At 66.7% G+C, this 227,592-nt stretch carries 214 protein-coding genes and 7 pseudogenes (2 of these 221 only partly in view); 120 read left to right on the top strand and 101 right to left on the bottom strand.

Annotated elements, in window-relative coordinates; genetic code table 11:
• Nucleotides 1–355, top strand: the 3' portion of a protein-coding gene (locus tag CJ177_RS23005; RefSeq protein WP_095868666.1) for an alpha/beta hydrolase. Its footprint begins 590 nt before the window's first position; 355 of the gene's 945 nt are visible here — the last part of the coding sequence; the start codon falls outside the window, past its left edge; its stop codon occupies nt 353–355.
• A 15-nt stretch (nt 356–370) separates the two neighbouring features.
• Here the strand turns inward: CJ177_RS23005 and CJ177_RS23010 are convergent, their stop codons facing one another.
• The 3 genes from CJ177_RS23010 to CJ177_RS23020 form a co-directional block, all read right to left on the bottom strand.
• Nucleotides 371–955, bottom strand: a complete 585-nt coding sequence (locus CJ177_RS23010; protein ID WP_061041203.1) for a GNAT family N-acetyltransferase — start codon at nt 953–955, stop codon at nt 371–373.
• Entirely contained in the window at nt 952–2,313 is a 1,362-nt protein-coding gene (locus CJ177_RS23015; protein ID WP_005249674.1) for a glycosyltransferase 87 family protein, read from the bottom strand. Before CJ177_RS23015 ends, CJ177_RS23010 begins: the two co-directional genes overlap by 4 nt.
• A 61-nt stretch (nt 2,314–2,374) precedes the next feature.
• Nucleotides 2,375–2,596, bottom strand: coding sequence for a DUF2945 domain-containing protein (locus tag CJ177_RS23020; protein WP_160118546.1), 222 nt, complete (start codon nt 2,594–2,596; stop codon nt 2,375–2,377).
• A gap of 161 nt (nt 2,597–2,757) precedes the next feature.
• Here CJ177_RS23020 and rpsF point away from each other — a divergent pair, with 161 nt between their 5' ends.
• From rpsF to dnaB, 5 genes are all read left to right on the top strand, one after another.
• Nucleotides 2,758–3,045, top strand: a complete 288-nt coding sequence (rpsF, locus tag CJ177_RS23025) for a 30S ribosomal protein S6 (RefSeq protein ID WP_005249677.1) — start codon at nt 2,758–2,760, stop codon at nt 3,043–3,045.
• Between the two features lie 65 nt (nt 3,046–3,110).
• Nucleotides 3,111–3,632 carry a single-stranded DNA-binding protein gene (locus CJ177_RS23030; RefSeq protein ID WP_005249678.1) on the top strand — a complete coding sequence of 174 codons (522 nt, stop codon included), beginning with the start codon at nt 3,111–3,113 and terminating at the stop codon, nt 3,630–3,632.
• 38 nt (nt 3,633–3,670) lie between these two features.
• A complete protein-coding gene (rpsR, locus tag CJ177_RS23035) occupies nt 3,671–3,913 on the top strand; it encodes a 30S ribosomal protein S18 (RefSeq protein ID WP_005249686.1) in 243 nt (80 codons plus the stop codon).
• Nucleotides 3,914–3,930: 17 nt separating this feature from the next.
• Nucleotides 3,931–4,386 carry a 50S ribosomal protein L9 gene (gene rplI / locus CJ177_RS23040; RefSeq protein WP_005249695.1) on the top strand — a complete coding sequence of 152 codons (456 nt, stop codon included), beginning with the start codon at nt 3,931–3,933 and terminating at the stop codon, nt 4,384–4,386.
• Between the two features lie 573 nt (nt 4,387–4,959).
• Complete coding sequence (gene dnaB, locus CJ177_RS23045) at nt 4,960–7,164, top strand: replicative DNA helicase (protein WP_025433572.1); 2,205 nt, start codon at nt 4,960–4,962, stop codon at nt 7,162–7,164.
• A 36-nt stretch (nt 7,165–7,200) separates the two neighbouring features.
• Here the strand turns inward: dnaB and CJ177_RS23050 are convergent, their stop codons facing one another.
• A complete protein-coding gene (locus tag CJ177_RS23050; RefSeq protein WP_218835123.1) occupies nt 7,201–8,628 on the bottom strand; it encodes an IS4 family transposase in 1,428 nt (475 codons plus the stop codon).
• A 374-nt stretch (nt 8,629–9,002) separates the two neighbouring features.
• Here CJ177_RS23050 and CJ177_RS23055 point away from each other — a divergent pair, with 374 nt between their 5' ends.
• On the top strand, nt 9,003–10,463 hold the full coding sequence (locus tag CJ177_RS23055) for a glyceraldehyde-3-phosphate dehydrogenase (RefSeq protein WP_005249698.1): 1,461 nt from the start codon (nt 9,003–9,005) through the stop codon (nt 10,461–10,463).
• Nucleotides 10,464–10,745: 282 nt separating this feature from the next.
• Here the strand turns inward: CJ177_RS23055 and CJ177_RS23060 are convergent.
• From CJ177_RS23060 to CJ177_RS23095, 8 genes and pseudogenes are all read right to left on the bottom strand, one after another.
• A pseudogene (locus CJ177_RS23060) lies at nt 10,746–11,075 on the bottom strand (alkyl sulfatase dimerization domain-containing protein); the annotation flags it as partial.
• Between the two features lie 73 nt (nt 11,076–11,148).
• Nucleotides 11,149–11,991, bottom strand: coding sequence for an IS21-like element helper ATPase IstB (gene istB / locus CJ177_RS23065; RefSeq protein ID WP_005245523.1), 843 nt, complete (start codon nt 11,989–11,991; stop codon nt 11,149–11,151).
• Nucleotides 11,988–13,352, bottom strand: coding sequence for a DDE-type integrase/transposase/recombinase (locus tag CJ177_RS23070; RefSeq protein WP_005245521.1), 1,365 nt, complete (start codon nt 13,350–13,352; stop codon nt 11,988–11,990). Before CJ177_RS23070 ends, istB begins: the two co-directional genes overlap by 4 nt.
• Before the next feature lie 135 nt (nt 13,353–13,487).
• Nucleotides 13,488–14,360, bottom strand: a complete 873-nt coding sequence (locus tag CJ177_RS23075) for an MBL fold metallo-hydrolase (RefSeq protein WP_257014641.1) — start codon at nt 14,358–14,360, stop codon at nt 13,488–13,490.
• 48 nt (nt 14,361–14,408) lie between these two features.
• Nucleotides 14,409–14,726 carry a DUF202 domain-containing protein gene (locus tag CJ177_RS23080; protein ID WP_037182791.1) on the bottom strand — a complete coding sequence of 106 codons (318 nt, stop codon included), beginning with the start codon at nt 14,724–14,726 and terminating at the stop codon, nt 14,409–14,411.
• Nucleotides 14,723–15,100 carry a YidH family protein gene (locus CJ177_RS23085; RefSeq protein WP_025433571.1) on the bottom strand — a complete coding sequence of 126 codons (378 nt, stop codon included), beginning with the start codon at nt 15,098–15,100 and terminating at the stop codon, nt 14,723–14,725. Before CJ177_RS23085 ends, CJ177_RS23080 begins: the two co-directional genes overlap by 4 nt.
• Nucleotides 15,088–16,407, bottom strand: coding sequence for an alkyl sulfatase dimerization domain-containing protein (locus tag CJ177_RS23090; RefSeq protein ID WP_005249707.1), 1,320 nt, complete (start codon nt 16,405–16,407; stop codon nt 15,088–15,090). The genes CJ177_RS23085 and CJ177_RS23090 overlap by 13 nt, the downstream gene beginning before the upstream one ends.
• A gap of 129 nt (nt 16,408–16,536) precedes the next feature.
• On the bottom strand, nt 16,537–17,775 hold the full coding sequence (locus CJ177_RS23095) for a CdaR family transcriptional regulator (protein WP_005249709.1): 1,239 nt from the start codon (nt 17,773–17,775) through the stop codon (nt 16,537–16,539).
• Between the two features lie 149 nt (nt 17,776–17,924).
• Between CJ177_RS23095 and CJ177_RS23100 the strand changes: the two genes are divergently transcribed.
• The 4 genes from CJ177_RS23100 (at nt 17,925) to CJ177_RS23115 (ending at nt 23,818) form a co-directional block, all read left to right on the top strand.
• Nucleotides 17,925–19,103: a CaiB/BaiF CoA-transferase family protein gene (locus tag CJ177_RS23100; RefSeq protein ID WP_005249711.1), complete on the top strand. Its 1,179-nt coding sequence runs from the start codon at nt 17,925–17,927 to the stop codon at nt 19,101–19,103.
• Nucleotides 19,104–19,160: 57 nt separating this feature from the next.
• Entirely contained in the window at nt 19,161–20,498 is a 1,338-nt protein-coding gene (locus tag CJ177_RS23105) for an MFS transporter (protein ID WP_025433570.1), read from the top strand.
• A 201-nt stretch (nt 20,499–20,699) separates the two neighbouring features.
• Nucleotides 20,700–21,362 carry an enoyl-CoA hydratase/isomerase family protein gene (locus CJ177_RS23110; protein ID WP_005249716.1) on the top strand — a complete coding sequence of 221 codons (663 nt, stop codon included), beginning with the start codon at nt 20,700–20,702 and terminating at the stop codon, nt 21,360–21,362.
• A gap of 149 nt (nt 21,363–21,511) precedes the next feature.
• Nucleotides 21,512–23,818 (top strand): acyl-CoA dehydrogenase, encoded by a 2,307-nt coding sequence (locus CJ177_RS23115; protein WP_095868667.1) that lies wholly within the window; start codon nt 21,512–21,514, stop codon nt 23,816–23,818.
• A gap of 149 nt (nt 23,819–23,967) precedes the next feature.
• Here CJ177_RS23115 and CJ177_RS23120 read toward each other — a convergent pair whose 3' ends face one another.
• The 3 genes from CJ177_RS23120 to CJ177_RS23130 form a co-directional block, all read right to left on the bottom strand.
• Nucleotides 23,968–24,549, bottom strand: a complete 582-nt coding sequence (locus tag CJ177_RS23120) for an SDR family oxidoreductase (protein ID WP_095868668.1) — start codon at nt 24,547–24,549, stop codon at nt 23,968–23,970.
• Between the two features lie 315 nt (nt 24,550–24,864).
• Nucleotides 24,865–25,677: an MIP/aquaporin family protein gene (locus CJ177_RS23125; RefSeq protein ID WP_197436056.1), complete on the bottom strand. Its 813-nt coding sequence runs from the start codon at nt 25,675–25,677 to the stop codon at nt 24,865–24,867.
• A 166-nt stretch (nt 25,678–25,843) separates the two neighbouring features.
• Nucleotides 25,844–26,344 carry a carboxymuconolactone decarboxylase family protein gene (locus CJ177_RS23130; protein ID WP_095868669.1) on the bottom strand — a complete coding sequence of 167 codons (501 nt, stop codon included), beginning with the start codon at nt 26,342–26,344 and terminating at the stop codon, nt 25,844–25,846.
• Between the two features lie 47 nt (nt 26,345–26,391).
• On the opposite strand from CJ177_RS23130, the gene CJ177_RS23135 reads away from it, so the two are divergent.
• Entirely contained in the window at nt 26,392–27,831 is a 1,440-nt protein-coding gene (locus CJ177_RS23135; protein ID WP_095868670.1) for a PLP-dependent aminotransferase family protein, read from the top strand.
• An 81-nt stretch (nt 27,832–27,912) separates the two neighbouring features.
• Here the strand turns inward: CJ177_RS23135 and CJ177_RS23140 are convergent, their stop codons facing one another.
• Nucleotides 27,913–28,452, bottom strand: coding sequence for a TIGR00730 family Rossman fold protein (locus CJ177_RS23140; RefSeq protein ID WP_005249727.1), 540 nt, complete (start codon nt 28,450–28,452; stop codon nt 27,913–27,915).
• Between the two features lie 550 nt (nt 28,453–29,002).
• Between CJ177_RS23140 and CJ177_RS23145 the strand changes: the two genes are divergently transcribed.
• Both CJ177_RS23145 and CJ177_RS23150 read left to right on the top strand, forming a co-directional pair.
• The gene (locus CJ177_RS23145) at nt 29,003–30,319 is read left to right on the top strand and encodes an HNH endonuclease signature motif containing protein (RefSeq protein WP_005249729.1); all 1,317 of its coding nucleotides are present in this window, start codon (nt 29,003–29,005) and stop codon (nt 30,317–30,319) included.
• Between the two features lie 975 nt (nt 30,320–31,294).
• The gene (locus CJ177_RS23150) at nt 31,295–31,996 is read left to right on the top strand and encodes an MspA family porin (protein WP_025433567.1); all 702 of its coding nucleotides are present in this window, start codon (nt 31,295–31,297) and stop codon (nt 31,994–31,996) included.
• A gap of 91 nt (nt 31,997–32,087) precedes the next feature.
• Here the strand turns inward: CJ177_RS23150 and CJ177_RS49425 are convergent.
• Nucleotides 32,088–32,255 (bottom strand): annotated as a pseudogene (locus tag CJ177_RS49425) (three-helix bundle dimerization domain-containing protein); the annotation flags it as partial.
• 377 nt (nt 32,256–32,632) lie between these two features.
• Nucleotides 32,633–33,082, bottom strand: a complete 450-nt coding sequence (locus CJ177_RS23160; RefSeq protein ID WP_095868828.1) for a hypothetical protein — start codon at nt 33,080–33,082, stop codon at nt 32,633–32,635.
• Between the two features lie 191 nt (nt 33,083–33,273).
• On the opposite strand from CJ177_RS23160, the gene CJ177_RS23165 reads away from it, so the two are divergent.
• The 3 genes from CJ177_RS23165 to CJ177_RS23175 all read left to right on the top strand — a co-directional run bounded on the left by CJ177_RS23165 (nt 33,274) and on the right by CJ177_RS23175 (nt 37,031).
• Nucleotides 33,274–35,454, top strand: coding sequence for a catalase (locus CJ177_RS23165; protein ID WP_095868671.1), 2,181 nt, complete (start codon nt 33,274–33,276; stop codon nt 35,452–35,454).
• A 312-nt stretch (nt 35,455–35,766) separates the two neighbouring features.
• On the top strand, nt 35,767–36,324 hold the full coding sequence (locus tag CJ177_RS23170) for a CsbD family protein (RefSeq protein ID WP_095868672.1): 558 nt from the start codon (nt 35,767–35,769) through the stop codon (nt 36,322–36,324).
• A gap of 29 nt (nt 36,325–36,353) precedes the next feature.
• A complete protein-coding gene (locus CJ177_RS23175) occupies nt 36,354–37,031 on the top strand; it encodes an IF2 family translation initiation factor (protein WP_095868673.1) in 678 nt (225 codons plus the stop codon).
• An 8-nt stretch (nt 37,032–37,039) separates the two neighbouring features.
• On the opposite strand, the gene CJ177_RS23180 is transcribed toward CJ177_RS23175, so the two are convergent.
• Entirely contained in the window at nt 37,040–37,399 is a 360-nt protein-coding gene (locus CJ177_RS23180; RefSeq protein ID WP_005249737.1) for a MerR family transcriptional regulator, read from the bottom strand.
• A 125-nt stretch (nt 37,400–37,524) separates the two neighbouring features.
• Here CJ177_RS23180 and CJ177_RS23185 point away from each other — a divergent pair, with 125 nt between their 5' ends.
• The 5 genes from CJ177_RS23185 to CJ177_RS23205 all read left to right on the top strand — a co-directional run bounded on the left by CJ177_RS23185 (nt 37,525) and on the right by CJ177_RS23205 (nt 40,616).
• Complete coding sequence (locus CJ177_RS23185; RefSeq protein WP_025433565.1) at nt 37,525–37,944, top strand: Hsp20/alpha crystallin family protein; 420 nt, start codon at nt 37,525–37,527, stop codon at nt 37,942–37,944.
• A gap of 39 nt (nt 37,945–37,983) precedes the next feature.
• On the top strand, nt 37,984–38,268 hold the full coding sequence (locus CJ177_RS23190; RefSeq protein ID WP_257014643.1) for a hypothetical protein: 285 nt from the start codon (nt 37,984–37,986) through the stop codon (nt 38,266–38,268).
• Between the two features lie 182 nt (nt 38,269–38,450).
• On the top strand, nt 38,451–39,293 hold the full coding sequence (locus tag CJ177_RS23195; RefSeq protein WP_095868674.1) for a GAF and ANTAR domain-containing protein: 843 nt from the start codon (nt 38,451–38,453) through the stop codon (nt 39,291–39,293).
• A gap of 74 nt (nt 39,294–39,367) precedes the next feature.
• Nucleotides 39,368–39,715, top strand: a complete 348-nt coding sequence (locus CJ177_RS23200; RefSeq protein WP_143548701.1) for a hypothetical protein — start codon at nt 39,368–39,370, stop codon at nt 39,713–39,715.
• Nucleotides 39,716–39,935: 220 nt separating this feature from the next.
• Nucleotides 39,936–40,616, top strand: a complete 681-nt coding sequence (locus tag CJ177_RS23205) for a GAF and ANTAR domain-containing protein (RefSeq protein ID WP_095868676.1) — start codon at nt 39,936–39,938, stop codon at nt 40,614–40,616.
• Between the two features lie 45 nt (nt 40,617–40,661).
• Here CJ177_RS23205 and CJ177_RS23210 read toward each other — a convergent pair whose 3' ends face one another.
• Nucleotides 40,662–41,870, bottom strand: coding sequence for a fatty acid desaturase (locus tag CJ177_RS23210; protein ID WP_095868677.1), 1,209 nt, complete (start codon nt 41,868–41,870; stop codon nt 40,662–40,664).
• A gap of 177 nt (nt 41,871–42,047) precedes the next feature.
• On the opposite strand from CJ177_RS23210, the gene CJ177_RS23215 reads away from it, so the two are divergent.
• On the top strand, nt 42,048–42,407 hold the full coding sequence (locus CJ177_RS23215) for a hypothetical protein (protein ID WP_025433561.1): 360 nt from the start codon (nt 42,048–42,050) through the stop codon (nt 42,405–42,407).
• Between the two features lie 106 nt (nt 42,408–42,513).
• Nucleotides 42,514–43,197, top strand: a complete 684-nt coding sequence (locus CJ177_RS23220) for a PAS and ANTAR domain-containing protein (RefSeq protein WP_095868678.1) — start codon at nt 42,514–42,516, stop codon at nt 43,195–43,197.
• A gap of 51 nt (nt 43,198–43,248) precedes the next feature.
• Here CJ177_RS23220 and CJ177_RS23225 read toward each other — a convergent pair whose 3' ends face one another.
• The 7 genes from CJ177_RS23225 to CJ177_RS23255 form a co-directional block, all read right to left on the bottom strand.
• Nucleotides 43,249–43,740: a hypothetical protein gene (locus CJ177_RS23225; RefSeq protein WP_095868679.1), complete on the bottom strand. Its 492-nt coding sequence runs from the start codon at nt 43,738–43,740 to the stop codon at nt 43,249–43,251.
• 117 nt (nt 43,741–43,857) lie between these two features.
• The gene (locus CJ177_RS23230) at nt 43,858–45,594 is read right to left on the bottom strand and encodes a CocE/NonD family hydrolase (protein ID WP_095868680.1); all 1,737 of its coding nucleotides are present in this window, start codon (nt 45,592–45,594) and stop codon (nt 43,858–43,860) included.
• A 23-nt stretch (nt 45,595–45,617) separates the two neighbouring features.
• Complete coding sequence (locus CJ177_RS23235) at nt 45,618–46,559, bottom strand: MBL fold metallo-hydrolase (protein WP_095868681.1); 942 nt, start codon at nt 46,557–46,559, stop codon at nt 45,618–45,620.
• Between the two features lies 1 nt (nt 46,560).
• Complete coding sequence (locus CJ177_RS23240; RefSeq protein ID WP_095868682.1) at nt 46,561–47,481, bottom strand: alpha/beta hydrolase; 921 nt, start codon at nt 47,479–47,481, stop codon at nt 46,561–46,563.
• A 17-nt stretch (nt 47,482–47,498) separates the two neighbouring features.
• Nucleotides 47,499–48,623, bottom strand: coding sequence for an NAD(P)/FAD-dependent oxidoreductase (locus tag CJ177_RS23245; protein ID WP_095868683.1), 1,125 nt, complete (start codon nt 48,621–48,623; stop codon nt 47,499–47,501).
• A gap of 14 nt (nt 48,624–48,637) precedes the next feature.
• Nucleotides 48,638–49,591 (bottom strand): phosphotriesterase, encoded by a 954-nt coding sequence (locus CJ177_RS23250; protein ID WP_095868684.1) that lies wholly within the window; start codon nt 49,589–49,591, stop codon nt 48,638–48,640.
• Nucleotides 49,592–49,640: 49 nt separating this feature from the next.
• The gene (locus CJ177_RS23255) at nt 49,641–50,627 is read right to left on the bottom strand and encodes an aryldialkylphosphatase (protein ID WP_095868685.1); all 987 of its coding nucleotides are present in this window, start codon (nt 50,625–50,627) and stop codon (nt 49,641–49,643) included.
• 147 nt (nt 50,628–50,774) lie between these two features.
• Between CJ177_RS23255 and CJ177_RS23260 the strand changes: the two genes are divergently transcribed.
• A complete protein-coding gene (locus CJ177_RS23260; protein WP_005249787.1) occupies nt 50,775–51,362 on the top strand; it encodes a TetR/AcrR family transcriptional regulator in 588 nt (195 codons plus the stop codon).
• Here the strand turns inward: CJ177_RS23260 and CJ177_RS23265 are convergent.
• Genes CJ177_RS23265 through CJ177_RS23280 form a run of 4 tightly spaced genes read right to left on the bottom strand, consistent with a single transcriptional unit; the run spans nt 51,272 to nt 54,818 of the window.
• On the bottom strand, nt 51,272–52,285 hold the full coding sequence (locus tag CJ177_RS23265) for a LysR family transcriptional regulator (protein WP_257014668.1): 1,014 nt from the start codon (nt 52,283–52,285) through the stop codon (nt 51,272–51,274). The two genes, CJ177_RS23260 and CJ177_RS23265, sit on opposite strands and share 91 nt — an antisense overlap.
• A gap of 39 nt (nt 52,286–52,324) precedes the next feature.
• The gene (locus CJ177_RS23270) at nt 52,325–53,455 is read right to left on the bottom strand and encodes an NAD(P)/FAD-dependent oxidoreductase (RefSeq protein ID WP_095868686.1); all 1,131 of its coding nucleotides are present in this window, start codon (nt 53,453–53,455) and stop codon (nt 52,325–52,327) included.
• On the bottom strand, nt 53,452–53,646 hold the full coding sequence (locus tag CJ177_RS23275; protein ID WP_061045859.1) for a ferredoxin: 195 nt from the start codon (nt 53,644–53,646) through the stop codon (nt 53,452–53,454). The genes CJ177_RS23270 and CJ177_RS23275 overlap by 4 nt, the downstream gene beginning before the upstream one ends.
• Nucleotides 53,643–54,818, bottom strand: a complete 1,176-nt coding sequence (locus tag CJ177_RS23280) for a cytochrome P450 (RefSeq protein WP_095868687.1) — start codon at nt 54,816–54,818, stop codon at nt 53,643–53,645. The genes CJ177_RS23275 and CJ177_RS23280 overlap by 4 nt, the downstream gene beginning before the upstream one ends.
• Before the next feature lie 150 nt (nt 54,819–54,968).
• Here CJ177_RS23280 and CJ177_RS23285 point away from each other — a divergent pair, with 150 nt between their 5' ends.
• Nucleotides 54,969–56,093, top strand: a complete 1,125-nt coding sequence (locus CJ177_RS23285; RefSeq protein ID WP_257014644.1) for a DUF3500 domain-containing protein — start codon at nt 54,969–54,971, stop codon at nt 56,091–56,093.
• Nucleotides 56,094–56,704: 611 nt separating this feature from the next.
• On the top strand, nt 56,705–57,550 hold the full coding sequence (locus CJ177_RS48380; RefSeq protein ID WP_257014669.1) for a HupE/UreJ family protein: 846 nt from the start codon (nt 56,705–56,707) through the stop codon (nt 57,548–57,550).
• Here CJ177_RS48380 and CJ177_RS48385 read toward each other — a convergent pair.
• Together CJ177_RS48385 and CJ177_RS23300 are read right to left on the bottom strand one after the other, a co-directional pair.
• A pseudogene (locus CJ177_RS48385) lies at nt 57,497–57,709 on the bottom strand (LysR family transcriptional regulator); the annotation flags it as partial. The gene CJ177_RS48380 and the pseudogene CJ177_RS48385 overlap by 54 nt on opposite strands.
• Nucleotides 57,710–57,836: 127 nt before the next feature.
• Nucleotides 57,837–58,289, bottom strand: a complete 453-nt coding sequence (locus CJ177_RS23300; RefSeq protein ID WP_037242979.1) for an Lrp/AsnC family transcriptional regulator — start codon at nt 58,287–58,289, stop codon at nt 57,837–57,839.
• Between the two features lie 134 nt (nt 58,290–58,423).
• Between CJ177_RS23300 and CJ177_RS23305 the strand changes: the two genes are divergently transcribed.
• On the top strand, nt 58,424–59,044 hold the full coding sequence (locus CJ177_RS23305) for a LysE family translocator (protein WP_095868829.1): 621 nt from the start codon (nt 58,424–58,426) through the stop codon (nt 59,042–59,044).
• Between the two features lie 20 nt (nt 59,045–59,064).
• Here CJ177_RS23305 and CJ177_RS23310 read toward each other — a convergent pair whose 3' ends face one another.
• The 3 genes from CJ177_RS23310 to CJ177_RS23320 form a co-directional block, all read right to left on the bottom strand.
• On the bottom strand, nt 59,065–59,907 hold the full coding sequence (locus CJ177_RS23310) for an MBL fold metallo-hydrolase (RefSeq protein WP_218835125.1): 843 nt from the start codon (nt 59,905–59,907) through the stop codon (nt 59,065–59,067).
• Nucleotides 59,908–60,058: 151 nt separating this feature from the next.
• The gene (locus tag CJ177_RS23315; RefSeq protein ID WP_061041994.1) at nt 60,059–60,841 is read right to left on the bottom strand and encodes an enoyl-CoA hydratase/isomerase family protein; all 783 of its coding nucleotides are present in this window, start codon (nt 60,839–60,841) and stop codon (nt 60,059–60,061) included.
• 57 nt (nt 60,842–60,898) lie between these two features.
• Entirely contained in the window at nt 60,899–62,515 is a 1,617-nt protein-coding gene (locus tag CJ177_RS23320) for an AMP-binding protein (protein WP_095868690.1), read from the bottom strand.
• Nucleotides 62,516–62,683: 168 nt separating this feature from the next.
• Here CJ177_RS23320 and CJ177_RS23325 point away from each other — a divergent pair, with 168 nt between their 5' ends.
• From CJ177_RS23325 to CJ177_RS23340, 4 genes are all read left to right on the top strand, one after another.
• Complete coding sequence (locus CJ177_RS23325) at nt 62,684–63,538, top strand: LuxR C-terminal-related transcriptional regulator (RefSeq protein WP_095868830.1); 855 nt, start codon at nt 62,684–62,686, stop codon at nt 63,536–63,538.
• A gap of 171 nt (nt 63,539–63,709) precedes the next feature.
• Nucleotides 63,710–65,071, top strand: coding sequence for an MFS transporter (locus tag CJ177_RS23330; RefSeq protein ID WP_095868691.1), 1,362 nt, complete (start codon nt 63,710–63,712; stop codon nt 65,069–65,071).
• A 51-nt stretch (nt 65,072–65,122) separates the two neighbouring features.
• The gene (locus tag CJ177_RS23335; RefSeq protein ID WP_257014645.1) at nt 65,123–65,920 is read left to right on the top strand and encodes an amidohydrolase family protein; all 798 of its coding nucleotides are present in this window, start codon (nt 65,123–65,125) and stop codon (nt 65,918–65,920) included.
• 26 nt (nt 65,921–65,946) lie between these two features.
• Nucleotides 65,947–66,927 carry a nitronate monooxygenase family protein gene (locus CJ177_RS23340; protein ID WP_061041997.1) on the top strand — a complete coding sequence of 327 codons (981 nt, stop codon included), beginning with the start codon at nt 65,947–65,949 and terminating at the stop codon, nt 66,925–66,927.
• Nucleotides 66,928–66,958: 31 nt separating this feature from the next.
• Here the strand turns inward: CJ177_RS23340 and CJ177_RS23345 are convergent, their stop codons facing one another.
• From CJ177_RS23345 to CJ177_RS23355, 3 genes are read right to left on the bottom strand one after another with little or no spacing between them, the layout of a single operon-like run.
• Nucleotides 66,959–67,720 (bottom strand): SDR family NAD(P)-dependent oxidoreductase, encoded by a 762-nt coding sequence (locus tag CJ177_RS23345; RefSeq protein WP_005249833.1) that lies wholly within the window; start codon nt 67,718–67,720, stop codon nt 66,959–66,961.
• Nucleotides 67,721–67,768: 48 nt separating this feature from the next.
• The gene (locus tag CJ177_RS23350; RefSeq protein ID WP_095868692.1) at nt 67,769–68,950 is read right to left on the bottom strand and encodes an acetyl-CoA C-acetyltransferase; all 1,182 of its coding nucleotides are present in this window, start codon (nt 68,948–68,950) and stop codon (nt 67,769–67,771) included.
• Nucleotides 68,951–68,982: 32 nt separating this feature from the next.
• Nucleotides 68,983–70,125 (bottom strand): acyl-CoA dehydrogenase family protein, encoded by a 1,143-nt coding sequence (locus CJ177_RS23355; protein WP_095868693.1) that lies wholly within the window; start codon nt 70,123–70,125, stop codon nt 68,983–68,985.
• Between the two features lie 101 nt (nt 70,126–70,226).
• Here CJ177_RS23355 and CJ177_RS23360 point away from each other — a divergent pair, with 101 nt between their 5' ends.
• Nucleotides 70,227–70,811 carry a TetR/AcrR family transcriptional regulator gene (locus CJ177_RS23360; protein WP_061041999.1) on the top strand — a complete coding sequence of 195 codons (585 nt, stop codon included), beginning with the start codon at nt 70,227–70,229 and terminating at the stop codon, nt 70,809–70,811.
• A gap of 6 nt (nt 70,812–70,817) precedes the next feature.
• Here the strand turns inward: CJ177_RS23360 and CJ177_RS23365 are convergent, their stop codons facing one another.
• The gene (locus CJ177_RS23365; RefSeq protein ID WP_179443267.1) at nt 70,818–72,686 is read right to left on the bottom strand and encodes a GAF domain-containing protein; all 1,869 of its coding nucleotides are present in this window, start codon (nt 72,684–72,686) and stop codon (nt 70,818–70,820) included.
• Between the two features lie 105 nt (nt 72,687–72,791).
• Between CJ177_RS23365 and CJ177_RS23370 the strand changes: the two genes are divergently transcribed.
• Both CJ177_RS23370 and CJ177_RS23375 read left to right on the top strand, forming a co-directional pair.
• A complete protein-coding gene (locus tag CJ177_RS23370) occupies nt 72,792–74,159 on the top strand; it encodes an FAD-binding oxidoreductase (RefSeq protein WP_005249842.1) in 1,368 nt (455 codons plus the stop codon).
• 96 nt (nt 74,160–74,255) lie between these two features.
• Nucleotides 74,256–75,611: an MFS transporter gene (locus tag CJ177_RS23375; protein WP_025433549.1), complete on the top strand. Its 1,356-nt coding sequence runs from the start codon at nt 74,256–74,258 to the stop codon at nt 75,609–75,611.
• Between the two features lie 43 nt (nt 75,612–75,654).
• Here the strand turns inward: CJ177_RS23375 and CJ177_RS23380 are convergent, their stop codons facing one another.
• The gene (locus CJ177_RS23380; protein ID WP_095868832.1) at nt 75,655–76,128 is read right to left on the bottom strand and encodes an Lrp/AsnC family transcriptional regulator; all 474 of its coding nucleotides are present in this window, start codon (nt 76,126–76,128) and stop codon (nt 75,655–75,657) included.
• Between the two features lie 169 nt (nt 76,129–76,297).
• Here CJ177_RS23380 and pdhA (CJ177_RS23385) point away from each other — a divergent pair, with 169 nt between their 5' ends.
• The 5 genes from pdhA (CJ177_RS23385) to CJ177_RS48390 all read left to right on the top strand — a co-directional run bounded on the left by pdhA (CJ177_RS23385) (nt 76,298) and on the right by CJ177_RS48390 (nt 82,148).
• Nucleotides 76,298–77,383, top strand: coding sequence for a pyruvate dehydrogenase (acetyl-transferring) E1 component subunit alpha (pdhA, locus tag CJ177_RS23385; RefSeq protein ID WP_005249848.1), 1,086 nt, complete (start codon nt 76,298–76,300; stop codon nt 77,381–77,383).
• Entirely contained in the window at nt 77,380–78,381 is a 1,002-nt protein-coding gene (locus CJ177_RS23390) for an alpha-ketoacid dehydrogenase subunit beta (protein WP_095868694.1), read from the top strand. The genes pdhA (CJ177_RS23385) and CJ177_RS23390 overlap by 4 nt, the downstream gene beginning before the upstream one ends.
• Before the next feature lie 16 nt (nt 78,382–78,397).
• Nucleotides 78,398–79,675: a dihydrolipoamide acetyltransferase family protein gene (locus tag CJ177_RS23395; RefSeq protein ID WP_095868695.1), complete on the top strand. Its 1,278-nt coding sequence runs from the start codon at nt 78,398–78,400 to the stop codon at nt 79,673–79,675.
• Between the two features lie 61 nt (nt 79,676–79,736).
• Nucleotides 79,737–81,113 carry a dihydrolipoyl dehydrogenase gene (gene lpdA / locus CJ177_RS23400; RefSeq protein WP_095868696.1) on the top strand — a complete coding sequence of 459 codons (1,377 nt, stop codon included), beginning with the start codon at nt 79,737–79,739 and terminating at the stop codon, nt 81,111–81,113.
• Between the two features lie 504 nt (nt 81,114–81,617).
• Nucleotides 81,618–82,148, top strand: a complete 531-nt coding sequence (locus CJ177_RS48390) for a sugar phosphate isomerase/epimerase (RefSeq protein ID WP_257014646.1) — start codon at nt 81,618–81,620, stop codon at nt 82,146–82,148.
• A gap of 36 nt (nt 82,149–82,184) precedes the next feature.
• Here the strand turns inward: CJ177_RS48390 and CJ177_RS23410 are convergent, their stop codons facing one another.
• Both CJ177_RS23410 and CJ177_RS23415 read right to left on the bottom strand, forming a co-directional pair.
• Nucleotides 82,185–82,814 (bottom strand): cysteine hydrolase family protein, encoded by a 630-nt coding sequence (locus CJ177_RS23410; RefSeq protein WP_005249858.1) that lies wholly within the window; start codon nt 82,812–82,814, stop codon nt 82,185–82,187.
• Between the two features lie 57 nt (nt 82,815–82,871).
• A complete protein-coding gene (locus CJ177_RS23415; protein WP_095868697.1) occupies nt 82,872–84,398 on the bottom strand; it encodes a permease in 1,527 nt (508 codons plus the stop codon).
• A gap of 807 nt (nt 84,399–85,205) precedes the next feature.
• On the opposite strand from CJ177_RS23415, the gene CJ177_RS23425 reads away from it, so the two are divergent.
• The 5 genes from CJ177_RS23425 (at nt 85,206) to CJ177_RS23445 (ending at nt 94,828) form a co-directional block, all read left to right on the top strand.
• On the top strand, nt 85,206–88,493 hold the full coding sequence (locus CJ177_RS23425) for a protein kinase (protein ID WP_095868698.1): 3,288 nt from the start codon (nt 85,206–85,208) through the stop codon (nt 88,491–88,493).
• A 154-nt stretch (nt 88,494–88,647) separates the two neighbouring features.
• On the top strand, nt 88,648–88,953 hold the full coding sequence (locus CJ177_RS23430) for a hypothetical protein (RefSeq protein WP_095868699.1): 306 nt from the start codon (nt 88,648–88,650) through the stop codon (nt 88,951–88,953).
• Between the two features lie 127 nt (nt 88,954–89,080).
• On the top strand, nt 89,081–90,268 hold the full coding sequence (locus CJ177_RS23435) for an epoxide hydrolase family protein (RefSeq protein ID WP_005249867.1): 1,188 nt from the start codon (nt 89,081–89,083) through the stop codon (nt 90,266–90,268).
• A 214-nt stretch (nt 90,269–90,482) separates the two neighbouring features.
• Nucleotides 90,483–93,722 carry a protein kinase gene (locus CJ177_RS23440; protein WP_095868700.1) on the top strand — a complete coding sequence of 1,080 codons (3,240 nt, stop codon included), beginning with the start codon at nt 90,483–90,485 and terminating at the stop codon, nt 93,720–93,722.
• A 155-nt stretch (nt 93,723–93,877) separates the two neighbouring features.
• Entirely contained in the window at nt 93,878–94,828 is a 951-nt protein-coding gene (locus tag CJ177_RS23445) for a YncE family protein (RefSeq protein WP_257014647.1), read from the top strand.
• 143 nt (nt 94,829–94,971) lie between these two features.
• Here CJ177_RS23445 and CJ177_RS23450 read toward each other — a convergent pair whose 3' ends face one another.
• Nucleotides 94,972–96,444, bottom strand: a complete 1,473-nt coding sequence (locus CJ177_RS23450) for an MFS transporter (RefSeq protein ID WP_037182371.1) — start codon at nt 96,442–96,444, stop codon at nt 94,972–94,974.
• A 553-nt stretch (nt 96,445–96,997) separates the two neighbouring features.
• Here CJ177_RS23450 and CJ177_RS23455 point away from each other — a divergent pair.
• Both CJ177_RS23455 and CJ177_RS23460 read left to right on the top strand, forming a co-directional pair.
• Nucleotides 96,998–98,164, top strand: a complete 1,167-nt coding sequence (locus CJ177_RS23455; protein ID WP_095868702.1) for a Gfo/Idh/MocA family protein — start codon at nt 96,998–97,000, stop codon at nt 98,162–98,164.
• Entirely contained in the window at nt 98,157–98,996 is an 840-nt protein-coding gene (locus CJ177_RS23460; RefSeq protein WP_025433543.1) for a PmoA family protein, read from the top strand. Before CJ177_RS23455 ends, CJ177_RS23460 begins: the two co-directional genes overlap by 8 nt.
• A 47-nt stretch (nt 98,997–99,043) precedes the next feature.
• Here the strand turns inward: CJ177_RS23460 and CJ177_RS23465 are convergent, their stop codons facing one another.
• Entirely contained in the window at nt 99,044–100,078 is a 1,035-nt protein-coding gene (locus tag CJ177_RS23465) for a LacI family DNA-binding transcriptional regulator (RefSeq protein ID WP_025433542.1), read from the bottom strand.
• Nucleotides 100,079–100,304: 226 nt separating this feature from the next.
• Between CJ177_RS23465 and CJ177_RS23470 the strand changes: the two genes are divergently transcribed.
• The 5 genes from CJ177_RS23470 (at nt 100,305) to CJ177_RS23495 (ending at nt 105,599) form a co-directional block, all read left to right on the top strand.
• Nucleotides 100,305–101,465 (top strand): Gfo/Idh/MocA family protein, encoded by a 1,161-nt coding sequence (locus CJ177_RS23470; protein ID WP_095868703.1) that lies wholly within the window; start codon nt 100,305–100,307, stop codon nt 101,463–101,465.
• A complete protein-coding gene (locus CJ177_RS23475) occupies nt 101,462–102,652 on the top strand; it encodes a dihydrodipicolinate synthase family protein (protein ID WP_257014649.1) in 1,191 nt (396 codons plus the stop codon). Before CJ177_RS23470 ends, CJ177_RS23475 begins: the two co-directional genes overlap by 4 nt.
• Complete coding sequence (locus CJ177_RS23480) at nt 102,649–103,521, top strand: sugar phosphate isomerase/epimerase (RefSeq protein ID WP_095868704.1); 873 nt, start codon at nt 102,649–102,651, stop codon at nt 103,519–103,521. Before CJ177_RS23475 ends, CJ177_RS23480 begins: the two co-directional genes overlap by 4 nt.
• A gap of 5 nt (nt 103,522–103,526) precedes the next feature.
• On the top strand, nt 103,527–104,645 hold the full coding sequence (locus CJ177_RS23485) for a glycerate kinase (RefSeq protein WP_095868705.1): 1,119 nt from the start codon (nt 103,527–103,529) through the stop codon (nt 104,643–104,645).
• Between the two features lie 471 nt (nt 104,646–105,116).
• Complete coding sequence (locus CJ177_RS23495; protein WP_095868707.1) at nt 105,117–105,599, top strand: nuclear transport factor 2 family protein; 483 nt, start codon at nt 105,117–105,119, stop codon at nt 105,597–105,599.
• Nucleotides 105,600–105,613: 14 nt separating this feature from the next.
• Here the strand turns inward: CJ177_RS23495 and CJ177_RS23500 are convergent, their stop codons facing one another.
• The 5 genes from CJ177_RS23500 to CJ177_RS23520 all read right to left on the bottom strand — a co-directional run bounded on the left by CJ177_RS23500 (nt 105,614) and on the right by CJ177_RS23520 (nt 108,366).
• Nucleotides 105,614–106,021, bottom strand: coding sequence for a hypothetical protein (locus CJ177_RS23500; protein WP_005249893.1), 408 nt, complete (start codon nt 106,019–106,021; stop codon nt 105,614–105,616).
• A gap of 49 nt (nt 106,022–106,070) precedes the next feature.
• Entirely contained in the window at nt 106,071–106,478 is a 408-nt protein-coding gene (locus CJ177_RS23505) for an arsenate reductase ArsC (RefSeq protein WP_061040776.1), read from the bottom strand.
• Nucleotides 106,475–107,572, bottom strand: coding sequence for an ACR3 family arsenite efflux transporter (gene arsB / locus CJ177_RS23510; protein WP_095868708.1), 1,098 nt, complete (start codon nt 107,570–107,572; stop codon nt 106,475–106,477). Before arsB ends, CJ177_RS23505 begins: the two co-directional genes overlap by 4 nt.
• Entirely contained in the window at nt 107,569–107,961 is a 393-nt protein-coding gene (locus CJ177_RS23515) for a helix-turn-helix transcriptional regulator (protein WP_095868709.1), read from the bottom strand. Before CJ177_RS23515 ends, arsB begins: the two co-directional genes overlap by 4 nt.
• Before the next feature lie 78 nt (nt 107,962–108,039).
• Nucleotides 108,040–108,366 carry a hypothetical protein gene (locus CJ177_RS23520; RefSeq protein ID WP_005249899.1) on the bottom strand — a complete coding sequence of 109 codons (327 nt, stop codon included), beginning with the start codon at nt 108,364–108,366 and terminating at the stop codon, nt 108,040–108,042.
• Nucleotides 108,367–108,689: 323 nt separating this feature from the next.
• Here CJ177_RS23520 and CJ177_RS23525 point away from each other — a divergent pair, with 323 nt between their 5' ends.
• The gene (locus CJ177_RS23525) at nt 108,690–109,967 is read left to right on the top strand and encodes an APC family permease (RefSeq protein WP_179443268.1); all 1,278 of its coding nucleotides are present in this window, start codon (nt 108,690–108,692) and stop codon (nt 109,965–109,967) included.
• Nucleotides 109,968–110,089: 122 nt separating this feature from the next.
• A complete protein-coding gene (locus CJ177_RS23530; RefSeq protein WP_095868711.1) occupies nt 110,090–110,557 on the top strand; it encodes a histidine phosphatase family protein in 468 nt (155 codons plus the stop codon).
• A gap of 9 nt (nt 110,558–110,566) precedes the next feature.
• On the opposite strand, the gene CJ177_RS23535 is transcribed toward CJ177_RS23530, so the two are convergent.
• Nucleotides 110,567–112,033, bottom strand: a complete 1,467-nt coding sequence (locus tag CJ177_RS23535; RefSeq protein ID WP_095868712.1) for a CYTH and CHAD domain-containing protein — start codon at nt 112,031–112,033, stop codon at nt 110,567–110,569.
• A 220-nt stretch (nt 112,034–112,253) separates the two neighbouring features.
• Here CJ177_RS23535 and CJ177_RS23540 point away from each other — a divergent pair, with 220 nt between their 5' ends.
• Entirely contained in the window at nt 112,254–112,559 is a 306-nt protein-coding gene (locus CJ177_RS23540) for a WhiB family transcriptional regulator (RefSeq protein ID WP_095868713.1), read from the top strand.
• 40 nt (nt 112,560–112,599) lie between these two features.
• Here the strand turns inward: CJ177_RS23540 and CJ177_RS23545 are convergent, their stop codons facing one another.
• A complete protein-coding gene (locus tag CJ177_RS23545) occupies nt 112,600–113,022 on the bottom strand; it encodes a hypothetical protein (protein WP_257014651.1) in 423 nt (140 codons plus the stop codon).
• Nucleotides 113,023–113,293: 271 nt separating this feature from the next.
• Nucleotides 113,294–113,542, bottom strand: coding sequence for a hypothetical protein (locus CJ177_RS23550; protein WP_005567996.1), 249 nt, complete (start codon nt 113,540–113,542; stop codon nt 113,294–113,296).
• A gap of 299 nt (nt 113,543–113,841) precedes the next feature.
• On the opposite strand from CJ177_RS23550, the gene CJ177_RS23555 reads away from it, so the two are divergent.
• The 6 genes from CJ177_RS23555 (at nt 113,842) to CJ177_RS49430 (ending at nt 118,120) form a co-directional block, all read left to right on the top strand.
• Nucleotides 113,842–114,375: a thiamine pyrophosphate-binding protein gene (locus CJ177_RS23555; RefSeq protein ID WP_005249959.1), complete on the top strand. Its 534-nt coding sequence runs from the start codon at nt 113,842–113,844 to the stop codon at nt 114,373–114,375.
• Nucleotides 114,372–114,986: a thiamine pyrophosphate-dependent enzyme gene (locus tag CJ177_RS23560; protein ID WP_095868715.1), complete on the top strand. Its 615-nt coding sequence runs from the start codon at nt 114,372–114,374 to the stop codon at nt 114,984–114,986. The genes CJ177_RS23555 and CJ177_RS23560 overlap by 4 nt, the downstream gene beginning before the upstream one ends.
• A 32-nt stretch (nt 114,987–115,018) precedes the next feature.
• Nucleotides 115,019–116,494: an aldehyde dehydrogenase gene (locus CJ177_RS23565; RefSeq protein ID WP_095868834.1), complete on the top strand. Its 1,476-nt coding sequence runs from the start codon at nt 115,019–115,021 to the stop codon at nt 116,492–116,494.
• A gap of 205 nt (nt 116,495–116,699) precedes the next feature.
• Entirely contained in the window at nt 116,700–117,353 is a 654-nt protein-coding gene (locus tag CJ177_RS23570; RefSeq protein WP_095868716.1) for an RraA family protein, read from the top strand.
• On the top strand, nt 117,350–117,952 hold the full coding sequence (locus CJ177_RS23575) for an RraA family protein (protein WP_095868717.1): 603 nt from the start codon (nt 117,350–117,352) through the stop codon (nt 117,950–117,952). Before CJ177_RS23570 ends, CJ177_RS23575 begins: the two co-directional genes overlap by 4 nt.
• 42 nt (nt 117,953–117,994) lie before the next feature.
• A complete protein-coding gene (locus tag CJ177_RS49430; RefSeq protein ID WP_080578319.1) occupies nt 117,995–118,120 on the top strand; it encodes a WhiB family transcriptional regulator in 126 nt (41 codons plus the stop codon).
• Between the two features lie 98 nt (nt 118,121–118,218).
• Here CJ177_RS49430 and CJ177_RS23585 read toward each other — a convergent pair whose 3' ends face one another.
• Nucleotides 118,219–119,118: a LysR family transcriptional regulator gene (locus tag CJ177_RS23585; RefSeq protein ID WP_025433524.1), complete on the bottom strand. Its 900-nt coding sequence runs from the start codon at nt 119,116–119,118 to the stop codon at nt 118,219–118,221.
• 117 nt (nt 119,119–119,235) lie between these two features.
• Between CJ177_RS23585 and CJ177_RS23590 the strand changes: the two genes are divergently transcribed.
• The 8 genes and pseudogenes from CJ177_RS23590 (at nt 119,236) to CJ177_RS23625 (ending at nt 127,931) form a co-directional block, all read left to right on the top strand.
• A complete protein-coding gene (locus CJ177_RS23590) occupies nt 119,236–120,429 on the top strand; it encodes a CaiB/BaiF CoA-transferase family protein (RefSeq protein ID WP_095868718.1) in 1,194 nt (397 codons plus the stop codon).
• A 67-nt stretch (nt 120,430–120,496) separates the two neighbouring features.
• Nucleotides 120,497–121,063: a MaoC family dehydratase gene (locus tag CJ177_RS23595; RefSeq protein ID WP_095868719.1), complete on the top strand. Its 567-nt coding sequence runs from the start codon at nt 120,497–120,499 to the stop codon at nt 121,061–121,063.
• A 271-nt stretch (nt 121,064–121,334) separates the two neighbouring features.
• Nucleotides 121,335–122,735, top strand: coding sequence for an MFS transporter (locus CJ177_RS23600; RefSeq protein WP_095868720.1), 1,401 nt, complete (start codon nt 121,335–121,337; stop codon nt 122,733–122,735).
• A gap of 58 nt (nt 122,736–122,793) precedes the next feature.
• A pseudogene (locus CJ177_RS23605) lies at nt 122,794–123,452 on the top strand (response regulator transcription factor).
• Between the two features lie 18 nt (nt 123,453–123,470).
• Nucleotides 123,471–124,916 carry a HAMP domain-containing sensor histidine kinase gene (locus CJ177_RS23610; RefSeq protein WP_095868721.1) on the top strand — a complete coding sequence of 482 codons (1,446 nt, stop codon included), beginning with the start codon at nt 123,471–123,473 and terminating at the stop codon, nt 124,914–124,916.
• Nucleotides 124,909–125,835 carry a TAXI family TRAP transporter solute-binding subunit gene (locus tag CJ177_RS23615; protein WP_061040788.1) on the top strand — a complete coding sequence of 309 codons (927 nt, stop codon included), beginning with the start codon at nt 124,909–124,911 and terminating at the stop codon, nt 125,833–125,835. Before CJ177_RS23610 ends, CJ177_RS23615 begins: the two co-directional genes overlap by 8 nt.
• Before the next feature lie 116 nt (nt 125,836–125,951).
• Nucleotides 125,952–127,142 carry a CaiB/BaiF CoA-transferase family protein gene (locus CJ177_RS23620; protein ID WP_095868722.1) on the top strand — a complete coding sequence of 397 codons (1,191 nt, stop codon included), beginning with the start codon at nt 125,952–125,954 and terminating at the stop codon, nt 127,140–127,142.
• A gap of 9 nt (nt 127,143–127,151) precedes the next feature.
• Complete coding sequence (locus CJ177_RS23625) at nt 127,152–127,931, top strand: alpha/beta fold hydrolase (RefSeq protein ID WP_257014655.1); 780 nt, start codon at nt 127,152–127,154, stop codon at nt 127,929–127,931.
• A gap of 30 nt (nt 127,932–127,961) precedes the next feature.
• Here the strand turns inward: CJ177_RS23625 and CJ177_RS23630 are convergent, their stop codons facing one another.
• Nucleotides 127,962–128,945, bottom strand: coding sequence for a zinc-binding dehydrogenase (locus CJ177_RS23630; RefSeq protein WP_179443269.1), 984 nt, complete (start codon nt 128,943–128,945; stop codon nt 127,962–127,964).
• Nucleotides 128,946–129,411: 466 nt separating this feature from the next.
• On the opposite strand from CJ177_RS23630, the gene CJ177_RS23635 reads away from it, so the two are divergent.
• Nucleotides 129,412–130,821 carry an MFS transporter gene (locus CJ177_RS23635; protein ID WP_257014656.1) on the top strand — a complete coding sequence of 470 codons (1,410 nt, stop codon included), beginning with the start codon at nt 129,412–129,414 and terminating at the stop codon, nt 130,819–130,821.
• Between the two features lie 94 nt (nt 130,822–130,915).
• A complete protein-coding gene (locus CJ177_RS23640) occupies nt 130,916–131,851 on the top strand; it encodes a LysR substrate-binding domain-containing protein (protein WP_095868726.1) in 936 nt (311 codons plus the stop codon).
• An 11-nt stretch (nt 131,852–131,862) separates the two neighbouring features.
• Here CJ177_RS23640 and CJ177_RS23645 read toward each other — a convergent pair whose 3' ends face one another.
• Entirely contained in the window at nt 131,863–133,017 is a 1,155-nt protein-coding gene (locus CJ177_RS23645) for an acyl-CoA dehydrogenase family protein (protein WP_095868727.1), read from the bottom strand.
• Between the two features lie 365 nt (nt 133,018–133,382).
• Here CJ177_RS23645 and CJ177_RS23650 point away from each other — a divergent pair, with 365 nt between their 5' ends.
• Nucleotides 133,383–133,622 carry a WhiB family transcriptional regulator gene (locus tag CJ177_RS23650; RefSeq protein WP_269455026.1) on the top strand — a complete coding sequence of 80 codons (240 nt, stop codon included), beginning with the start codon at nt 133,383–133,385 and terminating at the stop codon, nt 133,620–133,622.
• A gap of 41 nt (nt 133,623–133,663) precedes the next feature.
• Here CJ177_RS23650 and CJ177_RS23655 read toward each other — a convergent pair whose 3' ends face one another.
• Genes CJ177_RS23655 through CJ177_RS23665 form a run of 3 tightly spaced genes read right to left on the bottom strand, consistent with a single transcriptional unit; the run spans nt 133,664 to nt 135,314 of the window.
• Nucleotides 133,664–134,866 carry an acyl-CoA desaturase gene (locus tag CJ177_RS23655; RefSeq protein WP_095868728.1) on the bottom strand — a complete coding sequence of 401 codons (1,203 nt, stop codon included), beginning with the start codon at nt 134,864–134,866 and terminating at the stop codon, nt 133,664–133,666.
• Nucleotides 134,867–134,908: 42 nt separating this feature from the next.
• Complete coding sequence (locus CJ177_RS47440; protein ID WP_005249980.1) at nt 134,909–135,064, bottom strand: DUF6131 family protein; 156 nt, start codon at nt 135,062–135,064, stop codon at nt 134,909–134,911.
• Nucleotides 135,065–135,119: 55 nt separating this feature from the next.
• The gene (locus CJ177_RS23665) at nt 135,120–135,314 is read right to left on the bottom strand and encodes a CsbD family protein (RefSeq protein WP_005249981.1); all 195 of its coding nucleotides are present in this window, start codon (nt 135,312–135,314) and stop codon (nt 135,120–135,122) included.
• An 87-nt stretch (nt 135,315–135,401) separates the two neighbouring features.
• Between CJ177_RS23665 and CJ177_RS23670 the strand changes: the two genes are divergently transcribed.
• From CJ177_RS23670 to CJ177_RS23695, 6 genes are all read left to right on the top strand, one after another.
• Nucleotides 135,402–136,109: a TetR/AcrR family transcriptional regulator C-terminal domain-containing protein gene (locus CJ177_RS23670; protein WP_095868729.1), complete on the top strand. Its 708-nt coding sequence runs from the start codon at nt 135,402–135,404 to the stop codon at nt 136,107–136,109.
• A gap of 144 nt (nt 136,110–136,253) precedes the next feature.
• Nucleotides 136,254–136,631, top strand: a complete 378-nt coding sequence (locus CJ177_RS23675; RefSeq protein WP_257014670.1) for a YciI family protein — start codon at nt 136,254–136,256, stop codon at nt 136,629–136,631.
• Nucleotides 136,628–137,869: an RNA polymerase sigma factor gene (locus CJ177_RS23680; protein WP_095868731.1), complete on the top strand. Its 1,242-nt coding sequence runs from the start codon at nt 136,628–136,630 to the stop codon at nt 137,867–137,869. The genes CJ177_RS23675 and CJ177_RS23680 overlap by 4 nt, the downstream gene beginning before the upstream one ends.
• On the top strand, nt 137,866–138,750 hold the full coding sequence (locus CJ177_RS23685; protein WP_095868732.1) for a hypothetical protein: 885 nt from the start codon (nt 137,866–137,868) through the stop codon (nt 138,748–138,750). The genes CJ177_RS23680 and CJ177_RS23685 overlap by 4 nt, the downstream gene beginning before the upstream one ends.
• A 112-nt stretch (nt 138,751–138,862) precedes the next feature.
• On the top strand, nt 138,863–139,387 hold the full coding sequence (locus CJ177_RS23690; protein WP_005249986.1) for a pyridoxamine 5'-phosphate oxidase family protein: 525 nt from the start codon (nt 138,863–138,865) through the stop codon (nt 139,385–139,387).
• An 18-nt stretch (nt 139,388–139,405) separates the two neighbouring features.
• Nucleotides 139,406–140,053: a hypothetical protein gene (locus CJ177_RS23695; RefSeq protein ID WP_095868733.1), complete on the top strand. Its 648-nt coding sequence runs from the start codon at nt 139,406–139,408 to the stop codon at nt 140,051–140,053.
• Nucleotides 140,054–140,238: 185 nt separating this feature from the next.
• Here CJ177_RS23695 and CJ177_RS23700 read toward each other — a convergent pair whose 3' ends face one another.
• Together CJ177_RS23700 and CJ177_RS23705 are read right to left on the bottom strand one after the other, a co-directional pair.
• Nucleotides 140,239–141,042, bottom strand: a complete 804-nt coding sequence (locus CJ177_RS23700; RefSeq protein ID WP_061040609.1) for an MBL fold metallo-hydrolase — start codon at nt 141,040–141,042, stop codon at nt 140,239–140,241.
• 11 nt (nt 141,043–141,053) lie between these two features.
• Nucleotides 141,054–141,524, bottom strand: coding sequence for a grhN (locus CJ177_RS23705; protein ID WP_231913823.1), 471 nt, complete (start codon nt 141,522–141,524; stop codon nt 141,054–141,056).
• Between the two features lie 102 nt (nt 141,525–141,626).
• Here CJ177_RS23705 and CJ177_RS23710 point away from each other — a divergent pair, with 102 nt between their 5' ends.
• A complete protein-coding gene (locus CJ177_RS23710) occupies nt 141,627–142,757 on the top strand; it encodes a helix-turn-helix transcriptional regulator (RefSeq protein WP_061040617.1) in 1,131 nt (376 codons plus the stop codon).
• A gap of 30 nt (nt 142,758–142,787) precedes the next feature.
• Here the strand turns inward: CJ177_RS23710 and CJ177_RS23715 are convergent, their stop codons facing one another.
• The 3 genes from CJ177_RS23715 to CJ177_RS23725 all read right to left on the bottom strand — a co-directional run bounded on the left by CJ177_RS23715 (nt 142,788) and on the right by CJ177_RS23725 (nt 144,177).
• Entirely contained in the window at nt 142,788–143,024 is a 237-nt protein-coding gene (locus CJ177_RS23715) for a hypothetical protein (RefSeq protein ID WP_005254663.1), read from the bottom strand.
• Nucleotides 143,025–143,111: 87 nt separating this feature from the next.
• Nucleotides 143,112–143,441, bottom strand: coding sequence for a branched-chain amino acid transporter permease (locus CJ177_RS23720; RefSeq protein ID WP_005249992.1), 330 nt, complete (start codon nt 143,439–143,441; stop codon nt 143,112–143,114).
• Nucleotides 143,434–144,177 (bottom strand): AzlC family ABC transporter permease, encoded by a 744-nt coding sequence (locus tag CJ177_RS23725; protein ID WP_025433516.1) that lies wholly within the window; start codon nt 144,175–144,177, stop codon nt 143,434–143,436. Before CJ177_RS23725 ends, CJ177_RS23720 begins: the two co-directional genes overlap by 8 nt.
• Nucleotides 144,178–144,254: 77 nt before the next feature.
• Between CJ177_RS23725 and CJ177_RS23730 the strand changes: the two genes are divergently transcribed.
• Nucleotides 144,255–144,695, top strand: coding sequence for an Lrp/AsnC family transcriptional regulator (locus tag CJ177_RS23730; RefSeq protein WP_005254660.1), 441 nt, complete (start codon nt 144,255–144,257; stop codon nt 144,693–144,695).
• Nucleotide 144,696: 1 nt separating this feature from the next.
• Here the strand turns inward: CJ177_RS23730 and CJ177_RS23735 are convergent, their stop codons facing one another.
• From CJ177_RS23735 to CJ177_RS23770, 8 genes are read right to left on the bottom strand one after another with little or no spacing between them, the layout of a single operon-like run.
• Entirely contained in the window at nt 144,697–145,776 is a 1,080-nt protein-coding gene (locus tag CJ177_RS23735) for an MSMEG_0565 family glycosyltransferase (RefSeq protein ID WP_061040607.1), read from the bottom strand.
• A gap of 1 nt (nt 145,777) precedes the next feature.
• Nucleotides 145,778–146,626 (bottom strand): carbon-nitrogen hydrolase family protein, encoded by an 849-nt coding sequence (locus CJ177_RS23740; protein WP_025433515.1) that lies wholly within the window; start codon nt 146,624–146,626, stop codon nt 145,778–145,780.
• Nucleotides 146,627–146,631: 5 nt separating this feature from the next.
• Nucleotides 146,632–147,888 (bottom strand): MSMEG_0569 family flavin-dependent oxidoreductase, encoded by a 1,257-nt coding sequence (locus CJ177_RS23745; RefSeq protein WP_005249997.1) that lies wholly within the window; start codon nt 147,886–147,888, stop codon nt 146,632–146,634.
• On the bottom strand, nt 147,885–148,190 hold the full coding sequence (locus CJ177_RS23750) for an MSMEG_0570 family nitrogen starvation response protein (protein ID WP_005249998.1): 306 nt from the start codon (nt 148,188–148,190) through the stop codon (nt 147,885–147,887). Before CJ177_RS23750 ends, CJ177_RS23745 begins: the two co-directional genes overlap by 4 nt.
• The gene (locus CJ177_RS23755) at nt 148,183–149,139 is read right to left on the bottom strand and encodes a carbon-nitrogen hydrolase family protein (protein WP_061040606.1); all 957 of its coding nucleotides are present in this window, start codon (nt 149,137–149,139) and stop codon (nt 148,183–148,185) included. The genes CJ177_RS23750 and CJ177_RS23755 overlap by 8 nt, the downstream gene beginning before the upstream one ends.
• The gene (locus CJ177_RS23760; protein ID WP_061040605.1) at nt 149,136–150,569 is read right to left on the bottom strand and encodes an MSMEG_0567/sll0787 family protein; all 1,434 of its coding nucleotides are present in this window, start codon (nt 150,567–150,569) and stop codon (nt 149,136–149,138) included. Before CJ177_RS23760 ends, CJ177_RS23755 begins: the two co-directional genes overlap by 4 nt.
• Before the next feature lies 1 nt (nt 150,570).
• Nucleotides 150,571–151,629, bottom strand: a complete 1,059-nt coding sequence (locus CJ177_RS23765; protein WP_061040604.1) for an MSMEG_0568 family radical SAM protein — start codon at nt 151,627–151,629, stop codon at nt 150,571–150,573.
• A gap of 10 nt (nt 151,630–151,639) precedes the next feature.
• Nucleotides 151,640–152,164 carry an MSMEG_0572/Sll0783 family nitrogen starvation response protein gene (locus CJ177_RS23770; RefSeq protein ID WP_061040603.1) on the bottom strand — a complete coding sequence of 175 codons (525 nt, stop codon included), beginning with the start codon at nt 152,162–152,164 and terminating at the stop codon, nt 151,640–151,642.
• 417 nt (nt 152,165–152,581) lie between these two features.
• On the opposite strand from CJ177_RS23770, the gene CJ177_RS23775 reads away from it, so the two are divergent.
• The 4 genes and pseudogenes from CJ177_RS23775 (at nt 152,582) to CJ177_RS23790 (ending at nt 157,218) form a co-directional block, all read left to right on the top strand.
• The gene (locus CJ177_RS23775; RefSeq protein WP_061040602.1) at nt 152,582–153,949 is read left to right on the top strand and encodes a hemolysin family protein; all 1,368 of its coding nucleotides are present in this window, start codon (nt 152,582–152,584) and stop codon (nt 153,947–153,949) included.
• The gene (locus CJ177_RS23780) at nt 153,942–154,955 is read left to right on the top strand and encodes a hemolysin family protein (RefSeq protein ID WP_095868734.1); all 1,014 of its coding nucleotides are present in this window, start codon (nt 153,942–153,944) and stop codon (nt 154,953–154,955) included. The genes CJ177_RS23775 and CJ177_RS23780 overlap by 8 nt, the downstream gene beginning before the upstream one ends.
• A gap of 53 nt (nt 154,956–155,008) precedes the next feature.
• A pseudogene (locus tag CJ177_RS48395) lies at nt 155,009–155,534 on the top strand (hypothetical protein).
• 223 nt (nt 155,535–155,757) lie between these two features.
• Nucleotides 155,758–157,218 carry a PepSY domain-containing protein gene (locus CJ177_RS23790; RefSeq protein WP_095868735.1) on the top strand — a complete coding sequence of 487 codons (1,461 nt, stop codon included), beginning with the start codon at nt 155,758–155,760 and terminating at the stop codon, nt 157,216–157,218.
• Between the two features lie 30 nt (nt 157,219–157,248).
• Here CJ177_RS23790 and CJ177_RS23795 read toward each other — a convergent pair whose 3' ends face one another.
• A complete protein-coding gene (locus tag CJ177_RS23795) occupies nt 157,249–157,917 on the bottom strand; it encodes an AIM24 family protein (RefSeq protein ID WP_095868736.1) in 669 nt (222 codons plus the stop codon).
• Between the two features lie 21 nt (nt 157,918–157,938).
• Nucleotides 157,939–158,415 carry an Lrp/AsnC family transcriptional regulator gene (locus CJ177_RS23800; RefSeq protein WP_007297835.1) on the bottom strand — a complete coding sequence of 159 codons (477 nt, stop codon included), beginning with the start codon at nt 158,413–158,415 and terminating at the stop codon, nt 157,939–157,941.
• Nucleotides 158,416–158,550: 135 nt separating this feature from the next.
• On the opposite strand from CJ177_RS23800, the gene pdhA (CJ177_RS23805) reads away from it, so the two are divergent.
• The 7 genes and pseudogenes from pdhA (CJ177_RS23805) (at nt 158,551) to CJ177_RS23840 (ending at nt 165,643) form a co-directional block, all read left to right on the top strand.
• A complete protein-coding gene (gene pdhA / locus CJ177_RS23805) occupies nt 158,551–159,687 on the top strand; it encodes a pyruvate dehydrogenase (acetyl-transferring) E1 component subunit alpha (protein ID WP_095868737.1) in 1,137 nt (378 codons plus the stop codon).
• Nucleotides 159,688–159,691: 4 nt separating this feature from the next.
• Entirely contained in the window at nt 159,692–160,696 is a 1,005-nt protein-coding gene (locus tag CJ177_RS23810) for an alpha-ketoacid dehydrogenase subunit beta (protein WP_095868738.1), read from the top strand.
• Nucleotides 160,693–161,925 (top strand): dihydrolipoamide acetyltransferase family protein, encoded by a 1,233-nt coding sequence (locus CJ177_RS23815; protein WP_095868739.1) that lies wholly within the window; start codon nt 160,693–160,695, stop codon nt 161,923–161,925. Before CJ177_RS23810 ends, CJ177_RS23815 begins: the two co-directional genes overlap by 4 nt.
• Complete coding sequence (lpdA, locus tag CJ177_RS23820; protein WP_095868740.1) at nt 161,926–163,299, top strand: dihydrolipoyl dehydrogenase; 1,374 nt, start codon at nt 161,926–161,928, stop codon at nt 163,297–163,299.
• A gap of 145 nt (nt 163,300–163,444) precedes the next feature.
• Nucleotides 163,445–164,585 (top strand): annotated as a pseudogene (locus CJ177_RS23830) (RNA-guided endonuclease TnpB family protein).
• A 137-nt stretch (nt 164,586–164,722) separates the two neighbouring features.
• Nucleotides 164,723–165,109, top strand: a pseudogene (locus tag CJ177_RS23835) (TIGR03667 family PPOX class F420-dependent oxidoreductase); the annotation flags it as partial.
• 99 nt (nt 165,110–165,208) lie between these two features.
• On the top strand, nt 165,209–165,643 hold the full coding sequence (locus CJ177_RS23840) for a VOC family protein (RefSeq protein ID WP_095868742.1): 435 nt from the start codon (nt 165,209–165,211) through the stop codon (nt 165,641–165,643).
• Nucleotides 165,644–165,655: 12 nt separating this feature from the next.
• Here the strand turns inward: CJ177_RS23840 and CJ177_RS23845 are convergent, their stop codons facing one another.
• On the bottom strand, nt 165,656–166,492 hold the full coding sequence (locus tag CJ177_RS23845; protein ID WP_095868743.1) for a nucleotidyltransferase domain-containing protein: 837 nt from the start codon (nt 166,490–166,492) through the stop codon (nt 165,656–165,658).
• A 38-nt stretch (nt 166,493–166,530) separates the two neighbouring features.
• Here CJ177_RS23845 and CJ177_RS23850 point away from each other — a divergent pair, with 38 nt between their 5' ends.
• Complete coding sequence (locus CJ177_RS23850) at nt 166,531–166,926, top strand: VOC family protein (protein WP_095868744.1); 396 nt, start codon at nt 166,531–166,533, stop codon at nt 166,924–166,926.
• A gap of 8 nt (nt 166,927–166,934) precedes the next feature.
• Here the strand turns inward: CJ177_RS23850 and CJ177_RS23855 are convergent, their stop codons facing one another.
• From CJ177_RS23855 to CJ177_RS23875, 5 genes are all read right to left on the bottom strand, one after another.
• A complete protein-coding gene (locus CJ177_RS23855; protein WP_095868745.1) occupies nt 166,935–168,080 on the bottom strand; it encodes an aromatic acid exporter family protein in 1,146 nt (381 codons plus the stop codon).
• Nucleotides 168,081–168,262: 182 nt separating this feature from the next.
• Nucleotides 168,263–169,912 (bottom strand): ABC transporter ATP-binding protein, encoded by a 1,650-nt coding sequence (locus CJ177_RS23860; RefSeq protein WP_095868746.1) that lies wholly within the window; start codon nt 169,910–169,912, stop codon nt 168,263–168,265.
• A gap of 14 nt (nt 169,913–169,926) precedes the next feature.
• Nucleotides 169,927–170,859 (bottom strand): ABC transporter permease, encoded by a 933-nt coding sequence (locus tag CJ177_RS23865; protein ID WP_095868747.1) that lies wholly within the window; start codon nt 170,857–170,859, stop codon nt 169,927–169,929.
• On the bottom strand, nt 170,856–171,815 hold the full coding sequence (locus CJ177_RS23870; RefSeq protein WP_095868748.1) for an ABC transporter permease: 960 nt from the start codon (nt 171,813–171,815) through the stop codon (nt 170,856–170,858). Before CJ177_RS23870 ends, CJ177_RS23865 begins: the two co-directional genes overlap by 4 nt.
• A gap of 43 nt (nt 171,816–171,858) precedes the next feature.
• Entirely contained in the window at nt 171,859–173,463 is a 1,605-nt protein-coding gene (locus CJ177_RS23875; RefSeq protein ID WP_095868749.1) for an ABC transporter substrate-binding protein, read from the bottom strand.
• A 346-nt stretch (nt 173,464–173,809) separates the two neighbouring features.
• On the opposite strand from CJ177_RS23875, the gene CJ177_RS23880 reads away from it, so the two are divergent.
• Nucleotides 173,810–176,182 (top strand): arylsulfatase, encoded by a 2,373-nt coding sequence (locus tag CJ177_RS23880; protein WP_095868750.1) that lies wholly within the window; start codon nt 173,810–173,812, stop codon nt 176,180–176,182.
• Between the two features lie 51 nt (nt 176,183–176,233).
• Here CJ177_RS23880 and CJ177_RS23885 read toward each other — a convergent pair whose 3' ends face one another.
• On the bottom strand, nt 176,234–177,316 hold the full coding sequence (locus CJ177_RS23885) for a M48 family metallopeptidase (protein ID WP_095868751.1): 1,083 nt from the start codon (nt 177,314–177,316) through the stop codon (nt 176,234–176,236).
• A 334-nt stretch (nt 177,317–177,650) separates the two neighbouring features.
• Between CJ177_RS23885 and CJ177_RS23895 the strand changes: the two genes are divergently transcribed.
• The 4 genes from CJ177_RS23895 to CJ177_RS23910 all read left to right on the top strand — a co-directional run bounded on the left by CJ177_RS23895 (nt 177,651) and on the right by CJ177_RS23910 (nt 182,893).
• Nucleotides 177,651–179,990, top strand: coding sequence for a pyruvate dehydrogenase (locus tag CJ177_RS23895; protein WP_257014657.1), 2,340 nt, complete (start codon nt 177,651–177,653; stop codon nt 179,988–179,990).
• Between the two features lie 196 nt (nt 179,991–180,186).
• Entirely contained in the window at nt 180,187–181,101 is a 915-nt protein-coding gene (gene kdgD, locus CJ177_RS23900) for a 5-dehydro-4-deoxyglucarate dehydratase (protein ID WP_095868753.1), read from the top strand.
• 35 nt (nt 181,102–181,136) lie between these two features.
• Complete coding sequence (locus CJ177_RS23905) at nt 181,137–181,550, top strand: heme-binding protein (RefSeq protein ID WP_095868754.1); 414 nt, start codon at nt 181,137–181,139, stop codon at nt 181,548–181,550.
• A 155-nt stretch (nt 181,551–181,705) separates the two neighbouring features.
• Complete coding sequence (locus CJ177_RS23910) at nt 181,706–182,893, top strand: FAD-binding oxidoreductase (RefSeq protein ID WP_095868755.1); 1,188 nt, start codon at nt 181,706–181,708, stop codon at nt 182,891–182,893.
• A gap of 70 nt (nt 182,894–182,963) precedes the next feature.
• On the opposite strand, the gene solA is transcribed toward CJ177_RS23910, so the two are convergent.
• Nucleotides 182,964–184,100: an N-methyl-L-tryptophan oxidase gene (gene solA, locus CJ177_RS23915; protein WP_095868756.1), complete on the bottom strand. Its 1,137-nt coding sequence runs from the start codon at nt 184,098–184,100 to the stop codon at nt 182,964–182,966.
• Nucleotides 184,101–184,412: 312 nt separating this feature from the next.
• Here solA and CJ177_RS23920 point away from each other — a divergent pair, with 312 nt between their 5' ends.
• The 4 genes from CJ177_RS23920 to CJ177_RS23935 all read left to right on the top strand — a co-directional run bounded on the left by CJ177_RS23920 (nt 184,413) and on the right by CJ177_RS23935 (nt 189,023).
• Nucleotides 184,413–186,635, top strand: a complete 2,223-nt coding sequence (locus CJ177_RS23920; RefSeq protein ID WP_095868757.1) for a thiamine pyrophosphate-dependent enzyme — start codon at nt 184,413–184,415, stop codon at nt 186,633–186,635.
• Nucleotides 186,636–186,763: 128 nt separating this feature from the next.
• Nucleotides 186,764–187,297, top strand: coding sequence for a gluconokinase (locus CJ177_RS23925; RefSeq protein ID WP_061044692.1), 534 nt, complete (start codon nt 186,764–186,766; stop codon nt 187,295–187,297).
• On the top strand, nt 187,294–188,067 hold the full coding sequence (locus tag CJ177_RS23930) for an SDR family oxidoreductase (protein WP_095868758.1): 774 nt from the start codon (nt 187,294–187,296) through the stop codon (nt 188,065–188,067). The genes CJ177_RS23925 and CJ177_RS23930 overlap by 4 nt, the downstream gene beginning before the upstream one ends.
• 26 nt (nt 188,068–188,093) lie before the next feature.
• Complete coding sequence (locus CJ177_RS23935; RefSeq protein ID WP_095868759.1) at nt 188,094–189,023, top strand: D-isomer specific 2-hydroxyacid dehydrogenase family protein; 930 nt, start codon at nt 188,094–188,096, stop codon at nt 189,021–189,023.
• Here CJ177_RS23935 and nac read toward each other — a convergent pair.
• Nucleotides 189,017–189,934: a nitrogen assimilation transcriptional regulator NAC gene (gene nac / locus CJ177_RS23940; RefSeq protein ID WP_005250035.1), complete on the bottom strand. Its 918-nt coding sequence runs from the start codon at nt 189,932–189,934 to the stop codon at nt 189,017–189,019. The genes CJ177_RS23935 and nac overlap by 7 nt on opposite strands.
• Before the next feature lie 270 nt (nt 189,935–190,204).
• Here nac and CJ177_RS23945 point away from each other — a divergent pair, with 270 nt between their 5' ends.
• From CJ177_RS23945 to CJ177_RS23980, 8 genes are all read left to right on the top strand, one after another.
• Nucleotides 190,205–191,035 (top strand): LamB/YcsF family protein, encoded by an 831-nt coding sequence (locus CJ177_RS23945; protein WP_095868760.1) that lies wholly within the window; start codon nt 190,205–190,207, stop codon nt 191,033–191,035.
• Nucleotides 191,023–191,745 carry an allophanate hydrolase subunit 1 gene (locus tag CJ177_RS23950; RefSeq protein ID WP_005250037.1) on the top strand — a complete coding sequence of 241 codons (723 nt, stop codon included), beginning with the start codon at nt 191,023–191,025 and terminating at the stop codon, nt 191,743–191,745. The genes CJ177_RS23945 and CJ177_RS23950 overlap by 13 nt, the downstream gene beginning before the upstream one ends.
• The gene (locus tag CJ177_RS23955; RefSeq protein WP_005567630.1) at nt 191,738–192,781 is read left to right on the top strand and encodes a biotin-dependent carboxyltransferase family protein; all 1,044 of its coding nucleotides are present in this window, start codon (nt 191,738–191,740) and stop codon (nt 192,779–192,781) included. Before CJ177_RS23950 ends, CJ177_RS23955 begins: the two co-directional genes overlap by 8 nt.
• On the top strand, nt 192,778–194,127 hold the full coding sequence (locus CJ177_RS23960; RefSeq protein WP_005250039.1) for an MFS transporter: 1,350 nt from the start codon (nt 192,778–192,780) through the stop codon (nt 194,125–194,127). The genes CJ177_RS23955 and CJ177_RS23960 overlap by 4 nt, the downstream gene beginning before the upstream one ends.
• An 89-nt stretch (nt 194,128–194,216) precedes the next feature.
• Complete coding sequence (locus CJ177_RS23965; RefSeq protein ID WP_061044695.1) at nt 194,217–194,984, top strand: SDR family oxidoreductase; 768 nt, start codon at nt 194,217–194,219, stop codon at nt 194,982–194,984.
• The gene (locus tag CJ177_RS23970) at nt 194,981–196,045 is read left to right on the top strand and encodes an L-idonate 5-dehydrogenase (RefSeq protein ID WP_095868761.1); all 1,065 of its coding nucleotides are present in this window, start codon (nt 194,981–194,983) and stop codon (nt 196,043–196,045) included. The genes CJ177_RS23965 and CJ177_RS23970 overlap by 4 nt, the downstream gene beginning before the upstream one ends.
• Nucleotides 196,046–196,184: 139 nt before the next feature.
• Complete coding sequence (locus tag CJ177_RS23975; protein WP_095868762.1) at nt 196,185–197,393, top strand: aspartate transaminase; 1,209 nt, start codon at nt 196,185–196,187, stop codon at nt 197,391–197,393.
• A 36-nt stretch (nt 197,394–197,429) separates the two neighbouring features.
• Nucleotides 197,430–198,101 carry a 4-carboxy-4-hydroxy-2-oxoadipate aldolase/oxaloacetate decarboxylase gene (locus CJ177_RS23980; protein WP_005250043.1) on the top strand — a complete coding sequence of 224 codons (672 nt, stop codon included), beginning with the start codon at nt 197,430–197,432 and terminating at the stop codon, nt 198,099–198,101.
• A gap of 53 nt (nt 198,102–198,154) precedes the next feature.
• Here the strand turns inward: CJ177_RS23980 and CJ177_RS47445 are convergent, their stop codons facing one another.
• Nucleotides 198,155–198,310 carry a hypothetical protein gene (locus tag CJ177_RS47445; RefSeq protein WP_164709609.1) on the bottom strand — a complete coding sequence of 52 codons (156 nt, stop codon included), beginning with the start codon at nt 198,308–198,310 and terminating at the stop codon, nt 198,155–198,157.
• Between the two features lie 231 nt (nt 198,311–198,541).
• On the opposite strand from CJ177_RS47445, the gene CJ177_RS23985 reads away from it, so the two are divergent.
• Nucleotides 198,542–199,468: an AraC family transcriptional regulator gene (locus CJ177_RS23985; RefSeq protein ID WP_095868763.1), complete on the top strand. Its 927-nt coding sequence runs from the start codon at nt 198,542–198,544 to the stop codon at nt 199,466–199,468.
• Here the strand turns inward: CJ177_RS23985 and CJ177_RS23990 are convergent, their stop codons facing one another.
• Together CJ177_RS23990 and CJ177_RS23995 are read right to left on the bottom strand one after the other, a co-directional pair.
• Nucleotides 199,469–200,572, bottom strand: a complete 1,104-nt coding sequence (locus tag CJ177_RS23990) for an NAD(P)-dependent alcohol dehydrogenase (protein WP_095868764.1) — start codon at nt 200,570–200,572, stop codon at nt 199,469–199,471. It lies immediately after the preceding gene.
• A 26-nt stretch (nt 200,573–200,598) separates the two neighbouring features.
• Nucleotides 200,599–202,080 (bottom strand): aldehyde dehydrogenase, encoded by a 1,482-nt coding sequence (locus CJ177_RS23995; protein WP_179443270.1) that lies wholly within the window; start codon nt 202,078–202,080, stop codon nt 200,599–200,601.
• A gap of 158 nt (nt 202,081–202,238) precedes the next feature.
• On the opposite strand from CJ177_RS23995, the gene CJ177_RS24000 reads away from it, so the two are divergent.
• Nucleotides 202,239–202,730, top strand: a complete 492-nt coding sequence (locus tag CJ177_RS24000) for a MarR family winged helix-turn-helix transcriptional regulator (RefSeq protein WP_025433502.1) — start codon at nt 202,239–202,241, stop codon at nt 202,728–202,730.
• Between the two features lie 12 nt (nt 202,731–202,742).
• Here the strand turns inward: CJ177_RS24000 and CJ177_RS24005 are convergent, their stop codons facing one another.
• From CJ177_RS24005 to CJ177_RS24015, 3 genes are all read right to left on the bottom strand, one after another.
• On the bottom strand, nt 202,743–204,323 hold the full coding sequence (locus CJ177_RS24005) for an FAD-binding oxidoreductase (protein WP_095868765.1): 1,581 nt from the start codon (nt 204,321–204,323) through the stop codon (nt 202,743–202,745).
• A gap of 282 nt (nt 204,324–204,605) precedes the next feature.
• The gene (locus CJ177_RS24010) at nt 204,606–205,787 is read right to left on the bottom strand and encodes a zinc-dependent alcohol dehydrogenase (RefSeq protein WP_005250050.1); all 1,182 of its coding nucleotides are present in this window, start codon (nt 205,785–205,787) and stop codon (nt 204,606–204,608) included.
• A 90-nt stretch (nt 205,788–205,877) separates the two neighbouring features.
• Nucleotides 205,878–206,174: a putative quinol monooxygenase gene (locus tag CJ177_RS24015; protein ID WP_095868766.1), complete on the bottom strand. Its 297-nt coding sequence runs from the start codon at nt 206,172–206,174 to the stop codon at nt 205,878–205,880.
• A 105-nt stretch (nt 206,175–206,279) separates the two neighbouring features.
• Between CJ177_RS24015 and CJ177_RS24020 the strand changes: the two genes are divergently transcribed.
• Together CJ177_RS24020 and CJ177_RS24025 are read left to right on the top strand one after the other, a co-directional pair.
• Nucleotides 206,280–207,290 (top strand): GlxA family transcriptional regulator, encoded by a 1,011-nt coding sequence (locus CJ177_RS24020; RefSeq protein WP_179443271.1) that lies wholly within the window; start codon nt 206,280–206,282, stop codon nt 207,288–207,290.
• Between the two features lie 63 nt (nt 207,291–207,353).
• On the top strand, nt 207,354–207,680 hold the full coding sequence (locus CJ177_RS24025; RefSeq protein ID WP_005250053.1) for a hypothetical protein: 327 nt from the start codon (nt 207,354–207,356) through the stop codon (nt 207,678–207,680).
• 15 nt (nt 207,681–207,695) lie between these two features.
• On the opposite strand, the gene CJ177_RS24030 is transcribed toward CJ177_RS24025, so the two are convergent.
• Nucleotides 207,696–208,412: a TetR/AcrR family transcriptional regulator gene (locus CJ177_RS24030; protein WP_025433500.1), complete on the bottom strand. Its 717-nt coding sequence runs from the start codon at nt 208,410–208,412 to the stop codon at nt 207,696–207,698.
• A 92-nt stretch (nt 208,413–208,504) separates the two neighbouring features.
• Between CJ177_RS24030 and CJ177_RS24035 the strand changes: the two genes are divergently transcribed.
• Nucleotides 208,505–209,716: an FAD-dependent monooxygenase gene (locus CJ177_RS24035; protein WP_095868768.1), complete on the top strand. Its 1,212-nt coding sequence runs from the start codon at nt 208,505–208,507 to the stop codon at nt 209,714–209,716.
• Here CJ177_RS24035 and CJ177_RS24040 read toward each other — a convergent pair.
• The 4 genes from CJ177_RS24040 to ahpC form a co-directional block, all read right to left on the bottom strand.
• Nucleotides 209,681–210,094 carry a VOC family protein gene (locus CJ177_RS24040; protein ID WP_005250056.1) on the bottom strand — a complete coding sequence of 138 codons (414 nt, stop codon included), beginning with the start codon at nt 210,092–210,094 and terminating at the stop codon, nt 209,681–209,683. The two genes, CJ177_RS24035 and CJ177_RS24040, sit on opposite strands and share 36 nt — an antisense overlap.
• Nucleotides 210,095–210,184: 90 nt before the next feature.
• Entirely contained in the window at nt 210,185–211,459 is a 1,275-nt protein-coding gene (locus CJ177_RS24045) for a CHAT domain-containing protein (RefSeq protein ID WP_095868769.1), read from the bottom strand.
• A 118-nt stretch (nt 211,460–211,577) separates the two neighbouring features.
• A complete protein-coding gene (gene ahpF, locus CJ177_RS24050) occupies nt 211,578–213,170 on the bottom strand; it encodes an alkyl hydroperoxide reductase subunit F (RefSeq protein WP_095868770.1) in 1,593 nt (530 codons plus the stop codon).
• Between the two features lie 174 nt (nt 213,171–213,344).
• The gene (ahpC, locus tag CJ177_RS24055; RefSeq protein ID WP_005250059.1) at nt 213,345–213,908 is read right to left on the bottom strand and encodes an alkyl hydroperoxide reductase subunit C; all 564 of its coding nucleotides are present in this window, start codon (nt 213,906–213,908) and stop codon (nt 213,345–213,347) included.
• A gap of 343 nt (nt 213,909–214,251) precedes the next feature.
• On the opposite strand from ahpC, the gene CJ177_RS24060 reads away from it, so the two are divergent.
• Entirely contained in the window at nt 214,252–214,974 is a 723-nt protein-coding gene (locus CJ177_RS24060; protein WP_095868771.1) for an SDR family NAD(P)-dependent oxidoreductase, read from the top strand.
• 46 nt (nt 214,975–215,020) lie between these two features.
• On the opposite strand, the gene CJ177_RS24065 is transcribed toward CJ177_RS24060, so the two are convergent.
• The 5 genes from CJ177_RS24065 to CJ177_RS24085 all read right to left on the bottom strand — a co-directional run bounded on the left by CJ177_RS24065 (nt 215,021) and on the right by CJ177_RS24085 (nt 220,355).
• Entirely contained in the window at nt 215,021–215,539 is a 519-nt protein-coding gene (locus tag CJ177_RS24065; protein WP_025433498.1) for a hypothetical protein, read from the bottom strand.
• Nucleotides 215,536–216,297 carry a ParA family protein gene (locus CJ177_RS24070; RefSeq protein ID WP_005250062.1) on the bottom strand — a complete coding sequence of 254 codons (762 nt, stop codon included), beginning with the start codon at nt 216,295–216,297 and terminating at the stop codon, nt 215,536–215,538. Before CJ177_RS24070 ends, CJ177_RS24065 begins: the two co-directional genes overlap by 4 nt.
• Before the next feature lie 191 nt (nt 216,298–216,488).
• Entirely contained in the window at nt 216,489–217,988 is a 1,500-nt protein-coding gene (locus CJ177_RS24075; protein WP_005250063.1) for a lipopolysaccharide assembly protein LapB, read from the bottom strand.
• A 13-nt stretch (nt 217,989–218,001) separates the two neighbouring features.
• Complete coding sequence (locus CJ177_RS24080) at nt 218,002–219,033, bottom strand: hypothetical protein (protein ID WP_095868772.1); 1,032 nt, start codon at nt 219,031–219,033, stop codon at nt 218,002–218,004.
• The gene (locus tag CJ177_RS24085) at nt 219,030–220,355 is read right to left on the bottom strand and encodes a hypothetical protein (RefSeq protein WP_095868773.1); all 1,326 of its coding nucleotides are present in this window, start codon (nt 220,353–220,355) and stop codon (nt 219,030–219,032) included. Before CJ177_RS24085 ends, CJ177_RS24080 begins: the two co-directional genes overlap by 4 nt.
• A gap of 208 nt (nt 220,356–220,563) precedes the next feature.
• On the opposite strand from CJ177_RS24085, the gene CJ177_RS24090 reads away from it, so the two are divergent.
• Together CJ177_RS24090 and CJ177_RS24095 are read left to right on the top strand one after the other, a co-directional pair.
• Nucleotides 220,564–221,106 carry a lipoprotein LpqH gene (locus tag CJ177_RS24090; RefSeq protein ID WP_061044708.1) on the top strand — a complete coding sequence of 181 codons (543 nt, stop codon included), beginning with the start codon at nt 220,564–220,566 and terminating at the stop codon, nt 221,104–221,106.
• A gap of 96 nt (nt 221,107–221,202) precedes the next feature.
• Entirely contained in the window at nt 221,203–222,006 is an 804-nt protein-coding gene (locus tag CJ177_RS24095; protein ID WP_061044709.1) for a hypothetical protein, read from the top strand.
• 9 nt (nt 222,007–222,015) lie between these two features.
• On the opposite strand, the gene CJ177_RS24100 is transcribed toward CJ177_RS24095, so the two are convergent.
• Nucleotides 222,016–222,462, bottom strand: coding sequence for a MarR family winged helix-turn-helix transcriptional regulator (locus CJ177_RS24100; RefSeq protein WP_061044710.1), 447 nt, complete (start codon nt 222,460–222,462; stop codon nt 222,016–222,018).
• A gap of 99 nt (nt 222,463–222,561) precedes the next feature.
• Here CJ177_RS24100 and CJ177_RS24105 point away from each other — a divergent pair, with 99 nt between their 5' ends.
• Nucleotides 222,562–224,703, top strand: coding sequence for an MMPL family transporter (locus tag CJ177_RS24105; RefSeq protein WP_095868774.1), 2,142 nt, complete (start codon nt 222,562–222,564; stop codon nt 224,701–224,703).
• 43 nt (nt 224,704–224,746) lie between these two features.
• On the opposite strand, the gene CJ177_RS24110 is transcribed toward CJ177_RS24105, so the two are convergent.
• On the bottom strand, nt 224,747–225,232 hold the full coding sequence (locus tag CJ177_RS24110; protein WP_095868837.1) for a GbsR/MarR family transcriptional regulator: 486 nt from the start codon (nt 225,230–225,232) through the stop codon (nt 224,747–224,749).
• A gap of 131 nt (nt 225,233–225,363) precedes the next feature.
• Here CJ177_RS24110 and CJ177_RS24115 point away from each other — a divergent pair, with 131 nt between their 5' ends.
• Both CJ177_RS24115 and CJ177_RS24120 read left to right on the top strand, forming a co-directional pair.
• Nucleotides 225,364–226,926, top strand: a complete 1,563-nt coding sequence (locus CJ177_RS24115; protein WP_095868775.1) for a GMC family oxidoreductase — start codon at nt 225,364–225,366, stop codon at nt 226,924–226,926.
• 33 nt (nt 226,927–226,959) lie between these two features.
• Nucleotides 226,960–227,592, top strand: the 5' end (the start) of a protein-coding gene (locus CJ177_RS24120) for an aldehyde dehydrogenase (protein WP_061044730.1). The gene runs 801 nt beyond the window's last position; the window shows 633 of its 1,434 coding nt (coding positions 1–633); it begins with the start codon at nt 226,960–226,962; the stop codon falls past the right edge of the window.

Raw genomic sequence — 227,592 nt, forward strand, 5'->3', positions numbered from 1 at the left:
GCAGTTCGCCGAGGGCTACGTGATCGGCGCCGGGGACCTCGACTGGTTCTGGAGCAACTACCTCTCCTCGCCCGAGGACGCGGAACACCCGTATGCGGTACCGAGTCGCGCCGGCGGCCTCGAGGGGCTGCCGCCGGCCCTCGTGCTCACCACCGAGAACGAGGTGGCCCGCGACGAGGCGGAGGCGTACGCCGAATCGTTGCGGCAGGCCGGGGTCGACACCGAGGCGATCCGCTTCGACGGTCTGATTCACGGCGCGTTCTGGATGTCGGGGGCGGTTCCGCGTAGCGCCGAGATGCGCTCGGCGGTCGTCGAGTTCGTGAAGAGGGTGACGGCCACCGCTCCTGTCGGGTGACGTGATCCGACCGTGTCAGCCCTCGACTCGTGCCTCGAGTCGGGGGCAGATGCGCGGCCACTCCTCGTCGATCATCGAGAACAGTGCGGTGTTGCGCCAGGTCCCGTCGCGGCGACGCCGATGCTTGCGCAGGATTCCCTCGAACTCGGCCCCCAGTTTCGCGATGGCGCCGCGGGAGTGGGCGTTGCGTTCGTCGGTGTGCCATTCGACGCGGACCGCGCCGAGGTCTTCGAACGCCCGCCGCAGCAACAGCAGTTTCGCCTCCGGATTGATGAATGTGCCCTGCGCGGAACGGGACAGCCAGGTGTGCCCGATCGCGAGACTGCGGTTCTTCGGGTCGATCAGATACAGCGACGTCGAGCCGACGATCCTCTCGGTGGTGATGTCGATCTGCGCGTATGCGAGGCGGGTCGGATCCTCGTCGGCGGTGCGGACGAACGCCACCGCGTCGTCGCGCTCGGCGATCGCTGCGGACGTCCAGTGGAAGATGCGGGGATCGTCGACGGCGTCCATCAGGCCGTCGACGTGATCCTCGCCCAGTGGTTCGAGTCGTACGTGCCGTCCGGTCAGCGTGGGGTGCGCGAACCAGGATTCGCTCATCGCACCGGCTCGGGAGATTTCAGCACCGGCCGCCTGCCGGATTCGGGACCGGTGCGCCCGCGGACGGGCGGATGCCGTTGGGCGGCGCGCAGGAACACGAAGAACAGCACCACCAGCAGTCCCGCGCGGCCCCAGACCCCGAACTTCACCAGAACCTCGAACGTCGACGCGTCGGTCTGGGCGGCGAGGGCGCCGAAGTATTTGAAGACGCCGATCCCCATCGACAGGTCGGCCACCAGATACGCCGCGACGAGCCCCCACGGGACGCGCAGCAGGACGAAGAACGGGATGAGCCACAACGTGTACTGCGGCGAATGCACCTTGTGCAGCAGCAGGAATCCGCAGAGCATGGCGGCGCTGACCGCGATCCACGGGTAAACGCCATCGCGTTGGAACCGCAGCCAGCCGAGCCTCAGGGCGATCGCGAACGCGGCGCAGACGAGGAGCGGCGACAGCAGGCTCACCGTCTGGTCGTACGCGGGGAGCGGGACGTCGTCGGCGACCGGCCCGAACAGCGGCCGCAGGCCCCAGTACCAGATGGAGTTGGTCGTGAGGTCGGCCTGACGGTTCTCCTGGAACGTGAACGACGCCCGCCATCCGCTGTAGGAGATGAGGGCGAACGGCAGGTTCACCGCCACGACGGTGGTGATCGCGGCCACCGCGACCATCACGGCGCCGCGCACGTCGTAGCGCCGCCCGGCGGTGCCGTTCCGGGTGAGGACGTAGGCGATCAGCGGCAGCACGAACGCACCCGGATACACCTTCAGGCAGAAGCCGACGGCGAGGAGCACCGCCGCGAGGACGGCCCGGGCGCGGAGGGGGATGCGTTCGAGCGTCATGACGAAGATCGCGGCCACCGACGTCGCGACCACCGGCAGTTCCCAGTTGTGGAACGCGTACAGCACCAGCGGCGGGGTGGCCGACCACAACAGCGCCCACCAGCCGGCCAGCCGTCCCAGCATCCACGCCGTGAGCAGGCCGAACGGGGCGAGGATCAGCGCCGAGTGCAGCAGGAAGTCGGCGTCGGTGTGTGAACCGATGCCGCCGAGCCACATCAGTACACCGCTCAGCACCGGGTACTCCACGGTGCCGCCGGTGAGGATGCCGTCGGCGTTGATTCCCCCGGTGACGTACGGGAAGACATGCAGGTTGACGTCGCGTCCGAGCCACAGGAACTGGATGTCGGAGTAGCAGACCTGCGTGTCCTTGATGCGGTCGAAGATCAGGCTTCGCCCGACGCCGTCGAACGGCGCCCCGGCGCATCGCGCCTTCTGCAGGTAGCCGGCGAGCATGGAGAGACCCGCCAACCCGACGACGAGCGCCGTGATCGGCGACCGCTGCCGAGCTCCGATATGCATGAATCCACATTAGGGTGCGCGGGGCTCCGCGTGCGAAGCGGAAACGCCGCGGGTGCGGAGGTCAGTCGCTCGCCCGGCGCAGGGCATCGGGTTTGTGGACGGCGTCCCGCCCGCTCTTGTCGCTGACGACGCGGTACTGCGGGTCGTCCTCGGACGCCCGCACCGTGCGGCCCGCCGCCTCGGTGTCCTCGGTGATCTTCTCCTCGACCGTCCCCGACGTCGTGGTGCCGTGGGTCTTCCACTCCACCTCGTCGCCCTGTCGGAATTTCTTCTCCTCTGCCATCGTGTCGGCGTACCCGGCGGTTCCCGGTGTCACACCGGCCGGCCTGATTTCGCTGGTCAGGGGCTCGTCGTGTAACCTGCAAAGGTTGCTGACGCAACGACCCTCCTGCCACGGACAGTCCGTGGCCGTTTTCACTAGTCCATAGGAGGTGATGAGGTCTTATGCGTCATTACGAATTGATGGTCATCCTTGACCCCAGCCTGGACGAGCGCACTGTTGCTCCTTCGCTGGATACGTTCCTCAATGTTGTTCGCCAGGACGGCGGCAAGATCGACAAGGTCGATGTCTGGGGTAAGCGTCGTCTCGCCTACGAGATCCTGAAGCACAGCGAAGGCATCTACGCGGTGATCGACATCAGCGCTACTCCCGCCACCGTCGCAGAGCTCGACCGTCAGCTCGGTCTGAACGAGTCGGTGCTGCGTACGAAGGTTCTGCGCCACAACAAGTGATTTCTGTCGGTCACCAGCCCTAGGCTCGTGCCCAACCGAACTCCACATTCTGCAGGAGGAACCATATGGCAGGCGACACCGTCATCACCGTCATCGGAAACTTGACGGCTGATCCGGAGCTTCGATTCACCCCCGCGGGTGCCGCGGTCGCGAACTTCACTGTCGCGTCCACGCCCCGCACCTTCGACCGTCAGACCAATGAATGGAAAGACGGCGAAGCACTGTTTCTGCGTTGCAACATCTGGCGCGAGGCAGCCGAGAACGTCGCGGAGAGCTTGACCCGTGGCTCGCGAGTGATCGTGAGCGGCCGGCTCAAGCAGCGTTCGTACGAAACTCGTGAAGGTGAAAAGCGCACTGTCGTCGAGCTCGAGGTCGACGAGATCGGCCCCTCGCTGAGGTACGCCACGGCCAAGGTCAACAAGGCCAACCGTGGTGGCGGCAGCGGCGGTGGCTTCGGTTCCTCCGGCGGATCGGGCGGCGGACGTCCGCAATCCAACACCGGCGGAGATGATCCGTGGGGCAGCGCGCCGCAGGCGTCCGGCTCCTTCGGAGGCTCTGGTGGCGGGAGCGACGAACCCCCGTTCTGATCCGTACCTGATCGGAACATCCAGAAAAGAGCAAACTAATGCCGAAGCCGCCCTTGCGCGACAAGGTAATGAAGAAGAAGATCTGCATCTTCTGCAAAGAGAAGAACACGCAGATCAACTACAAGGACACGACGCTTCTGCGTAAGTACGTCAGCGACCGCGGCAAGATCCGCGCGCGCCGTGTCACCGGCAACTGCGTCCAGCACCAGCGCGACGTTGCCATTGCCGTCAAGAACTCACGTGAGGTGGCGTTGCTGCCTTACGCCACCGTGGCTCGCTAAGGAAAGGGAGGAAAGACATGAAGCTCATCCTCACCGCTGACGTGGACAACCTCGGTGCGCCTGGCGACACCGTCGAGGTCAAGGACGGCTACGGCCGCAACTACCTGCTGCCCCGCGGCCTGGCCATCGTCGCCACCCGTGGCGCCGAGAAGCAGGTCGAGGGCATCCGTCGTGCGCAGGAAGCCCGCGCCGTGCGCGGACTCGACCACGCCAAGGAGCTGAAGGACGCCATCGAGGGCCTCGAGAACGTCTCGCTGTCGGTCAAGACCGCCGGTGACTCGGGCAAGCTCTTCGGTTCGGTTACCGCCGCCGATGTCGCCGGTGCCATCAAGGCCGCCGGTGGACCCGTCGTCGACAAGCGCAGCCTGGAGCTGCCGAAGGCTCACATCAAGGCGACCGGCAAGCACGCCATCGTCGTGAACCTGCACCCCGACGTGGTTGCGAAGTTCCACCTGAACGTCGTCGGCGCCTAGTCGACTCGTTTACTCACAGGCCCCCCGGACGCCTCGGCGTGTGGGGGGTCTGTGCGTGTCGATTCCGGCTCACAGCCGCCCTCTCGAGCCTGTTTTCACGGGTGTGAAGCACGCGGAGGAGCGGCTTCCAGCTGTGTCTGGAAGTTAGCCGCCCCGCCGACGATCTGTGAGGTGGATCATATTGCCACGCAGGGGCGACCAACTCAACACGCCCGAGTCGTCAACGTGAAAGACACGCCGAACGGGTTTTCATCCACAGTGGTGAGAAACCAAAAAACGGCTCTGATCTGGGTTTTTGGGATTGTGATATGCACTTATCCTCAGGTTATCCCCATGGGGTTAACAAACGTACCCAGCGGTTTACACAATTTGTCCCCAGCTGTGTACACAGGCTGGTTTGAACAGCGGGTAGCTAATCCCTAACGTCGTCCCGGCGTGTCTCGCGATCACGACGCCGGCTGCCGCGAAGAGCCTGCGAAGGTTGTCGGTAGGGGCGAGTACAAAGAGTTCGGGGCACCAACACCGGGAAGCATTTTCCGGGGTGGCGCAACAGTGATGGGGAAGGTCGGTCGAGTGGCTGTAGTAGACGATCGGGGCCGTTCCGAATACCCGGGTCCGCCTGACGCGGAGCCCGGCGAAGAGTTCGGCCGGCAGCCACCTCAGGACATGGCGGCGGAGCAGTCGGTGCTCGGCGGCATGCTCCTCAGCAAGGACGCCATCGCGGACGTGCTCGAGGTGCTCCGTCCCGGCGACTTCTACCGTCCCGCGCATCAGTCGGTGTACGACGTGATCCTGGACCTCTACAGCCGCGGTGAGCCCGCCGACCCGGTCACGGTGTCCGCCGAGCTGGATCGTCGTGGCGAGCTCCGTCGCATCGGTGGAGCGCCCTATCTGGTGACGCTCACCCAGACGGTGCCCACCGCCGCCAACGCCGGCTACTACGCCGAGATCGTGGCGGAGAAGGCCATCCTGCGCCGCCTCGTCGACGCAGGCACCCGCATCGTCCAGTACGGCTACACCGGCGCCGACGGTCAGGACGTCGCCGAGGTCGTCGACCGCGCGCAAGCCGAGATCTTCGAGGTCACCGAACGCCGCACCACCGAGGACTTCGTCCCCCTCGAGGAGCTCCTGCAGCCCACGATGGACGAGATCGACTCCATCGCCAGCCGCGGCGGCATCTCCCTCGGTGTGCCCACCGGCTTCGTCGAACTCGACGAGATCACCAACGGCCTCCACCCCGGCCAGATGATCATCGTCGCGGCCCGACCCGGTGTCGGTAAGGCGCTCGCCCTCGACACTCCCCTGGCCACACCCACCGGCTGGACCACCATGGGCGACGTCCAGGTCGGCGACCACCTCATCGACGCCGACGGCAAGCCCACCCGCGTCGTCGCCGCCACCGACATCATGGTCGGCAGGCCCTGCTACGAGGTGGAGTTCTCCGACGGCACCGTCCTCGTCGCCGACGAGCAGCATCAGTGGTTGACGGCCGTTGACGGCGAGGCCGCCGTCCGCACCACGGCTCGGATCGCCGGTTCGATCGACCGCGGCCACCAGGTCGCGCACACCCGTGCGCTGCAGTTGCCGACGTCGACTGTGCGCGTCGACCCGTACGCTCTGGGTGCCTCGCTCACCATCGAGGGCCTCTCCGATCCGGAGATGCCCGTCGGTACCGAAGAACTCATCCTTCCGGCCGACGCCAAGCGAATCCCGGCGGAACTGTTGCGCGGCTCCGAGCCGGAGCGTCGCGAGTTGCTGGCCGGCCTGCTCGATGTGGCGGGATCGGTTGCCGATGACGGCTCCGTGCGGTTCGAGACCGTCAACCCCCCGCTGTCGGAGGATGTCGCCGAACTCGTCGTCGGGTTGGGATACGACTGCAGTTGTGTCGACGGTGGCGTCACCTTCTGCGCCGATGACGACGTGTTCCAGCTTCATCGGAAGGCGATCCGGCACAAGGAGCTTCGCGGCGCGGTCAGTGGTTCGCGACGCATCGTCGCGGTGCGCCCGATCGAGAGTGTCCCCGTGCGGTGCGTCGAGGTCGACAACGCCGACCACTTGTACCTCGCGGGTCGTTCTATGGTGCCGACCCACAACTCCACCCTCGGCATGGACTTCCTGCGTTCCTGCTCCGTGAAGCACGGCATGGCCAGCGTCATGTTCTCGCTCGAGATGAGCAAGACCGAGATCGTCATGCGTCTGCTGTCGGCGGAGGCGAAGATCAAGCTCGGCGACATGCGCTCCGGCAAAATGACCGACGACGACTGGACGAAGCTCGCTCGACGTATGAGTGAGATCAGTGAAGCGCCGCTGTTCATCGACGACTCCCCCAACCTCACGATGATGGAGATCCGCGCAAAAGCCCGGCGGCTCAAGCAGAAACACGACATCAAGCTCATCGTGATCGACTACCTGCAGCTGATGAGCTCGGGTAAGAAGGTCGAGTCACGTCAGCAGGAAGTCTCCGAGTTCTCCCGTAGCCTCAAGCTTTTGGCGAAGGAACTCGAGGTTCCCGTGGTCGCGATCTGTCAGCTGAACCGTGGTCCCGAACAGCGACAGGACAAGCGCCCCCAGGTCGCCGACCTTCGTGAGTCGGGATCGCTCGAGCAGGACGCCGACATGGTAATTCTGCTCTACCGCCCCGACGCCACCGAACGCGACGACCCCCGCGGCGGCGAGGCCGACCTCATCCTCGGCAAGCACCGTAACGGCCCGACAGCGACAATCACCGTGGCGCACCAGCTTCACCTGTCCAAGTTCGTCGACATGGCGCGGGGCTAGTGCCAAAGCCGTGTAGTTAAGTCGTGGGTTGTGTTGTCAAGGGTCGATGTCGGTGAGGATGTTGATGGCGATGGTGGCCTTGAGACTTGGCCCTCGGGTGCGGCCGCGGGCAGTGCTGGCGACGAACTTGGAGATCGCTCGTTTGACCACGCGGGGGTTGGTTCGTGATCGTCGGGCGGGCATCAGGTGGTCGAGGACGCGTTCGCCGATGATGCCGACGAGGTCGACGACGGTGGTTTCGATGACACCCGCGGCGTGAATGAGTTGGTCGCGGGCCGCGTTGAGGGCGATGGTGAAGCTGGCACGGTCGGGATCGACGTCGGGGCACCCGAGGGTGGCGTCGGTGATCGCGACGCGCAACGCCTGGTAGGTGACGAGCAGCGCGTAGATCTCCTGCTCGACCCCGCGTGGGGTGCGGGCGCGCAGCACCCGGCCACCGAGGATCGTCGATTTCAGCTCCAGGAACGCGGTCTCGATCTCCCACCGATCGTGGTAGAGGCGGACGATTTCGGTTGCGGGACAGTCGGGATCGAGGAGGGTGGTCACCAGCTTGTAGGTCTCGCTGCGAGCTCCCGCGCTGGTTGTGATGGTGATCTCGCAGCACAGGACACGGACCTCGACCGGGCCCATCCGGGACAGGTAGGAGCCGTCGGGCAGGCGGGCGCAGACCGGGAGGTTGCGGCTGTTCTTGACCCGGACCAGCAGGTGCGCACCGGTGTCGCGGACCGCGGCGAGCAACGCCTGCGAGGCGAAGTTGCGGTCGGCCAGCACGATCATCCCGCGGCGCATCCCCCGGAGTAGGTCGAGGGTGTAGGTGGTCTCCCCGACGCTGCTGGCACCGAACGTCGCGTCGATCACGGTGCGGGTGCCGCACGCCACCAGAGCGAGAAGGCGCACCATCGGATACCCGGTGCCGCCGTGAAACCCGCCGCCCCGGTGGTAGACCTGCAAATTCGCCACGGTGTCCGGGCAGCACATCATGGTGCCGTCGATGGCCGTAACCAGTAGCCCCCGCCAGTACACGCCCTTCGTGGCCAGGCCGGCGGCCGGGCCGCGGAGCAGGTCGAACAGGGCACGCAACGGTGCCGGGCCGATCCGGCGTCGGGCCTGGGCCAGCGCTCCGGCGGACGGGGTGGCCACCGCGAGCCCGTCGAGTCCGGCGATCATCCGCTGCCACACCTGCCCGAACCCCACCTCGGCGAACAGCCCGGCGGCCAGCAGCAGGTAGACCACCACCCGCGAGGGCAAATCACGCACCCGGGCCTGGACCTTGCCGGTCTCGGCCAATGCGGCGTCGACCATGTCGAAGCCCACGATTCGGGTCAGCTCCCCGAGATGACCCGGGGCGAACCGGCCTCCCGCGACGGTGACGACACGGGTGATGACAGAATCAGTAGTCAGCGGAGCTCCTGGGTCGAGGATGTCTTGGAGGACGCCCTCTTCTACCGGAGCTCCGCTACCCATTCGCGCACGACACGCCCAAGACCCGCATTCTTGACCGCCAGCCGTCCCCGTTAACTACACGGCTTTGGGGCTAGTGCCGGCGGCCGCCCCTCCCTCCTCCTACACTCTGCCTGTTGCCTGACGGCTACCGCTCGGGCAATTCGTCGGTCGTCAGACCCTGCGAGATGGCCGGATTCTCGTCCCACCGGACGTTTCGGCGACCGGCTTGTCGGCCCGACGACACGCTTCCATATGATGAGTGCGTCGGGCGCGCCGGTGTCCGCGAGTCGCGAAACCGGGTCCGGTGATCCAGGTCACGGCTGGTGGAGCGGTGTGCGCTCGCCGGCATCCCACCTAAGGACACGCCACATGAGCCGGGAAGGCAGACAAGCGTAATGAGCACAGTGGAACTGGCCCAGTGGAACTCCGAGGAAGCTCTCGCGGAGGCGATGATCCCGATCATCGGCGGCCTGCACCGCAGAAGCTCGGTGACCATTCTGCTTCACAGTCGCTCCCTGGTGAACAAGTCGGTCATCAGTATCCTGCGGACCCATCGTTTCGCCCGGCAGATCAGCGGCGATGAACTGTCGGTCGAGGAGACGTTCCCCTTCCTCGAAGCGCTGACTCACCTCAATCTTCGGCCCTCGAAGATCGACCTCGGACTGCTGGTGATGGCCTATCGCGCCAACGGTGACGGAGCATCGGTCCCAGAGTTCGTTGCACGGAGCCTCGCCGACCTGGTCGGCGGCGCCCAGACGAGTCCCGCGCAGCCGCAGGATGTGATCCTGTACGGATTCGGGCGTATCGGTCGCCTCGTCGCTCGACTGCTTATCGAGAAGGCCGGCTCGGGCAATGGGCTGAACCTGCGTGCCGTGGTGGTCCGAAAGGGTGGCAGCGACGATCTGACCAAGCGCGCATCGTTGCTGCGCCGTGACTCCGTCCACGGGCAGTTCAACGGCACGATCAAGGTCGACACCGACAACAACACGCTGATCGCCAACGGCAACGTCATCAAGTTCATTTACAGCAACGACCCGGAGAGCCTCGACTACACCGAGCATGGCATCGACAACGCCATCCTGATCGACAACACCGGAATCTGGCGCGACCGCGAAGGACTGTCGAAGCACCTCCGCCCCGGAGTCGCGAAGGTGGTGCTCACCGCGCCCGGCAAGGGAGACGTCCCGAACATCGTGCACGGCGTCAATCACCGCGACCTCGACCCGAACGAGCAGATCGTGTCGTGCGCGTCCTGCACCACCAATGCCATCGTCCCGCCGCTGAAGACCATGGACGACGAATTCGGTGTGTCTCGAGGCCACGTCGAGACCGTGCACTCGTTCACCAACGACCAGAACCTCTTGGACAACTATCACAAGGCCGACCGTCGTGGTCGTTCGGCGCCGTTCAACCTCGTGCTCACCGAGACCGGCGCCGCGTCGGCGGTCGCCAAGGCGCTCCCCGAGCTGAATGCCAAGATCACTGGCAACTCGATCCGCGTTCCCACTCCGGACGTATCCGTCGCCATCCTCCACCTTCAGCTGGGTCGTGAGACCACCAGGGAGGAGGTGCTCGAGCATCTCAGCGAGGAGTCGCTCACCGGAGCTCTGAGCCGGAACCTCGACTACACCGCTGCAACCGATGCCGTGTCCAGTGACTTCATCGGTTCGCGCGCCGCGTGCATCGTCGACGCGAACGCGACGATCGTCGACGGCGACACCGCCATCCTCTACGTCTGGTATGACAACGAGTTCGGATACTCGTGCCAGGTGGTGCGCACTGTCCAGTACCTGTCCGGTGTGGAGTACCCCATCTACCCCGCGGTCGACGCCGCTGATGCGATGTCCGTGGGCTGACCGGCGGCACCGTAGGTTCGCGACGCCTGGGCCGAGCAGTGGCTGCTCTCCCGGGCGTCGTCGCGTATTCGGTGGGCCTCGCCGCTGAAAGCTCATCGTTCGTATGGTTCCCGACGTTGAAATTTTCCGGCACCGAGGGCCCGTCGATGGATCGTAGCGCGGGGGGAATCAACCCCTCCGGATCGTTCGCGTCCGGAATTTACGAGCTGACGTTCGTCGATCTGCCGGGCGAGAGTCGCGCAAGATCGACCGGCTCCGCCCTCTCATCTTGCTGTGTGCCGTTCAGGTCACGGCGCGATAGAAGCTGCGCGAGACGTAGCTGGGTGCGTCTTCGGCCAGAAGCGCACTCAGTTCGGATTTAAGTGTGCGGGCGTGGTGAGCCTCTGGGAAGTCTGCGGTCGCGAGTGCCAGCAGATCGACGACGTGTAGCGCTTCCTGAACCCGTCCGGCGTCACGCAGTCGGTGTACCTGGTCGAGCACGGCCTGCTTGTCGGTGATCGCTGCCGCGCGTGCGTTGGCGGCGACGTCGGGCCGGGCGGGGTGTAGGTGGGTCGGGTTGCCGTCCCACCACCCGGTTTCCGAGCGGACGATGTCCCGCACGATGAAGTCCCGATGCCCGTAGGTGACGACGCTCGGCGAAAGTGCTCAGACTTGCTCGGTGAATGTGCCCACCTGTGAGCGGTGATTACTGTAGCGGTTGGCGGGGTGTGGTGGTGGCTTTGCGGAGGTTTTCGGAGCGGGCGTGATGATCCCGAAGGCGGTAGGAGTCCCCGTCCAGGTTGAGCACCACGGACCGGTGCAGGAGCCGGTCGAGCATGGCCGCGGCGACGGTGGTGTCACCGAGGACCTGACCCCACTCGCCGACACTGCGGTTTGTCGTCATGATGATCGAGGTCTTCAAATACCGTTGCGTGACAACCTGAAACAGCGCCGACGCCGCCTCGCCGGGCAACGGGAGATAGCCCAGTTCATCGACGACCAGCAGGGTGGGGCCGGCGAAGAACCGCATCGTCGTCGCCCACCGGCCCTCGATCGCGGCCCGGTGGCAGCGGGCGGCGAGGTCCGCGGCGGTGGTGAAGTAGGTGCGGTAGCCGGCGTGCACCGCGGCCCGCGCCAGCCCGACCGCGAGGTGTGTCTTGCCGACCCCCGGCGGGCCGATGAGCAGGAGGTTCGTCGCGGTTTCGAGGTAGCGGCAGGTCCCGAGCTCGGCGATCAGCTTCCGGTCGAGGCCCGCGGCGGCGTCGAAGTCGAAGTCCTCGAGCGACGCTGGTGTCGGCAGGCACGCAAACCGCAATCGTCCGGCGAGTCGGCGGGCCTCGGTAGCGTCGACCTCGATCGAGAGCAACTCCTCCAGGGTGGCGGTCATCGACAGGTTGGTTTGTTGCGCGCGGTCGAGGACCGCGGGCAGGGCTTCGGCGGCGTCGTGGAGTTTGAGTACCGCCAGATGGCCGCGCAGGCGTTGGTAGAGGCTGGCCGCCTCGGCGGTGTTCGGCGCCGGCACCGCATCGGGGATCGGGGTGGTGGTCATGCGAGGGTGTTCCTTCCGCGGGCGGCCCGCTCGTAGGTGGACAGGTCGATGACCGTCGAGGCCGTTGCAGCCGAGGGTTCGACCGCACTCGATGTTGTGGTGGTGGTGCGGCGCAACACGTCCGCGGCCTCGATCGCGGCGGGTCCGGGTGGGATCCGTTCTTTCCGGCGGTGCGGGCGCCCGGCGGACCCGGCGGCGGCCATGGCCACTTGCTCGAGCGCGTAGACATGGCCGTGGTCGCGGACGATCACCCCGGCGCCGTCCGGGGCGAGGCGGTGGCGGGCGATGGTGATCTGCGCGGTGGTGACGATGTCGATCACCTCCGATCCGAGGACTTGGGTGACGGTGACCTGCGCCGACGCCAGCTCCGGGGGCACCGAGTACCGGTTGCCGCGGTAGGACACCAGCGCCTGCCGCGATGCGGTCCGGGGTTCGGTGAGGATCGCCGGATACGGCGTGGCCGGCAGCACGGTCAACGGTTCGGCGGCCGCCACCGTCGCCACCGATGCCTTGCCATTGGCGGTGGCCCGCATCCGGGTGTCGCCCCGCAGCCGGCAGAATTCGTCCACGCGTTGTTGGGCCTGTTCGACGGTGACGTCGTCCGGAAGGGTGCGCCACCATCGTTGCGCGGCAGTATGATTGGCCTTCTCGACCACACCTTTGCGGTTCCCGGATTTGGGTGGGCAGATCGCCACCGAGACGCCGTAGTGCTTCGCGACGCCGGCGAAGCTCGCGGTCACCCGGCCCGACTCGGGATGGCAGACGGTGGCCATCCGATCGAACCGCCACACCCTCGTCACGCCGTCGAGCTTGCGGCTGACCCGGTCGAGGCCGTCGACGAGGTGCGGTTGGGTCATCGCCGGTGCCAGGATCCCGCGCCAGCGCCCCGAATGCGCCAGGGAGCCGACCAGCAGGTGCGCCATCCCGCCCCAGCCCCAGGAGGCGGGTGGATTCGGCAGATCGACCCAGTCCCACTGAGTTTCCTCGCCGGGCGGATGGTCGATCATCGCGTTCGCCCGGTCGGTGGCGTTCGCGCAGGCCTCGCACACCGGGCGGAGTTTGCGGTCGCGGATCTGTCGGGTCAGCGTCGGATACGACAACCGGTAGCCGAGATCCTCGAGCTCGTCGCACAGGGTGCGGGCCCACAGGTGCGGGTCCTCCCGCAGCCGGCAGGTGACGTACTCGACGAACGGTTCGAAGGGGTCCTCACGTGCGGGTTTGCGGATACCGGGGGTGGTGACACCGTTGATGTAGTTGCGGATGGTGCGGCGGTTGCGGCCGGTGTGGCGGGCGATCGCCGAGATCGTCCAACCCTGTTTGTGCAGTGCGTGTACTTCCACGTCTTCCTCCCATGTCAGCATGAGATTGCGGGTCTCCTTCGAATCGCTGGTGTGTGGTCAGAGACCACCAGCATCGAGGGAGACCCGCCCTCATCGGCGGAGCCACACGGGTGAGCACTTTCGGTAAGCAGAACTGAGCATTTTCAGCGAGCGCCGTCAGTAGGCTTGTCGCATCCACGGGACCTCGAACAATTCGGTCGGGTAGTCGATATCGTGCACGATGTCATCGACGCCCATTCCCTTGTTGAGGCGTTCCACGACGGCTCTGCGCAGCCAGCGAAGTGCCGCCGACGTGGCGGCCAGCTGCTCGGCGCCGACGTCGTGGATGACTGATCCGAACTCGGGGATCAGGACGGCAGGATTGAGGGCAGCAAGACTGTCGAGGGTGTTCGCCCACCGAACGGCGTCCCGCATGGTGCGCATGGGCGTGCCGATGTTCGGGATGCTGTCGATGACTGCGGCGCTCCCGTAGAGGATCCGTTCTCGAGGCAACCACACGGCGGTGACATCGTTCGTCTCCGAAGGTGCCCACAACAGCCGAACCTGGCGGGTCGGGCCGCCGAGTGTCATTGCATCCCGGTAGGTTTGGTCGGGGAACGTCAGGGTCGGCACTGGTGCGAACTCTTCGATCGGCCGACGGAACTGGCGGGAGTTGATGTGGTTTTGGAGTCCGGCGGTCTCGATGTAGCGACGGTAGCGGCGGACGACATTCTCGTGGGCGATGATCGTCGGGCGGGGTTCTCCGCGCCTTTCGGCTTCGGCCAGGAACCCTGGCACACCGTAGTTGTAACCGAGATGGCCGTGGCTGTAGACGATCCAGCGGACTGTCTGGTCGGTGTGCTCGCGGAGTTGGGCGAGTGCCTGAGGAACCACGGATGGACTCGGTCCGGAGTCGACGACGAGCAATCCCTCATCGGTTTCTACGGCCAAGCTGTTTCCCTGTAGGCCCATCGTGAAGATTCCTGGGGCTACAACGGTGATTTCGGTGCCTCCGAACAGCGGGTTGTTGTCGACTTCCGCAACGGGCATCGGTGTCTCCTTCCAGTGTGTGCTTCGAATTGTGGTTCGAGAGTGTGGCTATCGGACAAGGGCGGCGGTCGCGGCAGCGGCGACCGCTGTGGCCGTGAGGAGTAGAGCTACCAGCAAGGCATGGTGTCGGGTCATTCCGTGACTCCCCCGCTGCAGCGAACGGCCCCGTCGGTGGCTGATGTACGTGATCACGAGCAGTAGCACCGCCATCGGTACCAAGGTGAGCGAAGCAGCGCGGTGACCATGGGCGGTGGGTATGTGGAGGAGCGCCACCGTCGTCGCGGCGGCGGAGAGTGTGGTTCTCCGCCAGGCCAGCGCGGTGCGGTCTGGTTGTAGTCCCGGATCCCGGTCGACGGACCCGATCATGACCACAATGCCGCTCCGGCGGCGAGGAGCGTGAGGATCCCCAATCCGAGCGCAAGAGAGGGCACGAGGACGGAGCCCGGAAGTGGCAGGTTCCGCCTGATGGCCGACTGCGCGGCCTTCCAGCGCAGATACGCGCCGGAGGCGAGGACGGTGGCCAGCCCGAAACACACCATCGTGATCGTCATCTGCAGTGCCCCGGAGGGCAACGCAAGTAACTGATGGGCAGCCACACCTGCCGCCAGGAGCGCCATAGCGGTGCGGATCCATGCCAGGTAGGTGCGTTCGTTCGCCAGCGTGTACCGGTAGTCCGGTTCCTCATCCACCGAACCTGAGTCCGCTGAGGGACGGGGATTGTCTGAGGTCAGAATGCCCATCGCGCGCGGCCGGCCGTTTTGGCTTTCAGTTCGGTCGCGTGGTCGCTGCCGTCGAGGAAGGCCCGCGATTCCGCCACTGCCCACCCGTAGACACCTTTCGCCATAGTGGAAGTGGCGCCTTGTTCCAGCCGGCCGAAGATGTCGACGCGGGCCTGATGCGAGTCGCGGCTCTGCGGATCGGCGTCGGTGGCCATCTGGGCGAAGTGTCCCGCCAGCCGGTGTTCGCCTCGTGCCAGTAGGGCGCGGGCCCGCTCGGCCAGTTGGGCGGCGCCGCCGCCGAGGTCCGCGATCTCGCGGGCGAGGTCGGTGCGGGGGGCGGACTTGAGGTTGGCGGGGTTGCCGTCGTACCAGCCGCCGTAGAGGCGCCAGACGTTGCGAATGACGAATTCCGGTTCGTCGTAGGAGGGTGCGAGGTAGGGCTTGCGGAGGAGTTCGGCGGGGGCGGTGACGGTGTGCACGACCTCGTCGAGGGTCGCTCCGGCGTTCATCATCTCGAGGGTGCGGCCATGCAGGATGTCCAGGAGTTCGGCGGCATCGGTGAGGGTGGTGCGGATTCGGTCGGCGCCGAGGACCGGGAGCCCGTGTCCGGGGAGGAGGATTTCGGCACCCAGGTCGGCCATCCACCGCAGGGTTCGGGCCCATTCGTGTGCGAAGCGTTGCACCTTCTGTGGGTTTCCGGCGTTGGGGCTGGCCCAGATGAAGAAATCACCACAGCACAGGATCTTGCGGTCGGGGATCCAGGCGATCGCGGCGTCATCGGTCTCACCGCGGGCGTGATGGAGCTGCACCTGCAGGTCGTCGACGGTGAGGGTGGTCTGGTCGGTGAAGGTGACGTCGGGGTATCGGTATTCGGCCGGCCACGTCAGGTTCGGTGCCTGGAATTGGCGTTGGTTGATGATGCCGTTGTAGCCGCGGGTTTTCTTGTAGCGGTCGAACCGGCTGATTACGTTTTCGTGTGCGAGGACCGTGGGGCGGGTCCAGCCGCGCTCGCGTGCTTCGGTGTCGAAGGGGTCCATGCCGAAGACGTGGTCGACGTGTCCGTGCGAGTAGACGGCCGTGTGCACCGGTTGCTCGGAGATTCGCCGGGTGGCTGCGAACAGGTCTTCGGCGGTGCGACGGTCACCGGTGTCGTATACGAAAAGACCAGCGTTGGTGGGAAATACGTAGACGTTGCCGAACGCCGGCCACATGTAGGCGCCTTCCGCGATGTAGTGCATTCCCTCCTTCCGGAGGTCTCCGTGGTGGTAGGCGTTCTGGTTGGCTTCGCCCTTCCAGACCTTGTCGGCGTAGTCGATGATGTCCGTCATGTGGCGCTCTCCTCGGCTTGGCTGTCGGACCGCGACGCTGCGAAGTCCCGTGCGCCTCATTCTGTGCACCGGACATCAGCCGAACAATCGTCTGTGCGCACACCCCGGCCGGCCCCGGTCTGTGACCGATCACAGATTCACTGCGGGTGCCTCCGCGTCGGGGTCGTCGGTGGCGGCGCTGACCGCGACTGCAAGAGTAAGGAGCTCCGTGGTGATGTGTACGTCGAGGCCGGTCAGCTCGCGGACGCGGTTGAGCCGGTTGTCGACGGTATTGGGGTGCACCACCAGGGTGTCCGCAGTGGCGCGCCGGTCCAGGTTGCTGGCCAGATAGACCCGGAGGGTGTGCACCAGGTCCGGTCGCGATTGCAACGGGGCGCAGCGCTCCAGCAGCACCGGCAGCGACGCACTGGTGTGGGCGAAATGGTGCGCAAGTGCGACATCGCTCATTCGGCTGACCGTGCCGGTGCGGCCGGACCGGATCGCGATGTCGAGTACCTCGGCGGCCGTGGTGCCGGCACGCGGAAGATCCTCGATCGAGGTGGCGTCCTCGATCGCGATCGTCACCGGTGCGCCGCTGATCCGCGCAAGGTCCACGGCCAGCGGGTCGAGAGCCCCGATCGGTGGATGCATCACGATCCGGGCGTGCCGAGGCCGGACATCGACGAGCCACAGGCCGGGGACCGCCCTGGCGAGGTGGGCGCGGATCGCGCGGACCTTCCGTGTGGCCGCCAGTGATCGGGCGTTCCGGTCGCCGGATCCCTCGGCGGGGGTCTCACCGATGCGCAGCAACATGATGCTCGGTTCGGCCGGGATGGAGTCGGGGTCGTCGAACACCCACCCGTCGCCGCGCAGGAGGGCATCGATGGCGGGGGCATGGTTTCGGTCTTGCGCCGCAATGAGGTCGTGCGCGTGGATCTCGTACGCGGAGACGACCTCTCGTAGCATGCAGTCAAAGGTGATATGGGCTCGGCGGTATGCGAACCAGAACAGTCCGTGGTCGGTGCCGAGTTCGCGTTCCAGTTCTTCGACGAGTACGTCGAATCCGATCTGCCAGCAGCGCATGTACTCCCGTAGCGGCAACCCTTCCGCGACTCGTTCGGTGCCGCGTTCGATGTTCTCGCGCATCGTGTCGGCGACGTCGATGGACTCGTCGGTGATCGACCGCAGGCACACCTCGAGCAGCGATCGGACGGTGTGGGCGCTTTCCCGGTGCAAATGTTCGGGCACCGCGGTCTGCGTGTAGAGCGGCGAGGTGGCGATGTAGCGGTCGATGATTGCCCGTGCCATCCGCGGCACCGACCGGCGAATACGGGCGATCGTGCCCTGCAGATCGTCTTTGGTTGCCTCGTCCGTGGGCGCGGTGCGCATAGAACGCCTCCTAGGTGTGACGGGTCACACACTACTGACGTGAAGAGTGTGACCGCCGCCGATGGTACGACAGCAACCCATTCGGCCACGCTGAGGACCAGAACGGCTCCACCAGCCCCGAAGTCCACACCGGCCCAGAATGAGGAACGATGCCAGACTCCGAGTACGCTCCCGATGACCTGCCCCTGTCCGGGATCACGGTCGTCGATTTCGGTCAGTACATCGCGGCGCCCGGCGCCGCGCAGACCCTGGCCGACCTCGGCGCCGACGTCCTCAAGATCGAAGGCCCCGGCGGCGACCAGGCACGCGGGATCGGCGTCTACGGCGAAGCCATCATGCGCGCCTACAACCGGCGCAAGAAGTCGATCGTCCTCGACCTCAAAGCCGAGGACGATCTCCGCCACGCCCGGGCCCTCATCGCCCGAGCCGACGTCGTGATCCACAACCTGCGACCAGGGGTGATGGAAAAGCTCGGCCTGTCGGCCGACGAAATACGCGAACTGAATCCCACCGTCATCCTCGCCGCGGTGTCCGGCTTCGGCACCGATGGACCCTCCCGCCGCCGGCCGGGCCTCGACATCGCCGCCCAGGCGGAAACCGGCATGATGTCAGTGACCGGAGAGGCGGACGGAGACCCGCAACGCGTCGGCTTCCCGCTCGTTGACCATGCCACCTCCTACGTGGTCACCCAGGCGGTGCTGGCGGCCCTGTTCCGACGAGAACGTACCGGCCTCGGGGACGACATCGACGTCTCACTGCTCGATGTGGCGATCGACCTGCAATGCGTGAACTGGGGCGAATACTCCATCACCGGCGTCGCGCCCCACCGGCGCGGTAACGGACAACCCACCGCGGCACCGGCCGCCGACATCTTCCCCACCGCTGACGGCTCGATCGTCATTTCCGCCTACACCGAGCAGCGATTCGCCCAGCTTTGCGACCTCGCCGGCCAACCCGACCTGCCGAAGGATCCCCGCTTCGTCGACAACCCGTCAAGGGTCGCCCACCGCGGCGAACTCCTCGCCGCGCTCACACCGTTCTTCGCCGGCCTCGACACCGAAGCCGCCCTAGCGGCCCTGACATCCGTCGGCATCGTCGCCGGCGCCGTACGCACCTACGACCAGGTCCCGAGTGCCCCCGATGTGATTGCCAGCGGCATCTTCACCACCGGCAGCACCGGCGACGGACACACCTACTCCATCCCAGGACTCCCCTACCGCTCCCGCAGCACCCCCCGCACCGCGGACGCCGGGCGGGTCCCCGAACTCGGAGAACACAGCCACGAGATCGTCGCCCACTACCAGCTGGGCGAGTACTCCCTGACGTGACCTGACCGCCGCCGGCGCCAACTACCCCTCCACCGCTTACGACCCCCAGGAGCCCTCGTGTCCCTGCAGAATCCGCAAACCCGCGCCGAGGAGGGCGGCCTCGCCGCCGACCTTGAACTCGACAGCCCGCGCGTTCGCCGGCGTGGCTGGATCATCACCCTGATGCTGATGGCCTTCATGCTGATCAACTTCGCCGACAAGGTCGTCGTCAGCCTCGCCGGCGTCGAGATCAAGACCGACCTCGGGTTGAGTAATCAGCAGTTCGGCACCGCGCAGAGCGCGTTCTTTTGGCTCTTCGCCGTCGGCGCGGTCGCCCTCGGATCCCTCGGCGGCCGCATCTCCGCGCGATGGCTCCTCGCCGGCCTGGTCGGTCTATGGGTGCTCAGCCTGGCCCCGATGACCACGACGGTCGGGTTCGGGGTCTTCCTCGCCTGCCGAATGCTGCTCGGATTCGCCGAAGGCCCCGCCGGGGCGTTGTCCCAGCAGATCGCCCACACCTGGTTCTCCCCCAAGCGTCGTTCACTACCGGCCTCGGTAGTCATCATGGGAGCCTCTCTCGGCCCGCTGATTGCCGCCCCGGTCCTGACCTGGATCATCCAGAGCTACAGCTGGCACGCAGCGTTTCTCGTACTCATGGCCGCCGGAGTGATGTGGCTGGTGGCCTGGCTGTTCATCGGCGGTGAAGGACCCGCCGGCAATGCCGGGGCAGGAACCGGGAATCAGGCGGTGACGCTTCCCGACACCGTGCCCGTCCGGCTCCTGTGGACTCGCCCCACAGTGATCGGTGTCGCGATCTTCTCGTTCTGCTCCTATTGGGCGACCGCGTTGAAGGTGAGTTGGTTACCGCTGTACCTGCGCGAAGGCCTGCACTACAGCGCCAACGCCACCGGATTGCTGATCACATTGCCCTTCGCCGCGGCCGTCATCCTGACGTTCCTCGCCGGCCTGATCTCCACCCGCCTCTCGCTGGCCGGACGATCGTCCCGCACCGCCCGCGCCCTGTTCGCGGCCGGCCTACTCGCCGCCGGCGGCGTGTGCATGATCGGATTCACCGTGTTGCCCGTCGGACCCACTCAAATGGTGCTGATCGCGCTCGCGTTCTCTCTCAACACCGCAGCCTGGGGACTGGCCTTCTCCCTGCTCTCCGATGTGGTGCCCGCCAAGCAACGCGGATCCGTCATGTCGATCACCGTCGCGATCTACAGCCTCGGCGGTGTCGCGGCACCACTTCTCATCGGCTCCCTCGTCTCCGGGGCCGCCGACACCGCCGCTGGATACGGCCGAGGCTTCGTCATCGTGGGAGTCATCATGCTGGTCGGCGCACTCGCCGCCGCCGTCCTGGTCAACCCCGAACGTGATGCAACCACGATCGCCGCACACCACCCGAACAAGTAGGCCGAACCGAACGGTCGACGGCACCGCCGTCCACGAACGTGGTCTGAGTGCTCGAGCCTGTCGTCAGCGATTGTGGAAGGAAGCGATGAGCACACCAATGTTGTTGGGAGGCAACGTGCGTCCGATGACAAGTGGCGAACGCGCCACGGGGTGGCCGGCTGCTCCCGCCGGGCAGTTCGACGGACTCGTGAGGAGCATGTCGTGAGTTCTACGGAGAGCGATGTCGTGGTCGTTCGGCACCATCAGAGCGGACGGCTGGACATAGAACTACATCGTCCCGAGCGGAAGAACGCCTTGACGGTGCCGATGGTCACCCAGCTCGCCAGAACGTTCGCTGACGCTCAGGACGACGACACAGTGACCGCGGTGTTGCTGCACGGCGCGGGCGGGTGCTTCAGTTCCGGTTTGGATCTGGCCGAGGTACGCCCGGGTGAGCCGGCAATCACGGCGGCGCTCGCCGACCTGCACACGAACCTGTCCGGGTTAGAGAAACCGCTGATCGGAGCGCTGGAGCGGGCCGCTGTCAACGGTGCTGCGGCGATTGTGCTGGCTTGTGACCTCCTTGTGGTGGGAGAGACGTCGTTCCTCATGGTCAGCGAGGCGGAGATGGGGGTAGCTGCGCCGAACAATCTGCGGTGGTTGCTCGCGAAATATGACGTGAACCAGGCACTGCAGCTCACGCTGGCCTGTGAACGTCAGTACGGTCCTGACTTATTGCGGCGCAGCTTCGCCTACGCGATGGTGCCGGACGAGCAGGTTTTGGGCCGGGCGACCGAGCTCACCGACAAGATTGCGGCCTACCGCAACGGCGGGGGAATCGCCATGAAGCAAGCGATTCTGACGCGCAGAACACTGCCCGCGTAAGTGCGTGCGCACGGCGGCACCTGCCGTCGAAAAACCACAAGACAACACAATGCACAACCGGGCGGACAGGTCGCAGGACGCCCGGTCATCCCAGGTCTGGGGATTCGGACCGAGATGGTGCTTGCACGGGACTCGAAGGAGACAATCGAATGGGTATGACGACAACTGCAGAACACCGCGCGCTTCGCGACGCGGTTCGGGAGTTTCTCACCGCAACCAGTGAACCGGCCGAAGTATTGGCCGTCCAGGACACGGAACTCGGATACCGACCCGAGATGTGGGCAACGATGGCCGAACAACTCGAACTGCAAGGAATGCTCGTCGACGAGAAATACGGTGGATCAGGCGCGGGTATCGGCGACCTCGTCGTGGTCGCCGAGGAATTCGGACGCTCCGCAGCGTGCAGCCCCTTCTTCGCGAGTTCGGTGTTGACCACGCTCGCCATCGCGGATTGCGCCCAGGAGAGTTGGCTCCATGAGCTGCTGCCAGGTCTCGCCGCGGGCACTCGTCTCGGGTGTCTGGCATTTGCCGACGCCGACGGGTGGTGGCAGGCCGGCTCGGAAGCGGTGCGTGCGCACCCGGACGGCGACGGCTGGCGGATCGACGGACGGGCCGATCACGTGCTCTTCGGTCATTGCGCCGACACGGTCGTTGTCGTCGCCCGGACGGAAGACGGGACCGGCCTGTTTCTGGTGGAACCATCGGACGCGAGCATTCTGCGGGTCCGGCAGCCGGCGTTGGACCTGACCCGTCCGCTGACGACTCTCACCTTCGATAGCGCAGCAGCGCAACGGATCAGTGGCACCGCAGACATTTCGGAGGCACTGTCCCGAGCGCTCGACAAGGCGCTCGTCGTGCAGGCGGCGGAGAGGGTCGGCGGCGCTCGCCGGTGCCTGCACCTGACAACCGACTATGCGAAGACCCGCAACCAATTCGGTCGTCCGATCGGTACCAATCAAGCAGTCAAACACGGACTAGCGGACGCGATCCGGGCGCTCGAACCGGTCGCCGCTGCCGTCGCCGTTGCCGCTCACGCCGCGGATACCGAAGCGCCGGAACTGCCGGCACTGGTGAGCCTGCTCTGCGTCGCGGGGGCCGAAAGGTACCTGCAGATCGCCGGCGAGACGATTCAACTGCACGGCGCGATCGGCTTCACCTGGGAGCACGAGGCTCATGTTCATCTCAAGCGGGCGAAGACCGATCAGCTGATGTTCGGATCGTCGGCGTGGCACCGCGAGCGTCTGCTCGCCGGAGTCCTCGCCACCGGCACCGCGTTCGAGGCGCCGGCGCGGGCCGACGAACCCGCTCCGCTGGCGGACCTGCGGACCGAGGTCCGCGCCTGGTTGGCCGAGCACCGCGCCGAGGGAAGACCGCTCGAATACGCGCAGGAACCATTCGGGCACGAAGACACCGATGCCGAGAAGCACTGGACCGATCTGTTGCGGAAGGGGCGTTGGCTGTGCCTGTCGTGGCCGGAGGAACACGGCGGCCGAGGACTGGGACCGGTCGAAACTCTGGTAGTAGAGGAGGAGTTCGCGCGCGCGGGACTTCGACGCCCGCAACTCGGAATGGGCGAGACCCTGCTTGCGCCCGCCCTGTTGGCGCACGGGAGCGAGGACCAGAAGCGCCGGTTCCTGTGCCGCATTCTGTCGGGCGAAGACACGTGGTGCCAGGGCTTCTCCGAACCCGAGACCGGATCCGATCTCGCCTCGCTGCGGACCAGCGGAACCGTGAACGGCGACGAATTGCGGATAACCGGTGACAAGATCTGGACCAGCAACGGCGATCAGGCCAACATGATGTTCCTATTGTGCCGCACCGACCGCGATGCACCGAGACACCGCGGCATCTCGTTTGTCCTTGTTCCCATGACGGACAACGGCATCGACGTCGACCCCATCCGGATGGCGTCGGGTGACAGAGGGTTTGCGCAGGAACGGATAGCCGATGCCTGCGCCCCCTTGACCAATGTGGTGGGTGGGCTCGGCAACGGTTGGGCGGTCGCGATGACCACACTCGGTGCCGAGCGGGCAGGCAAGGCGGCGACGCAGTACGTCGGCTATCGCCACGAACTCGGTGTGTTGGTGGAGCGACTGGACAAGAACGGTCGGCTCGGCGACGTGATCGTCCGCCAGCGGTTGGCGGAACTGGTGGTCGAGGTCGAGTTGATGCGTGCCGTTGGTTCCGTGATCAGTGCCCGCGTTGCAGAGGGGCAGGCCGTGCACGAGCTACTGGCGATCGACAAGATCAACTGGTCGGAATACCACTGTATTTTCGGGTCGACGGCGCTGGAGCTTCTCGGGGCGTCGGCTCTGACCCGCCCCGAGGGGGTCGGATATCAACTCGACTCCCTGCAGCGCGTGTTCCTCGAGAGCCGGGGCCGCCGGATCGCGCGCGGTTCGAATCAGATTCAGCGCAACATCATCGGCGAACGGATCCTGGGTTTGCCGAGGTAGGCACTCAACTGTAGGTAGTCGACGAGTCGTCGGTGCCGGTCGGAACCCCCGTGTGCAGCATGGTTATGCGCCCACACTGCCCACCCGACTTCTACTCACTACCCCGAATTCAGCACAGCGCGACGGCCAACCGGATCCCGGTCGCGCGCTCAGTCGGCTATGACGACGACGCCCGTCGGCTCGCCCAGCGCCTCCACCGTTCGTTCGGCAGCTCGGTCGATATGAACCCGAGGTCCCTCGGGTTGTTGCTGCTCGTGATAGGTGCCGGGTCCGAAGAACTGTCCATAGCGCAATACAACACCGCCCTCGGCGAGAACGGACCGCTCCAATTCTGCGACCGCCCGAGCGGCGGTCCCGTTAGTCAATTGCCAGGCTACGCTTTGAGTCAGGATCTTCGGCGACCCGCTCCGCCGCGCGGCTTCGATAAGATTCTGGGTTCCCTCGGTTCGGATGCGAGCGTTCAGATCTGCGTGTTCACCGATCTGCGCCGAATCATCCGGCAGATCGGTCAGCTCGTTCAGCATGACGTCCGGTGTGAAGTCACGAACCGCCTGGATTACAGCCTCCCGGTCGAAGACATCACACAGCACCGGTTCGGCACCGAGGTGGCCCAGTAGCTCCGTCTTGCTGGGTGAGCGCGTCATACCGCCGACTACGTGCCCCGCCTGAATCAACCGGGGAATCAGCCGCTGCCCAATCACGCCGGATGCGCCGGCAAGAAATATCCTCATGATTACTCCTTACTATACGAAATGGAATTGAGAACCGAACCGTCGCTGTCAACCGCGGCACGGTGATGTCATACGGGTCCCTGCCCTTTCGGAAGCGCTGGCCTCTGTGCACGCCCAAGGAGCCCGACCACCGCGGCCCTCGAGGGAGGCAATGGCTCTGGGGAGAAATGCCGGGACAGATGCCCCACTGGAACGGGTTGAACCTGTGACGTTCTGTCGGGCCTCCCCGATCGTGACCGAATGGGTTGGGGCCGACGCGGTGAGGGCCGATGGGGTTGTGAGGATGGGCTTGTGAGGTCACTGGATGCGACGATTTCATCGCTCCGGCCCCAGGTGACGAGTGTCGGAGGGCTGTGGGTTGCGCAAGTATTCATGCAATCTCGGGTCCCGCTCGTGGTGCGGTGTGCGGAACCGCCGGTTGATTACGTGGTCGACCGAGGCCCCGAGTGCCGCTCCCAGGACCGGCGCGACCAGGTAGATCCATAGATCGGTGGTACGCCCAGAGAGTGCAGCAGGACCGAACTGGCGGGCGGGGTTGATCGATCCCCCGCTGCGGGGACCGAGGAGGGCGATGACCAGCCCGACCGACAGTCCGATGACGTACGGCAGCAGGCGTGCATGGCCGGGACGGGCCAGGAAGAACCCGACGACAACGATCAGGACCATCATCGAGCCCATCTCGGCGAGAAAGACAGAGGTGGGCCGCCAGGCGGACGCGGCCCTGATCGCGGCGTAGTCGACAGGAGGGAACGAGACCGCACGCCCCCACACCAGGCGCCCGAGCACCGTCCCCACCGCCGAACCCGCAAGTTGGGCGAGTATGTAGGGCGGAACGCTGCGACCAGGGAAGCCGTTCATCAGCCACAGGGCGATGGTCACGGCGGGATTCATATGCCCGCCAGCGCGTCTGCCGGGTGGGCTGAACATCAGGCCGGTGAGGATGATCCCGCTGAGAACCCCGATGACGGCAAGTGCGACGTCTAGATCGGCGATGTAGAGGGTGGAGCCCGGATCACGCAACCACCGGACGACAGTCACCGCGAGGAACAGCAGGACGGTGGTGAGCGCGAACTCGTCGGCGGCACGCGCCAGTGGATGCCGGCGTGGAAGAGGCGAAGCGGTACTCACCATGATCTCCTAGTGTTGGTGTGCCGGAAGCGGCGTGGATTCCGGACGCATCCGGACAGCGGGTCCCGGTCGTTCTCGGCCAACCGTCTGCCCGGATACCAGATTTCAGACGAAAGCTCGTCCGCGAGTTCGCCGGTCGCCCTGGCGCGTTCGCGCGCTCGGTGAGTTAGGAGTCCGGCGTGTAGTGACCGGGGACCAATCGGGTGGATACGCCGAAGCGGTTCCACGTGTTGATCGTCGCGATCGCGACGATGAGTCGAGCCAACTCGGTATCGTCGAACTCGTTCGCGGCCTTCGCGTACACCTCGTCAGGGACGAATCCGTCCGTGAGTACGGTGATCGCCTCGGTCAACTCGATCGCTGCGATCTCCTTCGCCGTGTAGAAGTGTTTCGACTCCGTCCATGCGTTGAGCTGGATGATCCGCTCCGCCGATTCGCCGGCGGCCAGTGCGTCCTTGCTGTGCATGTCCAGGCAGAAGGCGCAGCGGTTGATCTGGGACGCGCGGATCTTGACCAGGTTGAGCAACGTCGGCTCGACGCCCAGCGCTGCGGCCGTGTCGAGGCGGATCATGGCCTTGTAGGCCTCGGGTGCGAACTTTGCCCAGTCCAGGCGGGGTGCGTGCTCGGGGAGAAGTTCAGTGCTTTCGTGTACTTCGTTCATCGTCATGCCAGCAACGCTATGTCCCGAGTGGCTCTAGAGTATGGTCCATTTCTATGCCAGATATTCATACCAATTCTGTGGGCTTGCCCCCTTCCGGGTTCGGTGCCGACCTGCTGGTGGAACTGAACGGACCCAAGCTGCGCGCTGGCCTCACGGACGCATTGCGAGAGGCCGTGCGTACGGGGCGTCTGGCGCCCGGCACCCGGCTGCCGGCGTCTCGCTCGCTCGCCGCCGATCTCGGTATCTCACGCAATACCGTGACCGAGTCCTACGCCGAACTGGTGGCCGAGGGCTGGCTCAGCGCGCAGCAGGGTTCCGGGACATGGGTGGCCAGGCGGGCCGAGGCGCGCACGGCCGCGCCCGCGGCTGCCCGTGCGAGGCCGACCCAGCGCCGTCCCACGTATGGACTGCTGCCGGGTTCACCGGACCTCACGGACTTTCCGCGCATGCAGTGGCTCTCCGCGGCCCGCCGCGCTCTGACCGCGGCGCCGCACGAAGCGTTCGGCTACGGCGATGCCCTCGGCCGGGTCGAGCTGCGCACCGCCCTGGCGGACTATCTGGCGCGGGCCCGTGGGGTGTACGCCGAGCCGGAGCGGGTCGTCATCTGTTCCGGTTTCCACCATGGTCTGACGTTGATGGCGCAGGCACTCAGGGCGCGGCGGGTGCAGGCGGTGGCAGTCGAGTCGTACGGTCTCGACCTCTATCGGGACCTGCTGACCGGCGCAGGCCTGCGTACCCCGCCCCTCTATGTCGACGAATATGGTGCCCGTACAGACGAGTTGGCACGATTGCGTGGAGTAGGTGCTGTTTTGACGACTCCAGCGCATCAGTATCCGACGGGGGTCGCGCTCAGCCCGGACCGGCGCACGGCGGCGGTCGACTGGGCGCGTGCGACCGGTGGGCTGATCTTGGAGGACGACTACGACGGAGAGTTCCGATACGACCGTCAGCCGGTGGGTGCTCTGCAGGGCCTCGACCGCGAGCGGGTGGTGTATTTCGGTTCGGTGAGCAAGTCGCTGGCGCCAGGGTTGCGGCTCGGCTGGATGGTGCTACCAGAGGAACTCATTCCGGAGATCGTGACGGCCAAGGCGCACGGCGACTATATGTCGAGTGCGCTGGAGCAGTTGACGCTTGCGGAGTTCATCGCGTCGGGCGCGTATGACCGTCATGTGCGCGCGATGCGGCTGCGCTACCGGCGCCGCCGTGACCAACTGGTCGCGGCCCTGGCGCAGAGGGCCCCCGACGTCCGTGTGACCGGCATGGCGGCCGGGCTGCAAGCGGTCCTCGAACTCCCGCGCGGGACCGAGCGCAGGGTCGTGGAGGCGGCGGCCCGGCAAGGACTGGCGGTCAGCGGGATCGCGCAGTTCCGCTACGAAGTGGCGGACGCCGAGTGGCAGTTGCCCGGGCGGGACGCGTTGGTGGTCAACTACGCGGCTCCCTCGGACAGTGCGTGGGCAGGTGCGCTGGACGCATTGTGCAGGGTGATGCCCTAGACAAGGCGCTGCCCCAGCCCGATGCTGCTCACAGTCGGTTCGCGCTCGAGGCGCCAATGTGTTCAGTGCGGCATGATTCCATCACCGGCTCCCGAGGGAATCCTCGAGGTGGGCGAGTGCGTCGGCACCCTCGTTGGCGATCAAGACCAGCTCCACTAGGGGCACCGGCAGGAACCCCTCGTCCTCCATCCGCCGAAGCTGAAGTATCAACCCGTCATAGAAGCCCACCGTGTTCAGCAGAGCCACCGGCTTGTCGAGCAGTCCGTGTTTCCTCAACTCCAGGATTTCAGTCGCCTCATCCAGCGTGCCCAGGCCGCCGACCATCACCACCACGGCATCCGATCTGGCGAGCAGCAGCGCTTTGCGTTCGGCGAGATCCTTGGCGATCACCATCTCGTCGGAATCCTCCCTGGCAAAGTCCCGGAGAAAGTCGACCGAGATCCCGACGAGCCGCCCGCCGGACTCTCGTACTCCGTCGGCGACAACCTTCATCAGCCCGGTATCGGATCCGCCCCATACCAGGGTATGGCCGCCGCTTCCGATGAGTTCTGCGAACTCGCGGGCCGGTCGGGTATAGCGCTCATCGAGGTCGGCGGAGGAGAGGAAGACGCAAATGTTCATGGTCGAACTATAAGACTCTGATAAGAGTGCGGCGATGCGCGATGCTGAAGGTGCAAGGGGGACACCGTAAAACGAGTCTTGATCGCCGCAGACGGGCGCACCGTCACGGTCGAGCATGTGCGCGTGGTCCGTCATTGGTCATCCCGATCAGGCCGGTGAAGTCCGGTCATCGGCGGCCGTCTCCGGAGGTCGATGTGGTCCGGCAGGGGCCCTTGCTGATCGCGATGGTGGTCGGAGGGAGGTGGGTAGAGGTCAGTGTGAGCAGGAGCTGCATCCAGAAGCAGAATCGCGCACCGCGCCCGTTCGCAGGACGCTCCCCCGGAACGCCGGAACCCGCGGTCCTTCGACACCCCGCGGTCGAGCGCGTGCGTCTTCGCGCGCTGGGTCGCGGTGGACCTACGTGTGGTGGGGACAGCCCTGTACAAGACTCTGACACAAGCGCACTCAGCCGCCGGCTGCGAGGTCGCGGGCGTTCTCGTCCTCCTCGGAGACCCGATACCGATGGCGTGAAACCCTTGACTCGAAAGTGTGTTCGAACTAGGATTCAAGGATGAGTCTCGGGGGAGATATTCAGGGGGCGTTGTCGGACGAGATTCTGGCGACCGCGGTCGGTGATGCGTGGCGTCTGGCCGAGGCGGAGTTGCTCGAATCGGTCGTTCGTATCTCGGAGGAGATTCAGCGACTCGAAGCCTTGCGCGTCAAGCTCGTCGGTGCCGTCGACCACCGATGCAAGGTCGAAGTGCTGGGATTTCCGAACGCCAAGATGTGGCTGGCCTCCAAGACCCTGCTCGAGGTGGGGGCGGCGGGGCGAATCGTGCTGTTGGGCCGAGGTTTGCGTCTCCAGCCGGAGATCGCCGACGAGTACTTCGACACCAACATTTCGGCGGAGCACGCAGCGCTGATCATGAAGTTCTGCGAACGGCCACCCAAGGGCATGCCGCTCGAAGCGATGGACGACTGCCGAAATGCGTTGCTGTTCGCGGCAACCGGCCCTACCGCCAACACTGATGCGGTGCGCGCCGTGATCGCCAGGTTGGAACGTGCCTTCGAGTCCGACGATCCGCCGCCCAGTGAAGACACCGAACTCAACGAGTTCCACGCGTCCAAGACGCTCAACGGGCGCGTCGCCGTCAAAGGCGACCTGGATGCCGTTACCGGTGAAATGCTGCTCTCGGCGCTCTCCGGACTGTCCAAGCCGCGACCCGCGCAGGATGGAACCAAGGACCCCCGCACCCCTGGGCAGCGGCGGGCCGATGGGTTCACCGAACTCCTTCGCCGTTACCTCGACTCCGGGATCGCTGGCGAAGAAGGCGGAGAACGTCCACACGTCTCCCTCCACGTCAACGCCAAGGATCTCGCCGACCACACCGATTGCGGCACACGCACACAGCAGGATGACGCTTCGTCCGACGACTCGCTCTTCGCCGTCGATGGAGTCGCGTGGACCGAGTGGATGGGGCCGCTGAGTCTCAGGGCGGCCCGGCTCCTCAGCTGCGATTCGATCTACACGCCGATCGTGCTCGACGACAACGGAGCGCCACTCGACCTCGGCATCTCCACCCGGACAGTCACCAAGAGACAGCGAAAAGCGTTGGTGGCGAGGGATCGAGGATGCGCGTTCCCCGGGTGTGGTGCGCCGCCGTCCTGGTGCGAAGGTCACCACATCGTCCACTGGTCCGCAGGCGGGCCGTCCGACATGGGCAACCTGGTGCTGCTCTGCGGCTTCCACCACCGACTGCTGCACCACAGCGACTGGGAGATAGAGATGGGAGCCGACCGGCACCCCACGTTCATCCCACCGCGGCAGGTCGACTGGGAACGGAAGCCGATACCGGCGTACAACCGCGCTCGGCCCCGAGCGTCCTGACCCAGGGCGCCGCACACATTGCCGACTCGGCAACAGGACAATTCCTGTCGCCGAGCCGGCATGCCGTCGTGGCGGGTCTGCCAGCCACCCCGTGGGATCCTGGATCGGTGGCGGCTGCAACAGCCGGCACCGGCGCCATCGGACGGCAGATAAACGCCATACGGCCCGGATGCAGCCGTCACGACTGCGGCGTCCAACCATGCGGACCCCACTGTCTACTGTGAGGATTCGAACGAGGCTCACTCACCGCGATCCGGTGGAGTGGGGCTCTGCCGACGAGACCGCTCGGATTCTCACGACTCCCGGGTTCGGTTTGCCACATGTGTTGTGTGGATCCTGGCAGCAAGGCGGGTGGATGCTCACCTCTGACGGCATGTCTGCCCCTGAGAAATGAAACAAACCAATTGGCCCGTTTTCTGGTAACGTCTGCTCCGTCATGGTGGTCACATGACGACGCGGACGTCTCGGGCACACGAGGCGGTTCACGCGAGGGGTGGAGTGCAGGTGTCGTCCGAGCTGCTGGTTGGGCGGCACCTGCACCCAACGCCCTCCACGACGCGCTCGCACACGCCGACCGCGGCTCCCCGATCGCACCGGGGGTGGCTGCGGCCAGGTGTCGGTTCGGCACCTACGTCAGCGAGGCGGGGTCGAGGTGTCGCATCCTGATGGGTCGACATCGGCTGCCGCGACACTCCGTCAGCGTAGGGGTCGCCCAGAAGTGTCGGAGAGAAAGTAACCGGGAAGTCTGGGTGAACGTTCTCGGGCGTCTCGGTGGTCGAACTCCCGGCGCCCGCAACGACTGACCCGCTCCGCGCTCGTCCTGCCCATCCTGCCACGAACTAGCAGGTCAGCGGGGGCGGACTACACGAAACGCTCGTGAACGTCTGAACAACTCAAAGACGTCGAGGGGCTCGAATGGTTACGCTCTGCATGCTTTTTCGTATCGGTTGCAGTACGTACTGAATGGGGATTCTCATGACGAACATCAGCACAGCTCGACCCGGATACAAGCCCTTCACCCGTTTGGCGGCGGTCGCAGGTATCGCCGTACTTGCCATGGTGATGGGTAACGGCACCGCCTCGGCAGGTGTCGACAACTCCAGTTCCGTCATCGACGCGGACGGCAACCGCATCGAGGTCCTGCAGGGCGACACGCAGTATCAAGTCGTTCCGCCACTCGACGGCGTGCCGACCAGCGTCGAGTTCTTCCACAACGGATACGCCGGGGTGAACATCAGCGGTCCCGGCGCCGCGGAGTTCGAGGGCACACAGCTCACCGTCGGATACCAGATCGGTTACCCGGTTGCGCTGGCCGGTGCGACCATCGTCCTCAATTCGCCCGGCCTCGGGTTCGCGATCGGGTCGGACACCGGAATCGACCTGGGACTCGTCCCCGATTTCACGCTGGATCTGAGCGCGGGGACCAACGCGGAGCTGGCGGGTGACATCATCCCGTCGCAGGAGCTGGACATCGACCTGGAGCCGGGCGGTATCACCGAGGTCCCGCTGCTCGAGGGTCAGGAGTTCGACGGACCCGAGGCGCTGGTGCGGATGCAGGGCGTTCACGGTTCCATCTCCGGAGCGATCGGACCGGTCACCATCCGGCCGTACGCGAAGGCCGTGACGGCCAACGGTGACACCGTCATGACCTACGGTGTGCCGCAGAAGCTCAACTGACCGGTGCCGGAACAGGTTCCGTGGCACGCACCGGGTCGCCATCCCGATCGCGGATGGCGACCCGGCGCGGTTGTTCGCCTAGTGACGACGCCTACGACGTCACCAGTTCCTGGATCTTCTCGCGGGCAGCCCGCTCGACGAGCAGCGGCACGAAGTCGCGTACCTTCCGGTCCGCGAATTGGCCGTGTGCAGAGCGCACTACCTCGTCGATGGTGTCCCGGGAGACGTCCGGGTACCGGGTCTGGAGGCGATCGATGACCCTGGTGAGATGGAGCTACTCTTCATCGTTCAACATTCAATGATCTTCCGCCGAATTCGGCGATGGGGTCAAGCCGCATCGACGTCACCGATTCGCCTCGTCGTCGGCGGCTCCCGGCCAGGCCGAGACGCTGTTCGAGCCTCCGGCCGAGCGCTGACATGGGCAAACTCACCGCAAGGCAGCGCCTGCCGATCCCGCTCAGAAGTGTGCGTCACGTGGGATGCGAGAACTGCTGTGCGCGAATCTGTGACGAAGGACATCGCCGGAGTGGATCGTCGAGAACGGTCGGTGTCCGTGGCTCGCTCTACAGGCGCCGGCGTCGAGCCGAAATCGGGGGTGAACTGGGCGAGTACGGCCCTCGTCGCGGATGTGACTTCTTATTTCTTGTCTTCGGCCTTGCCGACGCCTCCGTGATGCGCGGGTCCGACTCCGGAGTCGCTGCCCTCGGTCTCGGCAGCGTGTGCGGCCGGCTTCTCCTCGGCCGGCGAGGCCACCGCGCCGCGTGGGGTCTCGCCGGGTTTCGGCGACTGCATTCTGCCGGAGTCCACATGGTCGTCGTGCTCCGGGCGTCCTTCTTTCGTGCTGGTCGTCCGGCCGTCGTACGGCGGTGTGGCCGGCTCCGCGTCGCCGGGAGGCAGCGAGCCGCCGGCGGGCGCAGGGTTCGTGCCTGACTCCGCGGAGGAGGTGACCTCCTCCTGGTCCAGGGACCCGGGCTTGCGGTCCGTCTGGCCAGTTCCAGCCTGGTCCGGGCCCGCGTCTCGTGAGCCCTCGGGGCCACGCTCGGACTGTGGTTCCTCGTGCAACTGCGTGCCTGGTTCGGTACCCATGATCACTCCTTCCCGACGCAGCAGAACGCCGGATTCTCGGTTCGTTGGTGATTGACATCTGCTGTAGCTATGCCCTGGGGCGCGAATGCGAAACCGCGTCTCTCGATCGGGGCACGGTGTGGCGCTGGGCCCATCCTGATTCGGTTTGCGAACGTTTGGGCACTCGGAGAAGAGCGGACCGTTCAGCAACGATGCGGCGCCGATCCCACGGATTCTCAGCGAGGAGCTACGCCGTGCCCAAGAAGAACCCGCCCATTCCCGGAACACCCGGTTCCGGTACCCCGACGCTCGCCGAGCCCACGGAACCCACTGATCCGTTGCCGCCCAAGCCCGATCAGCGCGCTCCCGCGCTGGGCACCGCGACCGGGCAACCCGTCGAAGGTCCGGACACGGCCCGCGGCCAGCAGGGGGAGTACCTCACCACGGCGCAGGGCGCGCGGCTGTACGACACCGATCACTCACTCAAAGCGGGAACCCGGGGACCGACCCTGCTCCAGGACCATCATCTCCGTGAGAAGATCACGCACTTCGATCACGAGCGGATACCGGAGCGGGTCGTGCACGCACGCGGTGCGGCCGCGCACGGCGTCTTCCGCGGATACGGCGCCGCCGAACCGATCAGCAAGGCGGCGTTCCTCGGCAAGGACGTCGAGACGCCGGTCTTCGTCCGGTTCTCCACCGTCCTCGGTTCCCGCGGATCGGCCGACGCCGTCCGCGACACACGAGGGTTCGCGACCAAGTTCTACACCGGCGAAGGCACTCTCGACTTGGTGGGAAACAACATTCCGGTGTTCTTCATCCAGGACGGCATCAAGTTTCCCGACGTCATTCACGCCGCCAAGCCGCATCCCGATCGCGAGATTCCGCAGGCGCAGAGCGCTCACGACACGTTCTGGGACTTCGTGTCCCTGCACACCGAAGCCACCGCACACACGTTGTGGAACATGTCGGATCGAGGCATACCGCGGTCGTACCGGATGATGGAAGGCTTCGGCGTCAACACCTTTCGGATGGTGAACGCGGCGGGTGAGAGTTCGCTCGTCAAGTTCCACTGGAAGCCGAAACTCGGTGTGCACTCACTGGTGTGGGAAGAAGCGCAGATCGTCAACGGCATGGACCCCGACTACCACCGCCGCGATCTCGCCGACGCGATCGAGTCCGGCGCGTACCCGGAATGGGAACTGGGCATCCAGGCGTTCCCGGACACCCCGGACCAGACGTTCGAGGGCATCGACCTGCTCGACCCGACCAAGATGGTGCCGGAGGAACTGGCCCCCGTGCAGCCGATCGGGCTGATGACGCTCGACGCGAATCCGACGAACTTCTTCGCCGAGACCGAGCAGGTGGCGTTCCATCCCGGGCACCTCGTTCCCGGGATCGACGTCACCGACGACCCGCTTCTGCAGGCTCGGCTGTTCTCTTACCTCGACACCCAGATCAGCCGGCTCGGTGGGCCCAACTTCGGGCAGATACCGATCAATCGGCCCCAGGCGGAGGTAAACGACATGCTGCGCGACGGCATGCACCAGACGGGAGTTCATCCGGGTGTCGCGCCGTATCGGCCGAACTCCCTCGACGCCGGTTGCCCGTTCCTGGCCGGCGCGGACGCTGCCTTCGTGGAGGTTCCGGTGCAGATGCCGGAGTCGACGAAACTACGCGCCGCCCCCGCGAGCTTCGACGACCACTTCTCGCAGGCCCGACTGTTCTACGCCAGCCTCAGCCCGGTCGAGCAGGCGCACGTCGCGGAGGCTTACACGTTCGAGCTGGGCAAGTGCTACGAGCAGGTGATCAAGGAGCGTGCACTCGAGGTCGTCGCGAACATCGACCCCGGTCTGTGCGAGCAGGTGGCCGCGGGTCTCGGCCTCCCGGCGCCCGCGCCGACCGTCGCCTACGACGTGGCGCCCACGCCCAGTCCCGCGCTGTCGCAGGTCGGTGCCGAGTGGCCGCTGGACGGCCGGATCATCGGCATCGTCGCCGACGACGAGTCCGATCTGTCCGAGGTGGCCGACGCCGTCGAGATGATCGGCAAGAACGGCATGGTGCCGCTCGTCATCGGGCCGCACGGTGGCGAATTGGGGTCGGGTAAGGGCGCCGTCCCCGTGTCCCGGACGTTCCTCACGATGCGGTCGGTGGAGTTCGACGCGATTCTCGTCGCGGCGCCGGCGTCGGACCCGCGGCTGCACGTGTTGCTGATGGAAGCATTCCGGCACTGCAAGGCGATCGGGGGATGGGCCGCCGGTCGCGGCCTCCTCGAAGCCGCCGGAATCCCGGCCGAGGCCCCGGGCATCGTGATCGCAGACGAGGCGTCCGAACTGTTCGACGGCATCACTGCGCTGATGAAGTCCCACCGGGTCTGGGAGCGCCAGGTGTGACGTGACGCGGTTGTGAAGTGAAACGGTCTGGACGAGGGTCTCGGGGCCGCCGATGGCGATCTCGAGACCCTCGTCGACATGGTTGCGCACCTTCATGATTGGCGAGTTCGGAAGAGCGGCAGCGTAACCGGAGGAACTTGCGGTCCGCGCAGTGCGCCCGTCCCCGGTCGAACTATCCGGCGTCCGGCGCGTCCTCGACCTTACGGCGCACCCCGAACACCCGACCTCCGGAGCAAAGCATGAAAGACAAAGACAACACGCCATTGCGGGTGGCGGTACCGTCGCCCGCCCGAATACCAGGAGGACATAGTCATGAACGAGCAGAACACGTCCGGACAAGCACGCAAGGGTCTCCTCGACACGGTCAAGGGCAAGGTGAAGGAAGTGGCCGGGGCCGTGACCGGCAACGACTCGCTGGCCTCCGAAGGGCAGCTGCAACAGGCGCAGGCGCAGCAACGTAAAGAGGTGAACAGTGCCGAGACCGTGGCCAGGGCGGAAACCTCGCAGGCTGCAGAGGAACTCGGCCAGGTGCGTCGCGAGAGTGCCGAGGAACGCGCTGCGATCGGTGCCGAGACGGCGGCCGCCGAAGAAGCTGTCCGGAACCGGCAGCAAGCAGAGCACCGGGCCGCGGAGGAGCAACAGCACCGCCAGGTCGCGCAGGAGCAGTCCCGCGCGGCGGCCGACGCCCGCGACGAAGCGGCACGGGCGGAGACCGTCGAACGGTCGAAGACGGTCGCCGCCGCCGAAGAAGCCGTCGATGCCACCGACGAACACCGGCGGGCTGTCCGTGAAGCGAACGCGGCCCGCGACGAGGCAGAACGAGTCAGGCGCGCCGCCGAGGGCCTCAGCAACGACGCCGGCCTGTCCTGATCCACTCCCCACGAACCATCGGAGATTCCATGAACATCCTCACCGTCCCGATCACGCTCTTGCGGTTCCAGTACACGATCCTGCGGATTCCTCTGCAACTCGTCGAAGACCAGTTGATGTCCCGGCTGGCAACCGAATCACCGGCCCGGCTGATGTACGAGCGCACCCTGGGCGTGCTCGACGGCGCCGTCGGCTGTGCACTCGGCGACCGTGACACCGAGCGGCGCGGCGACGCACTCACCGAGCGCAGCGACGCACTGGCCCGGGCGGCGGAACTCGACGAAGAGGCGGCACGCACCGAGGCCGAGGCCGACACCGCACTGGAAACCAAGCGCAAGCAGGTCCAGGACGAGCAGGCGGCAGCGCGCGAGGCGAAGCAGCGCGATGTCGAACAGGCACGCCGACGTGAGTTCGAACGCAAACAAGCGGCCGAACGGGATGCCGAGCACCGCAAACAGGTGGCGAAGACGAACGCCGATCAACTTGCCGCCCAACGCACCCGGGTGGCAGAGGCCGAGCACCGCGCCGAGCAGACCAGACTCCGGGAAGCGGAGAAGGCGGCGGGAGCGCCGGCCAGGGCCCAGCTGAAGGACGCCGCGGACAAGCAGGACGAGGCGGCGGACAAACGAGCTCGCGCCGACCGCGTGGAGAAACTGGCCGAGGCGGAAAAAGACAAGCGCCGCAACGAGACGGCACTCAACGGGTGATCTGACACTCAGGCTCGCCCGCCGCGAGTCCCGTCCCTTCTGAGTCGAGCGTTGTCGCTCTCGAGCCGGTTATTGGCCTCGACGAGGCGATCGTTGTCGCTCGCGAGCTCGGTGTTGAGGTGCTCGAGATCGAGGACGCGAGCGATGCCCGTGAGGTTGACCCCGTCCGCGATCAGCTCGGCGATGCGCCGCAATCGAATGAGGTCGTCGTCGCTGTAGCGGCGGGTTCCGCCGCTGGTGCGGGCCGGGTTGATCAGGCCGTGCTGCTCGTAGAAACGTAGCGCCTGGGTGCCGAACCCGGAGAGCTCGGACGCCACGGTGATGCCGTAGACCCCCTGTTTGGCTCGCGACTTGTCGTCGTTCGACATCGCGTCCTCCTCGAGAATCGAGTCCGCCGAACCCTCTTGCGAGGAGCTAGAGCGTTTGCTATAACGAATCTACAGCATTTGCTGAAGGTTACCTATTACGATTCGGGTTTCTGGAGGTGGAGACAATGTTGATGCGCACTGATCCATTCCGCGATCTCGACCGCCTGACTCAGCAGATCCTCGGCACCACGGCGCGACCGGCGGCCATGCCGATGGACGCGTGGCGCGACGGCGAACAGTTAGTGGTCGAGTTCGACCTGCCAGGGGTGGACGCCGATTCCGTCTCGCTCGATGTCGAGCGCAACGTTGTGACCGTTCATGCTGAACGCCCCGCGCGCGCCGACAACCAGGAAATGCTGGCCTCGGAGCGACCGAGGGGCGTATTCAGCCGGCAGCTGTTCCTCGGCGACAACCTCGACACCGACCGGATCACGGCCAACTACCAATCGGGGGTGCTCCGGCTGACGGTCCCGGTGGCCGAACGTGCCAAGGCCCGGAAGATCGAGATCACCCACAGCGACGACAGAAAGGCCGTCAGCGCCTGACCCGCGCCGATCCGACACACAGCGGGAGGGATGACCACGATGGTGTACGCACAGAACAGCCCTTCGACCGTGGAAGCGGAACTGCCACAGGTCGAGTACGTGTGGGATGACCTCGAGTGCCGGCTGTTGGCAGCCGAGGTGGACCTGATCTTCGCCGACGCGCCCGCACCGGTCCTCACGGACTTGGCACCGACTTCGACAGCGGACGTCCACGGCGAGAACACGAGGCCCCCGCTGCACGCGGTGGCACCCACCACGCGGCGCAGGGGTCCGAACCCGGAAGTAGCAGCCACCCAACGCTCTCCGCCGCACGGGAACACGTGACGTTGTCCATCCGTAGTCCCCGGCCTGCCGTTCTCGCGCTGGACGGGCCGGGGGCTGCTTCGCGCTCGCACGCCGGGCATTTCCCTCCGCGAGCTCCTTGCGTTGAGACGGACCGAGTCGCACGATATCTTTATCGGAAGCCATAGATTAATTGGTGCAAGCTATGTAGAAAGGGGTTTGGCGTGTCCGCGCACGGCGGTTGGGGCGGAGATGTCGAGGCGGTCGGAAAGGCGCTCGACGCATTGCGTCGACTTCTCGAAGAAGAAGTGTCCGGACACACTCTCCTGCACCGACTGTGCGAGTGGGCAGTCGATGCCTTCAGCGGCGCGGAGATGGCCGGGGCGGTTCTTTCCTATGACGCTGGGGGCAGTGGGTCGGTGGCGTGCGCGGACCCTCGCGTCGCCTCGATCGGGGATGCCCAGATACGGACAGGCAAGGGCCCGGGTCCTGTCGCTGCTGACACGTGCACGGTAGTGAGGGGTGAATTCGGTGAGGGGGTGGTTCGGCGATGGCCCGCGTTGGCGTCCGCGGTTGAAGCTGCCGGCTTCGAGTCGGGCAGTTTTCTGTGTGCTCCACTGTCCGTGGGAGACGGACTGGGATCGCTGAATCTGTACAGCCGCATCGGCAGCGCCTTCTCGGAATTCGATGCTGCGCTACTCCGGGTGTACGCCACCCTGATTGCGTCGACGATTCGGCTCGCGCGAGATGGTCGGGAGGCGCGTGAGGAAGTGGCGGGTCTGATCAAAGCCATGGAGTCGCGCAGCATCATCGAGCAGGCGAAGGGAATCGTCATGGCCACCGGGGGTGTGTCCGCGGACGAGGCCTTCGATTTCCTCGTCGTCAGCTCGCAGCAGAGAAACATCAAACTCGCTCGGCTGGCGAAGGAACTCGTGGATCTGACGTCCGGTGCCGACGGGGTGAAAGCAATTGCGAGGACACGGGATTACTCTCGCTCGCGGCAGGGTACTTCGATACTCACGTCCTCGTCGTGTCCGGACGCGACGACGGCCAGGCTCCCCGGTTAAGCCCATAGCCGGCGGAGCCGCCCAAAAGGGATGTGGTGAGCGTGCGGAACGGCGCGTCGGTGAGGGACTTCCTCATGGATGACCAGACGCTCGGCCTGGGGTGCGCAGACGGGGGCATCGATTCGGTGATTACCGTTCTCGGTGACGGGTATTCGGCTTCCATGAGTAGCGAGCGCGGACTGACGGTCCTCGGGCCTTCCTCGCATCGAGCTCGCTCGACGAGGGAGGGGCAATCCGTGATGATTCGTTCGGGCAACGGGGTGTGGGAAGTGCGCTGCGATCGGTGCGATCATGGATTGCGCACCGGTATCGGAGATCGGACTGCGGCGGCCAGGGCGGCACAGATCAACGGCTGGGCCTTCACCGAACTCACCTTGTGCCCGGGCTGTGCCACCACCGCGTACCACGACGCGCACCGCTGACACGGCGACAGCGGAACGGGTGCCACGGCGTCACGCGCACCGATGCCGCTTCATCCCGACCACCGCGAGAAGGGCTTGCCCTTTCCTTCACCGAAACAGCGCCGCATTCCCTGCCAACGGAAGGAACCTGCTTTTCCGGTCCGGCACAGGAGCCGGGGTGCTTATGGTGGTGTGGGTGGCATCCTGCAGCCATCTTTTTCGACCGACCCCAGGAGTGGTAATGAGCGATTCCGGCGCGGGGGACCTCAGCCGCACCATGGCCGAGTTGGCCCGCAGTCTCTCCGGTCCACGCACCCTCGACGAACGCCTGCGCGCTGTCACCGCCGCAGTTGTCGAGCTGATGCCGCACGAAACGTGCGCGGGCATTCTGCTCATCTCCGGTGGCAACAAATTCGAGACCGTCGCGCCGACATCCGAGCTGCTCCGAAAGCTCGACCACGCTCAGCAGCAACTCGGGCAGGGACCGTGTGTGGCGGCGGCGCTCAACAATCTCGTGGTGCGAAGCGAAGACCTTCGCTCGGAATCGCGATGGCCGCAGTTCGCTGCCGCCGCCGTCGATGTGGGGATTCTCAGTTCGATGTCCTTTCAGCTGTATACCTCCGAGGGAAAGATGGGAGCACTCAACCTGTTTGCATTCTCGCCGAACGCGTTCGGTCCCAACGAGGAAGCAGCAGGCGAGGTTCTCGCCGCCCACGCCGCGTTGGCACTCACCGCTGTACGGACCGAAGACCAGCTGCGATCAGCGGTTGCCTCACGCGACGTCATCGGGCAGGCGAAGGGAATGCTGATGGAGCGATTCGACATCGACGCGATCCGTGCGTTCGAGCTGCTCAGCAGACTCTCCCAGGAAACCAACACCCGGTTGAGTGTTATCGCGCAGCGGATTACCGAACGCAGATGAGAGAACCGGCCACGAACCGGCACTTGCCCCATCCTCCGGCGATCTTCAGACTCCCGCCCGTGCACGAAGCGCTGTCAACAGCCCGCGGCGATTGCCCGTGACCGGATCGATCTGCGGGGGCGAATCGGTGAACTTGCGTTCCGATGCAGTCTCGGGTGCGTCGTCGGCGGTTGCGCTGAGGAACTTGTTCGGCAGCGCCAGCTTGGCGATGGTCCGCCACGACTTGAAGTACTGCACCGGCAGCGAACCCGTCGTGTAGGGCAGGTCGTACTTCTGGGCCAGAGCCCGCACCCGCACGGAGATCTCGCGCAGGCGGTTGCTCGGCAGGTCCGGGAACAGGTGATGCTCGATCTGGTAGCAGAGGTTGCCACTCATGAACTCCATGACCGGGCCGGCCTCGAAGTTCGAGCTACCCAGCATCTGCCGCAAGTACCACTGGCCCCGCGTCTCGCTCTCGAGGTCTTTCGTAGTGAACTTCTCGGCGCCGTCAGGGAAATGACCGCAGAAGATCACGGCGTTCGTCCACACATTGCGGATCATGTTCGCCGTCAGGTTCGCGGTGAAGGTCGTCAGGAACGCCGAACCGGTGAGCGCCGGGTAGACGACGTAGTCCTTGCGCACCTGGCGGCCGACCTTCTCGAGCACCTCGTGGCACCTGCGCTCGAACTCCTCACGATCGACACGACCCAAAATCACCTTGCCGAGCTCGAGGTGCTGGAGGGCAACGCCGTACTCGAAGAACAACTGCAGCAACAGGTTGTAGACCGGGTTGCCGATGCTCAGCGGTGTCCACCGCTGATCGCGAGTGACCCGCAGCATGCCGTAGCCCACGTCGTCATCCATGCCCAGCACATTCGTGTACTTGTGGTGAACGTAGTTGTGGGTCTGCTTCCAGTGCTCCGACAGGCCGGCGATGTCCCACTCCCAGAACGACGAGTGGATCTCGGGATCGTTCATCCAATCCCACTGACCATGCAGCACGTTGTGACCCAGTTCCATGTTCTCGATGATCTTGGCGGTGCCGAGCATCGCGGTACCCCCAAGCCACGCCGGTGGGAACAGGCTCGCGAACAACAGTGCACGCCCGCCGATTTCGAGTGATCGCTGCAGCCGGATGGCGTTTCTGATGTACAGGGCATCACTCTCCCCGCGCGAGGCTTCGATGTCTCGTCGGATCGTGTCGAAGTCGATCCCGAGAGCTTCGACATCGGCCTCGGTCAGGTGGGCGTACATCTTGACATCCGAAATCGCCATATCGTGACGCTACGGCAAGTTACGGAACCGTAGGTTACGCGCAGATGAGATGTGAGTTAGTTCGGAAGTCGTCGCCGGCGCGGTTTGGGTTCGGCAGCTGAGGGCAAGCTGTGCAGGAGGGGCGTTCGGACGATGATTCGGCTGACCGCTCGGGCCACACAACAGTCAGGAGATGTCATGCAGAAAGTGTTGATCTTCGCAGCGGGCGCGGCCGCGGGTTTCGTCCTGGGCACTCGGTCCGGTCGACAATCCTACGAGAAGATGCGGCATCAGTCCCTCGAGCTCTGGCACAACCCCACCGTGCAGGAGAAGGTGAGCGAGGCGACGGAGATCGTCAAGGACAAGGCTCCGCAGGTGCAGCACAAGGTCGGCGAACTGGCGAAGAAGGCTACCCACCGCGGCACGGACACGAGCGCGACGGGCGCCCCCACCAACGGAGTGTCACTGGAGGAAGCTGCGGGTCGCACTCCGACGACCACGGAACCGGCGACCGTTACTTCGCCGACGGAGGGCAAGCACACCCAAAGCCCGAACTGACCGGACAGGCAGTGTTGCGGGCGGCTGATTCCTGCGCATTCCGACATGAGTGCGCGGCATACTGTGGCAGTGGTTGCGAGGCGAGGATGGTCGAGCACGCAGTGCCGTGGGGGTCGCTGTGGACACTGATGAGCTCCGCGGCTCGAATGCACCCCCGCAGGGTGGAAGTTTCCGGTTCTACCTCGACGGCCAGCGCTGGGAATGGTCCGACCCCGTCGCCCGTATGCACGGCTACCACCCAGGCGAGGTAACCCCCACCACCGAACTGCTGCTCTCCCACAAGCATCCTGACGACCAACCTCAGGTCGCGGCCCTCTTCGACAAGATGATCCACGCCGGTGAGCCGTTCAGCAGCAAACACCGCATCATCGACACCGAACGGCGCATCCACCACGTCATCGTGGTCGGCGATCGAATGCTCGACGAGAACGACGAGGTCATCGGCACATCCGGGTATTACATCGACGTCACCGAAGCGTTGGAAACCGACCTCCGCGAGTTCAACGCGGCGCTCACCGAGGCCGTCGCCGAACTCGAACAATCGCGGGCGGTGATCGAGCAGGCCAAGGGTGCACTCATGCTCGTCTACGGCATCTCCTCGGAACGCGCCTTCGGCATCCTCACCTGGCGTTCACAGGAGACCAACACCAAACTTCACACCCTCGCCGAGCGTTTCGTCGACGCACTCGCCGCCGAGGCGACCCTCCCCGAGTCGTTTCGCGCCCGGTTCGACCACTTGCTCCTGACCGCACACGAGAACCCCGACACCCAGCCGGGGGCGCAGGACTGACTCGCGGCCGACACCTCAGCACGGAACCTGGACCGAGTCAGGCATCCCTCCCTATGCGGTGGTGACGTCGGGCGGGTCGGGAAGGTCGACGCCGAGAACGAAGTCGAGCCAGATGAGTGCGTCGGCCAGGGTTTCCGCGCGCATGGTGAGGTCGAACTGTTGCTCGGCGGCGGTGAGCGACCGCTCCACTTCCGCGTGATCCTCGGCGAGGAAGGCCGACACGGTCCGCAGCACCCACCGCGCCGATGCCGGTAGGGCATCGACGTCGACGTACCCGCCGTCTGTGAAGCGGAGGTCGAGGATGAACCGCTCCCCTGGACCCGCGGCGCCCAGGCGCGCGATGACCACGCCGACGATGGCATCGACGACCCAGGCGAGCACCTCGCCGTATTGTGGCCGCTCTCCGTCTGGGTGCGGTTCGGCGCACACTCGGGATATCTCGAACGAGAACTGAGCGGCGTCGCGGTCCCCGACCAGTTGCATCAGCCGACCGCCGAGAGCTGCGGCCGTCGGGCTGGCGGGGCGGCCTGCGTTCGATCCCATACTGCAGAGTGCCCGGCCCCGGGAGCAGCCACACAGGCCGCCATCACGCTCTTGCGCACATCACTGGCTGCTCCGACAACGTCGCAGTTGGCCGGACAGGTACCGCTCGGCGCGGCGCTACCTCTGCCTCTCCGCCTTGCATGTCGTGAACGGCAGCACGAGGCGGGACCGGTGCGCGGCGTCCCGGTAGATCTTGTGGGTGACCGGGCGGCCCACCGGCAGATGGAAGGCATCGGGCGGCAGCAGCGCGTTGTGCGCGTCGGCCAGCGGTTCGTTGTTCGAGAGCTCCACGGTCAGAGCGTGTCCCGGCCGGAACCTCGCGGCAAACGGGTAGAGGCGCAGCACGTACTCCTCGATCGTCCCGGGCTCGACCGGCACAGCGCGGGTATGCGGGTGGTGCGGGTTGCCCTCGGTGGTGCGCTCGTCGAGTTCGCGGTGCGAGGCCTTGAGGTAACCGGACGTGATCAGCTGGCGCCTACCGTCGGGCGCGGAATCCCACAGACGCAGAATGAAGTTCGTGTCGTCCTGGTCGATCTCGGCGAAGATGTGCGCGGCGCCGGTGCCGATCAGTTCCGTGGGCTCCTCGAACGGCTCGGTGCTCCAGCGCAGCATCGACACTGTATCGGTGACCGTGAGCGGCGCCTGGTAGAAACCGTCCGGTGCGGCGTATTCCGCACCCATCCGCTCGGGCTCCGTGGACAGCGTGCCGCGCGGGCGCAGGTACAGCGACCGGTACTCCACGTCCTTCGGCGGCCACTGACTTCCGGTCACCCGCTCACGCGAGCCCTCGACGAAGACGTTCACCGCGGGCTCGTCCATGATCCCGTTGTCGATGCCCTTGATCCAGTAGTCGTACCACCGGAACATCTTGTCGTGCTCCTCGATGAAGGGGCGCGACTGCATGGGCGGGTACGGGCCGATGTCCAGCTTCTTCGGACCCTTCAGCGCGTCGAAGAGTTCGATCGTGCCGTCGACCGTCCAGCCGCGACCCTGGTCGATCTGGAGATAGACGGGGATGTCGATGTTCGGGGCCAGGGTGACGGGGTTGCGCTCCTCGTACCAGTCCCCGTCCAGGTCGTTCATCACGATGTCGAACCAGGCCTCGTGGTGCTTCGGGTAGTTCAACACGTGGACCAGGTTCGGCCAGGCGGCCACGTCCGGATCCTCGAGGCGCTCGGCGACGCGCTGCTTGATCTCCTCCGGGGAGTACGTCTCGAGCACGCGGGACTTGACGTTGTCGGTGAAGGCCCATCCGGAGTCGCCGCCGCGGCCCTCGCGGGCGGCGCGCGGCATGAACCACATGATGCCGCCGTGGTAGGTGGTCTCGTAGAAGTCGTAGTGCCCGCCGCTGACGAAGATCGCCTTCAGATGCGGCGGACGCTCCGCGGCGGCGAGCACCTGCATCGACCCGAAGTAGGAGATGCCGATCATCCCGACGTTGCCGTCGCACCATGGCTGCTCGGCCACCCACTCGATGAAGTCGTACGCGTCCTGACCCAGGGAGACGCCGCCGCCGGCGTTGTAGTTGCCGATGTGCTCACCCTCGGAGGCGCCGGAGCCGCGGAGGTCGCCGATCACGTGGACGTAGTCCTCTTCGACGACGCGTGCGATGTCGCCCGCCTCGATGCAGCCGTCCCACATCGGGCTGGGGCGTCGCTGCGGCGGCGTGGTGAGGGCGAGGGCCTGCAACTCCTTGCCGTACGGGCTCAGGGCGACCAGCGCGGGCCGGGGCTTGTCCTCCACCCCGGAGTACGAGTCGGCGACGAGCGTGACACCGTCCCGCATCGGCACCCGGAGGTCCTTGCGGACGGCGATCTTCTGCCCACCCGCATCCAACGTTCGAAGATCCGTCATGAGTGCGCGACTCTCTTTCTCTGTCAAGACTGTTGGTTGAACTGCGTGCGATGACCGTGCAGCGTCGTGAAGAACGGGGACGGTTCGAGCGTGGGGTCCCCCTCGTAGCCGAGTTCCTCTGCCACCCGGGCGAACGGCGAATACGCCGAGTCCGGTTCCTGCAGACCGTCCCGCAGATACCGATGGGCCGCGTCGCTGACCCGCGCCTGGATATCCACACTCTCCTGGAGGGCATGCCGAGCCTGGTCGCTGTCGAGTTCTACTCCGTAGGCCACGCCGTCCGCCCGGCGGTACGGATGCCCCAGATACAGGTGCTGTGGACGGATCTCGTCACGCAGATACTGCACGCTCGACCGGTAGGCGACCGGATCCTCGTAGCCGGGAAAGCCGTTGGCGGCGCCGTGGACCTGGACGGCGTCGCCGACGAACACGGAGTTCTGGCCGTCCACCACGTAGGCGACCGATCCGGCGGTGTGGCCGGGGATGGAATGCACCGAGACGGTGACATCGCCACCGAGGGAAAAGGTCTCGCCGCCCCGGAGCAACCTGTGCGGCTCCATCTCCCCGGAGATGGCCGCCTGCGCCGTCGCCGTCTGCTTCGCGGCACCCTGCGGGTCGTGCAGGTACTGCCCACGCACCGCCACGTACTCGTCCACGTGCGCCTGCCGCGATCGCAACAGGTGCGCGTCGGCCTCGTGGATCACGACCTGGGCACGCCTGCCGGTAAGTTCCCACAGGGCGTGCGCCCCGCCGAGGTGGTCGATGTGGCCGTGGGTCAACAGGATCCAGCGGACATCCTCGATGCGCCGCCCGAGCGCCGCGAGCGCGGGGGCCATTCCCGCGGCGGGCGACGAGGCGATGCCGGTGTCGACGATCGCCGGCTCAGGGGCATCGATGAAGAAGCTGTACAGGCCGAATCGACCCCACGGCGAGACGAGGGGGTGAATCTTCACGTCCTGCGTCATGTCACTTCCCCGGAGCGGACTGAAGGAACTTCGCCGTCTCCTCGAACACCCTCTGGTACTCCGGGATCCAGGAGAAGTTCTGGACGAACCCGTGGTTGGCACCGGCATGACGACTGACCGTCGCCTCCACTCCGGCCTCGTTCAGCCGCGCGCCGTAGAGTTCGCCCTCGTCGCGCATGGGGTCGAATTCGGCGGTGACGATCAGCGCCGGGGGCAGCCCGGTCAGATCCTCACGCTTGATCGGGGAGACCAGCGGGTCTGCCGGATCCGCACCGCTGTCGAAATAGAAGGCGTTGAAGGGCTTCAACCCCGCGGTCTCCACGCCGTACCCTTCGGCGTTCTCCCGCAGGGAGGCGTAGCGGTCGATGTCGAAGTCCAGGTCCAGCGACGGGTAGAACAGGACCTGGTGGGTGATGCGATCGAATCCCTCGTCGTGGGCCATCGCGGCGACGGCGGCGACGAACGTGCCACCCGAACTGTCGCCGGCCAGTGCGAGTGTCGAGCCGTCCCACTCCAGGTCCCCGCCGTTCTCCGCCACCCACCGGACCACCCCGAGGCAATCCTGGAGGCCGGCCGGGAATGCCGCCTCGGGTGCCCGGCGGTAGTCGACGGAGACGACCTTCAGCCCGGTCTCCATCGCCAGGGACCGTGCGACGTGGTCGTGCGTGTCCAGGCTTCCGAGGAAGAACGCGCCGCCGTGGAAGTACACCAGCAGTCCGTAGGAGTCGGCGTCGACCGGTGTGTAGATCCGGACGGGTACGTCCCCTGCGGTGCTGTCCTCGACTGCGTGGAGCGGCAGGCGCTCCTCGACGGGAGTGACCTGTGCCTGCTCGCCGGCGCGCATGGCCGCCGGGTCGAGCGGGCCCTCGGGCGGGGCGGGCAGGTTCGCGATCACCTGGGCGATCTGGGGGTGTAGCGGCATGTCAGTGACCTCGTTTCTTACTTCGCGGCGGACTGCCGAGCAGCGGGCTTCTGACCGGGGAAGACGTCGTCGACCTCGTCCTCGGCCCACCCCTGACGCGATATGCGCTGCAGCTCATCTGTCATCGGCTTGCGGGTCGCCTGGTACAACGCCAGCGCGTCTTTGACGGAGTCGGCTTCCTGCAGGGCGTCGGCGAGTGCGCCGGCGTCCAGGATCGCCGAGTTCGCACCCTGCCCCTGGTGGTGCAGCATCGAGTGCGCTGCGTCGCCGACGAGGACGACCGAGTCGGAGTGCCACTGCTCGACCGGGTCGATGTCGTAGACCGCTCGAATGCTCACGGTGTCCAGGTCGAGGCCTCGTGCGATGTTCACGATCCGCTCGTCGAAGCCCTCGACGGTTGCCATGATGTCGTCCTTCGTGATCTGCGGCGCCCAGGTGCCGTCGGGGCACAGGGCGGTGATGTCGAAGGACACCTGGCCCCGGTGGCGCAACGGCAGCAGGTACACCTTCGTACCCCTGCCGATGTACATCCGGAGGTTGTCGTCGACGACCATTCCGTGGGCGTCGTCGACGGAGATCACGGCGCGGTAGGCGTGCTCCCCGGAGAACACCGGATCCTTGTCGCTGAAAATCTGCTGGCGCACCACCGATTTGATGCCGTCGGCGCCGATGACCAGATCGGCTTCGACGGTCTCGCCGTTGGCGAACGTGAGGACGGAGCGGTCGCCTCGGTCCTCGACGGTCTCGAGCTTGTGACCGAGGCGCACCATGCCCTCGGGGAGCACGCCGAGGAGAGCGTCGATGAAGTCCCCGCGGTGGATCAGGTGGGTCTTGGTCTCCTCGTCGTAGTCGATTCCCGGCCACGCCTCCTTCAAGATCGGATCATTGGTGGCGGTGAGGATCTCGAAGTAGTCGCTCGGCGAGCTGACCTTCGCGATCGCGTCGAAGATCCCCCACTGACGGAAGCGGTGCATGGTGGAAGGACGCAGCCCGATGCCGGCGCCGACCTCCCGAACCGCGGAGGCCTGCTCGTACACGGTGACCTCGGCGCCGAGCAGGCTCAGGGCCTTGGCCGCCGCAGCGCCGGCGTACCCCGCGCCGACGATGGCGATGTTCAGGTTCTTCAGCTCTGTTGGCTGCATGTTTCTCGTCCTTGTCAGTTCTGAATGGTCAGGAAATCGGCGGGGTTCTCGACGAACAACTTGGTGATCGTTGCCTCGTCGATACCGGCCTCACGGAGGTCGGGGATGAGGTCCTCGAAGAGGTAGTTCACGGTGTGGCCCTTGACTCCCGGCCACCCGAGCGGGCTGCAGTTGGCGTCGACGCCGGCGAGCGCCTTGTCCAGGTGGCCTGCTCCGAGGAACCGGAGGAAGTGGTCCAGGCGCTCCTTGCGCGGACGGGCCCAGAACGGCGGATCCTCGAGTTCGGTCTCGTAGCCGAACGTGTCGAAGCCGACGCGACCGCCCTGTTCGGCGATCCAGGTGTCGCGCGTCTTCTCCGCGTTCACGCCGTCGTCGACGTGCCCGAACAGCACGCGGTGAAGCGGCAGGCCCTCTTCGTGGAAGATGGCGATCGCGTTCTCGGCGTCGATGGCCAGGTGCGTCAGGATCGGCACGCCGGTGCTCAGGGCGGCGCGAGCCGCGGCGCGGTAGATTCGCTTGTCCAGCTCCGTCATTCGGCCACCGCGGCTCACCCCGACCTTGATGACGCCGGCGCGGCTGCCGGTGTCCCCGATGCCGACGGTGATCTCGTGGACGAACTGCCGCGTCAGGTACTCCACGCTCGCCCGCTCGAAGAACGGCAAAGCGGTGTCGCCGCCGACGAATCCGGTGCACGCGACGATGTGGACTCCGGTCTTCGCGGACAGCGACTTGTAGTAGTCGACGTCACGACCGTTGCAGATTCCGGTGACGTCGACGAAGGTCCCGCCCCCGTACTGGTGGAACTTGCGCAGCTTCGGGACGGTCTCCTCGTACCGCTCCTCGGGGGTCTTCCACCATCTCGTATCCAGCTCGGAGCCGGGCATGCCGTACCCGATGTGCTCGTGGATGGCGACGATGCCCAACTCTTCGGTCGGGATCGGCCCCAGGACTGTATTGACTCTCGACACAACAACTCCCTTCGGGAAAGACGACACTTCGATTGCGGATTTCGCGCGGTCAGCGCACCGACAGCAGTTCGCGCGGGTTGTCCACGAGGATCCGCTGGACGTCCGCGTCGCCGAGCCCCTGCGCGGTGAGGAGGGGTACGAACGTCGACAGGACGTAGCTGAACGGGACGTCGCAGTCGGGCTGACCCTTGGCGACGCCGATCGTGCTGCTCGAGAGCAGGATTCGGTCCCCGTGGCCGGCCTCGACCAGCTCGCGCACCACGACGGCGCGTTCACTGTCGGTGATGTGGGCGCCGTTGTCCGGGCCCACGTGGTCCAGGGCGACGAAGGCGCCGCGGCGGGCGATCTCGAGCGGGGCGCCGGCGGCGACCGCGTCCTTGCGGTCGAGCCCGCCGACGACGACGCGGTGGGCGGGCAGCTGCTCGTCCACGACGATCTCGAGGTCAGCCGCCGCGTCGTGCCCGTAGCGAAGTGAGACCGCGACGCCGGTATGCAGGGCGGCCCGGGCCGCGCCGCGGAACAGGCTCTCGTCGGTGGGGGTCATGCCTCCGCGGGTCGCGGTGGTGGTCACCAGACCCGCGGCGCCCCGTCGTTCGACCCGTGGGATCACCATGCCATCGGTGATCTCCTTGGTGAAGAGCTCGGCGAACTTCTCCGCGGGCCACGGCGTCGGCGGATTGGTCTGCGGCGTCAGGAAATAACCGCCGAGCATCTCTTCCGGGCCCATGCCCGTCGACGCGACGATGTGCACTCCGGTCGAGCGGGAGAGCGCCTCGTACAGGTTCACGTCGCGACCGTGGAACATGCCGGTGCTGTCGACGATCGTCCGTCCCCCGTGGTCCCGGAAATCCGTCAGCTTCGCCGCCAGGATCTCGAAGATCTCGGCGCGGTCCATGGCGATGTCGAACGCATGCTCTGCGCCGGGAACCGCGGAGAGCAGCGCCTCGTGAACCGAGACGACTCCCAGCTCGTCGGCGGGAACGGGGCCGAGGACGGTGTTGACGGTGTTGCTCTCGGCGGTCTGGGAGACCTTCATCGGCACTTCCTTTCGTCAGCGTCATGTCTGCATGACGTGCTGCGCATCACAGTAGGGATTAACATTACAGACTGTCAAGTGAGTGCATTGGAAGGCATGTGACTTTGCGGGCAGGTTCGTGGCTGTACTGCGGATAGAATCCGGGCCATGTCTCTCCGTGCCGCACAGAAGCAGATGACCTACGAGCTCTTCCTCGCGAAGGCGCTCGAGCTGTTCGGCGGGAAGGGCTACACCGCGACCACGATCGACGACATCGCCACCGCCGCCGGCTCCACCCGGACCACCTTCTACCTGCATTTCTCGTCGAAGGCCGAGGTGATGAGCGCGCTGCTGACGAAGGTCGACGCGATCCTCACGACGGCCGACGACCCGACGCTGAGCGCGGTGGTCGCCTCCGGCTCGCGCGACCTGATCCGGGAGTGGCTGGACCGCAAGTTCTCGCAATGGGACGAGATCAAGCCGTACCTCACCGCGTCGTTCCAGGCCGCACACGAGCCGGACGTCGCGGCCAAGACCGAGCAGTGGTTCGAGGACGCGGTCGGTCAGATGACCGAGGGGCTGGATCGGGCGAAGCGCTACCCGCCGGACCGTCGCCAGGTGCGCTGCGTGCTCGCCTTCGGCCAGCTCGAGTACCTCTCGCGCCGCTACTTCTCGGTCGGCTGGCGGATTCCCCGCGAGGTCTGCCTCGACGAACTCACCGACTCCTGGTGCCACCTGCTCGCGTCGGACAACTGAGGCTCGAACGTCGTCGCTTCGACGAGGATCTCCCGCAACCAGCCGATGAACGCCGCATCTGCCAGACGCGGGTTCCACACCATGTCGACCCTCAACGGTGACAGCGGCAGCGGGAATTCCTCGATCCGGAGGTCGACCCGTTCGCGCATCGCGACCGCGACCCGAAGGGTGTGCACGGCCACGCCACCGGCCGTCGCCACCAGATGCGGGATGAGCAGGTGATCGGAGACGAGTTGTCCGATCCGGTATTGCACGCCGTGCGCGTCCATCGCCGCGTACGGCGCCACCCGGTGCCGCGAGTCGTACGTGACGTGGGGCATCGAGGTGAGTAGGTCCAGAGCAGACGCTTCGGGATCACTGTCCGGATGGGCGATCACCACCCAGCGGTTCTCGTACAGCCGTTCGCGCGGGTACGGCGAGGTGAACGCCTCGGACAGGAGTACGACGTCCACCCCTTCGTCGGTGAAGTCGCTTGCCTGAGGCTCGACGAAGTTGCGCACCCGGAGGGTCGCATTCGGTGCCCGCTCCGCGATCAGACGCGCCGACGCGGGCCCGACGACGAATGCGGTGCTGGTGGTCATCGCCATCGTGATGGTTCGGCTGTCGTGGGCAGGGTCGAAGCCCGGAAAGTTCACCACCTCGGCGGTCTGCCGCAGCACTTCACGCAGTGGCGCGATGAGTTCCAACGCACGCGGGGTGAGCACCAGGCCGCTGCCCTGCCGAGTCACCAGGTCGTCACCGATCATTCGGCGCATCCGTCCCAGGGCATGACTCATCGCGGGTTGGGACATGCCCACCCGGGCCGCGGCGCGGGTGACCGATCCCTCTTCGAGGAGCGCCAGGAGCGGCACCAGCAGATTGAGGTTGACCGAGGCGAGCCGCTCCAGGCCGAGATCACTCGAATGATCCCCGGGTTGGTTCATCCACACGAAGTTACGCGTCCTTCTCCCGAACCGTCGGCGTCATGCTCCGGCCGAGGCCATGCGGCGCAGTCTCGGGATCGGGATCCGGTGGTTGACGGCGACCGCGACACCGTGACCGTCGTCGTGAGTCCAGCGCATCACCGACGGTCCGCGCGGGCTGTCCCCGAGGAGGAACTCGGGTTCACCGGCAGCCGGCAGGTCGCCGGTGGCCTTGAGGTTCAACCCGAATTGCTCGGTCCAGAAGTACGGATCGAAGTCGAGTTCCGGCGCCTCGTCGCCGGCCAGTAGTGCGAGGGCAGCGACCTTGGCCTGTTCGATGGCGCTGCTCCACAGCGGAATCCGGCGCACTCCCGTCCGCGTCGGGACGGCCGCGACGTCCCCGGCCGCGACGATGCCGGGCCCGATCCGTCCCCGAGAGTCCGCCTCGAGGCGGCCGCCGGTCATCAGTCCGCAGGCGGCCAGCCACTCCGTGTTGGGGATGTCGCCGATCGCGCTGACGAGCAGGTCGGCCGCGACCCGTGATCCGTCCCGCAGGACCACCCCACGCGCATCGTCGATCCCGGCGGCCGAGCCGACGACGATAGTGAGTCCCCGGGCGACCGCGGCCGCGGCGAACGCGTCGGACAGGCAGGGCCCCAGATGCGACAGCATCGGCCGGCCGTCGGCCACCAGCGTGACCCGGCATCCCGCCGACAGGGCGGCGGACGCGATTTCCATGCCCAGCGGACCGGCCCCGACGACCACCACCGACGGACGGGCAGCCAGCCGTTCCCGGAGAACCAGGGCATCGTCCAGGGTGCGCAGGGTCAGCTCGACGCTGTCTTCGCCACCCAGACGCCGGGCCCGGGAACCGGTGGCGATCACCAGTCCGTCGTAGGGCAGATCCGAACCGTCGTCGAGACTTACCCGGCGGGACACGACGTCGAGGCCGACTGCCGCCACCCCGAGCACCTCGGCGGCCTCGTGCGTGGGCGGCGCCAAGGCGTGGGAACCGCCGTCGACCAGGAGCCCCTTGGAGAGCGCTGGTCGCGAGTACGCCGCCCGGGGTTCGTCGCCCACGACGGTCAGGTCGCCGTCGAAACCTGCGGCACGGAGGCTGTCACACGCGGTCTGGCCGGCGATCCCGTTGCCGATGACCAGAATCCTCCGGGGAGCTTCGGTGAGTTTCATGCGAGTGTGAGTGCGGCCACGGGACAGACCCGGACAGCGGCGCCGGCGTCAGCGAGTTCAGGGCTTCCCTCGGAGAGCTCTTCGACGTCGAGGATCAGTTCGCCCTCGTCGTCGAGGTGCATCAGATCGGGAGCGATCTCTTCGCACAGTCCGTGGCCCTCACAACGGGGCCGATCGATCACGATTCTCATGCCGGGACCACCTTCAGGATCTCGAGTGTGTTGATGGAGCGGGTGATGTTGCTGGGCAACCGAACCGGATCGGCGGCCACCAGACGCTGTGCGTGGACGGCCAGTGCCCCGATGACGGCGTGAGCTTCCAAGCGTGCCAGGCCCTGGCCTGCGCAGCCGTGCGGGCCGTAACCGAAGGAGAGGTGGTCGACCGGGTTCCGTTCGACCAGAAAGGCGTCCGGGTTCTCGTAGTGTCGCGGGTCGCGGTTGCCGGCACCGAAGAGGATCGCCACCTGGGAGCCGGCAGGCACCAGGGAGCCGTCGATGATGACGTCCCGGGTGACGAGGCGCCCCCAGGCATGCACCGGCGCCCAGAATCGGAGTATCTCGTTGAAGGCTGCCGGCACCAGCGCGGAATCCCTTCGTACCAGGTCGAATTGGTCGGGGAAGGCCGAGAACAGTGCGACGATGTTGCCGAGCGCAGCGATCGTGGTGTCCACTCCGGCGCCCAGGTACTGGTGGATGATGTGGCCGGCGGTTCCGGGAGGTATGGCGCCCCGGTCCGCGGCGTCGAAGATGCGGCGACCGACCGACCCCGGCGCCAGATCCTCGGCCCGGACGCCGGTGCACCAACCGTAGAGTTCGCCGGCGATCGGGAAGTTTTCCGCAGTCCGCTGGTTCATCGGGCCGATGACCTCCATCGCGGCCTGTCCCCAGCGCAGCATGTTGTCGCGCACCTCGCCGGTGAAGCCGATCAGGTCCGCGACGACCGCGAGCGGAAAGACACGGGCCAGCGCATCGATGGCCTCGAACGAACCCCGCGCTACCAGGTCCGCGACCAGCGCATCGGCCTTGGTTTGGATCCGGTCCCTGATTCCCCGCAGCGCCCGTGGGGAGAGGTTCTCGGTGAGCGTCGCGCGCAGTTCGGCGTGGATCGGCGGGTCGGAGGCAAGCGACGTGCCTTGCAGTGCCTCGTTGACCATGGGGTTGAAGCCGATCGTCCGGGACGAGAACGTGCCGGGGTCGGCCAGTGCGTCGCGGATGGCGTCGTACCGGGTCAGGGCGTAGACGTCGTTGGCGGGCAGATGCACCACCGCGCCGAGATCGCGGAGTTCGGAATATGTCGGATAGGGGTCGGTCAGGATCTCGTCGGCGAAGAGGTCGATAGCGGAACTAGCGGGTGTGCTGGTCATGCACCCAGTGAAGTGACTCCACTCACATAAATCCAACTCATATTGTGCATATTGGAACATGCAGCCTATTGATGTGAATGTCCCGCGCTTCACAGGAAAGTGCCAGCGACTTCACGGGTCGACCGGATTCTGTCTACTTACGCTCCTCCCATGCGAACTCAGAACTCCCGTGTCACCCCACCGAAGAAGTTGATCGTCGTGTCCTCGATGGTGATGCTTCTCGGACTCTCACTCGCCGCATGCGGGACCGACAGCGACACCACCCAAACGACTGCGTCCACGTCCGCTTCGAGTTCTGTCGCATCGACTGCTGCCACTGCCGACGCAGGCAGCGTCGTCGCCAGTGCCGAGGCCTTTGCGGCGACGTTGACCGACGATCAGAAAGCGTCACTGCAACAGGAGTATTCGTTCGAGAATGCGCAGAAGTGGTCGAATCTGCCGCAGGCACTGCTCCGAGGCGGTCAGGGGCGGATCGGCCTGCAACTCAGCGACCTCGACGACACTCGAATCGTCGCGCTCGACACCCTCTTGCAGGCGGTCACCGGATCGGCGGCGGGCGACGGGTACGACGAGATCCAGCAGCTGCTCAACGCGGACGACTACCTCGCGGCCAACGGCGGCGGAACCGACTACGGCCGCGGCAACTACTACATCGCCTTCCTCGGCACCCCGTCCGATTCCGGGACGTGGGAATTGCAGTTCGGCGGACACCATCTGGCCTTCGCCAACACCTACGTCGACGGCGCTCTCGTCGGTGCCACCCCGTCGTTCCGAGGGGTCGAACCGTTCGGCACGTTCGAGCAGAACGGCACGTCGAATTCCCCGCTCGCCAATGAGCAGTCTTCGTTCGCGGAAATGCTCGCAGGAATGTCCACCGAGGAGCTGGCCACGGCGAAGCTCGATTCCGTGTACAGCGATCTGGTGCTCAAACCCGGCAACGACTGGGCATTCCCGACCACCAAGGAAGGCGTCCAGGTGTCGACGTTCACTCCGGAACAGAAGCAACTGGTGATGGCCGCGATCGCCACCTACGTCGACGACATCGACGACGCGGATGCGGCGACCATCTTGGCGAAATACGAGAGCGAGCTGGACCAGACGTACGTCTCGTACTCGGGTAGCACCGGTGTGACGGAGCAGAACGACTACGTGCGGATCGACGGACCGTCGGTCTGGATCGAGTTCTCGATGCAGCACGGCATCGTGCTGTCCGGGAACCACCCGCACTCGGTGTGGCGTGACCGGACGACGGACTACGGCGGAACGCAGGAGTGATCTCCCCTCGGCTTCGCAAGTCGGTTGCGCGGTTGATGCTGGTGCTCTCATCGATCGGACTGTGGCTGATCGGTGGTACCGCGCAGGCTCACGTTCTTCCGACCACCACCATCGAGCTCGACGTTCGCGCCGCGGAAATCGATGCTGCTCTGACGATTCCACTGAGCGACCTGGAGGCGGCAAGCGGGATCGACCTCGGATCCGCCGGTCAGAGCGGGATCGACGCGCATTCGAGCGAACTGCTGGACTATCTCGAGAATCATTTCGCGCCGACCACGCTGGACGGCCGGCCGTGGGCGGTCACCTTCGACGAACTCACCCTGAGCTCGGCGGAGGACCTCGGTACCGGAATCTATGACACCCTCACGACGACGGCGCATCTCGTTCCCCCCGCCGGAGCCGATGAACGCTCGTTCGATCTCGGCTACGACGCGGTGATCCATCGCGTCGTCACCCATGTCGTCATGGTGACCGTACGATCCGACTGGTCCACGGGAACAATAGATTCCGGGCGAGAGATCGGCACCGTCGGAGTGGACTCCGTCATCGGCGACATCACACCACTGACAGTGCACCTCGACGACGGAAGCGCCTGGCAGGGATTCGTCAGTATGGTCTCGCTCGGCATCACGCACATCCGGGAGGGAACGGACCACCAACTGTTCCTGCTCACGTTGTTGCTACCCGCTCCGTTGCTCGTCGCCGCGCGGCGCTGGGGTGGGCCGGCGCGGCCTGGAGTGGCGGTGCGCAAGATAGCTGCGATCACGCTGGCGTTCACCGTCGGCCACTCGGTGACTCTCGCGTTGGGCACGATCGGCTTTCCGGTTCCGCAGCAGCCCGTCGAGGTTCTCATTGCGATCAGCATTCTCGTCGCTGCCGTTCACGCCGTTGTGCCGATCTTCGCCGGCCGCGAAGCGTTCACAGCCGGGATCTTCGGTCTCGTCCACGGCCTCGCGTTCTCCGCGACACTCACCGAGCTCGATCTCACCGGTGGGCAACTCGCAGTGAGCCTGTTGGGTTTCAACATCGGCATCGAACTGATGCAACTCGCCGTCGTCGCGGCCGTACTGCCGCCGCTCGTCGTGCTCGCGCGGACCCGCATCTACCATCCCGTTAGGGCAGCCGCAGCCGTACTGGCCGCGGCAGCCGCAGCCGGATGGGTGTTCGATCGGGTGGGGTTTCCCAACATCGTCGCCGACGCGGCAGACAGCCTGGCCGACGTGACGCCGTATGTCGTTGCCGCTCTGTGGATTGCCGCGGTCGCTGTGGCTGTTCTACTCCTGCGGGGCCGCGTCGTCGGGACGGCCGGGCCAGACGCGTTCCGCAAGGGAGAGGACCGGAGGCAGGGCCGGGTTGTCCGAGGTCGGGCGCCACGCCATGCGCAGATGGATCGGCAGGGTCTCGTCGAGCACCCGCAGGAAGTGCACATGCGGGGCGGTCACGTTCTCCGCGACTGACGACACCGTCAGGGAGCATCCGACTTCGGCGCCCACCAGCGCCATGGCGGTCCACGAATCGGGTGCCCTTTGCACGATGTCGGGATCGAATCCCGCCCCCAGGCTCAGCCTGCGCAACCGGTCGCCCAGTACCGAGCCTTCGTGCGGAGGCAGGGCCACGAACGGCTCTCCGGCAAGCCGAGGGGCCCTGGCCGGTCCCGGCCGACGTTCCCTACGATCACGCGGTAACTATGGGGTCGGGTTCGATCAGCCCTGTCCGCGTGATTCGCTGAAGCTAATCGATCCCTCATAGGGGCAAGGGTCGATTGTCGGCCACGCTCTTCATGACGAGGGTGGAGCTGAGGCGCTGGACGCCGGGGAGGGTGGCGAGGCTTTCGTCGTAGAGCGTCTGGAAGCCGGGTAGGTCGCGGGTGATGACCCGAAGGAGGTAGTCGGGGTCGCCGAACAATCGTTGAGCCTGCAGGACATGGGGAATGGCGGCGACGGCCTGTTCGAATTCCTCGATGGTGTCGCGGTCGGCGGCGCGCATGGTGACGAAGACGAGCGCCTCGAAGGTGAGGCCCAGTGCGCGGGCGTCGAGTTGTGCGCGGTAACCGCTGATCGCGCCGGAGCTCTCCAGTGCGCGCAGGCGGCGGTGGCAGGGCGAGATGCTGAGTCGGACTCGATCGGCGAGTTCGGTGAGGGTGAGTCGACCATCTTGCTGGAGCTCGGCAAGAATTTTCCTGTCTACGTTATCCATGTGGAAGATTTTCCCCCACCACGGTGGTGTTCAGGGAATCTTTGGCAACGTTTTCTCCCCCGTTCTTTCTAATCTTTCTTATCGGGACCGCCGGGCGTTCTGGTGTTCCGAGAGTGTGAAGGATGAGTGAGATCATGGCGATCGGTACCGTTGCTGCGTTCTGGGCGGTGTCTTTTCTGTTCGTGCTGACGCCGGGGGCGGATTGGGCGTACGCGATCGCGGCGGGGCTGCGGCATCGCACCGTGGTGCCCGCGGTGGGTGGACTGTTGACGGGCCATGTGGCGATGACTGTGGTGGTGGCCGCCGGCGTCGCGTCGTTGGTGGCCCGCTCGCCGTTGGTACTGACCGCGTTGACGGCGGTCGGGGCGGCGTACCTGGTGTGGCTCGGGATCGCGATGCTCGCAAACCCCGTGGCGCTGCCGCAGGCAGGGGCGGAACAGGCGTCGGAATCGTGGGTTCGGCAGGCGGTCAAAGGACTGGGAATCAGTGGACTGAACCCGAAGGTGTTTCTGCTGTTTCTGGCGCTGCTGCCGCAGTTCACCAACGCGGGCGCGCGGTGGCCGCTCGCGCTGCAGATTGTGCTGTTGGGTTTGGTGCACACGGCCAGCTGCGCGGTCGTCTACACGGGGGTGGGGACTGGGGCGCGGGTGGTGCTGCGGGCACGGCCAGCCGCGGCGCGGGTGGTGACCTGGGTGTCGGGGGCGGCGATGATCGTGATCGGTGTAGTGCTGCTGTTCGAGCGCGTGGCCGGATAGCCTCGGCGACAGCGGTATGTTCACAGGCCTCGCCGGCCTGCCGGCGCCGGCCAGGCCCGAGGGAACGGAGCCTGCAGCGTTTCCGGCATGACCGGGCTGTATTCGGCGGCCGCGTGAAGTCGGTTGTCCCGAACCACGACGGCGCCGCTGCGGATCATGGTGTCGATCAGTTCGGCGGCCAGGGTTTCGGGTGTCCTGCGCAGCAGCCCGGCCGCGTCGACGAGCCACGCGCGCGCGAGCAGGTAGGACTCGACCTCGCCGGCGGAGATGCCGCCGCGAATCATCAACGCGAAGGCGAATATTCGCCGGGCGCCGTACCATATTGCCCCGTCCGGGTCGTCGACGAGACGCCGGCCGCGACGCAGTGCGGCAGCGAATGCGGCGGTGGGTTCGGCGGGAATCGGGCCGTGGGCGGGCAACAGGACCCGCGGCTCGAGGTCGGCCAGTCGTTGCAGCGAGGCGAGAGCGGTAGTCGCGGCGTCAGGCCCGTCGAGGGCGAGGTTGACCCAGCCGACGTCGTAGTCGGACAGCGCATCTCCGACCACCAGTAGTCGCTCCTCGGGTTGCCACAACGCCACGTGGCCGGGAGTGTGGCCCGGCGTGTGGAGGACTTCCCAGTCGGCGTCACCGAGCCGGAGTAGTTGCCCGTCGTCGAGCGGCTCGTCGACGGTATAGGGGGCAACCGGCTGGTCGAGGTACTCCGCTGCACAGCAGCCCGGGTCACGTCGGGCGATGGCGTCGGCGTCCGGGGCGCCGGCCGCGATGCCGGCGCCCCCGCCTGCAGTAGACCGTTGCCGCCGACGTGGTCGTGCCAGTGCGTGTTCACGACCCGGGTGAGGTTGCCGCTGTGCGCGCGCACCCATTCGGCTGTCCGCTGCGCGTGCCCGACGAAGCCGCTGTCGACGAGCGCCGGTTCCCGCCCGTCGATCAGCAGCAGGTTGGCATCGGGAAACGGCCGCTGCCGCCAGATCACCCAGTCCGGCAACCGTTCATCCGCGCCGCTGTCCACCCCGCTCACCACTCCGCGGGGCGGCCCTTGAGCTGTTCCCAGTACCGGCGGTGGGCGCGCCGGGACGGCTCGCTCGTCATGCCTGCGGCCAGCTCGTTCCGGTCCAGTGGGTCGGAGAGGTCCGCGATGTCGCGCAGGGCTGCGGCCTGCAGGGCCCGCTTGGTGTAGGCGTAGTTCTCGATGCAGTCCTCGGGGGTCGACTCGGCGATGGCGACGGCCCGATCGAGTAGTTCCTCCGCCGGCACCAGTTCGTGCACGATGCCCATGGAGTACGCCTCGTCCGAGGTGAAGATCTCGCCCTGCAAGCAGGTGCGCGACGCCACGGGTTCTCCCCAGGCGTAGGCCAGCATCCGCAGATACACCGCGGGCATCGGGATTCCGATCGGCACCTCGTTGATCCCGAATCGGGCGCCGTCGGGGACGGCGACGCGGCGATCACACACGGCGGCGGTGATCAGGCCCCCGGCGAACGCGTGCCCGTTCACCGCGGCCACCGTCGGCCGCGGATAGGTGAACAGCCGCATGTTCGTCGCCCGGTAGTCCCGGAACCAGGACGCGACCGCCTCGGTGTCCCCGGCGAAGAGCGGAAAGTGTTCTCCGAGATCGAGTCCGGCCGAGAATCGGGTACCAGTCCCGGTCAGCACCACCGGGGACTGCGGGTGGTCGCGTTCGAGTCGGTCGAACGCGTCGTGCAGGTCGGCGAAGAAGGCGCGGTTCTGCGCGTTGACCGGGTTGGTGTTCATCGTCACCACGGCGACGCGACCACGCCGTTCGATTGTCCAGCTCATGCAAATTCCTCCGTACAGATTGTCGTGAATGTGGTTCGAGTATGGGCGTGTTCGGGCCTACAGCCCGAGGATCTGAAGGGCTTGTTCCCGCATCTCCACCTTGCGGACCTTGCCGCTGACGGTCATGGGGAACTGGTCGACGCAGTGCACGTAGCGCGGGATCTTGAAATGCGCGATTCTGCCCTTACAGAACTCCCGCAGGCTCGACGCGTCGATCTTCTCGGCTCCCTCGCGCAGCCGCAGCCAGACCATCAGCTCTTCCCCGTACTTGGTGTCGGGTACCCCGATCACCTGCGCGTCCAGGATGTCGGGATGGGTGTAGAGGAACTCCTCGATCTCCCGCGGGTAGATGTTCTCCCCGCCGCGGATCACCATGTCCTTGATGCGCCCGGTGATGGCGACGAACCCGTCCTCGTCCATGACCGCGAGGTCGCCGCTGTGGATCCAGCCGTCGGCGTCGATGGCCTTGGTGGTCCTCTCGGGTTCGTTCCAGTAGCCGAGCATCACCGAGTAGCCCCGGATACACAATTCACCGGATCGTCCCCGTGGCACGGTCTCGCCGGTTGCGGGATCGACGACCTTGACCTCCACGTGGGGGTGGGCGCGGCCGACGGTGGACACCCGGCGGTCCAGGGAGTCGTCCACCCAGGTCTGCGTGGAGGCAGGGGATGTCTCGGTCATTCCGTAGGCGATTGCCACCTCCGGTACCCACTGGGTGACCTGCTTCATGATCTCCACCGGGCACGGTGAGCCCGCCATCGCGCCGGTGCGGACCGACGACAGGTCGTAGGACGCGAAATTCGGGACATCGAGCATGCTGATGAACATCGTCGGAACCCCGTACACCGAGGTGCACTGCTCGTGCGCACAGGCTGTCAGCGTGGCGACCGGGTCGAACGACGGTGACGGAATGACGACACACGCGCCGTGCGTGCTGGCCCCGAGGTTGCCCATGACCATGCCGAAGCAGTGGTAGAACGGCACCTGGACGCAGATCCGGTCCTGCTCGGTGTAGCCGAGCAACTCGCCGACGAAGAACCCGTTGTTGAGGATGTTGCGGTGCGAGAGAGTGACGCCCTTCGGGAAACCGGTGGTCCCCGACGTGTACTGGATGTTGATCGGGTCGTGCGGTGACAGGCCCGCCTGCACTGCGGTGAGCCGTTCCGATGAGGCCTGATCTCCGCGGATCAGCAATGAATCCCACTCGTCGCTGCCGAAAATTATCACCCGATCGAGCCCCGGACACCGGGGCGAAACCTCCGTGACCATCGCCTCGTAGTCGGAGGTCTTGAACGACGGGACCGCGAACACCAGCCGGATCCCAGACTGGGTGAGGACGTACTCGAGTTCGTGGGAGCGGTATGCGGGATTGAGGGTCACCAGGATGGCACCCACCTTCGCCGCGGCGAACTGCACCAGCACCCATTCAGGACAGTTCGGGGCCCAGATCGCAACCCTGTCCCCGGGGACGATCCCCTCTTCGAGCAGGGCAGAAGCCAGCGCATCGACGTCGGCGCGGAGGCCGGCGTACGTCCACCGCCGGCCCGTGGGAACGTCGACCACAGCCTCGCGCTCGGGAAATCTCGCGGCGGTCCGGTCGAAGTTGTCGCCGATCGTCATCTCCAGCAGCGCCCGCTCGGTCGGACCGACGCTATGACTCAGCCTGGTGTTCATGTGTGTTCCTCCGTTCTGGGAGGAATGTGACCTGTGAAACGAACGGAGCGGGACCCCCGAAGGTAGGTCGGGGAATGTCGTACCCACCTTCGGGGGTACGACGTTGCCACGGTGTGACGACACTCACTAGCCTCGGCATCAGATGTTTAGTTGGAGGCCGACGTGACCATGTCATTCGAAACCGATACGCCGATCGAACGGCGCATCCTCGCGCGCTCGCTGGAAACTCTCCGCAAGCACGCCGGTATGGACATGGTGTTCGGTGGGCCGGTGCATCACGGGGCAGCGGCGATGGAGATCACCGACCTGACCGGGGTCCGCACTCGCTCGGCGGTGAACCTGATCGTTCGCAACGGCGAGGGACTCGGCGGCAAGGCACTGATGCTCGCGCGACCGGTGTCGGTGGCCGACTATTTCGCGGCGCAAGGCATCACCCACGTCTACGACCACGCCGTGCGACCGGAGGCGATCGAGACCCTGGCCGCGCTTCCGATCATCGTCGACCGTGTACCCCGGATCCTCGTCTACCTGGCGGCCCGAACCCACGTGCGCTTGGGCGACCGCTGGTTCGACAGCTTCACACCGCTGGTCCGTCGGCTGGAGCGCGACATCGCGGTCGAGGACGAGGTACGGCGGCGGCTGAGCTTGATGCGAAACAACACCGATTCCGACCGGATGGTGCTCAGCCGAGCCGACCTGCACGATATCGCCCAGGAACTGACGGACCTGGCCGGCCAGATCGAGGACGTCACCCTGCGCGCCCAGGTCGAGGCCGTCGGGAACCGGTTCGCACCCGTCCCGACGCCGGCCGGATCCCAGGGTCCACCGACCTTGCTCCGGCCCCGCGAGATCGACGTGCTCGAACACGTGGCGCGGGGTCTGAGCAACCGCGAGGTCGCCGAGGCCCTCGGCTTGCTGCCCAACACGGTGAAGTCCTACCTCAAGAGCGCCATGCGCAAACTGCACGCGACCAACCGTGTGCAGGCGATCCTCGCAGCCCGCGAGCGCGGTTTCCTCCGCTGACCCTGCCGCGATGCGGGCATGGCACGGCGCGGACCGTACCCCCGAAAGTAGCTGTCCCGGTAGGTAACCCACTTAGGAGGGTGTTGCGCTGGGTGTAACGGCGCTCACACTGCTCGTCGTACTCAGTCCTCCGCCAGCGGGCGGACGGGCCCACCGAGCAGGAGATCTCAGATGTCCCGAACCGTCGATCCGGTGAAAAACCCACCGACCACCCCGATGCGTCGCGTCGCCATAGCAAGCTGCACCGGCACCACCATCGAGTTCTACGACTTCTTCATCTACGGCACCGCGGCGGCACTGGTCTTCCCGAAGGTCTTCTTCCCCGCCCTCGGTACGGCCGCCGGCACCGTCGCCTCCTTCGCCACGTTCGCCGTCGCGTTCGTCGCCCGCCCCCTCGGCGCCGCGATCTTCGGCCATTTCGGTGATCGGATCGGCCGCAAGAAGACCCTGGTCAGCACACTGCTGCTGATGGGGATCAGCACCGTGCTCATCGGACTCCTGCCCGGCGCCGGCACGATCGGCGTGGCCGCACCACTTGCCCTGATCGCGCTTCGGATCGCGCAGGGCCTCGCCGTCGGCGGTGAATGGGCCGGGGCAACCCTGCTGGCCACCGAATACGCCCCCACCGGCAAACGGGGCCTGTACGCGGTGTTCCCGCAACTGGGGCCCTCGCTGGCCTTCGCGTTGTCCAACGGCACCTTCCTTGCGGTCAACCTCTTCGTCGGCGAGACCTCGCAGGCGTTCCTCGACTACGGCTGGCGGATTCCCTTCATCGCCAGCGCCCTCCTCGTACTGATCGGCCTCTATGTCCGGCTGAAGGTGGAGGAGACCCCGATGTTCGCCCGGCAGGCCACCCGGGCCCGCCGCGCCGGTGCGGGGCCGCTCCTCGGAGTCTTCAAGAGCCAGCCCCGTGAGTTGCTCGTCGCCGCCGGATCCTTGGCGATGATGTTCGCGTTCTTCTACATCGGCACCGCGTACCTCACGTCGTACGGCACCGCCACCCTTGGTCTCAGCCGCACCACAGTGCTCTCCCTCGGCCTGATCGCCGCCGCCGTCTTCTGTGCCGCGATCATCCTGTCCGCCATCTACTCCGACCGAATCGGCCGCCGCAAGATGGTGCTCGCCTCCTGCCTCGTGGCGATCCCCGGCGGGCTGGTGCTGTTCCCCCTCCTCGACACCGGCTCCCCGCTCGCGTTCCTCGCCGGCCTGGCCCTCGCCCTGGTCATCATGGGCGTCTCCTACGGGCCTGCCGGGGCACTGCTGCCGGAGATGTTCCACACCGAATACCGCTACACCGGCGCGGGCATGGCCTACGCCATCGCCGGAGTCATCGGCGGCGGTACCGCACCCATGCTCGCCGCGGAACTGACCTCCCGATACGGCAGCACCGCGGTCGGGTGGATGCTCGCCGGCTTCGGCCTCCTCAGCTTCGCCTGCGCGCTCGCCCTGCCCGAAACTCGGCACCGCGACATGGAAGGGATCGGAACCGGGGACGTCAGCCGGGCGTCCCGTCCGGTTGCCGAAACCGCTTGAGAAGAAGGCACTTCGAGAGTCAATATGATGACCGACACGATCGATTCCTGGATGCAACACCCGACCCGGCGATGGCTCGACATGCCGTTCCTGGACTCCCTGCGACGCTGGTCGAAGGGAACCATCCCCGATGCCGAACCGCCGGTGTCGTGGACGCTCGACCGCATGGATGAAGCCGGCGTCGACCTGGGCCTGCTCGGCGCCTGGCACGGCCCCACGGGACCGCTGATCAGCAACGACGAGGTCGGGGACATCGTCAAACGGCACCCGGACCGCTTCGTCATGGTCGCCTCGGTCAACCTCCACCAGCCGATGGAAGCCGTCCGGGAACTGCGCCGGTCTGTCGAGGAATTCGGCGCCTGCGCACTGCGGATCCTGCCGTGGCTGTGGGACCTGCCGCCGGACGACCGCCGGTACTACCCGCTGTACGCGGCGTGCTGCGACCTCGACATCGCCTTCTGCACCCAGATCGGCCACACCGGCCCGCTGTGCCCCTCCGAACCCGGGCGTCCGATTCCGTATCTCGATCGCGTGGCACTCGAATTCCCCGAACTACGGATCATCGCCGGTCACATCGGCGTGCCGTGGACAGGTGAAGCGATTTCGCTGGCCACGAAGTACCCGAACGTCTACATCGATACCTCCGCGTACAAGACGTCCCGTTATCCGGCGGAGATCGTCGACTACCTTCGCGGGCACGGCCGGCACAAGGTGCTGTTCGGTTCCAACCACCCCGCCTGGCCGGCACCCGACTGCCTCACGGGGTTGGGCACACTCGAACTCGACGAGCCGACCCGCACAGCATTCCTGCGCGACAACGCAATCCGTGCGTTCAAACTCCCTTCCTGACCGACAACGCAACAGCTAGGAAGCACATGTTCACCAACACCTTCACCGGGACCTTCGGGATCGAGCACCCCATCGTGTGCGGCGGCATGACCGCCGTCGGCACCGCGGATCTGATCAGCGCCGTGGCCAACGCCGGGGCACTCGGATTCCTCACCGCCCTCACCCAGCCCACCCCCGAGGCATTGGTCAAGGAGATCGCCCGCTGCCGCGACCTCACCGACAAGCCGTTCGGGGTCAATCTGACGATCCTGCCGACCATCCAGCCGGTGCCCTACGACGAATACCGCGACGCCATCGTCGACAGCGGCATCCGGATTGTCGAAACCGCAGGCGGCAACCCTGGGCCGCACCTCCCCACCTTCAGGGCGGCCGGTGTGAAGGTGATCCACAAGGCGGTCTCGGTGAGGCACGCCCTCAAAGCGCAGCAACTCGGGGTCGACGCCGTCAGCATCGACGGCTTCGAGTGCGCCGGGCACCCCGGCGAGGACGACGTCCCCGGGCTCGTGCTGATCCCCGCCGCGGCCCGGGCACTGTCGATCCCGATCATCGCCAGCGGCGGAATCGCCACCGGCGCCGGACTCGTCGCCGCCCTCGCGCTCGGCGCATCCGCGGTCAACATGGGCACCCGTTTCATGGCAACCACTGAGGCGCCCATCCACCACAACGTCAAACAACAGATCGTCGACAACACCGAACGCGACACCGTCATCGTCTTCCGCGAGTTCCACAACTCCGCCCGCGTTGCCCGCAACTCGGTCTCCGAAGAAATCGCGACCCTCTCCCGCGAACCGGGTGCGACCTTCGACCATATCGCCCATTTGGCCAGCGGCGCCCGCGGCCGCGAGCAGGTGTACGGCAACGGTGACGTCGAAGGCGGCATGTGGTGGGCCGGTCAGGCCCAGGGCCTGATCCACGACATCGGCAGCTGCGAGGAGGTGGTCGGGTCGATCCTCACCGAGGCTCGGCAGATCATCACCCGTACACTGCCCGATCAGATCACCCGCTGACTCGGTGCCGCCGGCAGCAACCGTCGATTCTCTACTTGGGTCCCATGCGGATGGCGCCGTCGAGGCGGATGGTTTCGCCGTTGAGCATGGCGTTGTCGATGATGTGCGCGGCGAGGGCGGCGTATTCGGTGGCCTTGCCGAGCCGGGAGGGGTGCGGCACCTGCTGTCCGAGGGACTTCTGCGCCTCCTCGGGGAGCCCGGCCATCATGGGCGTTTCGAAGATTCCGGGTGCGATGGTGACGACGCGGATGAGGTGGCGGGCCAGTTCGCGGGCGATCGGCAGTGTCATCGCGGCGACGCCGCCCTTGGATGCCGCGTAGGCGGGCTGGCCGATCTGGCCGTCGAACGCGGCGACGGAGGCGGTGTCGATGATGACGCCGCGTTCCCCGTCGACGGGTTCGGTCTGGGCGATCTTCTCCGCGGCGAGGCGCAGGACGTTGAAGGTGCCGACGAGGTTGATGCGGACGACACGTTCGAAGTCCGCGAGGGGAAGGGCGCCGGCCTTGCCGAGAACCTTGCCGGGCGTGGCAATTCCGGCGCAGTTGACCACCACGCGGAGGTCGCCGAGTGACGCGGCGAAGTCGATCGCGGACGTGACGTCACCGGCGGAGGTGACGTCGGCGGCCGTGAAGTAGGCGCCCTTCCCGATCTCCTTGGCAGCCACTTCCCCGTCGGACGACGGGAGGTCCAGCAGCACGACCTGCGCGCCGCGCTCGTGCAGGGCCCGGGCGGTGGCGTTACCGAGTCCGGATGCTCCGCCGGTGACGACAGCGACGGCTCCATCGATCTTCACAAAGTTCTCCTCGAATATGGTTGCGGCAGTGGTGGGTAAACGGGGTTGTCAGGGGACGCGCAGGATCAGGGCGTCGCCCTGTCCGCCGCCGCCGCAGAGGGCGACGGCGCCGGTGCCGCCGCCGCGGCGCTGCAACTCGAGCGCGAGGTGCAGGGTGATCCGGGCGCCGGACATGCCGATCGGATGACCGAGGGCGATCGCACCACCGTTGACGTTGACCCGGTCAGGGTCGACGCCGAGTTCGCGGGTGGAGGCGATCCCGACCGCCGCGAACGCCTCGTTGATCTCGATCAGATCCAGCTCGGCCGGCGCGATACCCGCCGCATCACAGGCTTTCACGATGGCACCGGACGGCTGGAACTGCAGACCCGAATCCGGTCCGGCGACCATGCCGTGCTCGCCGATCTCCGCCAGCCAGGTCAGCCCCTCGGCCTCGGCGCGTTCCCTGCTCATCACCACGACGGCGGCGGCGCCGTCGTTGATCGTCGACGCGTTCCCCGCGGTGACGGTGCCGCCGTCGCGGAACGCGCCGCGCAACCGCGCCAGCGTGTCGGCGGTGGTGTCGGGGCGGATGCCTTCGTCGCGGCGCAGCCAGGTGCTCTCGCCTCTGCGGGCGGGGATCTCGACCGGGACGACCTCGTCGTCGAAGATTCCGTTGTCCCAGGCCTTGGCGGCCAGCTGGTGCGAGCGGGCCGCGAACGCGTCCTGGTCCTCGCGGGCGATGACGTCCCTGTCGTTGCCGGCCTCGGTGAGCAGCCCCATCGGCTGATCGGTGAACGCGTCGTGCAGCCCGTCGAGGGCCATGTGGTCGACGAGGGTGACGTCGCCGTACTTGAAACCGCCGCGTGAACCGGGCAGCAGGTGCGGTGCCTGGCTCATCGACTCCATGCCGCCGGCGACGATCACGTCGAATGCGCCGGACCGGATGAACTGGTCGGCGAGGATGATCGACTCGACCCCCGACAGGCAGACCTTGTTGATGTTCAGCGACGGGGTGCTCATCGGGATGCCGGCCTTCGCGGCGGCCTGACGGGCGGGCATCTGCCCGGCGCCGGCGGTGAGGACCTGCCCCATGATGACGTACTGCACCTGGTCCGGGGCCACACCGGCCTTGCCGAGCGCCGCGTCGATGGCGATGGCACCGAGGTCGGCGCCGGAGAACCCGGCGAGCGAACCCTGCAGACGGCCGATCGGGGTGCGGGCGCCGGCGACGATCACAGAGGTGGGCATGTGAGGAGAAGCCTTTCTGGGGGGTGGGTGCGTCAGTTCGCGGCGAGGGTGCGGCTGATGACCAGGCGCTGAATCTGGTTGGTGCCCTCGAAGATCTGCGTGATCTTCGCTTCCCGCATATACCGCTCGACGCGGAAGTCGCGGGTGTAGCCGTAGCCGCCGAGCACCTGGACGGCGTCGGTGGTGACCTTCATCGCGGCGTCGGTGGCGACGAGCTTGGCGACGGACGCGTTGCGGGAGTACGGCAGGCCGGCGTCGCGGCGGCGGGCCGCGTCGATGTAGGTGGCGCGCGCGGAGTCGACGGCGGCGGCCATGTCGGCGAGCAGGAAGCCGAGCCCTTGGTGGTCGATGATCTTCTTGCCGAACGCGGTCCGCTCCTGGGCGTAGGCGACGGCCTCGTCGAGGGCGGCCTGTGCGAGACCGACGGCGACCGCGGCGATGCCCAGGCGGCCGGAATCGAGTGCGCTGAACGCGATCTGCAGACCCTGACCCTCCGCTCCGATCCGGCGTTCGGCGGGGACGAAGGCGTCGTCGTAATGCGCGGACGTGGTCGGCACGGCGTGCAGGCCCATCTTCTCCTCGGGCTTGCCGAACGTCAGGCCCTCGGTGTCCCTCGGGACCAGGAAGCAGGAGATCCCCTTCGATCCCTCACCGGTGCGAGCGAAGAGATTGTAGAAATCGGCGATGCCGCCGTGGGTGATCCACGCCTTCGCGCCGTTGACGACGTACCCGCCGTCGGTCGCTGTGGCCTTGCAGGTCAGTGCGGCGGCGTCGGATCCGGCCTGCGGCTCGGACAGGCTGTAGGCGCCGATGGTGCTGCCGCCGAGCATCTCCGGGAGCCACTGCTGCTTCTGCTCGTCCGTGCCGAACGCCATCAGCGGGTGGCAGGCAAGGCTGTGGACGCTGACCGCGACCGCGACAGATGCCCAGCGGGCGGCGATCTCCTCGAGCACCTGCAGGTACACCTCGTAGGGCTGTGCGCCGCCGCCCCACTCCTCCGGGTACGGCAGGCTCAGCAGTCCGGCCTCGCCGAGGGTGGCGAACACGCCTTCGGGGTAGGTCTCCGCCTTCTCGTGCTCGTCGACGATCGGCGTCAGGACCTTGTCGGCGACGTCACGCGTGAGCTGGATCAGGTCACGGGCTTCGTCAGTAGGCAGCAAGCGATCGACGGCCACGGTTTCTCCTCGGGAAGGCTACGGAAAACAGTACTGGATTACGCCCCAGGGTACTGATTGCAAAATAGTACTGCAAGGCATCGCCCAGTACTATTTCTGTCATGGAGCAGCCCACCCGACCCGGTTTCGCCACCCGACGGCGCACCCAGCTCTTCGACGCCCTCGTCGACCTGATCCTGGTCGAGGGGTTCGCCCACCTGACGCTCGACGAGATCGCGAACCGGCTGCGCTGTTCGAAGTCGACGCTGTACACCCTCGCCGGCAGCAAAGAGCAGCTCGTCCGGGCCGCTACCGTGCACTTCTTCCGCCGCGCGACCGACGACGTCGAGTCGTACATCGAGCCGATCACCGGGCCGCGCGAGCGGATCACCGCCTACCTGTCGGCCGTGGGCACCGCCCTCTCGGCCGCATCCGACCAGTTCATGGCCGACCTCGACGCCTTCCCGCCGGCACGGGAGGTGTACGAACGGAACACCCAATTCGCGGCCGGTCGAGTTCAGGAGTTGATCACCGAAGGCGTCGCCGGCGGGGACTTCCGCGACGTGCACGCCGCCTTCGCCGCCGACCTCGCCGCCACCATGATGGTCCGCATCCAGCAGCGCGGGGTCCGCGACAGCACCGGACTCGACGACGCGCACGCCTACGCGGAACTCGCCGCCATCCTCACGGGCGGCATCAGCGCCTGAACCGTGTCACCGAGTTCGGGTGCCGAGTAGTTCCGCGGTTCTCCGCAACCGCATCAGCACCTGCAGATCGAGAGCCTTGTCGGGGTTGCGCCAGTCCGGGCCGAGGAGGCGGTCGATCGCGTCGAGACGCTGGTAGAGGGTGTTGACGTGCACGCCGAGACTCGACGCGGTCGCCGAATGGTGGCGGCCGTGCGCCAGATACTCCGACAGGGTTTCCAGCAACGGCACTCCGCGTTTGGCCTGCTCCGTCATCAGCGGGCCCAGTTGGGCCTCGGTCAGTTCGTCGAGGTGCTCGCGCGCCATGTGGCTCAGCAGGATCCGGTAGATGCCCAGACCGCGCGCGGACGAGACCTCCCCAGCGCGTCCCAATGTGTCGAGCACGTCGACGGTCTGCTGGGCTTCGACGTAGGCGCGCGCGAGCGCCTTCGCACCACGCGCGGGCTCCGCGATACCGATCGTCGCGTCGAGCCGTCCGGCGGTGAACACCGCCTGGACGGCGGCGGAATCCTTGGCGGGCACGACCGCCAGCGCGCGGGAACCATGTTCCGCGGCGACGGTTCCCGACGGGAAGGGCAATGCCCCGAGAGCGGTACGGACCGCGTCCTGGCCCGTGGCGATCGCCACGGCGACACAGTACGTCGTGTCGGGGTTGAGCCCGGCCAACCGCAGTTGGCGGCGCTCGTCCTGTGCGGTGGCGGCGGGATGGGTCAAGAGGTCGACGAGAAAGGCATCCCGTGCACGACGCGTCGCCTCCCCCGCCGCACGTTCCTCGGCGAGCGACAGCGCGATCGCGGGTGCCGCGCGTTCGAGCAGGAGGCGAGTGGTCGGCTGCCCGGCTCCCACGGACAGGAGCGCGCCGAGCATCTCGCCGGCAGCCGCGACACGCTGCGCGATCACCTCGCCGCGTTCGGCGTGGTCGTTGCCGCCCGCCCGCAGCTCGCGGACCGCCGCCGACACCTCGTCGGCGTGCGGCATCAGGTCCACGGGCAACTCGGATTCGTCCTGCACGAAATAAGCCGGTTGCCGGGAGAGTTGGGCGACCTCCTGCACCAGACGCTGCACCCCCGCCCCGAGTAGCACCACCTGAGTCAGCGTCCGATCCCACTGCAGAATCTGTTCGAGCTCGGTTGTGCGCTGCGATAATTCGGCGTTCACCGATTCGAGCCGTGCGACGGTGTCTCGCTCACGTTCCAACGAGCGAACGTTCTCGATCGCGATCGCCGCATGGGCTGCCAGCGCCGACAGCAGCGCGATCTCGGATTCGGTGAAGGCCCGCTCCTGACGCTTGCACGCGAACAGGGCACCGATGACGCGGTCGGCGACGCGCAGGGGCACCCCGAGCAGGCCGCGCATGTTCTCCGACCGCGCTGCGCTGTCGGCTCCGGTGATGTGCCGGAACGCCGGTTCGCTCTGGTAGTCGGGCGTCCACTCCGGCGCGGACCTGCGGACGATCAGGCCCACGAGTCCTTCGTCCAGGGACAGTCGGATTCCGACGAGGTTCGGGGTCAGGGCCCCGCTGGTGACCTCGATGACGAATTCCTCGTCGTAGACCGATCCCATGTAGGCGAGATCCACACCGAGCAGTTGCCGCGCCTGATCGACCACTTCCTGCAGCAACACCCGGTCGTAGCGGACCGTCGTCAACCGGACGGCGATGTCGTTGAGCGCCGCCAACTCCCTACTGCGCTGTTGGCGCTGGTCGAGCTGCGCGCGGAGCCGGAGTGCGGCATTGGCTTCGCGTTCGACCGCGGCCCTGTCGGACGCGTCGGATTCCTCGATCAACGTGCGCCGGAGGGCATCGAGTTCGTCGATGGGTGCGTCGTCGAGCAGCAGTTCCATCCAGCCGCGATCGGCAGTACTCACTGGTGCCTCCATCCATGGAGTCCTGGATTTGATAGATGAAATCTACATTGGCCGAGATCCAGATCACAGCTAGATTCGAGACATCACCTTCTCGCCCGCAAAGGACCGGTTTTCGCCATGTTGATCGATGCACTGTTGGCATCCCTCCCCGCGGATCGCGTCGTGCGCGACCCCGACGTCGTCGCGAAGTACCAGCACGACGAAGCCGAGTGGGCGCCGTACGCCGCTCCGCTCGCGGTCGTCAGGCCCCGAACGGCCCTCGAAGTCCAGGCTGTCGTGCGCGCCTGCCTCGACCACGACGCCGCCGTCGTCACACGGGGTGCCGGGACCGGTCTGTCCGGCGGAGCGAACGCGACCGACGGCTGCGTCGTCCTCGCACTCGAGGGCATGAACGCGATCAAGGAAATCGATCCGCTCGAGCGGTACGCCGTCGTCGAGCCCGGCGTGGTGAACGACCATCTCCGCGCCGCGTGCGCCGAACACGGACTCTGGTATCCGCCGGATCCGGCCAGTTCGCCGTGGTCGACGATCGGAGGGAACGTCGCCACCAACGCGGGCGGACTGTGCTGCGTCAAGTACGGCGTCACCCGCGACTACGTGCTCGGCATGCAGATCGTCACCGGCACCGGCGACCTCGTGCGCCTCGGACGCAAGACCGCCAAGGGGGTAGCCGGTTACGATCTGGCGGGTCTCATGGTCGGGTCCGAGGGAACGCTCGGCGTCATCACCGAAATCACCGTCAAGTTGCGACCGCTCCAGGACCCGCAGCGCACGGTGGCCGGCTACTTCGACTCCATCGTCGACGCGGGCCGGGCCGTCAGCGCGGTGGCCGCGGCGGGGCTCACCCCGTCGGCGCTCGAACTGGTGGACAAGCAGTGCCTCATCGCCGTCGACGCCTGGAAGAAGATGGGATTGTCGGTGGAGGCCAACGTCGTTCTGCTCGGCCGCATCGACACCGCGGGAGTCGTCGGCGACCAGGAAGCGGAGAAGATGCTGTCGTGTTTCGACGAAGCCGGAGCCACGTGGTCTGCCGTCTCCACCGACCAGGAGGAAGCGGACGCGTTGTTCGCTGCGCGTCGTCTGGCCTACCCCGCGATGGAACGACTCGGACCGGTCCTCACCGAAGACGTGTGCGTGCCGAAACGGGCTGTCCCCGAGATGCTTGCGCGCATCGAACAGATCGGCATCGCCCACGAGACCACCATCGCCAACATCGCACACGCCGGCGACGGAAACCTGCACCCGCTCCTGATCACACCCCGCGACGACGAGGCGGCCCGCGCCCGCGCGCAGGCCGCGTTCGCGGACATCATCGACGCGGCACTGGAACTCGGCGGCACGGTCACCGGCGAGCACGGTGTCGGTCTACTGAAGATGGACGGCCTCGCCCAGGAACTCGATCCGGTCGTCCTGGGCATGCATCGATCGGTGAAGAACGCCCTCGACCCGCGCGGAATCATGAACCCCGGGAAGATCTTCTCGTAAACCACCCCGAGCACCAACGCCTGTCACGCAAGCTTTTCGGCCGAGCGGGACACGGCGGTCCGACCCATGCCCACTCCTCAGAAAGTCGAGTCACACATGTCGTCTGTACTGCAGAAACCCGAGATCGAGGCGAGGGTGGTCCGGAAGGTCGCACGGCGGCTCATTCCGTTCCTCGGCCTGGCCTACTTCGTCAACTATCTCGACCGGACCAATATCGGGCTGGCGAAGCTGACCATGAGCGAGGAACTCGGACTCACCGAGACCATGTTCGGCCTGGCCTCCGGGCTCTTCTTCATCGGATATCTCCTGTTCGAGGTGCCGAGCAATCTCGCGCTGCACAGGTTCGGGGCGCGCCGGTGGATCGCTCGGATCATGCTCACGTGGGGAATCATCGCGGCGGCCATGGCCTTCGTGCCCAATGCCGGCTCGCTGTATACGCTGCGCATGCTGCTGGGTATCGCCGAGGCGGGATTCTTCCCGGGGGTTCTGCTCTACCTGACGCTGTGGTTTCCCCGCGCCTATCGGGTCCGGCTGATGGGCCTGTTCCTTCTCGCGCTCCCGGTGTCGTCGGCGCTCGGCGCCCCGTTGTCGAGCGCCATCATCCAGTACTGGGACGGGCTGTTCGGACTGTCCGGGTGGCGGGTCATGTTCCTGCTCGAGGGGATCCCGGCCGTCGTGCTCGCGGTGGTCACCTGGTTCTACCTGACGGACCGGCCCTCGCAGGCCACATGGCTGGACGAGGACGAAAAGGTGTGGCTCACTCGTGAACTCGAATCCGAGGCGTGCGAATCCGGCTCTCACATCAGCGGGTCGGTACGCCGGGCGGTGACAGATTCCCGCGTCTGGATGCTCGGGCTCGTCTACTTCGGGATCACCTACGGGCTGTACTCGCTCAGTTTCTTCCTGCCGAGCATCGTCGCCGGTTTCAAGAAGACGTTCGACACCGACTTCTCGCTGTTCACCACCGGGTTGATCGTCGCGGTCCCGTTCGCAGTGGGTGCTGTCGCAATGGTGTTGTGGAGCAGGCACTCCGACCGTACCGGTGAAAGGATCTGGCACGTCGCCATCCCCACCCTGATCGGAGCCGTCTCCATTCCGATCGCCCTGTACATGCAGTCGCCGCTCACGACGATGATCGCGGTGACCGTCAACGCGGTCGGTGTGTTCTGTGCCCTGCCGGTGTTCTGGTACCTGCCCAGCACGTTCCTCACCGGCGCGGGTGCCGCCGCAGGTATCGCGGTCGTCAACTCGGTGGGCAACATGAGCGGCTTCGGGGCCCCGTACGTCACGGGTTGGCTGTTCGACGCCACCGGGAATTCACGCGCAGGCCTGTGGGTCGTCGGGGCGGTCATGCTCGTCGCCGTGGTGCTGGTACTCGTGCTCAGATCGCGGGTAAGTCCTACTCGCAGTACCGAAGACGTCGGCGGGGAGGTCGTCGCCGCACACCACTGATCGGAGAACAGGCGCTGCCGGGCGGTCGACGGCAGCGCCTTCGTCAGTGCTCCTCGGCGATCCGCTCCAGCAGCGGACGGGTTCGGTAGGGGATGGCGTCGCGCATCGCCACGGACACCGTGGTGCGCTCGATCCCCGGCACGGCGAGGATGAGGCCGGCGACCCGATACAGATCGTCGGCATCGACGGCGACCACGCCGATGTGCAGGTCCGCCGCTCCGGAGATGCCGACGACCTCCACGACCTCGGCGATGTCCCGCAGGTGCTCGATGACGTCCTCGAGGCGATGCTGGTCGACCACCGCGGTGACGAACGCCTGCAGGGGGTACCCCAGATCGCGGGGTGACACGCAGCGGTCGACGGGTGCGAGCACTCGTTGCTCTTCCCAGCGAGACATCCTTGCTTGCACGGTATTACGTGCCATCCCCAGCAGGGAGGCCAATTGCACCCCGGTGGCGCGAGGGGCGTCGCACAGGGCGAGCAGCAGGCGGGCGTCGGTCCGATCGAGTCTCGTCATGTAGCGCAGTATGCCAGAGTTCAGAGCTTCATATTTGAGCATTCTGCTTAATCTGCTCGACAGCACTTGCGCATGATGAATCCTGGTGGTTGTGTGAATGCAACATTCTGACCGAAAAGGTCACTCGCGGGCAGCGAGCTCTCCCGGTACATCGCTTTCGGAGGTTTTCGTGTTCGACAATGACGATGTGGTGCAGCTGGTCACCGAAAACGGTGCGCGAGTAAATCATCCGGACTATTCCCGGTACGTCGACGATGTCGACATCACGTCGGTGCGCGCGCTGTACGAAGACCTGGTCGTGGTGCGGCGCATCGACGCGGAGGCGACCGCGCTGCAGCGTCAGGGCGAACTGGGGCTGTGGGCTCCGCTGCTGGGGCAGGAAGCCGCGCAGGTCGGGTCGGCGCGCGCCCTCCGTCCGGACGACTTCGTCTTCGCCAGCTACCGCGAACACGGAGTCGCGTACTGCCGCGACGTCGATCCCACCCACATGCTCAGGTTCTGGCGAGGGTCGACGCACTCGGGCTGGAACCCGTTCGAATACAACATGACGACGCCCGCGATCATCGTCGGCGCGCAGGCACTGCACGCCACCGGGTATGCGATGGGCATGCAGTTCGACGGTTCCGACGGCGCCGCGATCACTTACTTCGGCGACGGCGCCACCAGTCAGGGCGACATCTCCGAGGCCTTCGGGTTCGCCGCGAGCTTCAACGCCCCCGTGGTGTTCTTCTGCCAGAACAACCAGTGGGCGATCTCCGAACCGGTCAGCCTGCAATCGCGGGTGAGTATCGCCGCGCGGGGCCGGGGCTTCGGTGTTCCCAGCGTGCGCGTCGACGGCAACGACGTCCTCGCCGTGATCGCCGTGACCCGGGCCGCGCTCGAACGGGCACGGGAAGGCAGCGGACCCACCCTGATCGAGGCGGTCACCTACCGGATGGGCCCGCACACCACGTCCGACGACCCGTCCCGGTACCGCCCCGCTGCGCTCGACGAGGAATGGAAACGCAAGGACCCCCTCGACCGCATCCGCGCCCTCCTCGAGTCGGCGGGCGCGATCGACGACGACTACCTCGCCGCCGTGCAGCAGCGCTCCGACGACACCGCAGCGGCGTTGCGCCGCGGATGCCTCGAGACCGTCGAACCCGAGCCGATGTCCCTGTTCGACAACGTGTACGCCGAACCCCATCCCCTCGTCGACGAAGAGCGGCGCCAGTTCGCGGCCTACCTCGACAGTTTCGAAGGAATCGACGCATGAGTACAGCCATCTCCGCGGCCGCCCCGACCACGCTTCCGCTCGGCAAGGCCCTGAACGCCGGCCTGCGCCGCGCCCTGGAGAACGACCCGAAGGTCGTGCTCATGGGAGAGGACATCGGCAAACTCGGCGGCGTCTTCCGCATCACCGACGGACTGCAGAAGGACTTCGGTCCCAACCGTGTCATCGACACCCCGCTCGCCGAATCCGGGATCATCGGTACCGCAGTCGGTCTCGCGATGCGCGGATACCGGCCGGTGTGCGAGATCCAGTTCGACGGGTTCATCTACCCCGGCTTCGACCAGATCGTCTCGCAGGTCGCCAAACTGCACTACCGCACGAGCGGAAACGTGAAGATGCCGATCACCATCCGCGTCCCGTACGGCGGCGGCATCGGTGCGATCGAGCATCACTCCGAGTCGCCGGAGGGGTATTTCGCCGCGACCGCGGGTCTTCGCGTCGTCACCTGCAGCACCGCCGCCGACGCGCACATGATGATTCAGCAGGCCATCGCGTCGGACGATCCGGTGCTGTTCTTCGAACCCAAGCGCCGCTACTGGGAGAAGGGGCAGCTCGACCCGGCGGCCGAGACGAGCCCACTGCACAAGGCCCGGGTGGTCGCACCGGGCACCGACGCCACCGTCGTCGCCTACGGGCCGCTCGTGACAACTGCACTGCAGGCCGCGAAAGTCGCTGCGGGCGAGGGCAGGTCGATCGAGGTGATCGATCTGAGGTCCATCTCCCCGCTCGACGTCGACACCGTCGCCGCGTCCGTGCAGCGCACCGGACGTCTGGTGATCACCCACGAGGCGCCCGTGTTCCTCGGGATCGGTGCCGAAATCGCTGCCCGCATCAGCGAGCGCTGCTTCTATCACCTCGAAGCACCGGTGGCCCGCGTCGGCGGCTTCACCGTCCCGTATCCGCCGGCAAAACTCGAGGAGCACTTCCTGCCGGACGTCGACCGCATCCTCGACGGCGTCGACCGCACCTTCACCGCGTAGGAACCAGGAGTTCGCCATGCCCACTGTCAAGACATTCCTGCTGCCCGACCTCGGCGAGGGCCTCACCGACGCCGAACTGCTGACCTGGCTGGTGAAGGTCGGCGACACCGTGACGCTCAACCAGATCATCGCCGAGGTCGAGACGGCGAAGGCGTCCGTGGAGTTGCCCTCGCCCTACGCCGGAACGGTGGTCGCGTTGCACGCCGAGGAGGGGACGACCGTCGACGTCGGCAGCCCGTTCATCGACGTCGCGGTCGCCGGCGAGGACCCGGTGGACGCCCTCGAGCCGACCGCTCCCGCGGCCCCGGCCGAGCGGACCCCGGTCCTGGTCGGCTACGGCGTGGCCGAAGACTCCTCGAGCCGGCGCCGGCAGCGGCGTCCGGCGACGGGAACCCGAGTCGACGTCACCGCGGCGCCGGGCACGTCGCGTCCGCTGGCCTCTCCCCCGGTGCGGTTCGCAGCGAAGCAACACGGTGTCGACCTCACCGAAGTGGACGCAACCGGGGTGCACGGTGAAGTCACCAGGGACGACCTCGAGCGCCACCGCACCGCCGCCCCGGTGACGACGTCCGCGGCGACGGTCCCGCCGGACGCCGACGAGGAACGCATCCCGATCAAGGGCGTCCGCAAGCACACCGCCGCAGCGATGGTCCGCAGCGCATTCACCGCCCCGCACGTCACCGAGTTCGTCACGGCAGACGTCACCCCGACGATCGACCTCCTGGCTCGGCTGCGCGAAACGAAGCACTTCACCGACGTGCGCCTGACACCACTGACGTTGGTGGCCAAGGCATTGCTCGTGGCGCTGCGCACCAACCCGACCCTGAATTCGTTCTGGGACGAGGACACTCAGGAGATCGTCCTCAAACGCTCCGTGAACCTCGGCATCGCGGCCGCCACCCCGCGCGGGCTGATGGTGCCGAACATCAAGAACGCCCACACCCTCGGTCTGCGCGACCTCGCGATCGCCCTGTCGGATCTGACGACCACGGCGAAGGAGGGCAAGACCGGCCCCGCCGATCTCGCCGACGGCACGATCACGATCACCAATGTCGGCGTCTTCGGTGTCGACGCGGGCACGCCCATCCTCAACCCGGGCGAGGCGGCGATCCTGTGCTTCGGGGCGATCCGCAGGCAGCCGTGGGAATACCAGGGCGAGATCGCGTTGCGCTCGGTCACCACACTGAGCCTGTCGTTCGACCATCGACTGGTCGACGGCGAGCAGGGATCGAGATTCCTCGCGGCCATCGGTCAGATCCTGTCGGACCCGTTGACGTTGATCGCACTGAGCTGAGCCCCTGTTCCTTCCAACCTTCCGGCACGTCCGTGACGTGCCCGACCGAGGGAGTTTTCCCATGTCCGACCAACCGGACGTCCTGATTCTCGGCGGTGGATCCGGCGGGTACGCCTGCGCCTTCCGCGCCGCGCAACTGGGCAAGACCGTCACCCTGATCGAAGAGGACAAGGTCGGCGGCACCTGCCTGCACCGAGGGTGCATCCCCACCAAGGCCCTCGTGCACGCCGCCGAGGTCGCCGACACCGTCAATCACGCGTCGGCCCTCGGTATCGGTGCGACGCTGGACGGGATCGACCTCGGTGGTGTCCATGCCTACAAGAACTCGACGGTCGAACGTCTGTACAAGGGCCTGCAGGGGCTGGTCCGCAGCCACAAGATCGAGGTGGTGCACGGCACCGGCCGCTACGGCGGGGGCCGCACCGTCCACGTCGGCGATCGCACGATCACCGGCACGTCGCTGGTGCTCGCGACCGGCTCGCAGGTCCGGAGCCTGCCCGGACTCGAGATCGGTGGCCGCATCCTCACGAGCGACGAAGCGCTGACGTTTCCCGAGCTTCCGAAGCGCGTCGTCGTACTCGGCGGCGGTGTCATCGGGGTCGAGTTCGCCAGTATCTGGGCTTCGTTGGGCGCGGCCGTCACGATCGTCGAAGCGCTGCCCCGGCTCGTCGCCGCCGAGGACGAGTGGTCGTCGAAGCAACTCACCCGGGCCCTCCGCAAACGCGGCATCACGATCACGACCGGCACCCGATTCGCGAAGGCGGTCCAGGACGAGAGCACGGTCAGCGTCACGGTGGAGTCGGGCGACACGATCGAGGCGGACCTGCTGCTCGTCGCGGTCGGCCGCGGACCCCGGACCACCGACATCGGGCTCACCGAGAACGGCGTCGTACTCGACTCCCGCGGTTTCGTCACGGTCGACGACTCTCTGTGCACCTCGCAGCCGGACGTGTACGCGGTCGGCGACATCGTCGCCGGACCGCAACTCGCGCATCGCGGATTCCAGCAGGGCATCTTCGTCGCGGAAACGATCGCCGGCCTGAGCCCGACATCGATCGAGGACAGCGGCATCCCCCGGGTGACGTACGCCAACCCGGAGGTCGCGTCGGTCGGGCTCACCGAAGACCAGGCCCGCGAGCGGCACGGCGACGTCGCCACCGTCGTGTACGACCTCGCCGGCAACGGCAAGAGTCAGATCCTCGGAACCAGCGGCGGCGTCAAACTGGTGCGCGCCGGAGCCACGGAGGGACCGGTCGTCGGGATCCACATGGTCGGCGAGCGCGTGGGCGAACTCATCGGCGAGGCCCAACTGATCGTCAACTGGGGCGCCTACCCCGGCGAAGTCGCCGCCCTCGTGCACGCGCACCCCACCCAGGCCGAAGCGCTCGGCGAGGCACACCTCGCTCTCGCGGGTACACCACTGCACAGTCACAGCTGAGAATGTCTTGACAAACAGGAGGGCTAGAACGTACTAGTTGTACCCAGCGCCGAGTGTGAGGGAGAGCAGGCATGGAAATCGGACTGATCACCGACTCGGTCAGCCATCTACCTTTCGAGACAGCTCTCGACCTCGCGCAGGAACACGGCTTGAACTCGGTCGAGGTCGCAACGGGAAACTGGTCGGAGGCGCCGCACGCCGACCTCGACACACTGGTCTCGTCGGCGGACGCCCGCGCCGAGTTCGCCGAGAAGATCTCCAGCCGGGGCCTGACGCTGAGCGCACTGAACGCCAACGGCAACCAACTGCATCCGGTCTCGGGACAGGCGCACGACGCCGTCATCCGAAAGACCGTCGAACTCGCGAGCGCACTCGACGTCCCGACCGTCGTCCTCATGTCCGGACTGCCGGGCGCGAAAGGTGACACCAACCCCAATTGGATCACCACGGCGTGGCCACCGGAGAACCTCGATGTCCTCGCCTATCAGTGGAACGAGGTCGCGATTGTACTGGAAGGAACTCGCGGCCTTCGCCCGGGACCAGAACGTCAAGCTCGCTGTCGAAGCGTGCGGAGGTCAGCTCGTGCACAACGCTTCGGCGATGCTCCGGCTGATCGACAGCGCAGGCGACGACGTGGTGGGCGCGAACCTGGACCCGTCCCACCTGATGTGGATGGGCGCCGACATCCCCACCGTCATTCGTGCTCTCGGCACGTCGATCTTCCACGTGCACGCGAAGGACATTCGCATCAACTCCTGGACCGCGCAACGCGACGGACTCCTCGACACCGGGCCCCTGACCGATCCGCTGGGGCGGGCCTGGAACTACGTCACTCTCGGTCTCGGCCACCCGGACGGCGCCACGTTCTGGGCGGATTTCGTCTACAACCTTCGCGCGGTCGGATACGACGGCACACTCAACATCGAGCACGAGGACGCACTCGTCAATTCCCTCGAAGGCGTCGGCCGGGCGGCGAACCTCCTGAAGCAGGTCGCCCTCGTCGAGGCCCCCGACTGGACTCCGGCGAAGATCTGACGGTCGCTCAACGCGCCCGTCGCTTGCTGAAGCCGTTCACAATCCTGCAGTCCAAAACGTCTCGAGCTTCTCGGCGGTGATCACGGTGCCGAAATTCTGGGCGACGACGGACACCGAAGCGTCGTGGGCTGTTCGACTGTAGGTGGCGGCGCAGTCTTCGACGAGCGAAACCCAGTATTCGTGAAACAGCGCGCTACGCAGACTCGACTCGACACATACCTCGGTGGCGACGCCGGTAAAGAGCAGGGAGTCGATGCCGAGGGAACGCAGGGTGAGGTCGAGGTTGGTGCCGACGAACGCGCTGAACCGGTTCTTCGTGATCACCACGTCGCCGTCCTGCGGAGCGACGGCATAGTAGTCTGCCCCGGGTGTTCCTGTGCGGCAGGTAATTCCGGTGCGTGCCGCGTCCGGTCCCTCGCCCACGCGACCGAGCCACTGGGGTGTATCGGTGGTTTCGTCGTGCAGGGTACGTACGAAGATCACCCGGACCCCGGCCGTGCGCGCGGACGCGACGAGGTGGTCCAGTCGCGGAGCCATCGCCACCGGGGCGGTCACGTCGAAGCCCTTCTGGGCCAGCGACCCGGCGGGTGAGCAGAAATCGTTCTGCATGTCGATGACGATCAGTGCGCACCGGGCGGGGTCGTAGCGGAACGGGACCGAGCTCATTCGTTAGTGTCCTTCCATGTCAGGGGTTGTGCGGAAACCTTGTTCGGCGTTGAGCCGCTACCAGATGACGACGGCGGCTCCGGTAGCCAGCAGCAGTCCGGCCATCACCGGGACGACGAGATGGCGGACCAGTTCGGCAACCGGTATCCGGCAGAATCCGGCGACCACCACCAGCGACGACCAGATCACGAGAGTTCCCCCGCCCGTCCATGTGGCGCCGTTCTGGGCGATGGCAGCCAAGGTAGCGGTGTCCATTCCGGACTGCGGTGCCAGCGCGGCAGCCAATCCGCCGGTGAGGGGTAAGCCCGCCCACCCCGAACCGTCGAGACCGACCGCCATACCGATGAAGAGCATGCTGAGCGCGACGAAAACGCCGTTGTCGGGGATGTACGGCTGCACCCGTTCGACGGTGTCGAAGAGGAAGGCCGGACCGGTGGTGTCGTCGTCGAGTCCGAGAATGGCGCCAGAGTAGTCGGGAATTCCGATGTACACGAAACCTGCGACGGGAAGGATGATTCCCATTGCCTTGAATGCGTACGACAGACCATCGATGAAGTGGGTGGCGCAGAATTCGAGCGCCTCGGAGCGTCGTGAGGTGACGGTCACGAGGGCCATCAGGATGATTGCCGTGCCTCCCACCAGAGACGCGCCCGCGCCGTCCTCCCAGGGGACGAGGTCGGTGAAACGACCGACCAACATGTAAACCAGGACGGCGACGAACGCGGCGGGCACGCCGATCGCCCACGCACGGGTCAGAGTCGGGCGATCGGTGATTCTCGTTCCGTCGTCCTCGAAGCCGGGCAGTTCCTCGTCGAGCACGTCCGTGGCGGTGGGTGAGACCGCGACATCCGGGCCCGGGGCGAAACCGGCAGCCGGGCCGGCGGGCGTGCCACCGACACCGCCGTGGGGATGCACGGTTCTGCCGATCGGGTCGGTGCCCGGAACCGCGTCCGTACGCATCCTGCGGCGGACGGTCAGGAAGTAGGCGAGCACCGCCGCGGTGATACCGACGATCAATGAGATCACCAGGGCACGATCGGCGATGTCGTCGGCGGGAACGCCCGCGCCGCTCGCGGAAATCGACGGCGCAAGACCGATCACGTAGTCGGAGGCGATCGACATCCCCTGGCCGGAGATCGCAAGAACCACCGCAGCTCCGAGCGGTGGCAGACCCACCTTGATCGCGGCAGGAAGTAGAACCGCACCGATCAGGGCCAGTGCCGGGGTCGGCCAGAAGAACAGCGAGAGAAAATAGGTGAAGACGAACAGCACGATGTACGCGACGCGACCATTGACCATCCACCGACTGACGGGGCGCACCATCACCTCATCGGAACCGATCGCCCGCATCGCCGCGAGCATCGACGTCACCGCGGCGATGACGATGAAGATCTCGAACAGTGCGGTGCCGGACGTGATGGTGGCCCGGAACACCGACATGATGGCATTCGGGACGCTGCCGCTGTACGCAAGTGCCGTGGCAAATGTCGCGAGTACCGCGGGGATCATGACGTTCTTGCGTAGTGCCATGGCCACGATCAGAGAAGCAAGGCCGACTAAGAACACGATCTGCGCAGCGCCCACGTGCGACTCCTTGTATCGAATTTACTTGCGGCGAGTACCTCGGAAGTGTGCGGGTGAGGACGGCCGAGTCGTGACCGTTGTCGGGTCACGACGCGGGGCACCGCAGCCCGGTTGTCGCATGATCCTCGCCTTCCTTTGATGTGTCGTCAACGTCAAAGTGACTATGCGAGAGCCTGTTCGATGTGCAAGGTGCGCAGAAAATGACAACCGCGTTTCGGCTTCGGCGGGTCGTGTGAACGATTACAGTATTCTGCGGCTTCCGTTGGCCACGTGCAGGATGTCGCCTGTCGCAGGCACATCGTCACCCGCCCCGACCGCACCTGTGCAGGCGCACGACGAGCCGCCCGCGGCCGAGGAAGAGGGGGGCGTCCCCGGCCACGAGCGGCGGACGGCCTCCCAGCCGAGGGGGACCGGTCAGGGGGCCTGGCTGCCACTCGGGGCCGTCGAGCCCGGGGCAGCGTGGATGCCGGGTACCCGCCGACGTGCGGGGCTACTCGCTTCGGGCACGAAAAGTTTCGCCCGAGTGACGACGCAGCTCGCGGCAGTCTGACCTGCGAAGATCATCCGTCACCCAGGCGATCCCGCCGGACGCGTACGAGAGTGCGAGGCCTCGGGAAGGATTGGGCGGGTGTTTAGTTGTGCGTAACACCATCTTCCGGGGACGCAACCAGAAAACTCTGCCTGTGTGGGTCGTAAGTCGAGCATCGGACGGGGGCCCGTCGGCGATATCCTGGAGTATCTCCTCGAGAGGCCAGCGGTGGTGCACTTCTTCGACAGTGGTTCGGACCGGAAGAATCGATCCGGTCGATGACCGACGACGATCCCTTCGCGACGCAACGCGGCGCGTCGGGTTCGGTCACGGCCGATCTGGCAGCCGCCGGATTCGAGGACGCACACGAGATCGGCCGCGGCGGTTTCGGCGTCGTCTACCGCTGCACCCAGGCGGCGCTCGACCGCACCGTGGCAATCAAGGTCCTCACCGCAGACCTCGACGAGCAGAACCGGGAACGATTCGTCCGCGAGCAGCGCGCGGCGGGCCGGCTGACCGGGCACCCGAATGTCGTCAATGTCCTCCACGTCGGCGTCACCGACAACGGTCGGCCGTACATCGTCATGCCGTACCACGCCCAGGACTCCCTCGACGCGCGGATCCGCCGCCACGGGCCACTCCCACTGGATGAAGCCCTGCGACTCGGGGTGAAGATGGCCGGTGCCCTCGAGACTGCCCACCGCCTCGGGATCCTTCACCGCGACGTCAAGCCCGGGAACATCCTGCTCAGCGACTACGGTGAGCCTGCACTGTCAGATTTCGGCATCGCCCGTATCGCCGGCGGGTTCGAAACCACCGCCGGCGTCGTGACGGGTTCGCCGGCGTTCACCGCCCCCGAGGTGGTGACCGGCCAACCCCCGAGTGCTGCTGCCGACGTGTACGGCCTCGGTGCCACGTTGTTCGCTGCGATGACCGGTCACGCCGCCTTCGAACGCCGCAGCGGGGAGCAGGTGGTGGCCCAATTCCTGAGAATCGCCGCCGAGCCTGGTCCCGACCCACGGAAGCACGGTGTTCCCGAGGACGTCAGCGCGATCATCGAACGCGCCATGACCGGCACCCCGGAGGGCCGCCCCTCCGCTACGGAACTTGGTCACCAACTTCGAGCATCTCAACGTCTCCATGGTTTCCCCGTCGACGAGATGGCACTGCACACCGAACCGGGAGCCGTGCGACCACAGGAGAACGTGAGGGTGGCGCCGCCTCACCAACTCGTCTCCCATGCACACGACTTCTTTCGCGAAGTGACAAGTTTCGTCGGACGCCGTAATGAAGTAGCCGCCGTCAAGGGGCGTCTGTCGGATTCCCGAATAGTGACCCTCACAGGATTTGGTGGGGTGGGCAAAACCCGGCTGGCATGCCGCGTCGCCTCGGAAGTGCGCAGAACCTACACCGACGGCGTCTGGTTTGTGGATCTCGCCGCGATCTCCACTCCAGAACTCGTCGTCAGCGCGATTACCGAGGCGCTCGACATTCGAGACGGAATGAATGCGGACGGTAGTCACTACCTGTTCGAATTCCTCGGTGAGAGACATGCACTCATCGTCTTGGACAACTGCGAGCACTTGATCGAGGCGTGCGGAAGCGTCGCCGCCGAGATTGTTCGGCGGGCGGACCGCGTGGAGATCCTGGCAACCAGTCGGGAGCCTCTCGGTGTTCTGGGGGAGACCGTGTTCGAGGTACCTCCCCTGTTGGTTCTGGACGAAGCTCAGCTCGCCGAGCGACAAGACGGCAAGAGCTTTCATTCCGAGGCGGTCGATCTTTTCGAGCAACGCGCTGCAGCCGTCGTCCCCGGATACACCCTCGACGATGAGAGCCGCCTGGAGGTTGCCCGCCTGTGCCAGCGGCTGGACGGCATCCCTCTGGCTATCGAACTCGCAGCGGTCCGGATCAGGTCCCTTCCCCTCGACCGCGTCCTGTCGCGCGAGGGCGCCCTTTTCAATCTGTTGACGCGGGGAAACCGTGGCGGACCGGTGCGGCATCAAACGCTGCGTGGCGCCATCGATTGGAGCTTCGATCTCTGCTCGCCGGAAGAACAAGTCCTGTGGGCGCGGCTGTCCGTCTTCGCGGGCGGATTCGATTTCGATGCGGTCGAGAGCGTGTGCACCGATCCGGAAATTGTTCCGGACGCTCTCGAGATAATCTCCGGTCTCGTTGAAAAATCGGTCATTTCCACCGTTCAATCCGGATCCACAGTTCGATACAAACTGTTGGAAAGCATCAAGGACTACGCGGCCGAGAAACTCGCCGAGCAAGGCGACGAGGACACGTGGCGCAGGAATCATCGAGACTATTTCCTGCGTTTGGCCGAACTCAGCGAGAGCCAGTCACTGGGGTCAGGGCAGCTGGTATGGAACCGTCGTCTCCGGCACGAGCGGGCGAATCTGCGGTCGGCGCTGGAGTACTGCCTGTCCACCCCTGGCGAGGCGCGAACAGGTCTCCGGATGGCGGGTGCGCTGTGGTTCTTCTGGAACGCGAGTGGCCTGCTGCGAGACGGGCGGTACTGGCTGTCCCGCGCTTTGGAGGCCGACCAGGATCCGAGCCGCGAGAGGGCGAAAGCGCTCTGGGTGATCGCGTGGAACGCCATGGTTCAGGGCGACAACCCGACCTCCACACAGTATCTGCTGGAATGCAGCGCCGTCGCGGAATCGATCGGTGACCGAACCGCCCAGGCGTTTGCAGTTCAGTTCCGGGGTGCGGCGGAGATGCTCGGAAACGGAAATCTCGACGTCGCACTGGAGTTCCTCACTGCCGGCATGACACTTCACGCAGAGTTGGGGGAGGTCAATTCTCTGACACTGCTGGGCGGCGCTCAGCTCGCTTTAGTGCACTGCCTGTCCGGGAACCTGGAACAATCCCTTGCCTGGGCGGACGACACCATCGCCTCAGGTAAGTCGCTGAAGGAGCACTTCTCGACGTCATGGGCGCTGTGGGCCCGCGGACTTGCCCTGTGGACCCAGCGCAAGTACCCGCAAGCTTCGGACTCGTTGAAGGAATCGCTCGAACTGAAGCAGTCATTGAGTGACTGGTTGGGTGTGAGTACATGCACCGAGATTCTGGCGTGGACCGCGATCGAGGAAGGAAATCCCCTCCGATCCGCCCGACTACTCGGTATCGGGCGCACCCTGTGCGGCGAGATGGGAAGCTCTCCGCTCTTCGGAAACGACACGCTGATCCGCACACGGACTCGTTACGAACAACGCACCCGTCAGCTGCTGGGTGACTCTGCCTTCGAGAAAGCATTCCGGGCCGGTGAACGCCTCGAACACCTCGCGTCGATCGAATTCGCGTTGCAAAAACGCACATCCGAGCCAGCGGCGCCCGCCACTCCTTCAGCGAAGGTGAAACTCACACCTCGCGAGAAAGAAGTAGGAAAGCTGGTGGCCGAGGGACTCACCAACAAGGAGATCGCGCAAAGATTGGTCATCTCGCCTCGTACCGCAGAAGGACACGTAGACCGCATCCTCACGAAGACCGGACACCGATCCCGCGCGCAGCTTGCCGCCTGGATCGCCCGCGAGGAGAGCATCGAGTCCCGAAATCCGTAGTTCGGGCAGTGCCCCGCTGCGTTGGGTGCGGACCCGGGCTGAACTCATCGATGGCGTCGCTGGGTCCACGCGGGTACCTGCGTAGGAAATGCGGGTAGTGAAGCACGTAGTTCTTCGCCGTCCCACTCGCCGCGCAATTGCGAGTCTTATCGGCATGAACAGCACACACCTCCACCAGACCAAGGCACACACCACCAGCACCTCCTGGAAGCGGTTCGCCACCGTCGGAGTCGCCGCCGCCGCACTCGGCATCATCCCCGCCGGCGTCGCGGCCGCAACCACCAGCACACCGGCGCCCATCCCCCTCACCGCCGTCGTTGCCCAGGACATTCCTCGCGACGACGACACCACCATGCAGCAGCGCCGGCACGACCGCCAACGCGACCAAAGGCAGGACCGCCGCGCCGAAATCACCATCGACAACGAGATCCTCGGCGGCTGGAGCAGCAACCCGAGGTAGACGGTCGCACCGTCGAACGCTCCCCTGGAGGCCCGAACCAACGTCATCGCTCCTCTGGTCCCGTCAGAGGCACCAATCCAACGAAAACCATTCTCGACCAACAACCAACACAGCAAGGAAAACCACTATGTCTTTCACAACCGACGTCACCATCCGGCCGTTCACCGTCCACTTCCCCGACACCGAACTCGAGGCGCTGCGTGAGCGCGTCGAGACCACCCGCTGGCCCGAAACGGAAACCGTCGCAGATCATTCGCAGGGCACACCGCTCGCGACGAGCAAGGCACTGGCGCAGTACTGGGCCTCGGAATACGACTGGCGCAAGGTCGAGGCGAAGCTGAATGCTCTGCCGCAGTACATCACCGAGATCGACGGATTGGACATCCATTTCATCCACGTCCGCTCGAAGCACGAGGATGCGTTGCCGCTCATCGTCACACATGGGTGGCCCGGTTCGATCGTCGAGCAACTGAAGATCATCGACCCGCTGACCGATCCCACCGCCCATGGTGGTGACGCATCGGATGCTTTCCATCTGGTGATTCCGTCGATGCCCGGCTACGGCTTCTCGGGCAAGCCCACGACGACCGGCTGGGGCCCCGACCGCATCGCGCGTGCCTGGGTGGAGCTGATGAAGCGCCTCGGGTACAACCGGTACGTGGCACAAGGCGGGGACTGGGGTGCGATCGTGACAGAGGCGATGGCGGTGCAGGCACCGCCGGAACTGCTCGGCATCCACACCAACATGGCCAAGGTGGTTCCACCCGAGATCGACCAGGCGCTCCTCACCGGGCATCCCGTGCCCTCCGGCCTGTCCGACGACGAACAGGCTGCGTGCGACCAGCTGGCATTCTTCTATCAGCACATCGGCTACGCCGTGGAGATGGGGTCGCGCCCGGAGACACTGATCGGATTGGCGGATTCGCCCGTCGGTCTGGCGGCCTTCATGATCGACCACGACCCGGCGAGTTTGGCGCTGATCTCGCGGGTCTTCGCGGGACAGCCCGAGGGCCTGACGCGAGACGACATCCTCGACAACATCACCCTGTTCTGGCTGACGAACACGGCGTTGTCAGCGGCTCGTCTCTACTGGGAGAACAAGGCGCCGTTCTTCGCCGCCGGTAACGTCTCCATCCCGGTTGCCGTGAGCGTCTTTCCCGACGAGCTCTATCAGGCACCGCGGAGTTGGGCAGAGAAGGCCTACCCCAACCTCATCCACTACAACAAGCTGGACAAGGGCGGGCACTTCGCCGCCTGGGAGCAGCCCCAGCATTTGGTAAACGAGGTTCGCGCGGGCTTGCGGTCGCTTCGATAACGACCGAAGTCGGACGTGTGCGGCAGCGCACGAGCTGAGAGCGACCGGGTGGCTCATTCCGAGCCACCCGGTTCGCCTTCGGCTGTGCAGCCGACCCCGTGCGATCTCGAGCGCCGGGCCGGGACGTGCGGCGATATCCTGGGGTACATCGTCGAGAGGTGAGCAGTGTGGCATTCGTCGGCAGTGCCTCGAGCGGGATGAATCGATGTAGTCGATGACTGACGTCGATCCGTTCGCGACGCAACGCGACGTGTCCGGTTCGGTCACGGCGGAGTTGGCGGCGGCCGGATTCGAGGACGCCCAGGAGATCGGCCGCGGCGGTTTCGGGGTCGTGTACCGGTGCACCCAGGCGGCGCTCGACCGCACCGTGGCGGTGAAGGTCCTCACCGCCGACCTCGACGAGCAGAACCGGGCACGGTTCCTGCGAGAACAGCGCGCGGCCGGCCGCCTGACCGGTCACCCCAACATCGTCAATGTTCTCCACGCCGGTGTCACCGAGAACGGGCGTCCCTTCATCGTGATGCCGTACCACGCTCAGGGTTCTCTCGACGCGCGGATCCGCCGCCACGGACCGCTCCCACTCGACGAAGCGCTGCGACTCGGGGTGAAGATGGCCGGCGCCCTGGAGACCGCGCACCGCCTCGGGATCCTCCATCGCGACGTCAAGCCCGGGAACATCCTGATCACCGATTACGGCGAACCTGCGCTGACGGATTTCGGCATCGCTCACATCGCCGGCGGGTTCGAAACCACCGCCGGCGTCGTGACGGGTTCGCCGGCGTTCACCGCCCCCGAGGTGGTGGCCGGTGAGCCACCGAGTCCCGCCGCCGACGTGTACGGCCTCGGCGCCACCTTGTTCGCTGCGATCACCGGCCATGCGGCGTTCGAACGCCGGAGCGGTGAGCAACTGATGGCGCAGTTCCTGAGGATCACGTCCGAGCCGGTTCCGAACCCACGTGAACACGGCATCTCCGACGACGTCAGCGCGGTCATCGAACGTGCGATGTCCGCCGAACCCGTGGCCCGTCCCTCCGCCGTGGACCTTGGTCGTCAACTGCGCGAGTCACAACTTCATCAGGGCTTCCCGGTCGACGAGATGGCCATGTACGCGGAACCGGGTGCGGTGCAGGGCGGAGCGTCAGTCCGGCCTTCGTGGTCACCGTCGGATTCGGGCCGAACGGGTGGACTTCCGCTGGAGCTCACCAGTTTCGTCGACCGCCGCACGGAACTGGCCGAGGCGACGAACTTGTTGTCGACGTCGCGGCTGGTGACGTTGACCGGAATCGGCGGGGTGGGAAAGACCCGGCTTGCTCTGCGTGCTGCCGCCAAGGCACAACGGAACTTCTCCGACGGTGTGACGCTGGTGGAACTGGCTGAACTGCTCGACGATTCGCTGTTGGCGGGCGGGGTGGCCGCGGCACTCGGGCTGCGCGACCAGTCGGCGCGACCCTCGCACGAGGTGCTCGTCGAGTTCCTTGCACCACGTGAAGTGTTGCTGGTGCTGGACAATTGTGAGCAGGTGGTGGCCGCCGCCGCGAAGCTCGCCGAAATTCTGCTTCGTGCGTGCCCTCGGCTGCGAATTCTCGCGACGAGTCGCGAACCGCTCGGGATCGGTGGGGAAACGGCGCTGCTGATCCCCCCGCTGCCCGTCCCGGATCCCGATCACCTGCCGAAGGGACTGCCCCGCAACGATGCGGTCACCCTGTTCGCGGAACGGGGCGCCACCGCAGTCCCGGGATTCGAGCTCACCGACGAGAACAAGGTCACCATCGCCCGAATCTGTCAGCGGCTGGACGGGCTGCCGCTCCCGATCGAGCTGGCTGCGGCCCGGCTTCGCGCGATGACGCCCGACCAGATCCTGCAGCGCCTCACCGACCGCTACCTGCTGCTCACTCGCGGCAGCAGGGACGCGCCGTCGCGGCAGCAGACGTTGCGGATGTGCATCGATTGGAGTTACGACCTGTGCACTCCTGTGGAACAACGGATGTGGGCGCAGCTCTCGGTGTTCGCGGGCAGTTTCGAACTCGAGGCCGCGGAACAGGTCTGCGATGGTGACGGCGCAGACGACCTTCTCGACACGGTGACGTTCCTCGTCGACAAGTCGATCCTGACGAGAGAAGAGTCGAGTAGCACGGTGCGGTTCCGAATGCTCGAGACCGTGCGTGCGTACGGGCGGGAAAAGGCGCAGGAGACTGGCGGCTACACGGAGCTTCGCCGCCGGCACCGTGACTGGTGTGAGCGGCTGGCGGTCGAGGCGGAATCCGAATGGATCAGTTCCCGGCAGCTGGCGTTGATCTCCAGACTGGCTCGCGAACAACCGAATTTCCGTGAGGCGCTGGATTTCTGCGTGTCCGACAGTCCCGAATCCGGACTGCGGATCGCTGCCGCTCTGTACCCGTTCTGGCTGTCCCGGGGTTTGTTCAGCGAGGGGCGGCGGTGGCTCGGTCGCCTCCTGGCTCGACGGCCGGCCGAGCTTACCGGCGATCGCGCCAAGGCGCTCTACGCCGGCAGTGTGCTGGCCGGAGTGCAGGGCGACATTCCGGTGTCGGACGCACTGGCCGAGGAAGCGCAGGCGGTCGCTGCTCGGACGGCCGACCCGCTGGTGCGTGCGCACGCCGAACACGCGGTCGGATACGCGGCACTGTTCGCGGGGCGCCTTCCCGACGCCCGCGTACATCTCGAGAAGGCCGTCCACGGGTTCACGGCACGAAACGACCTCTACGAGGTGGCCGCAGTCGTCGGCCTCGGCATGACGCACGACCTCTTGAACGACACGGAACGCGCCATCGAATGCCATGAGCGAGTCCTCGCGATCACCGAGGCGCAGGGCGAATCGGTCTATCGGTCGTACTCGTTGTGGGCGCTGGCCGTCGCGGTGTGGCGGCTCGGGGAGAGAGAACGGGCGGTGCGGCTCCTCGGGCAGGCGCTCCAGGTCGACCGTCGCGTGAACGACCGACTCAGTGCCAGTGTGTGCCTGCAGGCACTCGCGTGGATCGCCGCAGAGGGACAGGACATGCAGCGAGCGGCCGTATTGATGGGCGCCGCAAACGAGTTCACCCGATCGGTGGGCAGTTCGACGGTGTTGGTGCCCGGCCTGAGCGTGTTTCAAGACGAGTGCGAGCGCCAGACCCGACGGGCGATGAGTGAGCAGGCCTTCGCCGCGGCCCAGAGGAAGGGTGCGGCGCTCGGTTTCGATGCGGCCGTCGCCTACGCTCTGGGCGAGCAGGTTTCGCCCTCGTCGACGTCCGCCGGCCCGTCGCCCACACCGACGAAGCGGGAGCGTGAGGTTGCCGCACTGATCGCCGAGGGGCTGACCAACAAGGAGATCGCCGCACGGCTGGTGATCTCGCCCCGCACCGCACAGGGGCACGTGGAACATCTCCTGACGAAGCTGGGTTTCAATTCACGTGCGCAGATCGCGGTGTGGGTCGTCGAATCCCAGAGCGAGGGTTGATCAGGGCCACCGGCCGCCCGTGAAACGGCGTCCGGAGGCGTCGGCGGTGACAGAATGGCGACGACGGGTGATCCGAGTCGACGGGAGAAGTCGTGGACGGAATGGTCGGCGCTCATCGGCCACGCAGGCGAGCGGCCTGGATTGCGGTGGCCGCGATGCTCCTGACTGTGGCGGCGTGCGGGCAGTCGCGGAGCGATTCCGCCGTCGACGACGCCCCGTTGGGAAAACCCACCGTCGCCGCCACGGTGAGTGTCGGGAAGGGACCACTCCTCGATGTGACGGTGGACCCGTCCACCGGCGCCGCCTACGTCACCAGCAGCCGTGACGACTTGTTGTCGCTGATCGACGCCGACGGCGGCATCAGCGCCATCGAGGTGGGCCGGGCACCGGCTGGGGTGGCGGTGGATCCGTCCACCCACACCGCGTACGTGACGAGTCTGGCCGAGGGCGCGGTGTCGGTGGTCGACATCGAATCCCGGGCTGTCACGGCCACCATCCCCGTCGGTGCCGTGCCCCAGGGCATCGAGGTGGATCCGTCGACCCACACCCTCTACGTCGCCAACGTCGAGGACGGGTCGGTGTCCGTCATCGACACCGAGACCCGCACCGTGTCGGCCACCGTCGCGGTCGGGAACCGACCCGGGGGAATGGGCGTCGATCCGTCGACCCATGCACTGTACGTCGCGACAACGGGGCCGGGCGGGGTCGTGTCGGTGATCGACGCCGAAACCCTCACCGTCACAAATACGGTCGCTGCCGGCCGGAACCCGCACGACGTGGCGGTGGATCCCTCGACCCGGACGGCCTTCGTGCCGAACGCAGACGACGGTACGGTGTCGGTGCTCGACCTCGAAACCCTCACCGTCACCGACACCCTCCAGGTCGGAACGCAACCCTACGGGGCAACTGTCGACCCGTCGACGCATACCGCCTATGTCACCGATATGGATGACAATTCGGTGTCGGTGATCGACACCGAGACCCGCACCGTCACCGACACCGTCCCGGTCGGGAGCGGTCCGCAGGGTGTGGCCGTCGACCCGACCAGCCACACCGCCTACATCGTCAACCTCGCCGACGATACGGTGTCGGTGATCGAGCGGTAGCGGTGTCAGCTGCTCCCACCCGGTCATTTTCGGCCTCCTCAGGCACAGGCAGAACGGCTGGCCGGCTGTGCTCATCTGTGTTGTCCTTCGTTGCTGTCGTCGGGAGAGTGCGGGAGGCGGTCAGGAGCCCCCGCACCTGTCACCTACCGATGCGGGGAGGAGGAAGCCTCGATGCTGCCTGCCGCTGCCTTCCGCCTGTCCTGCCCTGCATTCGGTTGCTCGATCGACTCGGTGCGGAGCCTTTCGTATTCCTCGCGAGGGACCGGAACCGCGTCCGGCAGGCCGAGCTGGTTCAGGTGGACGCGGTGCGTCTCCCGGGTGGACCAGGCGGCGATCGCGGCGATGATCGCCAGTGCGAAGGAAATACTCCCGACGATGAGCGGCACGTTCTCCGAACCGGGCGGAGCGACAGCCGCGAACACAGTCGGGAGGAAGGCAATGATGACGAGGCCGATGTTCTGGGAGACAGCGAATCCCGTGACGCGGGTGCGGGTCGGGAACATCTCCTGGAAGAAGCTGACGAACGTCGCGTTCCACATTTGGTACAGGATGCCCCACATGACAATCGCCAGGATGACCGTCAACGCCACGTTCTTCTGACTGATCGCGAACATGTAGGCGTACGACAGCAGGCCGGAACTGAGCGAGCCGACGATCATCAGTGGTCGCCGCCCGATCCGGTCGGACAGATTACCGAAGAATGGGATGACGATTATTGCGGCGATGTTGGCCAGCACCGGGATCCACAGGTACGTCGTCGTGCTCATTTCGATGCCGTAACCCGGCTGCGTGGCGTATGCCGCACCGAAGACCGCCGTGGTGACACCGATGACGTTCGCGAGGGCCATGCAGACTGCACGCACCATGTTCCATCCGCTCTCGCGGACAACGTGAACGATCGGCGCCTTGGGGACCTCGTGGTGCGCTTCGGCTGTGAGGAACGCCGGTGTCTCGTCGACTCGCCGCCGGATGAGATATCCGGCAAGCACCACGATGCAGCTGAGTAGGAACGGGATTCGCCACCCCCACGAGTTGAACGCCTCAGCGGGTAACGCCATGGACAACGGGAGGAAAATCGCGGCTGCGATGATTTGTCCGGCCTGGGTGCCCTGCAGGGTGAAGCTTGCGTAGTAGCCGCGCCGGCCAAACGGCGCGTGTTCCACGATCATGGCGCTGGCACCACCGAGCTCGCCGGCGACAGCGAAACCTTGAACCAGCCTCAGCATCACCAGCAGGATGGGAGCCAGCACTCCGATCTGGCCGTAGGTGGGCAGTAGCGCAATGGCGAAGGTCGACATCCCCATCATCAGCATTGCGACGACCAGTACGTTCTTTCGACCGTGCTTGTCGCCCCACTGACCGAGAAGGAATGCTCCGAGTGGCCGTGCCACATACCCCACCGCGTAGGTAGCCAATGACGCGATCAGCGCCACGGCGGGACTCGCCGAGGGAAAGAAGATCTTCGGGAAGACCAGCGCTGCGGCTTGCGCATAGATGAAGAAGTCGTAGTACTCCAGCGCACTCCCGACCCAGCCACTCACCGCTGCCTTTTTCGGCGTCTTGCGGACATCCGTCGGGCTGGGTGTATCTGCACCCCCGCGCACCTCGTGTTGCATCTTTCCTCCTAGGTTCTTCAGTACCACGGCGGGTGGCCGTCGCGGCAGGGTTTCTTCAGAGATTTGACGCCGATATTTGGCCGGGGCGTCCGGCGAGTGCTGGGCGACCGCTGGTCGAGATCACAGGCAGCGACCAGATGTCCTGGTCGGACAGGTTCTGATCATGGTGCGGCGCAGCCACTCACAGCCCGGTGGTCGTGCGGCCGGCGCTCGTCACCATGGGAAGCGGACCGCGCATCTTCGAGCTGGCCACTTTGATCAACCTCTCGACGCGCGGCGTTCTCCGAAGTGGAGTCGTTGGTGTTCGGCAAGCGCTTCCCAGAGCACCACACGCCCTGCAGCATTGTCAACGAAAAATGTGGCGGCAGTCACTTGGCTTCGCCGCTGTGATGGGTTCGATATATGCGCTGAACTGGGGGTTTATTGGTTCGCGCCGGCCGGAATTGCATAAATCGCCGATTCACGCGTTCGGCATGCGCTTTCCCAAATCGAATCGGCCCGCTACGGTGGGGTTACGACCAACACAGGATCAACCCTCGTGGAGGATGCCAGGATGCCAGTACCAATTCCGATTCCTGTCGTGCTGGTGGGCGTGCACGGACACGGCCGCTGGCATTTACGGAATATCGACCGACTGATTCGCAGCGGTGCACCGATGCGCCTGGCCGGGATCTGCGACCCCCAGCCCTTGGGAAGCGAGGAACGCGACCTGGCCGGCGAAGTCCGGGTGGAAAGCCGTCTCGACGATCTGCTCGACGCAGTCCGGCCTCAGGTGACGGTCGTCTGCACTCCGATACACACTCATGCCGAGCTGGGCCTCGCGGCCGCGACTGCAGGTTCCCATGTGCTGCTGGAGAAGCCGCCGACGCCCACCCTCGCCGACTTCGAGCGGTTGTCGGCCGGCCTGGCGGTAACCGGGCGTAGCTGTCAGATCGGGTTCCAGAGCCTGGGGTCGCACGCAGTCCCCTACACCCGCGCGCTCATGGCCGACGGCGTGATCGGCGAGGTCCTCGGCATAGGAGCGGCCGGGGCGTGGCAGCGCGACGCCTCGTACTACGCGCGTGCCCCGTGGGCGGGGCGCCGCAGCATCGACGGCGTGCAGATCGTCGACGGCGCGCTCACGAACCCATTCGCTCACGCAACTGCCACCGCCCTGGCGCTCGACGGCGCCACCGGCGAGGAGGGTTTGCGAGAGATACAGGTTGAGCTGTTCCGGGCGAACCCCATCGAAGCCGATGACACCTCCTGCCTGCGCTTGGTGACTCGGCGAGGCACCACGATCACCGTCGCCGTCACTCTGTGTGCCGAACGTGCAGCTGAGCCGTACCTCATCGTGCACGGCACGCGCGGCCGCATCGTGCTCCACTACGAGACCGGCCGCGTCCGACTCGAGCGCGCGGGTCGGGTGACGACCACCGAGCACGCCGCCACCGACCTACTGGAAAACCTGGTTGCCCACGTACGAGATCCCGACGTACCACTGGTCGCGCCGGTCGCCGCCACCCGAGCCTTCATGCAGGTCGTCGAGACCGTGCGACTCGCCCCGGAACCGGCCGAGGTGTCGTCCGAGAACCGCGCGCTCGACCGGTCGGGGCCGCACCCGCGCTACGTCGTGCCCGGAATCGACGCGACGGTCGCGAGGGCAGCGGACGAACTCGCGCTGTTCTCCGAGCTCGACCTGCCCTGGGCCCACCCGACTGCGGCGGTGCTGCGTGACTGACACCCTGGCCACGCTACGGGCCGGCGGCATACCCGTGGCCGACTATGTGAGCGGGTTCGGGCTGGACCCGGACCTCGCACCGCGCCCACACCTCCACCCCGTTCGCACTCTCGGCGGCACGCCGGTGACCGCGACTCGACAGCCGGACCACCGGTGGCACCTCGGTGTGTCGGTCGCGCTGCAGGACGTCGACGGCTGGAACTTCTGGGGCGGGAGGTCGTACCTGCGTGGGCACGGATATACCTGGCGCGACGACCACGGCCGGATCGAGCACGCCGACTTCACCGAACTCGGCGACAGCGGGTTCGCGGAGAGGCTGCGGTGGCTGACCCCCCGCGGCGAGCAGCTGCTCGCCGAGTACCGCCAGATATGTGCCCGCATCGTCGAAACGGGCTGGGAACTCGAAGTCGTCACCGCTCTCACCAACACTGCAGACCGGCCGGTTCGGCTCGGCAGCCCGGCCACCAACGGCCGTGTCGGCGCAGGATACGGCGGTTTGTTCTGGCGGCTCCCGCATCCGGCTGGGGACGTGGGCGTAAGTACTGCCCGAGCAGAAGGCGAGCGCGGCGTGCACGGTTCGGTCGCACCGTGGATCGCCTGGACCGACCACGCCGCGGACTTCACGATCGTGGTGGCGGGTATCGATGACGCCACGCGGGCCGACCCCTGGTTCGTCCGGGTCGAGGACTATCCCGCCGTCGGGATGCAGCTGGCCGCTGTGGACCCGCTGACGCTCCCGGCCGGCGGGACGATTACGCGGGGGTTCCGCGCTCTCGTCGCCGACGGTGTTCTCGACAACAGCGTCGCGAACGAATGGACCGCAGGTGCGTGAGAGGCGCATTGGTCCCAGGACGGATGCGGTAAGCCCTTTCCGAGCGCCTAGGGACCGCCGAGACGGCTGCTCTCGCGCAGAATGACCTCGCCGGGTACCCGTTCGCAGGCATTGTCGCTGGTGGACGCGGGGTGCAGCGCAAGTTTGACGACGAGTTCGCCGATCGCGACCAGTGGTAGCGCCACGGTGGAAAGGCTGGGAACATGGTCGCGCAGTGTCGGGATGTCGTCGAAACCCGCGATACAGACGTCGTGGGGAACACTCAGATCCAATTCGCGCCATGCCGCGATTGCGCCGATCGCCATGACGTCGGTGACCGCGAAGACGCAGATCGGGTCGCCGTTACCCGGCGCTATGCCCAGTGCTGTGGCGAGGATTTTGGCGGCTTCGAAGCCGCCGTCGCGGGTGAAGTCCCCGGCAACTTCGACCGTGGGCGTGATGCCGTGGCGGCCGAGCGCGTCGACGAATCCGTTACGCCGATCACCTGCCGTGCGATTGTTCCCAGGACCCCCGAGAATCGCGAAACGGCGGTGTCCCTGCGCGATCAGAGCCTCGGCCAATTCGAATGAGAATGAATAGTTTTCGATCACCACGGCGGCGCCGAAGGTAACGGGCTGCCCGACCACCGCGATGCGGCCACCGTTCGCGCGGTAACGTTCGAACTCCGCTTCGAGACCCTGGTCGGGTTCGCTGCTCTGCCGTGAACCGGCAAGCACGATGGCATCGGCACGGTGTGCGATGAAGGTGCTGACCGCCTCCCGCTCGATGTCGAAGTCGCGATCCGTGCTCGCCAGCAGTACCTGCTTGTTCGCAGCGCGGGCCGCAGTCTGCACGCCTCGCATGATCGAGGAGAAATAGGGGTCGGCGATGTCGTGCACGATCAGCCCCAGTAGCCCGCTCGACGACCGTGCCAACGCCTGTGCCTGCGCATTCGGCACATAACCCAGTTCGCGTGCGGCGGCCCGAACGCGGTCGGCCACCCCTGCACCCGGCACCCGCGTGGAACCGTTGAGCACACGCGAGGCGGTCGCCTGCGACACCCCCGCCCGGATTGCCACATCCTGCAATCTCACTGCAACCATTCTTCGCACCTCTGTCGTCCTGGCGTTCTGACGCGGGTGGGTTCCGCGAAGAAGCCCGGGCCAATGTCTTGACTGAACTCTACTGACACCCTACCGTGGAAAGCGCATTCCAAGCGGTTCCGCCCCAGACAACGCGGCGGTGACAACCGAGAACGCCATTCCCGTCGACCTGAACCCGCTTGCACGGGCATCTCCCGTCGGCGCCCGAACAGAGAACAGGCAACTCATGACGACACCTTCTGCTCGCCGTACCCTGCGCATCGCCATGAACGGCGTCACCGGCCGGATGGGCTATCGCCAGCATCTGGTGCGGTCCATCCTCCCGCTCCGCGACTCGGGTCTCGTCCTCGAGGACGGCACCCGGGTGGACATCGAACCGATCCTGGTCGGCCGCAACGCCGCCAAGCTGGCCGAACTGGCCGAACTGCACGGCATCGGACAGTGGACCACCGACCTGGCCGCGGTGATTTCGGACCCGACAATCGACATCTATTTCGACGCGCAGGTCACTTCTCGCCGCGCCGAGGCGCTCACGGCCGCGATGAAAGCCGGCAAGCATGTCTTCACCGAGAAGCCCACAGCCGAGACACTGACCGAGGCCATCGAACTCGCCCGGATCGCCGAGAACGCGGGCGTGAATGCCGGTGTGGTGCACGACAAGCTGTACCTCCCCGGGCTGGTAAAGCTGCGCCGCCTGGTCGACGAAGGATTCTTCGGTCGAATCCTCTCCCTGCGAGGAGAATTCGGATACTGGGTGTTCGAAGGCGACGGGCAGCCGGGCCAGCGTCCGAGCTGGAACTACCGTTCCGAGGACGGTGGCGGCATCACGGTGGACATGTTCTGCCACTGGAACTACGTATTGGAAGGCATTCTCGGCAAGGTCGAATCAGTCACTGCGAAGGCAGTGACCCACATCCCCACTCGCTGGGACGAGAACCGCAATGCCTACGACGCGACAGCCGATGACGCGGCCTACGGCATCTTCGAGATGGAAGGTGGCGTGATCGCCCAGATCAACTCGTCCTGGGCGGTCCGGGTCTACCGTGACGAACTGGTCGAGTTCCAGGTCGATGGCACCCATGGATCCGCCGTGGCCGGGCTGAACAAATGCGTCGCCCAGCAGCGGGCACACACACCGAAACCGGTGTGGAACCCGGACCTTCCCGTTACCGAATCGTTCCGTGACCAGTGGCTGGACGTGCCCGCGAACGCCGATCTCGACAACGGCTTCAAACTGCAATGGGAGGAGTTCCTGCGGGACGTCGTCGCCGAACGCCGGCACCGTTTCGGCCTGCTGTCGGCCGCCCGCGGAGTGCAGCTCGCCGAGCTCGGTCTCCGGAGCTCAGCGGAGGGCCGTCGGCTGGAGATCCCGGAGATCACCCTGTGACCGCCGCAGCGACGCGTCTGACGGTTACCCTCCCGCGCGACGGACGCCTCACCGACTACGAACTCGGCGAACCTGGACCGTGGCGGCGACCGGTGGCCCCGCTGACGACCCGGATTGCGTACGCGGCCGCGCACGTCGTTCCCCGCGCTCTCGCAACGAACGTGCCCGGAGCACCGGCCGAACTCGACTGGGAGACCACGCTGGCGTACCGGCACGAGTTGTGGTCCTACGGCCTCGGGGTCGCCGACGCAATGGACACCGCGCAACGGGGTATGGGCCTGGACTGGCCGGCGACCGCCGAACTGATCCGGCGCAGCGGCGCCGAAGCCGCAGCAGTCGGCGGCCGGCTGGCCTGTGGTGCGGGCACCGACCAACTCGAACTGGCCGACATACCCTCCGGCAAGCAAGGCCTCACCGTCATCCTCGACGCCTACCGGGAACAGATCGACGTGGTGCGCAGCGCCGGTGCCCAGGTCATCCTCATGGCGTCGCGGGCCCTCGCGAAGGTGACCACCTCGGCGGACGACTACCTCGCGGTGTACGAGACCCTGTTGTCGGAGGTCGACCAGCCGGTGATCCTCCACTGGCTCGGCACGATGTTCGATCCCGCCTTACAGGGCTACTGGGGCAGCGAGCACATCCCGACCGCGACAGAGGTGTTCAGCGGTCTCATCGAGAGTCACAGTTCCAAGATCGACGGTGTCAAGGTGTCACTGCTCGACGCCGGGCACGAGATCGCCCTACGGCGAACACTCCCGTCCGCCGTGCGTCTCTACACAGGCGACGACTTCAACTATCCCGAACTGATCCTCGGCGACGACCACGGGCATTCCGATGCCTTGCTCGGCGTCTTCGCCGGCATCTACCCGGCCGCCTCGACCGCACTGCAGGAACTCGACGCGGGCAACGCCATTCGCGCGCGGGAGATCCTCGACTCGACGCGCGAGTTGGGCCGGCACATCTTCGCCGCCCCGACCTACTACTACAAGACCGGAATCGCATTCCTGTCCTGGCTCAACGGCAATCAAGCCGGCTTCTCGATGGTGGGCGGCCTCACCACCGGGCGATCGGTCGAACACCTGACCACCCTCTTCGTCCTTGCCGACCAGGCAGGCCTGTTGAGCGACCCCACGATCGCGGCGCACCGAATGCGCCTCTACCTCGAGCTGAACGGAGTCACCTCATGACCTCGACCGCTGTCGAGCATCTCGAAACTCAGTCCGGCAACCCCTATGCAGGACTGTCGCTGAACACGATGACGACCAAATCGTGGACGGTGGTCGAAGCAGTGGACGCCGCGGCCGCGGCCGGACTCGGCGCCGTCGGTCTGTGGCGCGACCGGGTGCAGGAAACCGGTGTCGAGAAAGCAGCAAAAATCGTGCGCGACGCCGGTATCCGCGTCTCGAGCTTGTGCCGCGGCGGGTTTCTCACCGACCTGGGCGACCCCGCAATCGCGCTGGAGTCCAACCGGCAGGCGATCGACGAGGCCGCCGAACTCGGCACCCGTGAGTTGGTCATGGTCGCCGGTGGCATCCCCGACCGGGATCTGGCCGGTGCCCGGCGGCGACTCGAGGACCGGCTCGCCGAACTCGTCCCCTACGCCGCCGAGCGGAACGTGCGAATGGCCCTCGAACCGCTGCACCCGATGTACTGCGCCGACCGCGCGGTGATCTCGACACTCGGCCAAGCCTTGGATTTGGCGGCCCCGCACCCCGCCGACACGGTCGGTGTCGTCGTGGACAGCTTCCACATCTGGTGGGACCCGGAACTGGAACAAGGCATCGCGGCAGCCGGTGAGCAAGGCCGCATCAGCTCCTACCAGGTTTGCGACTGGCTGGTCCCGATGGCCGCGGACCCGCTGCTCTCCCGCGGCATGATGGGTGACGGCGTCATCGACTTCGCTGTGCTCGGCGCCAGCGTGCGCGATGCCGGTTACCGAGGTGACGTCGAAGTCGAAATCTTCAACGAGGATATTTGGGCCACTGACGGGAACCAGGTCATCGAGACGATGAAGGACCGGTACCTCGAACTCGTTCGGCCGGCGCTGCTGAGGTGAGCTGAATGAAGGTCGTCTTCGCGCCGGATTCGTTCAAAGGTTCCCTGGGATCCGTCGAGGTTGCCTACGCACTGGCCGCCGGGTGGCGCTCGGTGCGCGCGGGCGATGAGCTCGTCGTACTCCCACAAGCGGACGGGGGTGAAGGCACACTCGACGTAGTCGCCGCTGCCTCACCCCGATACCAATGGCATGAAACCCAGGATGTGACCGGCCCGGACGGTCGGCGGGTGCATGCGAAGTGGTTGATGGATCCCCATCGCCACGCCTTCGTCGAACTCGCGCGGTCGTCGGGCATCTCCCACATGAGACGGCTGGACGCTCTCCGGGCAACCAGCAGAGGCCTCGGCGAGGTGATCGACGATGTGCTCTGTCACGGGGCTCGGTGCATCACGGTCGCGCTCGGGGGCTCTGCCTCCACCGATGGCGGCGCCGGGGCGCTGCGAGCCCTCGGATTGCGGATGCTCGACGCCGGCGGGACGCCGGTACGTGAGGGTGCGGGGGGTTTGCTCGATATCGCGCACGTCGACACGTCGCGACTGCGCGCACTGCCGCCCGGCGGGATCGAACTCCTCACCGACACCCGCGCCGTGCTGTACGGAAAGCGGGGTGCCGCGTACGTCTTCGGCCCGCAGAAGGGTGCACGTCCCGACGACGTCGAGGCCTTGGATCACGGCCTGCGCCACTGGGAAACGACGCTCGACGAAGCCGGGATGCGAGCCGACCCCTGCCGGCCCGGCGCGGGAGCCGCCGGCGGAGTCGGTTTCGGCCTGGCGACGTGGGGTGCGCGCTGTACGCCGGGTGCCGCGCGAATCTCGGACATCACGGGTCTGACTGATCACCTCGCCGACGCCGACCTTGTCGTCACCGGTGAGGGATGCCTGGATTCGACGTCGCTGACCGGCAAACTCGTCGGCCACATCACGGAAATCTGCGCCACCGCGGGCGTGCGCACACAGCTCGTCGTCGGCCAGGTCGCACCCGGCATGGGCAACCCTGCAGTTTCACTGACGGCGCTCGCCGGATCATCCAACGCTGCGCAACGCGACGCGAAACGCTGGCTTTTTACTGCCGGGGCTGCCGTCGCAGGCGGAGTTCCGACGACGAACACCGAAAGATGTTCGTGATCAGGTGATTTCGCTGATCCGAATCCGATTCTGTCCTAGTGACGTCCGTAGTTCGGCCTGTTCGATGTCCGTGTCCAGCTGCCCACCAAAGGATCTTCATGAAGCCTTCATCGACGTGCCCTTCCCCGGTGCGGACGACACCGCACAGTCGGGAAACGTTCGACCTCGTAAACTTTGCAGCCAAGTGGCATCCCTACGGAGGCGCGAGCGCCGAAGAAATCATGGTCACGTTCGGGCTGACACCCGAGCTGTACGAACTACGGCTGGGACACGCACTCGACTTCTATCGCAGTGAGCAGCTGCACCTTTCGCAGGAACTCCACCGAAACATGCGATCGTTCTGCTGGAAGCGAGTAGAGAGGAGGGAACGCGGCTGCACCCGCACGGCGACTCCGTAGTTTTCCGCCGCGGGCGGGTAGGCGTGTGTCAGTGTGGTGAGAGACCGAAACCCGCGGCCCACCTGGAGACGGTATGAACGTCGGTGTGACACGAAAAGCGATCGGCGTCGTCGTCGCGGTGCTGGTGTCCGGTGGACTGGCCGGATGCGGTGGCGACACGACTGAGACGGCGTCAATCTCGATCTCGGCGATCGGATCGAGCAGCGCCACCGAGGAGCAGGACGTGGTTCTCGCTCAGGAAGCGAGGTGGCTGACGGCCATCACCGCCGGTGACCGCGACACGATCGAGTCGATTCTGAGTCCCGATTTCAAGCACATCACGAGTGAGGGCGAACTCCTCGGTCGTGACGAGGAGATCGCGAGCATCGTTCCCGTGGCCTTCACGATGAATGCCACCGAGCAGACCGTCGACATCGTCGGTGACACCGCCGTGATCCACGGCGTCAACACCCTCACCGAGGCGGGCAATGTGCTGGCCCGGGAACGCTTCACCGATGTGTTCGTCAAGCAGAACGGCACGTGGATGGCACTGTCGGCGCAGGAGACCGCGATCTGACCGTCACCCGGGTGTCAGGGAACGAAGAACGTTCCGAAGCCCGGTGTTCCGATCGCCTGCGGGTCGACGAATGCGAGGACCTGACCCGAGCCCGGACGAATGGTGACGGGTTGAGCGTCCAGCGTCGGGAACGCTGCGGATCCGGACGCACCCGTGCCCAGACTCACCCAGTGGACGACCGCGGAGTGCGGGTTTCCGTCCCCCGGCGTGCGGCGCACGTGCAACACGGCGACGCCGGGTTGTTCGCCGACGGTTGCGGCAAGCCGGGGTGTGGGCAAGTCGACGAGCGGGATGACGGGGTCGACCTGGAACGGAACCGTGCTCGGTGCGGCGGCCGCGGTTCCCGATGCGAGGAAGCCGGAGATCGCGAGGGTCGCAAGGACGGTGGCGCCGACACGTCCGACAGCGTTGAGTGCGGTCATACGGATCGACCCTAGTCACTCGACCGGCGACTCGGCGCCGGTTCCAGTCTCAGGCGGTGGCGGGGACGAGTTCGGCGATCAGGGCTTCGACTCGCGTCTGGATCTCGTCGCGGATCGGACGAACCGCGTCGATGCCCTTGCCTGCCGGATCGTCGAGTGCCCAATCCCGGTAGCTGACCCCGGGGAAGTAGGGGCAGGCGTCGCCGCAGCCCATGGTGATGACCACGTCGGAGGTTTCGACGGTGTCGGGGGTGAGGATCTTCGGGGTTTGGTCGGAGATGTCGATCCCGATCTCGGCCATGGCCTCGACTGCGGCGGAGTTGATGGTTGCTGCCGGGGCGGACCCGGCTGAGCGGACCTCGATCCGATCTCCGGCGAGGTGGGTGAGGAATCCGGCGGCCATCTGGGAGCGGCCGGCGTTGTGGACGCAGACGAACAACACACTGGGCGTCGTCATGGGAGTGAACCTTTCGTGGCGGACGGGGACTGCGCGCGGAAGCGGGAACGGAGCGCGAGCGACACGTAGACGAGTCCGACGAGGACGGGGACCTCGATCAGCGGTCCGACGACACCGGCCAGGGCTTGCCCGGAAGTGGCGCCGTAGGTGGCGATGGCCACGGCGATGGCGAGTTCGAAGTTGTTGCCCGCGGCGGTGAACGCCAGGGTGGTGGTGCGCTCATACCCGAGGCCCATGGTCGCGCCGAGGGCGTAGCCGCCGCCCCACATGATTGCGAAATAGGCGAGAAGCGGGATCGCGATCCGGACGACGTCCCACGGCTGGGAGGTGATCTGCTCACCTTGGAGAGCGAAGAGGATCACGATAGTGAACAGCAGGCCGTACAGCGCCCAGGGCCCGATCTTCGGGATGAACTTGGTTTCGTACCAGGTACGACCCTTGGCTTTTTCGCCGAAGCGGCGGGTGAGGTAGCCGGCGAGCAGGGGGATGCCCAGGAAGATGAGCACCGACTTCGCGATCTGCCACGGCGAGGTGTCGATGGTGGTCTGCTCGAGGCCGAGCCAGCCGGGCAGCACGGACAGGTAGAACCAGCCGAGCACGGCGAACATGATGACCTGGAACACCGAGTTGATCGCGACCAGCACGGCGGCGGCCTCGCGGTCACCGCAGGCGAGGTCGTTCCAGATGATGACCATGGCGATGCAGCGGGCCAGGCCGACGATGATCAGCCCGGTGCGGTACTCCGGCAGATCCGGCAGCAGCAGCCAGGCCAGGGCGAACATCAGCGCCGGACCGAGCACCCAGTTCAGCACTAATGATCCGATGAGCAGTTTGCGGTCGCCGGTGACGGTGTCGAGTCGGTCGTAGCGGACCTTGGCGAGCACCGGGTACATCATGATCAGCAGGCCGAGGGCGATCGGCAACGAGATGCCGTCGATCTCCACCGCGGACAGGGCATCACCCAGGCCGGGAATCATCCGGCCGAGGAGCAGTCCGGCGACCATGGCGACGCCGATCCACACCGGCAGGAACCGGTCGAGGGTGGAGAGTTTGCCGACGACGGCCGGGTGTTCGGTGGTCGAGACCTCGCTCATGCCGGAACCTCCGTGGAGGTGCAGGTCTCGGACGGGACGACCGGTCCACTCTCGGTCAGGAGCACAGCAGACAGCTGCTGCAGTGCCGGCGGGATCACCCAGTAGTACACCCAGGTGCCACGACGCTCACAGTCCAGCAGTCCGGCGGCGCGGAGCACCTTCAGATGATGCGAGATCGTCGGCTGCGACAGGTCGAACGACTCGGAGATGTCGCACACGCAGGCCTCACCACCGGCGTGGCTGGCGATCAGGCTCAGCAGGCGCAGGCGCACCGGATCGCCGAGGGCCTTGAACATCCGGGCCAGATCCCCGGCCCAGTCCTCGGTCAGTGGTTCACGCGCGAGCGGCGAGCAACACGCGCCACCGTCCGACGATTCCTGATTCGACATACGTCGATATTGACAGATGTCGAATCAGGGTGCAACGCGTAGGACGGCCAGGGCGCGGATCAGGCCGAGCGCCGCGTATTACTCGGCACGTCCGGACGGGAAATGCACCGACCCGTCATTCCCGATGCAACCACCCTGGACGGGGCCGCTGCCGAAGAAGACGCCGTTGAGTTGCCCGCTGCCTCCAGGGGGATTCGATCCGACTCCCGCGCCGCCGACGCCGATCGCCCCACACTGGTAACTGTTGTTGTCCATGGGGTGGTCGTTGTGGACGTGAAGCTGCGTGCCGGGGGTGCTCGGGTCCCCATGAAATGCCGGTGCCGCCGCCACGACGCCCGAACCGAGCGCAAAAAAGGCGGCGATCGCGGCCGATGTAATCGCCGTGCGCAATGCGAACGTGTTCATCTGATGTCACCTTTGATTCGATTGTCGCCCGGCTTCTCACCGGTCGATGATTCTCGGGTTACGCATGATTTCGGTGTATCCGTTTTCCCGATGAAACAATTATGGTCCGAGCCGTTGGCGGAAATCACCCCTTCGAGCGGCTTATCGGTGTTTCCACTGCGACGTCCGCGCCCCCTCGCCGCGGCCGAAAAGGCACTGGTTGTGACCCCGTGCGTGCCGCCACACCGAAACCACGTGACCCCGAGGGGTTCACGTGTGAGTTCCGGACGACCGCTAGCGTTGGAGTGCCCGATATCCGTACGTCCGAGGGGACACTGCCACGCATGACCGGTGACGAGATTTCGGAAGGCAACGACGCGCACCCGACCGCGACGCCACAGTTGCGCCGCCGGTTGGGGGTGTTCGACTCGGTGATGATCGGCCTCGGGTCGATGATCGGGGCGGGGATCTTCGCCGCGCTGGGGCCTGCCGCGTCCGCCGCCGGAGGCGCCCTGCTCGTCGGGTTGGCCGTGGCCGCGGTGATCGCGTACTGCAATGCCCACTCCTCGGCCCGGCTCGCGGCGCTGTATCCGCAATCCGGTGGAACCTATGTCTACGGCCGCGAACGCCTGGGACCGTTCTTCGGATATCTGGCGGGCTGGGGATTCGTGGCCGGCAAGACCGCGTCGTGTGCCGCGATGGCCCTGACCGTCGGCGCCTACGCCTGGCCCGGCCGCGCGCATCTCGTCGCGGTCGTCGCCGTCGCCGCCATCACGGCGGTGAACTACCTGGGTGTGCAGAAGTCCGCGCTGGTCACCCGGGTCATCGTGTTCGTGGTGCTCGCCGTCCTCGCTGTGGTCGTCGTCGTGTGCCTGACCGGTTCCGACACCGGCTTCGACGGGCTCGCGATCACCGCGGGTCACGGCGTGGCCGGAGTCCTGCAGGCCGCCGGCCTCCTGTTCTTCGCGTTCGCCGGGTACGCCCGGATCGCCACGCTCGGCGAGGAGGTGAAGGACCCGGCCCGGACCATCGCCCGGGCGATCCCCATCGCTCTGGCGATCACTCTCGTCGTGTACCTGTGCGTCGCGATCGCCGTCTTGAACGCGCTCGGCGCCGACGCACTCGCTGCCGCGACGGATCCACTCGCGCAGGCCGTTGCCGCTGTGGGGTTCGGGGGCCTCGAACCGGTGGTCCGGGTGGCTGCGGTGATCGCGGCGCTCGGCTCACTGCTCGCCCTGATCCTGGGGGTGTCACGGACCACGTTCGCAATGGCACGGGACGGCAACCTGCCACGTCTGCTCGACGCCGTCCACCCCCGGTTCGCGGTGCCCTATCGGGCCGAGTTGGCCGTCGGCGTGGTGGTGGCGCTTCTCGCCGCGACAGCGGATCTGCGCGGTGTCATCGGGTTCTCCTCGTTCGCGGTGCTGGTCTACTACCTGATCGCCAACGCATCGGCCTGGACCCTGTCCGCGAAACCGTGGTCGCGGCTGGTGGCCGTCGTCGGCGCCGTCGGATGTGTCGTTCTCGCCGCGTTCCTCCCCCTGGCTTCGGTGATCTCGGGTGTGATCGTCCTCGGAGTCGGGGCCGTGATCTACGGGATCCGTTCGGCCCGCCGGACCTGACTGTCGCGAATGGCCTGGCACCCCGCACAGCATTTCGACAATCTTCCGACGGCAATTCGCCTCGGGCAGTCGTCTCGCGTGGGAGTCTTCAACGACTATCCCAGCGCTGGGAGAAGGTGAGAATGTTCGTCCTGGTCCGGCATTCCCATGCGGGCGACAAGAAGCAATGGCACGGCCCCGACGTCGAGCGTCCGCTGAGCCCGCTCGGGCACGAGCAGGCCCACGGCCTCGTCGCGGCGCTGAGCGGCATCGAGATCGAGGCACTGCTGTCGAGTCCCACTACCCGTTGTCGCCAGACGCTGCTGCCGCTCGCGCAGGCGCGCGGTCTGCCCATCCACGACGAACCGCTGCTGGCACCGGACGCACCCCCCGACGAACTGTTCGCCGCGCTACACAGACCCGACGCCGACCGGGCGGTTTTCTGCACCCACGGGGAGATCCTCAACGCGCTGGCCGAGTTCGCGCAGTCGCGCGGAATACCGGGCCTCCCTCCCCCAGGGGCGACCGCAAAAGGGGGCGTGTGGTTCGTCGACTGCGGTGCAGGTCCGCCCCCGGCGCTGCGGTACCTCGCGCCGATTCCGACCGGCTGACCTCGACTTCTAGGCCGGCGCGAGCCGGGCGGCGTCCTCCCGGGCCTGCCGCGCATTCTGCAGTTCCAGGCCGTACAACAGGCCGAACGTGAAACCGTTCTCGCCCGGTGTCGTGCCGGCGCGGGCGCCGAGCGTCCGGAGCGTCTCCGCGGCGACGACGCTGTCCTGGTGCTCGCCGAGAACTCGCTGCATCTTCTTGAACTGTGCCGCCTTCTTCTTTGCCGACTTCCTCCCCAGAATCGGTGCGGCCAGTTCGGCGGCGTACCGGGCTCGTTTGGCGGCCTTCCGCGCGCGGTGCAGGGCGGCATCGTCGTCGCCGGCAGCCGCGGTGGCGACGCGCGTGAGCGCCTTGCGTTCGGCTTTCCGCACGCACTTGTCGATGACGCGGGGATCGTCGCCGGCCTCAGCGGTCAGCGGTGGCGTGGTGCGCCACCGCGCCAGCGTAGCCAACAGCGCACGGTAGCGGTCACCGTCGAGGGCTTCCATTACTTCCTTCATACGACGGAGTTGCTCGGCGAGCAGATCGTTCTCGATGCGCGCGGCGACCGGGCCCATCACCAGTTCGGAAGGCAGGGCCGCGAGAGCGTCCGCGAAGCGTGCGCGTTGCACCTGCCGATCCCGCACCTCTCCGAGCAACCCGGCGTACCACGACAGTTCCGCGTCGAGTTCTGCCCGCGCGGTCTGATCGAACAGGCGCCCGAATACCCGCAGCGTGCTGCGGAAACGCCGGATTCCCACGCGGGTGGGATGGACCGGGTCCAGTCCACGACGCAACCACACGTCGCCGGCCACGATCGCCTGGATCTGGGCATCCAGGTAGTCGACGAGCACCGCTTCCACCGTCGTCCGGGTCGTGTCGCCGCCGTCGACCGCGAGGTGCGCGGCGCTGAGCACCCGGCTGAGCTTCGACGGATACCGCGACGGCTGCGCTCCGCGGCGGGTGAGGCGTTTACCGATCTTCCCGAGCAGTTTCTCGTTCCCGGCGTCGCCGAGTTCGACCTCCACCTCCCGCCACTCGCTCAGGACTGCGCGATCGCCGGCGACGGCACCGCGCACGCGGTCGTCGGCCACTTCCGCCAGCAGACGGTCGTCTCGGTCGAGGAGTCGCTGCGTGCGTCGCACGGTTTTCAGCGTCGCCACCGGGTGCACGGGTTTGCCCAGTGCGACACCCGCAATCATGGTCGCCAACTCGTCGGGAACCGCGTCACTCTCCCCCGGATGCATCCGAATCTCGGTGCGGGCTTTGTCGGCGGGGACCTTCAATTGCCATCCCACATCGGCATCCCCGCTCCGGCGGCGGAACGTGATCTTCTGACGGAGCAGATCGCGGTCATCCGTGTCGTAATAGACGCTGTTCAGATTTACCGTGCCCTGCTCGATCCGGCCCCCGGCAGGTATCACGTCCTCGAGATCCGGCAGGACGAATTCGAGCCCCACCTCGTACTTGTCTTCCCGCTCGCGCTGCGTCGACACCATGGACCCAGTCTGCACCCACAACGGCCGTCCCGGTCTCCGGCGCGCGATCGGCACGGAGTGCAGTTAATCTGTCAGCGGTGCAGTTGTCGATCGCACCTCGTCGCCGGAGCCGAGCGTTGCGAAAATCTGTCCGCAACTAGTTCTTTCACGCGGTCCATCGGGTCGCCCGCATTCCCAGTGCCCTGACTGTGCTCGGTCTTCCAGAGGGGGATGACTCCGCATGTGCAAACCGAACAGGCATCACGACCTCGCGCACCCCGCACCGGGACTCGACTGGATAACGAGGGCTCGGTGTCGAGAAGGAGACCCGGATCGGCTTTTCGTCACAGGCGCCGCGCAACGCAAGGCCGCCGCCCTGTGCCGGCACTGTCCGGTGCTGATGGAATGCGGCGCGTACGCACTCGACAATCGAATCGAATTCGGCATCTGGGGTGGGATGACGGAACGTCAGCGCCGTGCACTGCTCGCTGCGCATCCGGGGGTCCGCTGGTCCGAGCGCTTCACGAACCCTCCACCTGTGGGGTGAGGATTGATCGAGCCAACCCGACGAACCGGGAGAATAGCTCTCACTCGGCCAGGTAGAGAGCCACCCGGAAGTATCGGGAATCGCGACGGAAGGTCGGTGTGGTGACGCCGTACCGCTCGATGAACTCGTGTTGTTCGATGAACCGAAGGTCACCGGACATGCCGGGCATCGAGTACTGCCGATTTGGCATGCGCCAGGTGCCTGTGTCGGGTACGTCCCACATCTGTACGTTGTCGGGCAACAGTTTCCAGCCGTGGTCGGTGTGCAGTTCGAGGTTCGCGACGACCTCGATCGTCGCGATCACTCCGCTTACGGACACGGGCTGAGGGGAGAAGCCCGGGTACCTGTCGACGTAGAAGACTCCTCGGCCGGCACCGTTCGGCCGCACCTCGACCTCCTCTGCCAGCGATCGGAGCTCGGCGGGAAGCTGCTGCTCGTCGAGCCACGAGAGGGCGGTGGTCACGGTGTCACCCCGGTGCCAGACGGAGTCTGTGGAAACAGGCTCGTCGTCGACGAAGACCGTGAGCGTCTGGGGTGAGGCATGTTCAGGCGTGCGTCGTGGTCGATCGTCGAGCATCGTCAGACCCCGCGCAGTAGGCGGACCGATGGGCGAAGCCATCGGGCGCGGGGTTACCTTGCAGCAGACGATACGCGCCTGCGGCATCGGTTCGCCCGCCGCTGCCGCACTGAACGCGGCAGCGGCGCCGGCGGAGGGCCGTCCGATCGATGCGAAATCAGTACGGCAAAGACGAGCAGCTGGGGCGGTCGACGACGGCCTGACCCTCGCAGAGCATGGCCTTCTCGTCGTCGTCGAAACGGTCGCGCCGATCGCGGTCGCGGGCATCGCGGTCCGACTGCGAGACCACTGCGACATCGGTCCCCGACGAGGCGGGCATGGCGTGCGCGATTCCGGCGGCGCCGGTGACAGAGAAAGCAACCGCGGCGAACATCAGGCCGGCGCGAATGGCGGTGTGGCGAAACATGCGGAGTCCTTGGTGGTGTGTGGTCGAGTATTCCTTGGCCACAACAACACTGCCTTCCGGTGAAGCGGTTCGACAGCCACCCTAGGGTGCGTGTTGCCCACCCCTGTGCCAACGCCGGGAACGCGTCTGGGCTGGAGTGGTGCCGTCGCCGCGAACGTCGATGACCGAGGCCTGTTCGGTGGGTCCTTCCCGCCGCAAACAAAACCGTTGATACCAGTATCACAGAATTCTATTACCGCCCCGCCAACATGTTGTTTCATGATCTTTGGGAGCGTCCATCGTCATGAATCGGAGCACCCATGAATTCCACAGTCAGCGCACCCGGCTGGCAGAAGTCCGTCTTCGACGTTCTGCGTGAAGGAGATGTCAAGCAGATCGCGTACGTACCGGACGCCGGCCACTCGTACGCGATCCAAGCCGCGATCGCCGACCCCGGCATCGAAGACGTCGTGCTGACCACCGAGGAAGAGGGCGTCGGCGTTGTCAGCGGCGCGTGGCTCGGCGGGCAGCGCGCGGTCCTGCTCATGCAGAGCAGCGGAGTCGGTAACTGTGTCAACATGTTCTCCCTGCTGGAGATGTGCAAGTTTCCGTTCCTGACGCTGGTGACGATGCGTGGTGAGTACGCCGAGTTCAACCCGTGGCAGATCCCCATGGGTTCGACCACGCAGCAGGCCCTCGAAATCATGGGCATCACAGTTTTCCGGGTCGACGACCCCGATCAGGTCGGCGAGGTCGTCTCCGCCGCCTTCGATCAGGCATTTCTCGCTGGTGAGCGCGTCGCCGTGCTCCTGGGCCAGCGGCTCATCGGACGCAAGAAGTGGGAGCGCAAGTGAACGCACACAACTCGACCATCGGAACCCTCGCCGGCGAACGTCTGGACCGGCGCGAGTTCGTCGCGACACTGCTCGACCGAGCGCCGGAGGCACTGGTCGTCACCGGTCTCGGCTCCCCCTCCTATGACGTGTTCGCCGCCGGGGAGCGCGACCGCAACTTCTATTTGTGGGGCGCCATGGGCGCCGCCGTACCCACCGGCTTGGGCCTTGCGCTCGCTCGTCCGGACGAGTCCGTGGTCGTCATCACCGGTGACGGGGAACAGCTCATGGGAATCGGTGCGCTCGGATCGGTCGCGGTCAAGGCCCCGAAGAACCTCACCATCGTCGTCCTCGACAACGGGCACTTCGGCGAAACGGGCATGCAACGCAGCCATTCCAGTCTCGGAGCCGATTTGGCCGGCATCGCGTCGTCGTTCGGCATTGCCCGCACCGAACGGGTCCGCGACATCGCCGACGCCGACCATGTCGCACAGATCGTCACCGCCCGGGAAGGTACGACCTTCGTCCAGGTGTTCATCGAGCAGACCGAACCACCACGCGCCCTTCCGCCCCGGGACGGCACGGCGGTGAAGAACAAGTTCCGCGCCGCACTCGGCCTCGACACGTTCTGATGGCCGACACCGAAGCGAGAGAGAACACTGTGATGCAGAAATACCTTCTCCACATCGACGGTCAGCAGCGCCCGTCCGCCGACGATTCCTACTTCGAGACCGACAATCCCTTCACCGGCCGGCCGTGGGCGCAGATCGCGCGCGGGCAGGCCGAGGACGTCGAGGACGCCGTTCAGGCCGCGCACCGTGCCATGACCACCGGGCCGTGGGCGACCATGAGTCCCAGCGCCCGCGGTCTCCTCCTGCAGCGCGTCGCCGACGCGCTCGAGGACAACGCCGAACTCCTCGCCCGCATCGAGGTCCGCGACAACGGCAAGCTCTACAGCGAAATGTTCGGCCAGTGCCGGTATCTCGCGCAGTGGTACCGGTACTACGGTGGTCTCGCCGACAAGATCGAAGGCCGCGTCGTTCCCGTCGACAAGCCGGGATACTTCACCTACACCCGGCGCGAGCCGATCGGGGTCGTCGGAATCATCACCCCGTGGAACTCGCCGCTGCTCCTGCTCACCTGGAAGCTGGCACCCGCGTTGGCCGCTGGTTGCTCGGTCGTCGTCAAGCCCTCCGAATACACCTCCGCCTCCACCCTCGAATTCGTTCGTATCCTCGAGCAGGCGGGCCTGCCTGCCGGAGTGGTCAACGTGGTCACCGGATTCGGGCCGGACGTGGGCGGCCCGCTCGTCGACCACCCTCTGGTGCGCAAGGTCGGCTTCACCGGCTCGGACGCGACCGGGCGGCACATCGGCGCCGCGGCGGCGCGCGGCCTCAAGCGGGTTTCGCTCGAACTCGGCGGCAAGTCACCGAACATCGTCTTTGCCGACGCCGATCTCGACGCCGCGGTCAACGGCGCGGTGTCCGGAATTTTCGCCGCGACCGGTCAGACCTGCATCGCCGGCAGCCGGCTCCTGGTGCAGCGTTCCGTGCACGACGAGGTCGTCGCCAAGCTGGTCGCGCTGGCCTCGACCGCGCGGATCGGCGATCCGATGTCCCCCGACACCCAGGTGGGGCCGATCACGACTCGGGACCAGCACAAGAAGGTCCTCGAGTACATCGACATCGCCACCGCCGAGGGCGCACAACTCGCGCTCGGTGGCGGCGTGGCCACGGATACCGGAACCGATGGGTGGTTCGTACAGCCGACAGTGTTCACCGGGGTGAGCAATCAATCCCGGTTGGCGCAGGAGGAAGTCTTCGGCCCGGTGCTGGCGGTGATCCCGTTCGACACCGAAGACGAGGCGATCACCATCGCCAACGACTCGAAGTACGGTCTCGGTGCCGGGGTCTGGACCACCGATCTGTCCCGCGCGTTCCGCATGGCGGAGGCGATCGAGTCCGGGACGGTCTGGGTCAACACCTACCGCGCGGTCAGCTTCATGCTGCCGTTCGGCGGGGTGAAGGACTCCGGTATCGGCCGGGAAAACGGTGCCGAGGCAATCGACGAGTACCTCGAAACCAAGAGCGTGTGGATCAACACCGGGGCACCGACCGGAAACCCGTTCGTCCTGCGCTGACCGCGACGCACACGCGCGTCGCCACCTACCGCACCCCCGTTTCAGGCAATGGCCGAAACGAAACTGCCGGCGCCTCGTTGCCGGGTCACATCCGGCTCCGACGCGAACAGCGTGCACGTTTCCGGAGGTCGAGTACGAGGCGGTGGCGTATGGCCCTACCCGATGCCATGCGAGACGCGCGTCTGGCCGGAAGTGAAGGAAAGAAATGACGAACGACACTGTGACGAGACTCGAAACTGTGCCGACGGCGTCGGTCTCCGATGCCCTCGACGCCCTGGGGCACCCTGGTTCCCTCCACGGCATCGGCCCGCTCGCCTCCGGCATCCGAGTGTCGGTGCGTGCGTTCACAGTTCGCTACGAACCGGTAACCGACGAGTCCGGAACGGTGGGCGACTTCCTCGACGACGTCGAACCAGGATCCGTGATCGTCATCGACAACCAGGGCCGCACCGACTGCACGGTGTGGGGAGGCATCATGACGCAGATCGCGGCCGCCCGCGGAATCGGTGGAACCGTGATCAACGGGACCTGCCGGGACACCGCCACTTCCCTCGAACAGAACTATCCGATCTGGAGTACGGCACGGTTCATGCGGACCGGCAAGGACCGCGTCCGGCTTGCCGAGGTGCAGGGCGAGGTGGTGATCGACGGAGTCACCATCCGCCCGGGTGATTACATCACCGCCGACTCCGACGGCGTTGTCGCAGTCGCCGCGAGCATCGTCGACGAGGTGCTCGACGTCGCCGAACGGATCGAGCAGGTCGAGGCCGACATCGTCGCCGCGGCCCGCGACGGAAGAACTCTCCGCGAAGCGCGACAGCGCTTTTCGTACCACACACTGCAGAGGAAGCAGGCATGAGCGACCTGGCCCGCGGTCACGCCACCGCCACCATCTACGAAGCATCCAAGATGAACATCGCACTCGACCCGGCGATCAGGCCCTCGTGGACCGGCGCGCGGGTCGCGGGTCCGGCGTACACGGTGCAGGGTGCGGGCGGTGACAACCTGGCGCTGCACAACGCGGTCGCCGCCGCCCCGGCGGGGCACGTTCTGGTCGCCGATCTCGGCGGCGCCCTTCACGGGCACTGGGGTGAGGTGCTCGCCGTCGCAGCGCAGCAGCGTGGGCTGCTGGGGTTGATCATCGATGGCGGCGTCCGTGACACCGTCGAACTCGCCGGCATCGACTTTCCCGTCTTCTCGCGCGGCATCTCCATCGTCGGCACCCGCAAGGGCTACCAGGGTGGTCTCGGCGTGCCGATCACTGTCGGTGGAATTCGAATCGCAACTGGGGATCTCGTCGTCGGAGATGCGGACGGTGTCGTGGTGATACCGCACGAACACGTCACCGACGTTCTCGAACGCTCGGACGCGCGAGTGGCCGACGAAAAGCGCATCTTCGACGAGTTGTGCGTCGGCAAGACCACGCTCGAGCTGTACAACTTCGCCGCCATCCCCTAGCCGGCACTCGGAGACAATTCGGCGGGAAAGTCTGCGTAACAGATCTGCGATGGGTGCCCAGTACAAAGCGATTGCCGAGCCCACGCCTTCGGAGTGGGAAAGCGCTATGGAGTGTGGCTACATCGGCGACTGAGACTCCGCCGCGAGGCACAGTGGTCCTTGGAATGAGGCGGCCTGTACAACGCGAGAACGCAGCGCCCAGGTTCGACCACTGGCGCAATAGGTGAACACAACGGGGCCTAATGGGTGAACACCCCCTCGGTGTCCTATGGAACTAGGCCGCTTGTATCCAAGGTGTCGAGAATGAAGTGGTGAAAGCCTTCGGCGACCGAGGAGGTGAGGGGTCGATCGGCCCGGATCATGCCGATCGTTCGCCAAGCATCGCGATCGCGGAGTTCCACCAGCACGGTCCCCTCGGGAGGGTCGGCAGCCGCCGATGGAGCAGGAACAACTCCTACGCCCACTCCGGCCGCGATCATGGCGCGCATCGTGCCGACCTCGGTGACCGAGAACGCGATTCGCGGGGCGAAGCCGGCAGCTCGGGCGAGACGGTCGGTGAGTTGGCGCAGCCCGTACTCCGGCGTGAGCGCCACGAAATCGTCTTCGGCGACTTCGGCGAAACTCACCGTCTTGCGGCGGGCCAGCCGGTGACGGACCGGGACGAGCAAGCGAACCGGTTCGGTGGCCACCGGTGTCCACACCAGGTCGTCGACGGGGGGCTCGGGTGCCACGAAACCGAGATCGGACCGGCCCGCCCTCACATCATCGACAACCGAATCGGCCGCAGCGCCGCGTAGTTCGAATCTCACCTTGGGATGTTCGGCGCGGTACCTGCTGATCAGTTCCGGCACGAGCCACTCGCCGAGGCTGTGCAGGAAGCAGAGGGAGACGGTGCCTTCGTTCGGATCCGCAAGGGTGCTGATCCGGTTGTGTGCGGAATCCACCTCGCTCAATGCGCGCAACGCATGTGCGCGGAGAATCTCGCCGTACCGGTTGAGATGGAGCCGATTGTGCCGCCGGTCGAACAAGCGCACCCCGAACCCCGTCTCCAGCCGGGCTATGGCCCGCGACAACGTCGGTTGCGTGACATGCATCTCCGCGGCGACAGCGGTGATGTTCTCCGATTCGGTGAGGGCGACGAACCATCGCAACTCCTGCAAGTTCACTGCCTGAGCTTATACGCGAAGCGTATGAGGACCAGCGGATATCGGCATTTCACAAACCGCCGCAGGGGCGCGACAGTGAAAGGGCACTGACGCGACTGACCCGGCAAGGAGAATGACGTGAGTACCGAGCGTTCGGATTTTGCTTCCCACCCTGTGCATCGGCCATTGGAGGGTGTCGTGGTGGTCTCGCTCGAACAGGCGATCGCGGCACCGTTCGCGACCCGGCAACTCGCCGACCTCGGTGCGCGGGTGATCAAGATCGAACGTCCCGGCGTCGGCGATCTCGCACGCGGATACGACCGGACGGTTCAGGGGATGGCGAGCCATTTCGTGTGGACGAACCGTGGGAAGGAGAGCATCGAGCTCGACGTTCGCTCCGAGGACGGCAACCGGATCCTGCACCAACTCGTCGACCGCGCCGATGTCCTCGTCCAGAACCTGGCACCCGGCGCGGCGGGGCGCCTCGGCATCGGGGCCGAGCGCTTGCGGCAAACCCACCCGCGCCTGATCACGTGCGATATCTCCGGATATGGCCGCGGCGGCCCCTACGAGGCACGCAAGGCCTACGACCTGCTGATTCAGTGCGAAGCCGGACTGGTGTCGATCACCGGAACCGAGGACGAGCCCTCGAAGGTCGGTCTGTCCATCGCGGACATCTGCGCCGGCATGTATGCCTACTCGGGGATCCTCACCGCCTTGCTCGATCGTGGGCGGACCGGACACGGCGCCAACCTCGAGATCTCCATGCTCGAGGCGCTCGGCGAGTGGATGGGGTATGCCGACTACTACGCCCGATACGGCGGATCGGCGCCGGAGCGGACGGGAGCGAGCCACGCGACCATCGCACCGTACGGACCGTTCACTGCGGCGGACGGGGAGGTCGTCAACCTGGGTTTGCAGAACGAACGCGAATGGGAGGTGTTCTGCCGTGTCGTGCTGCAGGCGCCGGAGCTGATCGACGATCCGCGGTTCGTCACCAACGCCGACCGGGTCGCGCACCGCGCCGACCTCGATGGCGTCATCGCCGAGGTCGCCGCAGGCCTGACCGGCGCTGACCTCGTCGACAGGTTGGAAGCGGCGAAGATCGCGTATGCCCGGCAGCGCACGATGGACGAGTTCGCGGCGCACCCGCAGCTCGCGGCACGCTCCCGGTGGGCACAATTCGATTCCCCCGTCGGACGGCTCGAAGGACTACTGCCCCCGGTGACGGTGATGGGCGTCGAACACGAGATGCGCCCCGTACCCGGCCTGGGGGAACACACCGACAGCATCCTGACGTGGCTCGACGAGTACGCAGCGGTCGGGTCCTGACACTCCTCTTCCCTCCGCCGTCGGCCGTGTCGCGCCGTCGGCGACGAACTACCGAAGGAGAATTACCGTGAACAGCAGTGAAATCCAGGTCGAGCAGTCGGCGCCACCGGTCACCGGCTGGCCCGGCCGCTACTTCGAAGACTTCGAAATCGGAGACGTGTACCGGCACCCACTCGGCCGCACGGTGCTGCCGGTCGACAACTCGTGGATGACGCTTCTCACCCAGAACACCGCGCCGATCCACTTCGATGCGCACTACTCGAGTCAGACGACGTGGGGTAAGCCACTCGTGGACTCCACCTTCACACTTGCCCTCGTCACCGGGCAGAGCGTCAGTGACATCTCCCAGCACGTGCACGCCAACCTCGGCTGGGACCGAGTGCGCCTGCCGAATCCGGTATTCGAAGGCGACACCATCTACTCCCAATCGGAGGTCCTCACCAAACGAGAGTCCGCGTCCCACAGGGACATCGGCATCGTCACCGTGCGCACCATCGGGTACAACCAGGACGGCACCATCGTCATCACCTTCGAACGGACCCTCATGGTGTATCGCAAGGGGCGCGGACCGCACACGGCAGGCGTCGACCCCAAGTGGGACGACCGGTCACGCCGCGCAGCCGGCATCGAGTAGTCGATCGAAGTGCCGCCCGCGCCCCCGCTGGCCATGAAATACGGCCTCCGGTCTCGGTAGCCGTCCGCGCTGACGTCGGCGACAACGTGCGGGGCACGGTCGCACAGCTGATGTCGATGAGATTCGTCCTCGGCCGCGCTCCGAGCGACCCGCAGCAGTGCCGTCTAAAGCGAATGTAAGGAAAGCGGCCCATCCCTTCCCTCTCGCTGTGGCGGCGACCACATTGGTGTCAGTGACTATGCATCATCACAGCAGTCGAGGAAGGAACATCATGCGACACACGACTTCGAACCCAGCGTCGTCGACCGGCGAGAGGCGGGTTGTTGCGAACGTGGTTCGCGGCTGCATCGGCAACCTCGTGGAGTGGTACGACTGGTTCGTCTATGCAGCGTTCAGTGTGTTCTTCGCGGCGTCCTTCTTCCCGCAGAGCAGCACGACCGCCCAGCTTCTCTCCACGGCACTGGTTTTCGCGGTCGGATTCCTGATGCGCCCGATCGGTGGGTACATCCTGGGCCGATACGCGGACCGGTACGGGCGTAAGAATGCGCTGACGTTGTCGGTGCTGATGATGGCCGCGGGATCGCTGATCATCGCTGCGACACCGAGTTTCGAGGCGATCGGCATGCTCGCACCGGCGCTGCTGGTGATGGCGCGACTGATCCAGGGGCTCTCCGTGGGAGGCGAATTCGCTTCCAGCGCCACGTATCTGTCCGAGGTTGCGACGCCCGGTCGACGCGGCTTCTACTCGAGCTTCCAGTACGTGTCGATCATTCTGGGTCAGCTCGCTGCGCTCGGCGTCCAGATCATCCTGCTGCAGCTCCTCACCATCGACCAGATGGAGGCCTGGGGTTGGCGTATTCCGTTCGTGATCGGCGCTATCGCCGCCGTCACCGTGATGCTCTTCCGTCGTGGGATGGACGAATCGGACCAGTACAAGGAGGAAGCGGCTCAGATCGCTGCCGAGAAGGCATCCGGTACGACGCCGTCGGCCAAGCGCGGCACCCTCCGCCTGCTGCTGCAGTACCCGAAGCAACTCGCGATGGTGTTCGGCCTCGCGATCGGCGGCACCGTCGCGTTCTACACGTACACCACGTACCTGCAGAAGTACATGATCAACACCTCGGGGATCGCCCCGGAAACGGTGGCGTGGATCAACTTCGCCGCACTGTTCATCTACATGCTTCTGCAGCCCGTGGCCGGACTGATCTCCGACCGCATCGGTCGCCGCAAGGTCATGCTGTTCTTCGGTGTCGGCTCGACCGTGCTGACCGTGCCGATCCTGACCGTTCTCGGCAACACCACCAATGCGTTCGTCGCGTTCGGCCTGATGATGACCGGACTGGTCATCGTGACCGCCTACAGCGCGCTGAGCGCGATCGTCAAGGCGGAGCTGTTCCCGACGAAGGTCCGCGCGCTCGGTGTCGGGTTGCCGCACGCGATCACCGCCGCCCTGTTCAGTGGCACGGCCGAGCCTCTCGCGCTCGCTCTCAAGCAGGCCGGACATGAGTCGGCGTTCTTCTACTACGTCGTCGGTTGCTCGGCACTGACCCTGGTCGCCGCACTGTTCATGTCCAAGGGCAAGGGCGGCACCACCCTCGATCCTGCGACGGAGAATCAGGCCCGCGACGGACGCGAGGAAGACCGCGACAACCGCGAACTCGAGCGTGTCTGATCCCTGCTCGTCCGGCATTGTTCCCCCGGCTCATCGTGGCCGGGGGACAATGCCGGTTATGCGGATTGCGGTGGTCGAGGACGACGACGGCGTCGGCAACGCACTCGTTGCGGGGCTGACCCGGCAGGCGCACCAGCCTGTGCGGATGAAGTTCGGGTCCGAACTGCTGCTGCACCACGGCGAGGTGGACTTCGTCCTGCTCGATCTCGGGTTACCGGACCGCGACGGGCTCGAGGTGCTGCGTCAGCTGCGCCAGGTCAGCGCCGTCCCCGTCATCATCCTGACCGCCCGCGACGACGAACGTTCGGTGGTGCGCGGCCTGCGCGGCGGCGCCGACGACTACCTGGTCAAGCCGGCGCGGATGTTGGAGCTCTTCGCTCGCATCGAAGTGGTGCGCCGGCGAAGTATGGCGGTCGAAGGCGGCGCACCACGAGAAGTGGTCACCGGAGACGTCCGCGTCGACCTCGATTCCCGCACCGTCACCGTGGCGGGCACAGAGGTGGACCTGACGTCGAAGGAGTTCTCCCTTCTCGAGATCCTGCTCGAGAACCCGGGGCTGCGGTCAGCCGTCAGCAACTGATGGATCGGGTCTGGGGTGACGCGTTCGTGGCGGTTTCGCGTTCGCTCGACGTCCACATCGGCACTCTGCGGGCCAAACTGGACCGGCCCGGGCTGATCAGCACCATCCGTGGTTTCGGCTACCGGTGGGTGTGCTGACCTCAGGGTCGAATCGACATGCGCCGACGGTTACTGCTGATTCTCGCGATACTCGGATCCTGTGCGGTCGCGAGTTTCGCCATCCCCCTCGCGCTCGCGACCGCGGACTCGCGGACGCAGTCGTTCACACTCGGCCGCGAGGGAGACATCCAACGGTTCGCCGTGCTCGCCGAGGAGTACGTCAGGACCGGAGACCCCGCCAGGATCGCCGGCGAGGTCGAGGCGTACGACGACGTGTACGGCGAGGGCGTTCTGGTGGTCTCCACGCGTGGTGTGCCCACCCTCGGCGTGGGCCTCGACGGCGACGAACCCGGAATCGACGCCGCGATTCGCAGCGGACTGCGCAACGAGCGCGTGTCCACCGTCGACCGGCTGTTCCCGTGGAGCGACGACGAGGCCCTGTTCGTCAAGCCGGTGGGGTCGGGCGCTCAGGTGAACGGCACCATCGTGCTGCGTGCCTCGACCGCCGAGGCCCGCTCCGACATCCTCCGGCAATGGGCCGTGATCGCGGCCGGCGCCGTGCTGGCACTGGTCGCTTTCGGTGTCCTCGCGGTCGCCTTGAGCCGGTGGGTGCTCGGACCGCTCGCGAATTTGTCCAAGGGAATCGTGCAACTCATCCGCCGGATGCCCGACGCGAGGACGCCGACGAGTTCCGTGCCGCCGCGATCCGTGCTGCCGGCCACGGCCGCAGGCGGGCCGCCCGAGGTGCGTCGGCTCGCGCATTCGTTCGACGTGATGTCTTCGGCGGTGCTGCGGGCAGCGGACGCGCAACAGCGCCTGATCGCCGACACCGCCCACCAACTGCGGAACCCGCTCGCGGCATTGCAGTTTCGCCTCGACCTCCTCGACGACGGGATACCGGACAATGCGCGCGAGGATTATCACAGCGTGACCGAGGAGGCCAAACGCTTGCAGATCATTCTCGACAGCCTTCTCTCGCTCGCCTCGGCCGAGACGCCGCGCTTCGGGGGCGATCGGTCCGAGGCGGCCTGCGACGCACTGTCAGTGGTAGCCGACCGGGTCGACTTCTGGTCGGTGACGGCCCGCGAACGTGGTGCGCGTCTGGTTACCGTCGCGGCCCCCGACGTCGACCGTGTCCCGGTCGCGATCGCCGAGAACGATCTGTCCCAGGTGCTCGATGTGCTGATCGACAACGCCTCCCGGTACGCAGGCCCACACCCCACCATCGAAATCGGCGTGGCCGTGGAACCGTCGCACGATCACACTCCGGTGTGCGTGTGGGTGGCCGACGACGGTCCGGGAGTCCCGGAAGAGTTGCGCGGCAAGCTCACCGAGCGCTTCTTCCGGGCCAGCGACCAGGTCGGAACGGGTCTCGGCCTCTCCATCGTCGAGGTGGTCGCCGCAGCCTACGGCGGGCGTCTCGTCATCGACGAGGCCCCCGCGGGCGGACTGCGCGTACGCTTGTGGCTCGAACCGCACGTGGAGAAGCTGGACGATGATTAACCGGCGACAGTTCATCGGCGGTGTGGCCGCAGCGGTCGCACTGTCCGGGTGCGCCCGTACCCAGCCCTCGGGGACGTATGAGATCGCGTCGGGTGAGCGCGACGGATTCCAGTCCGAGTTCGCCGAGTTGCTTGCGGACGTCCCGCCCCCCTCGGGCGGGGACCTTCGGTTGACGGTGCGCTACACCACCGGTTCCCTGGAGAACCTCTCGCTGCTGGCGTCGGGTGAGGTACTCATCGGGCTGACCCTGGCCGACTCCGCTGTCGAGTCGGCCACCCCGATCGTGGCCATCGGCCGGGTGTACGAGAACTATCTCCAGTGCGCGGTGCCGGCCCGCTCACCCTTCCACACGATGAAAGATCTTCGGGGCCAGACGATCAGCCTCGGAGCCCCGGGTTCCGGAACCGCGCAGACCGGACTGCGGGTCCTCGAGGCGAGCGGACTGACCCTCGACGACGTGACGGTGCGCCCGGTCTCACTCACCACCGTTCTGGATTCCCTGCGCGACGGCACGGTCGCCGCCGCACTGTGGGCCGGTGGCGTGCCCACCCCGGCGGCGATGCCGCGGCCCGGTCACGGTCCGGACGGCGGGATCCGGCTACTCGACCTGTCCGCCGAGTACGTCGAGATGCGCAAGAACTACGGGCCCATGTACGAACCGGTTTCGGTCCCTGCCCGGACATACGGTGACACTGCCGAGACCGCGACGGTGGGGGTTCCCAGCCTGCTCGTCGCCTCGCCGCAGCTGCCCGCCGCCGTGGCAGGTGCCCTCGTCGACCTTCTCATCGATCGAGCCCAGGACCTGATTCCCCCCGATACCGTCGGCGCGCAGTTCCTCGACGCCCGATCACTGATCCAGACAGCCGGCGTCCCTCGCCATCCGGGGGCTGTCGAGGCGTACCGCCGTCACCACGGTTAGAAGGCGGACGGGTACCGCCGGCAACCTCAAGTACGTGTAAACCTGGCCCTCGCCCGATTGACTATGGCGCGTACATAGAGGCAAAATGGCCGTACATTTCGAGGAAGGCTGGCTCCATGGCATCGCAGACCGCCCTACCGCTCGCGGGGATCACCGTCGTGAGCATCGAACAAGCAGTTGCTGCACCCTTCGCGACCCGGCAACTGGCCGACCTCGGTGCCCGCGTCATCAAAGTGGAACGTCCCGACGCCGGCGACTTCGCCCGACGTTACGACGAGACCGTGCACGGCGAATCGAGCTACTTCGTCTGGCTCAACCGCTCCAAGGAGTCGCTGACCCTCGACCTGAAGTCCGAGGAGGGCCGCGGCATCCTCGAAAAGCTCTTGTCCACAGCGGATGTCTTCGTACAGAACCTGGCTCCTGGCGCGGCAGCCCGAATGAACCTCGACGCCCAGTCGCTCCAGCAGCGGTATCCCACGCTGATTCCGTGCGACGTGTCCGGCTACGGCAACACCGGTCCCTGGTCCGATCGCAAAGCCTACGACATGCTCGTCCAGGGCGAATCCGGTCTGATGTCGCTGACCGGCCCCGACGAGTGCCCGTCCAAGGTCGGAGTGTCGATCGCCGACATCGCGGCCGGCATGTACGCCTACAGCGGGATCCTGTCCGCGCTGTACACGCGCGCAACCACCGGCACGGCCCGCGCGGTCGAGGTCGCTCTGTTCGAGGCGCTCGGCGAATGGATGGGATCTCCCGCCTACTACACCGAGTACGGTGGCCGGCAGCCGAGCCGGGTCGGAGCGGAACACGCGACGATCGCCCCGTACGGCCCGTTCCCCACCGCCGACGGCACGGTCCTGCTGTCGATCCAGAACGACCGCGAATGGTCCGCGTTCTGCTCGGAGGTCCTCGGCGACGAGTCGATCTCCACCGACCCGCGTTTCTGCCGTAACTCCGCGCGGGTGACGCACCGTGAGGAATGCAACGCTCTGATCTCCGAGCGGACGCGTCTGCTCAGCACCGACGACGCCCTCGCCCTGCTCGACAAGGTGTCGATCGCCAACGGCAGGCTGGGCACCGTAACGGACTTTCTGTCCCACCCGTCCCTGGCCGGCCGTGACCGTTGGCGTGAGGTGGCTACCCCGGGCGGCCCGGTTCGGGCGTTGCTGCCGCCCGCGAACCTCAGTGGTGTGGAACCTCGATTCGATCCGGTTCCGGCTCTGGGCGCGCACACGGATGCCATCCTGGGGGAGCTCGGCTATACCGACGGCGTGATCTCCGAGCTGCACGCGGCAGACACGGTCTGAGGGCCGGCAGTGCCCCGTGCAGTGGCGTCCGACGGAACGCGTATCGCGTACCAGGTCAGCGGCGGCGGACCGCCGCTGCTGCTGCTCGCCGGTCAGGCCAACAATCACCACTGGTGGGACCGCGTTCGCGCGGACTTCGACACGCACTTCCGCACCATCACGGTGGACTACCGCGGAACCGGAGCAAGCGACAAGCCCGAGACCGAGTACAGCACAGTACTGTTCGCCGCCGATGCGATCTGCGTGCTGGACTCCCTCGGCATCGAGAGGGCGCACGTCTACGGCACCTCCATGGGAGGCCGGGTGGCGCAATGGGTCGCCGCGCGCCACCCGGAGCGTGTCCACACACTGATCCTCGGCTGCACCTCGCCCGGCGGAACGCACGCGGTGGAGCGCAGCCGGGAGGTGCGCGCGAGCCTGGCGCAACCCGATCCCGACCGGTCATGCCGCGCCCTGTTGGAGTTGATGTACACACAGGATTGGATCGGTCGAAATCTCGGTCCCTACAACACCCTCGGTGATCCGGACATGCCCGCGCACGCCAAGCTCGCCCACCTGCGGGCCAGCAACGGCCACGACGCGTGGGATGCGCTGCCGTCGATCAGTGCACCGACCCTCGTCCTGCACGGGACCGACGACCTTCTGTCCCCGGTCGACAACGCTCCCCTGCTCGCCGAGCGGATCCCGAATGCCCGCGTGCGGTTGCTCCCCGGCGCACGGCACGCGTACTTCGAAGAAGATCGCACTGTCGCGGGCGCCGCGGCGATCAGCTTCCTCTTCGCACCGTGAGAATTCGCTCACGAGTGGGGTTGAGGCGCACTAGTCACCGGATCCGGGCATGACGATACCGACCTTCGCGGCACCGTGGCCGTGGTCGCGGGCGGCGGCGAGTGCGGCGGGAGTGTCCTCGAGGTCGAACATCTTCTCGAGGCAGTGGTCGACCTCGATCGTCCCGGTATCGATGGCCTCGACTGCCGCCCGGAACGACAGCAGCCCGGCCTCGGACTGCGTACCGTTGACCCACTCCATGGTCAGGGATTTGCGGAATGAACGCTCCACGGGGAACGGCGCGTTGCCCTTCGATTCGGGGTAACCGAAGAATCCGACAGTCCCGCGAATACGCGCGGCTTCGACCGCGGCGGCACGGGCGAGGTCGTAACCCGCGGCCTCGATCACCAAGTCCGCACCGACGCCGCGGGTCGCGTCGAGTACGACGTCGGAGATCGACTCGACCGGCTCGAGGACGGTCCGTGCCGCGCCGAGCCGTGCAGCGATGGCGAGGCGGTCCTTGTCCAGGTCGGCGACGGTGACCTCGACGCCCCGAGTGATCAAGTGCTGCAGGTAGAACAGACCCGAGGAGCCGGCGCCGATGACCGCCGCGGTCTGGGGCATACGCTCGACCGGGGTGTCGGCGGGCAGAAACTTCTTCATTCCGAAGAGAGTGGTGCCGAGTTGCTGTGCGAGCAGCATGCGCCGTAGGTCGACGCCGTCTTGCAACGCGATCACATGGCTGGCGTCGACGGCCTGGTACTCGGCGAAACAACCACCGCGCTGACCGTGGGGAACGGTCAGCACTGGCCGTCCGACCTCGACATCCGAATTCTCGCTCCGAACAACGATTCCCACTCCCTCGTGACCCGGATATCCAGGTCTTCCGAGAAGCTCGGGGTTGTGGAATCCGTCGAAGACGATATGGACGTCGGAGCCGCAGATCGAGGCGTATCGCATTTCCACGAGCACTTGGTTCGGCTCCGGGACCGGCCGGGAGAAGTCGCGAACTTCGACGACGCCGGGTGTGGTCACGCATGCTGCACGCATTCATGCCTCGCTTGGGTGAGTCGGTGCGGGGAGTCGGAGGACGCGGCGGATAGTCCCTCGGCGCGCCTTCCTGGATGGCGGTCACCGTATCGCACGCAGTCGGCGGCGACAAGAGGAATCACCCTCGGTTTCGGGGACGAGCAGCGAGTCGAACCAGGTGCAGCACAGTCGCTTCGACTCAATCGGGTTGCCATGTCCGCTCGTCATCACTCCATCAGAATTTGGCATTATCGCGCCTGGTCCATCAGGTAGCAGAATCACCTGAGTCACTACAACGAAGTGAGATCCAGATAACTACTTCGAGGCGAAGTAACGCAGGCTACCGAGGGGTGTGGTGCATCCCAGCGGCTCCGAAACCCTCAGCCCCTGAGGCGGGTTCGTGACGGACCGGACCGTCGATCGGTGAAGCCCGCAGCCATTGCAGGATCCATTCCCACCACAAGGAGTCGCCATGACCCCCTCCACACCGCCGCAAGCTCACAGAACCGATGATCGATCAGAGGAGCCGCCTCGCTCGCGCAGTCACTACGTCAAGTCGGTGCTGGTCGGTTCCATCGGCAACATGATCGAATGGTTCGACTGGTTCGTGTATTCGACTTTCGCAATCTATTTTGCCGGACAATTCTTTCCGAGCGACGACCGCACCGCGCAGCTCCTGAACACGGCGGCCATCTTCGCCGTCGGATTCCTGGCGAGGCCTCTCGGCGGCTGGTTGCTCGGGCGTCTGTCGGACCGCAACGGCCGTAAAGCCGGCCTGACGGTGTCCGTCGGAATGATGTCTGCGAGCGCCTTGATGATCGCTCTCGCGCCGAACTACGAGACGGCCGGCAATCTGGGAGCGTGCCTGTTGGTCACCGCGCGCATCCTGCAGGGACTGTCGGTCGGTGGCGAGTATGCCGCGTCGGCAGCGTATCTGACCGAGGTATCCAAGAAGGGCTGGCGGGGTCTGGGGGCGAGTTTCCAATACATCTCCGTCACCCTGGGGCAGCTCGCCGGCCTGCTGGTCCTCATCGTCTTGCAGTTCTCCTTGTCCGACGAACAGCTGACGTCGTGGGGTTGGAGGGTGCCGTTCGCGATGGGTGCCATCGGTGCCGTCGCGGTCTTCTACCTGCGGCGCGGAATGCACGAGACGACGGCCTACTCGGTTGCCGAAACGGTCGATACCGAAGATCGCCGGGGAACACTGGCCGAGGTATGGCGCAACCGGCGCGCCGCCGTCGTCGTCTTCACCCTGACCCTCGGTGGCACCGTCGCCTACTACACCTACACCACCTACCTGACCAGCTACTTCGTGAACAGCGTCGGCCTCGAGAAGTCGCAGGCCTCGACGATCAGCTTCATCGGACTGCTCGTCTTCCTGGTCCTCTTGCCGATCGGTGGATACGTCTCCGACCGCAAAGGCCGGCGGCCCGTCCTCATCTTCTTCGGCATCGGCACCACGATCGGAACGTATCCGATCCTGCAGGGAATGCAGAACAATCCCACGTGGCTCACCTGCCTGGTGCTCACCGTCCTCGGCCTGGTGTTCGTGGTGGGGTACTCGTCGGTCAACGCGGTGGTCAAGGCCGAACTGTTCCCCACCGGGGTACGAACGGTCGGTGTTGCCATCCCGTACAGCATCGCCACCGCCGTGTTCGGGGGCACTGCCCCATACATCGCTCTGGCGTTCCGCGACGCGGGCCGGGAGAGTTGGTTCTTCATCTACGTCTCGATCTGCGCGGCCATCTCACTGATCACCTACGTGTTCATGCGTGAGACCAAGGACGTCAACCTCATCGCCGCGACGGCAGCCCCGGGACCGACCGACCGCGCGCAGCACTCGGCCTCGAAGGGGACACCGATCACCACCGTCCAGGGTTGAGAAATTGGTATTCTCTGTTGTGATCGATGCCGCTCCTGCATATCGCCTGCTGATGGTGCGGGCCGGCGGGTAGCTCGGGAAGGTGGGTCGTCCGGTGGACGTCAAGCAGTTGACTGCACTCGTTGCAGTGGCGGACGCCGGGAGCGTGACCCGCGCAGCCGAACTACTCCACTTGGTTCAGCCGGCGGTGACACGCCAAATTCACACGCTCGAACAGGAACTGGGTGTCCCGCTGTTCGAACGTAGCCGTGCGGGAATGGAATTGACGGAGTCCGGCCGGCTCATGCTCGAGCGCGCCCGGAGGGTGCTGTCCGAACTCGAGCGTGCCCGGGCCGAGATCCGACCGAATCCAGGGGTGCTGCAAGGGATCGTGACGGTCGGACTTCTGTCCTCCACCTCCGAACTGCTCGCCGAACGACTCGTCGCGGCCGTATTGCAGGAGCATCCCGCCGTCCGGCTGCGAATAGTGTCCGGTTACGCCGGACACGTGCGGCAGTGGCTCGATGCCGGTGACATCGACCTCGGCCTGCTCTACAACCTGAAATCCACGTCGTCGCTCAACGTGCGGGCACTGCTCGCCGAAAACCTGTGGGCGGTTGGCCCGCCCGACGGCGGGCTCGACACCGGCCGACCGGTCACCCTCGACGAAGTCGCGAGTCACCCGGTCGTGATGCCCAGTGCGCCCCACGGAATTCGGACATTGGTAGCGGAGGCGTGCGCGAGACTCGACATCGTCCTGAACATTGTCGTCGAGACCAACGAAGTGAGCATCCAGAAGCGGCTCGTGCGAGCTGGTCACGGCTGGACGATCCTGCCGGGCATCGCCGTTGCCGGTGATGTCGCCAGCGGTCTGCTCAGTGCGGCGCCGCTCCATTCCCCGGCGGTCGAGCGCACCGTCGCGCTAGCGTTACCGAGCGCCCCGCGGATCCCGCCTGCCGTCCGCGCGGTGGCTGATCTGCTGGTCCGCCAGATGCGTGACGCCGTCGAGCGCGGTGAGTGGCCGTCCGCCCGTTGGAAGCCGGACGACTAGTCGCGCGCGGATCAGAGACCTCCGCGTGCCACCAGCTGGCCGGCGATGACGTTGCGCTGGATCTCGTTGGTGCCCTCGCCGACGATCATCAGCGGGGCGTCGCGGAAGTACCGCTCGACGTCGTACTCGGTGGAATAGCCGTAACCTCCGTGGATGCGCACCGCGTTGAGGGCGATGTCCATCGCGACCTCGGACGCGTACAGCTTGGCCATTCCGGCCTCCATGTCGCACCGGTCGCCGCTGTCGTACTGCTCGGCGGCATGCCAGGTCAGCTGCCGTGCCGCGGTCAGCTTGGTTGCCATGTCGGCCAGGTAGTTGCCGATCGACTGGTGCTTCCAGATCGGTTTGCCGAAGCTCTCCCGCTGCTGCGCGTAGGCGAGGGAGTCCTCGAGCGCCGCCGTGGCCACACCCAGGGCCCGGCAGGCCACCTGGATGCGGCCGGTCTCGAGGCCCTTCATCATCTGCGCGAACCCCTTGCCCGGGGTGCCGCCGAGGATCGCCGTGGCCGGGGTCCGGTAGTTGTCGAACGACAGCTCACAGGTTTCGACGCCCTTGTAGCCGAGCTTGGGCAGATCCCGGGACACCGTCAGACCGGGACCGTGCTCGACCAGGACGATCGAAATCCCCTTGTGCTGGGGGGTCGCCTTCGGGTCGGTCTTGCACAGCAGCGCGATCAGCCCGGAGCGGCGGGCGTTGGAGATCCACGTCTTCGACCCGGTGATCACCAGATCGTCGCCGTCGGTCTTGGCGTTGGTGGACATCGCCTGCAGATCGGACCCGCCGCCGGGCTCGGTCAGCGCCATGGTGGCCCGGATCTCACCGGTCGCCATCTTCGGCAGGTACTGCCGCTTCTGCTCCTCGGTGCCGTACAGCGACAGCAGCTTCGCGACGACGGTGTGCCCGCCCATCGCCCCCGCCAGGCTCATCCACCCGCGGGCCAGTTCCTGGGTGACCTGCGCATAACAGGGCATCGACACCGGTGATCCGCCGTACTCCTCCGGGACCGCCAGACCGTAGATCCCGATCTGCTTCATCTGCTCGATCCACTTCTCGGGGTACTCGTTGGCGTGCTCGACCTCCTGCACCGACGGCTTGACCTCGCGGTCGACGAACTCGCGGACCGTCTTGACCAGGAAGGTCTCTTCCTCGTTCAGCCTGTAGCTCATTGCACTTCTCCCGAATCGGCGCGAGGGGCCCTAGTGGCCCGGTGATTTGTACGGCCATATTCTCGGTTATGTACGTATTCGTCAAGGGTGGGCGTTGACATCCATGCACATCCGGTGCCACCATTTGGTCCGGATAGTTCCTATCTATGCTGTTCAAGGGCTCAGAGCGCGATCGGAAGGGCCGATGGACCTAATGGCCGTATTTACAGTCCCTTCACAGAGTGAATGGCCGGAAAGTGCCCCATCGATCACCACGACCTCCCGTCGAGCGAATACCGTTTCTCACGAAAGAGGCGAGCAGGATGTCTCAGCGCAGGTTCGAACTCCAGCAGGTCGCACTCTCCGTGTCGGACTGGGATTGGCGGATGCACGCGCGATGCCGGTCCATGGACGCCGAGCTCTTCTTCCCGTACGAGGGCGAAGGGCAGGGCGCACGCATTCGTCGAGAACGAGCCGCAAAGCATGTCTGCGAGCCCTGCCCGGTCCGGACCGAGTGCCGAAATCACGCACTGATCACCGGTGAACAATTCGGCGTCTGGGGCGGCACGACGGAGAAGGACCGCCGGTATCTTCGACCACCACGACTCGGTCGATACCGCTCATGACTGCGGGATGCCCGCGGCGTCCCCGCTCGCCGCGTAACGGCTCAATGCTGGTAAGCGCGCAGCGCGGTTCGTAGTCCCGCGCGCCGTCCTGTGCCTCCGGCGACGGGCGTGGTGGGTGCTGTGCGGAATTTCAGTTCGGACGCGGTCTCGGGAGCATCGTCGGCGGTCGCGGACAGAAACCGGTCCGGGAGTGCCAGCTTGTGGATGGTGCGCAGGGTCAAAAGGTATTGCTTGGCAAGCGAACCGGTGGTGTAGGGCAGATCGTACTTCTCGCACAGTGCGCGGACCCGCATCGCGATTTCCGGGTACCGATTGCTGGGGAGGTCCGGGAACAGGTGGTGCTCGATCTGGTAGCAGAGGTTGCCGCTGAGGAATGCCAGCACGGCGCCGGCTCGGAAGTTGGCGGTACCGAGCATCTGCCGTAGATACCATTCCGCCCGGGTCTCGTTTTCCAGTTCGGCGGGGGTGAACTTCTCGGCGCCGTCCGGGAAGTGACCGCAGAAGATCACGACGTACGCCCACAGGTTTCGCAGCAGGTTGGCCGCGAGGTTCGCCTTCAGCGTCCGTCGCCACCGCCGCCCGCTGAGCGCGGGAAAGAGGACGTAATCCTTGCCGGTCTGCCGGACGATCTTGCCGATCAGTGCTCGGGTGTGGCCGGACTTCTCGGCGGCGGTGCCGGCGCGCTCCTGCTCGGAATACAACCCGTGCAGGGCGATGCCCCATTCGAACGTGGCCGCCAACAACAGGTTCCGCAGCGGTTGCAGAAGGTTGTCCGGTTTCCACGGCTGGTCGCGGGTGATGCGGATGACGCCGAATCCGAGGTCGTCGTCCATCCCGATCACGTTGCTGAACACGTGGTGGCGATAGTTGTGGGAGTACTGCCACTGGGACGACAGGCCCGCCATGTCCCATTCCCACGTGCTGGAGTGGATTTCCGGGTCGTTCATCCAGTCCCACTGGCCGTGGGACACGTTGTGCCCGATCTCCATGTTCTCCACACTTTTGGCCACAGCGAGAGCCGTGGTTCCGAGGACCCACCCGACTCGCGTCCGGCTTGCGTGGATCACCAGCCGCGCAGCGGCATCCAGCCCGCGCTGGAAGGCGATCGTTCGGTGGATGTAGGTGGCGTCTCGCTCGCCGAGTGAATCGGTGATGTCCCGCCTGATGGCGTCGAGTTCGACGCTGAGCGCCTCGACGTCCTCTGCGGTGAGGCGCGCGTATTCCTTGATGTCGGATATCGCCATGGTCGACTCCAGTTTCCGGAACCACCCCGGATCGGCTGTGCGTCAGTAGTAATGGCGTCTGCCCGCGACCGCGTGCCCGGCCATGCCCATGACCTCGAGGACCACTCCGATGATGATGAGCGCTATCCCGATGTACAGGAGCACTGGGACGCTGAGGACCAAGCCGACGATGGCGAGGATGATTCCGAGAATGATCATGATAATGGCCTGATTTCGGGACGGGGTTGAGTGCCGGGCGGGTGTGCAGTGCGGGTCAGTGTTTGAAAATGTTCTTGATCTTCTGCCCTGCCTGCTTGACCTGGTCGCCGGCTTGCTTCATCTTGCCCTTGGCTTCCTGTGAGCGTCCCTCGGCCTCCATGCGCTCGTTTCCGAGCGCCTTCCCGACGGTCTTCTTGGCGGCGCCTTCAGCGGTTTCAGCCTTGTGTCGAAGCTTCTTTCCGATGCTCATAACCAAGTCAACGCCGGATGCGACCTCATGTCAACACTGTAGATCTACGGTTTAGGCCTACAGTTGGAAATGAGGGAAGGTGTCGTGATGGCGAAGGTGCCCGAGCGTCGTTCGATCCACTCCGACGGTGGCCCGATCACCCGTGAGCGGATTCTCGAGTGCGCGCTCGAGATCATCGACCGAGACGGAATCGACGGGCTGTCCATGCGCCGCCTCGGTAAGGCACTCGGCCGCGACCCGATGACCCTGTACCGCCACGCCCCGAACAAGGCCGCGCTGCTCGACGGGGTCGCCGAGCTCGTCCTCGAAGAACTCGAGGTCGACACCGACGACGGCGACTGGGCCACCCAGCTACGGCAGGTCGCGCGGGGGTTCCGCCGGTTGGCCGTCGCCCATCCCCAGGTGGTACCGCTACTGGTCACCCGGCCGCTGTCGACGCCGCTCGGGCTCAGGCCGCTCGGCACCCTGCGTCCCCTCGAGAACATCCTGGCCCTGCTCACCAAGGCGGGTTTCACCGATGCCGATGCCTTGCACGTCTATCGGGCGTTGTTCGGCTTCCTCTACGGCCACGTCCTCAACGAGTTGCAGGAACTCGTCGAGCGTCCCGACGAGTCCGACGACCTTCTGCGCCTCGGCCTTCACCGCCTGCCGATCGGCGAGTTTCCCTTACTCCGGGGTCTGGCACCGGTCCTGGCGTCCTACGACGGCGCCGCCGAACTCGAACGCGGAGTCGACATCCTCCTCGCGGGCCTGACCGCGACGCTGACGCAGCCCGACCCTTCGCCGGGCCGGTGATGTGAGACGCTCGAACATCGACTTGGGCGGGCCGATGGTGCCGATATCGAAACCGATCGGGCCGAAGAGTCGAGATAGGGTTGGCTCGTTCGTCATTCTCTACAGCCGATTTGTTACGGGTGAGAGGAGCGACCTGTGCAGTACATGCTGTTGATCTACAACTGTGAGCGGCCCGAACCGGGCGATCCGGGTTTCGCCGAGGCGCTGGCCCGGGTGAACGCATTCGCCGACGAGTGCCGCCGCCGCGGCGTCTTCGTCTCCGGGCACCCCCTGCAGCCGGAACACACCGCCACCACCGTCAGCGTTCGGGACGGTCGGACGCTGATCACCGACGGACCGTTCGCCGAAACCCACGAACACCTCGGCGGCGCCTACGTCCTCGACTGCCGCAATCTCGACGAAGCCCTGGAGCTGGCCGCGCTGTGCCCGTTGGCCGAGCTGGGGTCGATCGAGGTGCGGCCCATCGTCGATGTGCCGGGGCTGGACCACCGTCCGGCGAATGTGACGGCCGGCGGCGAATGAACGTCGAACCGGGGCTGCAGCAGGTGTACCGGGAGCACCGGGCCCGGATGCTCGCAGCCCTGATCCACGTGCTCGGTGACTTCGAACTGGCCGAGGATGCACTGCAGGATGCGTGTGCTCTCGCGTTGCGTAAGTGGGGCGACACCGTCCCGAGCGACCCTGTGGCCTGGCTGCTCACGGCGGCCCGCAACAGCGCGATCGACCGGCTGCGGCGGGCCCGGCTCGGCCGGGAGAAGCTCGCCCAGGTCGGTGAACAGTCCAGGGTGGTGACGGCGATGACCGACGTCGGTGAGGACAGCTTGCTGCGCATGGGGGACGAGCGGCTGAGCCTGATCTTCGCGTGCTGCCACCCCGCTCTCGCCGAGGACGCGCGGGTCGCCCTGACCCTGCAGGCCGTGGCCGGGCTGACCGCAGGACAGATCGCCCGCATGTTCCTGATCGGCGAGTCGACGCTGGCGCAGCGGTTGGTGCGGGCGAAACGCAAGATCCGCGACGCCGCCATCAGTCTGGAAGTCCCCGCCGATCACCAACTGCCCGAGCGGGTTTCCGGCGTTCTCGCGGTCGTGTACCTGATCTTCACCAAGGGCTACGCCGCCGCCCCTGAGCAGTTCGAACAGAGCACGCTGTGCGAGGAAGCGATCAGGCTCGCCAAGCTCGTCGCCACCCTCATGCCCGACGAACCCGAAGCGCTCGGACTGGTCGCGTTGTTGCTGCTGCAGCACTCGCGGCGCGCCGCCCGCTACGACCGCGCCGGTGATGTGGTGCTGCTGTCGGAGCAGGACCGCTCACGCTGGGATCGCGCCGAGATCATCGAAGCGATCGGCGTCCTGGACCGGGCACTACGCCTCGGCAGACCGGGTCCGTATCAGCTGCAGGCCGCGATCGCCGCCTTGCACACCCAGGCCGCTTCGGCTGATCACACGGACTGGCCGGGCATCGCCGCCCTCTACACCCAATTGCTCGCTGTCGATCCGTCACCGGTGGTGGCGTTGAACCACGCCGTGGCCAGGGCCATGACGGGCGGCCCGGAAGAAGGGCTCGCACTGATCGACGGAATCGACGGGATCGACCGCTACCACCTGCTGCACGCGGCACGAGCCGACCTGCTGCGCCGCCTCGGCCGCACCACCGATGCGGCAATCGCCTACCGGCGGGCACACGAACTCGCCGACAATCCCGCAGACCGGCGATTTCTCGCCCAGCGTCTGCTCGAACTCGACCTGACGGAGTCCTCATGAGACTGTCGATTCTCGACCACGGCCACACCCGACGCACCAAGTTGTTCCTCATGCTCACGTCCACCATGTCGCGTGTGGACAGCCCCGACATCGTGAAGCTCCTGCTGTACCGGCCGGGCTTCCTCACCCGTCCGCTGTTGGAACTCACCGCCGACGCGATGCGCGGGCAGTCGTACTGGACCGCCGCGGAACGGGAGTATCTCGCGATGTGCACCGCGCAGTTGCACCGCTGCCCGTTCTGCATCGACACGCACGCCGAGCTCACCCGCATCGCGGGCCACGGCGAGATCGACCCGGATGATCCCGCGTCGGCACGGCCCCCACTGAGCGCCGTCCGCGAGTTCCTCGACACGATCACTCGCACGCCGGAGCGTGCCGACATCGCCGGAGTTGCCGACCTGCCCGAACAGGCGCTTCGGGAAGCATTGCGTGTCAACCTGGTGTGGAACATCGTCAACCGCCTTGCCAACGCGTTCGGCTTCACCCTCCGAGAAGGCCAGTTGCACAGCGGTACCCGCTCCCTGCACCGTTTCGGCTACCGCTTTCCCGGCTTCCTGCTCGCAGACGGCGAGAAACCCGACGACAGTGACGATGTCGTGGCCAACCTCCGCCACTCGGTGTTGAACCGGCCCGCCGTCACCGACCCGGGCCTGCGCACCGCCGCCGCGGCCGGTGACCCGCTTCCAGAACCGTGGCAGGCCTACGCCGCGATGGTCCGCGACGCCTCCTACGCGATCACCGACACCGACATCGGCAGGCTCCTCGCCGCCGGACCCACCGAGGATCAGGTCTTCGAGGTCACCGTCGCCGCGGCGGTCGGCGCGGCCCTGGAGAGTTTCGATGCCGGAATGTCCGCACTGGGACACACGTCCAAGAGCTGAATCGAGCAGATCGACGGAAAAACCTGACACAGGATGTCAGGGTCTCGGTGCGAGCATGGTTTCACCGTTCGGCGCCGGGCCCGGATCGACATCGACACAGACAAGGACCTCCATGCGCGAAACACGAGAAGAGCTCGAAGAGCTCCAGACCCTCCTCGACGCCTCCCTGTCCCGCTCCACCGCACATCTGCGTTCGATCATCAACACCGAGAGCACCCTGACCGCAGAGCAGCTCACCCAGATCGTCACCGGCATGTGCACCCTCGCCCTGTCCACCGTCACGGCCAAGGGCGAACCGCGAATCAGTGGTGTGGACGGGCACTTCCTGCACGGAAAGTGGCATTTCGGCACGGCGCGCGGCGCGGCAAAGGCCCGCCACCTCGCTGCCCGGCCGGCCGCCAGCGCCGCGCACATGCGGGGTGAGGACCTGGGCGTGTTCACGCACGGCACGGTGGAGATCCTCAACCCCCGGGACGGCGAGCCGGCCGCGGACTGGCCGGACCTGCTCGCCTACTTCAAAAGCTTCTACGGCGAAGACTTCTTCGACTGGGACAACGACGTGGTCTACTACCGGCTGCATCCGCACTGGATGACCGTCTACGCCGCCGGTCTCGGCGCGGCACCGGTTGCCGGGTGAGGCGGTACCGTCGGCCGTGTGGCTCTCATCCATCACGCTCAACTGTCTCCGTCCAAGACCGAGATGCTCGGTGACTGGGTTCCTCGCCAGTCCTGGATCGGTTCCGCCGACGCGTCGTCCCTCGAGGTCGTCGGCGCGTACCGGTTCGACGATCCGGCCGGGGAGGTCGGCATCGAAACCCACCTGGTCCGGACGGCGGACGGGCAGGTCGTGCAGGTGCCGGTGACGTACCGCGGTGCCCCGATGGCCGGTGCGGAGGCGTCGTTGATCACCACGATGCACCATTCCGTGCTGGGTGAGCGCTGGGTCTACGACGCCTGCGCCGACCCGGTGTACGCGAGTGCGCTCGCGACCGCCATCCTGACGGGAGGAACCGAGGCGGAACTCCAGTTCGCCGCACCCGCCGAGCGCCGAGAGGTGACCACCAGGGTGTCGGGTAGCGGCTCACCGGGCTCGACCGTGCCGGTCGTCGGTGCCGTGACCTGTACGAATGAGGGAGCGACCACTGTCATCACGACGGCCGCGATCGGCATGCGGGTGTTCCGGGTGATCGATCCGGATCGGGTCGCGGACCTCGGCTCGCACACTCTGGAGGGCACCTGGCCGGGCCGAGGTGCGCCGGCGCTGCTCGCGATCGCGCATCCGACAGCTGACCACGACGTGTGACGCGGGAGAGGCGGAATATCTCCGAGGACGGTACAGTTGAACCCGTCGACGGTGTCGGACATACCCCGGGTACCACATTAAAATTGTCGCCGAGAGCGACCACTTGCCGAGAGGCGATATGACGGCACCGTCGCAGAGGCCGTCGGCACCATTTTGGTGTCGGCGGCTTTTTTCTGCCCTGGACCTCACCCGACAGGCTCGAATCCGGCCAGCATCTGCTCGAGTGCGGCCTGGTCGGGCCCGATGAAGGGGTCTGACTTCGGTGCCTCGGCGAGCATGTCCAGAAACTCGGCGGTGCGTCCGTCCGCCGGGGGGAGGTGGGTGCTGAGGATCCATCGCGGGTCGAGCGCCCGGACCGCGGCGACGGTGCGCAGGAATTTCGCCTCGTCCACCAGGTGCACCCAGGGACTGTCGACGGTGGCCCACAGGTGCTGCGCGGCACGGACGGCGCTGGGTGCGGAGTACCCGACGTCGTTGGCGGTGGCGAGTTCGGCGGTCTCCATCGGCGCTCCGAAGCAATCCGACGAGAAGCAGGCCTCGCTGCGGTCGTCGTAGAAGCCGACGGTGCTGGGATTGTCGAACAGCGGGGGCCGCAGCGCCGTCAGTGTGTGATCGCCGACGTCGAGGGATTGACCTGGATTGAGCAGGTAGACCCGGTCCATCGGGACGGGCCGCGCGCAGGACATGATGCCTACGCCCGCGAACGTCGTGATCAGGCGGGCGCGCGGCGCCGCGTCGAGCAGGTCGAACAACGCGCCGGTGTGATCGCGGTCCGGATGCGTCAGCCAGATCCACTCGACGTCCGCGGGGTCGAGCACCGATCCCAGGGCGTCCATGAAGCCGCGTCCGGGCAGGCTGAGTCCGGTGTCGACGACGACGGGTTCGGCGGCGTGGAGAACGTATGCGTTCACCGGTAGGTGCCCGATCCCCGGTACTTCCAGTTCGTCGCCGAGTACCGTGATGTCGCGTCGGATTCTGTTGATACGCATGGGAACTCTCCTCAGTCGTCGTAGTCGACGCGGATCAGCGACCGGGCGATCGTTGCCAGTTCGGCTTCGGTCGGCTCGTATCCCCGCGGGACCTTCAGGCCCAGTTCGAACGGGGTGGCCCCGTTGTCGAGCGCGGCACGGAATGCGGCGCCTGCCTCGGCGGGGGTGGCCTCGAGTAGCAGGGCCCAGCCCCGGCGGACACGGCCCCGGTGGGTGACCGTCACGAGTGCGCCGCCGGCGAAGTTGCGCCGCCACGGACGCTCGGTGAAGACGAGCGTCTGACCGTCGACGTCGTGCAGGCATACCGGCACTCGCAGGGTGCGCCCGGTACGACGGCCGGTGAACTCGATCAGTCCTTGGCGCCGGATGCGCCGCCCCAGTGACCGGGTCGTGAGGACCCGCCGGACCAACGGGTTGACCAGCCGCATCAATTGGGGTGGCGGCGGGTTCAGCCGCACATTTGCGGTATCGGTTTTGGACATGTCACCGACGCTAGGAGCGGTGGAGCGGGCGCACCATTCCACAATTCTGGTATTTCCGGCGCCGATCCGCGCTCGTACGCTTGACTCGTGAGCGTGGATTCCGTGCAGTGCGCGGCAGACAAGGTCGCACGATTGTGCGCCGCACCCCGCGGCCTGGTGTCGCTGTGGCGGGACGCATCGGACGTCGTCGCCGGTGTCGTCCCGTACTACTGGACGCCGTGCTGGTTCACCCTCGACCCCGTGTCCATGCTGATGACCAGTCACTATCACTTCGGCATGGACGAATTTCCCGGAGAATGGCTGGCCGCCGAGTACTACGAGGACGACGTTCAGTCCGTCCCCGACGTAATGCGGTCCGCCGAAGGGATTTCCACGTTGCACGAAGCCGCGCACGGCGATCCGTCGGGAAGTCCGCGCTGGCGCCGGAACCGGACACTCGGCGGCGACCAGGAGTTGATTGCGCGGTTACGCACGCGCTCGGGAGAAACCTGGGGAGCGCTGAGCCTCTATCGCGACGAGGGGATGCCGATGTTCTCGGAAACCGAGAAGTCGTTCGTGCAGGAGATCGCGCCGGTCCTCGCGGGCGGTGCCCGCCGCGCACTGCTGTGCGGGCAGGCCGAGGAACCGGAGTATGCCGATTCGCCGGGTCTGCTCGTCCTCGACGAGAACTGGAACATCGAATCCGCGACGCCCGGGGTCGACCGGTGGATGGTGGATCTGCCGGGCGGGGACTGGGATCGGGGGGAGTTGCCGGCCGCGGTGATCAGTCTCGCCGGTCGTGTGTTGCGGTGTGTGGAAGACCGCGACCGGCTGGGCGACGTGGCCATCTCGCGGGTGCTGTCGCGGTCGGGGGCGTGGTTGGTGCTGCACGGGGCATGCCTGACGTCGACGGGCAGGCGGCGGATCGCGGTGATCGTGGAGCCGGCGCATCCGAGCCGTCTGTATCCGCTGCTGATGTCGGCGTACGGGCTGACCGAGCGCGAGAAGGAGGTCACGTCGATGGTGTTGCAAGGGGCGTCGACTTCGCAGATCTCCGCCGAACTACACGTGTCGGCACAGACCGTGCAGCAACATCTGAAGAGCATCTTCGACAAGACCGGCGTGCACAGCCGACGCGACCTGGTCGGCAAGGTGTTCTTCCATCACTACGAGCCGCGGTTCCGCGACAACGAAAAACGGACCGCCGCGGGCAGGCCTGTCCGCGGCGGTCCCTGGCCGACGCAGAGCAGTTGAGTTCCGATCCGGGCCAGTAGGGGCGGAGGCCTACTGTTCCTTCTTCAGGCGGGCGGCCAGCATGGCCTTGCCCAGATCGCCACCCTTCCGGCTCACGGCTTGGGCGCGGCGGAAGAAGTCGGCCAACTCGGCGTCGCCGTCCATGTCGGCGTCCGAAATGTAACCCTCGAGACGCAGAGCGTTGCTCAGTGACGCTTCGACGAACCAAATCAGGTTGTAGTCCTTGTCCCGAACACCCGTCACCGAACGTGCATCTTGTTCGCTCATCAGTGCGTCCTTCCCGAGAAACGGCCGACTGTCTTGTGGTTCCTGCCTACCCGTGTGGTTGCATCGTAAACGTGAGGCGCGCCGGGCTCAGGCGAATACCCAGTTCATCAGGACGACATACAGCCCGGTTCCGACGACGATCGAGAGCACCGCATTCTTGCGCCACAGGTGCACCGCGGCCGTCGCACCCACCGCGATCAGTTCGGGGATCCCGTGCGACGGGGCGGTGACGGAGACGTTCTTCAGCGAGTACGCCACCAGGATCAGCATGATCCCGGCCGGCAGGTAGACACCCAGATAGCCGACGAGCGCGGACGAGCGCAACGGCATGACGATCGCGAAGGGGACGGCGCGCAGGGCGAACGTGACGATCGCCATGATCGCGATGGCCGCGAGGATGTAACCGGCGTCAGGCATCGGTGCGCACCTTTCGCCGGGCGAGGAAATAGCGGACGACGAGCAGGCTCACGAAGGCGCCCATCGCTATCGGCAGCATGTGTCCGGGGTCGACGAGTCGCGCGATCAGCGCGCACATCACGGCCATCGAGGGCACCGCGAAACCGCTCTGGGACCTGATGGCCTCGATGGACAGCACGACGAACAGAGCGGTCAGCGCGAAGTCGAGGCCGACGATGTTCTCCGGGATCCATTGCGCCGCGGTCGCTCCGAGCATCGCTCCACCGATCCAGTACGCGTGGAGATACAACTGCGAGTACACGATGACCCGGCCGGACATCGACTTCCGGTCGCCGGTGACCGTCATGGCGTACGCCTCGTCGGTCAGCGCGAACATGCTGTAGAAGCGGGCGAGCCGGCCCTTCACCCTGTCGAGGGGAAAGCTCAAGGCGTAGAACACGTGCCGGAAGTTCACCAGCAACGCGGTCAGCGCGATGTACGGGAGCGGCGTCATCGCCGCCACCATGCCGACCGCGATGAATTCGAGGGAACCGGCGTAGATCAGCGAGGTGAAGACCATCGCCCACCACGGGTTGAATCCCTGCTGGACGACGAGCACCCCGAGGGCGATCCCCAGCGGAACCAGCCCGATCCCGACGGGGAGGGACGCCTGCAGGGCGCGACGCCACTCCGGGGGCTGCCGGGGGTCGGAGTCGACGACTGCGGTCGTCGAGAGGGATGCTGGATCGATCACCACGCAAATCTATAGCAACTATCCCGGTGCACGATTGCGGGCAAATGCCCATTTTTCGCACTCTGCGCAATAATAGTTCAATGGATGACATCGATCACGCAATTCTGGACCACCTGCGGAATGACTCCAGTCTGACCAACACGGAATTGGCGGATCTGGTGGGTCTGACTCCGTCCCCGTGCCTGCGCAGGGTCAAGAAGCTCGAGGCGGACGGAGTCATCACCGGCTACCGCGCCATCGTCAGCCAGGAAGCGCTCGATCGGGGTTTCCAGGTGATCGTCACCGCCGAGATCGGTGTGAACGACCAGGCGACCATCGAGCAGTTCGAGTCCCGGGTCGCCGCCTTCGACGAAGTGATCGAATGCCGGAGGCTGTTCGGGATCCCCGACTACTTCATCCGGGTGGCGGTCCGCGACCTCGCGACGTACGAGAACTTCATGGCCACCAAGCTCAGCGGGCTCCCGGCGGTGTCGCGGGTCACCTCGTTGATCACGATGAAGACCATCAAGAGCGCCGACTGAGTCAGCGGTGCGCCGCGACCTCTCGGTAGAACTCGAGATGTTTCTGCGCGACGTCGTCCCATCGATGTGAGCGAGCGAAGGCGCGTCCCTCGTCGAGGGAGGCGCCGTCGGCAGGTTCGGTCAGGGCGCGTGCCATCTCCTCGTGGGTGGACGCGTACCGGACCGTCCCGCGAAAGACCTCCCGCAGGACCGGCAGGTCGCGTGCGACGACGGGAACGCCCGCCGCCAGGGCTTCCATCGCGGCCAGCCCGAATCCTTCCTTGGTGGAGAGGAAGGCGAACGAGCGCGCCTGGGCCACCAGCGAGGGGAGTTCGGCGTCGTCGATCGTTCCGAGAATGGTCGGTGTCACACCCAGCTCTGCGGCCCGCCGGTCGAACTCGTCCCGGTACCCCCGGTAGTCGAACAGGGTCTCGCCGCCGGCGAACACCAGCCGCAGGTCCGGTTGCTCCTTCACGACCAGCGCGAACGACTCCACCAGGTCGATGCTGCCCTTGCGCGGTTCGATACCGCCGACCGCCAACACGTAGTCGCCCAATTCATCGGCCCACCTGCGGCGGCGCCCGGTGTCCTCGCGTGCGTCCTCGAATCGGGCGGCGTCCACGCCGTTCGGAATGACGGCGCAATCGAGACCCCACCCGGCGGAGACCTCCGCGGCGACGGCGGCGGACACGCAGATCCGCGCGTACGGATCCACGATCGCGCGCTCGTGGCAGGCGGCCAGCGCGGGCGTCGTGAACTGGTCGAGGTGGTGGACGGTTCGCACGCACCGCCCGACCGCGTTGGCACTGATGCAGTCCTGCGCGTGGACGATGTCATAGGCCGCCGGTGGGAAGGCGGCGCGCATCGTCTCGATGGATCGGAGGATCCGCTCACCGACGGTCTCGTCGTCGACGTGTGCGAACGGCACCACCCGCACGGTGACAGTCGGGTCGACCGGACGGAAGAAAGCGGCGTCGCCGTGCCTGCCCAGGGTCCAGACCGTCACGTCCGCGCCCTGCCGGGCGAGGGCCTCGGCCAACGCCAGCGTGTGCACGACTCCCCCGCGGGGTTTGGTCGAATAGGTCAGCAGAGCGATCCGCACGTCAGTGTTCTCCTCGGTCCAGCAGTCTCCGGTAGCTGTCGATGCGGCGTTCCTCCAGGTGCCGCAGCACCTTCCTGGCCCGATTCACCTCGTAGTCGACGTCGAGTTCGGCGACGGCGAGGCCGCCCTTCGTCCCCGTTCGCGCGAGCACGTCGCCGCCCGGGCCCACCACCTTGGCCTGACCGAGGAATCGCAGTCCACCCTGGATTCCGGTCTGGTTGGACGACACGAGGACCACCTGGTTCTCGGCGGCCCGCGCCGAGTCGTACAGATCGAACAGGCGGGATTGCCTGTCCTGCATCATGCGCGCCGCCCGGTCCGTGATGCTGGCCGGCCACGCGGACAACGCGGCGATGATCCGCGCGCCGTCGAGCGCGAGGGTGCGGGCGGATTCCGGGAACGTCTTGTCATAGTCGATCAGCATCCCGATCCGGCCCACCGGTGTGTCGAAGGCGGTGAACGAGTCACCCGCTGCGTACGCCAGGGATTCCCCGGCCGGCTGATGCACCTTGCGGTGACTGCCCAGCACCCCGTCGCCGGTCACGCAGGCGGCGGCGTTGTATCGCACCCCGTCGCACAGTTCCGTGTACCCGATGCAGACCGTCATGCGGCCCGCCATCTTCGCGACGGCCTTCAGCTCCGGGCTGTCCGCGGCGAGCGCGGGCGGGAGCTCCTCCGTGTCCGGCCGCCGGAGATCAGAGATGTAGCCGCCGAGGCAGGCGTCGGGCAGGACGAGCAGGTCCACCCCGTCGTTCGTCGCACTCTCGATCAGCGCCTGCAACTTCAGGAGCGCGCGATCGATGTCGCGGCCGAAGTGCCCCGCCAACGCTGCCAACCGTGTCGTCACCATAAGCGTCAGGCTAGTGTCGCCGTCGCCGGCAACACACCCGCTTCGAGTTCGAGGCGGTCCGCCAGATACTCCGCGTCCCGCGCCACTCCCGCGAACCGTCCCGAACCCCACGTGTGCTGCCACGGAAGGCCGAGGAAGTACAGCCCGGGCACCGCGGTGACGCCGCGGTTGTGGGTGGGATGGCCCTCACCGTCGAACACGCCCGCGCGGAGCCACCGGTAGTCGGTCCGGAAACCGATGGACCACACCACCGACGTGATGCCCGACGTCGGCAGCTCCAATTCGGTGACCTCACGTTCGGGACGCCAGACCGGCACGTACCGTTCCTCGCGCGGCGCATCGATGCCCTCGCGGGCGATGTAGGCGTCGATGGAATCCTTGATGCTCTCGCTCACGGCGTCGGCAGCATCCAGCGACGACTCCAGGGTGGGCGCGAACCGCAGGGTGCCGTCCACGACGTCGAGCAGCCGCCCGTAGAGACGCATTCCCGCGAGCGCGAACGCACGGAGGTCGATGTCGCGGCCACCGTCCCGGCCGGTGACGTAGTGGTTGGTGTTCTCCCGCTTGCCCAGACCGCCCGGGTGATCGGCGATCGAGACGTCGTAGGTGCCCATGTCGTGCAGCCAGGCCACGCAGTCCCGGCCGCGGTAGAACCGCGCGACGCGCGGCGCCCCACCGGTGACGAGGTGGACGGTGCGACCCGCGAGATGGAGATCCTCCGCGATCTGGGCGCCGGACTGGCCGTTGCCCACCACGAGAACCTCGCCCGCGGGCAGTTCGCCGGCGCTCCGGTACTGCGACGAGTGCAATTGCGTGATGTCGGCGGGCAGCCGTTCGGCGAACCGGGGAACGACTGGTGTGTGGTACCCGCCGGCCGCGACGACGACGTGGTCGGCGTGCATCGAGCCTTCCGTCGTGTCCACGTCGAATCCTCCGGAACCCGACTGTCGGACGGCGACCACCGTGACGCCTTCGCGCACAGGAGGATCGAAGGTATCGGCGTACCCGCGCACGAACTGGTAGGTCTGCTCGCGGTTCATGAACCCGTCGGGATCGCCGCCCGAGTAGCTGTATCCCGGAAGGGTGCACTGCCAGTTCGGAGTGACGAGGGTGAAGCTGTCCCAGCGACTGTCGCGCCACTCGTGTGCGATCGACTCTCGTTCGAGCACCACGTGGTCGATTCCACGCTGCACCAGATGCCAGCTGATCGACAGGCCTGCCTGGCCGCCGCCGATCACGACGACTGTGTGTTGTTCGGTCATCGCGACTCTCCGGGGAGTGAAGCCGGGTTCATCTCGAGGACCCGGACGAGGGATTGGGGGTCGAGGGTGCGGCCGGCGCGTTCGAGTTCCTGCATCTGCTCGGAAGCGGACGTGCAGTACATCCCGAACTTGGCACGGACTCGCTCACTGGCCTCGGTGAGCGCCGTCGTGGTGCGTGTGAGGAAATCGGCGACCGTGTAGTCCTCACCGGCCACCAGGTGGTCGTGCATGACCAGCGACGGCGAGTAGCAGGACTGGGTGCTTCCGTCCGGCCAGCGCACCGTGAACGTCATCTCAGGCATCGACGGACTCCAGTTCGGCTGTCGTGGTGCGGAGGAACGACGGTCGCGCCGTCGCGTCGAGCCGGGTGCCGCTCACCCGGTTCTCCGCGACGACGTCTCCGTACAGTTCCGGCCGGCGGTCCCGGAGGTTGTACATCCCGCCGCTGCGAATCGCGTCCAGTTCGGCCTGCACATCCAGCGTGGCCGAGGCGAGGCCGGGTTCCACGCCTGTGGTGGCGAGGATCTCGCCGCCCGGGCCGACGATCTTCGCGCTGCACACGAACCGGAGCGACCCGAACGTTCCCGCCTGATTCGACGCCACCCAGACCACCTGATTCTCCGTGGCCCGCGCGCGGTCGTAGATGTCGAATCTCTGCTTCCACCGATCGTCCTCGGGATTCTCGACGCGGTTGGTGCGGGCGGTGGGCCACGCCGACAGCGACGTGATGATCTCCGCGCCGTCGAGGGCGAGCGTCCTCGCGGCCTCGGGAAAGGCCTTGTCGTAACAGATCTGCATGCCCATCCGTCCGACCGGTGTGTCGAACGCTTCGTACTTGTCGCCGGCGCGGTAGCAGAGGTTCTCCCCCAGCGGTTGGTGCACCTTGCGGTACGAGCCGAGTATCCCGTCACCGTGCAGCGTCACCGCGGCGTTGTACCGGTCGGCGCCGTCGGCCTCGCAGAATCCGAGGGTGATCACCAGGTCGCCGGCCATGTCGACGACCCGCCGGATCTCGGGCCCGTCCAATTCCAGTGCGGGCGGGAGGCTACGGAGCCGCCGCTGCCGCTGCTCCTCGGTTTCGTCGCCTCCGCCCAGGCTGGGGAGGTAACCGCCCAGGCAGGCCTCCGGAAGCACGAGTAGCGAACTCCCGGCCGCCCGCGCCTGCTCGATCAGTTCACCGATCGTGCGATACGCCTGTTCCATGTCGCGGCCGAACTCGGTTGCCGCAACGGAGATTCCGATGTCAGTCATGCTCTTCCCAATCCTGTGACCGTGGAGTGCACCACGCGTGTCGTTACGCCGTCGGGCCAGCGAAGGCTGACCCCCGGCTCGTATGTCAATTCCCCGCAGACGGCCGAGGTGGCCGGTCCGGCGGGCGCCGGCGCGCTACCCCGCCGATCGGCGGTGATCATCGCGAACCCGGGAAAGCACGTCATCCAGTCACCCGCCGTCGTTCCGGGCGGCCTGGGGACCGATGCGGCGTCGAGGACGGCGCCGAGTCCGCTCGCCTCGGCGAGCATCCCGGTGGTGCCGGCGAACCCCGCCATGCTGATGTCCTTCGCCGCGGCGGGGCGGGTGCGGGCGACGAACGAGGCCATGTCCCGCAGTTCGTCCGAGCTGCGATGGGACGTCGAATCCCACTGCTGTCCGGTGTATCCCGGCCGCCACTGCCCGTCCAGGTCTGCTGTCAGCGTGAGCTCGTCGCCGACCCGGCCACCACCCGCGGGCACCGGATCCGCGGTGCGTCCGAGCGCCGTCACCGACAGCGCCGCGGGAACACCGAGCTGGGTGTGGCCGCCCAGTACCGGTACGTCCCACGCTTCCGCGGCCCGGCTGAGCCCACGGATCACCTTCGACAGGATCGAGGTGTTCGGTGCGCCGACCGAGTCGAGCATCCCGACCGGGACGGCACCCATCGCCGACAGATCGTTGAGGTTGACGAGGGCGGCGCACCATCCGGCCCACTCGGGATCGCGCTGAACCATGGCGGGCAGGATGGCGTCACACGCCGCGATCAGGTCGCTGCCCGGTACCGGTGCGCCGTCGTCGCCGCGGAACCCGCTGCCGCCGAGCGCATCACCATGCTTCCCGAAGGGTGTCAGGGTGTGGGCCAGACACGACTTCGTGCTCTGGACCAGACGCTCGACGCGATCGATCGGCCACGTCATGTGCACGTGCGGCGCGCCCGCCACCGTGACGTCACCCAGCCGCGTCCAGCCCAGGTGGGCGAACATCGTTTCGTTTCGGCTCTGCACGGTGGCGTCGAACCGCAACGCGCCGCGGGATTCGGCGTGGGCGCAGGCGGCCCGCACGAGTGCCTTTCCGATTCCCCTGCTGTTCCGCACGTTTCGACCCACCACGAGGCGGCTTCCCGCCCACCACCCGAGGTCGGTGCCGTCCGTCATCGGGGCGAGGCGAACACCGCCGAGCACCTCGCCCGTGGTGCTGATCGCCACGAGCACCACGGTTCGGGGATCGTCGTCGACATCGTCCCGGTCGCTGGCGGTGAACAGTCCCTGTTCCACGACGAACGTCTCACGCCGCAGTCGTCGGTACGCCTCGGTCATCACCCGACCGGTGGCGGGTTGCACGAGGAAACTCCACTGAGACTCCTGAATCGACGGCCCGGTGAGGACGGCGAAATCGGAAGGAGTGCTCTCGGCGGTCGGCAGGTCCCACATGTCAGCCTCCTGCGTTCTGAAGGACGCTGCAGGCCCCACACGCGGCGCAGCCCGCCTTCTGGTCGGCGCCGCGCATGCCGCCCGCCTGCAATTCCTTCGCCACCCGCGAGGTGACGTCGGCGAGCAGGGCCGGCGACGGCGCCTGCGCCCCGTCCTCGACTGCCAGCGTGCCGGCGAGCGGCCGGAACGGGACGACGAACGGGTAGACGCCCATGTCGATCAGTTCGGCTGCGCCCGCGACCAATTCGTCGGGATCTTCACCCAGCCCGACCAGCAGGTACGTCGACACCTGATTCCGTCCGAAAACCCGTACCGCCTCGCGCCACGCCGCCCGGTACTCGTCCAGCGGAACAGTCGCCTTGCCGGGCATCCAGCGCCGCCGAACCTCGTCGTCCAGGGACTCCACGTGGATGCCGATGGAATCGGCCCCCGCGTCCCGAAGATCCGCGATGGTCGCGAGATCGCCGGGCGGTTCGCACTGCACCTGTATGGCGAGGTTCGGGGCCACCGCCTTGACGGCCGCGACGCATCGCGCCAGGTGACGGGCACCGCGATCCTTGGCCGCCGACGTGCCCGTGGTCATGATCATCTGGGTGACGCCGTCGAGGCGGACGGCGGCTTCGGCGACCTCGGCGAGTTGTTCGGGCTTCTTCACCGCGATGGTCGAGCCGGACTGCAGGGATGCCTCGATCGAGCAGAACCGGCACCGCTGTGCCGGGTCGTATCGAATGCAGGTCTGGACCACGGTCGTGGCGAGGACGTTCGTCCCGTGCAGCCGGGCGATCTTCTCGTAGGAGATTCCGTCGGCGGTATCGAGGTCGTAGAAGCGGGGCCGGCGGACCGGCTCGATTTCCACCCCCATGTCGGTGCCGTTCAACAGCAGACGGTTTCCACTGACTTCGTACGGGCTGTCGGACCGGATGGGGATGGCGCCGCCGATCCCGCCGATCAGTACATGACCGTCGTCGCTGGGGCCGGCGCCGGAAGTCCGGGTGACCGGGACGTTCAGTGATCGAATTCCACGTACTGCTACGTCAACTCGTGTCGAGAGATCGCTCATGGTTCACACCTCAGACCATGTATGTGGAGTTGATGATGGCGCCCTTGCGGGAGTAGTGGATGATGGCGTCCTGCACATCCAGGGGATGTGCGGGCACGACGCCCTCGATCAGGTCCTCTTCCCGTCCGCCGTGCAGCGCGAGGCCGAAGCGGCACGCGAAGACGGTCCCACCTTCGGAGATGAAGGTCGCGAGTGCGTCGTTGATGTTCTGCTCGCCCGGGAAACCGTTGTCTCCGGTGGTCGGAAACCCGCGCGTCGCAAGGCAGTTGAGGGCGCCGGGGCCGTAGAAATAGATCGCCGACTCGAAACCCTTGCGCAGTGCGCGGGTTGCCTGCAGGACGGCGACGAAGCTGACGGAGGATTCGTGCGCGATGCCGTGCACCAGCGTGAAGTAGGACTCGCCGTCCTCGGCCTTGTAGTCCGGGAAGATCTTCGTCGACCCGTAGAGGTTGGTGCCCTTGGGCAGTGCCGGGTGGGGAATCTCGCCGAGTGCCTTCTGGATGTTCTCGGCGATGGTGTTCTCGATGTCGGTCACAGGGGACTCCTGGTTGTTCGTGGGGGCGGAGGCGCCCGAAGGGCCTGAACGCGCTGATGAGATGCTGTGGGCGACGGGCCGGGCGTAGACTTCGATGTCCATTCGCTCTGCGTGAGGAGAGTGCGCTGCGCACTCCGTCGACCTGAAACAAGTACACGGTTCGGTGATTTCCGAATGGTCACGCGAGGAACAAGCTCAGGTTTCGTAACCCTCACCGCGGCCCGAATCCGGAAATCCGGTCGTAACACCGACCGCGTGATCTGCGCACCCGCCGATCGCAAAAGTAAAGAGTCCTTTACTATGGGTGACTCATACCCCGAATACAGAGAGAGCCATGACCAGCGCTTCGCGCCCCCGAAGACCCAGCCCGCCCCAGAGTGATCACCGCAGTCCCGGACGCACCGCGGGGGTGAATACATGGTGACCGTCCTGAGCATCGGCTTCGGCGTCGTCGTCGTATTACTGATCACCGCCCTGACCGGCTACTTCGTCGCCCAGGAATTCGCGTACATGTCGGTCGACCGCTCGCGGCTCAAAGCCCGGGCCGAGGCGGGAGACGCGGGCGCCGCCCGCGCCCTCGGCGTCACTCGCCGCACCTCGTTCATGCTCTCCGGCGCCCAGCTGGGCATCACCGTCACCGGCCTGCTCGTCGGTTATGTCGCCGAACCCCTGATCGGACGCGGCCTCGGTGAGCTCCTCGGCGGTGTCGGCATCCCCACCGCGGTCGGGATCGGCGTCGGCGCCGTCCTCGCCGTCCTGTTCTCCACCTTCGTCCAGATGCTCTTCGGGGAGCTCTTCCCGAAGAACCTGGCGATCGCCCGGCCCGAACCGGTGGCGCGTTGGCTCGCGCTGTCGACCACGATCTACCTGAAACTCTTCGGCTGGCTGATCTGGCTGTTCGACCAGTCGTCGAACCTGCTGCTGCGTGCGCTGCGGATCGAGCCGGTCCACGACGTCGAACACTCGGCCACCGTGCGGGACCTCGAACACATCGTCGCCGAATCCCGCGACGCCGGTGAGCTGCCGCGGGAACTGTCGACCCTGCTCGACCGGATCCTCGACTTTCCCACCCGCACCGCCGGGCACGCGATGATTCCCCGCGCCAACGTCGATACCGTCCGGGCCCACGATTCCCTGAGCAGTGTTCTCGAGAAGATGGGCGCGGGCCACACCCGCTACCCCGTGGTCGGGAGTTCCTCCGACGATCTGCGCGGCGTCATCCACCTCCACGACCTGCTCGGCGAGCAGGCCGACGGTCCGGCCGCGTCCCGGGCCCGTTCGGCCGTCGTCGTGCCGACATCGCTGCCGCTGCCCGACGTGCTGGAACAGCTGACGGCTGCCCGGGACGAAATGGCGCTCGTCGTCGACGAGTACGGCGGGTTCGCCGGCGTCATCACGATCGAGGACCTCGCGGAGGAACTCGTCGGTGAGATCGCCGACGAACACGATCCCGACGGCGACGCGTCGGTGACGGGGTCCGAATCCGAAGGCTGGACGATGCCCGGCGATCTGCACATCGACGAGGTGGAGCGCATCCTCGGACACGACCTGCCGCCCGGCGACTTCGAGACGCTCGCGGGTGCCGTCATCGCCGAGTTCGGCGGGCTCCCCGTCGTCGGAGACGCCGTCGCGATCCGATTGAACCCGGATCCGGCCGACCTGATCAACGACGCCGACCCGCCCGTCCGCACCCTCGACGCCGAGGTGCGGGCAGTCGACAAGCACGTCCCGTCCTCGCTGTTCGTGAGGCTCCGCATCCTGGAAAGTGACGCGACCGATGAGTAATCCGTGGGTCATCGTGCTCGTCACCGTCGGGTTGATCGCGGCCAGCGCGTTCTTCGTGGCGATCGAATTCGCGTTGATCGCTGCCCGCCGCCACCGGCTCGAGGACGCCGCCCCCACCAGCAGGGCTGCCCGCGCGGCTCTCCGCAGCGCATCCGAGCTGTCCGTGCTGCTGGCCGGATCCCAGCTGGGCATCACCGTCTGCACCCTCGCGCTCGGCGCGGTCACGAAGCCGGCCGTGCATCACTGGCTCACCCCGGCCTTCGCAGGTTGGGGCGCCCCGCTGTGGCTGGCGGACGTGCTCGGATTCATCCTCGCCCTGATCATCGTCACGTTCCTGCATCTCGTCGTCGGTGAGATGGCACCCAAGTCGTGGGCGATCGCGCACCCGGAGAAATCGGCGACACTGCTGGCGATCCCGATGCGCGGATTCATGTGGGCCACCCGCCCGCTGCTGCTGGTGCTGAACCGGATGGCGAACCGGTGTCTGCGAAGGTTCGGCGTGGAGCCGGTCGACCAGGTGGGCGCCGGCCAGGATCCCGACGCGCTGCGTCACCTCGTCGAGCACTCGGCGACCGTCGGCACGCTCGACGAGCGATACCACGGCCAACTGACCAGCGCCCTGGAACTCCAATCGCTCGCAGTGCGAGACGTGGTGCGGCCGAACACCGCCCCGAGCAGTGTCGCCCCGGACGCCACCGCGGCGGCGATCAGGGCGGCCGCGGATCGGAGCGGCCACCTCCGACTGCTCGTACGCGACGCGGACGGGATCAAGGGAGTGGTGCACGCCCGGGACAGCCTGCGGGCCGGCGCCGCAGTCACGGCCGCCGACCTCATGCGCCCGGTGCTGACCCTCGACGCGGACGCTGCCGTGTACGAGGCACTGCACACCATGCGCGAGACCCGCAGCCACCTCGCGATCGTCACCGACAACGGTGAGCTGACCGGTGTCGTCACCTTGACGGATGTCCTCGCGCGACTGCGCCCGGCGGCCGGGGCTTCCGCCTGACCCGTTTCGCACACCGCGGCCGGGGTGGGCATCGGAAGCGGTACCCTCGCGGGGTGAATTCACGGTTGGATGTGGTCGCGCGGGTACGCGGCTCCTTTGTGGGTTCACTGTCCGGCGCGGTCAGCATCGCCGCGCACGGCATCGCCGGAGGCGGAATGCCCCCGAGTGATGGTTCGGTGGTGTTGCTTCTCGCGGCGTGCGCCGCAGTCGGGGCGTCGGTCGCCGCCGTCCGGGTGCCCCGCCGTGAATGGTTGTTCGTGCTGTCGGTGCTCGCTGCGGGCCAGCTGATCGGCCACACCACACTGGCCTTGGCCGCCGATCATTCCCATGGTCTGGGGCTTTCCACCCCGATGATCGCCGCGCACCTCGCCGCGATCGCAGTCGCCGCGGTGCTGGTCCGGTCGGCCGAACGCGCCTGCCTGAGGGCATTGGCGGCGTTGTCGCGCATCGTTCTCGCAGTCCTGGCCCCAGGTCGATACCGGCACCTGGACGGCGACCCCGGTCTACCGCGCGAAGCTGTCGTTGTGGCTGCTGGTCGCCGCGGGCGCCGGCACCCGCGGACCACCCGCTCTCGTCTAGTCGAATCCTTTCTCACCGCCTTCCCGGCACGCACACGACGTGTGGTCGTCGGTCCGGCGTGTTCTCACGCGGCACCAGCAGACTCCCACGCGAGTCCCGGTGCCGATTCCTTCCTGAGTCGGCGCATCCCTGACGTGTCACCTCGAGTTGCCCAGCGCACCCTGCTGTGCGCGGCCTCGACGGCGCTGGGTGCCCGTCTCAGCCGATTCGAAGCGAGATCGTCATGTCCATCCCTGAACTCGAACACGACACACCGGTTGCGTCCTCCCCGGCGTCGAAGGTGTCCGCGCCGCCGCGCAGTTTCCGGCCACTGATCCTGCGCCTGCACTTCTATGCGGGGATCCTGGTGGCCCCGTTCCTGGTGATCGCCGCGGTCAGCGGCGGCCTCTACGCTCTCGCGCCGTCGGTCGAGCAGCTGGTCTACCGCGACTTCCTGCACGTCGACTCGACCGGCCCGGACCTGCCGATGTCCGAACAGGTGCGGGCCGCGCAGCAGGTTCGCCCGGATCTCGTCGTCGCCGCCGTGCGCCCGGCGACCGAACCGGGTGACACGACGCAGGTGATGTTCACCGATCCCACCCTGGGCGAGTCCGAGCGCCGCGCGGTCTTCGTCGATCCCGTCACCGCGGAGTCGGTGGGCGAGCTCGTCGTCTACGGCAGCAGCGGGGCGTTGCCGATGCGCACCTGGATTTCACAGTTGCACCGGCACCTGCACCTGGGCGAGCCCGGCCGCATCTACAGCGAGCTCGCCGCGTCGTGGCTGTGGGTCATCGCGCTCGGTGGCGTGTACCTATGGGTGCAGCGCTACCGCACCACCCGCGCCCGCAACGCGGACGCCGCCAGGCTGTGGACGCTCGATCGGTCGAGCCGCGGACGCAACCGCACCCTCAGCTGGCACGGTGTGGTCGGCATCTGGATCGCGGTCGGCCTGGTGTTCCTCTCGGCCACGGGCCTGACGTGGTCGCGGTACACGGGCGAGAACGTCGGCGAACTCCGTACCGCCCTGAGCTGGACCACTCCCAAGATCGATAAGAAGCTGGACTCGGCGCCCGCTGCCGGCGCCGCCGCATCGGGCGGTCACGACGGGCACGGCGCAGGGCACATCCCTGCGTCGGATCCGGGCATCCTCGACCGCAATGTGGGCGCACTCGACACCGTCCTCGACGTGGCCCGGCGGGGCGGTGTCACCGGTGCTGTCGAGGCGACTGTTCCCGCCGATGCGGGCACCGCGTTCACCGTCACGCAGACCCGCGAACCGTGGCAGTTCTCGACCGACTCGATCGCAGTCGACGGGGCCACGGGCGCGGTGACGGACGTGTCGCGATTCGGTGACTGGCCGCTCGCCGCGAAGCTGACGTCCTGGGGCATCGCCCTGCACATGGGGTTGCTGTTCGGCCTGCTCAACCAGCTGGTCCTGGCCGCCCTCGCGGTGGCGTTGCTCGCCGTGATCGTCCGCGGCTACCTCCTGTGGTGGCGGCGCCGGCCCACCCGCGGCACCACCCGGGCGGTGGGCAGGCCGCCGGTGCGGGGCACCTGGCGTCGAATCCACCCGGCGGCGGCGGTGGCCGGGGCCGGATGCGTCGTCCTCGTCGGCTGGTTCGTCCCGCTGCTCGGCGTCAGCCTCCTCGCGTTCCTGCTCGTCGACGTCGCGGTCGGCGCCCTCGCCCGCACCCGGGCAGGGTGATCGACCGGGGCACCCGTGCAGCCGCGGCAGTTACGGCTTGGGAACCGGGTGCCCCTCCGAGGCCTGGACGACGACGATGCCGTTTCCGGTGAGGCACAGCTGATATGCCTCACCGGAACCCCGGCCGATCGCGGCGCCCATCTTCGCGGTCTTGCGGATCGTCGAGTGCAGGCCGGTCGACCACAGCACCGCGCTCTGCATGTCGACGTACGTGGGGGTGTCCACGTTGAGGACGACGGGAGTGCCGTAGATCGTGACGGCGAGGACACCGCGGCCGGTGAACGTGGTGTTGAACAGTCCGCCGCTGAGCATCGACGCGCCCTCGACGCGGTTGATGTCCCAGCTCAAGGCGCTGTCGAACGCGAGAACGTTGGAACCGCTGACGGTCACCGACTCGTCCTCGAGTTCGAGCAGGAAGATCTCGTCGGCGTCGCGGGCGAGGAACACGTCGCCGCTGCCGGACACCTTCATCAGCGACATGCCCTCACCGGTGAATGCCTTTTTGAAGAACTTCCCGACACCCCCGCTGCCCTGGTAGGCGAAGTCGACGTCCCCCTGGTAGGCGACCATCGATCCTTGCCGGGCAAAGAAGTGACCGCTGGTTCCGGCCAAGTCCACCTTGAGCATTCGGGGATTCTGAAGCACGAAGGTGCCCGGTTCACCACTGCGTTCCGCGTTCTTCATCAGGTCGCTGCGCATGGAGGAATCCTATCCGTCCCGTCAACGAACCCATTCCGGTCCGGGCCCGTTGGCTTCCTCGAAGATCAGCCACGTCTTGGTCGACTGCACACCTTCCAGGCTCTGCAAGCGTTCGAGGACGACATGACGCAGTGCGCTGTTGTCCGGTGCGCGCACCAGGACGAGAACGTCGAAATCGCCGCCCAACAGCGAGAAGTGCTCGACGAAGGGCAGCGTCCGGAGCTGGGTGGAGATCCCCCGCCACGAGTCCTGTCGGATCGAGAGGGCGATGAACGCGGAGGAGCCGAGTCCCGCCTTGGAGTGCGAGATCCGCGTGGTGAAGCCTTCGATGATCCCCGCCTCCTGCAACCGCTCGATGCGGACGTAGGCGTGCGCGCGGGAGATGTGCGCCTTCTCCGCCAGCGCCCGCATCGAGATGCGGCTGTCGGCGACGAGTTCCTTGATGATGCGCCGGTCGATCGCGTCGAGTTCATACGTGTCCGCTGTGCCGCCGGCCATCTGTCCATCCCTGCTGTGGTCGCTCACACTCCGGTGAGACATTCTGCTCCCGATGAGCCGATTCTAGACCGTTTGTCTCCAATTCCGCCTTGTCGTTGTCGATGGGTCGTTCAGTTGCGAGCATTGACGAACACAATGCATCTGGAGGTAGACGTGACGCTCGTAGAGCCGCCCCTGGCGACGCCGTATCGGAAGTTCCTCCCCGCCGAGTGCGCGGTGCAGTATCTGGACGCGGCCGGCGAGCTGACCGAGAGCGAGGCCCGGTATCCGAGGCCGAGCGACGACCGTCTGGTCGAGATGTACCGGAACATGGTGCTGGGCAGGCGTTTCGATCAGCAGGCGACGGCTCTGACCAAGCAGGGCCGGCTGGCGGTGTACCCGTCGTCGCGTGGTCAGGAGGCCTGCCAGATCGCGGCGGCCATGAGCCTGCAACCCGGCGACTGGATGTTCCCCACGTACCGCGACTCGGTCGCGCTCGCCGCCCGCGGCATCGATCCGGTCGAGATCCTCAGCATGCTCGCCGGCAACTGGCACTGCGGCTACGACCCAGCCGCCCACCGCAGCGCCCCGCAGTGCACCCCGCTGGCCACCCAGTTGCTGCACGCGACCGGCGTGGCCTACGGCGAACACCGCAAGGGAAACGACACGATCGCGCTGGCGTTCTGCGGTGACGGCGCGACCAGTGAGGGCGACTTCCACGAGGCCCTCAACTTCGCCGCCGTGTTCAAGGCCCCGGTGGTGTTTCTGGTGCAGAACAACGGATTCGCGATCAGTGTGCCGCTCGCCCGGCAGAGCGCGGCGCCCACGTTGGCGCACAAGGGAGTCGGCTACGGAATCGGCTCCGAGCAGGTGGACGGAAACGACCCGGTCGCCATGCTCGCCGTGATGGACGAGGCCGCGAACTTCGTCCGGGCCGGCAACGGTCCGGTCATCGTCGAAGCTCACACCTACCGGATCGACGCGCACACCAACGCCGACGACGCCACCCGCTACCGCGACTCGGCCGAGGTGGAGCAGTGGCTCGGCCGCGACCCGCTGGCCCGGCTGGAGAAGTACCTGCGCGGGAAGGGCCTGCTCGACGACGCATCGTCGGCAGCCCTCACCGCGGACGCCGAGACCGCCGCAACCGCGCTGCGTGCCGGCATGAACGTCGACCGACCCGGCGACCCGAGGGACCTGTTCCGGTACGTCTTCGCCGAACAGACCCCGCAACTTCGAGAGCAGCAAGCGCAGGCGGAAGCCGAACTGGCCGCCGAGTCCGAGGAGAACTGACACCATGCCCGTGCTCACCATGGCCCAGGCCCTGAACACCGCACTGCGCGACGCCCTCGCCGCCGACGAGAACATCGTCGTCTTCGGCGAGGACGTCGGCACCCTCGGCGGGGTCTTCCGCGTCACCGACGGCCTGACCCGAGACTTCGGTGACGACCGGTGCTTCGACACCCCGCTCGCCGAATCCGGCATCATCGGCTTCGCGATCGGCATGGCGATGTCCGGGTTCAAGCCGGTCGTCGAAATGCAGTTCGACGCGTTCGCCTACCCGGCGTTCGAGCAGATCGTCTCCCACGTCGCGAAGATCCGGAACCGCACCAAGGGTGCGCTGTCCGTGCCGATCGTCATCCGGATCCCGTTCGCGGGCGGGATCGGCGGGGTCGAGCACCACTGCGATTCCAGCGAGGGCTACTACGCCCACACCCCCGGCCTGAAGGTCGTGGCCCCGTCCACCGTCGAGGACGCCTACACCCTGCTGCGCGAGGCGATCGACGACCCCGACCCGGTGATCTTCCTCGAACCGAAACGCCTGTACTTCTCCCGCGCCGACGTCGACCTCGCGGTGGGCGCACCGATCGGGCGGGCCGCCGTCCGGCGTCCCGGCCGGGACGCGACCATCGTCGCGTACGGGCCGTCGGTGTCCGTCGCGCTCGAATCCGCCGAAGCGGCCGCTGCGGAGGGCCACGACATCGAGGTGATCGACCTGCGGTCGATCGTGCCGTTCGACGACGAGACCGTCATGGCATCGGTCCGGAAGACCGGTCGCTGCATCGTCATTCAAGAGGCGCAGGGATTCGCCGGTGTCGGCGCCGAGATCGCCGCCCGCGTCCAGGAACGCTGCTTCCATCACCTGCACGCGCCGGTGCTGCGGGTCAGCGGATTCGACATCCCGTACCCGGCGCCGAAACTCGAACGCCTCCACCTGCCGAGCGTCGACCGCGTCCTCGACAGCGTCGACCGGTTGCAGTGGAACGACTCCGCCGACACCCGCTGGGCGGTGACCGCATGAGCAACCAGGTCTTCCTGCTCCCCGACCTCGGCGAAGGACTCACCGAGGCCGACATCGCCGAATGGAAAGTTGAGGTCGGCGACACCGTCACCATCGACCAGGTGGTCGTCGAGGTCGAAACCGCGAAAGCCGCGGTCGAGGTGCCGATTCCCTTCGAGGGCACGGTGATCTCCCTACACGGCGACGAAGGCTCGACGCTGCAGGTGGGCACCCCGCTGATCACCGTCAGCGGAACACCCGCCGCACACGCGCAGTACCGCGAAGAAGAAAAAGCCGGCTCGGGCAACGTCCTGATCGGGTACGGCACCAGCGAGGACACCCGCCGGCGTCGGCGTCGCGTCGGCGTGACACGCGAGGTCACACCGCCGGAACCGAACCGCACCGGTGTTGCGCCACGGGTCATCTCGCCGGTCGTTCGCAACCTCGCGCGGCAGAACGGTCTCGACCTGTCGCGGCTGCCCGGGAGCGGTCCCGGCGGTGTGATCAACCGCGCCGACGTCGAGCGGGCACTCGCCGCGCCACCCGCGACGGCCGACGTACAGCGGATTCCGATCAAGGGCCTGCGGAAAGCGGTCGCCGACAAGCTCTCGACGAGCCGCCGTGAAATCCCGGACGCGACAACCTGGGTGGATGTGGACGCCACCGATCTCCTCGCCGCCCGCCGGGCAATCAATGCCGCCCTCGACGCCGACGCCGGCGTGAGCCTGATGGCCCTGCTCGCGCGTCTGGCCCTCGCGGCGCTGAAGCAGTACCCGGAACTGAACTCGACCGTCGACACCGAACGCAACGAGATCGTCCGATACGGTCACGTCCACCTCGGCATCGCGGCGCAGACACCGCGCGGCCTGGTCGTCCCGGTGATCGAGAAGGCCGACTCGCTCACCACCGTCGAACTGGCCCGGCAACTGCGGGACACGACGGCGCTGGCCCGTGAGGGGACGCTCCCGCAGGCACGGCTGACGGGTGGCACGTTCACCCTCAACAACTACGGCGTCTTCGGTGTGGACGGTTCGACCCCGATCATCAACCATCCCGAGGCCGCGATTCTCGGTGTCGGCCGCATCGTCGACAAACCGTGGGTCGTGGACGGGCAGTTGGTCGTTCGGAAGGTCACCCAGGTGTCGTTGAGCTTCGATCACCGCGTGTGCGACGGCGGTGCCGCGGGCGGGTTCCTCAGATTGTTCGCCGACTACCTCGAGAACCCGATCACCGTGCTGGGGAGGCTGTAGATGTTCGACACGCACAGTGACGTCCTGATCCTCGGTGGCGGTTCCGGCGGCTACGCCTGCGCCGTCCGGGCCGCGCAGCTCGGGCTGTCGGTGACGGTGATCGAGGCGGACAAGATCGGCGGAACCTGCCTGCACCGGGGCTGTATCCCGACCAAGGCGCTGCTCCACTCCGCCGAGGTCGCCGACACCGCGCGGACCGGTTCCGCGTTCGGCGTGCGAACGACGTTCGACGGCATCGACATCGAGGCGGTACACCGCTACAAGAACGACACGATCGACCGGTTGCACAGGGGACTGCGGGGGCTGGTCGCCCATCTCGAGATCAGCGTCGTGAACGGGCACGGAAAGTATGTCGGAGACAGGACGATCGAGGTGGACGGCACCCGCTACACCGGGACGTCCGTGGTGCTCGCTACCGGCTCCTACGCGCGGACAGTGCCGTCCATCGAGCTCGGTGAGCGCATCGTCACCAGTGACGACGCACTGAACCTCGGATTCGTCCCGAAGAAGACCATCGTTCTCGGCGGCGGCGTGATCGGCGTCGAATTCGCCAGCGTCTGGGCGTCGTTCGGCGCGGAGGTGACTGTCGTCGAGGCGCTCCCCCACCTGGTCGCGGCGGAGGATCCGTGGTGCTCGAAGCAACTCGAACGCGCGCTCCGCAAGCGTGGTATCACCGCCCGCACGGGCGTGACGGTCGCCGCGGCGAAGGAAACCGCGGACGGCGTTCTCGTGGAACTCGAGGGCGGCGACACCCTCGAGGCGGAGATCCTGCTGGTGGCGGTGGGGCGTGGTCCGCGCACCGGCGACAGCGGGTTCGCGGAACACGGCATCACCCTGGACCGTGGGTTCGTCGTCGCCGACGAGCGGCTGCGCACCCACGTCGACGGTGTGTACGCCGTCGGGGACATCGTGGCCGGACTTCAACTGGCGCACCGCGGCTTTCAGCAGGGCGTATTCGTTGCCGAAGAGATCGCCGGCCTCGATCCCGTTCCCGTGGCCGAGCATCTCGTTCCGCGGGTGACGTACTCGCACCCCGAGGTCGCGTCCGTCGGACTCACCGAGGATGCCGCCCGCGAACGGTACGGCGACGTCACGTCCGTCGTGTACGACCTCTCAGGCAACGGCAAGAGCCAGATCCTGAAGACGTCGGGTGGGATCAAGGTCGTCCGAACCGGCGACACCGGCCCGGTGGTGGGTGTGCACATGGTCGGCGACCGCGTCGGCGAGCTGATCGGTGAGGCCCAACTGACCGTCGCCTGGGAAGCCCTGCCCACCGACGTCGCGCCGTTCGTCCACGCGCACCCCACCCAGAACGAAGCACTGGGCGAAGCGATGCTGGCGTTGTCGGGGAAGCCGCTGCACGCGCACGGCTGAACGCATTCGATCCGCGTCGGGGAAGATCGCGCACCGGTCCGCGGTTGATACCGGTTGATCCGTGAGTCTTTCGGCGCAAATCCGGTCCTTCAGGTCCGGGTGAGCCGATCTGGTTTTGTCGGACTGTGTGGCTAGTGTCTGGGTTATGGCGGGGAGGGTGGTGAGGCGGGCGTTCAAGTACCGTTTCTATCCGACTGCGGTGCAGGCGGAACAGCTTGCTCGAACGTTCGGGTGCACCCGGTATGTCTACAACCGGGCGTTGGCGGAGCGGACGCGTGCCTGGTCGCAGGAGCGGCGTCGGGTGACCTATGCGGATACCTCGAAGATGCTCACCGATTGGAAGCGGGATGCCGAGACGGAGTGGTTGTCGGAGCCGTCGAAGGGGCCGTTGCAGGAGTCGCTGCGGCAGTTGCAGGGTGCGTTCGACAGGTTCTGGCGCAAGCAGACCGGATACCCGCAATTCAAGAAGAAGGGGCGGTCGAAGGAGTCGGCGACCTACTTCTCGAACTGCTTCACATACCGTTGCGGGCAGATCCGGTTGGCCAAGCAGACCGAACCGCTGGATGTTCGGTGGAGGCCGCTCCCGGAGGGGGCAGTGCCGTCGCAGGTGACGGTGTCACGCAATGCACGCGGTCAATACCACGTCTCGATTCTCGTCGAGGACACGATTCCCGAACTCGAACCGGCCGATCGGGTGGTCGGACTCGATGCCGGGATCACGAGCCTGTACACGCTCTCGACGGGGGAAAAGATCACCAACCCGCGTCACGAGCGCAGGGACCGTGCGCGGTTGGCGAAGGCGCAGCGGGTGCTCGCCAGGAAGGAGAAGGGATCCCGTAACCGGGCCAAGGCCCGACTGAAGGTCGCGAAGATTTTTGGTCGGATCGCCGATCGGCGCCGCGACTATTTGCACAAACTTTCCACTCGGCTGGTGCGCGAAAATCAAGTGATCGCCATCGAGGATCTGAGTGTGCGGAACATGGTCAAGAATCGGTCGTTGTCTCGGGCGATCTCGGATGCGGGTTGGTCCGAGTTCCGGTCGATGCTCGAGTACAAGGCCGACTGGTACGGGCGGCGGGTGGTGGTGATCGACCGGTTCTATCCCTCGTCGAAGACCTGCTCGGTGTGCGGGGGTGCTCGCGTCGACGATGCCGCTGACCGTGCGGGAGTGGGCGTGCCGATGCGGCGCCGTCCGCGACCGGGATGTGAACGCGGCGAAGAACATTTTGGCCGTCGGACTGACGGTGGCAGCCTGCGGAGATGGTGTGAGACCGCCCCGCGCCTAGGGTGTGGGGAGGCAACTGTCGGTGAAACAGGAACCTCGGGACGCGAGTTTCGAGGGGATTCTCGGTCGTTCACGGCCGAGAGGAAGTCAACATCGGAAGCGAACGCAATGACTCTTTCAGCGTCCGCGATCACCGAATCCGTTGCCGACCGGCTGGGCCACGAAGCCATCGTGTGGCTGACGACCATCGGTCGCAAGGACACGCCGGTTCCGACCCCGGTGTGGTTCAGCTGGTCGGGCACCGAGTTCCTGATTTTCAGTCGACCGGCTACCGCCAAGCTGGCGAACATCGGCAGGAATCCGCAGGTCGCGCTGAATTTCAACAGCAGCCCCACGGGTGGTGACGTGTCGGTGTTCACGGGGAAGGCCCATGTCGACACGGACGGTCCCACGGCGGAGGAGTGGGAGACCTACGTCGAGAAGTACCGCGAGCACATGGCCGGTCTGGATTACACGCCCGAGAAGTTCCGGCAGGACTACTCGACGCTCGTCCGCGTCACCCCGGACCGGTTGCGCGGCTGGTAACCCCGAGTTCTGGGCAGAACGACGGCACCGATGTCCCCGATGCGCCACCATCTGATGCGGAGCAATTTCGCTCCTCACCTATACGGAGGAACTCGCATCATGGACTGGACACTCGAAGTGGTCGTTCTGCCCGTCAGTGACATCGATCGTTCCGTCGCGTTCTACCGCGACAAGCTCGGCTTCCATCTCGATCACGACACCGCCAACGAGCACATGCACGTCGTTCAGCTGACCCCCACCGGTTCGGGCTGCTCGATCGTGATCGGCGATCTCCCGTCGCAGACGGAGATGGCACCCGGGTCGATGAGGGGACTGCAGTTGGTGGTCGCCGATGCCGCCGCGGCCCGCCGGGAGTTGCTCGATCGGGGTGTCGAGGTCAGTGAGATCACCGTGTTCGACGAGCGTGACGGGGGAACCTTCTTCGGATTCGCCGATCCCGACGGCAATACGTGGGCGGTCCAGCAGATCAAGGCGCGGGCGGAGAAGCCGCTGATTCCGGTCGAGGCCCGGGGGCGGTTCGGGGAGAACGCCTGAGGTTTCACACGATCACGTCAGGGGGCAGGCGTTGCGGGTGTCGTCGACGAGTTGTTCGGCCAGGGTGAGGGCGGCGGTCAGTTCGTCGGGCGTGGTTCCGAGCCGGCCGAGGACGGCGTGAGCGCGAGCGGTGAAGTCGGTGGGTGCGTTCGGCAGGGCACCGGCGGCGGCAACGGCACCCTTCTCGTTGATGAGCCAGCGCCGGGCATGCGCGTGTAGGGCGTGCGCGCACAGGCACACCGCGCGGAACAGGCACCCCGCCACATACGTTGCATCGGCCCGCGGGATCGCCTTGCGGGCCAGCACGGTGACGAAGTCCGCCTCCCACAGGCGCCGCACCAGGGCTTCGCGCAGCGGGTCCGGGTAGTGCTGCATGTCGGTGTGGAGCGCAGCGATGCGTCCGGACGGATCGGCGAGGATCACCGCCGACGCGAGTTCGCCCGCGTACGCGAAGTCCGCGAACCCGAACGGGTGACCGGTCTGGGCGTGAAACCCGTACACACCCTGCTGGGTGTCGTGCCACACCGCGGTCACCCGGTCGAGGTCGCGGTACAGCCAGTCCACCGCCCGGCCGTCGATCGACAGCCACGCACCACCGTCGACCCACGGTCCCCACTCACCCGTCCGGGTCGCCGATGCAGAGGCGCCCGCCCACTCCTGCGCGAGGTCGTTCAGCCCGTCGGTGTCGAGGGTCCCGCGGTAGTAGACGCCCAGGTCGTAATCGGATTCCGCCGTGTGCGTCCCTCGGGCGCGGCTGCCGCCGAGGGTGACGCCGACGACGCCGCCGATGTGGCACAACTGCTCGGCGAGGGGTCGCAATGCCCGGTCCTCGAAATCCACACCCCACATCGTCCACCCCGGCCCGGCGCAGCGGATAAATTCGGTTCATGCTCATCTTGGGAACGACCGTGATCGGAGCACGCGACGTCGGACGTGCAACCAGGTTCTGGACCGAGGCACTCGGGTTGACTGCGCTCCCGCCCGTCGGCGACAACGGCTTCACCAACCTGACGCGGCCCGACGGTCGGCCGGTGTTGGCGATCCAGCAGAGCGAACACGACGCGGAACCCGAGCCTCGGCTGCACCTCGACCTGCACGCCCGCGACAGCACGGATCAGGCCGCGGAAATCAAACGACTCGTCGGTCTTGGCGCGCAGCGGGTGCCGTGGGACCGGTACCCCGAGGAATCGGACTTCGTCGTGCTGGAGGACACCGAGGGCAACCGGTTCTGCGTCATCGACAACTCTCGCGCACCCGAACAGTGCCGGCTCGAGATGTCCTGAGTCTTGCTCTACGCGGCGCCCGCGTAGTGGGCGGGACGGGGCAGCATCGGCCGGCAGACGGCACGGGGGATGCCGCACACTTCGAAGAAGTCGATGACGATGGATCGGACCTGCGCGGAGACGACCGCTGCGGAGAACCCTGCCGAGATCTCCTGCTGCGGCAGTGAGCGCGCGAATCGCTCGAGTTCGTCGCTGATCTGGATTTCGTTGGGCTTCTTCGTGGGAGTTGCGAGAATCATCAGCCGCATCCGGTCGGCGAGGTGCGCCAGATCGGAGATGGCGTCCGCCAGCTGCGGGTCGACTCGTTCGCCGTCGTATGTGGCGATCAGGGCGCGCCGCACCAGGACCCGGGTGTTGCGTGCGGCGTTGTCGATCGGGTCGGCAATCGATGCCAGCCGGCCGATGCGGCGTCGCCCCCGCCAGTGGATCGGTGAGATCCGGGCCACCTCGGATCCGGAGCGGAGTTCGACGCGCATGCTGTCGATGGTCGACTGCGTCGAACGGGCAAGTGCGAGAGCGTCCTCCAGTGCGGAGACATCGCCGGCGGCCAGTCCCTTCGACGTCTGCCGGAGGGCTGCGGCCACGCTGTCCAGCACGGCGGCGGCGCACCGGCGCGTCCGCCGCACGGGGTCGGTGGGCAACACGGACAGCGCCACCAGGCTGAGCGCACCCCCGATCAGTGCGTCCACGACACGGTCGAACGGGTGGGCGCTCGTGGCGGATGCCATGGCTGCGACCAACGCCGCCGACGAACCCGCCTGCAGGACGATCACCGAACCACCGTCGAGGAGCACCGCAAAAGACATCGCCACTGCCACGACGAGGCAGATCTGCCACGGCCCGTTGCCGATGTACCGCACGACGACGTCCGAGACGATCGTTCCGATGGTGACGCCCGCGATCAACTCGCCGGCCCGACGACTGCGGGCACCCCGCGCGACACTCAGGCACACCACCGCCGCCAGCGGGGCCAGCAGCGGCTGCTCGTGACCGGCCACCTCGACCGACACCCACCACGCCGCCCCCGCGGTGACCGCCGTCTGCGCGATCGGCACCAGGTACCCCGCGAAGCGAAGCAACGAAGCGCGCACCGACGGCAGAGCGGTGGAGCCGACCCTTCGGAGAAAGGCGAGTATCGAGATGAGCTGGAGCACAGTGGTACAGCTTTCTGGACGGTCACACGTGGGCAGGAGCACATTTTCTATCGCCTGCCGACACCGACGACCGCCGGTGGACAAGCCTTCGCACAGCCTGTCCTGGATTTCTTACGCCCGTGTAAAAGTCGCCGCTTTCATAGCGCAGATCACGTTATGCACCGTGTTTCCGGCGATGCAGGTCACAAAGCTGCCGTCGCCTGTCGCCGGGCACGCTGCGCCACGGGGTCCGGTACGGGCAGAGCGGCCACGAGGCGTCGGGTGTAGTCGTGCTGCGGGTGGGTCAGCACGACCGTGGCGGGGCCGGTCTCGACCAGGTGTCCGGCCCGGAGCACGGCGACCGTGGTGGACACCCGCTCGACCACGGCGAGGTCGTGGCTGATGAACACGGCCGCGAAGCCGAGCTCCCGCTGGAGGGTGGCGAACAGTTCGAGCACGTCGGCCTGCACGGAGACGTCCAGGGCGCTGGTCGGTTCGTCGGCGATCAGCAGGGTGGGTTCCAGCACGAGCGCCCGGGCCAACGCGACCCGTTGACGCTGCCCGCCGGACAACTCGGACGGCAGCCGGGTGGCGAACGACGCCGGCAGCCGGACCGCATCCAGCAGGTCGACAACCTTCTTGCGCCGCTCGGCGCGGGTGCCGACCCGATGGATGTCGAGGGGCTCGGCGATGCTCTCCTCGAGCGTGAAGCGGGGGTCGAGCGAGGCGGCGGGATCCTGCGGCACGAAAGCCAGCCGACGACGTAGTTCCCGCAGCGCCGATCCGCGGGTGGCGGCGACATCACGGCCGTCGACGCGGATCGTCCCGGTCGCCGGTGCAATCAATCCGGCGATCGTGCGACCCAAAGTGGTTTTTCCCGAGCCGGATTCACCGACCACGCCGAGCACCTCACCCGCGGCCAGCTTCAGTGAGACGTTGTCGAGCGCGCGGAACGCTGCCTGACCACGTCGGCCCGGGTAGACGACCGACACGGTGTCGACGTCCAGGACCGGGGTGGTCGGGTCGGCGACCTCGGCGACCGGTTCTGCTACGTCACTCGGCTGCGGCAGCCGCAGGACCGAGTCGAGGAGGTGCCGGGTGTATTCGTGCTCGGGTCGTGCGAATATCTCGGTGACTTCTCCCCGTTCGACGACCTCGCCGAGTTGCAGTACCACCACGCTGTCGGCGATATCGGCGACGACACCCAGGTTGTGGGTGATCAGCAGGATGCCGGCATTCGTGCGGTCCCGCAGCCGGCGGAGCAGGGAGAGGATCTCGGCCTGCACCGTGACGTCGAGCGCGGTGGTGGGTTCGTCGGCCAGGAGCAGGACGGGGTCGTTGGCCAGTGCCAGGGCGATGACCACACGCTGCTTCTGGCCGCCGGAGAGTTGGTGCGGGAAGTAGTCGACGCGCTTGTCCGGTTCCGGGATCTCCACGAGGGTCAGCAGTTCGATCGCGCGGTCGCGCAACTGCTTCCGTCCCGAGCGGCCGTGCGCACGCAAGGCCTCACCGATCAGCCAGCCGACCGTCCGCACAGGATTGAGCGCCGTCTGCGGCTCCTGGAAGACCATCGCGACCCGCCCGCCGCGGATGGCCCCGAGTTCGCGTTCGGACGCGCCGAGCACCTCGACGCCGTCGACTTGCACGGAACCGGTCGCTGTTGCGGTGGGCGGAAGCAGGCCCATCGCGGCGCGGGCCGTGATCGACTTGCCGGATCCGGATTCGCCGACGAGCGCGACGATCTCACCCCGGTTCACGCGGAGACCGATGCTCCGGACGGCGGGGCGCGGATGGCTGAACGCCACCTGCAAGTCCGTCACGTCGAGGGCGGGGGTAGTGGATGCTGCGGTCACGAAGGTGGTCCTTTCTACAGGCGCCGCGCGTGCGCGAATGCCTGGGAGATCAGCAGAAAGCCGAGTGTCAGCAGGGAGACGACCACCAGGGGGCCGACCGCGAACAGCGGGTTGGTCTCGAGATAGCGGTTGCCGTCGCTGAGGATGGAGCCGAGTGACGGAGTCGGTGGAACCACACCGATGCCGAGGAAGCTCATCGCGCCCTCGATGAACACGGCGATCGACATCGACAGTGCCAGTTGTACTCCCAGCGGTTCGATCGAGTTCGGCAGAACGTGCTTGCGCAGAACCCAGCCGATGCTCGCACCCGAGACCACGGCGGCCTCGACGTAGCGAAGTTCGCGCACCTCCAATACGGACGTACGCATGAGCCTGCCGAACACAGGTATCTCGGCGAGGACGATCACCAGCACGATCGCGCGGACTCCGGGCCCGAGCACCGCGGTCAGGGCGATCGCCAGAACGAGTGCCGGGAACGCGAGGATCACGTCGAACACGCGCTGCGCGACGGCATCGGTGTATCCCCGGATGCCGGCCACCAGACCGATCAGTGATCCGAGTATCGCCCCGGCGGGCACCGCGACGAACACGATCACCAGGTCGGCGCGGATCCCGAACAACACCCGCGACAACACGTCGCGGTTCACGTCGTCGGTGCCCAGCCAGTGCGTGGAACTCGGGCCGAGGAGGAACGACGCGTCCAACTGATCGTCCGGCGCGAACGGCGCCAGCACCGGGGCGAGCGCCCCGAGGAGCACCACGATCCCGACGAGCACCGCGCCGGCCAGACCTCGGCCATGCGTCAGGCTGCGCCACAACGGTTCCGTGCTGCGGCGGGGATCCCGATCCGCCGGGGTTTCCGGGACCAGGCCGGGCCGGACGTCTGCGGGGCCGCCGGGTAGCGACGCTTCCGGTGTCGCCACAGTTCGATCGACCAGCTCACTCATGCCTGTCCTCCCAATCGGATACGGGGATCCAGCCAGGCGTGGGCGACGTCGGTGAGCAGTTGCAGCACCACGAACACCGCGACGGAGAGGACCAGCAACACCTGCACGAGCGGATAGTCACGGCTGTTGATCGCCTCCTCGGTGAGAAGCCCCAGGCCGGGCCAGACGAAGATCGACTCCACCAGCACGGCCCCACCGAGCAGCCCGCCCACCGTCAGTCCGAGAACGGTCAACACCGACGGCAGTGCATTCGGCAGCGCGTGCGCCAGCACGATGCGGCGGCGGCTGACGCCGATCGACTGTGCCGTCACGACATACGGTTGCCGCAGCTCGGTGTGCAAGGCCTCCACCAGGAATCGGGTCAGGGCGGCGCCCGCCGGGATCGCCAAGGTGATCGCCGGGAGGATCAGATACTGCGCGGCGATGTCGGGCCGGGTCAGGAACCCGTCCGGTGGGATCCCGCCCGACGGCAGGATCGGCCACAGGATCCCGAACACGAGCACCAGCAGCGTCCCGGTGATGAAGATGGGCAGCGCCGCCGCGATCGAGTTGTTCACCGTCACAACGGCGTCGAGCAGCCGATTGCGGAAGATCACCGAAGCGGTGCTGACGACGAGCGCGTACACCACCGCGATCAGCAGGGCGGACGCCGCCAGCACCACCGTGTTCTGGGCACCGTAGGCGATCAGGTCACCGATCGACCCGCCGACGATGTAGGACTTGCCGAGGTCGAAGCGGAACAGGGAACCGAGCCAGGACAGGTACTGCGCCACCAGCGGCCGGTCGAGACCGAGATCGGCGCGCACGGCCGCCAGCTGTTCCGGTGAGGCATCCGCACCGGCGAGCGTCTCCTCCGGGCTGCCGGGAACCAGGCGGAGGATCGCGAAGATGAGGAGTGAGGCGAGGAAGAGTACGAGGACGGCCGACGGGAGCCGCCTGGCCAGATAGGTCACCATGATGTCGAGTCCTGTGTCGGTGGGTGGGCGGGCGGTCGTCGGATCAGGTGCGCAGCAGGTACGTGGAATCGAAGCGCGGATCGTTGGTGCGGGACCAGTCGAACCCGCCGAGGTCGGTGGATACCACGACCTCGGTCTGCACCACCCCGATCTCCACCAGGAACAGCGACTCCAGCAGGTCCGCGTTCAGCGCGCGGTAGGCGTCGATCGCCGCGGGTGACGTGGGGTCCTGCTGCTGCCAGGCCGCCACCGCATGCGCCTGGTACTCCGGGTCGAGGAAGTTGGAGGCGTTCTTCACCGCGTTGTACGGGAAGGCGGCCACGGCCAGGGTGGACGGGGTCATCTGCGCGAAGCCGTGCTGGGTGACCCACAAACCCGGGAACTGGCCGGCCACCAGCAGACTGGTCATCTGGGCTGCGTCGGTGGGGATCAGGTCGACGTCGATGCCCACGTCGCGAAGGTTCGCCTGGATGATCTCCGCGATGATCCGGGAGGTGCGATCGGCGGGGTAGTTCAGCGGGATGGTCGGGACGTCACCGATCTCGGTGACGAGTGCGCGGGCCCGTTCCACGTCCCGGCTGTAGGTGTCCGCGGTCTGTTCGTCGTAGGCGGGCGAGGTCCGCGGCCACGGCAGGCTCGATGCGTAACCCTTGCCGCGGTACACGTCGGTGAGGATGCGATCACGGTCGATCGCGTATGCGATCGCCTGCCGAACCCGTACGTCGTTCAGTGGCGGTGCGGAGACGTTGATCCCGATGTACTGGTCGGACTCAGCGCCCTCCAGTACGTGGGAGCGGAACCCGCCCCGGGAGACGGCGAGTTCGGCGTCGAGGGAGGGCAGATCGTAGGCGGCGTCGATCTGGCCGGTCCGCAATTTGGTCACCAGCGCCTGATCGTCGGAGACGACGGCGAACGTCACGCCGTCCAGGTGGGGCGGATCACCCCAGTAATCGGGGTTGCGGGCCAGCGACAGTGCGACCTTCGGTTGCCAGGAGACGAACGTGAACGGGCCGGTGCCGTTGAACACCCGCCCCTCCTTCAGTCCGTCGACAGTGTCGCCGTCGAGGATGGGCGCGACCGCCAGGAGGTCGAAGATGTTCCCGGTCGGCTGCGACAGGGTGAGCACGATGCGGTGGGGGTCGCTGGTGTCGAACGCGGTGATCGCCGCCGCGGTCCGCCGGAACTGCGCGTTCCAACTGGGATCGGTGTAGGTCCGCAACGTGAATTCGACGTCTCTCGACGTGAATTCCTTGCCGTTGTGGAAGCGGACGTCGTCACGCAGCGCCAACTCCAGTCGACGTCCGTCGTCCGACAGCTGCCACGAGGTGGCCAGCCGGGGGTCGGGCTCGAGACTGCCGTGCGGGTACTGGACCAGAGTGTCGAAGACGTTGGCCGAGACCCCGCCGTTGGTGGGGTTGTTGCCCAGCGACAGGAACGTCGCGGGGATGAGGTCGGCACCGACACCGATCCGCGCCGTCCCGCCTGTGGGCACGTCTTCTCCGGGTTGGAGCACCGCTTCCGTACCCGACCGCTGCAGGCCGACTGCCGAGGTGCACCCGGTGACCAGCACGACGAGGGCAGCGACAACCGCCGTCACGAGAAGGCCTCGTCGCCGGTGCGTGGTCGGCGTGGGGAAACGAGAAGGCATGGCTGTGTCCTAAGGGTCACCCGAAGGGAAGTGGGAAGGGCAGGGGATACGCGAGACCCGTGAACACCCCGGATCGAGTCGTCCGGGTGACGAGAGGCGTGAGGGGAACGTTCAGCTACGGCAGCGACACCGCATGGAGGCGCGGTCGCAGCTGGTCGGGGTACCCATGGATCGAAGCTAGCACCGGCTCGGATACCCGACCAAGTTCGATCAGTGGTTGAAATCTGCATGATTCTAACTACTCGACGGGCTCGTGGGCGACCGTAGTATTTCCCGGATTGCACGGGGAAATATTTCTCCGATTCTGTGGGGAAACATGCCTCGGATAGTGAAAGGGATTGTGATTGTGACGGATTCGGCAACCAGCGGAGACGGGCAGGGTTCCGGGGGACAGAAACTCCCCCCGGGTGCGCGAGGGTACGACGGATTCGGCGGACATATCGGGCGGACGAGTACGGAGTCGACGCCGTGGTGGGCGCCGGAGACGAAAGCCCCCGCCGGTGCGCCGAACATCGTGGTCATCCTCATCGACGACATGGGCTACTCGGACATCGGACCGTTCGGCTCCGAGATCGACACCCCCAACCTGAACCGGCTCGCCGACAGCGGCTACCGGCTGTCGAACTATCACACCACCTCGGTCTGCTCACCGGCTCGCGCGGCGCTGCTCACCGGACTGAACCCGCACCGCGCAGGCTACGGCAGCGTCGCCAACTTCGATCCCGGCTTCCCCGGACTGCGGATGGAACTCGCCGACGACGCGCTCAGCCTCGCCGAGATTCTGCGCGCGAACGGGTATGCCACGCACGCGGTCGGCAAGTGGCATCTCGCACGCGACACCAACCTCGCGCCGGGCCGCACCCGCGACTCCTGGCCCCTGCAGCGTGGATTCGACAGCTACTACGGCTCGCTCGAAGGGTTGAATTCGTTCTACTACCCGAACGAGCTGATCTCCGACAACTCCGTAGTCGACGTCGAGGAGTATCCGCCGGACTACTACGTCACCGACGACATCACGGACAAGGCCATTTCGCGCATCAAGAGCCTGCGCGCCCACGACGCCGACAAGCCGTTCTTCCTGTACTTCTCGCACATCGCGATGCACGGACCGCACCAGGCCAAGCCCGAAGACCTCGCCAAGTATCGCGGCCGCTACACCGAGGGCTGGGACGCAGTGCGACGCAGCCGCTTCGATGCACAGCTCGAGGCAGGGTTCTTCCCGCCCGGCACCCAGATGGCCGAACGCAACACCGAACCCGGCTACGACGCCCCGCCGTGGGACGAGCTCACCGAAGAGGAGCAGTTGCGGTTCGCCCGGTACCAGGAGGTCTACGCCGCGATGGTCGACAGCATCGACCAGAGCGTGGGCCGGGTACTCGACACTCTCGACGAACTCGGCGAGACCGACAACACCATCATCGTGTTCACGTCCGACAACGGTGGCACCGCCGAGGGTGGCGCAGCGGGAACACGGTCGTACTTCAGTCAATTCGTGCACGGGCCGGTGCCGTCGGACTGGGTGCGCGACGTTCCGCACGACGAGGAACTGATCGGCTCGGAGAAGATCGGTGTCCACTACCCGCGCGGCTGGGGGCAGGCGTCGAATACCCCGTTCCGGTTCTACAAGGGTCAGACGTTCGCCGGTGGTGTCCGAGTGCCGTTCCTGCTGTCCTGGCCGGCCGGTCTCGGGCGCGCCGACGGTGACACCGGACTGCGCAAGCACTACTCCTACGTCACCGACATCACCCCGACCCTCCTGGATCTCGCGGGACTCGAGACTCCGCGCCACCGGAACGGGCGTCCCGCCCAGGAGCGTGACGGTGTCAGCCTCGCCGACATCCTGCGGGACGCCGCGCAGCCCACCCCCCACACGGAGCAGTACGCCGAGTTCGGTGGTCACCGCGGGTTCTACCGGGACGGCTGGAAACTGCTGTCGCTGCACACGGATCCGATCCGCGTCGACGATCCGCAGTGGCAACTGTTCGACGTCGAATCCGACCCGGCCGAGACCACGGACGTCGCGCATCTCTTCCCCGAGAAGGTGCGCGAACTCGCCGAGGCGTGGGATCGGGCGGCGTGGCACAACACCGTGTTCCCGATCCTCAACGACCGCAAGGCCGTGCAGCGGCGACCCGACGAGCGTCGCCTCGCGGAGCCGCTGAAGATCCTCGCGGGCACGCCGACGCTGGAACGCTATCGGTCCAGTGTGCTGATCCAGTACCGCGACTTCACCATCGACGTCGCCACCCACCCGATCGCCGCAGGCGACGAAGGGGTCCTCGTCGCCCACGGCGACCCGCACGGCGGATACGTGCTCTACGTCGAGGACGACCGGATCGTGTTCGCGGTCAACAGCTACGGCCGCGTCGCACACACGTCCGCTCCCCTCGGCGCGGATGTGGTGGGCGTGCAGGTGCGGGCGGAGGCCACCGAATCCGTCCGGTGGAACTTCACCGTCGCCCTCACCGACTCGGCCGGGGTCACCACCGACGTGGCCACCCTCGACGACCAGTTCCAGCTGGTCGGCATGGCGCCGTGGACCGGGATCTCGGTGGGCGTCGACGCCCGCGGACCCGTCGTGTGGGATCTGCGGGAACGCCGCGGAACGTTCCGATTCACCGGCAGACTGCGGTCGGTCACTTACACGCCCGGCCCCGTGCGGGTGCCCCAACCGGTCATCCAGGAGGTCGAGGAGCTGGCCGAGGCGATGGCCGACTGACCGAAGGGGTCGGGCGCGCGAAATCGCGCCCGACCTCCGCTGGGTTACCGGTCAGCTGTCGCCGTCGGAATCCTTCTTGCCGTCGGAATTCCTGCGCCAGTGCGTGAACCGCTCCTTGATGTCCGCCGCGACGTCGCCGACGCCGTTTCCGACGGCGTCCACGGTGGTGCCCAGTCCGCTGCCGATCTCACGGAGCATGCGGATCAGCGGGTCGTTCGAGGTGTCGAAATTCTGTTTGTACGATTTCGCGGCCTTGCGGAATTCTTCGCTGATCTTGGCGTCGTCGTCCTCGCCGCGGCGCGGGTACTCCCCGCGGAGGATCGCCGCGTAGGCGCCGCTGTCCACCCACTTCTTCAGCTCGGCGGCACGCAGCACCGAGAACGGATGGGTGAGCAGTTCGATGTTGAGGAGCTTGAGGACACCGTCGCGCAGGTCGCCGCTGGCGTCGTACTCCGCGGCCTGGGCCAGGAAGGCGTCGGTGTCGATCTCGCTCACCCGAGAGCCGCCGGCCAGCTTCAGCTGCACGCGGAGGGCGGTGTGGACGTCCTGCCCGCACAGCAATCCGGCACGGTCGCCGGACAGTTCCGATTTGCGCTGCCATTCCATGAGCGCGGCGATGATCGCGCGCAGCGCCCACCCGCCGATCGGAATCCAGCCGATGGTCCCGGCCAAGCGCATCAGATGCATGAGGATCGTGCGATACACCGCGTGCCCGGACAGCGCGTGCCCGAGTTCGTGGCCGAGGATGAACCGCTGCTCCTCGTAATTCATCACGTCGAGCAGTCCGGTGGTGACCACGATGAACGGACGGTCCATGCCGATGGTGAAGGCATTCACCACCGGGGTTTGCAGCACGAACAGCTCGGGCGTCTCGTCGGCGCCGAGAATGCGCACGCAGTCGCTGCGGAGGTCGTGGAGATCGCCGAACTGCCGTTCGTCGACGCGCACGGACGTGGCCAGGTACATCAGACGGTGCTGGCGCTCCTGCAACAGACCCGAGATGGTCCGGAAGACCGTGTCGAACCCCTTCAAGGTGCGCAGGGTGACCAGCGCCGCCCGATCCGCCGGGTGCTCCCACGCACGCGAGCTGATCTCCGGGAACGCCGTGCGAACGCGGTCTGGTGTGGTGGTCAAGCTTTCCCCCTGGGTCGGTGTGCGCGGTGCAGTGCCCTCCCGGTCAGGGTAGCGCCGGAGGGTAGCGGCGGCGGTCGTGCTGGGCATTTTGCCAACCGCCGACCACGACGGCTGCTCCGAACATGCGCAGGATGCTCAAACTTGACGCTTGGTATTGCTCAAAGTGCGTTCCGATGGTCGACTGTTGTGAGAGATCTGCACACGAGACCTCGAAGATACGGTGAGGTCGGTTCCCACAGGTCCGCCTGCCCGTCACCGCCGATCCGCCTCGCTCACGAACTGGGCCGAGGAGGATCGGATTCGGTGCCAGGAACTCACAGGCAAGGACGAAGCAATGAACGACGCCCGCACGATCCACGACCACACGGCGCAGCTCACCCCGCGCGCGGCCACTCCGGAAGCGCTTGTGGAGATCGAGAAGCGGGTGTTGTGGTTGTCGACATCGATGATCCACCACGCCAACCGGGTTCGCCCGAATCCGACGGGATTGAAGGTGGGCGGCCATCAGGCGTCGTGCGCGTCGATGGTCTCGATCATGACGTCGTTGTGGTTCGAGCAGCTCCGGCCCGGTGACCGGGTGTCGGTCAAACCCCACGCCTCGCCGGTGCTGCACGGCATCAACTACCTGCTGGGCGAGCTGGACGAGAAGTATCTGACGACGTTGCGGGAGTTCGGTGGCCTGCAGTCGTACCCCAGCCGGTCGAAAGATCCTGATCCGGTGGACTATTCGACGGGTTCGGTGGGGATCGGTGCGACGGCCCCGATCTGGGGTGCCATCGCCCGCCGCTACGTCGACACCGCCATCGGCGGCGCCGGCACGGGTCGGCAGTACTCCCTCGTTGGCGACGCCGAACTGGACGAGGGCGCGGTGTGGGAGGCGATCCTCGACACGTCCGTGTCCGAGCTCGGTGAGATCGTGTGGATCGTCGACCTGAACCGGCAGTCCCTGGACCGGGTGGTGCCGAACATCGCCGCCGGCCGGCTCGAGGCGATGTTTGCGGCCGCCGGGTGGCAGGTCATCACCGTGAAGTTCGGGACCCTGCTCGAGTCACTGTTCACCCGGACCGGCGGGGCGTCGTTGCGGACCCGGATCCTGGACATGCCCAACCCCGAATATCAGCGGCTGCTGCGGTGCAGTGCCGAGCAGGTGCGGGGGCGGCTGCCCGGGGACGGCCCCGATGCGGCCGCGATCGCGTCGCTGATCGCCGGCCTCGACGACGACACCCTGCTGCGGGCGATCCGCAACCTGGGCGGTCACGACCTCGACGCCCTGCGCGCCGCGTACGCGCAGATCGACGACACCCGCCCGACGGTGATCATCGCCTACACGATCAAGGGCCGCGGCCTGCCGACGCAGGGGCATCCGCAGAATCACTCGTCGCTGCTGACGGTGGAGCAGTACGAACAGTTGGCAGCCGAGCTGGGTATGGACCCGGCGCACCCGTGGGCCCGGTTCGAGGCCGGCAGTGCGGCGGGCCGGGTGTGCGCGGCGACCGCGGACCGGTTGCGGCGGGAGAAGGTCGAATTCGGCACACCGCCCGCGATCCCGACCGATATCGGCCGCACCCCGTCGGGGACGTCCACGACGCAGGCCGCATTGGGCCGGGCGCTGCTCGACCTGTCCCGAGAGGCCCCCGACGCGGCGAAACGGGTGGTCACCGTCAGCCCCGACGTGTCCTCGACCACGAACCTGGCCGGGTGGTTGAACAAGGTGGGGGTGTGGTCGCCGCACGAGCGCCGCAACTGGTTCGACGACGACGCCGAGACGATCATGCACTGGCGGGAAAAGCCCACCGGGCAGCACATGGAACTCGGCATCGCCGAAACCAACCTGGTCGGGTTGATGGGTGAGCTCGGCGCGACGTGGAGCCGGTGGGGGCAGCCGCTGTTCCCGATCGGGGTGATGTACGACCCGTTCGTCGAGCGTGCCCTCGAGCCCTGGTCCTACGGCATCTATGCGGGTGGGCAGTCGATCCTGGTCGGCACCCCGTCCGGGGTGACCCTCGCCGCGGAGGGAGGGGCGCATCAGTCGATCAAGACCCCGTCGATCGGCCTCGAACAGCCCGGCTGCGTCAGCTACGAACCCGCCTTCGCGATCGACGTCGAATGGACGCTCCTCGACAGCATCTCCCGGTTGGGACGGCCGGACGGCTCCTCGTCGTACCTGCGGCTCTCGACCCGCCCGGTGGATCAGACCCTGGCCGCGGTGCCGTCAGATCCCGCCGCCCGGGAACGTCGCCGCCGTCAGGTGGTCGCCGGCGCGTACACCCTCCGGCACAGCGACAACCCGGTGGTCACGCTGGTCGGGATGGGTGCCATGATCACCGAAACCCTCACCGCCGCGGACCGGTTGACCGAGCAGGGGATTGCCGCCGACGTCGTGTGCGTGACCAGTCCCGGACTCTTGTTCGAGGCGGTGCAGGCCCGCCGCGGACTCGCCGACGGCCCGTCGTGGATCCTCGACCAGGTGTTCCCCGCCGGCCGGGCCACACCGATGGTGACCGTCCTCGACGGCCACCCGCACACCCTCGCATTCCTGACCGGCATCAACCACGTCCCCGGCGCGGCACTCGGTGTCAGCCGGTTCGGGCAGGTCGGTTCCCTCGACGACGTCTACCGCTACCACGGCATCGACACCGACAGCATCGTCCGCGCCGCCCTCGACCTCTCCTGAACGACCCCTCTCCTGAACGAACGGGACGTTCGTTGCGACAGATCGAACGAGCGTCCCGTTCGTCCAGGGAGCGCAATACCTTTTGGGTATCAAAAGATCCATAACTGGTGTTGGACTTGAATGGTTGACGCTCCTAGCCTTGTGGACACAGCGCGCACCGACAGTGACGCGATTGCGAACGAGGAGAACGAAACCCATGACCACTGCGTCCCCCCACGAGATCGCCCACAAGCTCGGCACCGGTCTGTTGTCGTTCCCGGTCACCCACTTCAAGAATGACCACTCGTTCGACGAGGCCGCGTACCGCGAGAACATCGGCTGGCTCGGGCAGTTCGACGCCTCCGGGTTGTTCGCCGCAGGCGGCACAGGCGAGTTCTTCTCGCTCACCCCGCCCGAGGTGGAGCAGGTGGTCCGCGCCGCGGTGCAGGAGGCACCCGACGGTCTTCCGGTGATCGCGCCCGCCGGTTACGGCACCGCCACCGCCGTGCAGATGGCCCGGTCGGCTGAGAGCGTCGGCGCGCACGGCATCCTGCTGCTGCCCCCGTATCTCACCGAGGCGAGCCAGGACGGTCTCGTCGCCCACGTCAAAGAAGTGTGTGCCGCAACCACTCTCGGCGTGACGATCTACAGTCGCGCCAACGCCGTCTACACCGAGGCCGCCGTCGCGGAGCTCGCGGACAGCTGCCCGAACCTGGTCGGGTTCAAGGACGGGGTCGGCAACATCGAGCAGATGACCCGTATCTACGCGAGTCTCGGCGACCGGCTCACCTACATCGGCGGACTGCCTACCGCCGAGATGTTCGCAATGCCCTATCTCGCACTCGGCGTCACCACGTACTCCTCGGCCATCTACAACTTCGTGCCCGAGTTCGCGCTCGACTTCTACAACGCACTCCGCAGCGGAGACAACGCGTTCGTCATCAACGCGCTCAACGAGTTCGTGATCCCGTACTGCAACCTGCGCAACAAGAAGCAGGGTTACGCGGTCAGCATCATCAAGGCCGGCATGACGGTGATCGACCGACCCGCCGGCCCCGTGCGCGCGCCTTTGACCGACCTCGATGCCGTCGAACTGGCCGAGCTCGCCGACCTGATCAAGAAGGTGAGCTGAGCCGCACCGTCCGCGATCGATCATCGGAGAACGCCATGACACTCACCGCAGCGCGTGCGCAACTCGCCCTCGATCTGGCTCGGCGCCATGCCGCGACACTCGACACCGCCGTCGCCGTCAGCGTGGTCGACGACGCCGGAAATCTGATGTGCTGCTCCCGGACCGACGGCGCCGCCGCGGAACTGCTCGAATCCGCGACCCGCACTGCACTCGGCGTCGCCCGGCGAACGTCGGGCACGACTGACAGGCGAGGGGTAGAGCCGGCGCCCGGCGTGACGGTCGACTGCGGCGTGGTCCCCGCGTGGACACCCCACCCGGCCGACAAGCCCAGTGCGGTCGGCGTACTCGCGGTCGCGACCTCCGACACTGGTGCCGGGGCACGCATCGTCGAGACCGTCATCGACGAGATCCACCGGTTCGACGAGCGACACCGGCGCAACATTTCATGACACCGGTCCCGGCAGCGACCGTTGCCCGCTGGAAAGGTCATCTGTGACTATCTCGACGCCCGCAATGCCACATAGACTTGCCCGGTCGTGGCTTCGCGCAACGCGTCAACTTCCTCGGACATCGGAACGTCGCGAGCTGAAGGATAGGGAATGCGATGATGAATTTTCGATCCGACACCCAGTGGGACTCGGTGAGCGCCTGGGACGACGACCCGGTGGTCGCGTCGTGGAACGGTCTTCCGGTGTTGGAACAGAACGTCACGGCCGACGCGTGTGTCGTCGGCCTCGGCGGGTCGGGTCTCGCGGCGATCGGCGCCCTGGTCGAACGTGGGCTGCAGGTTGTCGGTGTCGACGCCGGGCGGGTCGCGGCCGGCGCGGCGGGGCGCAACGGCGGCTTCCTCCTGGGCGGCCCGGCGACGTTCCTCCACTCGTCCCTCACGACCTGGGGGACGTCGTCGGTCGATCTCTATCGCGCAACTCTTCTCGAGTTGGACCGGCTTGCCGAGATGCTGGGTCCGGAGGTCATCGCACGGACGGGTTCCATTCGCCTCGCCGGATTGCCCGGCGAACCTGTCGACGACGCCGAGGCGGCCGACCGTGTGGCGGAACTCGCGGATTGCGCAGCACTGGAAACGGTGCTGCGTGACAACGACATCGCTGTCGAAGAATACGACGGCGAGCTCGGGCGCGGCCTGTTTCTGCCCGACGACGCGGCCATGAACCCCTCCCGTCGAGCTCTGGGGCTGGCGTCACTCCTTCGGGGGCGGGCCGGCCTGTACGAGCACTCGGCTGTCACCGCCGTGGAAAGTGGAAGGGTGACAACAGAACACGGTTCGATCAGTGCGCCTGTCGTCATTGTCGCGGTGGACGGCACACTCGAACAGATCCTCCCGGTCTTGCAGGGGCGGGTTCGGACGGCACGCCTGCAGATGCTCGGGACGGCGCCGGGGCTGCCCGAACGCCTGCCGTGTCCTGTATACGGACGCTGGGGATACGACTACGCGCAGCAAGCGAAGGATGGGCGCCTGTTCGTCGGGGGCGGGCGAGACCGTTTCGTCGACACCGAGTGGACATTCGACACTTCACCCACTCCGGACGTCCAGGGCTACATCGAACGGGTAGCGGAACGTATGGCGGGCAAGCCCGTCGACGTCGTTCGGAGATGGGGTGCGTCCGTGAGTTACACCACCGACGGTCGACCCCTCTGTTCCGAGGTTCTTCCCGGTGTCATCGCCATCGGTGGGTACAACGGGACGGGAAACCTGGTGGGCCCCGTCGCTGCCCGCGCGGCTGTGGCACTGGCACTCGACTCGACGACACCCCCGGTGTACTTCTCCGCCTAGCCGGCGAGGGGGGAGGGCCGACGGCCCTCCCCCCTCGATCGCAACCGCGCGGACGCCGTATTCCGGTGTGTCAATCCGCGAATCGGTTGACGTCGAACAACTCCAAGGGGAATTCAGGGGTCGATCCGCAACTGAGATCGGCGGCGATCTCTCCGATCACCGGTGCAAATTTGAAACCGTGACCAGAGCACGCGGAGATGACCGTCACGTTCCTGTAGGCGGGTGGATTTCCGATGACGAAGTGTCCGTCGGGTGTGTTCGTGTACATGCACACCGCGGCCCGCACTGGGCGCGAACCCAATCCGGGCAGATAACGACGAACGAGGTCCCGCAACGGAGCGGTGTCCTCGTCGTGGACCACACGATCCAACTCGTCAGGGTCGGTCTCGCGCCCGCCGAGATGGAGCGCGATCTTGACCGTCTTTCCGTCCATGCTGGGGAAGCCGTACCACGTACCTTCCGGGCTGTCCCTCAGGAATACCGGGAACCGGTCCGGCCCGAACTGTGTCGGATCGTCGGCCGGGAACCATGCGAGGATCTTGCGCTCCACAGTCAACGGGAGCTGGGCGGCAGGGAGAAGGCCGGGAATCCAGGCGCCGGCCGCGACCACGACGTGGTCGGCTCGAATGACCTCGTCGTCGAGCCGCACGAGCACCGTGTCACCGGGACCGTCCTCGATACCCAGGACGCGGCTCTCGGGACGCACAGAGGCACCCAGTTCGCACGCACGGCGCGCTGCGCCGGTGATCGCCAGTTCCGGCCTGATCACGCCGGCGTCCTTCTCCCAGATGGCGGTATCCCCCTCACACAATCGCTGAGGAGGAAACCGGGTACCGAACTCGGCCGGGTCGAGAATCTCCTGGGTGAGAGCATGCACCTTGGCTGCTTCGAGGGAGCCACCCACGATCACGCCGGTCGAGGGGCCGATACTGAGGCCCCCGGTCATCGTCAGGACGGGTTCGCCGGTTTGCTCACCGAGTTCCCGCCATCCTCGGAGTGCGGCTCGGAGCATCGGGACATACGCCGGATCCTCATGATATGCGGTTCTGAAGATGCGCGACTCGCCGTGCCCGGAGCCACGATCGTGCCCGGGAGTGAACTGCTCGAGACCGACGGCAGAAACACCCCGCTCCGACAGTCGCCACATGATTGCGGAGCCCATAGTGCCGGTACCGATCACGGCGACATTGGTTCTCGTCGTGGTCATCGACTGCGCACCAGTGTGTATTCACCAGCGGGGGAATTGTTCATGATCACAGCGGCCTCTCGAATGTGCAGTCGGTCTGCGGAGTCGGACCCAGACATGTTGCCATCCCGCGACTCCACACCAGAGTCGCCGAACGTCATGTGCTCGAACATCGGAGCCGTCGGCGGAGCGCCCGCAGGGGCACCGTGACCACAGTACGTGTCGTGCTGACGCCACGGACCGGCGCGAGGACCAGTCGACCTTACGGTGAGGCATCGAGACTCTGATCTTGCGACTCTTGCCCGCTGATCGGCGCCACAGGATGATCTAGGGATGGCCGAACAGATCGACGACTACTTCACCTCTGTCGTGTCGGGGCTGATCCCCGGGGAGAGCCGCCCCGGCGTCGGTCCGGAGGATCCGATCCAGCCGCCGTTCCCGTTGTCGGTGCGGGGCGCGCTGGATCTCTTCGACGCCCAGCTCGGCAGCAGGCACCTCGATCTGGCGGCCCGCTGGTTGCGGTCGCGGGGCAAGGGTTTCTACACGATCGGCTCGTCCGGGCACGAGAGCAACGCCGCCGTCGCGGCCGCGCTGCGACCCACCGATCCCGCTCTGCTGCATTACCGTTCCGGCGGTTTCTTCCTGGCGCGGGCGCAGCAGGTGGATGGCAGTGATCCACTGCGCGACGTCCTCCTCGGACTCGTGGCCGCGACGGAGGAGCCGATCTCGGGTGGCAGGCACAAGGTGTTCGGCCGCCGCGACCTCAATATCATTCCCCAAACCTCCACCATCGCTTCGCATCTCCCACGCGCTGTCGGTGTCGCGTTCTCCATCGCCCGGTCGGAGAAGGTGCACGTGCCCTCGCCGTGGCCGGCCGACGCCGTCGCCGTCTGCAGCTTCGGGGACGCGTCCGCGAACCACTCCACCGCCGTCGGTGCCATCAACACCGCGGTGCACGCTGCCTACCAGGGGTTGCCGTTGCCGCTGCTACTGGTGTGCGAGGACAACGGGATCGGGATCAGCACCAAGACTCCGCAGGGCTGGATCGCCGCGAACTTCGGTGACCGGGCGGGACTCGAGTACTTCGAGGCGGACGGCTCCGATCTGCCGGCGGCGTACGCGACGGCGCAGCATGCCGCCGACTGGGTCCGCAGGCACCGGAAGCCCGCGTTCCTGCACCTGCGCACCGTCCGGTTGATGGGCCACGCCGGATCCGATGTCGAGGCCGCGTACCGGACATCAGCGGAGATCGCCGCCGACTTCGACCGCGACCCGGTGCTGTGCACGGCGAAACTGCTGGTCGAGCGAGGACACCTGAGCCCCACAGATGCCCTCGACCTCTACGAGCAGAAGCGTGCCGAGGTGCTCGAACTGGCCGAGCAGGTCGGTGAGCTACCTCAACTGGACAGTCCCGCGGCGGTGATGAAACCGCTCACCGACAGTGCCGTCGAGGCCGCCGTGGCCGTGCCGGAGCGCGTCGATTCGGACCGTCGCGCGCAGTTCGTCGGATCCCCGCTTCCGGAGGAGGAAGGTCCGCTCACCACCGGTCTCGCGATCAACCGCGCCCTGCTCGACGTGTTGGCCCGCTACCCCGAGGCGCTGGTGTTCGGTGAGGACGTGGCCCGCAAGGGCGGGGTCTACGGGGTGACCCGGGGTCTGATGAAGAGGGCGGGGTCGGCGCGCGTGTTCGACACGCTCCTCGACGAGCAGGCAATCCTGGGGCTCGCGCTGGGCGCGGGGGTGTCCGGACTGCTGCCGATCCCGGAGATCCAGTACCTGGCGTATCTGCACAATGCCGCCGATCAGATCCGTGGGGAGGGCGCGACGTTGCAGTTCTTCTCCGACCGTCAGTACCGAAACCCGATGGTGGTGCGGGTCGCGGGGTACGGGTATCAGAAGGGGTTCGGTGGGCATTTCCACAACGACAACGCCGTCGCCGCGCTGCGTGACATCCCCGGGGTCGTCGTGGCATCCCCGGCTCGCCCCGACGACGCCGCGGCCATGATGCACACGTGTGTGGCGGCCGCGCGAACCGCGGGGGCGGTGTGTGTGTATCTGGAACCGATTGCGCTGTACCACACCCGGGATCTGTTCGAGGACGGTGACGAGCAGTGGCTGGCCGCGTATCCGGATCCGGTGAAGCGGGCCGAGAACCATGTGGCGATCGGCTCCGCCCGCACGTACGGTGACGGCACCGACCTGACGATCGTCACGTTCGGCAACGGGGTCCGGATGAGCCTGCGGGTCGCGCGCCGGCTCGAGAAGGCGCACATCGCTGCGCGTGTGGTGGATATGCGGTGGCTCGCACCGCTACCCGTGCACGACATCCTCCGAGAGGCGGACGCCACCGGCCGGGTCCTCGTCGTCGACGAGACCCGCACATCGGGGGGTGTCTCCGAGGGTGTGGTCGCGGCATTGGTCGACGACGGCTTCACCGGGCCGCTCGCACGCGTCACGAGCGACGACAGTTTCATTCCGCTCGGCGATGCCGCACTCGAGGTCCTGCTGTCGGAGGAGACCATCGAGGCCGCGGCGATCAAACTCGTGAGCCGGTAACACCCCGCATCCCTCGCGCTTCGCTATGACGGCAACGTCAACCGGTATCCCCTCCGCCATTGCCAAGCAGTTGTCCGGTCGGGCATGTTCGAACTGCATCTCTCCACACCGGCGGACAGGAACATTTCATGAGTGGCGATCAGCGACCCCACATCGTGGTGATGGGGGTGACCGGCTGCGGGAAGACGACAGTCGCGCAGCAAGTTTCCGAACTTTCCGGCCACCGGTTCCTCGACGCCGACGATCTGCATCCGCCGTCGAACGTCGAGAAGATGGCCGCCGGTATCCCGCTGACCGACGACGACCGGGCGCCGTGGCTCGCAGTCGTCCGTGACCGACTGCGGGAACTGTCCGATCAGGGACGCCGTGGTGTGGTGGCGTGCTCGGCGCTACGGCGGAGCTACCGGGACATCCTCCGCGACGTCTCCGACCCGGTGCTGTTCGTCCACCTCACGGGCGAGCGGGAGGTCATCCACGACCGGATGCACGCGCGGAGCGGGCACTTCATGCCACCTGCCCTGCTCGATTCCCAGTTCGCGCTCCTCGAGCCGCTCGACGCCGACGAATTCGGAGTGGTCCTGGACGTCGCTCCGGCGCCGGACGCGATCGCCCGGGCCGCCGTCGAATACCTGCACGAAGAACGAAAGGTCGTCACACAGTGAGTTCGCATGGGAGTTTCGACGTCGAGGGCAAGATCGCGCTCGTCACGGGGTCGAGTCGGGGAATCGGCTTCGCACTCGCCAACGGACTCGCCGAGGCGGGTGCGGAGGTCGTGCTCAACGGGCGGGACGCCGACGCCCTCGCACGCAGCCGCGACGAGATCGTCCGCGCCACCGGCGCGACGGTCCACACCTGCGCCTTCGACGTCACCGCTCCCGAGGAGGTCGCCGCCGCCGCGCAGCGGGTCGAGAACGAGATCGGTCCCGTCGAGATCGTCGTGAACAACACCGGCGTCCAGCACCGCAGCCCACTGCTCGAGTTCGGCGACGACGACTTCCGTCGCGTGCTCGACACCAACCTGAGCAGCGCCTTCTTCGTCGGCCGCGAGTTCGCGCGGGCGATGGTCCGGCGCGGGCACGGCAAGATCGTCAACATCTGTTCCGTCCAGAGTGAACTGGGCCGGGCGGGCATCGCCCCGTACGCCGCGAGTAAGGGCGGGCTGAAGATGCTCACACGCGGAATGTGCGCCGACTGGGCACCATTGGGACTGCAGGCCAACGCCATCGCGCCCGGCTACTTCGATACCCAGCTCACCGAGGCGCTCGTGAACGATGCCGAGTTCAGTGCGTGGCTGACCAAACGCACGCCCGCCGGGCGGTGGGGCCGCACCGAGGAACTCGTGGGCGCACTGCTCTTTCTCTCGTCGCCGGCGTCGGACTTCGTCAACGGCCAGATCCTGTACGTCGACGGCGGCCTCACCGCCGTAGTGTGATCCCCACCCGACCGACTCGAAAGACCATGATGCCGAACACCGCAACGCCCCGTATCCACCTCGGACCGAACCCCGACACCGCCCTGATGCGCGGGATCGAACGGGGCGGAGGCGTACTCGCCCCGCTCGACGACGCCGAAGCCGTGGTGTGGGCGCAGGGCCCCGACACGTTCCCGGCGCAGTTGCCGGACTCGGTGCGCTGGGTGCAACTCCCCTCGGCGGGTGTGGAGCCGTGGATTTCCGCGGGGATCGTCGACACCGAGCGGACGTGGACGTCCGCGGCCGGCGCCTATGCCGGTAACGTCGCGGAACACGGAGTCCTGCTGCTCCTGGCCGGGGTCCGTGCCCTCACCGAGCAGGTGCGCGCGACCTCCTGGCGCAAGGCCGAGTTCGACCCGCAGGTGGGCACGCTGCGCGGGGCGACGGTCGCGATCGTCGGGTGCGGCGGCATCGGTCGCGCGATGATCCCGCTGCTCGACGCGTTCGGGGCGCGGGTGCTCGCCGTGACCCGTTCGGGAACCCCGGTACCGGGTGCAGTGGAGACGCTGCCGTCCGATCGGACGTCGGAAGTCTGGTCCAGAGCCGATCATTTCGTCATCGCCGCACCGGCGACGGCGGCGACCGCACAGATCGTCGACAAGGATGCGCTCGCGCAGATGAAATCGACGGCGTGGATCGTCAACGTGGCGCGCGGCTCCCTCGTCGACACCGCGGGGCTCGTCGACGCACTGCGGGCCGGGTCGATCGGCGGTGCCGCCCTCGACGTCACCGACCCCGAACCCCTTCCCGGCGGACACCCGCTCTGGACCCTGCCGAACGCCATCATCACCCCGCACGTGGCGAATCCGGCGACCGGTCTGACGCGGCTGCTTGCCGATCACGTCGCGTCCAACGTCGAACGCTTCGCTGCCGGAGCGCCTTTGATGGCGCCGATCGACCCGGGCCGGGGCTACTGAAGGCCTCGGTCGGCTTCCGAACTGGTCCGGATGTAGTTGGCGACGACACTGCGCAACACCTCGCGTACCGCCTCGGCAGGTCCCGAGAGCGGCTGATTGGCGGGTGTTCCGAGGGAGACCTGGACTTCGATGGTCGGTTCGATGCGGCGGAGTTCCAGGTTCTCCACATTCATGATGCGGCGTGCCACGGAGAACGGTAATACCGTCGCGCCCAGACCGTTCCGGACCGCCTGCGCCATCAGGGTCACCGATTCCACCTCGCCGACCACTCGCGCGTGCTCGAAGGCGTGTTCGTAGGCCTGCTCCACCACTTTGCGGATGGTGTGCATCGGGCCCGGCAGCAGCAGCGGCAGGTCGACGAGGTCCTTGATGGCCACGGCGGTCCCGGTGTCACCGGGCAGACCGGTGCCTGCCGGGGCGACGACCATGAGCTCCTCGGTGAGAAGACGCTCGAAGTTGACGCCCTTGATCGGCCCGGCGTCGTAGAGCAGCGCCATGTCCATGCGGCCGGTCATCATGGCCTCGCTCAGCACGCCGCCGAAGTTCTCGTTGATGTGCAGAAGGATGCTGGGGTACCGCGACCGCACCGCGGTGAGCAGCGGTAACGCGATGGAGCTGACGGTGCTGTAGGGCGCGAGGCCGACGGAGACACCGCCCGCCAGTTCTCGACCGACGACGCTCACCTCGGCTTGCGCGCTCTCCACCTGCCGCAGGATCACCTGCGCGTGCCGATACAGCGCGCGCCCCGCATCGGTGGGTTCCACTCCCTGCTTGCTGCGGATCAGTAGCTGCTGACCGAAGTGCGTCTCCAGTGCCGTCATCTGCTGGCTCAGTGCCGGCTGGGCGATGTGCAGAATGTCGGCCGCCCGCGTGATGCTTCCGGCGTCGACGATGCGGACGAATGAGAACAAGCGTCGGGTATCCACGAGCGATCTGCCTTTCTGACGATGCGGCGACGCAAGCACGCCGCGGTTTCGACAAGGTTGCCGGGCGGAAACACCGCCGTAGCCAAATGCGAGGCGCTGTTCTTCCCTTTTTGCATCGCCGCTGTTCAAACACCATAGACGTTCGTTATCGCCTCACGTAAAACAGGTATTAACCGCCCGAACCGGATCCTGCGTAGCGTCCGTTTACATCGAAAGTTCACAGGAACTGCACCAGCGGTTCCACTGCAGGTCCCCATGGGAGGCACCGTGACTGTCAAGATCGATCTCGTCGCCGACCTCGGCGAGAGCTTCGGCGCATGGACGATGGGCGACGACGACGCTCTGCTCGACGTGCTGACGTCCGCCAACGTCGCGTGCGGATTCCATGCCGGTGACGCCAGGACCATGGACGCGACGGTCCGAGGATGCGTCGCCCGCGGAATCGGTATCGGCGCGCACCCCAGCTTTCCCGACCTGGCAGGCTTCGGCCGGCGCGCGATGGACCTCACCGCAGACGAGGTACGCACGGACGTTCTGTACCAACTCGGCGCGCTGCACGCCTTCGCGACATCACACGGCACGACGCTCTCGCACATCGCACCGCACGGTCGGTTGGGAAATCTCGTCGCGACGCGCGCGGACTACGCACGTGCCGTCGTCGACGCGGTGGAAGCGTTCGACCCGCGGCTGATCGTGCTCGCCCAGGACGGTGAACTCGCCGACCACGCCCGTGAGCGGGGGATTCGCGTGGCGATCGTCGCCATCGTCGACCGCGCGTACCGCTCGGACGGCACCCTGGTGCCGCGGTCCGAGCCCGGTGCCGTGATTCACGACCAGGACACTCTGGTGGCGCGCACGGTACAGATGGTGACCGAGGGTGTCGTCGAGGCCGTCGACGGCACCCGCATCCCGATCGAGGCCGACACTGTGCTGCTGCACGGTGACGGCGCCGACGCCGTACGCAATGCGCGAGCGATCCGGGAGGCGCTCCTGCGTGCGGGCGTTGTCATCGCCCCGGTGACGGAGGTCCTCGCGGCCAAGGAAGCAGCCAAGGAAGAGACGGAGTCCGCGTCGTGTCCGGCGTGACGTGCATCCGGCCGCACCGGGAGTTCGTTCTCTCGGATTGCGGAGACTCCGCGGTACGTCTCACGTCGCTGTCCGCGGATGCCGAGGAGCGTTGGCAGGCGGTCCACACGGTTGCCGCCGCGCTCGACGCACGCGGCGACGAGGTCGCGGTCACCGGCATCATCCCCACGTACGACGCGTTGCTGGTCGAATTCGACTGTGGTGCAACCACTCACGACGCCATCCGTGCACATGTCGAACGACTGATCGAGCTCCCCGCGGATGCCGCGGCCCGCGGCCCGCGGCAGTTCGAGATCCCGGTCGTCTACGGGGGAGACTTCGGCCCCGACCTCGACGAGGTGGCAGAACACCTCGAACTCTCACCCGCCGAGGTGATCCGACTGCACGGCGCAGGCCCATTGACGATGCGCTGCTTCGGTTCCCCGGGCGGCGCCCCGATGCTGGACGGCCCCGCCTTCCCGCGGCCCGTCCCACGCCGCACGATTCCGCGGCCGCACGTGCCCGCCGGCGCGGTCGCTGTCGCGGGCAGGCAGGCCGTCGTGTCCGCGCGTCCCGCACCGGGAGGCTGGCCGGTGATCGGTCGAACCCCGCTGACCATCGTCGATCCGGCGACGGACCCACTGTCCGACTTCCGGCCCGGCGACACGTTCCTCTTCGTTCCGATCACCGCCGCCGAGTGGTCGACGTACGAGGGGGTCCGTCATGGCTGAATCGATCACCGTCACGACACCCGGCCTGACCTCGATCCAGGACCTCGGCCGGCTCCGAGCATCCCGATTCGGCCAGATGACCGGCGGCGCCTCGGACCAGTACAGCGCCGACGTGGCGAACGCACTGGTCGGAAGCCCGCGTACGGCACCCCTGCTCGAGTTGGTTGCCATGGACTTCGGCGCCGTCGCGAGCATCGACCTGCTCGTCGCCGTGACCGGAGCGCCGGCGGAGGTGCAGGTCGGGGGTGTCACCCGCCCACAGTGGGAGCCGTTCGTGTGGACCGCAGGCGAAGAACTCACCGTCCGCGGAATCCGCGACGGGCTCAGGGTCTACCTCGCCGTGCACGGAACGATCGACGCGCCCTATCTGCTCGGTAGTTGCGCCCCCGACTCGGTTCTCGGTTTCGGCCGGCAACTGACGGTCGGCGAGTCCGTCGCCATCGACGTCGACGGACCGCCGATCGACCACCCGCACTTCCGGATGCCGCTGTTCCGGCTCGGCGCCCGGCCCGCGGCCTTCACCGGATGCTGGACCATCGACGTGACGGATGGGCCCGACGTCCACGAATTCGGCTCGACCTCCGCCCGATTGTTCGACACCCCCTTCGTCATCGGCGGCAACTCGAACCACATCGGTCTCCGCCTCACGCCGACCGATCCGGGCAGCCCCGTTCCCCGGAGAGACCGGTCGACGGAGGTGCTCTCCCGCGGAGTGCCGATCGGTGCGGTCGAGGTTCCCGCCGGCGACGAGATCCTCGTTCTGCATCGTGGACGAGGGGTGACCGCCGGATACCCGGTGCTCGCGGTCGTGACCGCCACCGCTCTGTCCCAGCTCGGCCAGGCACGGCCCGGCCAGGAGGTCCGGTTCAGGAAGGTGACCGTCCCCGACGCCGTGGACGCATACCGGTCACAACGACGCTCGATCGATCTCCTCCGCTCCCGCGTGGCGAACGCGTTCGCCAGTCTTCGGATCCCCCTTCACACAGAAACGACATCCGCCCAGCACAGCTCGGTACCCCAGATGGAGTCAGCATGACCAACGCGATCTCACCCGACACGGCCGGGCACACGTCCGAACACGAGGTGCAACCCCGCCAGCTACGCAAAGTCGTTCTCGCCGGCTGCGTGGGCATCTTCGTCGAGCTCTACGACAACGGCATCTTCGCCTTCATGGCGACCGCCCTGGCCATCGTCTTCTTCGACGTCTCCAAGTCGAGTGACGCGCTGATGCTCGTCTTCGCCGGTTACGCGATCTCGTTCTTCGTGCGACCTCTCGGCGCGGTCGTCTGCGGCATCCTGGGCGACCGGATCGGCAGGCAGAAGATGCTCGTCTTCGTCATCATGCTGATCAGCGTCGCCACCGCGGGAATCGGCATTCTCCCGACCTACGCCGCGATCGGCGTCGCCGCACCCGCGTTGTTGATCCTCCTGCGCATCCTGCAGGGATTCTCCGTGGGCGGTGAGGCGGCGGGAGCCATGACCTTCCTCGCCGAGCACTCGCCGGAGGGCAAGCGCGGACTCATCACCAGCTACGCCCAGATCGCGTCCTTCCTGGCCCTGCTCACCGGCACGCTCGTGGCGTTCGCGATGTCACCGTGGCTCAACGAGGCCGCGATCAACGGTGGCGGCCCGGCCAGCTGGGCCTGGCGTGTGCCGTTCCTCGTCGCGATCCCGATGGGCATCATCGGCTGGTACATCCGGCGGGCCATCAGCGACACCCCGAACTTCGAGAAGCTCAAGGCCGAAGGCGGACTGTCCCGCAACCCGCTGAAGGAAGCGTTCGCGACCCCCGAGCACCGCAAGGCGATGCTGCTCGCGCTGTTCATCCCGCTGATGAACGGCTCCGGCTACTACGTGCTGTTCTCCTACATGCCGACGTTCCTCAAGGGCGACAACATCGGCTTCTCGACCGGCACCGCCCTGCTCGTGACCGCGGCGAGCCTCGTGGCGATCTGCATCGCCATCCCGTTCATGGGTGCTCTCTCCGACCGCGTCGGCCGCAAGAAGGTCATCGCCGGCGCGGCGATCGCCATGGCCATCGGTGCCATCCCCTGTTACGCCCTGATCGCGACCGGCAACTTCGTGCTCGCCGTGGTCGGCGCATGCATCATGGCGGTGATCTTCGCCGGTCACACCGCCGTCATCCACATCCTCATCGTCGAGCTCTTCCCCACCCGGGTGCGGTACTCGGCGTACGGGCTGGGCTACAACATCTCCTCGGCGGTCTTCGGTGGCACGGCGCCCCTGCTCATGACGTGGCTGATCCCCCAGTTCGGAATCTACGTTCCCGCGGTCTATGCCGTCGTCACCGCGGTGGGCACCCTCATCGCCGTCAGCACCATCACCGACCGGGCGCACGTGCCTCTCCGCGACACGCTCTGACGGATCCAGACTCGGCCCGGTGGTCTCCTGACCACTCGAAGACCACCGGGCTGTACCAACTTTCACCACCAGCAAGACAAGGGAGCGTTATGCCATTCAACGACTACCGGACGGCACTCGTCACCGGTGCCAACACCGGAATGGGTGCCGCGGTCACCGAGATCCTGACCAAACGCGGACTGACCGTCTACGGTGTGGCCCGCAACAAGGAACGTCTCGACGAGGTCGCGGACAAGACGGGAATGATCCCGCTCGCCGTCGACATCACGGACATCGACGCACTGAGCGCGGCCGTCGAGGGGCTCGAGATCGACGTGCTGATCAACAACGCGGGAGTGTCGGCCACCGGCAACATCCTGGATGCCTCGGCCGACTCGGTCGACGCCATGGTCGATGTCAATCTCCGCGCGGTGCTGCACCTGTGCCGGCTGCTGATGCCGGGAATGGTCGAGCGGGACCTCGGCCACATCGTCAACATCAGCTCCATCGCCGGCCTGTACAACTTCTACGGCCACACCGCCTACCACGCCACGAAGGCTGCGGTGCACCAGATCTCGCGACAGCTGCGCAACGACACCATCGGCAAGCGCATTCGCGTGACCGAGATCTGCCCGGGCAGAGTCGAAACCGAGATCTTCGGACGCAACCTGGGCGGGTCGCCGGAGGCGATGAAGGAAGCGTGGGAGACGTACTACGAAGGCTTCGAATCCATCACGACCAAGGACATCGCCGACACCATCGAGTTCGCGATCGACGCCCCGGGCCACGTCAATCTCGGCCTGATCGAAATCATGCCCACATTCCAGGTACCGGGTGGACTCGACTTCATCCGGCGCAACGATCGAGACCCGCAGTGAAGACTGCACAGCGCGAGTCCGGCGCCCCGCTTCCGGCCGAAACCCTCGGGATGGTGGCGCACGCCGCGGGAGACCTGCGCATCGAATCGGTGCCGCTGCGCCGGCCCGAATCGTCCGAGACGGTCGTCGAGATCGCATACGGCGGGATCTGCGGATCCGACCTGCACTACTGGACGCACGGGGCGGCGGGTGAGTCGATTCTGAAGGCACCCATGCTGCTGGGCCACGAAGTGGTGGGAACGGTGGTGCAGGCCGCGGCGGACGGCAGCGGCCCCGCAGCGGGTGAACGAGTCGCCGTGCATCCCGCCACCCCCGGCGGTCGCGGCGCCAGGTTCCCCGCCGATCGCCCGAATCTCTCGCCGGGATGCACGTACCTCGGCAGTGCAGCGCAATTCCCCCACACCGAAGGGGCATTCGCGAAGTACGCAGTTCTGCCCTCCCGAATGCTGCGGCCGCTGCCACCGGACCTTCCACTGCGCACCGCTGCGGTCGCGGAACCCGCCGCCGTCGCGTGGCATGCCGTGGCCCGCGCCGGCGACGTGTCGGGGAAGAGCGCTCTCGTCGTGGGGTGCGGACCCATCGGCGCCCTCGTGGTGGCAGTCCTGCGCCGGGCCGGGGCGCGCGAGATCACCGCAGTCGACGTGCACGAATATCCCCTCACCGTCGCACGGGCGCTCGGCGCCGACCGGACCCTCGACGCCACCGACTCCGAGAGCATCGCGGCCGTCGACGCCGACATCGTCGTCGAGTGCTCCGGTAACCGTCTCGGGCTCGAATCGGCGATTCGCGGCGTGACGCGCGGCGGCCGAGTCGTCATGCTCGGACTGCTCCCCACGGGTCTTCAGCCCGCGCCGCTCTCGCTCGTCATCACGCGGGAACTCGAACTCGTCGGATCCTTCCGATTCAACGACGAGATCGATTCGGTGCTCGCCGCTCTGGCGGACGGCAGCCTGAACGTCGAACCGGTGATCAGCCACGAATTCGGCATCGAGGACGGCCTCGAGGCCTTCGCCGTCGCCAAGGACGCGTCCACGTCCGCGAAGGTGTTGCTGGCGTTCTGATTCCAGTCATGCCGAACGGCTATCGCCCGACAAGTAATCGGTCTTGTACAGGCGTGATGTGCCCCCGATAGCCTGGGTGTGAAGGTACCGCCCGACTTCCCGGCTTCTTTCGTTCCCACGCCCTCTACCAGGAGGAACAATGTCCACCTTCGTCCCTGCAGCACGAGTCGACCAGATGCGTGAGTCACCGAGTGTGGCAGCTGCGCAACGGGTTCGCGAGCTCCGGGCGTCGGGGCGGGAGATCCTCGACCTGACGGTCGGAGAGCCCGATTTCGACACGCCGGACCACATCAAGGCGGCAGCCGTCGCAGCGATGGAATCCGGTCTCACCAAGTACACCCCCGTCAACGGTATTCCCGCACTGCGGGACGCGATCTCGAAGCGGATGCTCGACCGGACCGGGGTCGAGTTCGCGGACAACGAGATCACCGTCGGCGGTGGTGCCAAGCAGGTCATCTTCCTGGCGCTGATGGCGACGGTGGAGGAGGGCACCGAGGTGATCGTGCCCGCACCGTACTGGGTGTCGTACCCCGACATGGTGACCGTTCACGGCGGAACACCCGTCGTCGTCGACTGCCCGGAATCCGACCGGTTCCTGCTCACCGCGGAGAAGCTCGCTGCCGCCATCACTCCCGCGACGAAATGGGTGATCCTCAACGCGCCGTCGAATCCGACCGGTGCGGTGTACAGCGAGCGGGAACTGGCGGAACTGGCAATGGTCCTCGATCGGAACCCGCACGTGAACGTCCTCTGCGACGAAATCTACGACGAGATCGTCTTCACCGACTCACCCGTTCCGAACCTGTTGTCGTCCGCGCCGCACCTCCGTGATCGGATCCTGGTGACCAACGGTGTCTCGAAGGCCTACGCGATGACCGGCTGGCGTCTGGGGTACGGCGTCGGGAACAAGGGCCTGATCGCAGCGATCAACAAGCTGCAGTCGCAGAGTTCCTCCTGCCCGTCGTCGATCAGCCAGGCCGCCGCGGCCGAGGCGCTCACCGGCGATCAGAGTTTCGTCACCACCTCCGTCGCGAGCTACCGGGCACGGCGGGACGTCATCTTCGAATTGTTCTCCCGAATCGATGGTCTGGAACCCGTACTGCCGCAGGGCGCATTCTACCTGTTCGTCGGATGCTCCGGCCTGGTGGGCAAGCGGACACCCGACGGCACACTGCTCGAGAACGACCAGGACGTGGTGCTCTTCCTCCTCGACCACGCGTCGGTGGCCACCATCCAGGGCTCCGCGTACGGCGCCCAGTCGTATTTCCGCGTCTCGTTCGCCACGTCCGAGGACGTGCTGCGGAACGCGGCCGCGGCGGTCGAGAAAGCCGTCGCGTCGCTCAGCTGACCCCACCCGCCCATTTACACGACCAACGGAGACACCATGGTTCACGTCACTACCAAGATCGACCGCGCCGACAAGGCCGCGATCGACCGGCTGGGCGCCTACTCGGCCGCCACCATCCACGAAGCCCAGGGCCGCAAGGGCGCACTGGATTCCGGGATCAAGCCCATCGACCGCGACATGTCGTTCTGTGGAACGGCGTTCACGGTCGTCTGCCATCCGCGCGACAACATCATGCTCCAGGTCGCCATCAGCTACGCGCAACCCGGCGACGTGCTCATCGTGTCCTCCGGCGACCAGCCGGCGGGCCAGTTCGGCGACGTGCTGGCCAACGCGTGCGTGGCCCGAGGCATCAGCGCACTGGTCACGGACGGCGGAGTGCGGGACAGCCGGGAGATCCGCGAACTCGGGTTCCCCGTCTTCTCCAAGCACGTGTGCATCGAGGGAACGGTGAAGGAATCCCTCGGTCCCGTCAACCAGCCGTTGGTGTTCGGCGGCCAGATCATCTATCCCGGCGACGTGATCAAGGGTGACTGCGACGGAGTGGTCGTGGTCCGGCGCGACGAGGTCCAGTTCGCCATCGACGCCTCCCGTGAGCGCGACGCCGCCGAGGCCGCCTACATCGAGCGGTACAAGAAGGGCGAAACCCCGATCCAGGTCAGCAATCTCGCCCAGGTGCTCGAAGCGAAGGGCCTCACCGTCGACCAGTGAGCCGGCCGCTGCCTGCCGCAGCGGTCCATCAGAGTGCCATGACGAAGGTGCGGTTATGCCGTGGACACCTGCTCGGAGGGTTCTCGGCGGAGGTGATGGTCTTCCTCTCCGGGGGTGTCCGAGCCTCCGGTCAGCTCGTCGAGGAGGATGTATCCCCCGTAGCCGAGCCCGGCGACGGCGAGGACAGCGGCGTACAGCCGGTCGAGCATCAGTTTCTCCGTATCGTCTGCGGAAACCCCCGAGCCGGCCAAGTATGCCCCTGGGCCGGCTGGCTCGGGTACTACCCGATCGGACGGTTCAAAGACTGTCCTTGACAGACTTCAAGATAAGGAAACCTTGCAATCGTGGTGTGACTCTGGTCTCATTGTGAGATGTCCACCTCTGTCGGCGGCTCAGCGTCTGTCTCTCTCGTCAGCCGAGACGTCGAAGAGGCGCGCCACGTGGGCGGACGACTGTTCTACCCGCACTCCGTGGAAGTTCTCGGCGATCAGCAGAGCTTCGGCATACACCTCGACGCCGCCGAGCTGGGTCCCGTCACAATGGGCTGGCTGTCCTACGACACCGAGGTCGAGATCGAAACCGGCAAACTCGAGGACTGGTACCAGGTCAATGTGCCGGTGAGCGGCCGTTTGAAGACGAGTTCGGGCGCCGACCGGATCATCGCGACCCCGTCGTGCGCCGCCGTGTACCGCGCGGACCGCGGATCGGTGCTCCAGGGCTGGGGGCAGGAGACCCGACGGATCCTGGGGATGAAGATCGAACGCCGCGCCGTCGAGGAGCAACTCGCCCTCCTCCTCGGACGCCCCATCCGCAACCCGATCGCCTTCGACCTCGCGTTGGACATCACCACCGGGCACGGGCAGCAGTGGTGGTCCGTGATGCAGGCCCTGTCGGTGCAACTGCGCGACACGGATGCGCTATTCCGCCACCCGCTACTGCTGGCGCCGCTGACACAGAGCGTGATCGTGTCGCTGCTCCTGGCATCGCGCCACGACTACAGCGAGCAGTTGGCGGCGACCGTCGCCCCCGCCTGCCCGGCGGCGGTCGAGCACGCCAAGCAGTACATCGAGGCGCACGCGGACGAGCCGTTGACCGCCCTCGAGATCGCGGGCGCGGTCGGGGTGAGTCTGCGGGGGCTGCAGCACGGCTTCCAGACGTCGTTGCACACCACTCCGATGCGCTATCTGCGGGACCTCCGGCTGCGGAAGGTCCGTGGCGACCTGCTGGCGGCCGACCCCGAGACGGCAGGCGTCGCCGAGATCGCCTACCGGTGGGGGTTCAACCACCTGGGTCGCTTCGCCGGGCAGTACCGCGAGTTGTTCGGTGAAAGCCCCTCTGCGGCACTGCGTTCGATTGCTTCTCGATGATCAGAACCGGAGAACCGGTTTGATCGAGGCGCCGCTGGTCATGTCCGCGACCGCGGTGTTGATGTCGTCGAAACTGTAGTGCGTGATGAGACGGCCGATCGGCAACCGGCCCGACTTGACGAGGTCGACGAGCACGGGGATGAGAGTCTGGGTTTCGCTGTCGCCGAGCGTCAGACCCACGATGGTGCGGCCCGGGATCATGGCGTTGACGTCGACCGGCACCTCGGTGCCGAAGGCCGGTGCACCGACGATGACGGCCGTGCCGCGAGGTGCGAGCGCGTCGATCGCGGTCCGCAGCACCCCGACGTTGCCGGTGGTCTCGACCGCGCCGTCGACGCCGCCGGGAACGATCTTCGCCAGTTCCTCCGCGGTGTCGACCTCGGCAGCGTTGATCACATGGGTCGCGCCGAGTTCACGGGCGAGTTCGAGCCGAGCCGGAACCCGGTCGACGACGATCACCTTCGGCGCGGGAGTCAGAGCCGCGGCCATCACCGCCGACAGCCCGACGGCGCCCGCCCCCGTGACGAGCACGTCCTGCCCCGGGCGGGGTTTCAGCACGTTCCACACCGCCCCGACTCCGGTCTGTACTCCGCACCCCAGCGGCGCCAGTACGTCCAGTGGGGCGTCCGGGTCGACCTTGACCGCACTGCGCGCGTCGACGACGGCATGGTGCGCGAAGGAGGACTGCCCGAAGAAGTGCCCACCGATCGCCTCGCCGCCGCGACTGACGGGGCTTGTGCCGTCGGCGCGCCCGCCCCCGATCAGGTTGAGCGGCAGCCAGGTTGCGCAGTAGGCCGGATGCCCGTCGCGGCAGTTTCCGCACGAACCGCACGAGCTGAACGACAGGAGGACGTGATCTCCGACGTCGACCGTCGTCACTCCGGCGCCGACCTTCTCGACGATCCCGGCTCCCTCGTGCCCGAGCACGCCGGGCAGCGGGAACGGCAACGCGCCCGAGGCGACGCCGAGGTCGGTGTGGCACAGGCCCGCGGCGACGAGACGAACGAGGATCTCGTCGGGGCGTGGTTCGTCGAGGTCGACGGTGGACACGGTGAACTTCGCTCCGCCGGTTTCGACGACGGCGGCAGTGGTGCTGGTGGTCATGGGTGCTCCTGAAAGGGTGAGGCGCTCTAGGCGAGGGAGATGACGACGGACTTGACCTTGGAATACGACTCGAGCGCCTCCGGGCCGTATTCGCGGCCGAATCCGGAGTTCTTCACGCCACCGAACGGGACGGCGGGGTCGAGCATGGCCCAGTCGTTGACCCACACGATTCCGGCCTGCAGTCGGGCCGCGACGCGGTGAGCCCGTGCGACGTCGACGGTCTGCAGGCCCGATGCGAGCCCGTATTCGGTGCTGTTGGCCAACCCGATTGCCTCGTCCTCGGTGTCGAACGGTTGTACCGTCAGCACCGGTCCGAAGATTTCCTCCTGCACCACGCGGGAGGTGTTGGGCAGGTCGGCGATAACGGTCGGCTTGTAGTAGTAGCCGCCGTTCAGATCCAGGCGTTCGCCGCCGGCGATGATGCGTGCGTTCTCGCTCCGGGCGATCCGCACGTACTCCTCGACCTTCCGCACGTGCTTGTCCCCGGCCATCGGTCCGACGACGGTAGTCGGGTCGAACGGGTCGCCCACGGGCACACCGGGAACGGCCTGGCCGAGGATGCCGAGCACCGTCTCGTAGAGCGGCCGGGCCACGAGCAGTCGCGGGCCGCCCATGCAGAACTGTCCGGTGTTGAACACGAAGCCCTTGATGATCGCGCCGATCGCCTTGTCCACGTCGGCGTCGTCGAAGACGATGTGCGCGGCGTTGCCGCCGAGTTCCATGGTGACGGGTGTGAGGTTCTCTCCGGCGACGCTCGCGGCGTGCCGACCGACCGCCGTCGATCCGGTGAAGGCGATCTTGTCGATCCCCTTGTGCTGCAACAGGGCTTCGCCGACGGTCGACCCCTTGCCGGTGACGACGTTGACCACACCCGCGGGAACCCCTGCCTCGGTGAGGATCTCCGCCATCAGCAGGGCGCTCAGCGGGGTGTCCTCGGCGGGCTTGTGGACCACGGTGTTCCCGGCCGCCAGGGCGGGTGCGATTTTCGACGTACTGAGGATGAGTGGGAAGTTGAACGGGGTGATGGCGCCGACGACCCCGAGCGGTTCGCGGCGAGTGTAGGCGTGGGCGTCGAGAGGCGTCTCCCGGTTCGATCCGCCCGCGGTCTGCGCGAGCGCGGCGCAGTACTCGTACTGTTCGGCGGTGGTCACCACGTCGACCGGTCGGCACAGGGAGACGGGTTTGCCGACGTCGACGCTTTCGACGGCGACGATCTCGTCGGCCCGTTCGCGGACGAGCGCAGCGGCGCGGAGCAGGATCCGGGCCCGTTCGCGGCCGGGCAGTCCCGACCAGCGGCCGTCGTCGAACGCGGCACGTGCGGCGCGGACGGCGGAGTCGAGATCGTCCGCGTCCGCCTCGGCGACGGTGGTGACGGGCTTCCCGGTGGAGGGGTCGACGATCTCGAATCGTTCCCCGGCGCCGGCCTCGCGCCACTGCCCGTCGATGAACAGCTGACGTGGCCCGATCTGCGGTCGGGTAATGAGGACTGTGTCGTCGGTGACGGTCATGTCGCTGCCTTCGATTCGTATGAGCTGCCGACCGTATTCGGCAGGGTTCCTTGTGTTCGTTGTTGCGGTCGAACCCGGCTCGGGCGACCTAAGATAGTCAGGAAACCTGAGGTCCGAGTTCGTGGGCCTCGAGCTCGAGGCGCGGGGAGAAGTGGACGATGACGACGGACCTTCCGGACGAGATCGACGAGACACCGCTCGACGGGGAGTACGCGCACGACTCCTCGCCGACCCTGCTGTACGCGATCAAGCAGGTCGAGCTGGCGATCCGATCGCACATGGATGCCCTGCTGCGGCCGATGGGCATCACCGCGCTCCAGTACACGGCGCTGACCGTCCTGCGCCGGCGCGACGGATTGTCGTCCGCCGAGCTGGCACGAAATTCCTTCGTCACCGCGCAGACGATGGGCGAGATGCTCTCCGCGCTCGAGCGCCGCGGACTGGTGACCAGGCGCGTCGACCCCGCCAATCGCCGCCGCATGCTCACCAGCCTGACCGCGGAGGCTCTGGACCTTCTCGCCGAGTACGACACGAGCATCTGTGGGCTGGAGGAACAGATGCTCGCCGACATGAGTGTTCGTCAGCGCGAGGCGTTCCGCGGATACCTCGGCCGCTGCCGGATCGCCCTGGCCGAGACGCCCGCGCACTGAGGCGGGTGGGTGTCAGAGGTTCTGGCCACGGAACCGTTGCGGCCACACACCGGACTTGCCGGGCGCGATGATGCCGTTGGGATCGAGGGCGTCCTTGATCTTCTCGTGGAACTTCAGCAGCGCACCGTCGCCCCAGTCGAACGTCGCCATCACGTCGTCCATCAGGGCGTTGTGGGTGCGGTACTCGCCGTAGCCCGCGTCGGCGGCCTCGCGGACGAGGACCTTCGTCATCTGCAGGATTTCCTCACGAGCGTCGGGGATCGCCGTGTCGTAGATGAACAGGCACACGTGGTGCATCTCGCGGAGTCCGATGATGAATTGCGCCGCGTAGTCCTTGGCGTATTCGTCGGCGCGAGCGCGCACCATCTCGAACTGTTTCATCGCCTCGCGACCGTCCGGCGCCGACACCGGGGAGAATCCGATGTGCCCGCCGTTGGGTACCCAGTCCAGGAGCTGCAGTTCGTCCAGGCTGGGGATTCCGTTGTTGATCTTGTGCCTGTCCTGCAACACATGTCCACCGCGGTCGTCGCGTTCCTCGTGTGTGAAGAAGCGGGCACCGGGAATCTTGCCGAACGCCTCCTTGATCATCCCGTAGTACATCTCGATCAGCGGCGGAGGTCCGTACAGGGTGCCGTAGAAGTTCCAGAATCCGAGATCGAGGTCTTTCTTCATCCTCTCGATCGCCTCGGCCGGCATCGGCCCGTCACCGTCGAACCACTCGGTGCGCTTCGACACCGCGGCCGCGTCCATGAAGATGTTGCGCAGCACCGGAACATTCTGCAGCGGAGCCATGTTGATGCGCAGCGGCAGCATGATGTCGACGATCTGCTCCAGATCCTCCTCCTTGTCGAAGGTGATCAGGAACGACTGCGACGCGGGCGGCCGCTGCATCAGGGCGATCCCCATCTTGGTGACGATCCCGAGATTCGACTGGGTGAACATGCCGTCCGGGAAGGGGCCGAACCCGTAGGGAAACAGCTGCCACGCGTCGCTGCCGGGTAGTGCGCCCATCCCGGTGCGCATCACATCACCTTGCGGCAGCACCACTTCCAGGCCCGTCTGCCACATGAAGTGGTCGCCGTACGGGGTGTACCCGACGCCGCGGTCCAGAGTGTTACCGACCACGCTGCCCCACCCCAGGTCGGGGCAGTCGAGCATCAGTCCGGAATCGTGGCTCTGCAGATAGTCGTAGAGGTCGAAGTAGGTGACCCCGGGTTCGAGCAGTGCGTAACCGTACTTCTCGTTGACCTCGAGGATCCGGTTCATCCGCTCGCCCGTCTTGACGATCACCGAACCCGACAGCCTCGGAGCGGCGCCGCCGTAACCGTTGTTCTTTCCGGTCGAGACCGGGGAGAGGGGGATGCCGTACTCGTTGGCGATCCGGACGATGTCCTGGACCTGCTCGGTCGATTCCGGTGAGACGACGGCCGACGGCATGTTGGCCTCGGCGGCGCCGACCGGGTACGGGTCGCGGAACGCTTCGAGCTCGTCGGCGGTCGACAGGACCCACTTGTCGCCCACGATGTCGCGGAAGCGTTGGAGCGCCGCGTCGAATCGCTCGTCGGAAACGCCGGGGGGAAGGGTTCGCGTCATTCTTGACTGCTCCTCGTTCGGGCGGCCACCTCACTGCGGCCGGGTCGTACGCAAGACCTGCGACAGCTGATCGCTGAATATCAGGTTTCCTTGCTTACAAGTGTGAGGGGCGTCACTGAAAGGGGCAATCCGCTATGCGCCGGGCGTGATGCGGATTTCTCCGGCATCCGTGCTGGTCAGCGAGATTCTCGCGGAGAGGTCTATCCGGTTTGCGCAAAACGGCGGCGGTGGCCGGGCCCCCCGTCACGGGTTCCCGGCCACCGCTGCGTGCGCCTGCGTTGCTCAGGGTTTGAGCTGGATCTTCACCGCACCGTCCTGTTTCTTCTGAAAGATTTCGTACGCGTGGGGTGCGTGATCGAGGGGGAGTTCGTGGGTGGCGAAGGTGTCGACGCCGAGTGGGTCGTCGTCGCCGAGCAGCGGCATGATGTCGTCCACCCACTTCTTGATGTTGGCTTGGCCCATGCGCAGCTGAATCTGCTTGTCGAACAACGTGAGCATGGGAATCGGGTCGGCCATGCCGCCGTAGACGCCGATGATGGAAATCGTTCCTCCGCGGCGGACGATGTCGATCGCCGAATACAGCGCGCCGAGTCGGTCGACACCGGCCTTCTGCATGAGCGGCGCCGCCACCGCGTCGGGCAGGTACCCGACGATCTGCTGGGCCAGTTTGCCGATCGGTGAACCGTGCGCCTCCATGCCGACCGCGTCGATCACCGAGTCGGTGCCGCGACCGTCGGTCGCATCGCGGATGACGTCGGCGAGATCGCCGCCGTGCTCGTCCAGGTTCAGGGTTTCGATGCCTCGGGCCTTGGCGCGAGCAAGACGTTCGGGGACGTTGTCGACCGCGATGACCCGTGCACCCTTGTGGTGGGCGATGCGCGCCGCCATGTCTCCGATCGGTCCGAGGCCGAGCACGGTCACCGACCCGCCCTCGGGGATCGCGGCGTACTCGACCGACTGCCACGCCGTCGGCAGCACATCGGACAGGTAGACGAATCGCGAATCCGGCGGTCCCTCGGGGACTTTCATGTGGGTGAACTGGGCCTGGGGCACGCGCAGGTACTCGGCTTGTCCTCCCGGCACCTCGCCGTAGAGCTTGGAGAAACCGAACAACGCCGCTCCCATGCCCTGCTCGCGGACCTGCGTCGTCTCACACTGCGTGTACAGCTGCATGTTGCACATGAAACAGTTGCCGCACGAGATCTGGAACGGGATCACGACGCGGTCGCCGACCTTCAGGTCGCCCGCCTCCGTGCCGACTTCTTCGACGATCCCCATCGGTTCGTGGCCGAGAATGTCCCCTTCTTCCATGAACGGACCGAGAGTTTCGTACAGGTGCAGATCGGAACCGCAGATATTCGTCGTCGTGACCCTGATGATGGCGTCGGTCGGGTGTTCGATCCTCGGATCGGCGACGGTGTCGACGCTGACCTTTCGCTTGCCTTGCCACGTGACTGCTCGCACTGGGAACCACACCTCTCGTCGGTCGATGTCCGTGTTCGGGTGCCCGACGGGGGATGAGGGTAAACCGTGCTCACCGGGGCGGTATCGCCCCTACTTGACGGCGATGACGTCGACGGGACGAATGTCGGGATCCCTGGCGAGCAGTTCGGGTCCGACCGTGCCCAGTGCCTGGGGGATGGCTCCGGTCAGGTGCGCCTGCCGGCCTTCCTCGTTCTCGAACGTGTCGAAGATGCCGTACGTCGTGTCGCTGACTTTGAACGCGTACCAGGTGACGGTGCCCTGTTCTTCCGCCGCCAGGGCGCGTCCCTGCTCGAGGAACGCGGCCAGGTCTTCACCCTTGCCCGGCTTGGCCTCGAGCAGTGCCAGTATTCCTCTGTCGATCGTCATGATGTCTCCTCCTCGGTCGATGTACGACTTCGTTCAACTCCGACGCTATGGGCGTCGAGCGGCATGCGGGGCGGCGGAAGCGCCACCTTTGTTACCGTTTCCGTCATGAGAGTCGCGGTGCTCGCCGTGGACGGCATGTTCGATTCGGGTCTGAGCGTCATGCTCGACGTCCTGGCGACGGCCGATGCCCTGCGTGACGACGCGGAGGCGGGCGACCAGGCGTTCACCGTCATCCCCGTCGCGGTCGGACCATCGGTCCGCACCGGTCACGGACTCGTGCTGGCCACCGCCCCACTGACGGCGATCGCCGAGCCGCCCGACGTCCTCGTCATGCCCGCCCTCGGGGTGAAGACGCCGGATCGGATCGTCGACGTGGTGCGCGGGCATCCCGCCCTCGACTGGGTCGCGGAGGGGCGCAGTTCCGGCGCCGCCCTCGCCGCGGCGTGCAGCGGCACGTTCTTCCTCGGCGAGGCCGGGGTGCTCGACGGATTGACCGCGACGACGAGTTGGTGGCTCGGGCCGGCGTTCCGCGCCCGCTATGCCCGCGTCGACCTCGACGAGCGGCGCACCCTCATCCACGACGACCGGGTGACGACGGCTGGGGCGGCGTTCGCGCACATCGATCTCGCGCTGGCGATCGTCCAGCAGCACAGCCCGGCGCTGGCAGATCTCGTCGCCCGGTACCTCCTGATCGGCGACCGCCCCTCGCAGGCGATCTTCGCGGTGCCGTCCCTGCTCGCCACCGCCGATCCGACGATGACCGCCTTCGAACGGTGGATTCGCGATCACCTCGCGGAACCGTTGCCCATCAACTCGGTCGCGCACGCGATCGGGGTGAGTGAACGAACGCTGCAACGCACCACCGCCGCAGTGCTGGGCATGTCGCCGGTGGAGTTCGTTCAGGAGATCCGACTCGACCAGGCGACATTCCTCCTACGCACGACGCAGCAGAGCGTCGACACGATCGCGTCCGCTGTCGGCTACCAGAACTCGGCCACACTGCGCGCGTTGATTCGCCGTCGGCGTCACACGAGCACAACCGAGATCCGCCGTGGCAACGCGTCATTCGGCCACGAACACCGGCGGAGCGGACGGGGAGCGCGGCCCGGCCGATAGTTCGCACTGGCGCCGGACGGACTCGGGCGGGACGATCGAGGGTGACGAACGGAGAGGAGCATCGTGAACCGAAATCAGCCGTTCGTGTGTGAGATGGCCTTCCACATCGTCCACCTGCACCGAGCGGGGGAGACGGACAAGGCGCTGAACCTGCGAAAGCAGCCGCAGGGCATGACCGTCGACGACGAACAACTTCACCGCGCCGTCGCGCAGATCTACGGTCTGCCCGACCAGTCGAACGAGGCGATGGAGGAATGGGTGCGCTCCCAGTACCTGGCCGACGGTCGCGACAAGGGCTACCTGTCCGACGACGACGCGTCGGCGCCTCTGTGGCTTCTCGCCGGCAAGGCGCACACCCACTACGGCGACCTGAAACCGCAGGCGAGCTGAGGGCCTCGCGCTCTGCTATTCGGCACGGGCCGCGACGAGGGCGGCGAGACCGTCGAAGATCCGGGCCAGGCCGAATTCCAGCGCGTCGTCCTGCCCGGAGGTGGAACCGGCCGACGTGAACGCGGCCCTCACCTCGGGGTAGCGGTCGGCGTGGTCGGCGAGGATTCCCGTCATGATCGCGTTCAGGGATTTCTCGGGTGTGTCGGTTTCGGCGCCGGGGGCCGTCGTCTGCTGAACGAGGCTGCGCACGTGTCCGGTGATCAGGACCACCGCGTCCAGGCGTTCCCCGCCGTCGAGTCCCGTGTCGCGCAGTGCGTCGAGGCCGGTTTCGAGCCAGTCCAGTTCGTTCGGGCCCAGCACGCGTGGACCGACGGCGACGTCCACCACCCACGGATGCCGCCGGAGGCCCGCCCACATCCGGAGGGCCCACTCGTGGAGCGCAGCGCGCCAGCCGCCGTCGATCCCGGACAGGTCGGGCGCGGGTCCCAGAGCGGCATCGAGCATGAGGGCGGTCAACTCGGCCTTGCCGGGGGTGTAGCGGTAGAGGGACATCTTGGTGAACCCGAGGTCTTCGGCGAGGCGCTGCATCGACAGTGTGGCGAGGCCCTCGGCATCCGCCATCGAGATCGCGGTGGCGACGATCTGCTCGAGGCTCAGCGCGGGCTTCGGACCCCGCTTCGGTCTCTCCGACGACCCCCACAGCAGCTCGGCGGTACGGGGCTGGGTGACCATCTGCGCTCCTCTGGCCGACTCTTGATCCGGAATAGTGTCTACCATACACTGAATTGTGTCCATCAGACACAATTAATCCGTTGGAGGCTCCCATGCCGAACAGAACCGTCCTGATCTCGGGTGCAAGCATCGCCGGGCCGGCCCTGGCGTTCTGGCTCGGTCGGTGCGGATACGCCGTCACCGTCGTCGAGCGGGCGCCCGACCTTCGGCTCGGCGGCCAGGCCGTCGACTTCAAGGGGGAGGTTCACCGAAAAGTCCTGGAGAGGATGGGAATTCTCGACGACGTGCTCGACAGGCAGACCGGAAAGACCGACCTCCTGATCGTCGACGAACGCGACAGGCACCTGGCGACCATCCCGGGGGAATTCGTCGGCGGAGACGTCGAGATCCTGCGGGGCGACCTCACCGAGATCCTCTACCGACGCACCGCGGATTCGTGCGAGTACCTCTTCGGTGATTCCGTCGCCGCACTGGTCGACACGGAGTCGGGTGTCGAGGTCACATTCGAGAAGTCGGACGCACGCCGCTTCGACCTGGTGTTCGGCGCCGACGGCATTCACTCGGCCGTCCGCCGCCACCGGTTCGGGCCGGAGGACGAGTTCGTTCGATTCCTCGGGTACTACTACGCCGTCGTCGGGACCACGGGTTCGGCGAGTGACGCCTCGCCGGACCGGGAACGCGGGACGGGACTGATGTACAACGAGCCGGGTCGGATGGCCGTCGTCGGCGGACCGAAGGCTCCGGAATTGTTCGTCTTCGCCTCCGACCGGATCGAGTACGACCGCGGCGACGTCACCCAGCAGAAACGAATGCTGACCACCGTGTATGCCGATGCGGGGTGGCGCGTGCCCCGGCTGCTCGCGCACCTGGACGACGCGCCCGACTTCTACCTCGACTCGATCGCGAGGGTCGAGACCGATACCTACACCGCCGGCCGCGTGGCCCTGGTCGGCGACGCCGCGTACGGAAACACGCTGGGTGGCTTCGGGACCGGACTCGCCCTCGTGGGTGCGTATGTACTGGCGGGTGAACTCGCCGCCGCCGACGGCGACCACCGCGTGGCATTCGGACGCTACAACGAGCAGATGCTCGGGTACGCGAAGATCGCCCGCAGGGGCAGCGCCGGACCGTTTCTGGCGCCGAAGTCGGCTATTCGAATCAGGCGGCGCAACTGGACGTTCAAGTCCAAGACTCTGTTCGGCCTGATGATGAAGCTGACCGATTCCTTCGCTACCGACATCGATCTGCAGGACTACCCTGCGCTGCGATCAGCCGGGTGTGCCGGCGATGTTGACCATCCATGAAATGCCGAACTTGTCTGTACAGGCGCCGAATTCGTCTCCCCACATCTGCTTCTCCAGGGGCACGGACACGGATCCGCCGTCGGCGAGCTCGGCCCAGTAGCCGCGGAGTTCGTCGCCGTCGTCTCCGCTCAGGCTCACCGCGATATTGGTCCCCGGGTTGTGTTCCATACCGGGCGGGGTGTCTGCACCCATGAGCGTGTAGCCGTTGTCCGACTCGAGCATGGCGTGCATGATCTTGTCGGCGCCCTCGCCTTCCGGCGCACCGTATTCACCGAACGTGTTCAACGCGAGGGTGCCGCCGAAGACTTCCTTGTAGAACTCCATTGCCTGCCGCGCGTTGCCGTCGAAGCTGATGTAGGGGTTGAGACGAGAGGTCATGGGACATGCTCCTTCTTCGTGCCGGAACCGACAGCAACGACGGTACAACGACCGGCCGACACGATGTGGGGAACGGACGGCCGAGGCGGATCAGTGCGTCGAGACCGTCGCGAACGCCGCCCACAGCACCGGTGAGTGCTCGATCGTCCGCTCGTCCCGCCAGGTGGCCACCCGGTCGCGTTGCCAGTCGCAGAGCGCGCCGACCGCGTCGGGCAGTTCGTGCGCCGCGTCGATCGAGCAGATGGCGTCCTGCAGAGGACACGAGGATGTTGCGGCGCCGGCGATGCGCTGGAACGCGAGGTCGGTGGGCAGCGCCCAGCGGCTGGCCGTGACGAGTTCCGCCCCGCCGGCGATCATCGCGGAGACCAATCCGAGTGCCTCGCTGAACCGCAGGTCGCCACCGCTCTCGCAGGCGATGAGTGCGACCCGGCTCGGGATCGGCCACAACTCCGTGCCGCGGATCGGCTCGGCCGTGAGCGTGTGCGTGCCCAGCAGCAGGTCCTTCGCGGACAACGGCCGGTGGGCACGGGTCGGCTCCGCGAACCCGACGGAGTCCGCGGCGCAGGCGAGGTGTAGTTCGGCGTGCTCGCTCTGACCGGATTCGGGTGCCGCCGCGGTGACATGTCCGACGTACACCAGGCGGCCCGCACCTTCACGCAACGCTGCGCCGAGCCACTCCCGGTCCACGTCTTCGCGGCGGAAACAGTCCGTCGGTCCGTCGACGGCGGGGAGCAGCCGGCCCTCCCCGGCGTAGGTCGCGACCCGCTGCGACAGCGGACTGTCCGCGGCCATCCGCCCCAGGACCGAGCCGAGCGCCGAATCCGCGCGGAAGCCCGGAACCCTGGGGTCGAGCACCGCGACGACGGGGAGTTGTCGGGTGTGCGTCCAGGCTCGGACCGGTCGGCCGGGCGAGTGGACGATGCTGAGCGGAGCCAGCAGGCTGACGTCCGCGATGTCGACGAGACGCAGCCCGGCGTCGGGTGCGATCAGTTCCCACGGCACCTGCGCGACGCGGGGCGACGGCTGGATCCGGAGGTGGGGGCGCACACCGCGGGTGAACAGCTCGTGCAATTGCTGCGCGAGACCGAACGGGAGGAATGTGCGCGAAAGGAGCTGAGCCAGATCGTGCTCCGACTCGTAAGCGGAGAAACCGCCCGCCGTCAGCGCGTGGTGCAGCCCCTGCGGATCCGTGAGGTCGGGCAGGGCCCGGGCCAACGTAGCGAGGGCTTCGTCCACCTGCACGGCGGGTGCGACGCCGACACCGCCGGGATGAGAATCGTGGGTCCACCGCCACGACGTGTACAGATCGCCGGCGTCGGCCATCCGGACGATCGCGGTCGGCGGGTGAGACAGGTCAGTCGGCACCGTCCCAGCATCCCTTACCCACCCGGGCGGTGGTGTGCGTACCGGGCACCCGGGTCGATCCGAAAGCCGAAAGCCGTGCCTGCACGGATGCAGGCACGGCTCGTCGACCTCGGCCGAGCTATCCGACCGTTGCGGCGGTGGAATCCTCGGCGGGTACGCCCGTCCGGATGAGCCGATCGAACGCGCTCAGCGCTGCCGTTGCTCCGGCACCGGCGGCGATCACGATCTGCTTGTACGGCACGGTCGTGCAGTCGCCGGCAGCGAACACGCCGGGCACCGACGTCTGGCCGCGGTCGTCGATCGCGATCTCGCCGCGATCGGACAACTCGACGGACCCGGCCAGCCACTCGGTGTTGGGCAGGAGGCCGATCTGGACGAAGACACCCTCGATGTCGAGCGTGTGCGAGGTATCGGTCGTGCGGTCCTGGTAGGTCAGGCCGGTGACCTTGTTACCGTCCCCGAGGACCTCCGTCGTGAGCGTGCTCAGGAGGATGTCCGCGTTCGGGAGGCTGCGCAGCTTGCGCTGCAACACGTCGTCGGCGCGGAGCACCGAGTCGAACTCGACGAGCGTGACGTGCTCGACGATTCCCGCGAGGTCGATTGCGGCCTCGACGCCGGAGTTACCGCCACCGATCACGGCGACGCGCTTGCCCTTGAACAGCGGTCCGTCGCAGTGCGGGCAGTAGGTCACACCCTTGTTCCGGTACGTGTCCTCGCCGGGCACGTTCATCGAACGCCACCGCGCACCCGTCGACAGGATCACGGTGCGCGCGAGAAGAGAAGCACCGCTTTCCAGTTCGATCTCGACGAGACCGTTCTCGGTGGCGGCCGGCACGAGCTTCGCGGCACGCTGCGTGTTCATGATGTCGACGCCGTACTGACGGACGTGATTCTCGAGCGCCGACCCGAACTGGGGTCCCTCGGTGTAAGGGACGGAGATGAAGTTCTCGATCGCCATGGTGTCGAGCACCTGACCGCCGAAGCGTTCAGCGGCGATTCCGGTGCGAATTCCCTTGCGCGCGGCATATACCGCGGCCGCGGCACCGGACGGGCCACCTCCGACGACGAGCACGTCGAAGGGATCCTTCTGCGCGATCGCGGCGGCGGCTCGGTCTGCGGCGCCGACGTCGAGCTTGCCGGCGATTTCCTCCAGGCTCATCCGGCCGGAGCCGAAGAGTTCGCCGTTGAGGAAGACCGTCGGGACTGCCATGATCTGGCGGCCGTCGACCTCGTCCTGGAACAGGGCGCCGTCGATCGCGACGTGGCTGATGCGCGGATTGAGCACGCACATCAGATTCAGGGCCTGCACCACGTCGGGGCAGTTCTGGCAGGACAGCGAGAAGTAGGTCTCGAAGTGGAAGTCGCCGTCGAGGTCACGGACCTGCTCGAGCAGTTCGGGGGCCTCCTTCGACGGGTGGCCGCCGATCTGGAGCAAAGCGAGTGCGAGCGAGGTGAACTCGTGGCCGAGCGGGATGCCGGCGAAGCGGACCTCGATGTCGGTGCCGCTGCGGCGGACCGCGAACGACGGGCGTCTCGTGTCGTCGTCGCGGCGTTCGTAGGTGATCTTTTCCGACATCGCCGCGATCTGGGTGAGCAGTTCGGCGAGTTCGACCGACTTGGGTCCGTCGTCGAGTGAGGACACGAGCTCGATCGGCAGGGTCAGCTTTTCGAGCAGGGACTTCAGTTGGCCGGCAAGCGAGGCTTCGAGCATGAGGATCTACTCCATCGATCGGGAGGACAAGGGATCGGAAACCGGAAATTCTGGTTCAGGTGGTCCGGAAGGTGTTGGTGCGACACCGATTGCCCCCACGGGAGCTGAGCACCGGGAACCGCCCGCACGGGCTCAGGAAACCTGAGCCCGTGCCTGCGGTACGACTGGGCTGCGTCAGATCTTGCCGACGAGATCGAGCGACGGCGCGAGGGTCTCTTCGCCCTCTTCCCACTTGGCCGGGCAGACCTCGCCCGGGTGCGACCGGACATACTGAGCGGCCTTGACCTTGCGAACCAGCTCAGCGGCATTGCGCCCGATGCCTTCTGCGGTGACCTCGGTGAACTGGATGACACCGTCGGGGTCGACGAGGAAGGTGCCGCGGTCGGCCAATCCCTCGTTCTCGCGGAGGACCTCGAAGTTCTTGCTGATCTCCTGGGTCGGGTCACCGATCATGGCGTACTTGATCTTGCCGATGGTGTCGGACGATCCGTGCCATGCCTTGTGCGTGAAGTGCGTGTCGGTGGACACCGAGAAGACCTCGACGCCGAGGCGCTGCAGTTCCTCGTGGTGGTCGGCGAGGTCGCCGAGTTCCGTCGGGCAGACGAAGGTGAAGTCGGCCGGGTAGAAGTAGAAGACCGCCCACTTGTCCTTGATGTCGTCCGCGGACACGGTGATGAACGCGCCGTCCTTGAAAGCGTTCGCGGCGAAGGGCTTGATCTGCGTGTTGATCAGGGCCATTGAAACCTCTATTCGGTGGATACGGGGAAGCCGACAGCGACGAGGCTATCCAGCACATTGGAATAGGTCCAATCTATGAGACCTATTCCATAGATTGGGTGGGGCTATCAATAGTCGCCGAATCGGCAGCGCTGCAGGTCAGTGCCGCACTCCACCCGCACGGCCCGGGGTGGTCGCCGGACGTGCGGTGTGACGACCGTGACACCCATCGCCCCGAAACTCCTCGTAGGGAATGGAACCAGACTTTGCCGCTGCAGCTCGTGCCGATGAAGTCCGGAATCTCGCGCGGTTGTACATCGCGCGGTTTTACCCTGGTACGCGAGACGTGAAAGGCGGATGAGTGATGCTGCTGCAGAACCGCACCACGATCGTCCACGGGGGCAGTGGCGCCGTCGGCTCCGCGGTCGCTCGGGCGTACGCGCGGGAAGGCGCTGAGGTGCACCTCACCGGACGCACGCGGGCCACGCTCGAGGATGTCGCCCACAGCATCAGGGGAGAGGGCGGGATTGCGCACGTCGCCGTTCTCGATGCGGTGGACCGGGACGCGGTTGAGCGGCATGCCGCGGCGGTGGCGGACCAGAGCGGCGGCATCGACGTCTGCTTCAACGCCACCTTCAACGACGACATCCAAGGCACGCCGCTCGTCGACATGGGGGTCGGCGACGTCATGCAGCCAGTCGCCAAGGCGGTCACGACGAGCTTCACTGTGGCCACGGCCGCTGCGCGCCACATGGTGGAACGCGGCACCGGCGTCATCCTCGTCATGGCTGGCGGACGGGAGGCGATCCCGAACCTCGGTGGCTCCCACGTCGCGTGGGCCGCACTCGCCGGCCTGTGCCGACAGTTGGCCGCTGAGCTCGGGCCGCAGGGTGTCCGCGTCGCCTGGCTACTGTCGCCGGGCTCCCCGAAACCGGACGAGCCCGACCCGGACGCCACCCGTCTGCTGCTGCCACGGCGCCCGAGCTACGCCGATGTCGCGAACGCGGCCGTCTTCGCCGCGTCCGACTGGGCCATGACGATGACCGCGACCGAGATCAACCTCACCGGGGGCGCTGTCGTCGACTGACCCGGTGCGCGATAGGCGCTCCTCCGCCACTTGGTACCTGGGCGGGCTAGTTGATGCGTGGTCCCCGGACGCGTTCGCGGATGCGCGGCGGGAAGGGTTCGCCATTGTTGTATTTGCGTTCGAGGATGGCGAGGTAGTGGGCGAGGGCTTCGTCGACGAGGTTGGGCCAACTGTTGGGGGCGCCGGCGATGTGGCCGATGGCGGCGACGGCATTCTTGCCATTTTCGACCTTGGCGCGGTTGATGGAGACGGATTCCTGCTTCTTGTCTGCGGGGACCCGTGTGGTGGTCTTCCTTTCCTCGCCGAGGGCCACCGGCCCCGGTTGGAGTTCGGCGATGGTGACTGCTTCTTGTGCGAGGTCCACGCCCTGTTCGACGAGGTTCGGCAGTCGTGGCTTGCGGCGTTCGAGGGGGTTGTTGGCGAGTCCGGGTTTACGTGTCACGTTCGTCAGAAGGTCCTTGCGACGAGTTCTCGAGTACGCCCCGTCCTGGTGGGCGCCTGTGCGGGGCTGGGGGCGTCGTTCGAGGGGGTTGTTGGCGAGTCCGGGCTTACGTGTCGCGGTCATCGGAGGTCCCTTTCGACGAGTTCTTGGGCGGCGTCGCGGTAGGCGCGGGCTGCGGAGGAGGACGGTGCCCACCTGACGACGGGTTCTTCGGCGCTGTAGCTTTCGCTGACGCGGACGGACTTCGGGATGATGGTGCGCATCGTCTGGTCGGGGTAGGTCTCGTGGAGCGCGGCGAGGACCTGCTGGTCGATGACCTGGCCGAGTTCGACGCGGCCGCACAGAATGTGATTGAGCCGTGCAGTGGGGTTGAGCAGCTCGACCTGCTGGGTGATGTAGTTTTCGATCCGCATGAGCGCTTCGAGTTCCATGGCTCCCGTCATGACAGCGGCGAGCACTTCCGTGCAGGCGACGAGTGCGCTGATGGTCAGGTGGTCGAAGTCTCCGGGGCAGTCGAGGAGGTTGAAGTCGACGTCGGGGGCGCTGGCGAGGGCCTTGCGCAGGATGCCGTGTGCACCGGGCTTCTTGAGGAAGTAGGGCCCGACGGAATCGAGTTCCTTGGTGGCAGGCACGAGGTGGATCCCGGACGCGGTGATGGTGGTGGCGTCTTCGATGCTCGCCACCAGCATGAGTACCGACAAGACATCGTTGTCGACGGCTTCGGGCGTGGCGCCGAGCCAGGTCGTGGCGTTGCATTGTGGGTCGAGGTCGATGACGCGGACGGTGTAGCCGGCTTCGACGAGGGCTTGGGCGAGGTTGACCGTGCTCGTGGTTTTGGTGGAGCCGCCTTTATGGTTGACCACTGCGATGGTGCGGGTCATGTGGGCCTGTCCCTTCGTGAAAATATAGTGACGTAGCTCAAGATACTTAATTTGGTCGAGGTCCGCGGACGAGCCGCCGATATGAGCCGGGAGATCCTCGCCGAGTGTGTGAGCCCCGACCTTCCGCTGTATATGCGCTGACGCCGATCCAGGTCGGTACCGGATCTGGCACAACGCCGATCGGCGACCGGTCACCACGCAGGCACCACCCGGCTGTCCCGGACCGCGCGTCGATAGCGTTCCTCGGCGACCGCGATCGCGGTGCCCAGCACAATCCGTCCATCCGGCGTGACGACGAGCCGCGGAGGAAGTGGCACCGGCAGACCGGCGCCGGCTGCGACCCCGGCCAGTGCGGCGCCGAGCAAAAACGAACCCTCGGTGCCGGTCGCGCCCGCCGGGGGAAGGTCCGGCAACTGCAGAGGCAGCCGCGCCGGCGCGCTGTGCCCGGCCCGGCCGACGTCCACCGTCGTCCCCGCGCATTGCGCTTCGACGAGATCGGCCACCAGGCGCGCATCACCCGACGCGTAGGCGAGGCGGAACGCCAAGTGAATCGCCGGATTTGCGATCTCGCGGTTCCACTGCTCGCGCTGACGCCCGTTCGGGAGTGTGCACCGCACGGCGTCGATGGCGATCGCCGCGGGCACCGCGAGCGCGGTGGCTCGTGCCCGCACCGCGCTGTCAGGGGTGTCGGACGCCGCGAGCGCGGATTCGAGCAGGGCTGCATGCCAGAAGTCGACCTGCGCGCAGTGCAGCCCGAGCCCCAGCCCGCAGTACGTGTCGAACGCGGCGGCGAGCAGCTCCTCTCCGTCGTCGGGTCGCCCTTCACCGAAGGCGACGGTGGCGAGGCGGGTCTCGACGTCCGCGACGTCGAGTACCGCTCCGGAACTCCGGAAGTAGTCGAGGCTGCGGCGATAGAGTGTCGACGCGCGTTCGGTGTCGCCCCGCCCCTCGGCGAGAAAGGCCAGCACCTTCGATCCGATTCCCGCCCGGTGACCGATCCCGGCGCGCTCGAAATACGTCTCGCTCGACAGCAGCAGCGGTTCCGCGTCGTCGAACCGCCCCGAGCGGACGTGCATGATGCCCAGGTTCTGCTGTGTTTCGGCGATCGCGTGGATGTCGCCCGCGGTCTCGAACGCGTCGAGCGCCTGGCAGGCGAAGTCGTCGGAGAGGTCGAAGCGCCCGGTCTCGAAGTGGATGGCGGCCAGGTTCATGAGCGGGTGGCCCGCCAGCGCGGAGGCGAAACGCACTGCCGCGTCGAGGGACTCGGTGGCGATGTCGGCCGCGTGCGCCCACTGCTGCCGGTGCATCGCGACCGCGGTCAGTGACAGCAGGCACGCGACCCGCAGGTCGCCCTGATCGTCGGCTGCCGCGAGCAGTCCCCGCGCCTGCTCGAGCGCGTCCTGCGCACCGTCGAGGTCGCCGATGTGCTGCAATGCCTGCGACAGGTTGACCAGCGCCGCGGGACGCATCCGGATCGCGTCGGCCGGCATCACCGCGAGGGCTTCCCGGTAGAGGTCGACGGCCCTCGTGTGATCGCCCAGCTCGTCGGACATGCTGGCCGCGTTGATGATCGCGCTCGTCCGCAGCTCACCGGTGGTCGAGCGGGCGACCCGCTCGAATGTCCGGAGTGCCTCGGCGACCTCTCCGCGGGAGTACGCTGCCGCGCCGGCCGCGAGGAGGTCGCGCGCCATCTGATCTCCCACGTCAGAAGTCCGAATCCGAGGCGGCCGCCGCTACCTCGGCGAGTAGGGGCGCGTCCGGTCCGTCGTCCGGCGCCGTCTCCGCAGCACGGCGTAGCCGCCGGCGGACCAGGGCCCGAACCCGCTCCCGGACCTCCGAACCTCCGACGTCCGGGTGGCCGGTCACGCCGAACCCGGGCAGACACACATCCACGGACACCCCCGCCTCCGAGCCCGGTGGTGCGGCCGACTCGCCGAACCACACATCTCCCGACAGCTGCAGCGCGACGTCAGCGGTGCCCGATGCGGTACCGATCAGCGCGTGTGGACGCACATGCTCCGGCACGGGTTCGGAGAGGCCCGGTGCCGCAACGACGCTCACCCGCACGGTCGTGTTCCCGGCGGCGCGCACCACCTCCCAGGACACCGCACGCTCGGACGCGTCGACGAGTCCGGGTGGGTATCGGCGCCAGTCGGATCCGGTGGTACCCCGCGCCAGGACGAGCGTGCTCGGCAGCGTCGGGGTCGCGGCGCCGGCCGCGAGGGCGTAGTCGTCTGCCCGGCCGGGACGCTCGGCGAGCGCCGGGCCGGTCGCCGCGACGGAGTCGACCCCGTCGACGAGTAGATCGCATTCCTCGACGAGCGTGGCGATCTCGCCGTTCAACAACCCCTCGTCGAGTGGCGGGAAGGCGTCGATCGTCGAGGTGGGCCACCACCGCGCCGCCCAGTGCGCGTACGCGAGTCGCCGTGCACCGTCGGCCACCCGAGGTCGCGCCGGGGAAACCGTGACGTCGCGCCCGGAGCCGGACGCTATGGCGAGCGCCACCTCCTCGCCGAACACGGCCCACACCCAGTTCTGCGTCGAGGCGACGTCGTCGAGCACCGCGACCGGGACCGGGTGTTCCGCGAGCACACTCCACGACAGGTGTCCGCCGACGACTTCCAGCACAGCCACGTCGATGCCTGCGGCGTCGTCCAGGACGCTGGGTGCGTCGTCGGGGGTGATGATCCAGACCCCGTCGGGCGCGCGGTCGACCCGCACTGTGCCGGTAGTCAACTCGCCCTCGATTCGGGAGCATCCGCCGCATCCGTGAGCGGAATTGCGCTGAGTACCTGCTTGACCCGCATGCGGTGGTCGAGGATGACCGATCGCGCCACGCCGTCGAGGACGTCCCAGAGTTCCTCGGGTTCGTGGACGGCGAACTCGCGCACGTCGCGGCCGTGGAGGCGGACCCACAGGCGGCGGAGGTAGGGCCGCCACGGCTCGAGGAGTTCGGCGGCGATGGCCGTCAGCGGATTCGCTTCGGGCAGCGACGCGGCGTCGGCGCTCACCGTGAGGCGGCGTGCCTGCAGGACGTACGCCTCCCGTTGCCAGCGGCCGTTGATCACCCGGACGGCGGTGGTGTCCGTGGCCGCGGGGGGAGACGGCGTTCCGATCGGACGGAGACCGGTCGCCAGCGCGGCGCCCGTCGTCGCCGCGACCCGCAAGGATTCGTCGAGAAGCGCCCAGGGCGAGCAACTTCGGGCGATCTCGGTCGTGACCAGTTCCTGGATCGGTGGCAGCTCCGCACGGTCGGTCGACGCGCGGAGCACCGTGAAGACGCGCTCATGGACGGACCGGTCGAACGGGAGCCCGAGGGTCGACGTGGACGCCGACGTCCCCAGCCGCGGCGGCACGGGCACGGGATGCGCCGTCAGTCCGAGCCGGCGGGCCGAGACCTCGGTCGTCCAGAGCGCGATGCCGTGGTGGGTCCCCGCGTGCCCGGCGACCAGGCTGTCGAGCGCGTGCCGTCCGTCGTCACCGTCCTGCTCGAGGCGCGCGCCGGGACAGGCATCGAGGACCGCGTCGATCGCGGCGGCGTGGTCGCCGGTGGCCGGGCCCGACAGCGGCCGCCGTCCCCACGCGACGTCGATCAGGGCGTTCAGTTCCCGTGCCCGCGCAGGGTCGGTGACGTGGGCCTTCAACGCCTGAGTGGTGCGGCCTGCGGCGACATCGTGCACGTCGCGCAACGTGTCCTCGGCGACGGATTCGCTCCGGAGCGGGTCGGGGGCGCCCGAACCGGTCGCCAGTTCGAAACAGCGTTGGAAATACAGGTCCTGGGGGTTGCCGTCCGTGATGCGCAGCGCCCGGCGAACCCGCTTGAGCAGCGTGAACCAGGCGGCGGTGGCGCGGAGCACGTCGGCGGAGGCGTGCACCCGGGTGGCGAGCAACTGCGCCCCGTCGGCCGTGACGATCGGCCCGGCGCACAGCGGGTTCTGCACCGGGCGGATGACCAGCGGATCGAGGATCAGTTTCACGGTGCGGCGCAGTGGTCCGCCGGCCGGCCCACTGAGCGGTTCGACCCCGTCCAGCTCGCGCCACACCTCGTCGAGGACCATCGCGCGCGGTCGCCGAGCAGCCGCTGAGCTCCTCGATCCCGTCCGCATTCGAGCAGGTTACCGCAGGGATGCCCCGTCGACCCGTCGGCAAATCTGGGATCGGTAGGGCGCGAGACGTTCCTACCTTTCTCACATCGGCTCCAGTCCGCGAGCCGAAGGAATCGACGACGGGCGCCGAGCGCCCCTCACGAAACGTGAAGGACGGATCATGAACAAGATCGTTCGGACTCAGAAGCGCGTCTACACCGCCGCCGTCGTGGCGGCGGCCGCTGTCGCCCTGCTCGTCTCGGGCTGCAGCGACACCAGCGACGGCAGCTCCGGCGGCGGAAGCGCCGAACAGTCCCCGGCGGCCTCGGGCCCGGCGGGTGCATCCTCCGCGGCGGTCGACGGCAACGCGCTGCAAGCCGACTTCGACGCCACCTGCGCCAAGCAGGGCGACACGCTGGCGTTGGCGCTGGCGGACACCGCCAACGCGACGTACGGCGACCTGGCGGTCTCCGCCACCATCACCGGCACGGACACCGTGCAGGCCGTCGGGATCGCGGGCAGCAAGGGCGGGTCGAACGGCCTCCCGTACGCCCTCGGCTTCGGCCAGGGAATGCCCGGCGGCTCCGCGACGGTCGTGAAGGACGGCGACACCTACACGATCACCGGCGAAGGCGTCGGCGCGCCCGACATGAGCAACCCGACCGCGCCGAGTTCGTCGAAGTTCGACATCACGTTCGCATGCTCGACCGTCGTGGGCGGCTGAGCCGGCTCACCCGGGACGCGCGCGGAGTCGCGGCAGGCGAGTTCGTGCGCGTCCCACTCGTTCTTCCACCCAGTTCAGGCACGGAGAGGACTCATCGTGAAGAAGATCGTGCGTACCGCCGCCCTGGTGTTTCTCGTCGGGTCGGTCGGCTACTACCTGTGGTACGGCCTCGGCGATCGGGGGCGGGCGAACTACGGAATCGACGCGCTGTCGTGGATCGGCCCGCAGATGATCTGGCCGATCGTCGCGCTCAGCGTGGTCGTGGTCTGTTTCGCCGTCACCGGCGACAGCGTGCTGGCAGCGTTCACGGGGCGAAACAGTGCCGCGTTCCGGCACGGAGCGGTCGGGATCGGGACGGTGCGGTCGGTGCGTCAGACCGGCATGACGCTCAACGACCAACCGGAAGTGCGGATCGACCTCGGCGTCGAGGGCGCCGACGGCAAGATCTTCGAATCGCACGCCAGGATGATCGTGCCGCTGACCGAGTTGGCGCTTCTCCGTCCGGGGGTCGTCCTGCCCGTCCGCTATCTTCCGGACCGCACCGACAAGGTCGAGATCGACCGCTCGGGCGATATGTCGACGGCGCAGGATGCGTTGAACCGATCCATGATTCGTCAGGGGATCACCACCCCGGGCAAGCTCGACATCGCGGCACGCGGCATCCCCGCGCAGGCGGTGGTGCACTCGCTCAGCGTGCCCGGCGAGATCCGCAACGGGAATTCGAAGGTCGAACTCGGGCTGGCCGTCACCCGGCCCGACGGCACGACGTTCACGACCCGTGTCGAGAAGTTCCTGCCGCCGCGCAGCGTCGGGCACGTCCAGGTCGGCCGGGTGGTGACGGTCCACTATCTGCCGGGGAATGAACAAGAGGTCGTCATCGCCCTGCCTGCGAATGTGTGACGGCGGCGATCAGTCCCCGGTCTCGTCCCGGGGCGGAAGTCCCAGCGAGCGGACGAGGAGCAGGAGTTGTTCGCGCAGCGGCCCCACGTCGCCGACCGCGGCGGTGAGGGCCGCATCCTCCTTCTCCAGGGTCAGCAGGCGGCGGTAGATCGCGCGCCCCGACTCGGTGATCGCGACCCGCTTGCGCCGCTCGTCGAGCGGATCGGTCTCCCGGGTGACATACCCGGCTCGCTCGAGGCGGTCGATGGTGCGGCTGATGGTCTGGTCCGTCACCCGGGAGGCCTTCGCGATGTCCCGCTGCGAGGCAGGCCGGTCGGCGATCGTGTGCAGTGAGATGAGGCCCGCGTGGGTCATGTTCTGCGACCGGAGAATGGCCTCCCACGAGTGCTCGACCAGCCGCGCAGCCGTGGACAGCAGGCGTCCGGTGGGCCACTCGTCCATGCCGTCGCTCGTCATTTCTTCGCCTCCATTTGCAATTTGCTCAGCAGGCTGAACAAAATAGGAACATCGCAATCCGGACATCCGGTCGTCGAACCGTCCAGCATTGGAGAGCACGTGACCACAACTGCCCGCCCGCGCCCGGTTCGTCGCCTGCGGTGGATTCTGCCAGCCCTGCTGGTGATCGTCTGGCTGGCCGTCGGCGGTTTCGGTGGTCCGTTCGCCGGCAAACTCTCCTCGGTCCAGCAGAACGACAGCACGTCGTTCCTGCCCGCGTCAGCCGAGGCCACGGAGGTCTCCGCGCTGCAGAAGGGCTTCACCGACACACAGTTCGTGCCCGCGATCGTCGTCGCCGAACGGACGTCGGGGATCACCGCGGCCGACACCGAGTTCCTCGCCGGCACCGCGAACTCCTTCGCCGGTTCGGAGGGATTCGGTGACGAGGTGTCACCGCCGATCCCGTCCGCCGACGGCCGGGCACTGCAGATGTTCGTGCCCGTCGACAGCGCCGGCGAGGTCGGCGACAGTGTCACGGAACTCCGGGACGCGCTCGATGCCGCACCGGACGGTCTCACCGTCCTCGTCACCGGGCCCGCCGGACAGGTAGCGGATCTGTCCGCGGCGTTCGCGGGAATCGACGGACTGCTGCTCCTGGTGGCGGGTGTCGTCGTGATCCTCATCCTCGTCGTCGTCTACCGCAGTCCGATCCTTCCGTTCGCGGTGATCACCTCCGCCGTCTTCGCGCTGGGACTGTCGAGTCTCCTCGTGTACCTGCTCGCCGACGCCGGTGTGATCGCACTGAACGGTCAGAGTCAGGGAATCCTGTTCATCCTGGTCTTCGGCGCCGCGACCGACTACGCACTGCTGCTCGTGTCCCGCTACCGCGAGGAACTCCGGATCGAGCAGGACAAGTACCGCGCCATGCGGACCGCGTGGCGGGCGACGCTCGAACCCGTCGCCGCGTCCGCGGGCACCGTCATCGCCGGCGTGCTCTGCCTGCTGCTGTCCGATCTCAACTCCAACCGCGGCCTCGGACCGGTGGCGGCCATCGGCATCGCGGCGTCGTTCGTCGCGTCCATGACGTACCTCCCCGCGGTGCTCGTGCTCCTCGGCCGGACGGCGTACTGGCCGAGCCGGCCCGCGTTCGATGCACGGCACGCCGAGAAGGACGAAGCCGCAGACCACAAGTTCTGGGCCGCGCTCGCGGCACGGATCGGTGCGCATCCACGCCGATTCTGGGTGGCGTCGAGCCTGGTGCTGGTGCTCTTCGCGCTCCTGATGCCCCAGTTCGAGGCGAGTGGGGTCGCCGAGTCCGAGACGTTCCTGCTCGACGTCGATTCCGTTGCGGGCCAGCAGATCCTCGGCGATCACTTCGACGCCGGCTCCGGTTCACCGGCGGTGATCATCGCGAACGAGGGCTCCCGCGAAGCGGTAGCCGACGCTGCCCGCGTCGACGGGGTCGGCGACATCACCGTGCTGTCGACCCCCGGCACGCAGGACCCACTGGTGGTGGACGGCCGGGTGGCGATCGAAGCCACCCTGACCGATCCGGCCGATTCCCTCGCGGCCGAGGACACCATCGTCCGCCTGCGTGACGCCGTCCACCCGATCGACGGCGCCGACGCCCTGGTCGGCGGCACCACCGCCACGGACCTCGACACCAAGACCACGTCGACGCGTGACCGCACCCTGATCATCCCCGTCGTAATCCTCGTGGTGTTCGCGATCCTGTGTCTGCTGCTGCGTTCGCTACTGGCGCCGCTGCTGCTGATGGGAACGGTGGTGCTGTCCTTCGCTGCGACGCTGGGCATCTCGTCCCTGGTCTTCGAGCACATCTTCGGATTCCCGGGTGCCGATCCCGTCGTCCCGCTGTTCGCGTTCGTGTTCCTCGTCGCCCTCGGAATCGACTACAACATCTTCCTCATGACCCGGGTCCGGGAAGAGGCCCGGCGCATCGGCACGCGCCGGGGAGCGCTCCGCGGCCTGACCGTCACCGGCGGAGTGATCACGTCGGCGGGAGTGGTTCTGGCGGCGACCTTCTCGGCGCTCGCCGTCATCCCGCTGATCTTCCTCGCGCAGATCGCCTTCATCGTGGCGTTCGGCGTACTCCTCGACGCACTCCTCGTGCGGTCACTCCTGGTGCCCGCCCTCACCGTCGACATCGGGCAGAAGATCTGGTGGCCGAGCAAGCTCGCGTCGGCATCGGAACCCGACGAGAACGTCTCTGCGGAGCCGGAATTGGATTCGAGTCGTATGTGAGCGCGCTCGGCGAATGCCGCAGGCGTGATGCCTGCCTGTTCGCTCATGGTCGCGCAGCGTTGAACCCTGCCGTGTACTCCGCAAGCAGCGACTCGAGTCGGCTGACCATGAAGCTGTAGTACACGTGCATTTCGTCGAAGCGGGCGCGCTGTTCGGGTGGGAGGGTCTTTCCGCGGGTTTGGGCACTCTCCGCCAGCGCCAGCAGTTCGGTGGTCTGCTCGAGCTGGTGCTGTAAGCATCCGATCCAGGCATCGTCGCGCCATCGGTAGACGAACTGGCGACTTCCCGGCTCTTTGAAGCGTTCCACGGTGCCGGTGGTGATGAGCAACCGGGTTGTCTCGGATACCGATCCCTTGCTCGCATCGAGCGCATCCTGCAGTTGCGCCATCGTCATCGGAGCCTCGCTGAGCATCAGGACTCCCGCGGCTCGGCCCGCCATGGGGGGCCAGCCCATCGCACCGCCGATATGCACACCGAAGTCCTCGATGAGGGAAGCCTTCTCTCCGCTGTCGCTGCCGTCGACGGACACCGCCACCTCCATTCGGTCAGAAAAAAATGAATATTCACTATTGACTGAACTCTTTGTCTACAGAATCATACTCGGCAGGACCCGGGTGCTTCCCGAGACCTCATTCGCGCAACTCGTTACGGAGGTTTGTTGTGACCGAGACAGGCTGGGACGTCATCGTGGTGGGTGCGGGTTCGGCGGGGGCCGCGTTCGCGGTCCGCTCCGCAGAGAAAGGCAAGCGGGTCCTGCTCCTCGAAGCCGGACCGGACTATCGCTCGGCGCAGATGCACCAAGCGTGGCGGTCACCCAACCCGATCAGGGCATTGCTCGACCCGACGGCGACCGAAAATCTGGTGTGGACGGGGCTCGATGCGGCACGGACCGAGAAGCAAGCGCCTGCGCCCTACTGGCGAGGTAGAGGGGTCGGCGGCAGCTCATCGATCAATGGACAGATCGCGATCCGTCCCCCGATGGCGGACTTCGACGATTGGGTCAGCTGGGGTTGCGTGGGTTGGGGACCCGACGACGTCCTGCCGTACTTCGCCAAACTCGAAGACGACGAGGAGTACGGCGACGAAGCCTATCACGGTCGAGGTGGACCGACCCCGATTTACCGCATGCCCCAGGAGAACTGGGGGTCCGTTGATACCGCGCTGTGCAGGGCGGCCCTCTCGGCCGGCCATGCTTGGGCCGCGGACGTCAATGCGCCCCACGCCATGGGTGTCTCGCCGTACCCGATCAACTCCCGCTCCGGCCGGCGCGTCTCGGTCAACGACGCCTACCTCGAGGCCGCTCGCGAGTCCTCGACCCTGACGATCCGCGGCGATGCCCTGGTCGACCAGGTGATCTTCTCCGGAGACCGCGCGATCGGCGTCCGGGTCGTCGTCGACGGCACGGTGGTGACCGAGCACGCCGACGAGGTGGTACTCAGCGCCGGAGCGGTCCACTCTCCCGCGATTCTCATGCGATCCGGAATCGGTCCGTCCGGACATCTGCGCTCGTTCGGGATCGAGGTGCGCCAGGACCTTCCGGTCGGGCGAGGTCTGCAAGACCATCCGATGGCGGTGGTGTCGATTCCTCTGATCGACGAGGCAGGGATCCAGAGCCCGGACGACCGACACACCAATGTCTGCGTCCGCTACACCAGCGAGCCCGGCGCCCCCATCGGCGACATGATGTTCGTGTCGCAGAATCAGAATGTCGTTGCGATGGCCAATCCTGATATGCGCGCGTTGGCAGGCGCGTTCGGCGTCTGGGTGAATCAGGCGTTCTCCCGCGGGGTGTTGACGCTGACCTCGGCCGACCCGGCGGATCAGCCTCAGATTCACTCCCGGATGCTCTCCGACGAGCGGGACCTGTCCCGTTTGCGCGACGGGATACGCGATCTGGTCGAACTCGCTCGTGACCCGGCGGTCGCCGCCATCACCCATGGGCCGCTCGAGGCCGAGAACAGGGCCCTGTTCTCGGTGCTCGAGAGTGACAGCGAGCTCGACGACTACTTGCTCGCAACCGTGAGCGATGTTCAGCACGCCACCAGCACGTGCCGGATGGGTGCAACCGGGAGCGCGGACACCGTGGTCGACCCGTCGTGTCGGGTCCTCGGAGCGGACGGGCTGCGGGTGGTGGACGCGTCGATATTCCCGTCCGTCCCGCGGGCCAACACCAATTTGACGGCGATCATGGTCGGCGAGCTCATGGCCGATCGTATCCGCTGAACTCCACATCACAGGGAAGGCAACACTTTTCGTATGAAGACCTTACAGAACTTGATCGGTGGAAAATGGGAGGACTCCCAGAGTTCGACGCTGCATGATCTGGTGAACCCCGCCACCGAAGACGTCATCGCACGCTACCCCGGAGGATCTCCTGACGATGTCGACCGCGCCGTCGATGCGGCAGTGGAGGCGCAGCCTGGGTGGGCGGAGCTTCCGGTCGCCGAACGCGTGGAACACCTGACCCGGTGGGCCGCGGCGATCGCCGAACACGCCGAGGAACTCGCGGAACTCGAATGTCAGGAAATGGGGAAGCCGGTCGCCCTCGGCAGATCCTTCATCGACGGTGGTGTCCAAGGGTTTCGGACCGCGGTCGAAGAGGCCCTGACCTATCCCTTCGTCGAAACCCTCCCCGGCGCGGACGGCGGCGGAACGACGATCCTGCGTCACCCGCTCGGCGCGACCGCCGTCATCACCCCGTGGAACTTCCCCGTGCCGATGGTGCTGGGTGCTCTCGGGCCGCTGCTCGCCTCCGGCAACACCGTCGTCGTCAAGCCATCCGAACGCTCGCCACTCTCCACCGCCCGGCTGTTCGAGTTGTCGACGTTGCCTCCAGGCGTGGTCAACCTCGTCCTCGGTGATGCCCGGGCGGGGGCACCGCTGGTCGAG

This window comes from Rhodococcus sp. ACPA1 (assembly GCF_002300195.1).
Classification (GTDB): domain Bacteria; phylum Actinomycetota; class Actinomycetes; order Mycobacteriales; family Mycobacteriaceae; genus Rhodococcus_F; species Rhodococcus_F opacus.

Excerpts from the sequence above, each read along its gene's own strand:
- CJ177_RS23470 (WP_095868703.1), top strand. The coding sequence starts at position 100,305 with ATGACGACACCTTCTGCTCGCCGTACCCTGCGCATCGCCATGAACGGC.
- CJ177_RS23870 (WP_095868748.1), bottom strand. The coding sequence starts at position 171,815 with ATGGTGACCTATCTGGCCAGGCGGCTCCCGTCGGCCGTCCTCGTACTC.
- CJ177_RS23535 (WP_095868712.1), bottom strand. The coding sequence starts at position 112,033 with ATGGTGTCGACGCAGCGCGAGCGGGAAGACAAGTACGAGGTGGGGCTC.
- CJ177_RS23230 (WP_095868680.1), bottom strand. The coding sequence starts at position 45,594 with ATGACGGATCTTCGAACGTTGGATGCGGGTGGGCAGAAGATCGCCGTC.
- CJ177_RS23740 (WP_025433515.1), bottom strand. The coding sequence starts at position 146,626 with ATGGTGACGACACGGTTGGCAGCGTTGGCGGGGCACTTCGGCCGCGAC.
- CJ177_RS23500 (WP_005249893.1), bottom strand. The coding sequence starts at position 106,021 with ATGACCGCACTCAACGCTGTCGGACGTGTCGGCGCCACCGTCCTTGCG.
- CJ177_RS24075 (WP_005250063.1), bottom strand. The coding sequence starts at position 217,988 with ATGGCGCGCGACCTCCTCGCGGCCGGCGCGGCAGCGTACTCCCGCGGA.
- CJ177_RS23150 (WP_025433567.1), top strand. The coding sequence starts at position 31,295 with ATGACGAACATCAGCACAGCTCGACCCGGATACAAGCCCTTCACCCGT.
- CJ177_RS23715 (WP_005254663.1), bottom strand. The coding sequence starts at position 143,024 with ATGAGCGAACAAGATGCACGTTCGGTGACGGGTGTTCGGGACAAGGAC.
- CJ177_RS23655 (WP_095868728.1), bottom strand. The coding sequence starts at position 134,866 with ATGGCGATATCCGACATCAAGGAATACGCGCGCCTCACCGCAGAGGAC.
- CJ177_RS23530 (WP_095868711.1), top strand. The coding sequence starts at position 110,090 with ATGTTCGTCCTGGTCCGGCATTCCCATGCGGGCGACAAGAAGCAATGG.
- CJ177_RS24060 (WP_095868771.1), top strand. The coding sequence starts at position 214,252 with ATGCTGCTGCAGAACCGCACCACGATCGTCCACGGGGGCAGTGGCGCC.
- CJ177_RS23300 (WP_037242979.1), bottom strand. The coding sequence starts at position 58,289 with ATGGATAACGTAGACAGGAAAATTCTTGCCGAGCTCCAGCAAGATGGT.
- CJ177_RS23320 (WP_095868690.1), bottom strand. The coding sequence starts at position 62,515 with ATGAACACCAGGCTGAGTCATAGCGTCGGTCCGACCGAGCGGGCGCTG.
- CJ177_RS23055 (WP_005249698.1), top strand. The coding sequence starts at position 9,003 with ATGAGCACAGTGGAACTGGCCCAGTGGAACTCCGAGGAAGCTCTCGCG.
- CJ177_RS47440 (WP_005249980.1), bottom strand. The coding sequence starts at position 135,064 with ATGATCATTCTCGGAATCATCCTCGCCATCGTCGGCTTGGTCCTCAGC.
- CJ177_RS24070 (WP_005250062.1), bottom strand. The coding sequence starts at position 216,297 with ATGACCCGCACCATCGCAGTGGTCAACCATAAAGGCGGCTCCACCAAA.
- CJ177_RS23495 (WP_095868707.1), top strand. The coding sequence starts at position 105,117 with ATGAACGTCGGTGTGACACGAAAAGCGATCGGCGTCGTCGTCGCGGTG.
- CJ177_RS24040 (WP_005250056.1), bottom strand. The coding sequence starts at position 210,094 with ATGACCTCTCGTCTCAACCCCTACATCAGCTTCGACGGCAACGCGCGG.
- CJ177_RS23960 (WP_005250039.1), top strand. The coding sequence starts at position 192,778 with ATGACCAACGCGATCTCACCCGACACGGCCGGGCACACGTCCGAACAC.
- CJ177_RS23755 (WP_061040606.1), bottom strand. The coding sequence starts at position 149,139 with ATGACTGACATCGGAATCTCCGTTGCGGCAACCGAGTTCGGCCGCGAC.
- CJ177_RS23175 (WP_095868673.1), top strand. The coding sequence starts at position 36,354 with ATGAACATCCTCACCGTCCCGATCACGCTCTTGCGGTTCCAGTACACG.
- CJ177_RS23325 (WP_095868830.1), top strand. The coding sequence starts at position 62,684 with ATGTCATTCGAAACCGATACGCCGATCGAACGGCGCATCCTCGCGCGC.
- CJ177_RS23565 (WP_095868834.1), top strand. The coding sequence starts at position 115,019 with ATGCAGAAATACCTTCTCCACATCGACGGTCAGCAGCGCCCGTCCGCC.
- CJ177_RS23865 (WP_095868747.1), bottom strand. The coding sequence starts at position 170,859 with ATGAGTGAGCTGGTCGATCGAACTGTGGCGACACCGGAAGCGTCGCTA.
- CJ177_RS24005 (WP_095868765.1), bottom strand. The coding sequence starts at position 204,323 with ATGACGCGAACCCTTCCCCCCGGCGTTTCCGACGAGCGATTCGACGCG.
- CJ177_RS23050 (WP_218835123.1), bottom strand. The coding sequence starts at position 8,628 with ATGGGTAGCGGAGCTCCGGTAGAAGAGGGCGTCCTCCAAGACATCCTC.
- CJ177_RS23410 (WP_005249858.1), bottom strand. The coding sequence starts at position 82,814 with ATGAGCTCGGTCCCGTTCCGCTACGACCCCGCCCGGTGCGCACTGATC.
- CJ177_RS23235 (WP_095868681.1), bottom strand. The coding sequence starts at position 46,559 with ATGACGCAGGACGTGAAGATTCACCCCCTCGTCTCGCCGTGGGGTCGA.
- CJ177_RS23575 (WP_095868717.1), top strand. The coding sequence starts at position 117,350 with ATGAGCGACCTGGCCCGCGGTCACGCCACCGCCACCATCTACGAAGCA.
- rplI (WP_005249695.1), top strand. The coding sequence starts at position 3,931 with ATGAAGCTCATCCTCACCGCTGACGTGGACAACCTCGGTGCGCCTGGC.
- CJ177_RS23905 (WP_095868754.1), top strand. The coding sequence starts at position 181,137 with ATGACACTCACCGCAGCGCGTGCGCAACTCGCCCTCGATCTGGCTCGG.
- CJ177_RS23330 (WP_095868691.1), top strand. The coding sequence starts at position 63,710 with ATGTCCCGAACCGTCGATCCGGTGAAAAACCCACCGACCACCCCGATG.
- CJ177_RS23130 (WP_095868669.1), bottom strand. The coding sequence starts at position 26,344 with ATGACGATGAACGAAGTACACGAAAGCACTGAACTTCTCCCCGAGCAC.
- CJ177_RS23700 (WP_061040609.1), bottom strand. The coding sequence starts at position 141,042 with ATGCGTATCAACAGAATCCGACGCGACATCACGGTACTCGGCGACGAA.
- CJ177_RS23720 (WP_005249992.1), bottom strand. The coding sequence starts at position 143,441 with ATGCCTGACGCCGGTTACATCCTCGCGGCCATCGCGATCATGGCGATC.
- CJ177_RS24015 (WP_095868766.1), bottom strand. The coding sequence starts at position 206,174 with ATGACGATCGACAGAGGAATACTGGCACTGCTCGAGGCCAAGCCGGGC.
- CJ177_RS23540 (WP_095868713.1), top strand. The coding sequence starts at position 112,254 with ATGTGCAAACCGAACAGGCATCACGACCTCGCGCACCCCGCACCGGGA.
- CJ177_RS47445 (WP_164709609.1), bottom strand. The coding sequence starts at position 198,310 with ATGCTCGACCGGCTGTACGCCGCTGTCCTCGCCGTCGCCGGGCTCGGC.
- CJ177_RS23360 (WP_061041999.1), top strand. The coding sequence starts at position 70,227 with ATGGAGCAGCCCACCCGACCCGGTTTCGCCACCCGACGGCGCACCCAG.
- CJ177_RS23015 (WP_005249674.1), bottom strand. The coding sequence starts at position 2,313 with ATGCATATCGGAGCTCGGCAGCGGTCGCCGATCACGGCGCTCGTCGTC.
- CJ177_RS23450 (WP_037182371.1), bottom strand. The coding sequence starts at position 96,444 with ATGCAACACGAGGTGCGCGGGGGTGCAGATACACCCAGCCCGACGGAT.
- CJ177_RS23975 (WP_095868762.1), top strand. The coding sequence starts at position 196,185 with ATGTCCACCTTCGTCCCTGCAGCACGAGTCGACCAGATGCGTGAGTCA.
- lpdA (WP_095868696.1), top strand. The coding sequence starts at position 79,737 with ATGTCCGACCAACCGGACGTCCTGATTCTCGGCGGTGGATCCGGCGGG.
- CJ177_RS23555 (WP_005249959.1), top strand. The coding sequence starts at position 113,842 with ATGAATTCCACAGTCAGCGCACCCGGCTGGCAGAAGTCCGTCTTCGAC.
- CJ177_RS23075 (WP_257014641.1), bottom strand. The coding sequence starts at position 14,360 with ATGCCCGTTGCGGAAGTCGACAACAACCCGCTGTTCGGAGGCACCGAA.
- CJ177_RS23115 (WP_095868667.1), top strand. The coding sequence starts at position 21,512 with ATGGGTATGACGACAACTGCAGAACACCGCGCGCTTCGCGACGCGGTT.
- CJ177_RS23200 (WP_143548701.1), top strand. The coding sequence starts at position 39,368 with ATGGATGACCAGACGCTCGGCCTGGGGTGCGCAGACGGGGGCATCGAT.
- solA (WP_095868756.1), bottom strand. The coding sequence starts at position 184,100 with ATGACCACGACGAGAACCAATGTCGCCGTGATCGGTACCGGCACTATG.
- CJ177_RS23275 (WP_061045859.1), bottom strand. The coding sequence starts at position 53,646 with ATGAGAATCGTGATCGATCGGCCCCGTTGTGAGGGCCACGGACTGTGC.
- CJ177_RS23255 (WP_095868685.1), bottom strand. The coding sequence starts at position 50,627 with ATGAAGGTCTCCCAGACCGCCGAGAGCAACACCGTCAACACCGTCCTC.
- CJ177_RS24090 (WP_061044708.1), top strand. The coding sequence starts at position 220,564 with ATGAACAAGATCGTTCGGACTCAGAAGCGCGTCTACACCGCCGCCGTC.
- CJ177_RS23455 (WP_095868702.1), top strand. The coding sequence starts at position 96,998 with ATGCCAGTACCAATTCCGATTCCTGTCGTGCTGGTGGGCGTGCACGGA.
- CJ177_RS23375 (WP_025433549.1), top strand. The coding sequence starts at position 74,256 with ATGTCGTCTGTACTGCAGAAACCCGAGATCGAGGCGAGGGTGGTCCGG.
- CJ177_RS23080 (WP_037182791.1), bottom strand. The coding sequence starts at position 14,726 with ATGATCGGGTCCGTCGACCGGGATCCGGGACTACAACCAGACCGCACC.
- CJ177_RS24065 (WP_025433498.1), bottom strand. The coding sequence starts at position 215,539 with ATGACCGCGACACGTAAGCCCGGACTCGCCAACAACCCCCTCGAACGA.
- CJ177_RS23095 (WP_005249709.1), bottom strand. The coding sequence starts at position 17,775 with ATGCGCACCGCGCCCACGGACGAGGCAACCAAAGACGATCTGCAGGGC.
- CJ177_RS23365 (WP_179443267.1), bottom strand. The coding sequence starts at position 72,686 with ATGGAGGCACCAGTGAGTACTGCCGATCGCGGCTGGATGGAACTGCTG.
- CJ177_RS23730 (WP_005254660.1), top strand. The coding sequence starts at position 144,255 with ATGGATGACATCGATCACGCAATTCTGGACCACCTGCGGAATGACTCC.
- CJ177_RS23775 (WP_061040602.1), top strand. The coding sequence starts at position 152,582 with ATGGTGACCGTCCTGAGCATCGGCTTCGGCGTCGTCGTCGTATTACTG.
- CJ177_RS23440 (WP_095868700.1), top strand. The coding sequence starts at position 90,483 with ATGACTGACGTCGATCCGTTCGCGACGCAACGCGACGTGTCCGGTTCG.
- CJ177_RS23920 (WP_095868757.1), top strand. The coding sequence starts at position 184,413 with ATGGCCGAACAGATCGACGACTACTTCACCTCTGTCGTGTCGGGGCTG.
- kdgD (WP_095868753.1), top strand. The coding sequence starts at position 180,187 with ATGACCACTGCGTCCCCCCACGAGATCGCCCACAAGCTCGGCACCGGT.
- CJ177_RS23955 (WP_005567630.1), top strand. The coding sequence starts at position 191,738 with ATGGCTGAATCGATCACCGTCACGACACCCGGCCTGACCTCGATCCAG.
- CJ177_RS23895 (WP_257014657.1), top strand. The coding sequence starts at position 177,651 with ATGAACGACGCCCGCACGATCCACGACCACACGGCGCAGCTCACCCCG.
- CJ177_RS23260 (WP_005249787.1), top strand. The coding sequence starts at position 50,775 with ATGTCTCTCCGTGCCGCACAGAAGCAGATGACCTACGAGCTCTTCCTC.
- CJ177_RS23505 (WP_061040776.1), bottom strand. The coding sequence starts at position 106,478 with ATGACGACGCCCAGTGTGTTGTTCGTCTGCGTCCACAACGCCGGCCGC.
- CJ177_RS24085 (WP_095868773.1), bottom strand. The coding sequence starts at position 220,355 with ATGGTCCTCGACGAGGTGTGGCGCGAGCTGGACGGGGTCGAACCGCTC.
- CJ177_RS24100 (WP_061044710.1), bottom strand. The coding sequence starts at position 222,462 with ATGACGAGCGACGGCATGGACGAGTGGCCCACCGGACGCCTGCTGTCC.
- CJ177_RS24020 (WP_179443271.1), top strand. The coding sequence starts at position 206,280 with ATGAGAGTCGCGGTGCTCGCCGTGGACGGCATGTTCGATTCGGGTCTG.
- CJ177_RS23990 (WP_095868764.1), bottom strand. The coding sequence starts at position 200,572 with ATGACCACCAGCACCACTGCCGCCGTCGTCGAAACCGGCGGAGCGAAG.
- CJ177_RS23760 (WP_061040605.1), bottom strand. The coding sequence starts at position 150,569 with ATGTGGGACCTGCCGACCGCCGAGAGCACTCCTTCCGATTTCGCCGTC.
- CJ177_RS23100 (WP_005249711.1), top strand. The coding sequence starts at position 17,925 with ATGCCAGACTCCGAGTACGCTCCCGATGACCTGCCCCTGTCCGGGATC.
- CJ177_RS23465 (WP_025433542.1), bottom strand. The coding sequence starts at position 100,078 with ATGGTTGCAGTGAGATTGCAGGATGTGGCAATCCGGGCGGGGGTGTCG.
- CJ177_RS24035 (WP_095868768.1), top strand. The coding sequence starts at position 208,505 with ATGCCGAACAGAACCGTCCTGATCTCGGGTGCAAGCATCGCCGGGCCG.
- CJ177_RS23350 (WP_095868692.1), bottom strand. The coding sequence starts at position 68,950 with ATGCCCACCTCTGTGATCGTCGCCGGCGCCCGCACCCCGATCGGCCGT.
- CJ177_RS23485 (WP_095868705.1), top strand. The coding sequence starts at position 103,527 with ATGAAGGTCGTCTTCGCGCCGGATTCGTTCAAAGGTTCCCTGGGATCC.
- CJ177_RS23745 (WP_005249997.1), bottom strand. The coding sequence starts at position 147,888 with ATGACCGAACAACACACAGTCGTCGTGATCGGCGGCGGCCAGGCAGGC.
- CJ177_RS23645 (WP_095868727.1), bottom strand. The coding sequence starts at position 133,017 with ATGAGCTACAGGCTGAACGAGGAAGAGACCTTCCTGGTCAAGACGGTC.
- CJ177_RS23190 (WP_257014643.1), top strand. The coding sequence starts at position 37,984 with ATGGTGTACGCACAGAACAGCCCTTCGACCGTGGAAGCGGAACTGCCA.
- CJ177_RS23935 (WP_095868759.1), top strand. The coding sequence starts at position 188,094 with ATGATGCCGAACACCGCAACGCCCCGTATCCACCTCGGACCGAACCCC.
- CJ177_RS23140 (WP_005249727.1), bottom strand. The coding sequence starts at position 28,452 with ATGAACATTTGCGTCTTCCTCTCCTCCGCCGACCTCGATGAGCGCTAT.
- CJ177_RS23445 (WP_257014647.1), top strand. The coding sequence starts at position 93,878 with ATGCTCCTGACTGTGGCGGCGTGCGGGCAGTCGCGGAGCGATTCCGCC.
- CJ177_RS23615 (WP_061040788.1), top strand. The coding sequence starts at position 124,909 with ATGATTAACCGGCGACAGTTCATCGGCGGTGTGGCCGCAGCGGTCGCA.
- CJ177_RS23310 (WP_218835125.1), bottom strand. The coding sequence starts at position 59,907 with ATGGGTGCGCGCGCACAGCGGCAACCTCACCCGGGTCGTGAACACGCA.
- CJ177_RS24030 (WP_025433500.1), bottom strand. The coding sequence starts at position 208,412 with ATGGTCACCCAGCCCCGTACCGCCGAGCTGCTGTGGGGGTCGTCGGAG.
- CJ177_RS23160 (WP_095868828.1), bottom strand. The coding sequence starts at position 33,082 with ATGGGTACCGAACCAGGCACGCAGTTGCACGAGGAACCACAGTCCGAG.
- CJ177_RS23215 (WP_025433561.1), top strand. The coding sequence starts at position 42,048 with ATGCAGAAAGTGTTGATCTTCGCAGCGGGCGCGGCCGCGGGTTTCGTC.
- CJ177_RS23380 (WP_095868832.1), bottom strand. The coding sequence starts at position 76,128 with ATGACGAGACTCGATCGGACCGACGCCCGCCTGCTGCTCGCCCTGTGC.
- CJ177_RS23395 (WP_095868695.1), top strand. The coding sequence starts at position 78,398 with ATGCCCACTGTCAAGACATTCCTGCTGCCCGACCTCGGCGAGGGCCTC.
- CJ177_RS23245 (WP_095868683.1), bottom strand. The coding sequence starts at position 48,623 with ATGCAGCCAACAGAGCTGAAGAACCTGAACATCGCCATCGTCGGCGCG.
- CJ177_RS23845 (WP_095868743.1), bottom strand. The coding sequence starts at position 166,492 with ATGTGGGGTGTGGATTTCGAGGACCGGGCATTGCGACCCCTCGCCGAG.
- CJ177_RS23520 (WP_005249899.1), bottom strand. The coding sequence starts at position 108,366 with ATGAACACGTTCGCATTGCGCACGGCGATTACATCGGCCGCGATCGCC.
- CJ177_RS23020 (WP_160118546.1), bottom strand. The coding sequence starts at position 2,596 with ATGGCAGAGGAGAAGAAATTCCGACAGGGCGACGAGGTGGAGTGGAAG.
- CJ177_RS23550 (WP_005567996.1), bottom strand. The coding sequence starts at position 113,542 with ATGTTTCGCCACACCGCCATTCGCGCCGGCCTGATGTTCGCCGCGGTT.
- arsB (WP_095868708.1), bottom strand. The coding sequence starts at position 107,572 with ATGAGCGAGGTCTCGACCACCGAACACCCGGCCGTCGTCGGCAAACTC.
- CJ177_RS23525 (WP_179443268.1), top strand. The coding sequence starts at position 108,690 with ATGACCGGTGACGAGATTTCGGAAGGCAACGACGCGCACCCGACCGCG.
- CJ177_RS23265 (WP_257014668.1), bottom strand. The coding sequence starts at position 52,285 with ATGAACCAACCCGGGGATCATTCGAGTGATCTCGGCCTGGAGCGGCTC.
- CJ177_RS23180 (WP_005249737.1), bottom strand. The coding sequence starts at position 37,399 with ATGTCGAACGACGACAAGTCGCGAGCCAAACAGGGGGTCTACGGCATC.
- CJ177_RS23680 (WP_095868731.1), top strand. The coding sequence starts at position 136,628 with ATGAACGTCGAACCGGGGCTGCAGCAGGTGTACCGGGAGCACCGGGCC.
- CJ177_RS23800 (WP_007297835.1), bottom strand. The coding sequence starts at position 158,415 with ATGGCCGGCGGCACAGCGGACACGTATGAACTCGACGCGATCGACCGG.
- CJ177_RS23170 (WP_095868672.1), top strand. The coding sequence starts at position 35,767 with ATGAACGAGCAGAACACGTCCGGACAAGCACGCAAGGGTCTCCTCGAC.
- pdhA (WP_095868737.1), top strand. The coding sequence starts at position 158,551 with ATGCATCTGGAGGTAGACGTGACGCTCGTAGAGCCGCCCCTGGCGACG.
- CJ177_RS23225 (WP_095868679.1), bottom strand. The coding sequence starts at position 43,740 with ATGGGATCGAACGCAGGCCGCCCCGCCAGCCCGACGGCCGCAGCTCTC.
- ahpC (WP_005250059.1), bottom strand. The coding sequence starts at position 213,908 with ATGGCCCTGATCAACACGCAGATCAAGCCCTTCGCCGCGAACGCTTTC.
- CJ177_RS23600 (WP_095868720.1), top strand. The coding sequence starts at position 121,335 with ATGCGACACACGACTTCGAACCCAGCGTCGTCGACCGGCGAGAGGCGG.
- CJ177_RS23185 (WP_025433565.1), top strand. The coding sequence starts at position 37,525 with ATGTTGATGCGCACTGATCCATTCCGCGATCTCGACCGCCTGACTCAG.
- CJ177_RS23305 (WP_095868829.1), top strand. The coding sequence starts at position 58,424 with ATGGCGATCGGTACCGTTGCTGCGTTCTGGGCGGTGTCTTTTCTGTTC.
- CJ177_RS23135 (WP_095868670.1), top strand. The coding sequence starts at position 26,392 with ATGCCAGATATTCATACCAATTCTGTGGGCTTGCCCCCTTCCGGGTTC.
- CJ177_RS23010 (WP_061041203.1), bottom strand. The coding sequence starts at position 955 with ATGAGCGAATCCTGGTTCGCGCACCCCACGCTGACCGGACGGCACGTA.
- CJ177_RS23430 (WP_095868699.1), top strand. The coding sequence starts at position 88,648 with ATGAACAGCACACACCTCCACCAGACCAAGGCACACACCACCAGCACC.
- CJ177_RS23145 (WP_005249729.1), top strand. The coding sequence starts at position 29,003 with ATGAGTCTCGGGGGAGATATTCAGGGGGCGTTGTCGGACGAGATTCTG.
- lpdA (WP_095868740.1), top strand. The coding sequence starts at position 161,926 with ATGTTCGACACGCACAGTGACGTCCTGATCCTCGGTGGCGGTTCCGGC.
- CJ177_RS23570 (WP_095868716.1), top strand. The coding sequence starts at position 116,700 with ATGACGAACGACACTGTGACGAGACTCGAAACTGTGCCGACGGCGTCG.
- CJ177_RS24000 (WP_025433502.1), top strand. The coding sequence starts at position 202,239 with ATGACGACGGACCTTCCGGACGAGATCGACGAGACACCGCTCGACGGG.
- CJ177_RS23205 (WP_095868676.1), top strand. The coding sequence starts at position 39,936 with ATGAGCGATTCCGGCGCGGGGGACCTCAGCCGCACCATGGCCGAGTTG.
- CJ177_RS23280 (WP_095868687.1), bottom strand. The coding sequence starts at position 54,818 with ATGACCAGCACACCCGCTAGTTCCGCTATCGACCTCTTCGCCGACGAG.
- CJ177_RS23635 (WP_257014656.1), top strand. The coding sequence starts at position 129,412 with ATGACCCCCTCCACACCGCCGCAAGCTCACAGAACCGATGATCGATCA.
- CJ177_RS23925 (WP_061044692.1), top strand. The coding sequence starts at position 186,764 with ATGAGTGGCGATCAGCGACCCCACATCGTGGTGATGGGGGTGACCGGC.
- CJ177_RS23850 (WP_095868744.1), top strand. The coding sequence starts at position 166,531 with ATGCTCATCTTGGGAACGACCGTGATCGGAGCACGCGACGTCGGACGT.
- CJ177_RS23480 (WP_095868704.1), top strand. The coding sequence starts at position 102,649 with ATGACCTCGACCGCTGTCGAGCATCTCGAAACTCAGTCCGGCAACCCC.
- CJ177_RS23965 (WP_061044695.1), top strand. The coding sequence starts at position 194,217 with ATGCCATTCAACGACTACCGGACGGCACTCGTCACCGGTGCCAACACC.
- CJ177_RS48380 (WP_257014669.1), top strand. The coding sequence starts at position 56,705 with ATGGTCTCGCTCGGCATCACGCACATCCGGGAGGGAACGGACCACCAA.
- CJ177_RS23435 (WP_005249867.1), top strand. The coding sequence starts at position 89,081 with ATGTCTTTCACAACCGACGTCACCATCCGGCCGTTCACCGTCCACTTC.
- CJ177_RS23665 (WP_005249981.1), bottom strand. The coding sequence starts at position 135,314 with ATGAGCATCGGAAAGAAGCTTCGACACAAGGCTGAAACCGCTGAAGGC.
- CJ177_RS23765 (WP_061040604.1), bottom strand. The coding sequence starts at position 151,629 with ATGAGCGATCTCTCGACACGAGTTGACGTAGCAGTACGTGGAATTCGA.
- CJ177_RS23390 (WP_095868694.1), top strand. The coding sequence starts at position 77,380 with ATGAGTACAGCCATCTCCGCGGCCGCCCCGACCACGCTTCCGCTCGGC.
- CJ177_RS23070 (WP_005245521.1), bottom strand. The coding sequence starts at position 13,352 with ATGCTGACATGGGAGGAAGACGTGGAAGTACACGCACTGCACAAACAG.
- CJ177_RS23705 (WP_231913823.1), bottom strand. The coding sequence starts at position 141,524 with ATGTCCAAAACCGATACCGCAAATGTGCGGCTGAACCCGCCGCCACCC.
- CJ177_RS23335 (WP_257014645.1), top strand. The coding sequence starts at position 65,123 with ATGCAACACCCGACCCGGCGATGGCTCGACATGCCGTTCCTGGACTCC.
- CJ177_RS23750 (WP_005249998.1), bottom strand. The coding sequence starts at position 148,190 with ATGCCTGAGATGACGTTCACGGTGCGCTGGCCGGACGGAAGCACCCAG.
- CJ177_RS23270 (WP_095868686.1), bottom strand. The coding sequence starts at position 53,455 with ATGAAACTCACCGAAGCTCCCCGGAGGATTCTGGTCATCGGCAACGGG.
- CJ177_RS23995 (WP_179443270.1), bottom strand. The coding sequence starts at position 202,080 with ATGACCGTCACCGACGACACAGTCCTCATTACCCGACCGCAGATCGGG.
- CJ177_RS23210 (WP_095868677.1), bottom strand. The coding sequence starts at position 41,870 with ATGGCGATTTCGGATGTCAAGATGTACGCCCACCTGACCGAGGCCGAT.
- CJ177_RS23670 (WP_095868729.1), top strand. The coding sequence starts at position 135,402 with ATGGCGAAGGTGCCCGAGCGTCGTTCGATCCACTCCGACGGTGGCCCG.
- CJ177_RS23090 (WP_005249707.1), bottom strand. The coding sequence starts at position 16,407 with ATGACGGACATCATCGACTACGCCGACAAGGTCTGGAAGGGCGAAGCC.
- CJ177_RS23980 (WP_005250043.1), top strand. The coding sequence starts at position 197,430 with ATGGTTCACGTCACTACCAAGATCGACCGCGCCGACAAGGCCGCGATC.
- CJ177_RS23840 (WP_095868742.1), top strand. The coding sequence starts at position 165,209 with ATGGACTGGACACTCGAAGTGGTCGTTCTGCCCGTCAGTGACATCGAT.
- CJ177_RS23945 (WP_095868760.1), top strand. The coding sequence starts at position 190,205 with ATGGGAGGCACCGTGACTGTCAAGATCGATCTCGTCGCCGACCTCGGC.
- CJ177_RS23165 (WP_095868671.1), top strand. The coding sequence starts at position 33,274 with ATGCGGCGCCGATCCCACGGATTCTCAGCGAGGAGCTACGCCGTGCCC.
- CJ177_RS23875 (WP_095868749.1), bottom strand. The coding sequence starts at position 173,463 with ATGCCTTCTCGTTTCCCCACGCCGACCACGCACCGGCGACGAGGCCTT.
- CJ177_RS23815 (WP_095868739.1), top strand. The coding sequence starts at position 160,693 with ATGAGCAACCAGGTCTTCCTGCTCCCCGACCTCGGCGAAGGACTCACC.
- CJ177_RS23610 (WP_095868721.1), top strand. The coding sequence starts at position 123,471 with ATGCGCCGACGGTTACTGCTGATTCTCGCGATACTCGGATCCTGTGCG.
- CJ177_RS23285 (WP_257014644.1), top strand. The coding sequence starts at position 54,969 with ATGCGAACTCAGAACTCCCGTGTCACCCCACCGAAGAAGTTGATCGTC.
- CJ177_RS23650 (WP_269455026.1), top strand. The coding sequence starts at position 133,383 with ATGCACGCGCGATGCCGGTCCATGGACGCCGAGCTCTTCTTCCCGTAC.
- CJ177_RS23780 (WP_095868734.1), top strand. The coding sequence starts at position 153,942 with ATGAGTAATCCGTGGGTCATCGTGCTCGTCACCGTCGGGTTGATCGCG.
- CJ177_RS23795 (WP_095868736.1), bottom strand. The coding sequence starts at position 157,917 with ATGCGCAGCGACCTGATGAAGAACGCGGAACGCAGTGGTGAACCGGGC.
- CJ177_RS23515 (WP_095868709.1), bottom strand. The coding sequence starts at position 107,961 with ATGTCGAATCAGGAATCGTCGGACGGTGGCGCGTGTTGCTCGCCGCTC.
- rpsR (WP_005249686.1), top strand. The coding sequence starts at position 3,671 with ATGCCGAAGCCGCCCTTGCGCGACAAGGTAATGAAGAAGAAGATCTGC.
- CJ177_RS23690 (WP_005249986.1), top strand. The coding sequence starts at position 138,863 with ATGCGCGAAACACGAGAAGAGCTCGAAGAGCTCCAGACCCTCCTCGAC.
- CJ177_RS23620 (WP_095868722.1), top strand. The coding sequence starts at position 125,952 with ATGGCATCGCAGACCGCCCTACCGCTCGCGGGGATCACCGTCGTGAGC.
- CJ177_RS23085 (WP_025433571.1), bottom strand. The coding sequence starts at position 15,100 with ATGGGCATTCTGACCTCAGACAATCCCCGTCCCTCAGCGGACTCAGGT.
- istB (WP_005245523.1), bottom strand. The coding sequence starts at position 11,991 with ATGACCACCACCCCGATCCCCGATGCGGTGCCGGCGCCGAACACCGCC.
- rpsF (WP_005249677.1), top strand. The coding sequence starts at position 2,758 with ATGCGTCATTACGAATTGATGGTCATCCTTGACCCCAGCCTGGACGAG.
- CJ177_RS23790 (WP_095868735.1), top strand. The coding sequence starts at position 155,758 with ATGTCCATCCCTGAACTCGAACACGACACACCGGTTGCGTCCTCCCCG.
- ahpF (WP_095868770.1), bottom strand. The coding sequence starts at position 213,170 with ATGCTCGAAGCCTCGCTTGCCGGCCAACTGAAGTCCCTGCTCGAAAAG.
- CJ177_RS23685 (WP_095868732.1), top strand. The coding sequence starts at position 137,866 with ATGAGACTGTCGATTCTCGACCACGGCCACACCCGACGCACCAAGTTG.
- CJ177_RS23120 (WP_095868668.1), bottom strand. The coding sequence starts at position 24,549 with ATGAGGATATTTCTTGCCGGCGCATCCGGCGTGATTGGGCAGCGGCTG.
- CJ177_RS23810 (WP_095868738.1), top strand. The coding sequence starts at position 159,692 with ATGCCCGTGCTCACCATGGCCCAGGCCCTGAACACCGCACTGCGCGAC.
- CJ177_RS23910 (WP_095868755.1), top strand. The coding sequence starts at position 181,706 with ATGATGAATTTTCGATCCGACACCCAGTGGGACTCGGTGAGCGCCTGG.
- CJ177_RS23340 (WP_061041997.1), top strand. The coding sequence starts at position 65,947 with ATGTTCACCAACACCTTCACCGGGACCTTCGGGATCGAGCACCCCATC.
- CJ177_RS23030 (WP_005249678.1), top strand. The coding sequence starts at position 3,111 with ATGGCAGGCGACACCGTCATCACCGTCATCGGAAACTTGACGGCTGAT.
- CJ177_RS23240 (WP_095868682.1), bottom strand. The coding sequence starts at position 47,481 with ATGCCGCTACACCCCCAGATCGCCCAGGTGATCGCGAACCTGCCCGCC.
- CJ177_RS23675 (WP_257014670.1), top strand. The coding sequence starts at position 136,254 with ATGCTGTTGATCTACAACTGTGAGCGGCCCGAACCGGGCGATCCGGGT.
- CJ177_RS23315 (WP_061041994.1), bottom strand. The coding sequence starts at position 60,841 with ATGAGCTGGACAATCGAACGGCGTGGTCGCGTCGCCGTGGTGACGATG.
- CJ177_RS23370 (WP_005249842.1), top strand. The coding sequence starts at position 72,792 with ATGTTGATCGATGCACTGTTGGCATCCCTCCCCGCGGATCGCGTCGTG.
- CJ177_RS23425 (WP_095868698.1), top strand. The coding sequence starts at position 85,206 with ATGACCGACGACGATCCCTTCGCGACGCAACGCGGCGCGTCGGGTTCG.